Raw genomic sequence first — 230686 nt, forward strand, 5'->3', positions numbered from 1 at the left:
GCGGCTGGTTTGGCAGCAGCAGTTTTAGCAGCCGGCTTGGCGGCTGGTTTGGAAGCAGCGGTTTTAGCGGCTGGCTTGGCGGCTGGTTTGGAAGCAGCGGTTTTAGCGGCTGGCTTAGCGGCTGGTTTGGCAGCAGTTTTAGCGGCTGGCTTCGCGGCTACTTTTGCAGGCGTACGAGCACCCAGTGCCTTAGCTACGGCTTCCTTCACACGGCCAACGCCTTGGGCCAATTTCAGGCTTTCTTGAGCGTCTTTTTTGAGTTGGGAAATGTAGCTGCGGGTTTCGGCTTGGCGATCCTTGAGAGCATCCAGCAGCTCTTCAAGTTCTTTGACCGCGCCTTTGGCTTTGGCTTGCGCCTTGGACTTGCCGGCAGTGGCGGCGTCTTGCAGTTTGGTGCGGGACTTGTGCAGTTTTTCTTGCGCTTTACCGCGTTGCTTTTCCAGTTTGGCGAGCAGTTTTTCTGCATCAGCCAAGGCTTGGGAGCACGCGCTTTCCAGATGTTCGAGCAGGCTGCCCGAAAGTTGTTGGAGCAAGTGCAACGGGGTATTTACAGGCTTCTGTTTGGCCGACATGGTTTACCTCCTGGCTGACGTGGGTGCGGCTCATACTAGCCCTCTGCTCTTACCGCCGCTAGGGCATGTTGACAGTATCGTTTGCGTTGCGTTGCAACGTGCGAAAATTCTTATCGATATAACGGAAAACCACGTCACTTTTTACGCAGCCGCACTGGCATAATCCGTCGCACTTTCGCCGGGAGAATGCCCATGTCGCGTTACCTTTTTCTAGTGTTCGGCTTGGCGATCTGCGTGGCCGATGCAAGCGAGCAACCCTCTTCAAACACCACCGCCGCAACCCCACACGATCTTGCCTATAGCCTGGGCGCAAGCCTTGGCGAACGGTTGCGCCAGGAAGTCCCCGACCTGCAGATACAGGCTCTGCTCGACGGACTCAAGCAAGCCTACCAGGGCAAACCACTGGCGCTGGATAACGCGCGCATCGAACAGATCCTCGCACAGCACGAAGCGCAGAACGCCGCCGACGCCCAACGACCTCAAAGCGAAAAAGCACTCGCTGCCGAGCAGCAATTTCTCTCAAAGGAAAAAGCCACCGTCGGGGTTCGTCAGTTGGCCGATGGGATCCTGCTCACCGAGCTGGTAGCGGGCACTGGCAACAAGCCGTTGGCCAGCGATGAAGTGCAGGTTAAATACGTGGGCCGACTGCCTGATGGAACTGTCTTCGACAAAAGTACGCAACCGCAATGGTTTCGCCTCAACAGCGTGATCAGCGGTTGGAGCAGTGCATTGCAACAGATGCCGGTGGGTGCGAAATGGCGTCTGGTGATTCCTTCAGCCCAGGCCTATGGCGCAGACGGCGCAGGTGAGTTGATCCCCCCCTATACGCCGCTGGTGTTCGAGATCGAACTACTCGGCACTCGCCACTGACCCATAAAAAAACGGTGCGACATGCGCACCGTTTTGTATCTCCCCGCCGAGGGTCAGGCCTGGACAGCAGCCTTTTGTTTGTGGGCCGTGTGCAACACTTCGATCAGGCAATCTTCCAACTCGAAACGCTCATGGAGCAGACCGCCGAGCTCCTTGAATTTTTCAGCAACACACTTGCCTTCATCACACAGATCATTGAAGGCCAGCAGCTTCTCGGTGATCACATCAATGCGCGGGTAAAGGGTTTCGGCCAATTCCAATCCGCGCTTGTCATTGAAGGCTTTCGCTTCGCCGGTCAGCTGCTCATAAACCTCAAAATGACCCGCAGACACGTAGTCCACCAAAGACCCGCAGAATTCTTGCAGAGGCTTTTGCTTCTCAGCCAATGCATCGGGATGGGCACCAAGAGTGTCATAGGCCTGAATCAGTTCGTGGCGCTCCAACAGCCATCTATCGATCAGCTTATGCACCCCACCCCAGCGTTCCTGAGCATTCTGACAACTTTCCAACATGATGATCTCTCTTCCCTATTGGGGCGCCGCAGCTCTGTACCTGCGCAACACTTCAAGGATGAAGCAGCAGACGGACAAGGCCGTGTCTGACAAGCGGTTTGGATAACGCGTGCGGGCCAGATTATGCCCGCATGACTATGGCTTCAAGGTACGCAGGAGAGAATGTTCATACAAGTGTTTAATCCGCTCCTACAACCTGAGTCTTGTTTTCAAGGCGTTGCGAGGCGCAAATGCCTGTCGAACAACAACCGTGACACCTGCATGAACCCCAGGATCAGCATCGCCACGAAGAACAACAGACTCCACTCAGGCAGGCTCAGGTCAAACAGCGTCCAGTTGATTTCGACACAATCGACCGTGCCATTGAACACCGAGCGCATTGCCTGCCAGACAGACAGGTTTTCAAGCATGTGCTGCACGCTGGGCCAGCAATCCCCGACCTGACTGGCCGGCCTGTTCTGCAGCAGCACTTGCCTGCCTGCGGTGATGGCGCCCAGCAACGCACAGGCCATGCTCGCCAGCCCGTAGAGGCAATGGCCGGAACGCCCAGGTCTGTGAAGTGCGGCAATCAGGTTGATCAAGGCAAAAGACGCGAGGAACAGGCGCTGTACCTGGCATAGAAAACAAGGTCGTAGCAGCGCGCCGTATTGAAGGTAGAAAGACGCGCCCAACGTCAGCGCACCCGCCATGAACGCCAGGAAAAACAAAGAGCGTAAAGGGGCCAAAGACATTGTTTATCCGCACTGCAAGAGATAGGTCGCTACGGTAGAGGAAAGGCCCGACCCCTTTCAATACGCCCTAGAGCAGACATTTCCTCGAAAACATAAGGACATCCCGCCACGGGCCCGAGGAAATTCAGTTACAACAAGTAGGAATTAGTAACAAGGCCAGTTAAACCGAGTGTTTTCAAGCATTGAAGGAGCGGGTGTCGGATCGGTCCGAGCCAACCCACTCACCCTTTCCTACTTCAAGCTCGCGCAGGCACCGGCAGCGGCGAAGACAGCAGGCGATTGTCGAGCAATCCCAAGCCTTCCTGAAACAGCTGGTTGCTGCGCTCGGTGTCGCCCAATTGGGCCAGCAGGCGAGCCAATTCGGCGCAGGCTTCGGGATTGCGCTGCACTTGCAGGCTGCTTTCCAGATAATCCCGCGCCTTGCCCCACAGACTGTTTTGCAGGCACAGACGGCCCAGCGTCAGCAACAGGCTGGCATCACCTGGGTGGTCCTTGAGCCAGCCTTCGGCAAACTTCAATTGGCGCGCAGGATCACTGCCGCGCAACAGGCCGTACAACCGGATCAAGTGGCTGTCATAACCGCGCTTGAGAGCACCACGCAGCACTTCTTCGGCCTTGGCATCCGCGCCCAATCGACGCAGTTGGTCGGCATACGCCAACACCAGTTGTGGCTGTTGGCGCTGGGCAGTGGTCAGTTGCTCCCATGCGCGTTCCAAGGACTGCAACCCTGCTTCGCCTTGCTCTTCACGCTGGGCCGCCAGGCTCAGGTTCTCGCCCCAGGCGCGACGCTCCAGCTCGGCCAGTTCATTGGCGGGCAAGACTTTGTCCTTGCGCAGCTCAGGCAGCAGGCGAATCACAGACGACCAATCGCCACGCTGTTGATGCAGGCGTTGCAGTTGTCGCAGCACTTGCGCGTTATGCGGGTGACGCTCATGCATCGCCTGAAGAGTGACCAGCGCGCCTTCCGTATCACCTCGATCCATCTGCAATTGCGCGTGGCTCAAGGCAATGGCCAGTTCGGCCTGGGGCTGGCGCTCCAGAGCGCGCTCCAGCAAGCCGTCGGATTCCTCATAACGGCCCTGTTCATTAGCCGCACGGGCGGCACCGATGTAATACAGCAGCGGCTGACGCTCTGCTTCGGCGGCGCGGTGCAAGTGGCGCTCCGCACTGGCCCAACGTCCCTCGGCGAGGTCCATCTGGCCTTGCTCGATAGCGATCTGAACACGGCGGCTGCGATTGCGCCGTGACCAGGGGTTGACCACGCCACCGGATGTGGTGACCAGGCTCCACAACACGCGGACCAGATAAATCGCCAGGCCGATGGCAAACACCGCCACCAATGTCGCCCACAGGCTTGATTCGTAATGCAGCAGGTGAGGATAGGTAATCAACACGTAGCCGGTGTGCTTCGAAATGCCTACACCCAGGGCCAGGGCGAGCGCAATTGCGAGCACCAGGATCACATAGAAACGCTTCATCAGCTCTACTCCTGGGTCGCCGGTTTGCCAGCCGCGGCCTTGGCTTCGTCGGCCGACAGATGACGACGCTCAAGGTACGCCTGCACAGCGGCCAGGCTCGCGGCCAGGTCAGGCGTGACCACGGACACGGCCTTGGGCTCAAGCTCGGCAATGCGCGCCAGCATCGCCTTGCTCTGCGGGTTGTCCTGGTTGAAGTTGTCCTGCAACACGCTGCGCGCTTCCCCCAACGAGCGGCTGTAGACGGCCGCCTCGCCGTTAAGCGCAGCCCATTGGGCTTGCTCCAGTGCCAGGCTCAAGGCCAGGCGCACTTGGTTCAGGCCTTGGCCTGCCAGCAAGGGACGGATGTTGTCATCCGGGTTGAAGTCAATGCGGAAATAACGGGAGATCTGCTCCCACCACTGGCTCAACTGGTTCTGCGTATCGCTGGTGGGGCGCCCCTGGGAAGCAGGCTCCGTGAGCTGATACTCCGGGGCAATCGCCGCCAGTTGCACCACCTGGTCACGCAAGGCGGCCAGTTGCAGGTACAGGCCGGTACGGTCCGGTTGCTCGGTGCTGCGCAGCGCGGCCAGGCTCTTGGCCAATTGCTCCCGTGCAGCGAAAGCCCCTGGGTCGCTCTGTTCGCGAAGAATCTCGTCGGCACCCTGGACCAGCGACTGGGCGCTGTTAATGTCTTGCAAGGCGGACAAACGCAAGCTGGCCAGACGGATCAGATGCTCGGCCTCGGCCAGGCGCCAGTCCTTGCGGCTGGCACCCAACACGGTTTCCAGACGCTGGTTGAGGCGCTGCTGATCTCCCTGCAACTGCGTGACCAGGCGGCGACGCTCTTCCAGCTCATCCGCACCCGGCAACTGCGCCAGGCGGGCGGCCAGCTGTTGCTGGCCTTGCTTGAGGCTCTGGGACTGGTCATCCAGGGTCTGCACCTGGCCCAGTTGGTGCTGGCTGCTGGCTTGCAGGGCACGGACCTGCCAGATCCCCCAGCCGCCGGCGGCTACGCCCGCAGCGCCCAACAGCAAGGCGACGACGGCCAGGCCATTGCCACGGCGTGGCGCGCTGACGGGTGTCTCGACCGGCGCATCAAGCGCGGGCTGAGCTTCATCTTTAGGCAAGGCTGTTTCGCTCACGTATCCGTCCTTTGCGTATCAGAGAGTGGGAACGGGATAGCTCCCTAACGCCACTAACAAAGCCGCGGCACTCGCGCCGCGACAATCCACAACTTTTTCTGCACCCGCCGCCCGCGCCATTTCATATACACGCGGGCTGGGCACGAACAACGGCAGCTGTGCCACCTCTGGCCAATCGGGGCCGGCTAACGCGTGCAGATGTAAAAAACCCTGCCCACTGCTGACCACCAGGCCGTTCAAGCGTTCCAACTGGATGCGTTGCATCAACGCGCCCTTTTCATACACCGGAAGAAAACGCCGATACAATTCCAGGTAATCGACACTAGCACCTTGCTCGCGTAAACGCTCTGCCAGCAACTCACGCCCGCCCTCGCCGCGCAGGATCAACACCCGGCCGCCCGGCAGTGCAATAGCCTCGCGCAAGGCGGGCAGTTCAAGCAAGGCCTCGCTATCGTCGCCAGTGGCGGGATAATGAACCTTGAGGCCATGATCGGCCAGTATCTGTGCCGTCGCCGCGCCGACACTGAACCAGGGCATTGGCGGCACACTGTCCCCCAACCGCTGCAACGCCAGGCGTGCAGCCGGCTTGCTCACCACGATGACGGCGCAATAGCGCGGCAGTGCGCCGAATACCGCGCGTTGCTCAGCAGTCACCGGCAAGGCTTCGGTCTCCAGCAAAGGCAGGCAGCTGCTGTGAATGCCGCTCTTGGCCAATAACGCCGCCACGGCCGTCGACTCCTCGGCAGGCCGCGTCAGCAGCACTCGCCATTTGGTCACTGCGGGCCGGCCTCGCCATAGACTTTTTGCAAAATGGCACCCGCGCCTTTTTCCAGCAGTTCCTCGGCAACCTGAATCCCCAGTGCCGTGGCATCACGCTGCGGCCCACGCACCTCGGCGGTCAGCAGGTTACCGCCGTCCGGATCACCGACCAGGCCACGCAGCCACAGGTTCTCACCTTCGAGTACGGCATAGCAGGCGATGGGCACTTGGCAGCCACCGTTGAGGTGTTTGTTCAAGGCACGCTCGGCGGTAACACGCACTTCGGTGTCCGCGTGATCGAGAGGCTTGAGCAGTGCGTGAATTTCGCTGTCGGCGGTGCGACATTCGATGCCGACTGCACCCTGCCCGCCAGCTGGCAGGCTGTCTTCGACGCTGATGGCCGAGGTGATGCGGTCTTCAAAGCCCAGGCGGATCAGGCCGGCAGCGGCGAGGATGATCGCGTCGTATTCCCCGGCGTCCAGCTTGGCCAGGCGCGTGTTGACGTTGCCACGCAAAAAGCGGATCTGCAGGTCGGGACGCCGCGTCAGCAACTGGGCCTGGCGACGCAGGCTGGAGGTGCCGACGATACTGCCTGGCGGCAATTCGTCCAGAGACGCGAAGGTGTTGGAAACGAAGGCGTCGCGCGGGTCTTCGCGCTCGCAGATACAAAAAAGGCCCAGGCCTTCAGGGAAGTCCATGGGCACGTCTTTCATCGAATGCACGGCGATGTCGGCTTCGTTGTCCAGCAGCGCAGTTTCCAATTCCTTGACGAACAGGCCCTTGCCGCCGATTTTCGACAGTGGCGAGTCCAGCAGCTTGTCGCCGCGACTGACCATGGGCACCAGGGAGACCTTGAGGCCGGGATGGGCCTGCTCAAGGCGTGCTTTGACGTATTCGGCCTGCCACAAGGCCAGGGCGCTTTTACGGGTGGCGATGCGGATTTCGCGAGAGGACATGGATCAATCCGTACTGAATAGATACGGCGGATAATAACAGCTCAGGCAAATACGCTTTGATTTGAATCAGCAAGTGCGGGGCCTCCCTGGCCACGTCGCACCGGGATAAGGAATGCAGACCGCGCCGCAGCCCTTGGGCTAAAGCTGCTGCATCATTTTGCGCACGCCAGCGACATGGCGTCGGCTGACGATCAACGCATCGCCATTGAGCCCCTTCAGGAATAACTGAAAGTGCCCCAGGGGCGTGCGCTGCAGGCGCTCGATACGTTCACGGGCGACCAGCGCGTTGCGATGAATGCGCACGAAACGCTCGCCAAACTCGTCTTCAAGCGCCTTGAGCGGCTCATCGAGCAACACTTCACCGGTCTCGTGGCGCAAGGTCACGTATTTGTGATCGGCAATAAAGTAGACCACCTGGCCGAGTGGGATCAGTTCGATGCCCTTGCGGGTACGCGCGCTGATATGGCTCCGTGGCCCGTTACCACTTTGCGCAGCCGGTTGCGTCAAGGCAGCCAGTTGGGCGCGGCTGGGACGCTCGGCTTTTTTCAAGGCTTTGAGCAAGGCTTCGGCAGTGGCCGGCTTGACGAGAAAACTGACACCGCTGTCTTCCAGCGCCTGTGCAGAAAACTCATCCTGCGCCGCACACAACACCACGGCAGGCGGCGATTCGCGTTCGCTCAGGCGGGCGGCGACCTGCAGGCCATCAAAGCCCGGCATCCGGATATCGAGCAGCACTACATCGGGCTTGTGGCTGTCGATCAGCGTCAACGCCTCCTCGCCACTGGTGGCACTCGGTTCAAGGACTGAATAACCCTCAAGTTCACTGACCAGACGGCTCAGTCGCTCGCGGGCTTGGGGTTCGTCATCAACGATCAGGACATTCATATTGCGCTGGATTCCTGCGTGAGTCTCGCACAAGGATAGCGTAGACAGGTGCGGTGACTGACGTCACAGCGATCCACGCTAAGACTAGCGCGAGCGGCAAAAAGTGCCCTGAGAATGGCACCCAAATTTACCCGGACCTGTTCAATAGCGCCCAAGACCCGCTGCATTCGGGCATCGTCGTAGGGTTCACTGATAAACAATCCGAATACCCCCCTGTTTAATGGATAGTCTGGTTATGACCGCATCACCCGACTTTGGTGCATTCACACACTATCAGTCCAACTGTAGACGCTCACTGAGGCGACATTGCTCAATCGTCAAATATCGTTTCAATAAGTACCTGTCACCAGTCTCGTCCCGGATGCGGTCGGCGGCAAGGCACTTAGCCATCTCTTACACAAATAAAATTGCCGACCACCCGCAGCACCGCCTCCACGGGCAACCCTGTTATGATCGCCTGCACACCTTCATGCCTCTTTTAAGCAGATCACGAGCGAATCCATGAGCACCGACAAGACCAACCAGTCCTGGGGCGGCCGCTTCAGTGAACCCGTCGACGCCTTCGTCGCGCGCTTCACCGCCTCCGTCACCTTCGATCAACGCCTGTACCGCCACGACATCATGGGCTCCATCGCCCATGCTACGATGCTGGCCAAGGTCGGCGTGCTGACCGACGCCGAGCGTGACAGCATTATCGACGGCCTGACCACCATCCGCGGTGAGATCGAGGCAGGGACGTTCGACTGGCGCGTCGACCTCGAAGACGTGCACATGAACATCGAGGCACGCCTCACTGATCGCATCGGCGTGACCGGCAAAAAACTGCACACCGGCCGTAGCCGTAACGACCAGGTCGCCACCGATATCCGCCTGTGGCTGCGCGATGAGATCGACCTGATCCTGGGCGAAATCACCCGCCTGCAAAAAGGCTTGCTGGAGCAGGCCGAGCGTGAATCGGACACCATCATGCCCGGCTTCACCCACCTGCAGACCGCACAACCCGTGACCTTCGGCCACCACCTGCTGGCCTGGTTCGAAATGCTCAGCCGCGACTACGAACGCCTGGTCGATTGCCGCAAGCGCGCCAACCGCATGCCGCTGGGCAGCGCTGCACTGGCCGGCACCACCTACCCGATCGACCGTGAGTACACCGCACAACTGCTGGGCTTTGACGCCGTGGGCGGCAATTCTTTGGACGGCGTGTCGGACCGTGACTTCGCCATTGAATTCTGCGCCGCAGCCAGCATCGCGATGATGCACCTGTCGCGCTTCTCCGAAGAGCTGGTGCTATGGACCAGCGCGCAATTCCAGTTCATCGACCTGCCAGACCGCTTCTGCACCGGCAGCTCGATCATGCCGCAAAAGAAAAACCCCGACGTGCCAGAGCTGGTGCGTGGCAAGAGCGGCCGTGTGTTTGGCGCGCTGATGGGCCTGCTGACCCTGATGAAAGGCCAACCACTGGCCTACAACAAGGACAACCAGGAAGACAAGGAACCGCTCTTCGACGCCGCCGACACCCTGCGCGACTCGCTGCGCGCCTTTGCCGACATGATCCCGGCGATCAAGCCCAAGCACGCGATCATGCGTGAAGCGGCACTGCGCGGATTCTCCACCGCGACCGACCTGGCGGACTACCTGGTGCGCCGTGGCCTGCCGTTCCGTGACTGCCACGAAATCGTTGGCCACGCCGTGAAGTACGGTGTGGACACCGGCAAGGACCTTGCGGAAATGAACCTGGAAGAACTGCGCCAGTTCAGCGACCAGATCGAGCAGGATGTGTTTGCCGTGCTGACCCTGGAAGGCTCGGTGAATGCCCGTAACCATGTGGGCGGCACTGCGCCGGCACAGGTCAAGGCAGCGGTCGTGCGCGGCAAAGAATTGCTCGCCAGCCGCTAAAACTGTGGCGAGGGAGCTTGCTCCCGCTGGGCTGCGCAGCGGCCCCAAAATCTTGGGAGCGCTTCGCACTCCAGCGGGAGCAAGCTCCCTCGCCACAAAAGCGACTCTATTTCTTGGCCGCAATCATCGCCATGAACGCCGGCATCGCCGCCTGCCTGTCCGCCTCTACCTTCTGCGCATTGGGCATCTCATTCAGGCGCGCCAACAATGCCTTCGCCTTCGGCAACTGCTCCAGCAGGTCCAGCCCAAACAGCTTTTCGCCCACACCGCAGGCCAGGCTGAGGCTGTACATGAAATACAGGTCCGCGAGGGTGAAGCTCTCACCTGCCACATAAGGCGCAAACTTACCGTGCCGGCCTAACGTACCCATCCCAAGCAGCAGCTTGGCCCTGGATTTTTCCTTGATCGCCTCCGGCACCGTCATGCCGAAAAAAGCCTCGGCGTAACACGCCCGCGCAGGCAGTTCGATGTACAGCTCGATCTCACGGCACAACGCCAACACCTGAGCCCGCGCAAACGGGTCGGCGGGCAACAGCGCCGGGCCTTCCTGGCTCTGCTCGAGGTATTCGAGGATGACGCTGGTTTCGTTGATGAACCCCTGCTTCACACCCAGCACCGGCACTTTGCCGCGGGGGCTGACCGCCAAAGCTTCGGGGGTTTGCCCGGCGTAAAAAGGCACTTCTTCGAAGGGCAGTCCTTTCTCCAACAGCGCCAGCTTGACCATGTTGTAGTAGTTGCTGACCGAAAATCCGTAAAGCTTGAGCATCGCAAAGCCTCCAGGCCGGGTGTGGGGTTGGCTGCAAGAGTTATAGATCCTTGAGGGCACCCTGACCAGCAGCATCACCCACCTGAATGGGGGTAGACTGACGCCCTTTCCTTGAGGAGCCTGCCATGAGCGAGCCGACCGATATCGACAACGACGAAGAAGAATTCACCGAGACCACGCTGATCGAAGCCATCGAGAACCAGATCGAGAGCGATAACCCGCCAGCGGCCAAGGCTACGTTCAACAAACTGACCCTGGTGGGTTACGAGCGCGAAGATATCCTGAATCTGATGGCTCACGTGCTGGCGTTCGAGATCGATGCCATGCTCGAAGATGACCGCGCCTTCAATACCGAGTGGTATGAAACGGCACTGCGGGCACTGCCCGAGCTGCCGCCGGAAAAGGAATAACCCCGGCACGCAGCAACACGCTGGACAGTTCGGCAAAGTGCGTTCACCTTATGGCCTGCTAGCCTCTAATAAATTTTAGAAAGTCTGGAGTCCTTATGTCGTATACCCCTGAGTTGGTTGCCGAACTGGAAATCCTTGTACTCTTCCCCTTGGACAGCACCAAGGAAGGCTTGAAAGTCCATCAGACTGCCGCCCCCACTGCCATCGCCGCTGCCAAGCGCCTCCATGCCAAAGGGCTGATCGACCAACCGGACGGGGGCTACCTGACGAGTCTTGGCCGGGACGCTGCCGAGCAAGCCCAAACCCTGCTGACCATCCTCACCACTGCCAGCACCAAAGAAGCCGCCTGATACCTGATACTGCCCATGGAGTCCGCCGCCTGCGGATTCCGCGGGCACTGCTGCGCGGCATACAGAATTCTGACGCCAAAAAGCCATTTCCCTCTAAAACTCCTACGCTACTGTCTGTAAACTCCTGCATGGCCGCCCGCGTCGGGCCCTGCGAGCCAACGAGTTCGACATGACCCGCACCCATGAAATCCGCCCCGATCTGGACGAAGGCATCGACCGCAAGGTGCTGACCCAACTGCGCGCGCGTTTCATGACCCTCAATCAAGGCCGCATGGCCCGGGCCGTCGAGGGGCTGACGCCACGTCAGCAAAGCGTGCTGGCCTTGTTGCCGCTGTTTTTCCACGTCAATCACCCGCTCTTGCCGGGCTATGTCTCTAGCAGCACGCCGGCCGGGCTGTCGAATTTCGAACCGGACGCCCAGGCCCTGGCCGATGCCCAGCGCCTGACCCGTTCGTTCTCCTATAAACCGCGCCACGGCAACCCGCCTACGCCGATCCACGGCTTGTTCCTGATGGGCAGCCTTGGCACCCTGGCCCAGGCCGATCAAAGCGATATGGACGTGTGGGTGTGCCACGCTCCCGACTTGAGCGAAACCGAGCTGGCCGAGCTGCGCAAAAAGTGCCAACTGCTGGAAACCTGGGCCTTGGGCATGGGCGCCGAAGCGCATTTCTTCCTGATCGACCCGACGCGCTTTGTGTTGGGTGATCGCGATACGCAACTGAGTTCCGACGACTGCGGCACCACCCAGCACTACCTGTTGTTGGATGAGTTCTATCGCACCGCGATCTGGCTGGCCGGGCGCACGCCCATCTGGTGGCTGGTGCCGGTCTACGAAGAAAGCCGCTACGCCGAATTTACTCACACCCTGGTGTCCAAGCGTTTTATCCGCACCGATGAAACCCTCGACCTCGGCCATCTGGCTCATATTCCTCCAGGGGAGTTTATCGGGGCCGGGCTGTGGCAACTGTTCAAGGGCATCGAGTCGCCCTACAAGTCGGTGCTCAAGCTGCTGCTGACCGAGGTCTACGCAAGCGAACACCCGAACGTGCGCTGCCTGAGCCTGCGCTTCAAACAGGCGGTGTTCAGCCATCAGGTAGACCTGGATGAGTTGGACCCGTACATCATGGTCTACCGCCGTATCGAGGAGTACCTCAAGGCCCGCAACGAGCTGGAGCGCCTGGAATTGGTGCGGCGCAGCCTGTACCTGAAGGTCAACCGCAAGCTCAGCGCCGGCCAGCGCACCGCCGGTTGGCAACGGCAACTGCTGGAACGCCTGGCGCATGAGTGGAGCTGGGACACGCGCCAACTGGCCCTGCTGGACAGCCGCAGCCAATGGAAAGTGCGCCAGGTCGCCTCCGAGCGCCGCGCTCTGGTCAATGAGTTGAACTACAGCTACCGCTTCCTCACGCAGTTCACCCGCAGCGAACAGACCGCCAGCGCGGTCAATAAGCGCGAACTCAATGTACTGGGCCGCCGCTTGTACGCGGCGTTCGAGCGCAAGGCCGGCAAGGTCGAGTTCATCAACCCCGGCATCGCCCCTGACCTGGCCGAAGATACCTTGACTCTGGTGCAGTCGCCCAACCGCAAGGAGCCGGGCCAACACCATTGGGGCCTGTATAACGGCAACCTTACCGCTCTCGAATGGGAACACTTTGCACCGATCAAACGCAGCCGCGACCTGCTGGAAATGCTCACCTGGTGCCATCGCAACGGCGTGATCGACAGCAGCACCCGCCTGGCGCTGCACCCCGGCACCAGTGACATGACCGAGTTCGAGCTGTTCAACCTGCTGGGCAGCCTGCAACAGACCATCACCCTGCCCCTGGCCAGTGTCGACGAGGTCCGCTTGCTGCGCCCGGCAGTGCCAGAAGAGGTGCTGCTGCTGATCAACGTCGGGGTTGACCCGCTCAAGCATCATCGCGACCTGAATATTCTGATGACCACGGAGCGCACCGACTCCCTGAGCTATGCCGGCGTGCGCGACAACCTGGTGCTGACCCTGGACCAAGTCACACTCAACAGCTGGAACGAAGTGATGGTCAGCCGCTATGACGGCCCGCACGCCCTGCTCGACTGCCTGCGCGACTATCTCAACCAATTGCCATCGAACCATCTGCCACGCCTGCGAGTGCGTTGTTTTTGTCACAACCGGGCACAGTTCATTGCCCAGCGGGTGGAAGAGGTATTCGACACCGCGCAGCATCTGCTGCTCGGCCAAGGCAATCATCGCTACCTGCTCCAGGTGCAGCAGCATTATCACGTCATGGAACTGGTACCGGGCCAAGCCACCCATGTATCACTGCCGACTCAGGACGCGCTGATCGCTTACCTTAGCGAGGAGCTGGCCAGCTACAGCCCGTGGCACCTGGACGCCATGGCCTTGAAAGACCACGACCTGGCGCTGCTGCTGCCCATGGGCCAAGCCGAGTGTGTGCAGGTGTTCTACCGGGTCAATGAAGGCTTCGCCGACGTCTATGTGCTCGACGAATTCAACGCGCTCTGGCAACAGCGCTTGCCGTTTCATGATGAGCAAAGCCTCTTGGCCCCACTGCAACGCTTTTTGCAATCGATCCTGTACCGTCGGGAAGCGCTATTGTCCCTGGACACCCAGCAACCTGCGGGCGAAGTACAGATCCTGTACTACCAACTGTTGCCATCGGGCAACGGCCGGGCGCGGGGCGTGGAGCCACGACCGGCCCCGCAAGACCCGGCCAACAAGGCGTTTTATGACGTGCAGGCCATCATCGGTAAAGGCGCGCCAGGCCAGGTAGGGATCACCCTGTACTGTAATCAGCGGGAGTTTTCCGAACTGGAATTTGGCGACCAGCTGTTTGCAGTGGTCGCCCGGGAGATCGTCGGGCAACGTCGGGAAACCGAGCGTTACCGCGGCTATATCACTGATCTGGATCTGTCGGGGCTGCTCGGTGATGTGCAAAGCCCAAGCAATCTGTACCTGCGCTATAAAGCCGAACTGGAACAGTCACTCAATGCGGCCTTGGATCAGGTTTAGAGCGGGAAGGCGCCGCCATCTTTGGGCTGGCCTTCGACGCTGAGCAATTCCAGCTTGAGGGTCTTGCCGCCAGGCGCCGGCCAGTCGATGTGCTGGCCCACTTGCAGGCCAAGCAATGCGCTGCCCACGGGCGCCATGATCGAAATCTTGCCTTCGTCGGCGTTCGCGTGCTTGGGGTAGACCAGCGTCAGGTGATAGTCCTTGCCGCTGCTTTGTTCACGACAATGCACGCTGGAATTCATGGTCACGACACCCGCAGGCACTTCATCGTGACCAACCACGTCTTCGGCGCGGTCGAGTTCGGCTTGCAACGCTTCGACGCCGGGAAACTCGTCGCCCAAGCGGTCGATCAGTTGCTCCAGACGCTGCACGTCAAGACGGGTAAGAATGATGGACGGTGCGGTGGTCATGATTCAGGCAGACTCCTTTTTTCTGCACAAAAAAGCAAAACCCCGCCAGGAAAAGGCGGGGTTCTCACGGACCTCGATGAATGGAGGTGTATCCGGACACTACCACAGCGACACAAATAAACAAGACGCCGTCAGGTGCTCGCCTTGCGCTGCTCGGCCTCGGCGCAGATCACCCGGCGCCGCGCATCGTCGGCAGAGCGCCATTCCCGGATGTCTTCCACATGGCGAAAGCAGCCAAGGCAGACTTTCCGCTCGTCCAGGCGACACAAACTGATACAAGGTGACGGCACCGCCGGGCTGACATTGCTGAACAGCGGCTTGGGCGGGCGTACGGCTACAGGCTCACTCACCATCAGATCTCGTCGAAATCCAGCTCGACGCCGGTGTATTCCTGAACCAGGCGCATGAGCATCTCACCCAGCAACTCTTCACTCTTGTCGCACTGCCATTTGCCGCTTTCTTCATCGTAGTCGAAGTGAACGCCACCGGAGCGCGCCGCCAGCCACAACTGACGCAGCGGCTCCTGGCGACTGAAGATCAATTGCTGGCCGCTCTCGAACTTGACCGTCAGCACACCGGCCGAGCTTTCCAGGTCCACGTCCAGGCCGCTGTCGTCGAAAAGATCTTCCAGCTTCTCTTGGGTGGCATCCACCAGGTCGTGAAAACGGGCTTCGGTCAAACTCATTGTGGCAACCTCAAAAGTGTCTGGTTTTGCTCAAGCGCCGCACGATACGGGCGAGCTTCGCCGATTGCAAAGGATACTGATTTCATCACGGATGACGGTACGAAATATCCCCAGGCATCGTAGCCTGCTTCCCTACTGTCTCGGCAAACCCCCGCCGGACGGGTGGTGCGGCGCATAGGCAAGCTGGCGGGTGGTCGGTATACTCGGGCGCAATTAATGCATATTCAAGGATTTCGCCATGAAGCGCCTGATCTCTTCCCTTGCTGCGCTCGTCGCGGTCGCTTGCCTCGTTAGTGCCTGTGGCCAGAAAGGCCCGTTGTACCTGCCGGATGACAGCAAAGATCCAAACGAACAGGCGCAATCGTCGCAAAAGCCGTCAAAAGCCCATAAGCACGACACCTACTAAGTTAAGGGAAACTTATGGACGCTTTTAACTACCGGGACGGCGAGCTGTTCGCGGAAGGCGTGGCCTTGTCCGCGATTGCCCAGCGCTTCGGCACCCCGACCTATGTGTACTCGCGTGGGCATATCGAAGCTCAATACCGCTCGTTCACCGACGCCCTCGACGGCGTGCCGCACCTGGTGTGCTACGCAGTCAAGGCCAACTCCAACCTGGGTGTACTCAATGTCCTGGCGCGTCTTGGCGCTGGTTTTGACATCGTGTCCCGTGGCGAGCTGGAACGCGTACTGGCCGCCGGCGGCCAGGCGGACAAGATCGTGTTCTCCGGGGTCGGCAAGAGCCGCGATGATATGCGCCGTGCCCTGGAAGTCGGCGTACATTGCTTCAATGTCGAATCCACCGACGAACTGGAGCGCCTGCAAGTCGTTGCCGCCGAAATGGGCGTTCGCGCGCCGATCTCCCTGCGCGTCAACCCGGATGTCGACGCCGGCACCCACCCGTACATTTCCACCGGTCTCAAAGAGAACAAGTTCGGCATTGCCATCGCCGACGCCGAGGACGTGTACATCCGCGCCGCTCAACTGCCAAACCTGGAAGTGCTGGGTGTCGACTGCCATATCGGCTCGCAACTGACCACCCTGCCACCGTTCCTGGATGCCCTCGACCGCCTGCTGGCCTTGATCGACCGCCTGGGCGAGTGCGGCATCTACCTGCACCACATCGACCTCGGTGGTGGCGTGGGTGTGCGCTATCGCGATGAAGAGCCGCCGCTGATTGCCGACTATATCCAGGCCGTGCGCGAACGCATCGAAGGCCGCGACCTGACGCTGATGTTCGAGCCGGGCCGCTACATCGTCGCCAACGCTGGCGTGTTGCTGACCCAGGTCGAGTACCTCAAGCACACCGAACACAAGGATTTCGCCATCGTCGATGCGGCGATGAACGACCTGATCCGCCCGGCGCTGTACCAGGCCTGGATGGATGTCACCGCCGTGACGCCGCGCACAAGCGAAGCCCGCGCCTATGACATCGTCGGGCCCATCTGCGAGACCGGCGACTTCCTGGCCAAGGATCGTGAGTTGGCGCTTGAGGAAGGTGATCTGCTGGCCGTGCATTCGGCCGGTGCCTACGGGTTTGTCATGAGTTCCAACTACAACACCCGCGGGCGTACCGCCGAGGTGCTGGTGGACGGTGATCAAGCATTTGAAGTGCGTCGCCGCGAGACGGTAGCCGAGTTGTATGCTGGCGAAAGCCTGCTGCCGGAGTAAGCCATGCTGCTGCGTTTTACCAAGATGCACGGGCTGGGTAATGATTTCATGGTCCTCGACCTGGTCAGCCAGCACGCGCACATCCTGCCCAAGCACGCCAAACAGTGGGGCGATCGCCACACCGGGATCGGTTTCGACCAGTTGCTGCTGGTCGAGGCGCCGAGCAACCCGGAGGTGGATTTCCGTTACCGGATCTTCAACTCCGACGGTTCCGAAGTGGAACAGTGTGGCAACGGCGCGCGCTGCTTTGCGCGCTTTGTGCTCGACAAACGCCTGACTGCCAAACGCCAGATTCGCGTCGAAACCAAGGGTGGCGTGATCGAACTGGACATCCGCAATGATGGCCAGATCAGCGTCAACATGGGCGCCCCACGCCTGGTGCCGGCGGATATTCCGTTCCAGGCCACCGAGCAGGCCCTCAGTTACCCACTGGATGTGGATGGCAAAACCGTGGAGGTCGCCGCCGTGTCCATGGGCAACCCCCATGCGGTGCTGCGGGTCACCGACATCAATAACGCCCCCGTGCATGAACTGGGGCCGAAGATCGAACATCACCCGCGCTTTCCGGCACGGGTCAATGTGGGCTTCCTGCAGGTGATCGACCGTAACCGTGCGCAATTGCGCGTATGGGAACGCGGCGCCGGCGAAACCCAGGCTTGCGGCACCGGTGCTTGCGCCGCTGCCGTGGCCGCGATCAGCCAGGGGTGGATGGATTCGCCACTGTTGATCGACCTGCCCGGCGGACGTTTGTCCATCGAATGGGCAGGCCCTGGCCACCCGGTGATGATGACCGGACCAGCCACGCGTGTATACGAAGGACAGGTCCGTCTATGAGTGAGCCAAGCTAATGACCGATAAGCCTCAAGTACCCGCACACGCTAACCCGAGTGAAAGCCTGGAGGCCGCTGCTGTCGCGGCGTACCTTGAGGCTAACCCGGACTTCTTCGTCGAGCACGAAGAACTGCTGCCGGCCCTGCGCATCCCCCACCAGCGCGGCGATACCGTGTCGCTGGTGGAGCGGCAAATGAAGATCCTGCGCGAGCGCAACATTGAAATGCGCCACCGACTCTCTCATCTGATGGACGTGGCCCGCGACAACGACCGCTTGTTCGACAAGACCCGCCGCCTGATTCTGACCCTGATGGATGCCACCAGCCTGGAAGAAACGGTGATCGCCGTGGAAGACAGCCTGCGTGAGGATTTCCAGGTGCCCTTCGTCAGCCTGATCCTGTTCAGCGACAACCCGATGCCGGTGGGGCGCTGGGTCACAGGTGGCGAAGCGCAGACGGCCATCGGTGGCCTGCTGTCCGAAGGCAAGACCGTCAGTGGCACCTTGCGCGAGCATGAGCTGGACTTCCTGTTTGGCGCCGAACAGCGCAAGCAGATCGGCTCTACGGCCGTTATCGCCCTCAGCCATCAAGGCTTGCACGGGGTACTGGCCATCGCCAGCCGCGACCCGGCGCACTACAAAAGCTCGGTGGGCACGTTGTTCCTGACCTATATCGCCGAAGTGCTGGGCCGCGTCCTGCCACGCCACACCACCACCCTGCGCGCGGTGCGCTGATCATGGAGCGGCAACTGGACGCTTACTGCGCTCACCTGCGCAATGAGCGCCAGGTGTCGTCCCACACGCTGGAAGCTTATCGGCGGGACTTGAACAAGGTCCTGGCCTATTGCGAAAAACAGCACGTCAGCAGTTGGAAGGCCCTGGATATCCAGGCCCTGCGCAGCCTGATCGCCCGGTTGCACCAGCAGGGCCAATCCTCCCGCAGCCTGTCTCGCCTGCTATCGGCGGTGCGCGGCCTCTATCACTACCTCAATCGCGAAGGCCTGTGCGACCACGACCCGGCCAATGGCCTGTCACCGCCCAAAGGCGAACGGCGCCTGCCCAAGACCCTGGACACAGACCGCGCCCTGCAATTGCTCGACGGTGCCGTCGAGGATGACTTCCTGGCCCATCGCGACCAGGCAATCCTGGAGCTGTTCTACTCCTCGGGCCTGCGCCTGTCGGAGCTGACGGGCCTGAACCTCGATCAGTTGGACCTCACCGATGGCCTGGTGCAAGTGCTCGGCAAAGGCAGCAAGACGCGCGTACTGCCCGTGGGCAGGAAAGCCCGCGAAGCCTTGCAGCTATGGCTGCCGCTACGTCTTTTGACCAACCCTGCAGACGATGCCGTGTTTGTCAGCCAGCAAGGCCGGCGCCTGGGGCCGCGGGCGATTCAACTGCGGGTCAAGGCTGCCGGCGAGCGCGAGCTGGGGCAGAATCTGCACCCGCACATGTTGCGTCATTCCTTTGCCAGCCACCTGCTCGAATCCTCCCAGGACCTGCGCGCCGTGCAGGAGCTGCTCGGGCACTCGGATATCAAGACCACGCAAATCTACACCCACCTCGACTTCCAGCACCTGGCAACGGTGTACGACAGCGCCCATCCACGGGCCAAACGCATCAAGGGCGGCGACTCATGAGTATCAAGCTGATTACCTTCGACCTGGACGATACCCTCTGGGACAACGTACCCGTCATCATCAGCGCCGAAGCGTCGATGCGCGAATGGCTGGCGACCCACGCGTCCAAGGTCGGCGACCTGCCCCTTGAGCATTTTGCCAGCCTGCGCCAGCAGGTGCTGCAGCGTCATCCCGAACTCAAACACCGTATCAGCCTGCTGCGTCATCGCGTGTTGATGCATGCGTTCGAGGAGGCCGGTTATCCCCAGCCTGAGGCCACAGAGATGGCGGATGTCTGCTTCGAAGCGTTCATCCACGCACGCCACCAACTCACCGTGTTTCCGGAAGCCGAGCCGATGCTCAAGGCGCTGCGCCAGCACTTCCTGCTCGGCGTGATCACCAATGGCAATGCCGATGTGCAGCGTGTGGGCCTGGCGGACTACTTTCACTTTGCCCTGCGCGCTGAAGATATCGGCATCGCCAAGCCGGATGCACGGCTGTTTCATGAAGCACTGCAACGTGGCGGTGTGGACGCCAGCGCGGCAGTGCATGTGGGCGATCATCCTGGGGATGACATCGCCGGCGCGCAGCAGGCGGGACTGCGGGCGGTGTGGTTCAACCCCACGGGCAAGGCCTGGGAGGGTGACAAGCGCCCGGATGCGCAGATTCGCAGCCTGACAGAGTTACCGCCACTGCTGAGTCGCTGGAGCTAACACTGACCCCAATGTGGGAGCTGGCTTGCCTGCGATAGCGGTGGATCAGTCAACACAGGGCTCGCAGATAGACCGCTATCGCAGGCAAGCCAGCTCCCACAGGGTATTGCAGCAAACCGGTAAATTGCTCCAGGCATGAAAAAGCCCGCAGCGACGGCGGGCTTTTTCTTACAAGCAGGAGGCAGACCTCAGATAGGTCGGCTGCCGTACTTGTTATCCGGCTTCTTCGGTGGATCAGCCACCACGTTGGCCTCGACTTCCTGCACTTTGCCGCCTTTAGCGAGGAACTCTTCCATCGCACGCGCCAGGGCATCGCGCTCTTTGTTCTTGGCTTCAACGCTCGGCAACTCGTCTACCGACACAGCCGCCTTGGCTTTGCCTTTGGCTTTGGGAGCCGCGTCATCGCCAACACTGTCATCGACGTCCTCAGCAACGTCTTCGGCCGCAACTTCAAGACCGTCTTCGGTGTCGTCTTCATCACCTACTTCGAGGTCGTCTTGTTCCAGATCATCGTCGCTCATGTTCTACCTCATGACTTGCGAAAAGCAGATTAGTTATAGCCCAGCTTCACCCTCTGTCGAGGTTGCCGGAAAAAAATCAACATCCACTGGATCACCAGTGGCTTATGCCCCTTCACCATGCAAGGTGGCGAGGACTTTACGAGCACCGCCATGATCACGGTGCTCGCCCAGATAAACACCTTGCCAGGTCCCTATCGCCAAGCGGCCGGCCTTGACCGGCAAACTCAGCTGGCAGCCCAGCAGACTGGCCTTGAAGTGCGCCGGCAGATCATCCGGACCTTCGTCGTTATGTTCAAACCCTGCGCGACCTTGTGGCACCAGCAGGTTGAAAAAACGCTCGAAGTCACGGCGAACCGCCGGGTCGGCATTCTCGTTGACGGTCAACGAGGCCGAGGTGTGCTGCAGCCACAGATGCAACAGGCCCACACGGCACGCCCTCAATTCAGGCAAGCCGGCAAGCAACTCGTCCGTTACCAAGTGAAAGCCCCGGGGCTTGGCCCGCAGGGTAATCAGGGTCTGTTGCCACATACAGTTCTCCGCCCATCGGCGCGCATTCTAGCGCGCTCTGGGAAAAAACAAAGTGCCTAATACGCCTTCATGCCTGTAAGACATTTGCACCCTTAAAAGTGCAGTGTGGATCCCATCACAAAGTCGATAAAAAACCCATGCACCTTTAGCCACAGACAAACGCCGGGCAAAAAAATGCCCGGCAAGCCGGGCATGTTTTTTTCGCGTAGTTACAAGTTGTAGCCGCGCTCGTTGTGTTGCGCCAGGTCGAGGCCGACCGCCTCTTCTTCTTCGGTGACACGCAGGCCCATGACCATGTCGAGCACCTTGAGGATGACGTAGGTCACAATCGCCGTGTAGATCACGGTGAAGCCCACGCCTTTGCACTGGATCCAGACCTGGGCCGCGATGTCGGTCACGGTGCCGAAGCCGCCCAGAGCAGGAGCTGCGAACACACCGGTGAGGATCGCACCGACGATACCGCCAATACCGTGCACGCCGAAGGCGTCCAGGGAGTCGTCATAACCCAGTTTGCGCTTGAGGCTGGTCGCGCAGAAGAAGCACACCACACCGGCGACCAGACCAATCACCAGGGCGCCCATCGGGCCCACGGTGCCAGCCGCTGGTGTCACGGCGACGAGGCCGGCGACCACGCCCGAGGCGATACCCAGTGCGCTTGGCTTGCCGTGGGTGATCCACTCGGCAAACATCCAGCCCAGGGCCGCAGCTGCGGTAGCGATTTGAGTTACCAGCATCGCCATGCCCGCGGTGCCGTTGGCCGCCGCAGCGGAACCGGCGTTGAAGCCAAACCAGCCGATCCACAGCATGGCCGCGCCCACCAGGGTATAGCCCAGGTTATGCGGGGCCATCGGGGTGGTGGGGAAGCCTTTGCGCTTGCCGAGCACGATGCACGCCACCAGGCCAGCCACACCCGCGTTGATGTGCACAACGGTGCCGCCGGCGAAGTCCAGCACGCCCCAGTCCCACATCAGGCCGCCATTGCCGCTCCAGACCATGTGCGCAATCGGCGCATAGACCAGGGTGAACCAGATAGCCATGAAGATCAGCATCGCGGAGAACTTCATACGCTCAGCGAAAGCACCGACGATCAGCGCCGGAGTAATGATGGCAAAGGTCATCTGGAAGGTGATGAACACGGCTTCCGGAAACAGCGCCGCCGGCCCGGTGATGCTGGCTGGGGTGACACCCGCCAGGAACGCCTTGCCCATGCCGCCGAAGAAGGAATTGAAGTTGACCACACCTTGTTCCATACCGGTGGTATCGAACGCGATGCTGTAGCCGTAGACAACCCACAGGATGCTGATCAGGCCAGTGATGGCGAAGCACTGCATCATCACCGACAGAATATTCTTGGAGCGGACCATGCCGCCGTAGAACAGCGCCAGGCCAGGGATGGTCATGAACAGCACCAGCGCGGTGGCGGTAAGCATCCAGGCGGTGTCGCCGGAATTGAGGACTGGAGCAGCCACTTCATCTGCCGCCATGGCCAGGCTTGGCATTACGATGGACAGCAGGGCTCCGAGCCCTGCGAATTTACGCAGAGTCATATTGTTTTCTCCTGGGGCGTTGGGGTTTGGCGGCTTAGATTGCGTCGGTATCGGTTTCGCCGGTACGGATGCGAATAGCCTGTTCCAGATTGACCACGAAGATCTTGCCGTCACCGATCTTGCCGGTGTTGGCCGCCTTGGTTATCGCCTCGATAACCCGGTCAAGATCCTTGTCGTCAATGGCGACATCGATCTTCACCTTCGGCAGGAAATCGACCACGTATTCCGCGCCGCGATACAGCTCGGTATGACCCTTCTGCCGACCGAAGCCCTTGACCTCAGTAACGGTAATGCCCTGCACGCCGATCTCGGACAGTGACTCGCGTACATCGTCCAACTTGAACGGCTTGATGATGGCAGTGACTAGCTTCATGAAAACTCTCTCCCGAATTTGGTGGACTTGCCCCAGGAAAACAAACCCGTCTCAAGTCTAAGCGCAGTGCCTGGCTTTGTAACGCATCGTCGCCTCGGCATTTGCCGTCGCGACGCCAGCGAACCACTGGTGACGAGCCCTGTACCCCCGGATCCGTCGGCGCACTGCATTCGTCACAGCGACTGCATCAGTGCATGGGTCATGATCGTCTAAGCAGAAACCTTGCCAGCTCCGTAAAAACCACCGAAATCAATCTTTTGCCCGCTTGTGCCCACCTACGGGGCGCCTGCGTGGCCGCAATGCGCATCAAAACAGTGCGAGGCCGCCCGTCCCAATGCGCGAAAACCGTGCGCAACGGGCCGTGAAAATGACTATAGACGCTGCGTGATACACTGCCGGCCAACTGTTTTCCGGAATATGTCCAATGCTCGCGCCCAAAGACTTCCTAGACGCCCTGAGCGGCCACGCCTCTCGCCTGTTCAGCGGCGACACGCCGCTGCCCCGCAATGAAATCGAAAGCCAGTTCAAGGCTTTGCTACAGAGCGGTTTCAGCAAGCTCGACCTGGTCAGCCGGGAAGAGTTTGACAGCCAGATGGTGGTGCTGGCCCGCACACGTGCGAGGCTGGAGAGCCTGGAGGCGAAGGTGGCTGAACTTGAAGCACGGTTGACGCCACCTTCTGCTGAATAAACACGGTGAGTGTGGGAGCTGGCTTGCCTGCGATGGCGGTGCATCAGCGGATGATTCTTTGCTGACACACCGCCATCGCAGGCAAGCCAGCTCCCACATTCTGTTTTGCGTTGCCGTCCGGATACGTTCTGTAAAACCTCCCCCGCCCCGCTCCATCCCACCTCGTCTACCCTTGAAAAAACCGCAGGAAGCGGCCCTCCCATTCAAGGAACGAGCATGTCCCTCGCCATCGTCCACAGCCGCGCCCAGGTCGGTGTAGAAGCCCCCGCCGTCACCGTCGAGGTGCACATGGCCAATGGCCTGCCGTCTCTCACTCTCGTGGGTTTGCCCGAAACTGCAGTGAAGGAAAGCAAGGATCGCGTGCGCAGTGCCATCCTCAACTCGGCGCTGCAATATCCGGCCCGCCGCATCACGCTCAATCTCGCGCCCGCCGACCTGCCCAAGGACGGCGGGCGTTTTGATCTGGCGATTGCCCTGGGCATCCTGGCAGCCAGTGTGCAAGTGCCGACGTTGATGCTCGATGACGTGGAATGCCTTGGGGAATTGGCGCTGTCCGGCGAGGTGCGCGCGGTGAAGGGGGTGTTGCCGGCCGCGCTGGCGGCGCGCAAGGCCGGGCGCACCGTGATAGTGCCGCGCGCCAATGCCGAGGAGGCGTGCCTGGCGTCGGGGTTGAAGGTGATTGCGGTGGATCACTTGCTGCAAGTGGTGGCGCACTTGAATGGGCATGTGCCGATTGAGCCCTATAGGTCCGACGGCTTGCTGTACTTGAACAAGCCTTACCCAGACCTGAGTGAAGTGCAGGGCCAACTCGCGGCCAAGCGAGCATTGCTGATCGCGGCGGCGGGCGCGCATAACCTGTTGTTCAGCGGGCCACCGGGCACCGGCAAGACTTTATTGGCCAGCCGGCTACCGGGCTTGCTGCCGCCGTTGAGCGAGCAGGAAGCGCTGGAGGTGGCCGCGATCCAGTCCGTGGTCAGCCTGGCACCGCTGAGCCATTGGCCAAACCGCCCGTTTCGCCAGCCGCACCACTCGGCATCCGGGCCGGCGCTGGTGGGTGGCGGCTCGAAGCCACAACCGGGGGAAATCACCCTGGCCCATCACGGGGTGTTGTTCCTGGATGAGCTGCCAGAGTTCGATCGCAAGGTGCTGGAGGTGCTGCGCGAGCCATTGGAATCGGGACATATCGTGATATCCCGCGCCCGTGACAGGGTGCGCTTCCCGGCGCGCTTTCAACTGGTCGCGGCGATGAACCCCTGCCCTTGCGGCTACATGGGCGAGCCCAGCGGGCGTTGTCGGTGTACACCGGAGCAGATCCAGCGCTATCGCAACAAGCTCTCCGGGCCGTTGCTGGACCGGATTGATTTGCACCTGACAGTCGCGCGGGAGGTCACTGCGCTGAACCCCGCCCAACAAGCCGGTGATACCACCGCGCAAGCGTCCGCTCAGGTGGCGCAAGCCCGGGAACGCCAGCACCAGCGCCAGGGTTGCGCCAATGCATTCCTCGATCTGCCCCGGCTGCGCGAACACTGCCAGTTGGCCAAAGCCGATGAAAGCTGGCTGGAAAGCGCGTGTGAGCGGCTGACATTATCACTGCGCGCAGCCCATCGATTGCTCAAGGTGGCTCGCACCCTGGCGGACCTTGAGCAAGTGGAAGGCATCGCCCGCCATCATTTGGCGGAGGCGTTGCAGTACCGACCAGCCGCAAATGGCTAGCACTTGTCAGGCAAAATCCAGCAGCAGCCTCGCCACTTCCAGCACTTCTTGCAGCGCCGCTTCTGCGGACTCTGCGGAAGGCTTGAGCATCAGGTCATCGGCATAGCCCATCGCCAGGGCGAAGATCTGCCGTGCAGCGCGTTGAGCCGACTCGCAGCGAAAGACGCTATCGGCAACGCCCCGCTCGATCACCTCGGCAAGCATGCTTTGCCATTGGGCGTTGATTACCAGATAAGCCTGGGTCATTTGCGCGTCATGCATGGCCTCGTCCCAGGCGTCGAGCCACAGCGCCCAGCCGGCGTCAGCGGTGCTGGGCAGGCAGTCGCGCAAAAAACCCACGAGCGCCTCCAGGGGTGGCGCATCGGCCAACGGCTCGCGCACTTCATCCAGTTGCTCATTGGCAAAGCGTACGAAGGCTTCGCGGCGCAGTTCATTCCAGTCGCTGAAGTAGTGATAGACATGACTGCGCGACAAGCCGGCATGTTCGGCGAGGTCACGGGTGGATACATCGGCGAAACCCTTGCTGCGAAACAGCTCCAGGGCGGCGGCGATGATCTGGTCTTTACGGTCGGTACGCGACATGGGCAATTCCTTCGAGCACGAGCAGATAAGCGGCGCTTGCTTTTTGAGCGATCGCTCAAGGATACTTGAGCAGTCGCTCAATAATAGCGTCTATTACTCCTCTGGTGCACCCATGACATCCGTCACCCCACAAATTCTGATCGAAGAAAGCAAGAAAATCGGCCAGCAGTCTGCCAGCCAGACCCTCAAGGCTATTGCCAGAGCCTATCCCGGCAAGCTGTCTTGCACCTTGTCGCTGGTGGCGCTGGAGAACGCGCTGTTGTTGGCTTACCCACTGTTTGCCGGGTTCGCGGTGGATTCGATTATCCGTGGCGATACCACCAGTGCGTTGCTGTATGCCGCCGTGGTCATGGCGTTCTGGGCCGTTGGGGCGGCGAGACGGGCGCTGGACACCCGTACGTTCACGCGCATCTACGCGGACCTTGCGGTGCCGGTCATTCTCAACCAGCGCCAACAGAACCACAGCACCTCGAAATCGGCGGCACGGGTAGTACTTGCTCGGGAGTTTGTCGACTTCTTTGAAAAGCACGTGCCTATCATCGCCACGGCGTTGGTGTCGATTGTGGGCGCGGCAGTGATGCTGATCGTGATTGAGCCATGGGTAGGCATGGCGTGCCTGGCGGCCCTGCTGCTGTGCATCACCTTGTTGCCGCGTTTTGCCCAGCGCAATCAGGCGCTGCACGAACGTCTGAACAACCGCCTGGAAAAAGAAATCGGCCTGGTCGAAAAGGTCGGCGCGCCGACCCTGCGACGCCACTACCAGGTGCTGTCACGCCTGCGCATCTGGCTGTCAGACCGCGAGGCTGCGGCGTTCCTGTTTATCGGCATGACCGCGGCCTTACTGTTCGTGGTTGCGATCAGCCAATTGGCCATGTCCCCAGCGGTGAAGGCCGGCCACATCTACGCCGTCATGACCTATCTGTGGACCTTCGTCACCAGCCTGGACGAAGCGCCAGGCATGGTCGACCAACTGGCGCGGCTCAAGGACATTGGCAAGCGCGTAGACCCAGGGCTTGGGGAGGCCTGAGCCTCAACGAAACCGATCCACCTCATGACGCAAGCCTGCCGCCAAGGTCTCCAGTTCCTTGGCGGTAACCGCCAGGTTGGACACCACTTCACGCTGCTCGCTGTTGGCCAGCGCAATGCTCTGCAGGTTGCTGCTGAGCAAGGTCGCGGTGCTGCTCTGTTCCTGGGTGGCGGTGGTGATCGCAGCAAATTGCTGGCCGGCCGAGCGGCTTTGCTCGTCGATACGCGCCAGGGCCGAGGCCACATCGGCGTTGCGCGACAGGCCTTCCTGCATCAGCGCATTGCCGTGCTCCATGGTGCTGATGGCGTTACCGGTTTCCTGCTGGATGCTCTGGATCATGCCGGAGATTTCATCGGTGGCCTGGCGGGTGCGCGAAGCCAGGTTGCGCACTTCGTCGGCGACCACGGCGAAGCCACGGCCTTGCTCGCCGGCGCGCGCGGCCTCGATGGCAGCGTTGAGCGCCAGCAGGTTGGTCTGTTCTGCGATGGCGGTAATCACGCCGACGATCCCGCCGATTTCCTGGGAACGCTGGCCCAGGGTGTTGATCACGGCAGCGGTGCTGTTCAGCGCAGTGGCGATATGTTCCAGGGACGATGACGCCTCTTGCATCGAACTGCGGCCGATACGGGTTTGCTGGGCATTCTCTTGAGCCAGGCGCTCGGTGTTGCCCATGTTGTCGGCAATGTTCAGCGAGGTAGCACTGAACTCTTCCACCGCACCGGCCATGCTGGTGATCTCGCCGGACTGCTGCTCCATGCCTTCATAGGCACCGCCGGACAAGCCCGACAGCGCCTGGGCGCGGCTGTTGACCTGTTCGGCGGCGGTACGGATATGCGACACCATGGTCGACAGCGCCTCACCCATCTGGTTGAAACTACGCGCCAGCTGGCCGATTTCGTCATGGCTGGACACATTGAGCCGCGCACTCAAATCGCCCGCGCCCAGGGCCTGGGCCTGGCGCACCAGCTCGCTCAATGGCGCCAGCTTGCTGCGCAACAGCCACACCGTGGCGCCCACTGCCAGCAACATCGCCAGCACACTGCCGATCACCAGGCGGATGCCGACTTCCCAGGTCACTGCGCGAATCTCAGCCTTGGGCATGCTCGCTACCACCGCCCAAGGGCCGCCTTCAAACGGCACCGAGACACTATAGAAATCTTCGTTTTTGTCGCTCCAGAAACGGCCAGCACCCGGCTTTTTCGCCAGGTCGAGCATCACGGCAATCGCCTGATCCGGCGCTTGCACGCCAGCCGGCGGCACCAGCCAGTGCTTTTGCTCATCCAGCAGCGCGAGGGAGCCGGTCTGGCCGATACGGAAGCGCTTGAGGTTTTCAAACTGGGCGTTCTGGGCATCGGTGTAATCGAAACCGATGAACAGCACGGCGATGACCTGCCCACTGCTGTCACGTACGGGGCTGTATTGGGTCATGTAGGAGCGGTCGAACAACACGGCACGGCCGATGTAGGTCTGGCCGCTCACAACGCGCTGGTAGGCCGCGCCCTGACGGTCGAGCACGGTGCCAATGGCGCGATTGCCGTCCTGCTTGGTCAGGGAGGTGCTGACGCGGATAAAGTCGTCGCCGCTGCGCACGAACACCGTGGCCACGCCACCGGACATCTGCTTGAACTCATCCACCTCTTCGAAGTTATTGTTCAGCACCTCATTGCCCAAGTAGAGGCTCGGCGTCTGCACGCCGGCCACGGCCACGGGCTGGTCCGCACGCACACTCAAGCCGGCGCCGAAGCGCTTTTCAAACAGCCCGCTCAAACGCTGGGTGCTTTCACGCAAGGTGCTGTGGAAGGTGTTGAGTTGGTCGGCGAGCAAACGCGCCTCGCTGGCCAAGTGTTCCTCGCGGGTGGCGAGGTTGGCGGAGTCGAGGGTACGCAGGGCAAAGACCGTACTGCCGCTGATCACGACAGCCAGAATCACGGCGAGTGCAAGGCCTAACTGGGAGGCAATCCGGGCACGAGGTTGAGACATGACAGCTCCTGGCCGAGGCCAGGATCATCCTGATCTCATAGCGCTGCTCGGCAAATTATCTAGTGGGAAACGGTAGTGCACGAGGGTTCCAACACCTTTCTTCGGCGGCATTTGGCAATACTTGAGCGAATCACAGGGGTATCCCGCAAACGATTGCACAAACGGTCCGGCCCTACTCAATCGAGGCGTTCAACCTGAGGCAATTCCATCGCCTTGACTTCACCCTGAAGAAATTCCGCCAGCCGTCGCAAACGTTCGCCACCCGGACGGGTTTTCGGCCACACGAGGTAGTAGCTTTCCCCACTGGCCACGGCCGTAGGCCACGGCAGGCTCAAGCGTCCCTGCGCCACGTCTTCGGCCACCATCAGCAAATCCCCCATGGAGACGCCATAGCCTCGGGCGGCGGCTATCATGCCCAATTCAAGCGTGTCGAACACCTGCCCACCCTTGAGTGAAACGTGAGATGACAACCCCATGCGCTGCAGCCAGTAACGCCAGTCGCGGCGGTCAGGCGTCGGGTGCAGCAGTTCGGCGGTTGCCAGCCGCGTCACGTCCCAGGGACCGTCGTCCAACAGATTCGGCGCTCCCACCGGGATAAGCATTTCCGCAAACAGATAACTGGCCTCCCAGTCCGCCGGAAAGTGCCCGTTGCTGAGCAACACCGCGCAGTCGAATGGCTCTTGGTTGAAGTCCACTTCATCAATGCTCATCCACGCACTGGTGAGTTGCACCTCATTGCCTGGCTGCAACGCGCGGAAGCGACTCAACCGCGCCAGCAGCCAGCGCATGGTCAAGGTGGACGGCGCCTTCATACGCAGGATGTCATCTTCGGCATTCAAAGTATGGCAAGCACGCTCCAGGGCAGCGAAGCCTTCCCGTACGCCTGGCAGCAACAAACGCGCCGCTTCCGTGAGCTGCAACGTGCGCCCGCTGCGCTGGAACAATCGGCAGGCGAAATAATCTTCGAGCGTACGGATATGCCGGCTGATCGCACTCTGGGTAATCGACAATTCCTCAGCCGCACGGGTAAACGAGTGGTGACGGGAGGCGGCTTCAAATGCCCGCAAAGCATAAAGAGGAGGAAGACGACGAGACATGCTGAAAGCTCCGACTGCGCAATCTGGAGACCCTACCAGAATCGCTCATGCATGAGTTTTAATCATGCCAACGATCGCTTTTATCCTTTTGTGCAATGCGCTGAATGCGCCGAGAATCAACCCTTCCCTACCTTCCTGACCATTCGAGTGTGATGATCATGCAACATCCGGCACGTACCGAACTCTGGGCCATTCTGCGGCTATCAGGGCCGTTGATTGCCTCACAGTTGGCGCACATGCTGATGGTGCTGACCGACACCTTGATGATGGCGCGCTTGAGCCTCGAGGCACTGGCCGGCGGAGGCCTGGGCGCGGCGAGCTATTCGTTCGTGGCGATCTTCTGCATCGGCGTGATCGCAGCCGTGGGCACCCTGGTCGCCATTCGCCATGGCGCGGGCGATATCGACGGCGCCACTCGCCTGACCCAGGCCGGGCTGTGGCTGGCGTGGTTGATGGCCCTGGCGGCGGCGTTGCTGTTATGGAACTTGAAGCCGGTGCTGCTGATGTTCGGCCAGACCGAAACCAACGTGCATGCGGCCGGACAATTTCTGACGATCCTGCCCTTTGCCCTGCCCGGCTACCTGAGCTTCATGGCCCTGCGCGGCTTTACCAGCGCCATCGGCAAGGCCACCCCGGTGATGGTGATCAGCCTGTGCGGCACCGTGGTCAACTACCTGCTCAACCATGCGCTGATCGAAGGCATATTCGGCCTGCCGAAACTGGGCCTGATGGGCATCGGCCTGGTGACCGCCATCGTCGCCAATGGCATGGCGCTGGCACTGATGTGGTACATCCGCAGCAACCGCACCTACGCCGCCTACCCGCTGGGCACAGGCCTGCTGCGCCTGAATACCCACTACCTGCGCGAGCTGTGGCGCCTGGGCCTGCCGATTGGCGGCACCTATGCGGTAGAGGTCGGGTTGTTTGCCTTTGCGGCGTTGTGCATGGGCACCATGGGCAGCACGCAGTTGGCGGCACACCAGATCGCCCTGCAGATTGTCTCGGTGGCCTTCATGGTGCCGGCGGGGATGTCCTACGCGGTGACCATGCGCATCGGCCAGCATTACGGCGCCGGGCAGTTGCTGCAGGCACGCCTGGCCGGACGAGTGGGCATAGGATTCGGCGCCATGGTGATGTTGGGGTTTGCGGCGGTACTGTGGCTGTTTTCCGACCCGCTGATCGGACTGTTCCTCGACCATGACGACCCGGCGTTCCATGACGTCATCGTCCTGGCGGTGAGCCTGCTGGCCGTCGCCGCCTGGTTTGAATTGTTCGATGGCGTGCAGACCATAGCCATGGGTTGTATCCGTGGCTTGAAGGACGCCAAGACCACCTTCCTGGTGGGCCTGGGTTGCTATTGGCTGATTGGCGCACCGTCAGCCTGGTTGATGGCGTTCACCCTGGGTTGGGGGCCAACAGGCGTCTGGTGGGGCCTGGCACTGGGCCTGGCGTGTGCGGCGGTGAGCCTGACCTGGGCATTTGAGGCGAAAATGAAGCGGATGATTCGGCAGGAGCCGGATGCTCCTGTTGGATTCCGAGCGGCCCTGCCTGACTAGCGAGTACACGCGGCACATGTGGGAGCTGGCTTGCCTGCGATAGCGGTGTGTCAGGCTAATCATTATTAGCTGAACGACCGCTATCGCAGGCAAGCCAGCTCCCACATTTGAACCACTTTGAAGGCTTAACCCAACAGCGCCTGCTGGCTTTGCCCGAACATCAGGTATTCCACCAGCTCGGGCAGCGGCAACGGCTTGCTGATCAGGTAACCCTGGACCTGGTCGCACCCAAACAAGCGCAAAAGCTCAAGCTGCTCAGGGGTTTCCACGCCTTCGGCGACCACTTCCAGGTTGAGGTTGTGGGCCAGGTTGATCATGGCGTGCACCAGCTTGCGGTTTTCTTCGCGCTCTTCCATGCCGCCGACAAAGCTCTTGTCGATCTTCAACAAGGCAATCGGCAGGCTGTTGAGGTGCACAAACGACGAAAAACCGGTGCCGAAATCATCCAGGGAAAACCGCACACCCAGCCGGCCAAGGGCGTCCATGGTCTGCTTGACCAGGTCGCTGCGGCGCATCACGGCGGTTTCGGTCAATTCGAACTCCAGCCATTGCGCTTCCACGCCGCGCTCGGCAATCAGGCGGCTGAGGGTAGACAGCAACTGACTGTCCTGGAACTGGCGAAACGACAGGTTGACCGCCATGTGCAGCGGCGGCAGGCCGCGTTCACGCAGGTCTTGCATGTCGCGCAGAGCTCGGGAGATCACCCAGTAGCCCAATGGCACGATCAGACCACTCTGTTCGGCCAGCGGCACGAATTCGCTAGGCGGCAACAAGCCGCGTTCACCGTGGCGCCAGCGCACCAGAGCTTCGAGGCCAACGATATGACCATCGTCCAGGTCCAGTCGCGGCTGGTAATGCAGCTCCAACTCATCGCGACGCAAAGCCCGGCGCAGTTCACTTTCCAGGTCGGCCAGGCTGCGCGCGTTGCGGTTGATGCGTTCATTGAAGATATGAAAGGTACAGCCTTGGGTGCTTTTGGCCTGCTGCATGGCGATATGGGCATGCCACATCAACGGGTCGGCGCCAGCGCGGGCTCGAGCATGGGCCATGCCCAGGCTGCAACCGATCAACAGGCTTTCGCCATCCACCCAATAGGGTTCGGCCATCACTTCGGTGATGCGCTCGGCCATCCATTCGGCGCGCTGGGGCGCCCGGCGGGTATCGATCAACAAGGCAAACTCATCGCTGCCCAGGCGCGCCAGTTGGTCCCCGGCTTCGAGCTGACTCTTGAGCCGCGACACCACTTGCAGGATCAAACGGTCGCCCGCCTGATGGCCGAGGGCATCGTTGGCATGACGAAAATTGTCCAGGTCCAGATGGCCGAGGGCCAGGCCACGGCCTTCGTTTTCTGCCAGCCGGGCGGCCAGCAAGGTCTGGAAGCCCTGACGGTTGGCAATACCGGTGAGCGGGTCTTGCTCGGCCAGGCGCTGCAAGGTGTTTTCCAGCACGCCGCGCTCGCGCACATGGCGCAGGCAGCGGCGCAATGTGTCGGCGTCCAATGCATCCAACACCAACCAATCGCTGACACCCAGCGGCGACACCAGTGGCTCCTGCTCCAGCAGCAATACACACGGCAGGCTGCACCGGCCGGGGCCGGGCTGCAGGCTGGGCGTGGTCAATAACACAGCACCCTGGTCGTCATCGAACAGGCGGCTTACCGAGTCCCAGTTGGGCGCACTGATCAGCACAGCCCCTTCGCCCATCGGCTCCAGGCACTCGCGCAACAACGCTGCCCACTCGGGCTCATCGGCCAGCAGCAGCAAACGCAAGGGTTCGACAGGCGTAGACACGCTAACTCCCTAGACTCTGCAAAATTTCATTAGCGGTGCCATTATGACGTGCGGCCTGACAATGACAAAGGATGACAAATGATAGGTGTTATCAAACACGCAGACTGTAAATATTAGTCTCGAGTAATCCTTAACATCCTGCGGCAAAGTAGCAAAACCGGCAAATTTAGATCGAGTGGTACGTCACACCGTCGTTCTATGGCAGCAGAATCTTTCCAGCCTGTTAAAATGCCCGCCCTTTTGAACAACGACCCCTGAAATTCCGTATGTCCCGACTCAATCCCCGGCAGCAAGAAGCCGTGAACTACGTCGGCGGCCCTCTATTGGTGCTCGCCGGTGCAGGCTCCGGCAAGACCAGCGTGATCACGCGCAAGATCGCGCACTTGATCCAGAACTGCGGCATCCGCGCCCAGTACATCGTCGCCATGACCTTCACCAACAAGGCGGCGCGGGAAATGAAAGAGCGGGTCGGCACCCTGCTCAAGGGTGGCGAAGGCCGTGGCCTCACCGTGTGCACCTTCCACAACCTGGGCCTGAACATCATCCGCAAGGAGCATGTGCGACTGGGCTACAAGCCGGGCTTCTCGATCTTTGACGAGACCGACGTCAAGGCCCTGATGACCGACATCATGCAGAAGGAATACGCGGGCGACGACGGCGTCGACGAAATCAAGAACATGATCGGCTCGTGGAAAAACGACCTGATCCTGCCCGCCGAAGCCCTGGAAGCTGCACGCAACCCCAAGGAGCAGACCGCTGCCATCGTCTACACCCACTACCAGCGCACGCTCAAGGCGTTCAACGCCGTGGACTTCGACGACCTGATCCTGCTGCCAGTCAAGCTGTTCCAAGAGCACAAGGACATCCTGGAGAAGTGGCAGAACAAGGTGCGTTACCTGCTGGTGGACGAATACCAGGACACCAACGCCAGCCAATACCTGCTGGTGAAATTACTGATCGGCACGCGCAACCAGTTCACCGTGGTGGGCGACGACGACCAGTCGATCTACGCCTGGCGCGGCGCCCGCCCGGAAAACCTGATGCTGCTCAAGGAAGACTACCCCTCCTTGAAAGTGGTGATGCTGGAGCAGAACTACCGCTCCACCAGCCGCATCCTGCGTTGCGCCAACGTGCTGATCTCCAACAACCCCCACGAGTTTGAAAAACAACTGTGGAGCGAGATGGGCCATGGCGACGAGATCCGTGTGATCCGCTGCCGCAACGAAGACGCCGAAGCCGAGCGCGTCGCCGTGGAAATCCTCAGCCTGCACTTGCGCACCGACCGGCCCTACAGCGACTTTGCGATCCTGTATCGCGGCAACTACCAGGCCAAACTGATCGAGCTGAAGCTGCAGCATCACCAGGTGCCGTATCGCCTGTCGGGCGGCAACAGCTTTTTCGGACGCCAGGAAGTCAAAGACCTGATGGCCTACTTCCGGCTGATCGTGAACCCGGACGACGACAACGCCTTCCTGCGCGTGATCAACGTGCCACGCCGGGAAATCGGCTCGACGACCCTGGAAAAGCTCGGCAACTACGCCACCGAACGCAAGATCTCGATGTACGCCGCCACCGACGAAATCGGCCTGGGCGAACACCTGGACACGCGCTTCACTGATCGCCTGTCACGCTTCAAGCGCTTCATGGACAAGGTCCGCGAGCAGTGCGCCGGCGAAGACCCGATCAGCGCCCTGCGCAGCATGGTCATGGACATCGACTATGAAAACTGGCTGCGCACCAACAGCTCCAGCGACAAGGCCGCCGATTACCGCATGGGCAACGTCTGGTTCCTGATTGAAGCGCTGAAGAACACCCTGGAAAAAGACGAAGACGGCGAGATGACCGTCGAGGACGCCATCGGCAAGCTGGTGTTGCGCGACATGCTCGAGCGCCAGCAAGAAGAGGAAGACGGTGCCGAAGGCGTGCAGATGATGACCTTGCATGCGTCCAAGGGCCTGGAGTTTCCCTACGTGTTCATCATGGGCATGGAAGAGGAAATCCTCCCGCACCGCTCCAGCATCGAAGCCGACACCATCGAGGAAGAACGCCGCCTGGCCTACGTGGGCATTACCCGCGCACGTCAGACCCTGGCCTTCACCTTTGCAGCCAAGCGCAAGCAATACGGTGAAATCATCGATTGTGCCCCCAGCCGGTTCCTGGATGAACTGCCGCCGGACGACCTGGCCTGGGAAGGCAATGACGACACTCCCACCGAGGTGAAGGCCGTTCGCGGCAACACCGCCTTGGCGGATATACGCGCGATGTTAAAGCGCTAGAATCGACTACTTTTTAATCTACTTTCGGCGCACAACGCGCCATTAGAGGAAGCTTTCCGTGGAAGCACTGCACAAGAAAATTCGCGAAGAAGGCATCGTGCTTTCCGATCAGGTCCTCAAGGTTGACGCCTTTCTGAACCACCAGATCGACCCGGCACTGATGAAACTGATCGGCGACGAGTTCGCCGCACTGTTCAAGGATTCGGGCATCACCAAGATCGTCACCATCGAAGCGTCGGGCATTGCCCCGGCGATCATGACCGGGCTGAACCTGGGTGTGCCGGTGATCTTCGCCCGTAAGCAACAATCCTTGACGCTCACGGAAAACCTGCTGTCGGCCACGGTGTATTCCTTCACCAAGAAAACCGAAAGCACCGTGGCGATCTCCCCGCGCCACCTGACCAGCAGCGACCGCGTGCTGGTAATCGATGACTTTTTGGCCAACGGCAAGGCGTCCCAGGCGCTGATCTCGATCATCAAGCAGGCCGGCGCGACCGTAGCCGGCTTGGGCATTGTGATCGAGAAGTCGTTCCAGGGTGGCCGTGCAGAACTGGATGCACAGGGTTATCGGGTTGAGTCGCTGGCGCGGGTGAAGTCGCTGGCCGGTGGTGTCGTGACCTTTATCGAATAATCACTGTGTGGGAGCTGGCTTGCCTGCGATAGCGGTGTGTCAGTCGACAGAGATGTCGACTGAAAGGCCCGCATCGCAGGCAAGCCAGCTCCCACATTAGGTTTTGCGTTGCGCTGTCAGTGGGCGGTGGCCTGCAGGCCGGCCAGCAGCAAGCGTTGATACAGGTCTTCCTTGATGCCCTCCGGCTTATCCAAGCACATGCGCTTCAAATGCTCGGGAAACGCCTCCGGCTCCGGCGCGTCGAGTGCCGCCTTGCCCAACTCCAGAATTTCCGTGAGCTTGAATTTGCTCTTGAGCCAGTTCAGCGCCCGCAACAAGTCCCGCTCCTCATCCGTGAAGTCACAGCCCAGGGGGTATTCGGGGAACAAGCGACGGTGCCTGGCCTGAATCGCCTGGAGCCGCTGCGGCGTGTTGTCGGCAAAACGCGGATCCAACTGGAAATCCTTGGGCAGTTTGCCGGCCTTTTGCGCCTGCTCAATCAAGTCGTGCTGGAACCTTGAGTCAGTGATGTTCAGCAACGCTTCGATCACCTTGGCATCCGTCTGACCCCGCAAGTCGGCAATACCGTATTCGGTAATGACGATATCCCGCAGGTGCCGGGGAATGGTGCAGTGGCCGTACTCCCAGACGATATTGGAACTGACCTCACCCGCCGACTCGCGCCAGCTGCGCAAAATCAGGATTGAGCGTGCACCTTCCAGCGCATGCCCCTGGGCCACGAAATTGTATTGCCCGCCCACACCACTGAGCACGCGACCGTCTTCCAACTGATCAGCCACGCCCGCGCCGAGCAAGGTGACCATGATAGCGCTGTTGATAAACCGCGCATCCAGGCGCTGCAAGCGCTTGAGTTCTTCCTGGCCGTACAGCTCGTTGATGTAGCTGATGCGGGTCATGTTGAATGCCTGGCGCTTGGCATGGGTCATTTCCTGCAAGCGCTGGTAAAAACTGCGAGGCCCCAGGAAGAAACCGCCATGGATCGACACCCCATCGGGTTGCGCCGCGTCGTCCAGGGTGCCCGCGTTGGCCTGCATCTGGGTCGCCACATCCGGGTAGACCTTGCGCCGCACGATCCCGGCATCCGCCAATACCAGCAGGCCGTTGACGAACATCTCGCTGCAACCGTAAAGGCCACGGGCAAACGGCTCGACGCCGCCTTCGCGACTGATCAACGGCGCCCACTGGTACACATCCAAGTCGGTGAGCAACAGGCGATAGGCTTCGTTGTCGGCCTGGCGCGCCAGCAAGGCAGCCGTCAGTGCATCGCCCATGGAGCCGATGCCAATCTGCAACGTACCGCCATCACGCACCAGGGTGCTGGCATGCAGGCCGATAAAATGATCCTGAAAGCCCACCGGCATGTTCGGAGTGGAGAACAGCGTGGTGCTGTCTTTTTCATCCAGCAGGTAGTCGAACTCATCCATGCCCAACTCGGCATCGCCAGGCATGTAGGGCAAATCGCTATGGACCTGGCCGACGACCAGGATGGTCTCCCCAGCCGCGCGGCGCTTGGCGATCATGGGCATCAGGTCGAGGGTGATATCCGGGTTGCAGCTCAGGCTCAGGCGGTCGGGATGCTCGCTGCTACTGGCAACCAATTGCGCCACTAGGTTCAGGCCGGCGGCATTGATGTCGCGGGCCGCATGGCTGTAGTTGCTGCTGACGTAATCCTGTTGCGCCGCGGCGCTGTGGAGCAAGCTGCCGGGCTGCATGAAGAATTGCTGCACACGGATATTCCTCGGCAGGCTGCCCTTGTGCAGGTCCGCGAGGAAATCCAACTCGGGGTAGTCGCCAAACACTCGTTCGATGAAAGGTTCGATAAAGCGCTTTTGAAGACCGTCACCCTGCGTAGGACGGCCCAGACTCAAGGCCGTATAGAGCGTCAGCGCCCGTTCGGGCAATTTTGCGATGCGCCGGTACAGCGCGTTGACGAACAGGTTGGGCTTGCCCAGCCCCAGCGGCATGCCCATGTGGATATGCGCCGGCAGGCGCTCCAGTACGTCGTCAACTGCTTGCTCGATTGAACACAACTGCACCATCCGACTGCTCCCGAACATTCCATGAATTAGGGGTTGGACCGAGCTTGCCGGGTCTTTGCTGCAATGAACAGCCTGAATACCAAATCGCGGGCACAAAAAAGCCGCTGGTAAGCGGCATTTTTGACGAAGATCGGCCGATTACAGCCCGGACATCTTCTTGATCGCACCCTTGAGGTCGTCATCCGAACAATCAGCGCAGGTGCCTTTGGGCGGCATGGCGTTGATACCGGTGATGGCCTTGGCCAGGATGCCATCGAGGCCACCTTGATGGTCGGCGCGTTCTTTCCATGCGGCGGTGTCGCCAATTTTTGGCGCACCCAAAAGGCCGCTGCCGTGGCACGCATTACAGTGCTTGGCGATGATCTCATCGGGGGTTTTCGCGCCGCCGCCGCCGGCTGCCACGGCAACTTCCATGCCCTTGCATTCCTGGCCCTGGACGCAAACCTGGCCCACAGGCTCCAGGCGCTTGGCAATGTCATCATTGGTCGCAGCTTGAGCGCTGACAGCCCATAGGGCCAGTACGGTTGCTGGTGCAGCCAGCATTTTCATAATTAGGTTCACGCGTTCACCCTCAATGGTGGCTATTCACGCCTGCGGCCACGGTTTCGCAGGCGGCGAAAGTATAACGGTTAGCCCGCCTGGCCGAAACAACCCTATTAAATAAAGGGAGATTCGGCCTCACGGTGTACAGCTGCGGGAACCTCTGCAACGCTGGCAGGGCGCCTCTATTCTTAAAAGTTCGCGGGTGTGGCTGCGCTGATTAGTCGCGCCGGCACGTCGAACGGATTGCGAAAACGATGAGGCCTAGTGCTTTCAAAGTAGTAGCTATCGCCCGCTTCGAGCACAAAAGTTTCAAGACCGACCACCAATTCCAGGCGCCCTTCCACCAGAATTCCGGTTTCTTCGCCTTCATGGGTGAGCATTTCTTCGCCCGTGTCGGCACCCGGAGGGTAGATTTCATTGAGAAATGCGATAGCCCGGCTTGGGCGCGCCCGGCCCACCAGTTTCATGGTGACGGCACCGTCAGAGATGTCGATCAGCTCATTGGCTTTATAGACGATCTGCGTCGGTATTTCCTGGAGCACTTCTTCGGAGAAGAACTCGACCATGGACATGGGGATACCGCCCAACACCTTGCGCAGGGAGCTGATCGAGGGGCTGACGCTGTTTTTCTCGATCATCGAAATGGTGCTGTTGGTGACGCCCGCACGCTTGGCGAGCTCACGCTGGGAAAGACCTTTGAGTTTACGGATGGATTGCAGTCGTTCGCCGACGTCCAATGCAGGAGCCTCCTAGGATTCAGGCTTTGTTGTAATTGAGCGTTATCATGGCGACAGCGTTCAGTATTTACAACACTTGGGCCTAAATCCCGGTGTGCTCGGTTCGTTGCCGGCGGCTAAGCGCCGCTATAGAGCCTTGGCACTCGGCGCAGATTGCAGAAAATCTGATAGGGGATGGTCTCGGCGGCCACGGCAACATCACTGGCGAGGATGTGCTTGCCCCACAACTCTACGGTGGAACCAAGGCCCGCCTGGGGCAAGTCGGTGAGGTCGACACACAGCATGTCCATGGACACGCGCCCCAGCAGCCGGCTGCGCTGGCCAGCGACCAGCACCGGGGTACCGGTCGGCGCATGACGTGGGTAACCGTCGGCATAACCCATGGCAACCACGCCGATGCGCATCGGCTTGGGCGTGACGAACCTGGCGCCGTAGCCCACCGGCTCACCGGCCGGCAACTCGCGCACGCAGATGACTTTGGACTCCAGGGTCATCACAGGCTGCAAGCGCGCGGCGAGGGCCTGGTCTTCGCCAAAGGGCGTTGCGCCATAAAGCATGATACCGGGGCGCACCCAGTCGCTGGACACGCTTGGCCAGCCCAATACAGACGGTGAGTTGCGCAGGCTGACCTCAGCCGCCAGCCCCTGGCGCGCCGCCTCAAACACCGTTACTTGTTCGTTGCTGCTGACGCAATCGAGCTCATCGGCGCGGGCAAAATGGCTCATCAGCACGATTTTCGCCACTTTGCCACTCGCCAGCAGGCGCTGATACGCCTCCTGGTAATCCTTGGGGTGCAGGCCCACACGGTGCATGCCCGAGTCCAGCTTCAGCCACACTGTCAGCGGCTTGCTCAAACGAGCTTGCTCGATGGCGTCCAACTGCCACAGCGAATGCACCACGCACCACAAATCCTGCTCGATGATCAGCGGCAACTCGTCGGCTTCGAAAAAACCTTCCAGCAGCAACACCGGCGCACGAATGCCGGCGGCGCGCAGTTCCAGCGCTTCCTCGATGCACGCCACCGCGAAGCCGTCGGCTTGCGCCTCCAGTGCCTGGGCCACGGGCACCGCGCCATGGCCGTAGGCATCGGCCTTGATCACGGCGAGGGCCTTGGCCCCGGTGACTTCTCGGGCCAATTGATAGTTATGGCGCAGGGCTTGGAGATCAATCAGGGCACGGGCTGGACGCATGGCGGCAGGCTTCTAGGCAGCAAAGTCAATAAAAAACCGGTGCCGACCAACAACGCCGGCACCGGGAGAGGGATCATTGTTAAGGCAGCGCAGCCACGACAGACAGCTCTACCAGAATCTCGGGTTCGCACAGCTTGGCTTGGACCGTGGCTCGGGCCGGGGCGACGCCTTTGGGCAGCCATTTGTCCCATACCGCGTTCATCAAAGCGAAGTCGGCGTCGATGTCCTTCAGGTAGATCGTCACCGACAGCAACCTGGACTTGTCGGTACCGGCAAGGTCCAGCAAGCGCTCGATATTGACCAGGGTTTCACGGGTCTGCTGCTCAATCCCGGCGCTCATGTCGTCGCCAACTTGCCCTGCCAGGTACACGGTACCGCTGTGGACAACGATCTGGCTCATGCGCTCATTGGTGAGCTGGCGCTGGATTGACATGTTGTGCGGACTCCTGGTGGTTGCCATAACGGGAAATATCGAGGCCTGCGGCGCTGATCTGCGGCGTTTTCTTCGCCATCAGGTCGGCCAGCAAGCGACCCGAACCACAGGCCATGGTCCAACCGAGGGTACCGTGGCCTGTATTCAGGAACAGGTTCTTGAACGGCGTGGCACCCACAATCGGTGTACCGTCCGGGGTGGTCGGGCGCAGGCCGGTCCAGAAACTGGCCTGGGCCAGATCGCCGCCCTGAGGATAAAGGTCGTTGACGATCATCTCCAGGGTTTCACGTCGCCGCGGGTTCAGCGACAGGTCAAAACCGGCTATTTCAGCCATGCCACCGACGCGAATGCGGTTGTCGAAACGCGTGATCGCGACTTTGTAGGTTTCATCGAGAATGGTCGAGGTCGGCGCCATTGCCGGGTTAGTGATCGGCACAGTCAGCGAATAACCCTTGAGCGGGTACACCGGCGCCTTGATCCCCAATGGCTTGAGCAACTTGGGCGAGTAACTGCCGAGAGCCAGTACATAGCGGTCGGCAGTTTCCAGCTTGCCGTCGATCAGCACACCGTTGATGCGGTCGCCTGCGTAGTCCAGGCGCTGGATGTCTTGTTCGAAGCGGAATTCCACGCCCAATTGTTTGCACATTTCGACCAGGCGCGTGGTGAACATCTGGCAATCGCCCGTCTGGTCGTTGGGCAGGCGCAAGGCACCCGCGAGGATATCGGTGACGCTGGCCAGGGCCGGTTCAACCCGGGCAATGCCGGCTCGGTCGAGCAATTCGAATGGCACGCCGGACTCTTTCAGCACGGCGATGTCCTTGGCGGCGCCATCGAGCTGGGCCTGGGTGCGGAACAGTTGGGTAGTCCCGAGGCTGCGCCCTTCGTAGGCAATGCCGGTCTCGGCGCGCAATTCGTCAAGGCAGTCGCGGCTGTACTCGGACAGGCGCACCATGCGTTCCTTGTTCACCGCGTAGCGGCTAGCCGTGCAGTTGCGCAGCATCTGCGCCATCCACAGGTATTGGTCGATATCGGCGGTGGCCTTGATCGCCAGCGGCGCGTGGCGCTGAAGCAGCCATTTGATGGCCTTGAGCGGCACACCCGGCGCGGCCCATGGCGACGCGTAGCCAGGGGACACCTGACCGGCATTAGCGAAACTGGTTTCCATGGCAGCGGCAGGCTGACGATCAACCACCACAACGTCGAAGCCGGCCCGCGCCAAATAGTAGGCACTGGTCACCCCAATGACGCCGCTACCCAAGACCAGAACGCGCATTTTTATATCCTCATCGCGGGCTCAGCCGCTGACGTGTGTTATTCGAGCAATGATGGGCGCAGTGTAAAAAACAATCGGCAGTGCATTTCACTATATAAATGCCTATATTTGGCGACAATTCTTGGCAAAAACCCTTTTGACAGAGGCGTATCCCCTATGCGTACCAACACCCAGACCAAGCGGGAGCTGGACAAGATCGACCGCAATATCCTGCGCATCCTACAAACCGACGGGCGCATCTCGTTCACGGAGCTGGGGGAAAAGGTCGGGCTGTCCACCACGCCCTGCACCGAGCGCGTGCGGCGCCTGGAGCGCGAAGGGATCATCATGGGCTACAACGCACGGCTCAATCCCCAGCATTTGAAGGGAAGTTTGCTGGTATTTGTCGAGATCAGCCTGGATTACAAGTCGGGTGACACCTTTGAAGAATTTCGCCGAGCCGTGCTGAAACTGCCTCACGTGCTGGAATGCCATCTCGTGTCGGGTGATTTCGACTACCTGGTGAAAGCGCGAATCTCGGAGATGGCGTCGTACCGCAAATTGCTGGGCGATATCCTGCTCAAACTCCCCCATGTGCGGGAATCCAAAAGCTATATCGTGATGGAAGAGGTGAAAGAGAGCCTGAACCTGCCGATCCCTGACTGACCCACTGACACAACACGGTCAAATGTGGGAGCTGGCAAGCCAGCTCCCACAGTTTTAACCGAGTACATCCGCTAGACCAGCACCTGTCGGGTACTCGCCATGTACTCATGAATCTGCTTCTCCACCCGCGGATGAATCAGCTCCACTGGCCGGCGGCCATTAGGGCACGGCAAGGTCTTGGTGGTGCCGAACAGGCGACAGATCAGCGGCCGCTCGTCATACACCGTGCAACCCTTGGGCCCCAGGTGTACGCAGCTCAGCTCGTCCATCGCCGCCTCTTGCTCGGCAGCGGTCTTGCGCGGCAGACGCGACATTTCCTCGGGCGAGGTGGTCACCGGCCCACAGCAGTCGTGGCAACCGGGGACGCACTCGAACGAAGGAATCTGGCGACGCAGCGCGCTGATTTTCTGACTGTTGCAACTCATCGAAACCCATACCGAACGGCGAATAGACGTGGATTCTGACGCAAAAAGCCCCGCGCAGACAGCGTCGTGCGACCCCTGTATCCTGCGTCAAATTTTCCAGACAGGGAGGTTCCCCATGACCGCCAGCGCCCGGCACACCGCTTCCTACTACGCCGCCAGCAGCGTCCCGCAACCGGATTACCCGACGCTGACGGGTGAGGTGAACGCCGATGTCTGTGTGATCGGCGGGGGGTTCTCCGGGCTCAACACCGCCCTGGAGTTGGCCGAGCGCGGCTTTCGCGTGGTGTTGCTGGAGGCGCGCAAAATCGGTTGGGGCGCCAGCGGGCGCAATGGCGGCCAGTTGATTCGCGGTGTCGGCCACGGGCTGGATCAGTTCACCCAGGTGATCGGCAGCGACGGCGTGCGCCAGATGAAGCTGATGGGCCTGGAAGCCGTGGAGATCGTGCGCGAGCGTGTGGAGCGCTTCCAGATCCCCTGTGACCTGACCTGGGGCTACTGCGACCTGGCCAACAAACCCCGCGACCTGCAGGGCCTGGCCCAGGATGCCGAAGAGCTGCGCAGCCTCGGTTACCGCCACGAAGTGCGCCTGTTGCAAGCCAGCGAGATGGGCACGGTAATCGGCTCTGACCGCTATGTAGGCGGCATGATCGACATGGGTTCCGGCCATCTGCACCCGCTGAATCTGGCACTGGGTGAGGCTGCCGTTGCCCAGCAGTTGGGCGTGGCGCTGTACGAGCAATCCCAAGTGACCCGTATCGACTATGGCCCTGAGGTCAAGGTGCATACCGCCCAAGGCACTGTGCGCGCCAAGACCCTGGTACTGGCCTGCAACGCCTACCTGAACGGGCTCAACCCGCAACTGAGCGGCAAGGTGTTGCCTGCCGGCAGCTACATCATTGCCACCGAGCCCTTGAGCGAGGCGCAAGCCACCCGCCTGTTACCGCAGAACATGGCCGTGTGTGACCAGCGCGTGACGGTGGATTACTTCCGCCTGTCCGCCGACCGTCGCCTGTTGTTCGGCGGCGCCTGCCACTACTCCGGTCGAGACCCCAAGGACATCGGCGCCTACATGCGACCGAAGATGCTGCAGGTATTCCCCCAATTGGCAGATGTGAAAATCGACTACCAATGGGGCGGCATGATCGGCATCGGCGCCAACCGCCTGCCGCAGATTGGCCGCCTGGCCGATCAACCCAACGTGTATTACGCCCAGGCCTATGCCGGCCATGGCCTCAACGCCACGCACCTGGCGGGCAAGCTGCTGGCCGAGGCCATCAGCGGCCAGCAACAGGGGCGTTTCGATCTGTTCGCCCAAGTGCCACACATCACCTTCCCCGGCGGTAAACACCTGCGTTCGCCGCTGCTGGCACTGGGGATGCTCTGGCACCGCCTCAAAGAACTGCTCTGATCAATCGCGCCAGAAGGGTTTCAAACCCTCACGGCGCGCCTGCTCGGCGGTCAGCCCGATGTCGCGTAACTGCTCGCGGCTCAGGTCCAGCAGGGCCTTGCGCGTATGGCGACGGCGCCAGAACAGATTCCAGCGGCCAGAAGCCGAGGCAGTGATCACCTGCTCCTGCGCCACGTCCAGTTCCTGACTGCGTAACGCCAGCCGTACATCGCTCATGCCGCTCATTTGACTGCCCCTCATTGGCCTGTTGTCTTGAGTGATCAGCATGCGCGGGCGGCCAGTACCATTACAGATTCAGCTAATTTTTAATAAATACATACAGATGCTGCCTCTGCGTGGCTGAATCCTGTATTTTCCCCCTATCTGTACTGGTCCCTCGGGAGCGACCACCATGACCCTTTACGTCAACCTCGCCGAATTGCTCGGCACCCGTATTGAACAGGGCTTCTATCGTCCGGGCGATCGACTGCCCTCGGTGCGGGCCTTGAGTGTGGAACATGGGGTGAGCCTGAGCACCGTGCAGCAGGCGTATCGGTTGCTCGAAGACAACGGCCTGGCGATGCCCAAGCCCAAGTCGGGCTATTTTGTTCCGGTGGGCCGTGAACTGCCGGCACTGCCCGAGATAGGCCGCCCGGCCCAACGGCCAGTGGAAATCTCCCAGTGGGACCTGGTGCTGGAACTGATTCGTGCGGTGCCGCGCAAAGACGTCATACAGATGGGCCGAGGCATGCCGGATGTATTGTCGCCTACCTTGAAGCCGTTGCTGCGTAGCCTCGCCCGTGTCAGCCGGCGCCAAGACCTGCCGGGGCTGTATTACGACAATATCCTTGGCTGTATGGAACTGCGTGAGCAAATCGCCCGGCTGTCATTGGACTCCGGCTGCCAACTGAGCGCCGAAGACATCGTGATCACCACCGGTTGCCACGAAGCCCTCTCCGCCAGCATTCACGCGATTTGTGAGCCCGGCGATATCGTCGCGGTGGATTCGCCCAGCTTCCACGGCGCCATGCAGACCCTCAAGGGCCTGGGCATGAAAGCCCTGGAAATCCCTACCGACCCGCTCACCGGCATCAGCCTGGAGGCCTTGGAACTGGCGCTGGAACAGTGGCCGATCAAAGTCATCCAGCTCACCCCAAACTGCAACAACCCCTTGGGCTACATCATGCCGGAAGCCCGTAAACGCGCCTTGCTGACCCTGGCCCAGCGCTTTGACGTGGCGATTATCGAAGACGATGTGTATGGCGAGTTGGCCTACAGCTACCCACGCCCGCGCACCATCAAATCCTTCGATGAAGACGGCCGTGTGCTGCTGTGCAGCTCGTTCTCCAAAACCCTGGCGCCCGGCCTGCGCATTGGTTGGGTCGCACCGGGACGCTATCTGGAGCGGGTGCTGCACATGAAATACATCAGCACCGGCTCTACGGCCACACAGCCGCAGATTGCCATTGCCGAATTCCTCAAAGGCGGTCATTTCGAACCTCATTTACGTAGGATGCGCACCCAATACCAGCGTAATCGCGACTTGATGCTCGATTGGGTCAGCCGTTATTTCCCCGCTGGCACGCGCGCCAGCCGGCCCCAAGGCAGCTTCATGCTATGGATTGAGCTGCCGGAGGGCTTCGACACCTTGAAGCTCAACCGCGTGCTGGTGGAACAAGGTGTACAGGTGGCTGTAGGCAGCATCTTCTCCGCCTCCGGCAAGTACCGTAACTGCTTGCGCATGAACTACGCTGCCAAGCCAACGACGCAGATTGAAGAGGCCGTGTGCAAGGTAGGTGCTGCCGCTGGCAAGATGCTGGAAGAGACGGCGGACTGACCTTTCCCGAGCAATTGCCGTCATATGCCACAACCGCCCTGACCTGGAAGCAGTTTCCTTGATGATTCGACGGCTTTTACCGTTTTGCCTGCTGGGCGCCCTGGCCCTGGGCGGCTGTGCCACGGTCGACACCCCGCGCATCCCCAGCGATGCCCTGCCGGCGAAGGACTCCTCGTTCGGTCGCTCGATCCAGGCCCAGGCCGCCCCCTACCAAGGACGCTCGGGCTTCCGCTTGCTGCCCAACAGCAGTGAGGCTTTCATGGCTCGCGCCGAGTTGATTCGCAACGCCCAGACCAGCCTCGACTTGCAGTACTACATCGTGCACGACGGCATCAGCACACGCATGCTTGTGGACGAACTGCTCAAGGCCGCCGACCGCGGGGTGCGCGTGCGGATTCTGCTGGACGACACCACCAGCGATGGCCTCGACCAGATCATCGCCACCCTCGCCGCCCATCCCAAGGTGCAGATACGCCTGTTCAACCCGCTGCATCTGGGCCGTAGCACCGGCGTCACGCGCGCCATGGGCCGTGTATTCAACCTGTCACTGCAACACCGGCGCATGCATAACAAGCTGTGGCTGGCCGATAACAGCGTGGCCATCGTTGGCGGGCGCAATCTGGGCGACGAGTATTTTGACGCCGAACCGAACCTGAATTTCACCGATATCGACATGCTCAGCGTCGGGCCGGTGGCCGAGCAATTGGGTCACAGCTTCGACCAGTACTGGAACAGCGCCTTGAGCAAGCCTATCGATGACTTCGTCTCGAACAAACCCTCCAAGGTCGACCTCGCCGTCGCCCGCGGGCGCCTTGAAGCCTCCCTGGATCAGTCCCGTCAACAGAACCACGCGCTGTATAACCGCCTGCGCACTTACCAGACCCAGCCCCGCATGGACATCTGGCGCCGCGAGTTGATCTGGGCCTGGAACCAGGCGCTGTGGGACGCGCCGAGCAAGGTACTGGCCAAGGCCGACCCCGACCCTCGACTGCTGCTGACCACTCAGCTGGCGCCAGAGCTGGCGGGTGTCAGCCATGAGCTGATCATGATTTCGGCTTACTTCGTACCGGGCCAACCTGGGCTGGTCTACCTCACAGGGCGTGCCGATGCGGGTGTTTCGGTGCGCCTGCTGACCAACGCCCTCGAAGCCACCGACGTACCGGCCGTGCACGGCGGTTATGCGCCGTATCGCAAGGCGCTGCTGGAGCACGGGGTAAAGCTCTATGAGCTGCGCCGGCAACCGGGCGACCCCAGCGCAAGCAGCGGCCCGCACCTGTTTCGGCATGGCAGCTGGTGCGGCTCGGACTCCAGCCTGCACAGCAAGGCGATGATCTTCGACCGAGAAAAGTCGTTTATCGGCTCGTTCAATTTCGACCCGCGCTCAGTGTTGTGGAATACCGAAGTCGGCGTACTGGTGGACAGCCCAGAGCTGGCCGAACACGTGCGCAACCTGGCGCTGGAAGGTATGGCGCCGGCGTTGAGCTATGAGGCCAAACTGCAGGACAGCCAGGTGGTGTGGGTGACAGAAGACAACGGCCAGATGCACACCCTGACCCGCGAACCGGGCAGTTGGTGGCGACGGTTCAATGCCTGGTTCGCCACCAGTGTTGGCCTGGAACGCATGCTCTAAAAAACACTGCACATCACCTGTGGGAGCCGGGCTTGCCCGCGATAGCGGTGTGCCAGGCAACACATAAGCGACTGGCAAACCGTTATCGCAGGCAAGCCCGGCTCCCACAATTGATTGCATTTCGAGGTCAGGCCGGCTGCGTAGCGCCGAAAGCCCCCTGACGCAGCAACAGCACCACCAACCCCAGCGCCCCGGCCGCCATCAACAGCGGCAGCGCATGCCCACTGATCCACTGGCTGCCCGCCCCCGCCACCAGCGGCCCGATCAGACAGCCAATACCCCACAGCTGCGCCACGTGAGCGTTGGCACGCACCAACGCATCGTCGCGGTAGCGCTCGCCAATCAAAATCAGCGACAAGGTGAACAACCCACCGGCACTGGCACCGAACAGCACCCACACCGGCCAGATCAGCAACGTGTGCATCAATAACGGCACCGCAAGGCTCGACGCCAGCAACAGCAGTGCACAGGCCAGAAACAGGGTACGTCGCGGCAGATAGTCGGCCAGCGCGCCAATGGGCAATTGCAGCAACGCATCGCCCACCACCACCGTGCTGACCATCGCCAAGGCGATCTCGGCAGTAAAACCCTGTTGCAGGCAGTACACCGGCAACAGCGTCAGGATCATCGCTTCGAACGCAGCAAACAACGCCACGGCCCAGGCAATCGCCGGCAGGCCCAGGCAAAAGCGCCACAGGTCGCCAAAGGTCACGCTGAACGAATCCGCCGTCGGCGCCCCGGTACGTCCCAGCAACAGCAGCGGCGCCACCACCAAAAGGCCCGCGCCGACCCAGAAGCCGTAGTCATGGTCGGTGCCAATCAGGCCCAACAGCAACGGCCCCGACAGCTGGCTCAAGGCATAGCTGCAGCCGTAGAGCGCCACCAGGCGGCCACGCCACTGCTCGACCACCAATTGGTTGATCCAGCTTTCACCCAGGATAAATACGATGGTCAGGATCACCCCGATCATCAGCCTGAGCACCAGCCACACCGGGTAGCTGGGCAGGATCGCCAGCAAGCCGATGGACACCGCACCGGCCCACAGGCACAGGCGCATCAGGTTGGCAGTGCCGAGCCAGGACGCCATGCGGCTGGAGACCTTGGCACCTAGCAGTACGCCGAATGCCGGCATCGCCGCCATCACGCCAATAGCGAAACTGCCATAACCCCAGCCTTCAAGACGCAGGGATACCAACGGCATGCTGACACCCAGAGCCAGGCCAACGCTGAGTACCGACGCCAGCACGGCGAAATATGTCGCCCAACGCATTGCCACGCTCCTGTGAATAATTCTGCTTCGCAAAACGACTGTAGGAGCGAGCTTGCTCGCGAAAAACGTTAACGATGACGCGTTCATGCTGGATAAACGCGGCGCCTTCAGGTTCTTCGCGAGCAAGCTCGCTCCTACAGGGGGATCAGCAGTGTTGCTTAGAGCTTGATCCAGGTCGCCTTCAGCTCGGTGTACTTGTCGAATGCATGCAGCGACTTGTCGCGGCCATTACCCGACTGCTTGAAACCACCGAACGGTGCAGTCATGTCGCCGCCATCGTACTGGTTAACCCACACGCTGCCGGCGCGCAGAGCCTTGGCCGTCAAGTGTGCCTTGGAGATGTCCGCCGTCCACACCGCCGCAGCCAGGCCGTATTGGGTGTCGTTGGCGATGGCGATGGCTTCTTCGGCGCTGTCGAAAGTGATCACCGACAGGACCGGGCCAAAGATCTCTTCCTGGGCGATCTTCATGGCATTGGTCACGCCGTCGAAAATCGTCGGCTCGACGTAGGTGCCGCCGGACTCTTCCAGGGTGCGCTTGCCACCCGCGACCAGCTTGGCGCCGTCGGCGTGGCCGGCTTCAATGTACGAAAGCACGGTGTTCATCTGCTGCGTATCCACCAATGCACCCACAGTGGTGGCTGGGTCCAGTGGATTGCCGGGTTTCCAGCCCTTGAGGGCCTCGATCACCAGCGGCAGGAAGGTGTCTTTGATCGAACGCTCGACCAGCAGGCGCGAGCCGGCAGTGCAGACTTCGCCCTGGTTGAAGGCAATGGCGCTGGCGGCGGATTCGGCCGCCGCTTGCAGGTTCGGCGCGTCGGCAAACACGATGTTCGGGCTCTTGCCACCGGCTTCCAGCCATACACGCTTCATGTTCGACTCGCCGGAGCGGATCAACAGTTGCTTGGCGATCTTGGTGGAGCCCGTGAACACCAGGGTATCGACGTCCATATGCACCGCCAGGGCATTACCGACGGTGTGACCATAGCCAGGCAGCACGTTGAACACGCCCTTTGGAATACCAGCCTCAACGGCCAACGCGGCGATGCGGATGGCGGTGAGCGGGGATTTTTCGGACGGCTTCAGGATGACAGAGTTGCCGGTGGACAGCGCCGGGCCGAGTTTCCAGCACGCCATCATCAACGGGAAGTTCCACGGCACGATGGCGCCAACAACACCGACGGGCTCGCGGGTCACCAGGCCCAGTTGATCGTGGGGCGTGGCGGCGACTTCGTCGTAGATCTTGTCGATCGCCTCGCCGCTCCAGCTCAGGGCTTGCGCCGCGCCGGGGACGTCGATGTTCAGGGAATCGCTGATGGGCTTGCCCATATCCAGGGTTTCAAGCAGCGCCAGCTCTTCGGCGTTAGCCTTGAGCAGCGCGGCGAAACGGATCATGACGGACTTGCGCTTGGCTGGTGCCAGGCGCGACCACACGCCGGAATTGAAAGTGGCACGCGCATTTTCCACGGCGCGCTGGGCATCGCTGGCATCACAGCTGGCGACAGTGGCCAGCAAGCGCCCATCCACCGGGCTGATGCATTCGAAGGTGTCACCGGAAACGGCGGCGGTGTATTCGCCATTGATATAGGCGCGGCCTTCGATCTTCAGAGCCTTGGCGCGTTGTTCCCAGTCGGCACGGGTCAGGGTGGTCATGCGAGTGTCCTCCTCTTATTGAATACAAGGGCCTGGGAGGTTTATCCCGGCGCCATCACGAATGCTTGCCCGACCAGCCTGCTGTTCGGCTCAAGGCAGCTGCCACCCTAAACCAGCGGCTGGGGATGTTTCAATATATTTGACAGAACGGCGGCAAACGCCCTTGCGATGTTCATTTTAATAAACATAGACTTTGGGCTCTCCAACCGCAGGCCAGACGGGAAATGCACATGAGCATCCAGGACATCGTCGATTTCAGCCAAGCCAACACCGCCCCCGAACGCTACCGCCCTGCCGCCGAGAAAATCCTCAAGGGCGATCCCGAGCAGACACTCTACAACCACTACAACAGCCCATGCGGCCAGATGAACGCCGGCGTCTGGGAAGGTGAAGTGGGCCAGTGGAAGGTCAATTACACCGAGCATGAGTACTGCGAGATCGTGCAAGGCGTGTCGGTGTTGCGCGATGCTGAGGGGAATGCCAAGACACTGCGGGCCGGCGACCGCTTTGTGATCCCTGCCGGTTTCAGTGGTACCTGGGAAGTGCTGGAAGCGTGCCGCAAGATCTACGTGGTGTTTGAAGAGAAAGCCTGATCATTGATTGATCGACAACGGGACGCTGAGCGTCCGAGACGGCGTTCCCACGCAGAGCGTGGGAACGATCAGCAGAGCGTGGGAACGATCAGGCAAAAAAAAGCCCGCATCGTGAGATACGGGCTTTTTTTCACAAGGAAGAAAATCAATTACTTGATTTTGCCTTCTTTGTAGATCACGTGCTTGCGAACGCGCGGGTCGAACATTTTCTTTTCGAGCTTGTCCGGGGTAGTACGCTTGTTCTTGTCGGTAGTGTAGAAGTGACCAGTACCGGCGCTAGAGATCATTCGAATCAATTCACGCATGATAGAGCTCCTTAGATCTTGCCAGCGGCGCGGATTTCGGCCAGCACGACAGTGATGCCACGCTTGTCGATAATACGCATGCCTTTAGCAGATACACGCAGGCGAACAAAACGTTTCTCTTCTTCAACCCAGAAGCGGTGATGCTGCAGGTTCGGCAGGAAACGACGACGGGTTTTGTTATTTGCGTGGGAAATGTTATTCCCAGTCACCGGACCCTTACCGGTAACTTGACAGACTCTCGACATGCCTCAGCCCTCTAAAACCACATGCCCAACCCGGCATGGGTTGGCCGCTTAATCTCTCAGTCATTTGGCGCCAGGCGCCGCGTTTCTTTAGGGTCTTACCGGCTACACCTACAGTGAAGGAACCGGGCCCCTAGAAAAGAGCGCTGCTTTATACCAGAAAGACCCCAGTGCAACAACAACCTGTGTACTTTTAGCAGCGTAAATCTTGGCCACAAGTGCCTGAACCGCTGCCAGGAGGGGCCGCTGTAACAGCCGACCGCTCGTCGCACAGAATGATTTACAACGTCTGCGGTCACAGGGAAGTGCACGGCGAAACACGCTGAGGCGCCATCAAAACAGCATTTTGGCCAAAAGCACAGGCAAAAATGGGCTAGTCATTTATCAATCAGACCTCTACGGTAGGCTTTTTCCAGACTGCACTCGCAGATGGGCCTTCGATCTGCACAGGAAACCGAATATGCGCCTCGCTGCCCTACCGCTATTGCTTGCCCCTCTCTTTATTGCGCCGATGGCCGTTGCGGCCACCAACTTGAGCGTATGCACCGAGGCCAGCCCCGAAGGGTTCGATGTGGTGCAGTACAACTCACTGACCACCACCAACGCCTCGGCCGACGTGCTGATGAACCGTTTGGTGGAATTCGACGCGGCCAGTGGCAAGTTGGTACCGAGCCTTGCAGATAGCTGGGAAGTGTCGCCCGATGGGCTGACGTACACCTTCAAACTGCACCCCGATGTGAAATTCCATCGCACCAGCTATTTCAGCCCAAGCCGCACCCTGACGGCCGAAGATGTACGCTTCAGCTTCGAGCGCATGCTCGACCCGGCCAACCCGTGGCACAAGATCGCCCAGAGCGGCTTTCCTCACGCCCAGTCCCTGCAATTGCCGGCACTGGTCAAGAAAATCGACGCCCTTGACCCACTGACCGTACGCTTCACCCTCGACCATGCCGATTCCACCTTCCTCCCAGCACTGAGCATGGGCTTTGCGTCGATCTATCCGGCTGAATATGCCGATAAATTGCTCAAGGCCGGCACACCCGAGAAGCTCAACAGCCAGCCAATCGGCACCGGCCCGTTTGTGTTCGTGCGGTTCCAGAAAGATGCCGTGGTGCGTTACAAGGCCAACCCGGACTACTTCGCCGGCAAACCGGCGGTGGACAACCTGATTTTCGCCATCACCCCGGACGCCAACGTACGCCTGCAGAAGCTGCACCGCGATGAATGCCAGATCGCCCTGTCACCCAAGCCCCTGGATGTGGGCGAGGCCGAAAAAGACGCGGCGCTGAAGGTGGAAAAAACCGCCGCCTTCATGACCGCGTTCGTCGCTATCAACAGCCAGCACCCACCGCTGGACAAGCCCGAAGTGCGCCAGGCGATCAACCTGGCCTTTGATAAGGACAGCTACCTCAAGGCCGTATTCGAAGGCACCGCCGAAGCGGCCAACGGTGTCTACCCGCCGAACACCTGGAGCTATGCCAAAGAGTTGCCAGGCTACCCGCAGGACCTCGCCAAAGCCAAGGCGCTGCTGGGCCGCGCCGGGCTCAAGGACGGCTTCAAGACCACAATATGGACCCGCCCTACCGGCAGCCTGCTGAACCCCAACCCGAACCTCGGCGCCCAACTGTTGCAGGCCGACCTGGCCAAGGTTGGCATCCAGGCCGAGATTCGCGTGATCGAATGGGGCGAGTTGATCCGCCGCGCCAAGGCCGGCGAGCACGACTTGCTGTTCATGGGCTGGGCCGGGGACAACGGCGACCCGGATAACTTCCTGACGCCGCAGTTCTCCTGCGCCGCGGTAAAGTCCGGCACCAACTTTGCCCGCTATTGCGACCCCACCCTGGATAAGTTGATCAGTGCGGGCAAAACCACCAGTGAGCAAGGTGTGCGCAGCAAGCTGTATCAGCAGGCCCAGGCGCAGATCCAGCAACAGGCGCTGTGGCTGCCACTGGCGCATCCGACGGCGTTTGCCTTGACCCGCCAGAACATCCAGGGGTACCAGGTAAGCCCGTTCGGGCGCCAGGACTATTCGAAAGTCAGCCTCAAGCCCTAAGGCACAACCCCCCACCTGTAGGAGCGAGCTTGCTCGCGAAAATCGTCAACGATGACGCGGAAAAACCTGACACCCCACGGGGCCCTCTGGTTTTTCGCGAGCAAGCTCCTACAGAGGCAGGGCCGTTACAGCCAACCGTATTCAGCCATAGACAGCGGGTCACCATCGCCCACGATGATGTGGTCCAGCACCCGCACATCCACCACGTCCAGCGCCTTTTGCAGCAGCTTGGTCAATTTTCGATCAGCCGCGCTGGGCTCCGTGCTTCCCGACGGATGGTTATGACACAGGATCAATGCCGCCGAGTTGTACGCCAAGGCGCGCTTGACCACCTGTCGCGGGTAGACAATCGCAGCGTCGATCGTGCCTTGGGACATGACCTCGAACCCTAGCACCCGATGCTTGGAGTCCAGGAACAGGCAGCCGAAGATCTCATGGGGCTCATGGCGCAGCAGTGCCTTGAGGTACTCGCGCACGGCCAGCGGGCTTTCCAGCACAGAGTCAGCCCGCAAGCGCTCAGCCAGGTGGCGCCGGGACATCTCCAACACCGCCTGCAACTGGGCAAACTTCGCCGGCCCCAGCCCCAGATGCTGGCTGAACAGCGTCTGGCTGGCCTCCAGTAACGGGCGCAGGCCACCGAATTGGGCCAACAGATGGCGCGCCAGATCCACCGCACTTCGGCCGGCCACCCCCGTACGCAGGAAGATCGCCAACAGCTCGGCATCAGACAGGCTCGCCGCGCCGCCTTCCAATAACTTCTCCCGTGGACGCTCTGCCACGGGCCAATCACGAATACTCATCCCACCTCCCTGTATCTGCTCCGCTGTTGCCCGGCGGGCGCTGTGTTATCGTAGGGCCCTCTTTTTTGCCTGCGATTTCACCTGGGGAGGGGTCATCGCAGGTGTCATTGAACTGGCATCACTGAACTGGAAAGGCAAACCAATGCAGCGTCTGTATCGGAAACGCATCGTTCTCGGCGTCGGCGGCGGCATTGCCGCCTACAAGAGCGCAGAGTTGGTTCGCAGGCTCCTGGACCAGGGCGCCGAAGTGCGCGTGGTCATGACCCGTGGTGGCAGTGAGTTCATCACCCCGCTGACCATGCAAGCGTTGTCCGGCCACCCGGTTCACCTCGACCTGCTGGACCCGGCCGCAGAAGCCGCCATGGGCCATATCGAACTGGCCAAATGGGCCGACCTGGTGCTGATAGCCCCGGCCACTGCCGACCTGATCGCCCGCCTGGCCCAGGGCATTGCCGATGACCTGCTCACCACCCTGGTATTGGCCACCGACGCCACCGTCGCTATCGCACCGGCCATGAACCAGGCCATGTGGCGCGATCCGGCCACCCAGGCCAATACCCAACTCCTGCAAACCCGCGGCCTCAAGGTGTTCGGCCCGGCTTCCGGCAGCCAGGCCTGCGGCGACGTCGGCCTGGGCCGCATGCTCGAAGCCACCGACCTGGCGCAGTGCGCAGCCGAGTGCTTCCAGCATCTGGCCCTGACCGGCAAGCACGTGCTGATCACCGCCGGCCCGACCCAGGAAAACATCGACCCGGTGCGCTACATCACCAACCATAGCTCAGGAAAAATGGGCTTCGCGTTGGCAGAAGCTGCGGTCGAGGCAGGCGCACGGGTCACACTGATAACCGGCCCGGTACATTTGCCGACCCCTGATCGCGTTACGCGTATCGACGTAGTCAGCGCCCGGGACATGTTGGCGGCCTGCGAAGCCGCCATTCCCTGCGACCTGTTTATCGCCTCGGCAGCGGTTGCGGATTACCGACCCGAGGTCGTGGCCCCGCAGAAGCTCAAGAAAGACCCTACGAGCGGCGACGGCCTGCTCCTGCAAATGGTGCGTAACCCGGACATCCTGGCCACCATCGCTACCCGTCCGGACCGTCCGTTCAGCGTCGGCTTCGCAGCCGAGACCGAGCACCTGCTGGACTACGCCGCACGCAAACTGAAAGACAAAAACCTCGACCTGATCGTTGCCAATGATGTCGCCAACCCGAGCATCGGCTTCAACAGCGAGGAAAATGCGTGCAGCGTGATCGACCGTGAATTGCACGCCACCCTTTTCGCCCAGACCAGCAAGGGCAAGATTGCCCGCCAACTGATCTCTTTTATCGCCCAACGGCTGAACCAGGTTTAATGTCCATGCATGCTTTACAAGCCAAGATCCTCGACCCACGCCTCGGCAACGACTTTCCCCTGCCGGCCTACGCCACGCCGGGCTCCGCCGGCCTGGACCTGCGCGCCATGCTCAAGCAAGACACCGTCCTTGAGCCGGGCCAGACCATCCTGATTCCCACGGGCTTGTCGATCTATGTCGGCGATCCTGGCCTGGCGGCGCTGATCCTGCCGCGCTCCGGCTTGGGCCATAAACATGGCATCGTGCTAGGCAACCTGGTCGGCCTGATCGATTCCGACTACCAGGGCGAGTTGATGGTGTCGTGCTGGAACCGTGGCCAGACTGCTTTCAACATCGCCGTCGGCGAGCGCATCGCCCAACTGGTACTGGTGCCGGTGGTGCAGGCGCATTTCGAATTGGTGCAGGAATTCGACGAAACCCAACGTGGTGCAGGCGGTTTTGGGCATTCCGGCAGTCACTGACTAAGCTGAACGTGGCCGGGCGCAATCGACCGGCCACACACCGCCGCCCGGCCTTTCAGGATAAAGAATGCGCGGAAATGATCATCGAGATTTCTATAATGAAATCAAAGGATTAGGTAAAAATAATGCCGAGGCCGAAGCGCCGATGGCATTTTTACACCACGAACTCTCTGCCGAAAACGCCGTCATACCCTTCAGTTTGAGCCTGCCGGCCAGCCACATCAGGCCCGCCTTGCCCCCTTTCAGATGGAGTTTCCCCCGCGATGAGTACCGCAGCCCGCGTAGCCCCGACCTTTCCCGACAGCATTTTTCGCGCCTATGACATCCGTGGTGTGGTCCCCAAGACCCTGACCGCCGAAACCGCCTACTGGATCGGCCGCGCCATCGGCTCCCAGAGCCTGGCCCAAGGCGAACCCAACGTCTCGGTAGGCCGTGACGGCCGCTTGTCCGGCCCGGAGTTGGTCGAGCAACTCATCCAGGGCCTGGCTGACAGCGGCTGCCATGTCAGCGACGTCGGCCTGGTGCCAACCCCCGCGCTGTACTACGCCGCCAACGTACTGGCGGGCAAATCCGGGGTCATGCTCACCGGCAGCCACAATCCGTCGGATTACAACGGCTTCAAGATCGTCATCGCTGGCGACACCCTCGCCAATGAACAGATCCAGGCTCTGCACACCCGCCTGAAGACCAACGACTTGACCAGCGGCACCGGCAGCATCACCAAGGTCGATATCCTCCAGCGCTACTCCGATGAAATCACTCGCGACGTCAAGCTCGCCCGCCGCTTGAAAGTCGTGGTGGACTGCGGCAACGGCGCAGCGGGTGTGATTGCCCCGCAATTGCTCGAAGCCCTGAACTGCGAAGTGATCCCACTGTTCTGCGAAGTAGACGGCAACTTCCCCAACCATCACCCGGACCCAGGCAAGCCGGAAAACCTGGTAGACCTGATTGCCAAGGTCAAGGAAGTGGGCGCCGACGTCGGCTTGGCCTTCGATGGCGACGGCGACCGTGTGGGCGTGGTGACCGAAACCGGCGAGATCGTGTTCCCGGACCGCCTGTTGATGCTGTTTGCTAGAGACGTGGTTGCGCGCAATGCCAACGCCGAGATCATCTTCGATGTGAAATGCACTCGTCGCCTGACGCCATTGATCAAGGAATACGGTGGTCGCCCGCTAATGTGGAAGACCGGTCACTCGTTGATCAAAAAGAAAATGAAGGAAACCGGCGCGCTGTTGGCCGGTGAAATGAGCGGCCACGTCTTCTTCAAGGAGCGCTGGTTCGGGTTTGACGACGGTATTTACAGCGCCGCTCGTCTGCTGGAGATCCTCAGCAAGGAGAAATCCACGGCGCAAGAGCTGTTTCAGACCTTCCCGAATGATATTTCTACGCCTGAGATCAATATCCATGTGACCGAGGAGAGCAAATTCAGCATCATTGACGCATTGCACGATGCGCAATGGGGTGAAGGCGCCAACCTGACCACCATTGATGGTGTGCGAGTCGATTACGCCAAAGGCTGGGGCCTGGTTCGCGCGTCCAACACCACACCGGTGCTGGTCCTGCGTTTCGAGGCGGATACCGAAGCGGAGTTGCAGCGCATCAAGGACGTGTTCCACGCCCAGTTGAAACGTGTTGCCCCTGATCTCCAATTACCGTTCTGATTTTTGCCCGGAGCCCTGAATGACCCTCGAACGCGAAGCCGCTGCCAACACCGCCAAGGTCCTGTCCGAAGCGTTGCCTTATATTCGACGCTACGTCGGCAAGACGCTGGTGATCAAGTACGGCGGCAATGCCATGGAAAGCGATGAGCTGAAAACCGGCTTTGCCCGCGACATCGTGCTGATGAAGGCTGTGGGGATCAACCCCGTGGTCGTCCACGGCGGCGGCCCGCAAATTGGCGACCTGCTCAAGCGTTTGTCGATCGAGAGTCACTTCATCGATGGCATGCGTGTCACTGACGCGCAAACCATGGACGTGGTGGAAATGGTCCTCGGCGGCCAGGTCAACAAAGACATCGTCAACCTGATCAACCGCCACGGCGGCAGCGCCATCGGACTGACCGGCAAGGATGCGGAACTGATCCGCGCCAAGAAACTGACCGTGACCCGCAAGACGCCGGAGATGACCCAGCCGGAAATCATCGACATCGGCCAGGTGGGCGAAGTCATCGGCATCAACACCGATTTGCTCAACCTGCTGGTCAAGGGCGACTTCATCCCGGTAATTGCGCCGATCGGCGTGGGTGCTAATGGCGAGTCCTATAACATCAACGCCGATCTGGTAGCCGGTAAGGTGGCGGAAGCACTGAAGGCTGAAAAACTGATGCTGCTGACCAACATCGCCGGCTTGATGGACAAGGAAGGCAAGGTACTGACCGGCTTGACTACCCAGCAGGTAGACGACCTGATCGCCGACGGCACCATCTACGGCGGCATGTTGCCGAAGATCCGTTGCGCACTGGAAGCCGTGCAGGGCGGCGTCGGCAGCTCGCTGATCCTGGATGGCCGCGTGCCAAATGCAATACTGTTGGAAATCTTCACCGATACCGGTGTCGGTACGTTGATCAGTAACCGCAAGCGCCCTTGATCGCTGCAAAGCAAAAGGCCCCGCTCAATTGAATTGAGCGGGGCCTTTGTTTGTACACAGTTCAAATGTGGGAGCTGGCTTGCCTGCGATGACGACAGTACATGCAAAAATGCACCGCCTGACACACCGCTATCGCGGGCAAGCCCGCTCCCACAGGATTCAGTGTCAGACGCCGAACTGCTCGCGGTATGCACGCACAGCCGGCAAATGTTGCTTGAGCTGCGGGTCGTCTTCCAGGAACTGCAATACCTGGTTCAACGACACGATGCTCACCACCGGAATGCCGAAGTCACGCTCCACTTCCTGGATCGCCGACAATTCACCGTTGCCACGCTCCTGGCGGTTCAAGGCGATCAGCACACCGGCAGCCTTGGCGCCGTCCTGGGAAGCGATGATCTGCATCACTTCACGGATAGCAGTACCCGCGGTGATCACGTCATCGATGATCAGCACATCGCCGGTCAATGGCGCGCCTACCAGGCTGCCACCTTCACCATGGGCCTTGGCTTCCTTACGGTTGAAACACCACGGCAAGTCCTGCCCGTGATGCTCCGCCAGGGCTATCGCCGTCGCCGCTGCCAGGGGAATACCCTTGTAGGCCGGGCCAAAGAGTACGTCGAAGGAAATACCGCTCTCAACGATGGCTGCCGCATAGAAACGGCCCAGCTGAGCCAGGGCCGAACCTGAGTTGAACAGGCCCGCATTGAAGAAGTACGGGCTGGTGCGCCCGGACTTGAGGGTGAACTCACCGAAGCGTAAAACGCCGCGATCGATGGCAAAACGAATGAAATCGCGCTGATACGCCTGCATGAAAAAAGCCTCAGATACCACGGATTTAGCTAATTGGGTGGACGGCGTGTATCATACACGCACGCGATTTTTGGGGCCATTTATGCGGATCATCAGTGTGAACGTTAATGGTATTCAGGCTGCAGTCGAGCGTGGTTTGCTCAGTTGGCTGCAAGCACAGAATGCCGACGTCATCTGCCTGCAGGACACCCGTGCCTCCGCCTTTGAACTGGACGACCCAGCCTTCCAACTGGATGGCTACTTCCTTTATGCCTGCGATGCCGAAGTGCCCACCCAAGGTGGCGTGGCTTTGTACTCGCGGTTGCAACCCAAGGCGGTCATCAGCGGCCTCGGCTTCGAGACAGCCGACCGCTACGGGCGTTACCTGCAAGCCGATTTCGACAAGGTCAGCATCGCGACCTTGCTGCTACCTTCCGGGCAGAACGGCGATGAAGACTTGAACCAGAAATTCAAGCTAATGGACGATTTCGCCCGTTACCTGGATAAGCAGCGACGCAAACGTCGCGAGTACATTTATTGTGGCTCGCTGTACGTGGCGCAACAGAAACTGGATATCAAGAACTGGCGCGACAGCCAGCAATCCCCGGGCTTCCTGGCGCCAGAACGCGCCTGGATGGACGAGATTGTCGGCAACATGGGCTATGTCGATGCCCTGCGTGAAGTCAGTCGCGAAGGCGACCAGTACAGCTGGTGGCCAGATAACGAACAGGCTGAGATGCTCAACCTGGGCTGGCGTTTCGACTACCAGCTACTGACCCCAGGCCTGCGCCGGTTCGTGCGCAGTGCACGCCTGCCGCGCCAGCCGCGCTTCTCGCAGCACGCGCCGCTGATCGTGGACTACGACTGGACATTGACCATCTGAGGTCTTTTTCCAGGTACAAAAAAACCGACAGCGATGTCGGTTTTTTTTGTGGCCGCTCGGTTACTTGACCAGGCGCCACGTCCACGGATAGCGATAGGCAATGCCTTTGTTGGCCTTGATACCGGCGATGATCGTCAGTATCAACGCCCCGATCACCAGCACGGTCATCAGCAAGAAGCCAACGACCACGAAGCCCAGCAACAGGCACACCAGCCAGGCGATCGCCACGGTGATCTGGAAATTCAGCGCCTCCTTGCCCTGGTCATCGATGAGCGGGTCCATGTCCTTCTTGAACTGCCACAGGATCAACGGCCCCAGCAAGCTGCCGAAGGGAAATACCAACCCCAGGAATGCCGCAAAATGACACAACATTGCCCACTGGCGTACTTCCTTGGACGGTGCCGGAACCGGCAACTGGCTGTCATTCATGGCGTTTCTCCTTGGGCCGGCTCAGTCAGCCAGCGCGGCGTTCTGCAATTCAAAGATTTCGGTCATGCCTTTCTGGGCCAAGGCCAGCATGGCGTTCAGCTCAGCCGGCTGGAATGGCGCGCCTTCGGCAGTGCCCTGCACTTCGATGAAACCACCGGTGCTGGTCATGACCACGTTGAGGTCGGTCTCGGCGGCCGAGTCTTCCAGGTAGTCCAGGTCCAGCACAGGCTCGCCCTGGTACATGCCAACAGACACAGCGGCGATCATCTGCTTGAGCGGGTCACCCGCTTTCAGGCCGCCACGCTTCTTGATGACTTTCAAAGCGTCGACCAGGGCCACCATGGCGCCGGTGATGGACGCCGTGCGGGTACCGCCGTCAGCCTGGATCACGTCGCAGTCGACGTAGAGGGTGACGTCACCCAGCTTGGACATATCCAGGGCGGCACGCAGGGAGCGGCCGATCAGGCGCTGGATTTCCAGGGTACGCCCGCCTTGCTTGCCACGGCTGGCTTCACGCTGGTTACGCTCGCCAGTGGCGCGCGGCAGCATGCCGTATTCAGCGGTCAACCAACCCTGGCCCTGGCCCTTGAGGAAGCGCGGCACGCCGTTTTCGACGCTGACAGTGCAGATGACCTTGGTATCGCCAAACTCGACCAGTACGGATCCCTCGGCGTGTTTGGTGTAGTTGCGGGTGATGCGGATCGAGCGGAGCTGATCGGCAGCGCGACCACTTGGACGTTTCATAGGGGATACCTGTACTGAGGACGAAAAACTGCCGAGCATTATAGAGCCGCAAGCCGGTTCGAGGCACTTCTAAAAAATTCGGTTACGAATGGTCAGGCGATCGGCCATTGTTTTGGCGCACCCGCCCCACTGCGCTACACTCCTGCGCCTTCGCAGCCTGTCGGCTTCAATTTACCCATCAGCCCGTATTTGCGGGACTGCATCGCGAGGTACCTCCATGGTGCACAGCATGACCGCCTTCGCCCGTGTCGAAAAAGCCGGGGCCCAAGGCACCCTCAGCTGGGAACTGCGCTCGGTCAACAGCCGTTACCTGGAGCCGCACCTGCGCCTGCCGGAGTCGTTCCGCGACCTTGAAGGCGCGGTTCGTGAAGCGCTGCGCCAGGGCATCTCCCGCGGCAAGCTGGAATGCACCCTGCGCTTTACCGAAGAAACCACCGGCAAGCCGCTGCAGGTCGACCGAGACCGCGCCGCCCAACTGGTGGCCGCGGCCGAAACCATCGCCGGCCTGATCAAACAGCCGGCCGCATTGAACCCTCTGGAAGTATTGGCCTGGCCCGGCGTGCTGGTGGCCGACGCGGCAGACCCTCAGGCCTTGAATGCCGAAGCCCTCGCCCTGTTCAACCAGGGCCTGAAGGAGCTCAAGGCCGGCCGTGAACGCGAAGGCGCCGAACTGGCGCGCCTGATCAACGAGCGGCTGACCTCGATCGAAGCCGACGTAGTGACCCTGCGCGAATTGGTACCGCAGATGCTCGCCACCCAGCGCCAGAAGGTCCTCGACCGCTTCACCGACATGAAGGCCGACCTCGATCCGACGCGCCTGGAACAGGAAATGGTCCTGCTCGCGCAGAAGAGCGACGTGGCCGAAGAACTTGACCGCCTGAGCACCCATATCCTTGAAGTGCGCCGCGTACTCAAGTCCGGCGGTGCCGCCGGTCGGCGCCTGGACTTCCTGATGCAGGAACTCAACCGCGAAGCCAATACACTGGGCTCCAAAGCGTTCGACCCGCGCAGCACCACGGCGGCGGTCAACCTCAAAGTGTTGATCGAGCAAATGCGCGAACAAGTACAGAATATTGAGTAAGGCACCCTCCATGACCCACAGCACCGGCACCCTTTACATCATTTCCGCCCCTTCGGGCGCGGGCAAGAGCAGCCTGGTCAAGGCCTTGACCGACGCTGACGAGCAGATCCGCATTTCGGTCTCGCACACCACCCGCGCCATGCGCCCGGGCGAAGTGGACGGCGTGCACTATCACTTCGTCGAGCGTACCGAGTTCGTCAAGATGATCGAACACGGTGACTTCCTGGAGCGCGCCGAAGTGTTCGGCAACCTCTACGGCACCTCGCAGAGCCACCTGCAACAGACCCTGGACGAAGGCCACGACCTGATCCTGGAGATCGACTGGCAGGGCGCCGAGCAAGTGCGCCAGCTGATGCCCAAGGCGCGCTCCATCTTCATCCTGCCGCCATCGCTCCAAGCCCTGCACCAACGCCTGACCAACCGCGGCCAGGACAGCGATGAGATCATCGAGGGCCGCATGCGTGAAGCCGTCAGCGAAATGAGCCACTACGTCGACTACGACTACCTGATCATCAATGACGACTTTACCCACGCCCTGGATGATTTGAAGGCGATTTTCCGCGCCAACCAACTGCAGCAAAAGCGCCAACAGCAGCGTTTCGGCAAATTACTCGCCGAATTGCTCGGCTGATTGACTCTTCCCAAAACAGCTGCAAGGGCCTTACATTGGCACTTGCAGCGGTTTTGCGAAGGCCTGCGAAAAATCAGCGCTTCCCTAAACGCTGGTGATTTTTTAAACTGCTCAGTCCGCTCGCCCAACCGGGCAGCGCGCATCTTGCATTCGCTCCGAGGAATACCATGGCCCGCGTAACCGTTGAAGACTGCCTAGAACACGTGGATAACCGCTTTGAGCTGGTCATGCTCTCTACCAAGCGTGCCCGTCAACTGGCCACTGGCGGCAAAGAGCCTCTGGTCCAGTGGGAAAACGACAAGCCTACCGTTGTAGCCCTGCGTGAAATCGCTGAAGGCCTGATGAGCTACGAGTTCATCGCCAACGCCGAAATCGTTGAAGACGAACCGCTGTTTGCAGCGTTCGAAGGCGAGTCCAACGAGGACGTCTAAGCCTATGCCTGGTCGACGTAGCACGGCGCGGGGTCACAGCCATCGGCAGGAGTTCACACTTTGCCGAGCATAGACGCCCTCGCCGATCGCTTATCGGCCTACCTCGGCGCAGACCAGGTCAACCTGGTTCGCCGAGCGTATTTCTACGCCGAACAAGCCCACGACGGCCAACGCCGACGTAGCGGCGAGGCGTATGTCACCCATCCTCTTGCGGTGGCCAATATTCTTGCCGACATGCACATGGACCATCAGAGCCTGATGGCCGCGATGCTGCATGACGTGATCGAAGACACCGGCATTGCCAAGGAAGCGCTCAGTGCGCAATTTGGCGAAACCGTGGCCGAACTGGTCGATGGGGTCAGCAAGCTGACCCAGATGAACTTCGAGACCAAGGCCGAAGCCCAGGCGGAAAACTTCCAGAAAATGGCCATGGCCATGGCCCGAGACATTCGGGTGATCCTGGTCAAGCTGGCCGACCGGCTGCACAACATGCGCACGCTGGAAGTGCTGTCCGGCGAAAAGCGCCGGCGCATCGCCAAGGAAACCCTGGAAATCTATGCGCCCATCGCCAACCGGCTGGGCATGCACGCCATTCGTATCGAATTCGAAGACCTGGGCTTTAAAGCCATGCACCCCATGCGTTCGGCGCGCATCTACCAGGCGGTCAAGCGCGCACGGGGCAACCGCAAGGAAATCGTCAACAAGATCGAAGAGTCCCTGAGCCATTGCCTGGCGATTGACGAAATCGAGGGCGAGGTCAGCGGCCGGCAGAAGCACATCTACGGCATCTACAAAAAGATGCGCGGCAAGCGTCGGGCCTTCAACGAGATCATGGACGTCTATGCGTTCCGGATCATCGTCGACAAGGTCGATACCTGCTACCGCGTACTGGGCGCTGTGCATAATTTGTACAAGCCCCTGCCGGGCCGCTTCAAGGACTACATCGCAATTCCCAAGGCCAACGGCTACCAGTCGCTGCATACCACCCTGTTTGGCATGCACGGCGTGCCGATCGAGATCCAGATCCGCACCCGCGAAATGGAAGAGATGGCCAACAACGGCATTGCCGCCCACTGGCTGTACAAGTCCAGCGGTGACGAGCAGCCCAAAGGCACCCATGCCCGTGCGCGCCAATGGGTCAAGGGCGTGCTGGAAATGCAGCAACGTGCCGGCAACTCCCTGGAATTTATCGAAAGCGTGAAGATCGACCTGTTCCCGGACGAGGTCTACGTGTTCACGCCCAAAGGCCGGATCATGGAGCTGCCCAAAGGCTCCACGGCGGTCGACTTTGCCTACGCGGTGCACACCGATGTCGGCAACAGCTGCATCGCCTGTCGCATCAACCGGCGCCTTGCCCCGTTGTCCGAACCGCTGCAAAGCGGTTCCACGGTGGAGATCGTCAGCGCACCGGGCGCTCGCCCGAATCCGGCCTGGCTCAACTTCGTGGTCACCGGCAAGGCCCGTACGCATATTCGCCACGCGCTGAAATTGCAGCGCCGCTCCGAATCCATCAGCCTGGGCGAACGCCTGCTGAACAAGGTGCTCAACGGCTTCGACAGCGCCCTGGACAAGATTCCGCAAGAGCGCGTGCAAGCGATGCTCCACGAGTACCGACAGGAAACCATCGAAGACCTGCTGGAAGACATCGGCCTGGGCAACCGCATGGCCTACGTGGTTGCGCGCCGCCTGCTGGGCGAAGGCGAACAGTTGCCGAGCCCTGAAGGCCCACTGGCGATTCGCGGCACCGAGGGCCTGGTGCTCAGCTACGCCAAATGTTGCACGCCGATCCCGGGCGACCCGATTGTCGGCCACTTGTCCGCCGGCAAAGGCATGGTGGTGCACCTGGACAACTGCCGCAACATCACCGAAATCCGCCACAACCCGGAAAAATGCATCCAGCTCTCGTGGGCCAAAGATGTCACCGGCGAATTCAACGTCGAACTGCGAGTTGAGCTGGAACACCAGCGCGGCCTCATCGCCCTGCTGGCCAGCAGTGTCAACGCAGCCGACGGCAATATCGAGAAAATCAGCATGGACGAACGCGATGGTCGCATCAGCGTGGTCCAACTGGTGGTCAGCGTGCACGACCGCGTGCACCTGGCCCGCGTGATCAAAAAGTTGCGCGCCTTGACCGGTGTGATCCGCATCACCCGCATGCGTGCATAACCGATCCATTACAAGGAGTCATTCATGACCAAGACAGTTATCACCAGCGATAAAGCTCCAGCCGCCATCGGCACTTATTCCCAGGCGATCAAGGCGGGCAAAACCGTCTACATGTCCGGCCAGATCCCGCTGGACCCAAAGACCATGGAACTGGTTGAAGGCTTCGAAGCCCAGACCGTGCAGGTCTTTGAAAACCTCAAGTCCGTGGCTGAAGCTGCCGGTGGTTCGTTCAAGGACATCGTCAAGCTGAACATCTTCCTCACCGACCTCAGCCACTTTGCCAAGGTCAACGAGATCATGGGCAAGTACTTCGAACAACCTTACCCAGCCCGCGCCGCCATCGGCGTTGCCGCCCTGCCAAAGGGTGCACAGGTTGAGATGGACGCCATTCTGGTCATCGAGTAAAACACCCGGCGCAGCCCAAACAGGCTGCGCCGACTTCGTTTCAGAAGGATTTCGTAATGCGCAAAGCGCTTGTAGCCTCCTCGTTGCTCGCCCTGTTGCTCGGCGGCTGTGCCAGCAACCCCGCCGACCTGGATGTAAGCGGTACCTGGATCAACCAGGCCGCCATCGACGCGGCAGCCAAGGGCGGCCCTTTGCGTGAAGCCCTGCAGTCCTATGGCCCCAACCTCGAGTGGGAGGTCAACACCAAGGCTTTGCAGGCGCGCTACTACAACGGTTTTGAAGTGGCGGAAGGCAAGTTGTCGGGTGAAAAGCCCGGCGCGTGGAGCGTGGACTTCTATGGCAGCTCAGCCACCGAACTCAAGCGCAAAGGCAAGCAACTGCTGCAAGTGGCCAACGACAATGAGCCCGAACAGCTGTTTGCCCGCGCCAAAGAACCCGCACCGGAAGGCGCGCCACTGGGCGCCACCTTCGAGCGCGCGTTGTATGCGGCCTATATGGGCGGCGACTGGAAGATCAGCGACGGCACCGGCAGCGGTGCCACGGTGCAGTTCCAGGCAGACGGCAAGGTCGCCGGCCTGCCGGGGGTTGATCGCTATTCACTCTGCCTGGCAGGCGATTGCGCCTCCATGAGCGGCGGCTACGACAGCATCTGGCTGCAACTGGACGGCCAGGGCAACCCATGGATCTTCACGCGCAAGGGTAAGCAACTGGAGATCTTCCAGGCGATCAATACCGCGCAGGCCGATGAAGTGCCTTCGTTTACGCCAGGCACTCGCCAATGGTTGCTTGAGAAGTAATTAAAGCCTCGCCCAAATCCAAATGTGGGAGCTGGCTTGCCTGCGATGACGGTATTACATCCAACAAAGATGTGATTGATATACCGCTATCGCAGGCAAGCCAGCTCCCACATTTTTTGCCGCGCTTCAGCCTTTCAGAATCGCCGCATAGCCTTCCCGGTAAGTCGGGTATGTCGGCGTCCAGCCAAGCGCCTTGATACGTGCATTACTGCACTGCTTGCTCCCCGCACGCCGCACACTGGCGTCCTCGGCCCATTCGGTCACACCCAGGTACTCGCGCAACCACGCCACCACCTCGGCCAGTGGTGCCGGCGCATCGTCAACGCCGATATAGACCTTGTCCAGCGAACCGCCCTTCTCCACATGCCGCAGCAAAAAGGCGAGCAGGCCCGCGGCGTCATCGGCGTGGATACGGTTGCCATACAACGGCGGGTCAACCGCTACGCGATAGCCTTGGCGAACCTGAGTGAGCAGCCATTCCCGACCCGGGCCGTAAATCCCGGTCAGTCGCACGATGGTCGCTGGAATACCGCTGTTGAGCGCCACCTGTTCAGCTTCCAGCATCACCTGCCCGGAATAGCCCTTCGCTTGCGTCTCGGACGTTTCGTCGACCCACTCGCCGTTTTGCTGCCCATACACACTGCTGCTGGAGACAAACAGCAAATGCTTGGGCGTCTGGCCGTAGTCTTCCAACCACTCCAACACATGCTGCAACCCTTGCACGTAGGCGGCGCGATAGCCGGCCTCGTCGTGGTCGGTGGCAGCGGCGCAGTACACCAGATAATCCACCCCGCCGATCGGCCAGGTGTCCGGGCAGTCCTTTTTGAACAGATCGCCGGCAATGCCGATCACACCGTCGGGCAAGCGTGAAATATCGCGGCGCAGGCCGTGGACCTCCCATTCCGAGGCCAGCAATTGACTAGCCAGCCGACTACCCACATCACCGCAACCGGCAATCACAACAGAAGGCGCAGACATCATAAAACTCCATTCTCAAAGGCGCAGATTAGCCGCGCGAGTGGATCAACGGCCAGTAAAAAGCGAAATAAAGTAACAGTGCCACTTTAGTTAACAAGAATTACTTGCAATAATAACCGCCCATTTGTCCTCGACCCTAAATGGTCTGGAAGGACGATCACCCATTTTTTCTCTCAGGTCCGGCCAGCATGACACGTCATACAACCCCCGCTTCGCCAACCAAGCTTCACAGCCCCTCCCGCGCCTGGCGTGCGATTGCTGCGATGCTGTTCAGCGTATTGCTGGCACCGACCGCCGCATTCGCTGACGCCACTGCCCCAGCCGCTCCGGCAGCTGCCGAGCAAAATGCCGCTACTGCGGCAACGCCTGCCGTCGCGCCAGTGGCCACCGACCCGGCCCAGGCCGCCGGCGCCGCCGCACCTGCCGACGAAACCGGCGTGGTGCTGGAAGAAGACAACACCCTGGGCATGGCCCACGACTTGTCGCCATGGGGCATGTACCAGAATGCTGACGTGGTGGTGAAAGCCGTAATGATCGGCCTGGCCATTGCCTCGATCATCACCTGGACCATCTGGATTGCCAAAGGCTTCGAGCTGTTGGGCGCCAAGCGTCGTCTGCGCGCTGAAATCGTCCACCTGAAAAAAGCCACCACCCTCAAGGAAGCGAGCGAAACCGCGACCAAGAAGGGCACCCTGGCCAACCTGCTGGTGCACGACGCACTGGAAGAAATGCGCCTGTCGGCCAACACCCGTGAAAAAGAAGGCATCAAGGAGCGCGTCAGCTTCCGCCTTGAGCGCCTGGTGGCCGCCTGCGGCCGTAACATGAGCAGCGGCACCGGCGTACTCGCTACCATCGGTTCCACCGCACCCTTCGTCGGCCTGTTCGGTACCGTGTGGGGCATCATGAACAGCTTCATCGGTATCGCCAAAACCCAGACCACCAACCTCGCCGTCGTTGCCCCCGGCATCGCCGAAGCCCTGCTGGCTACCGCCCTGGGCCTGGTTGCCGCAATTCCTGCGGTGGTGATCTACAACGTCTTCGCCCGTTCGATCGCCGGCTACAAGGCTCAGGTATCGGATGCGTCGGCAGAAGTCCTGTTGCTCGTCAGCCGTGACCTCGATCACCTGCCTACCGAGCGCAGCTCGCAACCGCACATGGTGAAAGTGGGGTAATCGGCCATGGGCCTGCATTTGAATCAAGGCGACGACGAACTCGTCGAGAACCACGAAATCAACGTCACGCCGTTTATCGACGTGATGCTGGTGCTGCTGATCATCTTCATGGTGGCGGCACCGCTGGCAACCGTGGACATCAAGGTGGACCTGCCCGCGTCCAGCGCCAAGCCGGCGCCGCGGCCGGAAAAACCGATCTTCCTCAGCGTCAAGGCGGACCAACGCCTGTTCCTGGGCGAAGAAGAGGTCAAGGCTGAAACCCTGGGGCCGGTGCTGGATGCCAAGACCCAAGGCAAGAAAGACACGACCATCTTCTTCCAGGCCGACAAAGGCGTGGACTACGGCGACCTGATGAGCGTGATGGATGCCCTGCGGGCAGCCGGCTACCTCAAGGTAGGCCTGGTCGGACTTGAGACGGCAGCCAAGAAATGATCACGACGCGCCACAAACTGACGCGTTATGGCACCAGCCTCGCCGTCGTGCTGGGCGTGCATGCCGTCGCGATCATCATCGCGCTCCAATGGTCCGCGCCGCAGGCGATCCAGCTGCCACCCGCCGCCATGGTCATCGACCTGGCGCCGCTGCCAGCACCGCCGCCGCCTCCAGCACCGCCCAAGGTCGTTGCGCCGCCGCCGCCACCGGTCGAAGAGCTGCCCCTGCCGAAGCTGGCCGAGGCGCCCAAGCCAACGATCCAGGTGCCCAAGCCGGTCAAGCCCAAGCCCAAGCCACAACCGCCAAAACCGGTGGAGAAGAAGCCCGAGCCGCCCAAGGAGAAACCTTCCGAGGAGCCGCCGAGCGAAACGCCGCCGAGCAACGCACCTGCGCAGAAGTCCGCCCAGCCTACACCGGGCCCGTCGGCACAGCAGCTGGCCGCCCAGGCATCCTGGCAAAGCACGTTGCTGGCGCATCTGCAGAAGTACAAGAAGTACCCGCCCGGCGCCCAACGCAGTGGCAAGGAAGGTATGAACCGCTTGCGCTTCGTGGTCGATGGCGAAGGCAATGTGCTGTCCTACGAACTGGAAGGCCGCTCCGGCAACGCCGACCTGGACCGTGCAACCCTTGAGATGATCCGCAAGGCTCAGCCGCTACCCAAGCCACCGGCAGACCTGTTGAAAAACGGCAGCGTCGAACTGGTCGCGCCGTTCGTCTACAACATCGACAAGCGTCGCCGCTGAGAGAGCACTGTGGGAGGGGCTTGCTCCCTCCCACATTCGCTTTAATACCTCAGTAAAATTCCGATATTCCCCACTCAATCCCCAGCAAAGTTCTGATAACGTGCGTCTATCGATTGCAGCCGGTATGCTTGGCCCGCAACCTCATGGACGCCCGCTATGACTCTCACAGAATTACGCTACATCGTGACCCTCGCCCAAGAACAGCACTTCGGCCATGCCGCCGAGCGTTGCCACGTCAGCCAGCCGACGCTGTCGGTGGGTGTGAAAAAGCTTGAAGACGAACTCGGTGTGCTGATTTTCGAGCGCAGCAAGAGCGCCGTGCGCCTCACCCCGGTGGGCGAAGGCATCGTTGCCCAGGCCCAGAAGGTCCTGGAGCAGGCGCAAAGCATTCGCGAACTGGCCCAGGCCGGCAAGAACCAGCTGACCGCGCCGCTCAAGGTCGGCGCGATCTACACGGTCGGCCCCTACCTGTTCCCGCACCTGATCCCGCAACTGCATCGCGTCGCACCGCAGATGCCGCTGTATATCGAAGAAAACTTCACCCACGTGCTGCGCGACAAACTGCGCAACGGCGAGCTGGACGCGATCATCATCGCCCTGCCCTTCAACGAAGCGGACGTGCTGACCCTGCCGCTCTACGACGAGCCGTTCTACGTGCTGATGCCGGCCTCCCACCCGTGGACCAAGAAGGACACCATCGACGCCGGCCTGCTCAACGACAAGAGCCTGCTGCTGCTCGGTGAAGGCCACTGCTTCCGCGATCAGGTGCTGGAAGCCTGCCCGACCCTGACCAAGGGCAACGACGGCGCCAAGCACACCACGGTGGAATCCAGCTCCCTGGAAACCATTCGCCATATGGTCGCTTCCGGCCTGGGTATCTCGATCCTGCCGCTGTCTGCGGTAGACAGCCATCACTACGCCCAGGGCGTGATCGAAGTGCGCCCACTCACGCCGCCGGTGCCGTTCCGTACCGTAGCGATTGCCTGGCGCGCCAGCTTCCCGCGCCCCAAAGCGATTGAGATTCTCGCGGACTCGATCCGTCTGTGTTCGGTGGCCAAGCCGCCCGTTGCGAGCTAAGCCACGGTATGACTGAGCTGTCGCAGGTGTCGGTGACGGCACTCAAGGGTGTCGGTGAGGCCATGGCCGAGAAGCTGGCCAAGGTCGGCCTGGAGAACCTTCAGGACGTGCTGTTCCACCTGCCTCTGCGCTACCAGGACCGCACCCGCGTGGTGCCCATCGGCCATTTGCGCCCTGGGCAAGACGCGGTGATCGAAGGCACCGTCAGTGGCGCCGACGTGGTGATGGGCAAGCGCCGCAGCCTGGTGGTGCGCCTGCAGGACGGTACCGGCGGCTTGAGCCTGCGCTTCTACCACTTCAGCAACGCGCAGAAGGAAGGCCTCAAGCGTGGCACCCGCGTGCGCTGCTACGGCGAGGCACGCCCTGGCGCATCGGGCCTGGAAATCTACCACCCGGAATACCGCGCCATTACCGGCGACGAGCCGCCACCGGTGGACACCACGCTCACGCCGATCTACCCGCTGACCGAGGGCCTGACCCAGCAACGCCTGCGCCAGTTGTGCATGCAAACCCTGACGATGCTTGGCCCGCAAAGTCTGCCCGATTGGCTGCCCCTGGAGCTGGCCCGCGACTATCAGCTGGCGCCCCTGGCCGATGCGATTCGCTATTTGCATCACCCGCCCGCCGATGCCGATGTGGACGAACTCGCCCTCGGTCATCACTGGGCCCAGCATCGCCTGGCCTTTGAAGAACTGCTCACGCACCAGCTGTCCCAGCAACGCCTGCGCGAAAGCATGCGTACCCTGCGCGCCCCGGCGATGCCCAGAGCCACGCGGCTGCCTGCGCAATACCTGGCCAACCTCGGCTTTGCGCCCACCGGCGCGCAACAGCGCGTGGGCAATGAAATCGCCTACGACCTCAGCCAGCAAGAACCGATGCTGCGGTTGATCCAGGGTGACGTAGGGGCAGGCAAGACCGTGGTCGCTGCCCTCGCCGCCCTGCAAGCCCTGGAAGCTGGCTATCAAGTGGCGCTGATGGCACCGACGGAAATCCTCGCCGAACAACACTTCATCACCTTCAAGCGCTGGCTCGAACCGCTGGGCCTGGAGGTGGCGTGGCTGGCTGGCAAGCTCAAAGGCAAGAACCGCGTGGCCGCCCTGGAGCAGATCGCCGCCGGCGCACCGATGGTGGTGGGCACCCATGCGCTGTTCCAGGACGAAGTGCAGTTCAAGAACCTCGCACTGGTGATCATCGACGAACAGCACCGCTTTGGCGTGCAACAGCGCCTGGCTCTGCGCCAGAAAGGCGTGGGCGGGCGCATGAACCCGCACCAGTTGATCATGACCGCCACGCCGATCCCACGCACCCTGGCCATGAGCGCCTACGCCGACCTCGACACCTCGATCCTCGACGAACTGCCGCCGGGGCGTACCCCGGTCAACACCGTGCTGGTCACCGACACCCGGCGCGTCGAAGTGATCGAGCGCGTGCGCGGTGCTTGCGCCGAAGGCCGCCAGGCGTACTGGGTGTGTACCCTGATCGAAGAGTCCGAAGAACTGACCTGCCAGGCCGCCGAAACCACTTATGAAGACCTCACCAGTGCCTTGGGTGAGCTCAAGGTGGGGTTGATCCATGGCCGTATGAAACCGGCGGAAAAAGCCGCGGTAATGGCCGAGTTCAAGGCCGGCAACCTGCAATTGCTGGTGGCGACCACCGTGATTGAAGTGGGCGTGGACGTCCCCAACGCCAGCCTGATGATCATCGAAAACCCCGAACGCCTGGGCCTGGCGCAACTGCACCAATTGCGCGGGCGGGTTGGCCGGGGCAGTGCCGCCAGCCACTGCGTGCTGCTCTATCATCCGCCACTGTCGCAGATCGGTCGCCAGCGCTTGGGCATCATGCGCGAAACCAACGACGGTTTTGTCATTGCCGAAAAAGACCTCGAACTGCGCGGCCCCGGTGAAATGCTCGGCACGCGCCAGACCGGCCTGCTGCAATTCAAGGTCGCCGACCTGATGCGCGATGCCGACCTGCTGCCCGCCGTGCGCGATGCTGCGCAAGCATTGCTCGAGCGTTGGCCCGATCACGTCAGCCCCTTGCTCAACCGCTGGCTGCGCCACGGCCAGCAATACGGCCAGGTTTGACCTCTTCCCTGTAGGAGCGAGCTTGCTCGCGAAAAACGCCAACGATGACGCGGACGCTCTGGATGATGGCGCCGCCAGGAAGGTCTTCGCGAGCAAGCTCGCTCCTACAGGGTAATCAGCACACCGCCAACCTCATCACAAACGCCACTTATCCGACCAACACCCGTATCAAGCTGGTTATACTCCAATGAATGTAAGAAATTGGATCAGGCCATGTCAGAAGTTGCCCTCGCCACAGCCCCACTGACCGCCCCGCCGGTCATTCGGGCGCTGCTCGCAAAGCTCGCCATCCCCTACACGGAAGTCATCGAACAGCCTGGCCTGAACCCTGCCCGAAAGGTCCAGGCGGTGTTGCTTGAAGATGCGGTTGGCGCGCTCATGGTGCTGTTTCCCCAAAGCCAATTGCTGGACCTCAACCGCCTCGCCGAACTCACCGGTCGCCGCCTCACGGCTGTCGCCCCCGAGCGGGTCGAGCGCATGCTGGGCAAGCATGACCTGAGCCTGCTGCCGGGCTTGCCGCCACTGACCAGTTCGCCGTGCCTGTACGAAGGCCGCTTGCTCAATGAGCCGAGCCTGCTGGTGCATTCGGGCGAAGCCGGGCTGTTGCTGGAAATCCCCACCGACGCCTTCAAGAGCCTGCTCACCAAGGCCAGCGCCGCGCAGTTCGGTGAGCCCTTGAGCAACATCCGTCCGAACCTCGACCGCCCCAATGATGACCGCGAGGAAATCACCCAGGCGATGCAAGCCTTCACCGCTCGCCGTATCCAGCAACGCCTGGAAGCGACCATCGAAATTCCGCCGCTGGCCGACACGGCGCAGAAGATCATCAAGCTGCGCGTGGATCCCAACGCCACCATCGACGACATTACTGGCGTGGTGGAAACCGACCCGGCCCTTGCCGCCCAGGTCGTAAGCTGGGCCGCGTCGCCCTACTACGCCTCGCCGGGCAAGATCCGCTCAGTCGAAGACGCCATCGTGCGCGTGCTGGGCTTTGATCTTGTGATCAACCTGGCGCTGGGCCTGGCGCTGGGCAAAACCCTGAGCCTGCCCAAGGACCGCCCGCACCTGTCCACGCCGTACTGGCACCAGTCGATCTACACCGCCGCCGTGATCGAGGGCCTGACCCGCGCCATGCCCCGCGCCCAACGCCCGGAAGCCGGCCTGACCTACCTGGCAGGTTTGCTGCACAACTTCGGCTACCTGCTGCTGGCCCACGTGTTTCCGCCGCACTTCTCGCTGATCTGCCGCCACCTGGAGGTCAACCCGCACCTGTGCCACAGCTACGTCGAGCAACATTTGCTGGGCATCAGCCGCGAACAGATCGGCGCCTGGCTGATGCGCTACTGGGACATGCCGGACGAACTGTGCACCGCCCTGCGCTTCCAGCACGATCCCACGTATGACGGGCAATACGCCGAGTATCCGAACCTGGTGTGCCTGGCGGTGCGCCTGTTGCGCAGCCGGGGGATTGGCTCCGGGCCGGATGAATCCATTCCCGACGCGTTGCTTGAGCGCCTGGGCCTGAGCCGCGAGAAGGCCGAGGACGTGGTGGGTAAAGTGCTGGATGCCGAAGTGCTGTTGCGCGAATTGGCTTCGCAGTTCAGCCAGGGGTAAGCCCACCGCCTGTTAAACCGCTATCGCAGGCAAGCCAGCTCCCACAGTTGACCGTATTTCCAAGTTGGAACGCGGTCACTGTGGGAGCTGGCTTGCCTGCGATGAATCCAACTCGGTCTACCTGACCACCTACTTCTTTTTCTTCGGCTTCAAATACTTGGTCAGACCCTGGAACCAGATCACCAGTGCCGGGTTGCCCTTGATCTGGATCGACTTGTCCTGAATCCCCGTCATGAACGCCAGTTGCTTGTTCTTCGCCTGCATCGTGGCGAAGCCGTAGGCGGCATCCTTGAAGGCAATCGCGAAGGCCGGCGCCGGGTGGACACCTGAGCGGCTGGTGATGCGCTGGTCTTTGACGATGAAGTGACGGGCAACCTTGCCGTCGAGGGTCTGCAGCTGGAAGGCCAGGTCTTTGTCACCCAGTTGCTGCTGGAAGGCGGGGTTGGTGCGGCTGGCTTTGCCCATCATCAGGCCCAGCACCCACAGGAGAAGACGAAATTTCATGCACACGGCCTCGGTGTATTTATTGGAGTGGCCGCAGCAGTGTAACGATTTGCAAAAGGAACGCCACCGATCTCGCGCTTTAGGCGCAGATCGGTTGGCGTTTAACGCTTATAGCAACAAGTACTTAAACGTTAGGGCAAGGCACTGGCGCCCAGTCGGCCAGGTTTGGATTGCGGCAGGTTGCTTCGATCTGGGTCTTGCCCGCACTGGCGACCTGCTTGCTTTCAGCTTGCTTGGCCTGCACGGTCTGGATGCTACGTTCGGTGGTGACCGCTTCTTTCGGCACTGTCGGCAGAACCGGCTTCTTGGCTGGCTTGACGGCTTTCTTGCCCTTGGTCGTAGCGACCACTGGCGTGGTATCGGCGGTGGCCACGGTCACCACATCGCTGCGCTGTACGCCGACCTGTTGCAGGTCTTTCTCGTAGGCCTGGGTGTAGTTGTTCAGGTCTTCGCTGGCTTTGCCGTTGACCGTCACGATCAGGTCATTGGACTCCTTCAGGCCCGCGACGATTTCCGCCAGGCGCTTGCGGCCTTCGGTGTCGTTGACGGTCTTGGCCTTGCGATCAGCCACCAGCTTGGTGAATGCGCTCTGGTAGCACTGCTGCGACGCCTTGGCATAGGCGGTGCTGCGGTCGATGTCCGAGGCGCTTTTGTTGAAGTCGGTGGAGTAGGACGCGATGCGCTGGTTGTCATCGGTGATCTGTTTCTGGCGCTCGGTGTAGTAACCCGCCGCACCGCCAGCCAGGGCGCCGCCTGCGGCACCGATCGCGGCATTGCGGCCACGGCTGTCCTTGTCGCCGGTCAGCGCGCCCAGCAGGGCACCGCCGGCCGCGCCGATCGCGGCACCGGTGACGACCGACTTGGTCATGTCCGAATCGGTGGCGCGCAGGTGCTGCACCGGCTCGTAGCAGTTGGGGTAGTACTCGACCTTGGTGCTCGACGCCACCTTGGACGCAGGCGACGTAGCGCAACCAGTCAACACGGTGCTGAAACCAGCTGCGATCAGCAGCAGGTGACGCTTGGAAACCGCCTTACGGGAAAAAAGCATAGATGTGATCTCTGTTAAGTTTGACTTGCCCAGCACGGCCCACCGCCGCCTGAGTCCCTTCCAAGCTCGCTAGACAGCCAACGATCAAGACCGCTGACCGCTCGCTGCGAGCAATTCCTTCAAGATCGTTGCCGGGTCGGCCCGCTGTTGCTTGCGGTAGTTGCCAACATGGCGAACGAACAGTGTCGCGCGCGTCACCAGGCTCTTGCCGAGCACTGGCTTGCGATCCAACTCTTCCTTGATCCGTTGAAACTGCGCCTGGATCACCGCATCGGTGTAGCGCGTGCCGGTGGCCAGGTTGTCGATGTAAATCGCCACCGCGCCGTCCAACGCGCTGCGTCCATTGGTGATGGCCATGTCGAACAGCTGCGTGCTGGCCTCGTCCTTGCTGTCCACCGCCTGCTGGCGACTCTTCTGCAGGTTGGCCAGGCGGATGTTGTAGTTGCTGATGGTCTCGGCCACCAACGCCGCCGACTGGATCAAATTGCCCGCCGCTTCTTCGCGTTGCTGGGCGATCAGCGACACGTTGCGCTTGAGCTCTTCGTTGACCAGGCCCAGTTCGGCTTGCAGCTTGGGATCGACACTGGCGGCGATGATGCTGTCCAGGCGTTTGGTCGGGTCCTGGGCGTCGTCGATGGCATCGGTCAGCGCGGCCAGGCGGCCTTCCTTCTGCCACTGGGCGAACAGCTCCTTGTAGCGCGAGCGCGGCGCCGACAACGCGCCAATCGCCACGCGAAAACCGGTGGTCTCGTTGCTTTGCTCGGTGCCATCAGCGGCAAACAGCGGGTATTCGCGGCGCATGCCGGTGAACAACGTGCCCTCGCCTTCCAGGTAGTTGCCGCCCTTGACCACAAAGCCGCCGTAGGTGCCCTGGCGGCGGCCAGCGTGTACCAGTTGGAAGGATTCCTGGACCATTTCCGCGGCGTTGCCGATCACGTCGAACATGCCGATGGGGTTAGGTAATTTGGTGCCGATGGGCATCAACCGCGCTGCCTGGCCGGTGCCGCCGGCCACTTGGTTGAACACCGCGTAATCGGCCAGCGGGCCATCGCTTTCACTGCCCTCGACGCGCCGTGGATACAGCCGGCCTTCCAGGTCCTGGCGGCTCACCGCCTGGCCGCCGCGCGCGGCGTACTCCCATTCCACTTCGGTGGGCAGGCGCACAAATCCCAGGCCACCGTCTTCGGTCGACGCACCGCGCCCGCTCACCGGCAGCAGTTCGCGGTGGTATTTCATCAGCCAGGCGCTGTACACCGCCGAGAAACGCTCGGCTTCAAAGCGCGACAGTTTCACCTTGGGCAAACGCCCGGCCATGCCCGTGGGCGCATCACACGCCGGCGCCGGTTCGCCGCTGGCCAGGGACTGCGCCTGGGCCATCACCTGGGCGTATTGGCGAGCAGTCACTTCGTATTTGCCAATGAAGTACAGCATGGGCTTGAGCGGGGTCTTGGCGTCGGTCTTCGGCATCTGCGGCGCGATGACCTTGCTCCAGTCCTTGGGCAAGTCCTTGAGGGTGAACTGGCCGTTGATGAAGTCGCGGCGGTAACCGGAAATAAACGACTGCTGATAACCCGCCTCGCCTTCGGCAAAGGGGTAGCCCAGGCTGATTTCACGGTCATCCAGGGTGCCCTGGGCCAGAATGTAGGCGTAGCGGAATACCATGTTACCTTCGCAGGGCAGCGGCAGGCTCACGTCGTCCGGCAGCGGCTTGGGGTTGTCGAGCTTGTCACTTGCTTCATCAGCCCAGGCCAGCGAGGCCAGGCTCAGCGCCACGCAGGCGCCCAGTAATTTATACATCTCTGATTCCTTCAGAAGCCTGGATACGGGCCACCCGCCAACCACCACAGGCGGCCGCCACGGCACTGACGCCGAGCACCGCCACTAGGGCCAGGCCGTAATGGCGCGCCAACAGGTGGCTGGCGTACTCGCCTGGCACCTGCACAAAAAGCTTGTTCAACGCCGCCTCAGCCAGGCCATACAGCCCAACGCTGAGCACAGCGGCAAAACCCGCGCTGTATAGCGCTTGCAGCAGCACAAACAGCAACAACGCGGCGGTGGAAAACCCCAGCAGGCGCAACACCGAGAGTTCACGGTGCTTACGCGCCACCGCCGCCAGGGTCCCCGCGAAAATCGCCGCAAACGCCCCGGCCAACGCCAACCCGGCGATGATCCAGAACACAATCGACAGGTTGCGGCTCAACGATTGCACTTGAGCGATGGTGTGCGCCTGGGTTGAAACCAACAGGTTCTGCCCGGCGAAATACACCCGCAACGGTTCCACATCACTGAGGCTGCGCGCATACAGGCGAAACGCCGGGTAGATACGCTGTTCACTCACGCTCGCCGCTTCACCGGCCCAACCCAACGCCGGCACCGCACGGCCATCGCGGTAATCTTCCGCTGCCTCCAGCAACGCCAGATCGGCAAACAGGCCCTCGCGAGCGAAGGCCTCCAGCGGCAACACCGCCAGCACCTGCAACCGCGTGCGCTGGGCCTCGACGCGCCCCGCCACTTGCCGCGCAAAGCTGGTTTCCAACCAATCACCGGGCCTTGCCGCGAGCTTTTCGGCGGCGGTATGGCTGAGCACGATCTGGTCCAGGCCGTGGGGCATCGGCAAGCCTGTCAACAACGGGTCGCCTGCGGCAGTCGGCAGCATTTCCAGGGTCAAGGTGCCCACCTGCGCCGTGGCCGCAATCTGCCGTGTGCGCGGCACAGCAAACGCGACATCGCTGCGCTCACCCAGCTGCGCGATAAACGCCGCGCTGAATCGACCACCGCCCAACGGGATGATTTCACGGCTGGCGGGGTCGGTCTCCAAGCGTTCGGTCAAACTGCTAACCAGTCCAAATTTCAGCCCGAATAACACCAGCAATGGCGCGATAACCGCCACCAATGCCAACACCGAACAGGCCGACAGCCACCCATCGTTGCGGTAGTCCTGCCACGCAAGCGAAGCAACCAGGCCGATGCGCATCAGCACGCCTCCCCGAGGGTTGCGGTGACGCCGCCGTCTGGTTCGCGCTGGCAACTGATACGCCGCACCTGCAAGCCACTGGCGCGGGCCAGCGGTTCGTCATGGGTGGCGATCACACAGGCCGTACGGTGTTCGCGGGCCTGGGCCAGCAGCGCCTGCATCACGCGCTCGGCGTTGAGCGGGTCCAGGGACGCCGTCGGCTCATCAGCCAGCACCAGTTGCGGCCCATGGGCCAGAGCCCGCGCACAGCTGACCCGCTGGCGTTGGCCCACCGACAACGCCGCCGGGCGCTTGGCCAGCTGATCGCTGATCTGCAACTGCTCAGCCAGGCGCGCCACGCGGCCGTCGTCCTGCAAGCCCAGCAGTTGGCGCGACAGCGCGATATTGCCGCGCACATCCAGAAACCCCAGTAACCCCCCGGTCTGCGGCACATAGCCCAGATGCTGGCTGCGCAACGCGGCCAGCGCCGATTGCCGATCAGCACGCCACAGCGCGCCGATGTCGTGTTGGTTGAATGCAAACTGCCCCACCTGATCCGGCGCCAACACTAGCGCCAGCAGGTCGAGTAAGGTGCTCTTGCCGCAACCGCTGGGGCCGACAATTGCCAGTTGCTCACCCGCGCCCAGCTGCAACGCAGGGATCACCAGGCTGTAGCGCTGGCTACCGACGCCCCGGCTCTTGTGCACCGCACTCAGGTTCAGCATTACGGCAGCGTCGACAGTGGCACGCGGTACAACGCATCGCCCGGTTCGGCATCGCCGAAACGGACCCAGTTGGCCACGTCGTTATGGAAGGTTTCATACAGGCGGATTTTCGAATCCAGCTCGTCGATAAAGTCCTCCTGCTCGGCCACGCTCAATGACAACCACAGGTCCTGGGTCATGTTCAGCGACTTGCTGCGGTACGGCAGGCCCTCCAGGTATTCACCGAGCAGGCCGCCGTCAGCCAGGTTGCCGCCCTTGCGCAGGGCCTGCGGGTCGCGGCTCATATAGGCCGAGGCGCTGGCGATCTCCTGGAAGAAATCCTTGGGCGAGCTTTGTGTTTTGCGCGCTGCATCCACGATCAACTTCAACGATTGTTGCAGGTCGTTGAGTTGCAGCTTGGTCAACATCACGCACACCTGGAACGCTGGCAGCGCCGGGTTGGTTAGGTCACGATCAGCGGTCCAGGCGCTGACCAATTGCGGTGCCTGGCTCGCGGTCTTGCGCCCGAGAAAGTCCATGTGCATGGCATAGCCGACGGCGGCGGACTTGTCCGCCAGGCTCGGCGCGGCACTGAGCAACGGCACGGGCTGCGGCGTGTTGCTGCGCACCTGATGCACCAGGTTGGCGAACACCGTGCCGATCTCATCGACGCGCTCACCCAGCTTGCGCACATCGCCCCCTGGCACTGGCGTATACAGGTCGCCGATCTGCGGGTTGGCGTCGGCGGTGAGAACGCGATACTGGCTCTCGGCGCCGGCATGGGTTTTCTTGCCGGCATCAGTGCGCAGGTGCAGCGCATAGATCTTGATCTGCTTACCCAGGGCCGCCTGGCGCACTTCGGCTTCGTTCATCTGGGTGGCGGCGAACGGGTCGTTCTTGCGCAGCGCGCCGGCATCGGAAACCAGCAGGATGATGCGCCCGCCGTAGCCGGACCAATCCATGCCGTCCACTGCCTGCATCACCCCGGCAAACGCATCTTCGTTGAACGAGTGGCTGGACACCGTCGACGCTTTGACCTGGCGCGCCATATCCAGAAAGCGCTGCGGGTCGCGACCTTGGTCGAGGCTGATCAGGGTCTTGGCGACATACTCAAGGCCCGGGGTTTTCTGGATGCTGCTGCGAAAGCCGACCATGCCGAAGCTGACGCTGTCCAACTCGCCGCGCTCGGCAATGCGGGTTTGTAGCTCATGCACCACGTCGCGAATCTGGTCGATGTAGGGCTGCATCGACACGGTGGTGTCCACCACCAGCACCACCGCCGTGCGGAATGCGTCGGCATTCGCGCTGAGCGTCGGGCTGGCCGGTCTGGCAGCGGCGCGGCTGCCTGGGTCGATGGAGGCCACGTTGAGCAACTGCACCGGCTGGCCGTTGTCGTCGAAGCTCTCTTTGGAATCGAAGATCGGCAACAGGTAGAACTGGTTCTGCGGCACCGCGCTGGCGGTGGGTTCCAGGGCCAGGACTTGCTGGTTGTCTTCTCGGTTGTTCTGCGCCTTGGCCAAGGCGCTTTTCGCTGCAGCAGGGTCAGCCAGTAGTTTTTCCACCTCACCGGGCTGGCGCAGGAACATCACGGGCGCCCGGCCTGAGCGCTCGGTGAACTTGAGCACCAGGCTTTGTTTCCAGTCGCTGACCTGGGAGGCCGGCAGCCAACCGTCGCTGCGACCATCGGTAGCGGCGCCGACGCGCACCCACGGGCTGCCATCGACTTCTTTGCGCTGATACACGTAGAGCACGGAAAACGCCGGCAGCGCTCTACCCGGCGGGCTCCCAGCGTCCACTGAAAGCAGGGCGCCGGGTTTGCTGAGTACACGCTGGAACAAGGTTTTCTTGCCTGCCATCAGCAACGGGCGCTGACCGCCATCCACTTCAGCGACAGCCACGGGCGGCGTCACCTTGGGCGCCACGGCGGCTGGCGGCTTGGCCGGTTCATCGCCGCCGTTCAACCACCAGTAGCTGGCGCCGCCAATGGCCAACGCGACGGCGACCGCCACAGCGGCCAAGGCCAATACCGGCCCACGGCGCTGCTCGGACGGAGCATTGTGCTGCGTCGGCGTGACCACCGGTTGACGCACTATTGGCTGCGGTTGCGGTTTATCCGTCGGAATGTCGATGGTGACAGGCGTGATGCCCGCCAGATCAACGCTCAATGGAATCGGCAGCGGCCGTACCAGCGTGGCATCCGATTCATCAGCAGGCAGTTGATCCAGCGCCAACAACAACGCTGCCGCATCCGGATAACGCTCCGCCGGGTCCTTGGCCAACAACTTGCGCAGCACACCCTGGTAGCGCCCGTGATGCACCGGCAATTCCGGCAAGGGTTCAGTCAAATGCGCCAGAGCGGTGGAAAGCGCATCGGTGCCGTTGTAAGGCAGCTTGCCGACGAGGATTTCATACAGCACCACGCCCAGCGCGTAGAGGTCGGCGCGGCCATCGATCTCCTGACCCCGCGCCTGCTCGGGGCTCATGTAGCTCGGCGTGCCCACGGCAAACCCGGCCTGGGTGAATTGGGTGCGATCGTCCAGCGACTTGGCAATCCCGAAGTCCGACAACACCGCCGTGCCATCGGCCCGGAACAGAATGTTCGCCGGCTTGACGTCGCGGTGCACCAGCCCTTGGGCATGGGCATAGCCCAGGGCCGAGGCAATCTGGCGGATGAGCGTCACGCCCTGCTCCGGGGTCAGCCCAGCAGCAATGCGCTCCTTGAGCGTGCCATTGGGCAGGTATTCCATGGCCATGTAATACAGCTCACCGACGTTGCCGATGTCATGGATGGTCACCGTGTGCGGGTGTGACAAACGCGCCAGCGTCTTGCCCTCGCGCAGGAAGCGTTCGCAGAAACTCGGGTCGGCCGCCAGCGCTGCCGCCATCACCTTCAACGCCACCTTGCGCTCCAGCGAGCGCTGGGTCGCCAGGTACACGCTGGCCATGGCGCCTTCGCCAATCTCGCCCTCGATGTCATAACCCGGAATGACGATGTTCATGACGAGACCTTCACGACGAGGGTGGTGATGTTGTCCGGTGCGCCTCGGTTGAGGCCCAGGTGCACCAGGCTGCGCACGATTTCATCCGGCGCGTCATGGCTGAGCACGTCGCGGATTTCATGGTCTTCGACGGTCTTGTTGAGGCCATCACTGCACAGCAAATAGCTGTCGCCGGGAGCGATCAACAGGTCCACCGAGGCGACGTTCAACTGGGCCTCAACGCCAATGGCGCGGGTGACGATATTGGAGCGCGGGTGGGTGCGGGCGTCGGCTTCGCTGAGCAGGCCGCTGTCTTGCAGGTCTTGCACGTAGCTGTGGTCGCGGGAAATGCTTTCCAGCACGCCGTCGCGCAAGCGGTACAGGCGACTGTCGCCGGCCCACAGGCACACCCCGCGCAAGCCGCGCGCGGCGAACACCACCACGGTGCTGCCCATCATGGTCACGCCACGGTTGGCGGTTTCTTCGCGCACGGCCGCGTTGATGCGCAGCAGGTCATTGCGCAGCGCCGCTGAGTATTCGTCCAGGGAGCGGCCCAGCGGCACATGGCGCAGGCTGTCGACGATCAAGCTGCTGACATAGTCCCCCGCCGCGTGCCCGCCCATACCATCGGCCACCACCCACAAGCGGTTTTCCGGCAGGTCCAGAAAGGCATCTTCGTTGACTTGGCGAACCATGCCCACATGGCTTTTGCTCGCGGATTCGTACGTCACGCCCATCTACACCACACCTTCTTGTCCGAGCAAAAACTGCGCAAAATCGCTGGCGGCAGGCAGGCCCTGGCACCGTAATAAACCGGGGGAGATACGCTGCGAACCTCGCCCCCACCACAGGCTTGCGCCCTCGCACGCCTGTTCGGCCAGTGCGGTCATACGCTGGTGCGGCACGGTGGCTGCCACCCTTTGCAGGCCGGCGAAACGGCTGTCCACCGCCCGCGGCTCGCTGGCCGGCAAGCCCAACTCGTCGAGCCCGGCGTTGAAGCTTTCGAAGGTCGCGCCGCTGTCGAGGGTGCTGAGCAACAAGGTTTCAGCCTGCTCGAACCAGGCGTCCGAACCGCCCACCAGCGACGCCGGGTTGGTGTCGTGATCCAGCAAGGTCACCACCGCCAGCGGAAAATACCGCCCGACCCGGTCAATGCTTGGCATCACCACGCCCGCCGCCGCATCCGGCCCGCACACGCCCGGCGCCAGCACAAAGCGCCACAACGGGCTGACCAAGTACGCATTCAGCCAGTCAGCGCCGAGGCTGTTCTGGCTGGCGAGCAAACCCGCTGCCAGCCAGCTGTCCCACGGGCCGATAAAGCTCTGGGGCAAGGCGCGGCTGACGAAGTCCCCGCGGCTGGCCAACTTGCCGTAGAAACCCAGGGCCGTCATAGCCGCTCCGGCAGGCTGAAGCCGCTGAGCACGCGGCTCTTGAACGGGTTGAACGCACTGTTGGCGCGCAACTCGTAGGCGATGCTCGCGCCATCGACTCGCAGGCGCAGGTTGAAACGATCCGGCGAGTTGCCTGCGGTGAGGTCTGATTGCTCCAGCAGACGGAACCAGGCCCACGGGCCGTCCAGGGTGATGCCGGAGCGACCACTGGCCGACGGCGGCATGATGGAAATACGCACCACGCCAATGCTGCCCGGGTTCGGCCATTGCATCGCCACCGGCCGGCTCGGGCCGTGGTCGTAGCTCAATTGCTGGCCGTCCAGGTCAAGCAGGAACTGAGTGATGGTAGGGTCCATCGACACCGGCTTGAGTTCGAAACGCACGATGGGTTGGGTGCCACCGGAGCGGAAGAACGCGTCCCGAATCGACGCCGCACGCTGGAAGGTTTGCAGCACGCCAGGAGCAATCCCCAGCTTCTGCGCCGCCCCAGGTTGCCAGCGCCAGGTCTGTGCCGATGTGTCCACATAGGGCTGCAGGTATTTGCGGAAGTAGTTGTCCATCACCCCGCCCACGCCGAAGAACTGGCCGAAGTCATCCAGGGTGGCGTCCCGCGCACTGCCCGGCGACATCGGGTAACGCCCGGCCAACGACTGGCGATACACGTTGACCACCTCACTGACCCAGGCCGCGTTCAGCTGGTTACGCACCCCGCCCATCATGCTGTTGGTGGTGGAATTGACCACTGACTTGACCATGCCCTGCACCAGCGGCGGCTGACGCTCGGCGTTCAGGCTAACCCGCGTGGCGGCAGCCGCCGCCTGGTTCTTGGCCTCACCGAGCAAGGCATCGCCGCTGGCACCGACCATGGCGCTGACCTGCACATACAGTGCATTCATGTCCGACAGCAGGCCGTCGATGGCCGCCGGTTCACCTTCGTTTTTGCTGACGATGCTGTTGAGTTCGGCAAAGTGCGCGGTCACCGGATCATCCGCCGGTGCCGGTGCATTCGCCGTCGGTTGCGCATCGCCCAGCAAACTGCCGAGGCGTTCCTTGAGCTTGTCCACGCCGCCTTCCACCGGCACGCCTTTGGCGGCCAGTTGGCGTTCTTCGGCTTGCAGGTCGGTTTCCCTGGCGACCGCCACCAACAGCTTTTTCAGCGGCGAGGTGGGCCCGGAAATCACCCGCAGCACATCGGCGGCCTGTGCCACGCTGGTGATCGGCACAAAGTCGATGTCGGCGAGCAACGCGTCCCACTGGCGCTGGTAATCCTGGAAGTACAAACGGCGCACGTCGGCGGCCAGGCTCACCACGTTCTGCTGGTCGGCCTGTTCATGGCCCAGCACCCATTGCTCTTCGGCCAGGGTGCCGGTCTGGTTCAGGCTGCTGAGCAAAAACGCCTGGCGATAGCCCTTGGCAGTAAAGAAACCGCTCAACGGCTCGCCCAACGGCTTGCCGCTCTTGCGGCTGAACACCAGTGCGGCATCGCGACCGGCGGCCTCATTGAGACGAAAGTCCGGGATACCTTCGGGCAGTTTCTGGCGCTTGACGCGGTCGTACACGCGCTGGGCTACCGGCAATTGCTGCAATTGGCGACGCAGGTCGTCGATCAGGCGTGGGTCCAGGCGCGCGCTCGGCGGATGGCGTTCGAACAGCGCTTGCAAGTGCCCGGCCAGGGCCTGACGCTGGTCGGCCGGCAGGTCGCGGGGCAGGTTGCGGTCCCAGTCCAAGGCGATCCAGGCCTTGATGAAGTCCGGGTCGTAATGCTCGGTGTCGGCGAGCATCAGGTAAGCCTTGAGGCCCTCATAGAGAAAGTCCGAGTTGCCGCCGCCGTGCAGTTGCTCTTCGATACGCGTCACCAGGCGTGGGGCGAACACGGCGATCAAGAGTTTGCGGTACACGCTGGCGGACTCGGCTTCGAGCATATCGCCCTGGTACAGCCCCAGCCCTTCGGACCAGCTCGGTGAATCCCCCGCCAGGTTCTTCACCGCGTTGAGCAACGGCAGCATGGCGAGCACTTCCCGTTGTGCCGGGCTCAGGTTCTGTACGGTCTGGCCCAGTGGCGCGACCTTCTGATCGACCTGGGCGATATACGCCTGGTTGGCGCGATAGCTCACCCACCACAGGCTGCTGACCACCACCACCAGCGCGACGGTGGCCGCCAGCACTCCACGCGCAATCCACTTGCGACGCCGTTCGACCTTCGGGTTCACACCCACCAAACCACGCTCGGCAAAGGCCACGGCGGTGAAGAGTTTTTCGATGAAGTAACTGCGCCCGGTGCCGCTCTGGCGCGCCAGGTGCTGGCGGTCCAGGTTCATACTCTGGGCCATGGCACCGATCAGGCGGTCAATCGGGCTGCCTTCCTGGGTGCCGCTGGTGAAGTACACGCCACGCAGCAACACGCGCTCTTCAAAGGCGTTGGGTTTGAACACGCCTTCGAGGAAGCTTTGCAGGCAATCTTTCAGCGCGCCGAACTGCTGCGGGAAGCCGTAGATCAGGTCGCGTCGTGCCGGGTCGCGTTCCTGCTGCAAGCGCTCGACCAGGCGTTCGTTGAGACGCTGCTCCAGGCCCGCGAATTCGCTTTGCAGGTGCGCCAGCGGGCTGTCGCTGTTTTTGCCGTCGTCCAGGGCAAAGGTCATGCCCCACACCTGGGCGCGCTCTTCCTTGCTCAGGTTGTCGAAGAACTCCATGAAGCCCGGCACCAGGTCGAGCTTGGTGAGCATCAGGTAGATGGGGAAACGCACGCCCAGCTGCGTATACAGCTCCTGGATGCGCAGGCGAATCGCGGCGGCATGGGCTGCGCGCTCGGCGTCGGTGCCCAGCAGCAGATCCGAGAGGCTGATGGCGATAAACGCCCCGTCGATCGGCCGGCGGGAACGCTGCTTTTTCAGCAAGTCGAGAAAGCCCAGCCAGGCGGCTTTGTCCACCGTGGAGTTGCTGTCCTGGGTGGTATAGCGGCCAGCGGTGTCGAGCAATACGGCCTGGTCGGTAAACCACCAGTCGCAGTTGCGCGTACCACCTACGCCCCGCACCGCACCGGCGCCCAATTGCGCCGCCAGCGGGAAATGCAGCCCGGAATTGACCAGCGCGGTCGTCTTGCCCGAGCCCGGCGGGCCGATGATCACGTACCACGGCAACTCGTAGAGGTTGCGGCGCTCATCGCCGCCCAGCTTGGCCTTTTTCAGCAGTGCCAGGGCTTCGTCCATGCGCTGGCGCAGCGTGGACAGCTCTTCGGCGGTCGCAACGCTGTTGGGGTCGACCGGGGTTTCTGCGGCCAGGCTGCGCATCACTTCGGCGGCCTGGCGACGGGCCTGGATGATGCGGAACACGCGGTAGGCCACCCACAGCGCAAACACCAGCACGATCAGCGCCCAACGGCGCCCTTCGGGCACCAGCACGTCCAGCAGCGGGCCAACAAACCAGATGATCAGGCTCAGGGCAATCAGGCCCAGCACGGGGATCACCCAGCGAATCATGAAACTGAAAAACGCCTTCACTCGACGCCCTCCGCCAATACGGTGATTTCAACCCGACGATTGCGGGCACGGCCTTCGACAGTACTGTTAGTGGCCAACGGCTCCGTGTCGCTGCGGCCTTCGGCACTGAAGCGCTCGGCCTGGCCGGTCTTGGCCGCGAGAATTTCCAGCACCGACTTGGCCCGGGCTTCGGACAATGCCCAGTTGGACGGGAAGCGCAACGTGGCAATCGGGCGGTTGTCGCTGTGCCCGGTGACACGCACCTGGCCCTTGACCTTGCGAATGGCGTCAGCGATGCGCAGCATCAGCGGTTGGTAGTCATCGACGATGCTGGAGCTGGCCGAGGCGAACAGCTCATCGCCACGAATGGTCACGACAGAGCGGTCAACCTTGTCTTCCACCGCCACGCGGCCGGCCTTGATGTCATCGGCCAGGAACCCGGCCAGGCGCGGGCGCTCAATCACTTTGGGCTGCGCCACCGGACGGTCGATGGCCTGCACCGGGATCTCGCCCAGGGCATGAATATTCTTGAACACCGGCTCGGCGTCCGAGGCCAGCTTCATGCGCAGGCCGAACAGCAACGCCAACAGCAGGGCCAAGCCAATCGCCACGGCTATCCATGGCGGCATGAATTGCGCCAGGCGATCACGGGCCACGGTCACACCGCGCCAGTGCGGCGACAGCTCACGCTCGTGCTCGCCACGGGCGCTGCGTATCGCTGCGGCGGTGCGTTCGCGCAAGGCTTCCAACTGGCTGCGCCCGTCGGTCATCACCCGGTAACGCCCTTCAAAACCCAGGCACATGCACAGGTACAACAGCTCCAGCAGGTACAGGCGTTCCCGTGGGCTTTGCAGACAGTGGTCAAGCAACTGGAAAACCTTTTCGCCCCCCCAGGCTTCGTTGTGCACGGTGATCAGCAGGCTCTGCTTACCCCAGTCACTGGTGCTGCCCCACGGCGTGCTCAGCACCGCTTCATCCAAGGCAGTGCACAGCGCGTAACGGGCCAACAGCACTTCATTGCGTGCCACACCGGCGGCTTCGGCGCGCTCTTCGAACTGGCGCAGGTACGCCAGCAACTGCGCACGCAGGCTGGCTGGCGCGGGATGGGCGATGGTGTTGCGCAACCGCGTCAACAACGCCAGCAACGGGCCGGCGGCACTTTCCAGCGGGTTGAGGCCCTGGCTCTTGCCGGTGAGGATCGGCGCAGCCGGCATCGACAGCGGCGCAGGTTCGGCACGCGCGGGTGCAGGCCCTCGGCCACCCGGGCGCGGCATGAACTGGGTGCGGTCATCATCATTGGGATGCATCGCCAATTATCCTCGGATCGCCCAGAAGGCCAGGTTCAAGCCCGGGAACTGCCCGGCGATATGGAAGGCGAAACCGCCGGAATTATTCAGCTGCTGCCAGTGCTCGCTGCCACGGTCCAGCTCGTAGTAGGTGCTGCCGGCGTGGTAAGGCAATTGGCGCGGCGCCACCGGCAACGGCAGCAGGCCGATGCCCGGCAGTTGCAGGTTGACCATGTCGCGAATGTGCTCCACCGAGCCGACCTTGCTCTGCTGGCCGAAACGCGCACGCAGGGTTTCGCCGGGCACATCGGCGCGTACCACAAGGATGAAACTGGCGTTGTCGAGCAGGGTCTTGTCGGCCAGCATCGCCACATGGATGCCGTAGGCTTTCTCCACAATCGGGATCGGCGTGGCCTTGCTGTCGATCAGCATCGACAGCGCCTCACGCAAGGCCGCCATCACCGGCATGAAGCTCAGGGCCAAGTCATCGTGCTGGTACTGCGGGTATTCCTGGGGGCGACGGCTGGAGGTTGAGAAGGTGGAAAACTCACCGGCCAGGCTGACCAGTTCGCTGAAGAAGCGCTCCGGGTGCAACGGGCTCAACTGGCTGAAGTGCTGGATCAGCGGCTGGGCGCGGTTGACCAGTTGCAGCAGCATGAAGTCGGCGATCTCCGAGGCACCACCGGCGCCCGAGGCCACCACGCGGCCGGCCAGGGCTTCGCCACGCTGGTGCAACAGGCCCAGCAGTTCACTGCGAAAGGCCGTCAGCGGTTTGCTCGCGGCCACGTCCAGCACGGGCGGGATGTAAGTGTCATCGAGCACCAACGCACGGTCGGCACGCTTTTCCTTGATGCGTACCAGGCCGATGGCCGCGTAGTCGCTGATGCCGTCCTGCGCCGTCAGCAGGCGCAACGCCCGCGACCCCACGGCCACCGGTGCACGGTTTTCGAACGGGGCGTTGTCGTCGCGCACTTCACGCACCTGGCTCACGTAGCGCGCGGCTTCCAGGGCCTCGCCCTCGTCCACCGTGTCACGGGCGCCGGCACGCTTGAGCGGCAGGGCCAGGTAAACCACGCCGTCGCGCAGGTTGTCGTCGATATTCAACGGGCTCGGCGCCAGGTCGTCCTGGGGAATATTGAACGGCGTGCCATCGGGCAACAGGCCGCGGGCCGACACGATCGCCAGCTTGCCCTGGGCCAGCAGGCCCTGGTCGATCAGCAGCTCGGAGAATCCCCAGGCACCCGCCGACAACGGGCGGCTGCGGGCGTCGATCAGGTTTTCCAGGTAACGGTCATGCTGCTGGAAGTGCTGCGTTCCGATGAACATGCCTTCCGACCAGACCACGCGATTGTTCCAGGACATGGGGGCTCCGATTGCTTGTTATTGGGCTGGGCTGGATGGGGAAGCCACGACGTCGGCGCGCACGGCATGCACGTCGAGGCTGATCTGGTATTCGCTGTATTGGCGCGGCGGCACGTTGATGACCGTGCGCCATTGCGCACGGTCCAACTCGCGGTAGCCCACCAGCAAGCCGATCTGGCGCGTGGACGGGTCGAGATCGCGCTGCAGGCTCAGTTGCTGGCCGGGCTGCACCATCACTTCGTCCTGGTCCAGCAGGTCGAGGCCGAGGGTGGATTGCGCACGGTCAGCCAGGGCGAAGTAATCGGAGCGTGAAAAGGTCGCGGCGTTTTTCAATTCGAAAATGCGCACCCGCACCGGCGCGGCCTGGCCGTTGGCACCGGGGTTAAGCCCGGCAATCGCGTGAAAGTGCAGCTCAACGGCGGCCGTGTCAGCTTCGGCCTCGGCAGCCGCCTGGGGTTTGGCAGTGTCGTTGGCACACGCCGTCAGCAGCAGCGCGGTGGCGGCTGCGAGTAAAAACCTGGGAATCATCCTGCGTCCTCAATGACGTATTTAGCTATCCGTTTTATCCATTGGTGCGAGGCGTTTTCAGCGTCGCTGTCGTGCACTGTGTTCTTCGTAGGCCCGGCTGAATTCACGACCGAACAAGTCCTGGAAATCGTCCTGGGCCTCGCGGGAAATGTTGCTGTAGAGCTCGGTGAACTGCTGCCAGTACTGGGCCTGGCGCGAACCATTGAAGAGACTGGAGAGGCCGCCAGGCTTGCCCATGCGCTCCTCCAGCTGCGCCGGTTCAAAGCGCGTGAGCAAGTGCTTGATCGCCGCTTCCACGCCAGCCATCACGGCCAACTGGTGGGCGCGCAGGTCGTCGAAACTGTCACGTACGGCAAGGTCCGGCGCCATGAACGCCTGGTTGCCATGACGCAGCAACAGCAGTAACGCTTCATCGGCATTCGGGGCGAATTTCAATGGGTTGTTTTCGGCGGGGCGGATCATTGTCTGCTGCATGCGGAACTCGCCCTTGAGGCTGGCACGGGCGCGCAATACGTCGATCAGGCCCTCGACCATCAGCCGGTAGCTGCGGCCGATGCTTTCCATCTGCGCGCAGGCGTCGGCTTTGTCCAGGCGCAACTGGTCCAGGCCCGCACCGCGCAGGAAGGCTTGCAGGAGGTCCGGTGGTGGCTCGGCATTGGCCACGGGGAGCGCAACAGGCTCGACCACGGGCGGCGGCGGGATGATCGGTGCTGGGGCGGGCACAGCATTGACGACGGGTGCGGGCGCGTCGCTGAACAGGTCCCAGTCTTCGGGAATCACCGAGCCTTGCACCAATGGCTTTTCGGGCGCCGGTACGGCCACTGGAGCCGGGGGGCGAAAATCGTGTTGCTCGGACGGCACATGATCCGCCACGGTAGGCGGCGGCACGGCGGTGGGGCTGAGGAAGTCGAACAGGTCTGGCAAGGTTTCCATGGCCGAGGCGCCCTGGAACTGCGGCGCGATCATCGGTGTGGGCGCTGGTTGGCTCGCCACGGCGCCCATCAGCGCTTCAAAGCTGTTGGGTGAGTCACCGGCAAATGGCTGGCTGTCGATGGCCTGCACGTTGAAGTCGATACGCGCCTGGATTTCGTAATCGCCGATGCGGATCAACTCACCATCTTGCAACGGCTCGCTGTTACCCCGACGCATACGAATACCCGCCTTGACCAACTCCACACCATTGGTGCTGTTATCGGTCAAGTAATAACGGCCATCTTTGTATTGAATAACGCAATGTTGCGAAGAGACGAGACGCTCAGGGTCGGGCAATACCCAGTCATTGTCAGAACTGCGGCCAATAGCCATCACGCCCTGATCCATGGACTTTTCGGGGCATTGCCCAGGGGTGATCTTGTGATAACTAGTGATAGTCAAACACAGCGACATCTTGCCTCCTTGCTGATACATCGCGCGCAGTCTACCCAGGAGGCAGCACCGCCCTGGAGAGTCCCGTCCTGTCGTACAAACGACCGCCAAAATCTGCTTTTACCAGCATGATCGCTGATCTTAACTGGCTTCCATGACAAAAATCCGCTCTGGGCGCGCCTTTCGACTCGCCAGTCGCGCAGGTTGTTAAACACCGCACATCTGTCACAGAGGGCGAATAGCTTACCTTGACAAGCCATAAGTACTACACCAAAAATGCACAACTTCTTGAACATCAGTGATGGCACAGTAGTGGCGCGCTGAGTGTATGACCAAGAAAACATGCAAAGTTCATTACGCAACTAGTGCATGAATTGCCCGCCATCCAGCGGGCCGATAAGGAGATCGAATTCAGTGGATGTGCCGTTGCTGCTCACCGCCGTTTCCGCGACGTCGCCTTGTGGCGAGGACATGGAATATGACGCGCAATTTCTGCAATTGGAACGTGATGCCAAGGGCCAACCCGAACGCAGCATGGGCGACTCGATCCTGCCCGCTGAGCCGCCCGAGTGGCGCAGCATCCAGCAGCAAAGCCTCGACCTGTTGCAGCGCAGCAAAGACCTGCGCATCACCCACTTTCTGCTGCAAAGCACCCTCGCCCTCCAGGGTGTGGCCGGGCTGGCCGAAGTCCTCACGCTGATCGACGCCTTGCTGCGCCAATACTGGGCCGATCTGCACCCGCGCCTGGATGCCGACGATGACAACGACCCCACCGTGCGCATCAACGCCCTTACCGGCCTGACCTGCGAAACCAATATTCGGCTGCTGCGCGAAAGCATCCTGACACGCTCGCGCACCTTCGGGCCCGTGAGCCTGCGCGCCGCGCTCAACGCCAGCGGCCTGCAGAGTTTTGCCGATGAGCAGTTGGGCAACCAGCAACTCAACGCCGCGTTCCTGGACAGCGACCCCGAACAACTGCAAGCCACCCGCGACGCCTTGAGCGCGGCGCGCACGGCGTGCGAGGCCATTGAGCAACAGGTCAATGACCAAGTCGGTTCCGCCCAGGGCGTGGACCTCAGCGCCTTGAAGCAGCCGCTCAAACAGGCCCTGCAACTTCTCAATCAAGCGGTGCCAGGCACCGACAGCAGCAGCGATCCCGAGGCCGTCAGTGAAGACAATGCCCCCTCGGTCGACGCCGCCGCGCCCGCAGCCCCTCGCCCGACGGGCGACATCGCCACCCGCGACGATGTGCTGCGCAGCCTCGACAAAATCCTTGCGTACTACACCCGCCACGAGCCTTCAAGCCCGCTGCCGGTGCTGTTGAACCGAGCCAAGAATCTGGTACATGCCGACTTTGCGGCCATCGTTCGCAATCTGATTCCCGATGGCATGTCCCAATTTGAAAACCTGCGCGGCCCCGACAGCGAGTAAGCCGCCGGACCGTGCAGTAACAACACCGTCGCTCAAGCGACCAGGAGCAGCAACGTGGCGAAGCAAAGTTCTCAGAAATTCATCGCGCGCAACCGTGCGCCTCGAGTGCAGATCGAGTACGACGTCGAGCTTTACGGCGCCGAGAAAAAGGTCCAGCTGCCCTTCGTGATGGGCGTGATGGCCGACCTCGCCGGCAAGCCTGCCGAGCCGCTGGCACCCGTGGCCGACCGCAAGTTCCTTGAGGTGGACGTCGACAACTTCGACTCACGCCTCAAGGCCATGCAGCCACGCGTCGCGTTCCACGTACCCAATGAGCTGACAGGCGAAGGCAACCTGAGCCTGGACATCACCTTCGAAAGCATGGACGACTTCAGCCCGGCCGCCGTGGCCCGCAAGGTCGACTCCCTGAACCAGCTGCTCGAAGCCCGCACCCAATTGGCCAACCTGCTGACCTACATGGACGGCAAGACTGGCGCTGAAGAAATCATCATGAAGGCGATCAAGGACCCGGCATTGCTTCAGGCACTTGCCAGCGCGCCCAAGCCTGCAGGGGAGCAGTAATCATGACGGACAATACCGCCCGCGAAGGCAGCCAGATCCTGGGTACCACCGAAGAAGCCAGCGAGTTCGCGAACCTGCTGCTGCAAGAATTCAAGCCCAAGACCGAGCGTGCCCGCGAAGCCGTTGAAACCGCGGTGCGCACCCTGGCTGAACAGGCCCTGGCGCAAACCGACCTGGTGTCCAACGACGCGATCAAGTCGATCGAATCGATCATCGCCGCCATCGACGCCAAGCTCACCGCCCAGGTCAACCAGATCATCCACCACCAGGATTTCCAACAACTGGAAAGCGCCTGGCGTGGCCTGCATTATCTGGTCAATAACACCGAGAGCGATGAGCAACTGAAGATTCGCGTGCTCAACATCTCCAAGCCAGACCTGCACAAGACCCTGAAGAAATTCAAGGGCACCGCGTGGGACCAGAGCCCGATCTTCAAGAAAATGTACGAAGAAGAATACGGCCAGTTCGGTGGCGAACCTTACGGCTGCCTGGTGGGTGACTACTACTTCGACCAGTCGCCGCCCGACGTGGAACTGCTGGGCGAGCTGTCGAAAGTCTGCGCCGCCATGCACTCGCCTTTCATCGCTGCGGCCTCGCCGACCGTGATGGGCATGGGCTCGTGGCAGGAACTGTCGAACCCACGCGACCTGACCAAGATCTTCACCACCCCGGAATACGCCGGCTGGCGCTCGCTGCGTGAATCGGAAGACTCGCGTTACATCGGCCTGACCATGCCGCGCTTCCTGGCACGCCTGCCGTACGGCGCCAAGACCGATCCAGTGGAAGCCTTCGCTTTCGAAGAAAACACCGACGGCGCCGACAGCTCCAAGTACACCTGGGCCAACGCCGCCTACGCGATGGCAGTGAACATCAACCGTTCGTTCAAGCACTACGGATGGTGCTCGCGCATCCGCGGCATCGAGTCTGGCGGTGAAGTGGAAAACCTGCCGGCCCACACGTTCCCTACCGATGACGGTGGCGTGGACATGAAGTGCCCGACCGAAATCGCCATCAGTGACCGCCGTGAAGCGGAACTGGCGAAGAACGGTTTCATGCCGCTGCTGCACAAGAAAAATACCGACTTCGCCGCGTTCATCGGCGCCCAGTCGCTGCAGAAACCTGCCGAATACGACGACCCGGACGCCACCGCCAACGCCAACCTGGCCGCACGCCTGCCGTACCTGTTCGCCACCTGCCGTTTCGCCCACTACTTGAAGTGCATCGTGCGCGACAAGGTCGGCTCCTTCAAAGAGAAGGACGAAATGCAGCGCTGGTTGCAGGACTGGATCCTCAACTACGTCGACGGCGACCCGGCGCACTCCACCGAAACCACCAAGGCCCAGCACCCGTTGGCGGCGGCCGAAGTGATCGTGGAAGAAGTCGAAGGCAACCCGGGGTATTACAACTCCAAGTTCTACCTGCGCCCGCACTATCAGCTTGAAGGGCTGACGGTGTCGTTGCGCCTGGTATCGAAACTGCCTTCGGCAAAAAGCGCATAAGTAACGATTGAGCTAGCTCGTTCCCACGCTCCGCGTGGGAATGCCGCCCGGGACGCTCTGCGTCCCGGTGACGCGTAGCGTCACAGGATGCGTTACCACGCAGAGCGTGGGAACGATCACCCAATCAAGTGGCATGGGCCACACAGGGAGAAAACATGGCTGTTGATATTTTCATCAAGATCGGCGACATCAAGGGCGAGTCCATGGACAAGGCCCACAAGGACGAAATCGATGTGTTGAACTGGAGCTGGGGCATGTCCCAGTCCGGCAACATGCACGTCGGCGGCGGCGGCGGCGCGGGCAAGGTGAATATCCAGGACCTGTCGTTGACCAAGTACGTCGACAAGGCTTCGCCCAACCTGATGATGCACTGCGCCAGCGGCAAGCACATCGACAAGGTCAAGCTGACCGTGCGCAAGGCCGGTGGCGAGAGCCAGGTCGAGTACATGGTGATCAACCTGGAAGAAGTGCTGGTCACCTCCTTGAGCACCGGCGGTTCGGGCAGCGATGATCGCCTGACCGAAAACGTCACCCTGAACTTTGCCCAAGTGATGGTCGACTACCAGCCGCAGAAAGCCGACGGCACCAAAGACGGCGGCGCCATCAAGTTTGGCTGGAACATCCGTTCCAACACCAAACGCTGATAGCCCTTGTGGCCGTGGCCCGGTGCCACGGCCATTGTGTCCCTCTCGCACCCGTCCGTGGAGCTGCTTTGGTGGTAACTGAAATCGCTTCCCGCGACCGTCTGCAACCGTCCCTGCTGGACCGGTTGACCGACGACGACCCGACCAACCCCAAGGAAAGCGCCGACAAACGCGTGCTGTCCCTGACCCAATTGAAGGCCTCGGTGCTGCGTGACCTGGCGTGGTTGCTTAACACCACCTCGTTACTCGATACCGATGCCACGCTGCACACCCCGGCCGGCACTTCGGTGGTCAATTACGGCCTGCCGGCACTGGCGGGCAACAGCGCTTCGGGCGTCGATATCAAAGCCCTGGAAGCCCTGATTTACCAGGCCATCGCCACTTTCGAGCCGCGTATTTTGCGCCACACATTGCGAGTCAAGGCGCGCATGGGCCATGGCGAGATGAATCACAACGCCCTGAGTTTCGAGATTGAAGGCGACCTGTGGGCACAGCCGGTGCCGTTGCGTTTGCTGTTGCAGACCGACGTGGACCTGGAGTCCGGCCATGTGCGCGTGCTGAATGCCGACCAGCGGAGACGCCCATGAACCCGCGCCTGCTGGAGCTGTACAACCAGGAACTGCACCACGTGCGCGAAAGCGCCGCCGAGTTCGCCAAGGAATACCCGAAGATCGCCAGTCGGCTGACCCTGTCCGGTATGGACTGCGCCGACCCGTACGTCGAACGTTTGCTTGAAGGCTTCGCCTATCTCACGGCCCGCGTGCAGCTCAAGCTCGACGCCGAGTACCCGACCTTCACCCACAACTTGCTGGAAATCGCCTACCCGCACTACCTGGCACCGACGCCGTCGATGACCGTAGTGCAACTGCAGACCGACCCCGATGAAGGCTCCCTGGCCGGCGGTTTCCCGCTACCCCGTGACACGGTGCTGCGTGCCGCCCTGGGCCGTGAAACCCAGACCTGCTGCGAGTACCGCACCGCGCACCCGGTGACACTGTGGCCGTTGCAGGTCAGCAACGCCGAATATTTCGGCAACCCCGCCGCCGTGCTCGGGCGCCTGGCCGCCAGCGAACCGAAAGCCAAGGCCGGCCTGCGCCTGACCCTGCGCACCGGTGCCGAGCTGCCGTTCAACAGCCTCGACCTGGATACCTTGCCGCTGTACCTGAGCGGCGCTGATGAACAACCGTTTCGCCTTTACGAACAACTACTGGGCAACGCCTGCGCGGTGTTTGCGCGCGAGCCCGGTGGCGATTGGGTCGAGCGCCTGCCCCAGGGCGCGTTGCGCTCGCGGGGGTTCGATGATGCCGATGCGGCCATGCCGGTGGTAGCGCGGGCGTTCCAGGGCTATCGCCTGTTGCAGGAGTACTTCGCCCTGCCCCATCGCTTCCTGTTCGTTGAGTTCGCCGAGTTGAGCCGTGCGGTCAAACGGTGTGACGGCCAGGAGCTGGAACTGATCGTGCTGTTCGACCGCCACGAACCGAGCCTGGAAGGCAGTGTCGGCGCGGCGCAGTTCTTGCCGTTCTGCACGCCCGCCATCAACCTGTTCCCCAAGCGCGTGGACCGCATCCATTTGTCCGACCGGGTCAATGAACACCACGTGATCGCCGACCGTACGCGGCCGATGGATTTCGAGATTCACTCCTTGAGCGGCATTACTGGCCATGGCACCGGACCGGAGCAGCCGTTCTTGCCGTTCTATGCGGTGCGCGATCCGTCGCGCTATGGCCGCGACCAAGCGTATTACAGCGTGCGCCGCGAGCCGCGTGTGCTGTCCAGCGATCAGCGCCGCAATGGCCCGCGCTCCACTTATGTGGGCAGTGAAACCTTCGTCAGCCTGGTGGACAGCCGCCAGGCGCCGTATCGCCATGACCTGCGCCAGTTGGGCGTGACGGCACTGTGCACCAACCGGGACCTGCCGCTGTTCATGAGCGTGGGCAACGGCAAGACCGACTTCACCCTGGCCGACAGTGCGCCGGTACTGGCCGTGCGGTGCGTCGCCGGGCCAAGCCGCCCGCGTGCCAGCCATGCGCATGACGCCAAGGCCTGGCGCCTGATCAGCCAGTTGTCGCTCAACTACCTGTCCTTGAGCGAAGAGGGCCAGGGCGCGGGCGCCTTGCGCGAACTGCTGCGCCTGTACGGCGACAGCAATGACGCCGCCCTGCAATTGCAGATCGAGGGCCTGCGCGAGGTCAGCAGCAAGGCGGTGACTCGACGCCTGCCGATGCCTGGCCCGATTGTGTTTGGCCGCGGCCTGGAAATCACCTTGGAGTTCGATGAAAACGCGTTTCGCGGCACCGGCGTGTTCCTGCTCGGTGCAGTGCTGGAGCGCTTCCTGGCACGCTACGTGTCGATCAACAGCTTTACCGAGACGGTGATCCGTACCACCGAACGCGGCGAGATCATGCGATGGAAAGCCAAGCCCGGACGGCGTCCGACCCTGTGAAAACCCTGGACGCGATGCACCAGGAGCCCTGGGAATATGACTTCTTCCAGGCATTGCGGCGCATCGAGTGCGAAACGCCCGAGCTGCCACGCCTGGGCCATTCCCTACGCCTGGCCGATGACCCGCTGCGCCTGGGGCAGCAGGCCGATTGCACCTTCGCACCCGCCACCCTCGCCTCGGTCGACCCCGGTGGCGACGGCAAGCCGGCGCGGTTGGAGCAGTTCTTCTTCGGCCTCGGCGGCCCCAACGGGCCGCTGCCGCTGCACATCACCGAGTACGTGCGCGAGCGCCAACGCAACAACGCCGACAGCACCAGCAAGCAGTTCCTGGATGTGTTCCACCATCGCTTGTTGACCCTGTTCTATCGGGCCTGGGCCGAGGCGCGGCCAACGGTCAGCCATGACCGCCCGGACGATGACTACTGGTCCGCCCGCCTCGCCGCCCTGAGTGGCCGCGGGATGCCGAGCCTGCTCAATCAAGGGCTCATCCCCGATACCGCAAAGCTGCATTACAGCGGCCATCTGTCGGCGCAAACCCGCTACCCGGATGGCTTGAAAGCGATCCTCAGCGAGTACTTCGGCCTGCCGGTAGAGATCGAGGAATACGTCGGCCAATGGCTGGAACTGCCCGAACGCAGCCGCGTGGGGGTCAGCGCCAACCAGTTGGGCGTGGACTTCTGCCTGGGTAGCCACGTGTGGGACCGCCAGCACAAATTCCGCATCCGCCTGGGCCCGCTCACGCTGGATGACTACATGGGCATGCTGCCCGGCCAACAGCCGTTCAACGAGCTGGTGGCGTGGGTGGCCGAGTACCTGGGCCATGAAATGGACTGGGACTTGAACCTGGTTTTGCAACAACCCGAAGTTCCGGCGCTGCAACTCAACGGCCAGTTCCGCCTGGGCTTCAACACCTGGCTCGGCCAACCTGCGCATGACGCCAACGACCTAATCCTGGCCCGGCATTACGCCGACCACGCCACCACCTCAAGGAATCCAGAGCATGGGTGAAATCAGTCGCGCCGCACTGTTCGGCAAACTCAACAGCGTGGCCTACAAAGCCATCGAAGCCGCCACCGTGTTCTGCAAGTTGCGGGGCAATCCGTATGTGGAACTGGCCCACTGGTTTCACCAGTTGCTGCAACTGCAGGACTCGGACCTGCACCGCATCATCCGCCAGTTCAACGTGGAGCCGGCGCGCCTGGCCCGTGACCTCACCGAAGCCCTGGATCGCCTGCCGCGTGGCTCGACGTCGATCACCGACCTGTCGTCCCACGTGGAAGAAGCCGTGGAACGCGGCTGGGTGTATGGCAGCCTGATGTTCGGTGAAAGCCAGGTTCGCACCGGTTATCTGGTGCTGGGCATCTTGAAGACACCGAGCCTGCGCCATGCGCTGCTGGGTTTGTCCGGCGAGTTCGACAAGATCAAGGCCGAGGCCCTGAGCGAGCGCTTTGATGAATACGTCGGTGACTCGCCAGAAAATGCCTTGAGCGCCAGCGATGGCTTCAATGCCGGCGTCCCTGGCGAGGCCAGCGGTGCCATGGCGCCCAGCGCGATGGGCAAGCAGGAAGCGCTCAAGCGCTTCACTGTGGACCTGACCGAACAGGCCCGCAGCGGCAAGCTCGACCCAATCGTGGGCCGTGACGAGGAGATTCGCCAACTGGTGGATATCCTCATGCGTCGGCGCCAGAACAACCCGATCCTCACTGGTGAGGCCGGGGTGGGCAAGACCGCCGTGGTCGAAGGTTTCGCCCTGCGTATCGTCGCCGGTGACGTACCGCCTGCGCTCAAGGACGTGGAACTGCGCAGCCTCGACGTGGGCCTGTTGCAAGCCGGCGCCAGCATGAAAGGCGAGTTCGAACAGCGCCTGCGCCAGGTCATCGAAGACGTGCAGGCTTCACCCAAGCCGATCATCCTGTTTATCGACGAAGCCCATACCCTGGTAGGTGCCGGTGGCGCCGCCGGCACCGGTGACGCGGCCAACCTGCTCAAGCCTGCCCTGGCCCGTGGCACCTTGCGTACCGTGGCTGCCACCACGTGGGCCGAGTACAAAAAGCACATAGAGAAAGACCCGGCCCTGACCCGCCGTTTCCAGGTGGTACAGGTTGCCGAGCCGTCGGAAGACAAGGCCCTGCTGATGATGCGCGGCGTGGCTTCCACAATGGAAAAACACCACCAGGTGCAGATCCTCGACGAAGCTCTGGAAGCCTCGGTGAAGCTCTCCCACCGCTACATTCCGGCGCGCCAGTTGCCGGACAAGTCCGTGAGCCTGCTGGACACCGCCTGCGCCCGCGTCGCCATCAGCCTGCACGCGGTCCCCGCGGAAGTGGACGACAGCCGTCGCCGTATCGAAGCCCTGGAAACCGAGCTGCAAATCATCGCCCGTGAGCATGCGATCGGCATTGCCATTGGAGCGCGTCAAACCCATAGCGAAGCGCTGCTGACCGCCGAACGTGAGCGTCTGACCACGCTGGAAAGCCGTTGGGCCGAAGAGAAAACCCTGGTGGATGAGCTGCTCGCCACCCGCGCAACCCTGCGCGAGAAGGCCGGGGTTGTGGACAGCGGCAACGATGAACTGCGTGCAAAACTGGTCGATCTGCAACAGCGCCTCACCGCCCTGCAAGGCGAGACCCCGTTGATCCTGCCGACCGTGGATTACCAGGCCGTGGCCTCGGTGGTCGCCGACTGGACCGGCATCCCGGTGGGCCGCATGGCCCGCAACGAACTGGAAACCGTGCTCAACCTCGACCAGCACCTGAAGAAACGCATCATCGGCCAGGACCATGCCCTGCAAATGATCGCCAAGCGCATCCAGACCTCCCGCGCCGGTCTCGACAACCCGAGCAAGCCGATTGGCGTGTTCATGCTGGCCGGTACCTCGGGTGTGGGCAAGACCGAAACTGCCCTGGCCCTGGCCGAAGCCATGTACGGCGGCGAGCAGAACGTCATCACCATCAACATGAGCGAGTTCCAGGAAGCCCACACCGTGTCCACACTCAAGGGCGCGCCACCGGGCTATATCGGCTACGGCGAAGGCGGTGTGCTGACCGAAGCGGTACGGCGCAAACCCTACAGCGTGGTGCTGCTCGATGAGGTGGAGAAAGCTCACCCGGACGTGCACGAGATTTTCTTCCAGGTGTTCGACAAGGGCGTGATGGAAGACGGCGAAGGCCGGGTGATCGACTTCAAGAACACCCTGATCCTGCTGACCACCAATGCCGGTACCGAACTGATTTCCCACGTCTGCAAGGACCCGGCGAACACCCCCGAGCCCGAGGAAATCGCCAAGGCCCTGCGCCAGCCGTTGCTGGAGATTTTCCCACCGGCCTTGCTCGGTCGCCTGGTGACCATCCCGTACTACCCGCTGAGCGACGAGATGCTCAAGGCGATCACACGCCTGCAACTGAACCGCATCAAGAAGCGTGTGGAGAACACCCATAAAGTCGCGTTCGAGTATGACGACGCAGTGGTCGACCTGATCGTCTCGCGCTGCACCGAAACCGAAAGTGGCGGGCGCATGATCGATACCATCCTCACCAACAGCCTGCTGCCGGACATGAGCCGCGAATTCCTCACGCGCATGTTGGAAGGCAAGGCACTGGCGGGGGTGCGGATCAGCAGTCGGGATAATGAATTGCACTACGACTTCAGCGACACCGAATAACTATTGTTGGAATACGGTCAGTGTGGGAGCTGGCTTGCCTGCGATAGCGGTCTGACATTCAGCATTGATGTTGACTGATCCACCGCTATCGCAGGCAAGCCAGCTCCCACAGTTGATCCGGTTCCGTCAGTGATGACGGTATTTACGGGACTACCGATGCTATTCAACCAAGCCTCACGCCTGGCCAAGATCAACAGCCCCCTGGGGCCGGATGTGCTGCTGCTCAACGAAATGGGCGGCGGTGAAGAGCTGGGCCGGCTGTTCAACTATGAGCTGCAACTGACGTCCCTGGACGCCAACATCGACCTCAACCAATTGCTGGGTAAACCGATGAGCGTCGGCCTGCAACTGGCGGACGGCGGCGAGCGGCATTTCCACGGGATCGTTGCGCGGTGCAGCCAGAACATCGACAAAGGCCAGTTCGCCAGTTACCAAGTCACCCTGCGCCCTTGGCTGTGGTTGCTCAGCCGGACCTCCGACTGCCGTATCTTCCAGAACCTGAGCATCCCGCAGATCATCAAGCAGGTGTTCCGTGACCTGGGTTTTTCCGACTTCGAAGACGCGCTCAGCCGGCCGTATCGCGAGTGGGAGTACTGCGTGCAGTACCGCGAGACCAGCTTCGATTTCGTCAGCCGGCTGATGGAACAGGAAGGCATCTACTACTTCTTCCGCCATGAACAGGACCGCCATGTGCTGGTGCTGGCCGACGCCTATGGCGCCCACACCAGCGTGCCCGGCTACGCGTCGATCCCCTACTACCCCAAGGACGAGCAGCAGCGCGAACGCGACCATATGCACAATTGGCACCTGGCGCAGGAGGTGCAGCCGGGCTCGCTGGAGCTGAACGACTACGACTTCCAGCGCCCCAGCGCGAGCATCGACGTGCGCTCGGCCATGCCGCGCCCGCACACCGCCGGCGACTACCCGCTGTACGACTACCCCGGTACCTACGTGCAAAGCGCCGACGGCGAACACTATGCGCGCACCCGCATCGAGGCCCTGCAAACCCTGCATGAACAGATCGAGTTCAGCGGCAATGCGCGCGGCCTGGGCTCGGGCCATCTGTTCAGCCTCACTGGCTTCAGCCGCCAGGACCAGAACCGCGAGTACCTGATCGTCGGTTGCCGCTATTACATCGTGCAAGAAAGCCTGGAAAGCGGTGGCGGTTCAGGCTCGGCGCAGTTTGAAAGCAGCCTGACCTGCATCGACGCCCAGCAGAGTTTCCGCCCGCTGGCCAACACCCACCGTCCCATCGTCAAAGGCCCGCAGACCGCGCTGGTGGTAGGCCCCAAGGGCGAGGAAATCTGGACCGACCAGTACGGCCGCGTGAAGGTGCATTTCTACTGGGACCGCCACGACCAATCCAACGAAAACAGCTCGTGCTGGATTCGTGTGTCGCAATCCTGGGCCGGCAAGAACTGGGGCTCGATGCAGATTCCACGCATCGGCCAAGAGGTGATCGTCAGCTTCCTCGAAGGCGACCCCGACCGACCGATCATCACCGGGCGGGTGTACAACGCTGAGCAGACGGTGCCCTACGACTTGCCGGAGAACGCCACCCAAAGCGGCATGAAAAGCCGCTCCAGCAAGGGCGGAACGCCGGCCAACTTCAATGAAATCCGCATGGAGGACAAGAAGGGGTTGGAGCAGTTGTATATCCATGCCGAGCGTAATCAGGACATCGTGGTGGAGGTGGATGAAAGCCACTCGGTGGGGCATGACCGGAATAAGAGCATCGGGCATAACGAGACGGTGACCATCGGCAGCAATCGCCTGCGGGTTGTGCGCAACAACGACACGGTGATCGTGGGCGGTGCCAAGTCCGACAGCGCCGCCACGCACTACACCATCGAGGCCGGCGAGAGTCTTCGCCTGGTGTGCGGCGACAGCGTGATCGAGCTCAAGGCAGGCGGGGACATCAACCTGACCTGCGGCTCGTTCAACCTGTTTTCCAGCGGCAGCAGCAAGATCCAGACAAAGGGCAAATTGGACATCAACCTGGGCAGTGACAAGGGCACATCGCCCGGTGCCCAAGGCGTGCAAAGCACGATCAAGTCCGCCGTCGAGTCAAAATTCCCCGGTAAGCCCGGTGCTGGTCAATAACGAGATTTCGCCACCATGAACTACCTGATCAACGAAGCCCAATTCACCCTGCCCGATGCCGAGGTACAGGACACCTCGATCAATATCCTCAAGTTCGCCAAGCTGAGCACTACCCTGGTGGTGAGCCGCAGCCCCTTGGCCGATGGCGAGAGCCTGCAAAGCAATTTCGAAGGCCAGTTGAAAAAACTCGAACAGCAGGTCCAGGACCTTCGCTATTCCCCGGCGCAAGCGGTCAAGGTCGGTCCAGCGCAGGACATCGACGCGTTTGAAGTGCAGAACCACTTCAGCAAAGGCAGCGACAACATTTACCAATATCAGTTGGCCATGCAGATACCGGGCACACGTCGCTTGATCGCCCTCAGTTACGTCAAGGCCCAGCCCCTGGGCCCGGCCGAGGCGGCGCACTGGGCAACGCTGAAAAGCACACTCAACTTCCTTGCCACGCCTTGAGTCGAGCCTGAGCAATGAGTGAGGACCTTTGGGCCGCCCGCGAAGGCGACGCACTGCTGCACACCTCGGTGATGGCCGACATTCTCGGCGGTGTGCTGGAAGTGGCCGCCTATGCGGCGATCACTACCGTGGGCTGCCTGGCCGTTGCCGGGGCAGTGTTCCTCGCGACCGGTGCGACCATCGCCACCGGCGGTGTGGCCCTGGTGTTGGTGGTGGGCGCGGTCGTCGGCATCACCGCTGGGCTCACGGGGGCTGACTTGAAAATATCCAGTTGGTGCGAGTCCGCCGCCAACTGGGTGTTCCCGCCAGTAATCGATGCGTTCATCACCAGCGGCTCGCACAATGTGTTTATCAATGGCAAAAAGGCCGCCCGCGCAGCCGGTAAGATGACCGCTGTACCGGTCGCGCCCAGCGAGCCGCCGGCACCAAGCTTCCTGGATATGGCCGGGGAGTTTTTCTCGCAGATGTGGCGCCCGACCGTCGCCTCGCCTACCCCCGGCACCGAGCCTTGCCCGCTGGATACCGTGGCGTGCAACAAGCACCCGCCCATGCCCCTGCAATTCATTGCCGAGGGTTCCAGCTCAGTGTTCATCAATGGGCAGCCTGCGGCACGCAGCGGGGATCGCAGTACCTGTGACGCCAAGATTGGCACGGCCAAGGGCTTGATTTCGCCGGACGTGCGCATTGGTGGCGAGACCATTGTGGTACAGGAGATTCGTAGCGGGAAAACGCCGGGGGTGGGGCTTGCCATTGCCGTGGTGATGGCGTTACGGGGCAATGTGAAGTGTTTCTGGACCAAGCTGCCGTGTCTGGTCGGTGGTTTGCTGGTGGGGGGCGCCGTCTCTTACGCAACCAGCAAGGTCACCTCCGCGCTCAAGAGCGCCATGAATGGCTCGCCCAATCCAGTGCACAGCGCGACGGGCGCCAAGATCCTGGGCGGGGATGAGGAACTGGACTTCACATTGCAGGGATTGCTCCCGATAGATTGGCAGCGCTTTTACAGCAGCCTCGACACACGCCGGGACGGCCTATTTGGCGCTGGCTGGAGCGTCGCGTATGAGGTGTCGATCGAGATAGAAGCGGACGAAAACCTGGTCTACATCGACGAGCAAGGACGCCGCCTGGAGATCGGTTACATCCCGTTGTCCGGCGGAGCGTTCGATCCGGGCCAAGGCCTTGCAGTCAGGCGCAGTGGCGACGGCGCGGTATTGATCGAGAGCATCGACGGCCTGTATCGCCTGTTCGAGCCCGACCCGCTGAATAACTCGCGGATGCGCTTGCATCTGCTGGGTGATCGCAATGAGGGGCGGATTTTCCTCGACTACGACAGTCAGGGCCGACTGTATCGCCTGCGCGACACCCACGATTTGATGCATGTAGAACTGAACTACTCGGCTGAACACCCTAGGCGTGTGAGCTACATCGAGCGGCGCTACCTGCGCCAGGACCATTTCGATGCGCGCAGCGATGTGCTCGTCAGTTATCGCTACGACAGCGTGGGCGATCTGGCTGAAGTGCTGGACGAGCAAGGTACAACCCTTCGACGCTTTGCCTACGACAATGACCGGCGAATGGTCGAACACCAATTGCCGAGTGGCCTGCGCTGCTTCTACCAGTGGGCTGAAGTACCTGGGCCAGGCGGCCCGGAATGGCGCGTCAGCCGCCACTGGACAGATGCGCGTGATGAATACAGCTTCCATTACGACCTGGACGCCGGCATTACCCGCGTGACCGACGGCCTGATGCGGGTCAGCACCCGGCATTGGAACCCGCAGTTCCAGATCACTCGCTACGTCGATAACCTGGGTCATGCGTGGCAGTTTGAGTGGAACGATGATCGCCAGTTGCTCGGTGCGATTGATCCGCAAAAAGGCCAGTGGCGTTTCAACTATGACGCGTCCGGCAACCTGAGCGCCGTCATCGATCCGCTGTCCAGAACCAGTAGCACGCAATGGCTGGCGCACTGGGCATTGCCCCAAGTGGAAACCGATCCGGCAGGCAACAGTTGGCATTATCGGTACGACCAGCGTGGCAATTGCGTCGAGGAAATCGACCCACTGGGAAACCGTACGCGCTATGTGTATGACGGGTTCGGGCAGCCGGTGCAAATCATCGACGCCACTGAAAAAACCAAGACACTGCATTGGGACGAATGGAACCAGTTGGTCGAGGCGGTAGATTGCTCGGGTTACCCCACCCGTTATCAATACGATGCGTTCGGCAATCTGGTGGTGCAGACCAATGCGGAAGGCGAGTCGGTGCGCTACCGGTACGGACCTCGAGGGCTATTGCTGGAATGCCAGCTTCCGGATGGTCGCGTGGAACAGTTCCAGCGCAGCGCCACTGGTTATCTGCTTGCTCACATCGATCCCGGCGGCGCCGTCACACGCTATGCCTATAATAGTCGCGGCTTGGTCAACCAACGGTGGGATGCGCATAACCGCAGCGTGATGTTCGACCATGACGACTATGGGCGACTGCGCAAACTGACCAATGAGAACGGAGAGAGCTATCACTTTGAATGGGACGCAGCGGACCGCATGGTACAGCAGCAGGATCTTGACCAGAGCCGGCGCCGCTACACCTATGATCCGCTGGCTGATGTCGTCGCCGTGGATTACCTGCCGGGGACGGAAGGCGAACCCGTAGCCCCATTGTCGCACCAGTTTCAGCGAGATCCGGTTGGACGCCTGGTCAGCAAAATAACTGCGGACGGTACTACCAGCTACGTCCACGACCTGAGCGACCAACTGATCGGTGTCACTTTCACAGCGCCTGATGGGAGTGAGCAATCACTCGGTTTCAGCTATGACGCCATGGGGCAGCTCCTAGAGGAACAAAGCTCGGCCGGTTCTGTGCAGCATCGTTACGACGAACTGGGAAACCTGATTCAAACCGGCTTGCCCGATGGTCGGTGGCTCAATCGCTTGTACTACGGCAGTGGCCACCTGCATCAGTTGAATCTCGATGGTAAGGTCATTAGCGACTTCGAGCGGGATCGTTTGCACCGCGAAGTGCAACGCACTCAGGGCCAACTCAAAACGAGTACCGCCTATGATCGAAGTGGACGGGTTCGCTCGCGACAGCGTCGTATTATTGACCAACCGTGGCAATTGCCACCGTTGGTTGAGACTGAATACTGCTACGACCCAAGCGATAACCTGATCGGGCGTCGTCGTACTGACCGTCAAGAGCTTCTGGGCTACGACAGTACGGGACGTATCCTCGTCAACCACCAAGCAGGACGCAGCGAAACCTACGCCTATGATGCTGCCGCCAATTTGCTCGACGGCCCGACCCAAGGCGGCCTGGTAAGGCATAACCGCCTGCTCACCTATCAAGACAAACGTTACAAGTACGACACCCTTGGACGGATGATCGAGAAAAGCAGCACGTCGCGCGGGTTGCAACGGTTTACTTACAATGCCGAGCATCGCCTGATCAAAGTGCATAGCCAGAAAGGCGCGCTGAACACGATTGTGAGGATGGTGTACGACCCTCTGGGGCGGCGTGTTGGCAAAACGGAACACGATGCCAATGGGCTCTGCCTGGGAGAAACACGCTTCGACTGGGATGGCTTGCGTCTTTTACAGGAACATCGGCATAGCCAGACCAGCCTCTATCTATATGACAATTACAGCTATGACCCGCTAGCTCGAGTGGACGGTACGGGGAAACACCAGTGCGTACGGTATTACCACAATGACCTGAACGGACTGCCAGAGTACCTCACTGAGACTGATGGGCTCATAGTTTGGCAAGCGCGCTACGAAGCATGGGGCGCGCCCCTTGAAGAAGTGCGAGAAGCGTACTTCATCGAGGAGCAAAACCTGCGATTCCAGGGTCAGTATCTTGATCGAGAAACCGGGTTGCATTTCAATACCTTGCGGTATTACGACCCCGACGTTGGCCGTTTTACGACACCTGACCCTATAGGTCTGGCAGGTGGTTTGAATCTTTACGCTTATGCCTCGAACCCACTGACTTGGATCGATCCTCTTGGACTGAACCCAGCGCTCCTGGAGGCGCTTGGCTCGGATGCAAAATCAGTCGGTGTTTATCGATTTACTGACAAAAATGGCAAACTCTACGTAGGTTCCACTACTGATCAAACCTTCGGCTCAAGACTGAGTCAGCATGTCGCTTCTGGAAAACTGCCGGCTGACAAAATCAGCTCGGTACAGTTACACAGTATGAACGGGGCCACCGCCCAGGAAATCTACAAGGTCGAAGCCAGTGAAATTGTGCGAAATGGCGGCAGGAGCGTAGACGGCGGAAAAACCTCCAACCTTCGAGCGCCTGCCGGTACACGTGAGCTATTCAAAAACCCCAACTGGGTCGCAACAGAAAAATCCAAACCATCACGTTTCGGAAAATGTGGCTAAGGAGTCAAAAATGGGCGCCTGGAATTACAACCCTTGGGAAAACGATGAAGCCGCGGACTGGTTTCAGGAGTTCTGGAAGCAACAAAATTTTGCGGTCTTGATCAACGAAATCAGCCAGTTTGATCCCGCTGAAGAACGTTATGACGCCTTTAGGGCTGCCTGTTATCTATTACAAACCCTAGGCAACCCCTATATATGGCCAGCTGAATATCTGGCACAACTCAAACCCCTGATCGAGCAGGCTATTTCAATATTGACCCAACTGATTGATCCGCCCAATGACGAATGGGGGTTTCTTGATATGTGGGGCGACAGTGCCGATGTTATCAACGCAGTGGAGGAACAAATCGACGCTCTGAAAATGCGATTAGGCGAGCTGGCTTAATCTGGCATACGCATCAGCACCCAACAAAAAATGGGCACCCGACCCAGTCGGCGTGCCCATCTTCTTTACCGCCCCGCCTCCCTTCGAGACGGTACCGCTTAACTTACGGGTTGACGCTGTCTTTGAGCGACTTGCCCGGCTTGAACGCTACGGTGTTGCTCGCCTTGATTTTCACTGGCTCACCGGTTTGCGGGTTTTTGCCAGTGCGGGCGCCGCGGTGGCGTTGCAGGAAAGTGCCGAAGCCGACCAGGGTGACGCTGTCCTTGCGGTGCAGGGCTCCGGTGATTTCTTCGAGGACGGCATTGAGGACGCGGTTGGCCTGTTCTTTGGTGAGATCGGCTTTTTCAGCGATGGCGGCTGCGAGATCTGGTTTACGCATATGTGAAGCCTCTTTGACGGTTTTTTGTTGTTATGTCCGTGCTGCTCTCTGGTGGAGCAGCGCCAAGGCGCCGCAGGCTCTACTCTGCGGCAGACGGGAGTGAGGATGGCATGCCCTCGGGCGCCGCGCCAGTCTCGCGGCGGCCTTTCTAGGGGTATGAACGTGATGTTTGCGACAGAACGGGTGGTATTTACGCCAGTAACGGCGGAAGTTCTTTGTTCAGCGCCAGTTTATCCATGACAGCGCTGCCGGTCAGTGCGTAACCCAGCAGGCGGCCGCTGGCATCGCGGCACAGGGCCTTGATGTCGGCACCCTGCCCTTCGACACTCCAGACGCCTTCAGTGCCTCGTGGTGCAGGTGAGACCACCAGCGGGCACACCGGGGTTTTCACGGTGATGGGCATTGGCCCATAGCTCACCGCCGTGGCATTGCCGGCCAGGGTTTGCGCCAGGGCACGGGCGCAGCTCATCAGCGGCATCACGTACAACAGGTTCAGGCCATCCACCTCGGCGCAGTCGCCCAGGGCATAGATATTGGCGTGGGAGGTCTTGAGGTGGCGGTCCACCATGATCCCGCGGTTGATTTGCAGGCCGGCCGCTGCGGCCAGGTCTACACGCGGGCGCAGGCCAATGGCAGACACCACCAGGTCACAGTGGATCACTTCACCGTCCGACAGGTGCGCTTCAAGGCCATCAGCCGTGCGTTGCAGGCGATTGAGCACCGGGCCCAGGTGGAAACGCGCGCCGATGCCTTCCAGCCCGGCTTGCACCGCTGCGGCTGCCGCCGGGTGCAGCAGGGTCGGCATGACTTGCTCACACGGCGCGACCAGGTCGATTTCATAGCCGCCCAGGATCAGATCATTGGCAAACTCACAGCCGATCAGGCCAGCGCCAAGCAGCAGCACGCGCCGTTTGCCGGCAGCAGCGGCACGAAAGCGCGCGTAGTCTTCCAGGTCGTTGATCGGGAAAATCAGCTCAGCCGCATCGCCTTCGACCGGTACGCGCACGGTTTCTGCGCCCCAGGCCAGGACCAGGTCGCGGTAGCTCACCGCTTCCTCGCCGATCCACAGGCGCTTGTGGCCTGGGTCGATGCCGCTGATGCGCGTATGGGTGCGCACCTGGGCCTTGAGTTGCTCGGCCATGGCGCCAGGTTCGGCCATGCTCAGGCCATCGGCTTCCTTGTTCTTGCCAAAGCCGGTGGAGAGCATGGGCTTGGAGTAGGAGCGTCCGTCATCGGCAGTGATCAGCAGCAACGGGGTCTCGCTGTCGAGCTTGCGAAACTCCCGGGCGACGTTGTAACCGGCCAATCCTGTGCCGATGATCACGACAGGTGCGTTCATTCCTTTCTCCTTGTAGTACGTTTCTTAAATTCGGGATTACGCGATTTCGATCATTTCGAAGTCCGACTTACCCACGCCGCAGTCCGGGCACAGCCAGTCTTCCGGGACGTCCTGCCACAGAGTGCCTGGTGCAATACCGTCATCCGGCCAGCCGTCCGCTTCGTTATAGATAAGGCCACAGACGATACATTGCCACTTCTTCATTACATGCTTCCTCAGGTTCAGGCGTGTTGGCCGGCGGTCGATGGATCCAGCGTTGCCGCGCGGCTCAGGGCGTTTTGTACTGATCGGGGCCGGCAGATGCAAGCACGTTCGACGCAAACGACGGGTTTGGCACGGCAAAAGCCCAGGGTGCCATGGTAAGCTCGCCGCCTCTTTTGCTGCCAATACTGACTCACCGTGCCGCACTCAATCGCCCTTCCCGATGCTTGCCAATGGCTGACCCAGAGCCTTCTGAGCCCCTTGCCCACGCCCTTGACCCTCAACTGGCTGTTTGACGAAGGCTCGCTGACGCGACGGCTGACGTGGCTGTCCAACGAGGGTTTCAGCGTGACGCCGCTGTTCGAAGGCTGGCAACCGTTGCGCGACGACGAATGCGCCGCCCTGGACCTACCGCCGGCCAGTATCGGTTGGGTACGCGAGGTGTATTTGCGCGGGCACGGCCAGCCTTGGGTGTTCGCCCGCAGCGTGGCGGCCCGCAGTGCCTTGCAGGGCGACGGGCTGCACATGGACGAACTGGGCAGCCGCTCGCTGGGCGAGTTGCTGTTCTGCGACCGCGCCTTTACCCGCCAGGCCATTGAAGTGTGTCACTACCCTCGTGCCTGGCTGCCGACAGCGGACCAGGCCGATAATCTGTGGGCGCGCCGCTCGCGCTTCGACCGCGGGGCGCTGAGCGTGCTGGTGGCGGAAGTCTTCCTGCCCAGTTTCTGGCACGCGCTGCAAGATCATCCGGAGAACTGCTGATGTACCAACGTCTGCTCAAGTCCTTGAACCGCCTGAACCCCAGGGCCTGGGATTTCATTCAGTTGACGCGCATGGACAAGCCCATCGGCATCTACCTGCTGCTGTGGCCGACGCTGTGGGCCCTGTGGATCGCCGGCAAGGGTTCGCCGTCACTGATCAATATCGTGATTTTCGTGCTGGGCGTGGTACTGACCCGGGCCGGCGGCTGCGTGATCAATGACTGGGCCGACCGCAAGGTCGATGGCCATGTGAAACGCACCGAGCAACGCCCGCTGGTTAGCGGCAAGATCAGTTCGAAGGAAGCGCTGGTGTTTTTTGCCGTGCTGATGGGCATCAGTTTCCTGCTGGTGCTGCTGACCAATGCCAGCACCATCCTGCTGTCCCTGGGCGGCCTCGCACTGGCGGCAAGCTACCCGTTCATGAAGCGCTACACCTATTACCCCCAAGTGGTGCTGGGCGCAGCGTTTTCCTGGGGCATGCCGATGGCGTTTACCGCCGAGACCGGCCATTTGCCTGCCACCGCGTGGCTGCTGTACATCGCCAACCTGTTGTGGACGGTGGGCTACGACACCTATTACGCCATGACCGACCGCGATGACGATTTGAAGATCGGGGTGAAATCCACCGCCATTCTGTTCGGTGACGCTGACCGCGTGATCATCCTCACCCTGCAAGGCCTGGCGCTGGCGTGCCTGTTGCTGGCCGGCGCACGGTTCGAGCTGGGCGGGTGGTTCCACCTCGGGTTGCTGGCGGCAGCGGGCTGTTTTGTCTGGGAGTTCTGGTACACACGGGACAGGGAACGCATGAAGTGCTTCAAGGCGTTCTTGCATAATCACTGGGCGGGGTTGGCGATTTTTGTCGGGATCGTGGTGGATTACGCGGTTCGCTGAGGATTCTGTGGTGATTGTTGGGGCGCCATCGCAGGCAAGCCAGCTCCCACATTTTGATTGTATTCGCACATCAAAAAAATGTGGGAGGGGCTTGCCCTCGATGGACTCAGCAGCGCCGCAGACTTAAGGCTTGATGATGTGCCAGACGCTACCTTTGCCATCACCGGTCTTGTCACCGGCTTTCTTGTCGTCCTTGTAGGTGTAGACAGGCTTGCCTTTGTAGGCCCACTGGCTGGTCTGGTCGTCGCGGGTGATCACCGTCCAATCGCCGGTCTTGGTGTCGGTGGACTCTGCCTTCAGCGGTGGCCAGTTGGTCGCGCACTGGTCCTTGCACACTGATTTGCCATCAGCGTCCTTGTCGAAGGTGTAGAGCGTCATGCCCTTGTGGTCCACCAACATCCCATCTTTAGTCATCGCCGGCTCTGCCGCAAACGCCAACCCTGGCAGCGTCAACACCGCAGATACCAGCAGGGTTTTCCAGGAAACAGTGCTGTAAGTCATCGGAACCTTCCTTTTGTGGTTGTCAGGATTCGGACCCAAAGGGTAGTCCAGAGTGCCGTTAATTGCCCAAGCGACTAAATTACTGTCACACGACTGCAATAATTCCGTTATCTAATGCGGCGCAAGACAGTTAAATGACAAGAGGATTGAGCATGGTTGGCAGGAGCATTCTGATCGTTGACGACGAAGCGCCCATTCGCGAAATGATCGCCGTCGCGTTGGAAATGGCCGGCTATGACTGCCTGGAGGCGGAGAACTCCCAGCAGGCCCACGCCATTATCGTCGACCGCAAGCCGGACCTGATCCTGCTCGACTGGATGCTGCCCGGCACCTCGGGCATCGAATTGGCCCGCCGTCTCAAGCGTGACGAGCTGACCGGGGATATCCCGATCATCATGCTCACCGCCAAGGGCGAAGAGGACAACAAGATCCAGGGCCTGGAAGTGGGCGCCGATGACTACATCACCAAGCCGTTTTCCCCACGGGAACTGGTGGCGCGCCTCAAAGCCGTGCTGCGCCGCGCCGGCCCGACCGATGGCGAAGCGCCTATCGAAGTCGACGGCTTGATCCTGGACCCGATCAGCCACCGCGTGACCATCGACGGCAAGCCCGCGGAGATGGGGCCGACCGAATACCGCCTGCTGCAATTCTTCATGACTCACCAGGAGCGCGCCTACACCCGTGGCCAACTGCTCGACCAGGTATGGGGCGGCAACGTCTATGTGGAAGAGCGCACTGTGGACGTGCATATCCGCCGCCTGCGCAAAGCCTTGGGCGATGCGTACGAGAATCTGGTACAAACCGTGCGCGGTACCGGCTATCGGTTTTCTACCAAAGGCTGAGCCAGTCCCTTTCCTCCCTTAACAGCTGACAAGGACGCATGTTTAAGTGAACCAGAACTGGCATGGCACCCTGATCCGCCACATGCTTCTGTTGATCACTGCCTGCCTGCTGGTCGGGCTGATCAGTGGCTATTACGGCTGGAGCCTGGCCGCCGGCATCGCGTTGTACCTGGGCTGGACCCTCAAACAATTGCTGCGCCTGCATGAATGGCTGCGCCAGCACAAACCCGATGAGGCCCCCCCCGATGGCTATGGCCTGTGGGGCGAGGTGTTCGACAGCATCTACCACCTGCAGCGCCGCGACCAACGGGTACGCGGGCGCCTGCAAGCGGTGATCGACCGGGTGCAGGAGTCCACCGCCGCGCTCAAGGACGCGGTGATCATGCTCGACAGCGACGGCAACCTGGAATGGTGGAACCGTGCCGCCGAGACTCTGCTGGGCCTCAAGACGCCCCAGGACAGCGGCCAGCCGGTGACCAACCTGGTGCGTCACCCGCGCTTCAAGGAATACTTCGAGCAGGACAACTACGAAGAAGCCCTGGAAATCCCCTCGCCCACCAACGACCGCGTGCGCATCCAGCTGTACCTGACTCGCTACGGCAACAACGAGCACTTGATGCTGGTACGTGATGTGACCCGTATCCACCAGTTGGAGCAGATGCGCAAAGACTTCGTCGCCAACGTTTCCCATGAGCTGCGCACGCCGTTGACGGTGATCTGCGGCTACCTGGAGACGTTGCTGGACAATGTCGATGAGATCAACCCACGCTGGAGCCGCGCCCTGCAGCAGATGCAGGTGCAAGGCTCGCGCATGCAAACCCTGCTTAACGACCTGCTGTTGCTAGCCAAGCTTGAAGCCACGGACTACCCCTCGGACAACCACCCCGTGGCGGTGCAGAGCCTGTTGCAGACGATCAAGAACGATGCCCAGGCCCTCTCGGGCGAACGCGGGCAGCAGATCACGCTGGAGGCCGACCCAACCGTATTGCTCAAGGGCAGTGAAGGCGAATTGCGCAGTGCATTCTCCAACCTGGTGTTCAACGCGGTGAAGTACACCCAGGACAAGGGCAATATCCGCATTCGCTGGTGGGCCGACGAGCACGGCGCGCACCTGAGTGTGCAGGACTCGGGTATCGGTATCGACGCCAAGCACCTGCCGCGCCTGACCGAGCGCTTCTACCGTGTCGACTCCAGCCGCAACTCCAACACCGGCGGCACCGGGCTGGGCCTGGCCATCGTCAAGCATGTGCTGCTGCGCCATCGGGCCCGCCTGGAAATAAGCAGCGTGCTGGGGCATGGCAGTACCTTTACCTGTCATTTTCCGCCGGCGCAGGTAAACCGTTCGCGAGCGGTCGAGGCCGATGATTAAGCGGAAGTGAGCACGGCCCACTGTGGGAGCTGGCTTGCCTGCGATGACGGCGGGTCAGCCAAATTATCGGTAGCAGGCAGACCGCCATCGCAGGCAAGCCAGCTCCCACACGGGTTCTGCGACACGACTTTGCAGCCCCGCCCGGCAGCGGGCACTAGGCAAGCGCCCCGTCAGCCGCTACATTGGCCGACTTGCGCCTGCCTTTCAGGCCTACCTGTCACCCCTTATTGAACACACGGAACCTGCAAAACCCCATCATGGACCCTTCCCCTGGCATTACCCTCGCTACACTCTTCGCCGATTTCGGCATGATTCTTTTTGCACTGATCCTGGTACTGCTCAACGGTTTCTTCGTTGCGGCGGAATTTGCCATGGTCAAACTGCGCGCCACCCGCGTCGAGGCCATCGCCCATAAGAACGGCTGGCGCGGGCAGATCCTGCGTACCGTGCACAGCCAGCTCGACGCCTACCTGTCGGCTTGCCAGCTGGGTATCACCCTGGCGTCCCTGGGCCTGGGCTGGGTCGGTGAGCCGGCCTTTGCGCACATCCTCGAGCCGATGCTGGGCGCGGTCGGCGTGCAGTCGCCGGAAGTGATCAAGGGCGTGTCGTTCTTTGCCGCCTTCTTCGTGATTTCCTACCTGCACATCGTGGTCGGCGAACTGGCCCCCAAATCCTGGGCGATTCGCAAACCCGAGTTGCTGTCGCTGTGGACGGCCGTGCCGCTGTACCTGTTCTACTGGGCGATGTACCCGGCCATCTACCTGCTCAACGCCAGTGCCAACGCCATCCTGCGTATCGCGGGCCAAGGCGAGCCTGGCCCCCACCATGAGCACCATTACAGCCGCGAAGAACTCAAGCTGATCCTGCACTCCAGCCGTGGCCAGGACCCCAGCGACCAAGGCATGCGCGTACTGGCCTCCGCCGTGGAAATGGGCGAGCTGGAAGTAGTGGACTGGGCCAACTCCCGGGAAGACCTGGTGACCCTGGACTTCAACGCCCCGCTCAAGGAAATTCTCGCGCTGTTCCGCCGCCATAAATTCAGCCGCTACCCAGTGTATGACGCGGTGCGCAACGAGTTTGTCGGCTTGCTGCACATCAAGGATTTGCTCCTGGAACTGGCTGCCCTGGACCATATCCCCGAATCGTTCAACCTGGCCGAATTGACCCGCCCGCTGGAACGCGTATCGCGGCATATGCCGTTGTCGCAACTGCTGGAGCAGTTCCGCAAAGGCGGCGCGCACTTCGCCCTGGTAGAGGAAGCTGACGGCAAGATCATCGGCTACTTGACCATGGAAGACGTGCTGGAAGTGTTGGTGGGCGATATCCAGGACGAACATCGCAAGGCCGAGCGCGGCATCCTCGCCTACCAGCCCGGCAAACTGCTGGTGCGTGGCGACACGCCGTTGTTCAAGGTGGAACGCCTGTTGGGCGTCGACCTGGACCACATCGAAGCCGAAACCCTGGCCGGCCTGATCTACGACACGCTCAAGCGCGTGCCGGAAGAAGAAGAAGTGCTGGAAGTTGAAGGCTTGCGGATCATCATCAAGAAGATGAAAGGGCCGAAGATCGTGTTGGCCAAGGTGCTGTTGCTGGACTGACTGTAGACCAGTCGCCCTCTGTAGGAGCGAGCTTGCTCGCGAAAAACTCACAGGCGCCGCGTTTATTCAGGAAGCACGCGTTATCGTTGGCGTTTTTCGCGAGCAAGCTCGCTCCTACAGGGGATAGGCGTCGCGGTGCTTCACGCACCCGGCACGAAATGCTTCTGCGCCGTGCCACGGGCGATCAGGCGGGATATGTAGTCCAGCTTCTGCGCATCCTGGTCGATAAAGCGGAAAGTCAGTTGCAACCAGTCGCTGTCGGGCTTGGGCTCGTAGGCGACGATGGCGTGCAGGTAGCCGTTGAGCCGTGCGACTTCGGCGTTGTCGCCCTGTTCAAGGTCGAGCACGGCGCTTTCCAGTACTTGTGGCAGGACCTCGCCACGCTTTACCACCAGCAACGCTTCCTTGATGCTCAGGGCCTTGATCACGCATTGCTGGGTGCCGCTTGCGAGGCGCAACTGGCCCTGACCGCGACTGCCCGTCGGCGCCGCTGCTGCGGGGGCCTTGGCTGGCGGTGTATTGAGCAGACCTTTGCTGGGCGCCGCCACCGGGGCCGGCTTGACCGCTTCGGGTTTGCCGCCGGTCAGGGCGCTCAGGGAGTCGTTGCCAAAGGCTGAGTTCATCTTGGTCGGCGCGCTGGCAATCAGCGCATCGAGGCGACCGATCTTGTGCAGGGCCTGCTTGACCTTGTTCAGCAACTGCTCGTTGGTGAACGGCTTGCTGACGTAGCCGGAAACCCCCGCCTGAATCGCCTGCACCACGTTTTCCTTGTCGCCACGGCTGGTCACCATCACGAACGGCATGGCCTTCAGGTGCGCTTGCTCGCGGCACCAGGTCAACAACTCAATGCCAGACATTTCCGGCATTTCCCAGTCACACAGCACCAGGTCGAAGGTTTCGCGCATGAGGATGGATTGCGCCTTTTTGCCGTTCACCGCATCTTCGATCTTGATCCCGGGGAAGTAATTACGCAGGCACTTCTTCACCAGGTCGCGAATAAACGAGGCGTCATCCACCACCAACACACTGACTTTACTCATCGACCCTTCATCCTATAAAAACGTCTGCAAAACGCCTGACTGATGGCATTTTGCCAAAACTCGCGGGTCACAGAAGGACTTTATGGCGCCTGCTGTGCAAAAAATTCAGATGCCGCAAACAAAAACGCCCGGCCAGAGGCCGGGCGTTAATTTCTCGGGCAACCTTACTTATCGTCAGATTCGCCCGGAACATTAGGGATTAGATCAGCAGTGCCTTCAACTTCGGCCTTCATGCGCTTTAGGCCCATGTGCCGGACGTCGGTGCCGCGCACCAGATAAATCACCAATTCCGAGATATTGCGCGCGTGGTCGCCGATACGCTCCAGGGAGCGCAGCACCCAGATAATGTTCAAGACCCGCGAGATCGAACGCGGGTCTTCCATCATGTAGGTGGCCAACTCGCGCAGCGCGGTCTTGTATTCGCGGTCGATGATCTTGTCGTACTGAGCCACCGACAACGCCAGTTCGGCGTCAAAGCGGGCGAAAGCGTCGAGGGCATCGCGCACCATGTTGCGCACCTGATCGCCGATATGGCGCACTTCCACGTAGCCACGGGGCGCCTCACCCTCTTCGCACAGCTGGATGGCGCGGCGGGCAATCTTGGTGGCTTCATCGCCAATGCGCTCCAGGTCGATCACCGACTTGGAAATGCTGATGATCAAACGCAGGTCCGAGGCCGCTGGCTGGCGGCGGGCAAGAATGCGCAGGCACTCTTCGTCGATATTGCGTTCCATCTGGTTGATCTGCTCGTCAATCTCACGCACCTGCTGAGCCAGGCCCGAGTCGGCCTCGATCAGCGCGGTGACCGCATCATTGACTTGCTTCTCCACCAGCCCGCCCATCGCCAGGAGGTGGCTGCGCACTTCCTCAAGCTCGGCATTGAACTGCGCGGAGATGTGGTGGGTAAGGCCTTCTTTGCTAATCATGTTGGCGTCCTTGGAGCGTCCGGTAAGGTGCGGAGAACCGCAGCGTCAGTGCAATCAGAACCACAGCTTCCTAGCCGTAGCGACCGGTGATGTAGTCTTCGGTCTGCTTCTTCGCCGGATTGGTGAACAGGGTGTCGGTGTCGCCGAACTCCACCAGCTTGCCCATGTACATGAACGCGGTGTAGTCGGAAACCCGCGCCGCCTGTTGCATGTTGTGGGTCACGATGACGATGGTGAACTTGGACTTGAGCTCGTAGATCAGCTCTTCGACTTTCAAGGTGGAGATCGGGTCGAGCGCCGAGCACGGTTCGTCGAGCAGCAACACTTCCGGCTCTACGGCGATGGTACGGGCGATCACCAGGCGCTGCTGCTGGCCGCCGGACAAGCCGAGTGCCGATTCGTGCAGGCGGTCCTTGACCTCGTCCCACAATGCCGCGCCCTTGAGCGCCCACTCAACCGCTTCGTCGAGGATGCGTTTCTTGTTGATGCCCTGGATACGCAGCCCGTAGACCACGTTTTCGTAGATGGTCTTGGGGAACGGGTTGGGCTTCTGGAACACCATGCCCACGCGGCGACGCAGCTCGGCCACGTCTTCGCCCTTGCGGTAGATATTGGTGCCGTAGAGGTTGATTGCACCTTCTACGCGGCAACCGTCCACCAGGTCATTCATGCGGTTGAAGGTACGCAGCAACGTGGACTTGCCGCAGCCCGACGGGCCGATGAAGGCGGTCACGCGTTGCTTGGGGATGTTCATGCTGACATCGAACAGCGCCTGCTTGTCGCCGTAGTACAGGCTCAGGCCGGGGACTTCGATGGCCACGGTTTCCTGGGCCAGGCTCAGGCTCTGCTTGTCGCGACCCAGGGCAGACATGTTGATGCCGTGGGATTGGGTTTCGTGTTGCATGGGATGCTCCCTGTGCTACCAATTCATTTCGTTGAACCGCCGGGGCGGCTTACTCAAATTCTGTGCCTGACACCGAGCCCTGTGGGAGCTGGCTTGCCTGCGATGCGGGTGGCGCGGTATTGCAGTAAAACCGCGGTGATGCCATCGCAGGCAAGCCAGCTCCCACATTGGATCGCATTAGCTGTCCAGCGCTTTGTATTTTTCGCGCAGGTGGTTACGAATCCACACTGCCGACAGGTTGAGCGTGGCAATCACCAGTACCAGCAGCAAGGCGGTGGCGTACACCAACGGCCGTGCGGCTTCGACGTTGGGGCTCTGGAAGCCGACGTCATAAATATGGAAGCCCAGGTGCATGATCTTCTGGTCCAGGTGCAAGTACGGGTAGTTGCCATCCAGCGGCAGCGACGGCGCCAGCTTCACTACACCCACCAGCATCAGCGGTGCCACCTCACCCGCGGCACGGGCCACGGCGAGGATCATGCCGGTCATCATCGCCGGGCTGGCCATTGGCAGCACGATCTTCCACAACGTTTCCGCCTTGGTCGCGCCGAGCGCCAGGGAGCCTTCACGCACGGTGCGAGGAATCCGCGCCAAGCCTTCTTCGGTGGCCACGATCACCACGGGCACCGCCAGCAGCGCCAGGGTCAGCGAAGCCCAGAGCAACCCCGGCGTACCGAAGGTCGGCGCAGGCAGCGCTTCAGCGAAGAACAGACGGTCGACCGAGCCCCCCAATACATACACGAAGAAGCCCAGGCCGAACACGCCGTAGACGATAGCCGGTACGCCGGCCAGGTTGTTCACGGCGATGCGGATGATGCGGGTCAAGGTGTTCTGCTTGGCGTACTCACGCAGGTACACCGCAGCCAGTACGCCAAACGGGGTTACGATCATTGCCATGATCAGGGTCATCATCACGGTGCCGAAGATGGCCGGGAAGATCCCGCCTTCGGTGTTGGCTTCCCGTGGGTCATCGCTGAGGAATTCCCAGACCTTGCTGAAGTAGAAGCCGATCTTGGTCATCGTGCCCATGGCGTTCGGCTGGTAGGCGTGCACCACTTTGCCGATGCCGATTTCCACTTCCTTGCCGTTGCCGTCACGCGCCGTCAGGGCGTCGCGGTTGAACTGGGCATGCAGGTCGGCCAGGCGCGCTTCGATGTCCTGGTAGCGGGCGTTCAGCTCGGCGCGGTCGGCGTCCATGTCGGCCTGGGCGGCAGCGTCGAGCTTGCCTTCCAGTTCCAGTTTGCGACCGTGCAGGCGGATGCGCTCCAGCCCTGCGTTGATCGCGCCAATATCGGTTTTTTCCAGGCTCTTGAGCTGAGCGGCCAGCTTGTTCACGCGGTCCACGCGGGCTTGCAGCTCAGGCCACGCGGCCTCGCCTTCGGCAATCACCTTGCCGTCCTGTTTGACGTTGACCAGGGTGCCGTAGAAGTTGCCCCACTCACGACGCTCGATGGCCATCAGGTTCGCAGGCTTGGTCTGGTCCTTCAGCCACTCACCGACAATCCAGGTGAAGTCGTTGCCGTTCAGGTCGCGGTTGCCGACCTTGATCAGCTCACGGGTCATGAATTCCGGGCCCTGGTCGGGCACCGGCAGGCCCGCGCTCTTGAGGCGCTCACGCGGCACTTCTTCTTTCTGCACCACTTCGCCGATCACGATGTGGTTGGCCTGGCCTGGCACGTTGTAGTTGGCCTGGATCAGGTCGGCCGGCCAGAAATGGCCCAGGCCCCGCACCGCAATCACAGCCAGCAAACCAATGGTCATGATGACCGCGATGGACACCGCGCCACCGCTGATCCAGACGCCGGGGGCGCCGCTCTTGAACCATCCATTCAGGGAGTTCTGTTTCACAGACTTCTACCTTTCTTAAAGCGACGAGTATTTCTTGCGCAGACGCTGACGAATCAGCTCGGCGAGGGTGTTCATGATGAAGGTGAACAACAGCAGCACCAGCGCCGAGAGGAACAGCACGCGGTAATGACTGCCGCCCACTTCCGACTCGGGCATCTCCACCGCAACGTTGGCCGCCAGGGTGCGCAGGCCCTCGAACAGGTTCATCTCCATCACCGGGGTGTTACCGGTAGCCATCAGTACGATCATGGTCTCGCCCACGGCGCGGCCCATGCCGATCATCAGCGCCGAGAAGATGCCCGGGCTGGCGGTGAGGATGACCACGCGGGTCATGGTCTGCCACGGCGTGGCGCCCAGGGCCAGGGAACCCAGAGTCAGGCCGCGTGGCACGCTGAACACGGCGTCTTCGGCGATGGAGTAGATGTTCGGGATCACCGCAAAACCCATGGCCAGGCCGACCACCAACGCGTTGCGCTGGTCGTAGGTAATGCCCAGATCGTGGGAGATCCACATGCGCATGTCACCGCCGAAGAACCAGGTTTCCAGGTACGGGCTCATGTACAGCGAGAGCCAGCCCACCAACAGGATCACAGGAATCAGGATCGCGCTTTCCCAACCATCGGGAACGCGCAGGCGGATCGACTCAGGCAAGCGGCTGAAGACAAAGCCGGCGACCAGGATGCCAATCGGCAACAGCATCAACAGGCTGAAAATGCCCGGCAGGTGCCCTTCCACATACGGCGCCAGGAACAGGCCGGCGAAGAATCCGAGGATCACCGTCGGCATGGCTTCCATCAGCTCGATCACCGGCTTGACCTTGCGGCGCAGGCTCGGCGCCATGAAGTAAGCGGTGTAGATCGCTGCAGCAACCGCCAGTGGCGCCGCCAGCAACATGGCGTAGAACGCGGCCTTCAAGGTACCGAAGGTCAGCGGGGCCAGGCTCATCTTGGGTTCGAAGTCAGTGTTGGCGGCCGTGGATTGCCAGACGTATTTAGGCTCGTCGTAGTTCTCGTACCAGACCTTGCTCCACAACGCGCTCCACGACACTTCCGGATGCGGGTTGTCGAGCAACAACGGTTGCAGCTTGCCACCCGCCTCGACAATCACACGGTTGGCCCGTGGCGACATGCCGAACAGACCCTGGCCGTCGACCACCGGGTCCACCAGCAAGGTGCGGTGGGCAGTGCTGTGGAACACGCCGAACTGGCCAGCAGCATCCAGGGCGGTGAAGCCTTTGCGGCGCTCTTCAGCGCTGATTTCGACGATGGGCGCGGTGCCCATCTGGAAGGTGCGGATCTGCTTCAGGCGCTGTTCGCCATCGGGGTCGCGGGCCATGAACCACTGGGCCAGGCCGCCTTTGGAGTTACCTAGGATCAGCGAGATACCGCCGACCAACTGGGTGCTGGCGGTGATTTCCGTGTCGGCGTCTTCCAACAGTTTGTAGCGACCGTTGAGGCTCTTGTCGCGCAGGCTGAACACGTCGGCCAGGGCACGACCGTTGATCACATACAACCACTGCTGGCGTGGGTCGATGAAGATCGCCTTCACCGGCTCGGTCATCTGCGGCAGCTCGACGCGCTTCTGCTCGCTGGTGACCTCACCGGTCATCATGTTTTCTTCACGGCTCAGGGTCAGCACGTTCAAGTGCGAACCGGCGGAACCTGCCACCACCAGGGAGGTATCGGTGGCGTTGAGCGCAACGTGTTCCAAGGGACGACCGGTGTCATCCAGCACGATCGGCGTTTCGCCGTAGGGGTACTCGATCGCTGGGGTGATGGTTTTCTTGCCGTCCGGGTACGACACCTTATAGGTGTGGCGAAACACCAAAGACTGGCCATTGGACAAGCCGAGAATCACCAGCGGGCTGCCCGGCTGATCTTCACCAATGGAAGCAACGCTGGTACCGGCCGGAATCGGCAGGTCGACACGCTTGAGCTCGGCACCGGTGTCCACGGCAAAGAACAGCGCCTGGCCCTTGTCGGAAACCCGCATGGCGACCTGGTTCTGTTCTTCGAGGGAGATCATCAACGGCTTGCCGGCGTCCTGCATCCAAGCGGGCGTCAACGCGTCTTCCTTGGTCAACGAGGCGCCCTGGAACAATGGCGCAACCACATAGGCGAGGAAGAAGAAGATCAGGGTAATGGCGGCCAGCACGGCGAGGCCGCCGACCAGCACATACCAACGGGTGAAGCGATCCTTGAGCGCGCGGATGCGGCGCTTGCGTTGCAGCTCAGGCGTATTGAAATCAATGCGCTTGGGAGGGGAAGTCGTCGTCATGGTGGAATTGGCCAGATCATTCATGCGCACACCCTAGCGATCCTGTATGACAGAAAGATGACAGTGCAGTGACGCAACAAATCCGCCGCGAAGCAGGGCTGGCAGCGGATAAAAATTAGGGATGCAGACTGCTTATGTGGGAGCGGGCTTGCCCGCGATGCCATCAACACGATTTCAACGCTAAACCGCGTCGCCAGCATCGCGGGCAAGCCCGCTCCCACAGAAAAGCATGCGTCTACATCAGGTATCGCAGGCTTAGTTGCCTTCTTTCAGACCCAGGTCAGCCAGGGCCTTGGCGGCGACTTTGGCTGGCAGCGGGATGTAGCCGTCTTTGACCACCACTTCCTGGCCCTGCTTGGACAGCACCAGTTTCACGAACTCAGCTTCCAGCGGCGCCAGTGGCTTGTTCGGGGCTTTGTTGACATACACGTAGAGGAAACGCGACAGCGGATACTTGCCGTTCAGGGCGTTTTCTTCGGAGTCTTCGATGTAGTCAGTGCTGCCTTTCTTGGCCAATGGCACGGTCTTCACGCTGGCGGTCTTGTAGCCGATGCCCGAGTAACCGATGCCGTTCAGCGAGGAGCTGATCGACTGCACGACCGAAGCCGAGCCCGGTTGTTCGTTCACGTTTGGCTTGTAGTCGCCTTTGCACAGGGCTTCTTCCTTGAAGTAGCCGTAGGTGCCGGATACCGAGTTACGCCCGAACAGTTGCACTGGCTTGTTGGCCAGGTCGCCGGTCACGCCCAGGTCACCCCAGGTTTTCACATCGGCTTTGGCGCCGCACAGACGCGTCGAGGAGAAGATCGCATCGACCTGTTCCATGGTCAGGTGCTGGATCGGGTTGTCCTTGTGCACAAATACCGCCAGGGCATCCACGGCAACCGGGATAGCGGTTGGCTTGTAGCCATACTTCTGCTCGAAGGCCGCCAGTTCGGTGTCCTTCATCTTGCGGCTCATCGGGCCCAGGTTGGAGGTGCCTTCAGTCAGCGCAGGTGGCGCAGTAGCGGAGCCAGCAGCTTGAATCTGGATGTTGACGTTCGGGTATTCCTTTTTATAACCCTCGGCCCACAGGGTCATCAGGTTAGCCAAGGTATCGGAGCCGACGCTGGACAGGTTGCCCGACACACCAGTGGTCTTGACGTAAGCCGGGATTGCCGGATCGACACCAGCGGCCACCGCGTTGGCGGTCGCAACGCCAGCAGCGACAAAAGTCATTGCCGCCATCAAACGTTTCAGTTTCATGCCTTGCTCCTAGCAGATAGGGATAATTGGATCGGGGCCAAGTATCGGCAGGCCGTGTGAACACTCTATGTCTGAAATATGACAATTAGATGAAAGGCCACTATCTGAATGTGCAGGCTTCAGCGGCCGCGTTTCCACAGATACCCGCCCACCAGCATCCCCATCACACACAGGACGGCCACATAGTAAGCCGGGCCCATCGGGCTCTCCTTCATCAGCAGCGACACCGCCAATGGCGTCAACCCGCCGAACACGGCATAAGCAACGTTGTAGGAAAACGACAGACCGCTGAAGCGCACCACCGGCGGGAAGGCTTTGACCATCACGTAGGGCACCACGCCGATGGTACCGACAAACAGACCCGTCAAGGCATACAACGGGAACAGCCAGTCGGGGTGGGCCATCAGGCTGTGATACAGCGTCCAGGAAGTCGCCAGCAGCAGTGCGCAACCTGTGACCAGCACGCGACCGGCGCCAAAACGGTCGGCCAGCGCACCCGAGGCGATGCAACCCAGGCTCAGGGTCACGATGGCCAGACTATTGGCTTGCAGCGCAACCGTAGGGCTGAAGTGGTAGATGGTTTGCAGCACGGTCGGGGTCATCAGGATGACTACCACCACGCCGGCCGACAATAGCCAGGTCAGCAGCATCGACAGCACAATGGCGCCACGGTGATCGCGCAACACGGCGCGCAACGGCAGTTCAGCGGCCAGGCTCTTGCGTTGCTGCATCTCGGCGAAGATCGGGGTTTCATGCAGCCAACGACGCAGGTACACCGACAGCAGGCCGAATACGCCGCCGAGCAGGAAAGGAATCCGCCAGGCGTAATCAGAGACCTGTTCCGGTGTATAGGCGCTATTGATGGCGGTAGCCACCAACGAGCCCAGCAGAATACCGGCGGTGAGGCCGCTGGTCAGGGTGCCGCAGGCGTAGCCGATGTGGCGCGGCGGGACGTGCTCGGAGACGAACACCCAGGCGCCCGGTACTTCGCCGCCGATCGCCGCGCCCTGGATGATGCGCATCAGTAGCAACAGGACCGGCGCCCACAGGCCGATCTGCGCGTAGGTGGGCAGCAGACCCATGATCAGGGTGGGTACGGCCATCATGAAGATGCTCAGGGTGAACATCTTCTTGCGCCCCAGCAGATCACCAAAGTGCGCCATGATGATGCCGCCCAAGGGGCGCGCCAGGTAGCCGGCGGCGAAGATGCCGAAGGTCTGCATCATGCGCAGCCATTCGGGCATGTCGACAGGGAAGAACAGTTTCCCGACCACGGTGGCGAAAAACACAAAGATGATGAAGTCGTAGAACTCCAGCGCTCCACCCAGGGCAGACAGCGACAGGGTTTTGTAGTCGTTGCGGGTCAGCGGGCGCGAGGGTTGCGCACTGCTTGCGGGCACGGAGGACATGGCAAGGCTTCTCTTATAGTAATCATCGTAAAGGACTGCACGCCCGTGACTTGCGGCGGGTTTGGCAAGATAGCAAATCGCCCGAAAAAGCACAGCGCCAGGAGCACAGTTGCGCGCAAAAGCCCCGATACAGCGTCTATTTACCGACCAAATGAGCGTCGGGAGGTCGTCGTGGCGCCAGGGTCTCGATATACTCGCCGGTGCAAGCGCCAGACCCGCTGTCTTGAGGGGCTGCTGTGCCAAAACGTTGTTGGGTGCCATCCAGCCGATTTGGCAGAGTTTCCCTTTAGTTCGCCTTACGAGAAACGCATCGAGCGGTGTATGTTGGTGCTGAAACGTTTTTCTAAGAAGACGGCTATCCACTTGAAATACCCATGAAGCGTCACGGGTCAGAGGCACCCTCGGCATGATCGAACTCGAACAAGAAGATCCTATCCCGCAAGGCGATCTCGCCCTGCAAATCACCGCGCTCCCGCGTGAAACCAACGGTTTTGGCGATATCTTCGGCGGTTGGCTGGTCGCGCAGATGGACCTCGCCGGCACGGCAATGGCCAGCAAGGTCGCCGGTGGGCGCGTGGCCACCGTGGCCATTGATCGCATGGCGTTTCTGGTGCCGGTGGCCGTGGGTGCGCAGCTTTCCTTCTATACCCAGGCCCTGGAAATCGGCCGCAGCTCGATCCAAATGATGGTCGAAGTGTGGAGCGACGATCCGTTGTCCAGCGAATGGCGCAAGGTGACCGAAGCCGTATTCGTGTTCGTCGCCATCGATGGCAGCGGCCGCACGCGCTCGGTACCGTCACGGGCGCGTTAAACCTCGCCGGGTTTTAACGGTCAATTGCCCCATTGCCTGCCACTAAGAGAGCTTTGTCATGCCTACGCCCCACGTTGAGACGGTAAAAATCGACGAGCTGGACTGCTGGCGCATCCGCCACAACGGCGCCGAGCTGATGGTGGCCCAACAGGGTGCGCATATCTTCAGTTACCAGCGCGAGGGCGAACAGCCGCTGATCTGGCCGAACCCTGAGGCAGTGTTCAAGCAGGGCAAAGGCATTCGTACTGGCGTACCGGTGTGCTGGCCGTGGTTCGGGGTGTTCGACCGCAACCCGCAAAGCGTCAAAGCCATGCGCCAGAGTGATCAGCCTGCCGGCGCCCACGGTTTTGTGCGCACCGCCCGCTGGGAACTGGCCACCACCGAACTCGACGGCCAGACGCTGCGAGTGGACTTGGTATTGCCGGTGCCGGCTGGCGGCTTTCCAGGCTGGCCCCATCAGGTAGACCTGACGCTGAGCCTGCTGTTGGATGACCAACTGCACATCCGCCTGACCAGCCACAACCGCGGCGCCGACACCGTGACCCTCAGCCAGGCATTGCACACCTACTTCGCCGTGAGCGATGTGCGCAAAGTGCAGGTCAAGGGGCTGGATGGCGTGGCCTACATCGATACCGCCGACGGGTGGACCGAGAAACAGCAAGCCGGGCTGCTGCACTTCAGCGCCGAAACAGACCGCATTTACCTGAATACGCCGGCCCAGTTGAACATCGTCGATAGCGATTGGCAGCGCCGTATCCAGCTCACCAGCGAAGGCTCGAAATCCACCGTGGTCTGGAACCCCTGGACCGAACGCGCCAAGGCTTTCGACGATATGGCCGATGACGGCTGGCAGAGTATGTTGTGCATCGAGACGGCCAACGTGCTGGACGATGTTGTGAACCTGGCGCCCGGCGAAAGCCACACTCTAGGCGTGAGCATCACGGCACTGGCCTTGTAAACCCAATCAAATGTGGGAGCTGGCTTGCCTGCGATGCAGGCAACTGGGTGTATCAGGAACACCGAGGCGTTGCTATCGCAGGCAAGCCAGCTCCCACAGATTATGCTCTGAGCTTTAGAGATCAGACTCCTTCACCACCCGCACCTTCCCCGCCTCCAGCGCATACGCGGCATCTGCCAAGTCGTTATTGACCGTCTCCACCTTCAGCGTGCCCGTGACCCACAGCGGCGTGTAGATATCATCCAGCTTCAACCCCTTGGGATAGCGCACCAGCACCAGTTGATTAGGCGGCGGTGGCGGCACGTGTATGCAGGCGCCCGGGTAAGGCACCAGGAAGAACAACGTACTACGGCCCTTGGCGTCCGTTTCAAGCGGCACCGGATAGCCGCCAATGCGGATATTCTTGCCGTTCATGGCCGCTACGGTCTTGGTGGAATACATCACCGCAGGCAGGCCCTTGCTCTGCTTCAAGCCACCCTTTTCGGTGAACGTGCCTTGAGCTTCGGGGGAGTTGTGGTCGATCTCGGGCATGGCTTCGAGAGCTTTCTGATCCGACAGCGGCATCAGGTCGAGCCAGTCGGTTTCCGGCAGTTCGCCAGCGTGCGCCAGGCCAGAGCCCAGCAGAAGAAGCGTTAACAGAAGACGGCGCATGGAGAGGCTCGGCAAATACAAGTGCCGAGCATTCTAGCCCTCTGCGCCTGCGCAGCGCAGAGGACTTTGTCGGCTGATTACTTCTTTTTGATCAGGCCGTAGATCACCAGCAACACGATGGCACCCACCAGCGCGCCGATGAAACCTGCGCCCTGGCCTGCCTGGTAGATCCCCAGGGCCTGACCGCCGTAGGTCGCGGCCAGGGAACCGGCGATACCCAGCAGGATGGTCATGATCCAGCCCATGCTGTCGTCGCCAGGCTTGAGGAAGCGCGCCAGCAGGCCGACGATCAAGCCGATAAAGATGGTTCCGATGATACCCATGGCATTTCCCTCTGATTGGTATGAGTCATGCCAAAGCCTAGTCAGCCTTTGGCATCCTGCAATCAGAGAGACGCAGAACCCCAATGGTTCCCGCCGTGGTCAGGCTTATTGTTCGGCGATCAGCGCTTCAACCTTGAGGATCTGCGCCTGCAGCGTCGCACGGTCCTTGCAACGCAGGTTGGCGTGGCCGACCTTGCGCCCGGCCTTGAAGGCCTTGCCGTAGTGATGCACGTGACAATCGTCGATCGCCATCACACGCTCCACCGGCGGTACAGAGCCGATGAAGTTGAGCATGGCGCTCTCGCCGACCTTGGCCGTGGAGCCCAACGGCAAGCCCGCCACCGCCCGCAGGTGGTTTTCGAACTGGCTGCACTCGGCGCCTTCGGTGGTCCAGTGCCCGGAGTTGTGCACGCGCGGGGCAATTTCATTGGCCTTGAGGCCACCGTCGACTTCAAAGAACTCGAACGCCATCACGCCGACATAATCCAGTTGCTTGAGGACGCGGCTGGAATAATCTTCGGCCAGGGCCTGCAACGGGTGGTCGGTGCTGGCCACGGAGAGCTTGAGAATGCCGCTGTCGTGGGTGTTGTGCACCAACGGGTAAAAGCGGGTTTCGCCATCACGGGCGCGTACGGCAATCAGCGAGACTTCGCCAGTGAACGGCACGAAGCCTTCCAGCAGGCAGGCAACGCTGCCCAGCTCGGCAAAAGTGCCGACCACATCGGCCGCGGTGCGCAGGACTTTCTGGCCCTTGCCGTCGTAGCCCAGGGTGCGGGTTTTCAACACCGCCGGCAGGCCGATGCTGGCGACCGCCGCGTCCAGGTCGGCCTGGGACTGGATGTCGGCGAAGGCCGGCGTCGGAATGCCCAGGTCCTTGAACATGCTCTTTTCGAACCAGCGATCGCGAGCGATGCGCAAGGCTTCGGCGCTCGGGTACACCGGCACGAACTGCGACAGGAAGGCCACGGTTTCGGCCGGGACGCTTTCGAATTCGAAGGTCACAAGGTCAACTTCATCGGCCAGTTGGCGCAGGTGGTCCGGGTCGCTGTAGTCAGCGCGCAGGTGTTCACCCAGGGCCGCAGCGCAGGCGTCCGGCGCCGGGTCCAGGAAAGCGAAGTTCATCCCCAGCGGCGTACCCGCCAAAGCCAGCATGCGGCCCAGTTGGCCGCCACCGATTACACCGATTTTCATCGTCAACAACCTCAGGCGATGCGTGGGTCTGGATTGTCCAGCACGCTGTCTGTCTGCTCAGCACGGAATTTTTTCAGCACCGCATGAAACTGCGGGTGCTTGGCGCCCAGGATGCTGGCGGACAGCAAGGCTGCGTTGATCGCACCGGCCTTGCCGATCGCCAGGGTTGCCACCGGAATGCCAGCCGGCATCTGCACAATGGACAACAGCGAATCCACGCCCGAGAGCATCGACGACTGCACCGGCACGCCAAGCACGGGCAGGTGAGTCTTGGCCGCACACATGCCAGGCAAGTGCGCCGCGCCGCCGGCACCGGCGATGATCACCTCGATGCCACGGGATTCTGCTTCATCGGCATACTGGAACAGCAAATCCGGGGTGCGGTGGGCGGAGACCACCTTCACTTCGTACGGAATGCCGAGTTTTTCCAGCATATCGGCGGTGTGGCTAAGGGTGGACCAATCGGACTTGGAGCCCATGATCACGCCAACCAATGCACTCATCGTCGTGCCTCTTCTCTCTGGGCGCCCGCAGGCGCGTCAAAAAACAACAAGCCACGCGGGAAATCCAGCGTGGCTTGGTGTACGAATTAAGGCCGGTTTGGACCGGCCGAAGGCCGCGCAGTATACCGTAATAATCCAGATAAACAGCCCCTGGGATGACCATCTGTCTAGCGGCGCAAAGTGGCGGTTTTATTGACTTAAGAGTCAGCGAATACACCACGAAATCCTGTGGGAGCTGGCTTGCCTGCGATAGCAGTGGATCAGAGCCAAATAGGTTGGCTGACACACCGCTATCGCAGGCAAGCCAGCTCCCACATGTGTTCTGCGCTGGGCTCAAGCGCTTTGCGCTGCCCCACCTTCCAGCTTCCTCCACAACAACCGCACATTCGCCTTGCGCACCAACGCGCAGCGATACAAGCGAATCTCCAGCGGCACATGCCATTGCGGCCCGCCGCACACCACCAGTTCGCCACGTGCCAACTCTGCACGTACGCTCAACTGCGGCACCCAGGCGATCCCCAAGCCTTCGAGGGCCATGCTCTTGAGGCTGTCGGCCATGGCGGTTTCATAGATGGTGGTAAAGCGCAGAGCCCTCTGGCGCAGCAGCAAATTCACCGAGCGGCCCAGGAACGCGCCGGCGCTGTAGGCCAGCAGCGGCACGCTGCCCTCGCCCTCCAGGTCGAACAGCGGCTTGCCCTCGGCATCGGCGGCGCACACCGGGAGCATTTCAGTGTTGCCCAGGTGCAGCGACGGGAAAATCTCGGCGTCCATTTGCATCGCCGCGTCGGGGTCGTAGAACGCCAGCATCAGGTCGCAACCGCCTTCGCGCAGGGCGTGCACGGCGTCGCCGACGTTGGTGGCCACCAGCCGCGTGGCGATATTCAAGCCCTCGTTGCGCAACTGAGCAATCCAGCGCGGGAAGAACCCCAAGGCCAGGGAGTGGGCGGCCGCCACTTGCATGACTTCGCCCTGCCCGCCTTCCAGGTGATGCAAATGGCGCAGTACTTCACCGAGCTGTTCGACCACGGTGCGCGCCGTCACCAGAAACAACTGCCCGGCCGCCGTCAGCTCCACCGGCGTACGTGAACGGTTGACCAGCGTCAGCCCCAGCGCGGCTTCCAGGCTGCGGATACGCCGACTGAACGCCGGCTGGGTGACAAAGCGCCGCTCAGCCGCCTGGGAAAAACTACGCGTCGCCGCCAGGGCGCTGAAGTCTTCCAACCACTTGCTCTCAAGGTTCATCACTGCCTCCCACGGAATGCACCATTTTGGCACACACGCCCGCCAAGATAACCGGGTCACATCCACATTATGCCGTTTGTGCATAGGCCAGTGTTTAACAGCATTGGCCCAAAAAGTTCTACAAGCCTAGCATTCGCAGCGTTCCGGCCAGTTCCGGGTCCATATTGAGATGATTTCCGTCATGTCCTCTGCTGCATCATTCCGTACCGAAAAAGACCTGCTTGGCGTACTCGAAGTACCGGCTCAAGCGTATTACGGCATCCAGACCCTGCGAGCGGTGAATAACTTCCGCCTCTCGGGCGTTCCGATTTCGCATTACCCGAAATTGGTGGTCGGTCTGGCAATGGTCAAGCAAGCGGCCGCTGACGCCAACCGCGAGTTGGGCCAGCTCAGCGAAGCCAAGCACGCTGCCATCAGCGAAGCCTGTGCTCGTCTGATCCGCGGCGATTTCCACGAAGAGTTCGTGGTGGACATGATTCAAGGCGGCGCCGGCACTTCAACCAACATGAATGCCAACGAAGTCATCGCCAACATCGCGCTGGAGGCCATGGGTCACCAGAAGGGCGAATACCAGTACCTGCACCCCAACAACGACGTGAACATGGCGCAGTCGACCAACGACGCCTACCCGACCGCGATCCGCCTGGGTCTGCTGTTGGGCCATGACGCGCTGCTGGCCAGCCTCGACAGCCTGATCCAGGCGTTCGCCGCCAAAGGCGCCGAGTTCAGCCATGTGCTGAAAATGGGCCGCACCCAGTTACAAGACGCCGTGCCGATGACCCTCGGCCAGGAATTCCGCGCCTTCGCCACCACCCTGGGTGAAGACCTGGCCCGCCTGAAAACCCTGGCGCCAGAGCTGCTGACCGAAGTGAACCTGGGCGGCACCGCGATCGGTACCGGCATCAACGCCGACCCGCGCTACCAGGCCCTGGCCGTACAACGCCTGGCCACCATCAGCGGCCAGCCGCTGGTACCGGCAGCCGACCTGATCGAAGCCACCTCCGACATGGGCGCCTTCGTACTGTTCTCCGGCATGCTCAAGCGTACCGCCGTGAAGCTGTCGAAGATCTGCAACGACCTGCGCCTGCTGTCCAGCGGCCCACGCACCGGCATCAACGAGATCAACCTGCCGGCTCGCCAGCCTGGCAGCTCGATCATGCCCGGCAAGGTCAACCCGGTGATCCCGGAAGCGGTCAACCAGGTAGCGTTCCAGGTCATCGGTAACGACCTGGCCCTGACCATGGCAGCCGAAGGCGGCCAACTGCAGTTGAACGTGATGGAGCCGCTGATCGCCTTCAAGATCTTCGACTCGATCCGCCTGTTGCAACGCGCCATGGACATGCTGCGCGAGCACTGCATCGTCGGCATCACCGCCAACGAAGCACGCTGCCGCGAACTGGTGGAGCATTCCATCGGCCTGGTCACCGCGCTGAACCCGTACATCGGCTATGAAAACGCCACCCGCATTGCGCGTATCGCTCTTGAAAGCGGGCGCGGCGTGCTGGAACTGGTGCGTGAAGAAGGCTTGCTCGACGACGCAATGCTCGACGACATCCTGCGCCCGGAAAACATGATCGCTCCACGCTTGGTCCCGCTGAAGGCCTAAGCGTTTGTTGCACCGCTCACCAGGTTGAGGGACTAGACACCTCTCACCTTTTGAGGGCCTGAAGGCTCGTTCTTCAGGCCCTTTTTTTTGCCTTGAGGTTGCTCCATGACGCCCATAAAAAATCTAATATCGCACCGCAAACCTTCCTCCCCTTCCGCGACCGCGCTGAAACCTTTAATCGCCCCGTGCAGACGGATCACGCTCGCCTAGGTATAGTGCCGCCCCTCTTCGCGTCTGCGGCTGTCGGTAACGAGGCCCGGGAACCACGCGAAAGCGCATGAATAACAACACCCGCAAAAGGATGGGGATCGAGCGTCGTGCACTGCCTGGTGCCGAGCGATGCGTCGGACCGTCCTGCGTTTGCCATTAGAAAAATCAGCGAGGAACACTCCATGCTCGAAGTCATCAACGACTTCCTCTCAGGGAAAGTACTGATCGTGCTCATAGTCGGGCTCGGCGGTTATTTCACGATCCGCTCGCGTTTCGTGCAGTTGCGTCACTTTTTCCACATGTTCTCGGTGTTTAAAGACAGCCTCAAGAGCAGCGCCGGCCAACTCAGCTCGTTCCAGGCGCTGATGCTCAGCCTGGCCGGCCGCGTGGGTGCCGGTAACATCGCCGGTGTCGGCATTGCCGTGACGTTGGGTGGCCCGGGTGCCGTGTTCTGGATGTGGGTCACCGCGCTGGTGGGCATGTCTTCGAGCTTTATCGAGTGCTCCCTCGGCCAGTTGTACAAGCGCACCGACGCTGAAGGCACCTACCGTGGCGGCCCGGCGTATTACATCCAGCACGGCCTGCACAAGCGCTGGCTGGGGATGGTCATGGCGTTCCTGCTGCTGGTGACCTTCGGCTTTGCCTTCAACGGCCTGCAAGCACACGCTGTCACCCACTCGCTGAACAACGCCTTCGGCCTCGACACCACCTACACCGGCCTCGCGCTGGCGGTGTTGCTGGGCCTGGTTTTCATCGGCGGGATCAAGCGTATCGCCTCGATCGCCGACCTGCTGGTGCCGGTCAAGACCCTGGTCTACATCGCCGTGACCCTGTACGTGATCGTGCTGCAATTCGACCACGTACCGGCCATGCTCGCGACCATCGTCAAGAGCGCGTTCGGCCTCGACCAAGCCTTCGGTGGCCTGGTGGGCAGCGCGATCATCATGGGTGTAAAGCGCGGCGTGTTCGCCAACGAAGCAGGCTTGGGCAGTGCGCCTAACGTGGCGGCAGTGGCGTCGGTAGAACACCCTATCGCCCAAGGCGTGGTGCAAGCGTTCAGCGTGTTCCTCGACACCTTCGTGATCTGCACCTGTACTGCGTTGCTGATCCTGCTGTCGGGTTTCTACACCCCAGGCTTTGAAGGCGACGGCATTGCCCTGACCCAGAACTCCCTGGCGGCAGTAGTGGGTGACTGGGGCCGCATGTTCATCTCGGTGGCCCTGGCGTTGTTCGTGTTCACGTCGATCATGTACAACTACTACTTGGGCGAGAGCAACCTGCGCTTCCTGGTCGGCAACAACCGCAAGGTGCTGATGGGTTATCGCGCTTTGGTGCTGGTGCTGATTTTCTGGGGCTCCATCGAGAACTTGAGCACGGTGTTTGCCTTCGCCGACATCACCATGACCATGCTCGCGTTCGTCAACCTGTTCGCCCTGGCGTTCCTGTTCAAGATTGCCATGCGCATCCTCAACGACTACGACAACCAGCGCGCGGCGGGTATCAAGACCCCGGTGTTCGATTCCAGCCAGTTCCCCGACCTGGACCTGGACCGCAAGGCCTGGCCGGCCAACCCGGTGAAAACCGAAGCGGCCCCGGCAGTTGAACTGAGCGCTCAAGCGCAACGTTAATCACGGCTAGATGACACGCCGCCCGGCCTTGGGCATGCTCTGGGCCCGGCGGCGTTTTTCGTTCAGGAGATTTTCGATGCAATCAGCTAATAACGTGATGGTGCTCTATACCGGCGGCACCATTGGCATGCAGGCCAGCGCCAATGGCCTGGCACCCGCGTCTGGTTTTGAAGTACGCATGCGTGAACAGTTCGCCGACGCAGACCTGCCCGCGTGGCGCTTCCGGGAAATGTCACCACTGATCGACAGCGCCAACATGAACCCCGCTTACTGGCAGCGCCTGCGCAGCGCCGTGGTCGAGGCGGTAGACGCCGGCTGCGATGCCGTGCTGATCCTGCACGGCACCGACACCCTGGCCTACAGCGCGGCGGCCATGAGCTTCCAACTGCTGGGCCTGCCGGCACCGGTGGTGTTCACCGGTTCGATGCTGCCCGCCGGTGTGCCCGACAGCGATGCCTGGGAAAACGTCAGCGGTGCGTTGACAGCCTTGGCCGAAGGGTTGGAGCCGGGTGTGCACCTGTACTTCCACGGCGCGCTGATGGCACCGACCCGCTGCGCGAAGATTCGCAGTTTTGGGCGCAATCCGTTTGCGGCCTTGCAACGCAAGGATGACTTCGCCCGTGCCGAAACCCTGCCGGCAGCGCTGGATTACCGTCAGCCCAAAGCCTTGGCGAACGTCGGCGTACTGCCGCTGATACCCGGTTTCGACGCTGCACAGCTAGACGCAATCATCAGCAGCGGCATTCAGGGCTTGGTGCTGGAGTGCTTCGGCAGCGGCACCGGGCCGAGCGATAATCCGCAGTTCCTCGCCAGCTTGCAGCGTGCGCAAGATCAAGGTGTGGTGGTGGTCGCCATCACTCAGTGCCATGAAGGCGGTGTAGAGCTGGATGTCTACGAGGCCGGCAGCCGCTTGCGGGGCGCCGGCGTGTTGTCCGGCGCAGGCATGACCCGCGAAGCCGCGTTCGGCAAGTTGCACGCCCTGCTCGGTGCCGGCCTTGCCGTCGAGGAAGTGCGGCGCCTGGTAGAGTTGGACCTGCGTACCAACCCAGCTTGAACGCCCAAGACAGCCCTACATAAGCACTGCTATTCCCTGCTTGCTGATACCTAACATGGAAAACCCGAGCCTGCTCTCGGCTTTTTCCATTGATCGGCAAGACAGGGATGCCCGCATGACAACCTCCAGCTCCACACCCTCGCAGCAAACGCCTCCAGACACTGAAACACACAAACTGGCCACTCAACTGTCCGTCGGACCTTCGTTCCGTGAAGCCGCTCGCGAACTGCTGCGCCAGTCTTTACTGGAGAAATACCCAGACCTGGACATCGACCCGGCCATGACACTGATGGGCACTCCTACCTGGGAGCTCATCGATGACCAGATCGTGCCAGGGCCAACACGCTATGAAACCTTGAGCAGCATCCTGGCCCGGCAGGCCATCCTCAAGGTGCCGACGCTGTGCGTCGAGGGCAATCACTTCCTGACCCTGAAGCCGTTGACCACCCCCCCGCTTCATTTACCCGTGCGTATTGTCGAAATCGCCAATCTGATCAATACCCTGGCGCCGGTGGTCTACCGGGCCTTTCAGGAACAGCTGGTAACGTTCTGGAACCAGAGCAACGGCAACGGTCCTCGCTGGCAAACACTCACCCAGAGCCTGCGCGGGGCCTGGAATGTGCAACACGTCGATGCCTGGACCGACGAAGACTGCACGATGGCCCGAACGCTGTTTCATGCACCCACCCGCTCCGCTCGCCAAGGCAATAACCCTTATGGCAGCCGCGCTTATCTGATTGATGCCGACCTGGTAAAAGGTTCCAAGACGCAGCACACCGACCAAGTATTCATGACCGTGCTCGAGGGCAAATCCGAAGACAAAACCCTGATCCTCTGTTACTCACCCTTCAAGGGATACGAGAAATACGACACCTACCAACAGCTAGGCGATTCGTTGAAGGATCACCTGGAGCAACCGGAGGCTTTTGATCGCCTGGAGTGGCGCCTTTATGAACCTGACGGCGATTTTTTCGAGCACGCTGCCTGCAAGCTGATCGCCCTGCAACTTGAGACTGTGGAAAACCTCAAAACCGGGGATTACAAACAGCCCAGCGCGAAACACCCGCCCCTGCAAACACTCCCGATGCCTGCCGAAAAAGCCATCGCCAAAGGGCCGGGCCCAGGCTGGTATCAAACCCAACTGCCGGACTGGCTGACCGATGCCTCTGCCAGCGATCAGTCGCTTTATTCACGCCACCTCAAGGACTTGGCCTCGCTCAATAGCCTGAATGCCGGCAAGACCTACGATGACGGTATTCCCAACATTCATCAGTTCGCCTTGGACCAGTTGAAAATCGAGCTGCTCAAGGACCACCCGACGCTGCATTACCTGAAGCTCGACAAGCTGAAAATCCAGGTCAAGAGCCTGGTGGTATGGGGCCTTTTCACCGTGCCCGGGCAGTTCGAAACCACCACGTTCAGCCTTGCCGAACTGGCCCTGCAAAACCTGATTGCTCTGCCCACCGGTAATAAAACGTTGCTGAGCGACATCCGCCAATCCATACCGGATCGGATAACCGTGGCTTACCTCGAAACACTGATCAGCCGCTGTAATATCGGTGTCACGTACCCTGCATTGATCCGCAGCAAACTGCTGGATGACCCGGCCGAGGCGTCACGTCGCAAAAAACTGTACCGCGATCACCTGCGAGTCCAATTGCCGATGCTGGCCTTACAGCACAAGATTCGCCGCATGGGCGGGATTGACGAGCGCGGCTACCGCTACGTTGTGGCTGTGATGCAGCCTGAAAGCGGCGACCATTACGTCGACGGCAAAGCCATCATGGTGCGACGCCTGAGCTTCAACCCCAAGCGCCGGCTCATCAACGGCAACGATGACGTCACCAATATGTACATCATCGGCCCAGAAAATGCTCAAGACGGCCCTTGCCTGCTATACCGCCCGTTGTTTGAACCCGCGTTGCTGCAATACCCATCACCGGCAAACTTGCTGTATGCCATCAGCCAGTCGCGCACGTTGCGCGATTCGGTGATTAGCTGGCTACCGGACGCGGTGCGTAACCACTACGCCAATTATGTCTTTACCAGTCATTGGCCGTCGCCGTGGGTCATCGCCGACTTTCTGGTAAACCCCATCGAGCTATGGACCTATAGCGGTCCCGTGAGTCTTGGTGAGGAGAGCCTCAACGGGGATATGTTCAAGACGCTGTTCGAGAGCAACGCCAAAGCGCTGATTGAACTGGCGGACCGCCAATCGGTATCGAATGCCGAAAGCCGCTGGGACACGCTGAAGCAGGCCGGTTGGGTGCTCTTCAATGCCGCACTGCCCTTTATGGGGCGCGTCGCAAGCACTAGCGCGTGGATCTGGCAAATCGTCGAACAGCTGGAAACTTTTGCCCAGGCCCATGAGGAGGGCGACAAGCCTGCACAATGGTCTGCGCTGACCGATGTGCTGCTTAACCTGGGTATGGCGATCACCTTACACAGCGCACAGCGCAGCAGACCTAAGTTCGAGCCGGCCAGGATCGAGCCCACCAAAGTCAAGACGACCGAGCTTGCGCCTGAAACGCCGGGCCCCTCCAGCACGATAAGCTTCACCGTCGAGCAACTGCCTGAGCGAACCTCGCTGGCCCCGCCTCCCGATCACGAGATCGCACTGAACACGAGCGGCGCAATCAACCGCACGCCAGCGCTGGAAACCTCGATGCTTGAAAGCTTTAAAACAGAAAAGCCCGCTGACCTCGGCGCCGTCATAGACCAGCCGGCTGCTGACCGCTACCTGTATCAGTCAGGAGAGCAGCACTACGCTCCCGTCGGCGAAAACTGGTTCATGGTGAAAGTGGACGACGATAAAAACATTGTTGTCATTGACCCCAACCAGGCCAACCGCATCGGCCCCATACTGATTCACAACGCTCAGGGCGAATGGTCCGTCGACCACCGGGTGCGCCTGCGCAAACCCAGTACCGATCGGTTGAAAAATACCGCCAAGGACCTTGCGATCACCGAAGCCGACGCATCGCGCAGTAAATTGAAAGCGTTTGAAAGCGCGAAGAAAACCCAGCAGCGCCTACTGCAAGAAACCCGCAAAGCAATGGACGAGGCCCCCAGTACCAGTGCCCAAGCCAAACGCCAGGCCTACCTGGACACGCTCGATGGCCAATCGGAAGACTACGAACAAGCACGGCAACACCTGATGACCATCGCCGTCTTCACCTCGGAGCCTGAATTCCAAGTAAAAGCCATTGGCTATCTACAGGCCCAACTGGCGCTCAATGAAGCAGGGGTAAACGAAGAACTCGTCCCCTTTACTTCAAAACTTTCGCCCGTTCTGGAACAGCTCCCAATCCATGCACCGCCACCTCATACCAGCGATATCGCGGACTACCAACAGATCGTCGAGATGAGCGACAGCATGATCAAGCGCCTGGATTACGCTCAGTCACGCTTCACCGAACTACGCAAATTCGGCCCGGCCGGATTCGACGTGATCAGGGAGAGCAAACGCAAACTGCCCCGCTATATGAGCGACGATCTCAGGGCCCTGCAGGTGACGTTGGCGCGTCACTTGTGCCTGGCCCCTGAATCCCTCGCAACCGAACCCCATGCCTGGGAGATGCTCAACGACACGCTCGACAGTGCCGACGTCGCGGTACAGACCCTGCGTGACACCCTGGATGAGCGAAGCGAATATCGCCTGGACGAGCGCATTGATGCCTTGAGCAATCTAGTGGAGCAGTTCAAGTTCATCGATGAGCGCTTGAAGGACTTTTCTCAAGAGTTCTCCGAACAGATCCAGGCCCAACCCCTGGAACGCCTGAGTCGATCGCTGCAAGGGTTCGCCAACCGCGCCAAGGCGGCACTTGTCCCTCTGCACGAAGAACAGAAACTGACGCGAATCAGGCCCACCCCTCCCCCTGCGCTACCCAGGCCGCTGAAAAAATTTATCCAGACACGCTACAACGGCGTGTTGATTGGCGAACCCCGCTTGGACCCCATAGGGACCGTATCAAGGTTCGTTGATATCAAGACCCCGATAACCGGCCAGGTCCTGGCCACCTTTCATGAGAAGACTCCGGGTATGTGGGTCGAACACATCGAAACGCCCCCGGCACAGGCCACATCCGCAACGCTCACGCTCCACGACGCCACCACCGCGGGCGAGAAACTACTTGCCCAATTGCCGAAGTTTCAAGAACGCGCCAGCCAACAAGCCAACGATACCTCGCGCACGGCCATCGGCATCGAGTACATGTTTCACCAGCACGCCTGGTTGCTCGAGCGCAGCGAGCAAGATATTGACGAGGCATTGATCAAAGCCAAAGTCACGGCACAAACCAAGCAATCCAGCGCAGACCTGCGCAAACGACTCAAGGCTGCCACAAAAGCACTTTACGCACGAGCCACTGAAACCGTGGCAAAGCTGATCAAGCAACAGCCACCCACCATTGCCCATGTCGACTGGCTCATTAACCACCGCGAAATTGCGATCAAAAAGGTCACGACCCGGCAGCCTCTCAAGGGCGCCACTTGGAGCTATCAAGATGAGTATGCCGTCATTGATCTGTCTACCAGCAAACCCCTCTGGTATGCACATTTCCAATACTCGAGCGCCCACGCTTCACTTAACAGATTTCTCCATGCACGGTTGAAAACACCAGCAGAACAACAGCTCAAAGAGGTGGCTGACACGATCACCGACTTAAACGCAGAGGAACAACTCAACTACTACCGCAGCTCCATCAACCTGACGCAAGCCCAGCGCTTGTTTTTCCCGCCAGAGGTCTATTGACCTCCCCCTCGCGCAACGGCACATAACTTGCTCCAGCCTGGCAAACCCAGGCTGGAATCGATCATGCTGCATTCACACCTGACCACCCTCAATGCGGTCTCGCTGATACTGGAGACGTTCAAGCCTGACGGCATACCCAGCCAAACCCTGCTGGCCGGCAGTGGCATCAGCAGCGCCGACCTGGGCCGCGCCGATACGCGTATTACCACTCATCAGGAAATGCGCGTATGCGCCAACGCCGTGGCGTTGCGCCGGGGTATCGGCTTGGAACTGGGCCGGCGCATGCATGTGTCATCCTACGGCATGCTCGGTTATGCACTGCTCACCAGTGCCACCTTCGGTGACGCTTTGCGCCTGGCCCTGCGCTACCCGGCGCTGTTGGGAACACTTTTTGAACTGAGCCTGGAGGAGGACGGCCAGCGTGTCTGGTTCAGCGCCAGTGACTATCGCGAAGACCCAGCCCTGCACGCCTTCAATGTCGAGTTCTGCCTGCTCTCGCTGAAAGTCATCGGCGACGATCTGCTCGGCCAACCACTGCCATTACTCGGCGCGCGCTTTGAATACCCAGCGCCCGACTATCGAGCACGCTACGCCGAACGCTTCGACTGCCCGCTGCAATTTGGCGCCGCCAGCAATGCCTTTGCGTTCGACCGTGACTGGCTCGATCAACCCCTGCCGCTGGCCGACGCCGTCACCCACTGCGCCATGGTGGAACGCTGCCGGCGGCAGAATGCCGAGTTCACCGGTCGCCAGGCCTGGCTGGGGCGTGTGCGCCTGTTACTGGCCGCGCAACTGAATGCCGCTCCGGGCCTGGAGGGACTGGCAGGGCAGATGAACTGTTCAGCACGTACCCTGCGCCGGCATTTGCATGATTTGGGGTGCAGCTATCAGGAGTTGCTCGACGAACTACGCTTCGAACGCGCCAAACAGTTGCTGGGGGAGGATGAACTGCCGATCTACCGGATCGCCGAGCAACTGGGCTTCAGCGAGACCGCGAGCTTCAGGCATGCGTTCGTGCGCTGGAGCGGTGTGGCACCGAGTCAGTTCAGGCCTTAGCAAGGGGCGAATAGCGGACAGACACATTGGCCATATCGATCCCCTTTTGGCCGCTCCTGCCGTTCTCCAAAACCCGGCGTCTGGCAACACTGCAAGGCATACCCCAGAGCCTTCGGAGAACAACAACATGCTGACGATCTACTCGGACGATCATCATTTGCACCATGGCCGCTGTGAACTGATGGACGGGCAACTGATGCCCTGCTTCGAAATGCCCTCGCGCGCCGACCATGTGCTGCAACGGGTCAAGGCGCGGGAGCTGGGGCCCGTGCAAGCACCGCTGGACTTCGGCCTGGCACCGCTGCAACGTATCCACAGCCGCGACTACCTCGACTTCTTCAAAGGCGCCTGGCAGCGCTGGACCGAATACGACCAGGACGGCGATCTGTTGCCCTACACCTGGCCTGCGCGCACGTTGCGCCGCGTGATGCCCACCAGCCTGCACGGCCAGTTGGGCTATTACAGCTTCGACGGTGGTGCGCCGATTACAGCCGGCACCTGGCAAGCGGCCTACAGCGCAGCACAAGTTGCCCTCACCGCCCAGGCCGCTATCGCCCAAGGCGCCCACAGTGCCTTCGCGCTGTGCCGCCCGCCGGGGCATCACGCCGCCAGCGATTTGATGGGCGGTTATTGCTACCTCAACAACGCGGCCATCGCAGCCCAGGCATTCCTTGATCAGGGCTGCAAAAAGATCGCGATCCTCGATGTGGACTACCACCACGGTAACGGCACGCAGTCCATTTTTTACGCGCGCAGCGACGTGCTGTTCACCTCGATTCACGGCCATCCGGAGGCAGAGTTTCCGTTCTTCCTCGGTTATGCCGATGAGCATGGCGAAGGCGAAGGCGCGGGTTTCAATTTCAACTATCCGTTGCCGGCCGGGTCCGGCTGGCAGGCCTGGAGCGCCGCGCTGGAACAGGCCTGCGCCGAAATCGAGTGCTACGCCGCCGACATCATCGTGGTGTCCCTGGGCGTGGACACGTTCAAGGACGACCCTATCTCGCAGTTCAAGCTCGACAGCCCGGACTACCTGACCATGGGCGCACGCATTGCCCGCCTGGGCAAACCCACGCTGTTCGTGATGGAGGGCGGCTACGCGGTGGAAGAAATCGGCATCAACGCCGTCAACGTGCTGGAAGGTTTCGAGGAAGCAGCCCAATGAACATACTCAAGTCGCTCGCCCTGTGCGCCGTGGTTGTCAGCGGCGCAGCCCAGGCCGAAGAAAAAACCCTGAAGGTCTACAACTGGTTCGACTACATCACGCCCAAGGCGCTGGAAGACTTCAAGGCCCAGCACCCGTCGATCAAGCTGGTGTACGACATCTTCGACACCAACGAAGCCCTGGAAGCCAAACTGCTCACCGGCAACTCCGGCTATGACGTGGTGGTACCGTCCAACGTTTTCCTGGCCAAACAGATCGAAGCCGGCGTGTTCCAGCCCTTGGACCGCAGCCAGTTGCCGAACTGGAACCATCTTGACCCCAAACTGATGAAGCTGATCGAAGCCAACGACCCCGGCAATCAATACGCCGTGCCCTACATGTACGGCACCATCCTGATCGGCTTCAACCCAGCCAAGGTCAAGGCGGCCCTGGGCGACAACGCCCCCGTGGACAGCTGGGACCTGATCTTCAAGGAAGAGAACATCAGCAAGCTCAAGCAATGCGGCGTCGCACTGCTGGACTCGCCCTCGGAGATCCTGCCCCTGGCGTTGCAGCACTTGGGCCTGGACCCCAACAGCAGCAACCCCAAGGACTACGACAAGGCCGAAGCGCTGTTGATGAAGATCCGCCCGTACATCACTTACTTTCACTCGTCCAAGTACATGGCCGACATCGCCAATGGCGACATCTGTGTCGCGGTGGGTTATTCCGGCAGTTTCTCCCAGGCCGCCAACCGTGCCAAAGAGGCAAAAAACGGCGTCTCCGTGGACATGCGCCTGCCCAAAGAGGGCGCGCCGATCTGGTTCGACATGCTCGCCATCCCCAAGGGCGCGCAAAACCCACAGGACGCCTATACCTTTATCAACTACTTGCTACAGCCCGAGGTTATTGCGCCCATCAGCGATTTTGTCGGTTATCCCAACCCTAACAAGGACGCGACCGAACGAGTCGATCCGACCATTCGCAACAACCCCAACCTCTACCCGACCGAAGCGGCGATGGCGACGTTGTATACGTTAAAGCCTCTGGGGCGTGATGCGGAGCGCGCCAGGACCAGAGCCTGGACCAAGATCAAATCCGGCACGTGAAACACTGGCGGGCGTAGATGCGCCTCGACGTATCTACCGCCCTCGACGCAACGCAGCTCGCTACTTTGCTCATTTGCGAAGCCCGTCCGGGCCATCGAATGCAGAGGAGCTGCACATGCCCAATGACACCGCTAATAATCACCGCCCGCCCAGTACCTATGAACTGCTTACCCAGTTAACCACCGGCCCCACCGCCCGGGAAGTTGCCGCCGCCACACTGCGCTCTGCACTCAAAGAGCTGTATCCCAACCTGAATATCGACCCCGATCTGGCCGTGGTAGTCAGCCCTCAATGGGAGGTGGTCGGTAACGCCGTCGAGCGCGCGCCCGCTACTGTGGAATCACTCACCTCGGTGCTTGCTCATCAGGCACTGTCCAGCGACAGGGTGACCTACCTCGACGGTCAACACTTCCTCACGCTACAACCCAACGCTACGGCTCCCGTACACCTCGCGGTGAAAATCGATGCCATTGCACGTCTGATCAACGAGTTATCAGACCTGCTGTTCGCCGCGTTCCAGGAGCAGCAGCTGGACTTCTGGAACGCGTCCAATGGCGCAGCCGGCCCACGCTGGCAGGCCTTCTCCAGCGCGTTGAGAAACGTGTGGAACATCACCGAAGAGCAAGGTCTGGATGAGCACGAATGCGCCATGGCCCGCACGGTTTTTCATGAGCCCGACCGAGCCAGGCGCTCGCTGAAAGACCCCTATAAAACCCATGCCTACCTGGTTGACGTGGATATTCTTGAAGATGGCCAGTCTACCCACCTCTACTTCCTGGACCTTACCGTATTGGTGGGCGAACACGAGAACCGCCCGATGGTGCTGACGCACTCGCTTGTGAGCGGGTATGAGACGTTCGAGTCATTGGCCCAGTTCGGTGCTTCGCTGCCGGCAAGGCTGAATGCACCAGAGCAGGACGCTACCTTGCAATGGCGCTTGTACGAGCCTGATGGCAACTTCTTCGATGCGCTGGCCTGCACGCTGATCTCGCTGCAAATCCAGGTCATTGGCAGCCTCGGCGGGGCCGGCCTGCAGGATCAGCCGCCCGCCCCAACTGTCGCCCGGATCGTGCCGAGCATCGAAGAGATGAGCGATCACCAGTTGTCGAATATTCGCCAGATTCACCAACAACTCCCGGACTGGCTGACCTCGGCGACGGACTCCGATACCGCCGCCTACAGCCGCTATATGATCGACCTGGCCCAACTGCACACCCATTACCACGGCGAAACATTCCAGGACGGCATTCCGTCTATTCGTGACTATGCCCGGACTCAGTTGCACAGCCATATCCGCGTCCCGGAAAAGGGCGTGAGTCTGAATCTGGATAAGGTCGAGGTTGTGATTGAAAGCCCGGTTCTGTGGGGCACATTTGTCATTCCGGGTGCCGTCGACATCACTCGTCGTGACCTGATCGACCTGGCCCTGGAAAACCTTACCGGCTTGCCTACCGGCAACGCGACCTTGCACTACAACGGCAAGGACAACGGTGTACCCACCTGGCTGACTTACCGCTTTCTGAAAGACGTCATAGAAGACATTGATATAGGCCAGAACTACCCAGCCCTGGTCAAACAAAAACTGCTCGATGATCCGCTGCAATCGCGCCATCGACAGCAGATCTACACCCGCCACCTTCAGGTGCAACTGCCACTGCTGGCCTTGCAGATGAAAATCCGCGGCCAGGGCGGCGTCGATGAACGCGGTTACCGCTACATCGCCGCGGTGATGCACAACGAAGAACAGGAGCGCAAAGTAGATGGGCAGCCCATTGTCATTCGCTGCCTGGCCTTTGTGCCCACCTTGCGCCCCGGCCATGAGCAAGACGTGGTCGCCAATATGTTCGTGATCGGCCCGAGGCATTCCGACGCCGGCCCCTGCGTGCTTTATCGGCCCCTGCTCGAACCGACGCTGATGCAATTTGCATCGCGGCAAAACCTGCTGTACGCCATCAAACATGACCGTACCTTGCGCGAGTCAGTGCTGGCCTGGCTGCCCGACGCGCAACGCTTCAACTATGCACAATATGTGTTCCCCGACACCCTTCCCTCGCCCTGGACCGTGGTGCGCGCACTGGTCGAGCCGCTTACCGTGCTGTACATGAGCGGCCCCGTGACGCTGACCAACGAAGAAATAGGCAATGACGCGTTAGCGACGCTGTTCAAGGCCAATGCCAATGCCATGGTCGAATTGGCAACACGCCAGTCGGTATCCAACGTACAGAAACGGTGGGCGACCTTTCGACATGCAGGTTGGCAAATATTCAGTGCCGCGCTGCCGTTCATGGGCCGCACCCTGGGAGTCGCCGCCTGGATCTGGCAAATCATGGACGACCTGCAAGCTGCCGAGGAGGCCGTGAACAAGGATGACCACTCAACGGCCTGGACTGCGTTGGTGGATGTATTCCTCAACCTGGGAATGGCGCTGACTCTGCATATAGCCCTGCGCCATCCGCGACCTCGAAAGCAGTTCGATGCGGCCAGGATTGAGCCTGAATCCGAACAAACGACAATCGAAACGGTGAGCAAACCGCCGGTTGCCGAGAAAAAATATACCTGCGTGCAGCAACCGGATATTCCCGACAATCAACTACCTGCCAAGCATGAAGGTGCCGTACACACGCGCGGCGCCCTGAGCCATAGTCGCCTGGGACTGGCCAGAACACTCGACAGTTTTAATGTTGCCAAACCCGATAAGCTTGGCGAGCAAAATAAAACCCCCGGCCGCCACCTCAATCTCTATCCACTCGCGGATCGGTGGTTTGCACCCGTTGGTGAGCGCTGGTTCGAAGTCATCGTGGATGACAACGACAGTGTCATTATCATCGACTCCAAATCTCCCTTGCGTACAGGCCCGCCGCTGATCGGCAACCTGGCGGGCCAGTGGTTTGTCGACATCCGCCTGCGACTGCGCGGCGGCGGTCTTAGAAACCGCCGGCGGGCGGTCAAGGTCGATCAGCCTGCGCGCATTGCAGCACTCAAGAGGCAGCTCAACGCCTTTGACGCCGTCGCCGCCAGTCAACAACTGGACGTGCTTGAATCAAAGCCCGCGCTGGACGCTACCCCGGGGCCGTCCACGGACCTGCAGCGTACAGCGTTCATCGACAAGGTCGACAGGCGGCTGGCGGCGTACGACGAAGCGATCAGCCAGCTGAAGTCCTTGAGCATCATCGACACCGTACCCACCTACCAGAGCAACATGAGCGGTTACCTGAAACAACAGGTGCAACTGACACAAATAGCCATGGAGCAACAGGTGAAGAGCTACAAGAAAGCCTTGAAGGCGTCGTTGCCGGTTCTTGATGCCGAGGTAGACATTGACTATAAAAACCAGGCAAAAATCGCAAAAACCCTGTCCACTCAGAACCTTGGCATCATCAGGCGGCTGGAATTCATCAACGACCGCTTCAATGAACTTAAAACCCTGGGAGATGAAGGCGCGGCTATCATTCGTAAAACCATACGAGAGTTGCCGCAGCTCACGCTCATTGAACTCAAATCTCTTGAGATTGGCTTGGGCCGTTACTTGTGTATCGATGAGACGCAAAGCCAGGTTCCAGCCACCGTGCGTGAGCGAATGGGCCAGATCGTCGATTCAGCCGAAATCAACGTTGAAAGTTTCAGTGAGATTATTGAACGCGGTAATGGCGCCTCGCTGGATAATCGTATCGAGGTGCTCAACAGCCTCGTTGAGCAATTTTCCAGCGCCGACCAACGCCTGCTGGATCTGCATGCCGATTACCCGCAGCACTTGCTCAAACCCCGCCTCGAACGTTTTCGCCTGCAAATAAGCGAGTTCAGCCAACGGGCCATCCACGACCTGGCCTACCTGCTGCGAGAGAAAAAAGCCCAGCAGCCCAAGCCCGGCAGCTCCAGGGCCGAGCCCGCCCCAAGGCGTAAAGTGATCAAGACACGTCATCACGGCTTGGTGATGGGTGAGCCCCGCGAAGCAGACAGTTCGTTGGTCGACGTCAAGGCACACATGACCGGCAAGGTGCTCGCCACGTTTCATGAGAAGGCACCGGGAGTCTGGGTTAAACGGCAGAAAGCCCCATCGCAGCCAAGCGCACCGGTAGCTGTGGATCTGGACACCAGCATCAACACGGGGCAAGCGCTATTGGATGGCGAACAAGCTGAAACCCGTAAATACCAGGGTTTCTCCAGGAAACCCTGGCATGCGCCGCAGGATATTCAAGACATGTTCGATGATCATGCAAAGGCGCTGGAAAAAGCCTCAAACGATATCGAAGAAGCCCTGACCCAGCGCAATCTTACTGAAAGCGATCACGCTTCTGCCGCCTCAACCAAGCGCCAGCTCAACGACGCGGCGCAACGCCTCTATCGGCTTGGTAAAAAACACTACATCGACATGATCAAGCATCAAGCGCCAACCGCCGAACGGGTTGACTGGCTCAACAGCCAAGGGTTGATCCGCATCGTCAAGGTCATCAGCCGCCGCCCCCTCAAGGGGCCCAAAAAGGACTATCTGGACGAGTACGAGATTCGCGACAAAGAAAACGGCACTGTGCTGTGGTACGCGCACTTTCACTATGAAACAAAAGATGCCGCGCTGGAAAACTTCACCAAGGATCACCTCAAGACCCGCGAGCAACAACGTCTAGGCGGTGCCTATCAGCGCACCGGCCCCAGTGACTGGGACATGATTGAAATCCATCGCAGCAGCATCGGCGCCCAACTGGCCCAATCGCTGTTCTTCAACACCTGATCGGCTTATGGCAGCCAAGCCAGACGCAAACGCTCCAGCGCCTGCGCAATGCCCGACTCAGGCATGGCAGCAAACCCCAGCACCAGGCCGGCGCGTTGGTCCGGCGGTGTGCTGGAGTCTGGCAGCCAATAGGTGCTCAAGCCGTTGATCTCTACACCGACTGCATGAGCTTGCTTTAGCAATTGTTGCTCGCGGGACACGCTGTCGACACGCACCGTCAAGTGCAGCCCCGCTGCAACGTTGGGCAATGGGCCAACACCGGCTAATGCCTCTGGCCATCCAGCCAACAAGGCATTGCGTCGGCTCAACGCAGCACGGCGCATCCGACGAATGTGCCGCTGGAAATGCCCCGCCGCCATGAACTCGGCCATCACCGCCTGGGTGCTGACTTCGGAGTGACGCACATCCACCGCGCGGCGCCGGGTGAAGGCTTGCACCAGGCCCGGTGGCAACACCAGGTAACCCAGGCGCAACGCCGGGAACGCCACCTTGCCGAAGGTGCCCACGTACAGCACGCGGCCACTGCGATCCAGCGCAGCCAACGGTGACAGCGGCGCACCACTGTAGCGGTACTCGCCGTCGTAATCGTCTTCCACGATCCAACCGCCTGAATGTTCGGCCCAGGCCAGCAACTCCAGGCGGCGTGCCAGGCTCATCACCACGCCCAGCGGATACTGATGGGAAGGCGTGACATACGCCACGCGGCAATCATTGAGGGTACTGAGCACTTGGCAATCCATACCCTCACCGTCCACCGGCACGCCGTGCAGTCGCCCGCCGGCCAAAGCGAATGCATGGCCGGCCGCGCGATAGCCAGGGTTTTCCACCGCCACGCCATCCCCAGGCTCCACCAGCAACTGTGCACAAAGGCTGATGGCCTGCTGTGCGCCGCTGGTGATCACAATTTGTTCAGCCGTGCATTGCATGCCACGCGAGCTGCGCAGGTACGCGGCGATCAAACCGCGCAGGCGGCCATCACCTGCCGGGTCGCCATAGCACAGCTGTTCCAGGTCGGGTTTGCGCCAGAACGCCCCATTCAGCTTGGCCCATACCTCAAACGGGAACAGATCGAAGGCGGGTACGCCCACGCGAAATGCCCGAGGCGGCCCCGAAGGCGGCTGAGGCAGGTGGTGGTCTTTTACCCGCGCCAACCCGGCACTGTGGATAACTTCGTCATCCAAATCCTCAGGTAAATTTGCGCATTTTGTGGATAACCCTGGGGATAAGCCTGTTGACAACCCTGTGGATACTTTTGTGGATAGTTTTTGGGGCATCGGCAATTGGGCAACATAGGTGCCATCACCCACCCGGCTCTCGATAAACCCTTCGGCATACAACTGGTCGTAGGCGCGCACCACGCTGTTGCGGGAAATCGACAAGGCTGTCGCCAAATCGCGGGTTGCGGGCAACCGCGTGCCGCTGACCAATCGCCCATCCAATACCCGCTGGCGCAGGGCCTCATAAAGCTGGCGCGTGAGGCCCAGGCGGCGGTCCAGCTCGATACCGGCGGGGTTGAAGGACAGCGGTGGCGAAACAGGCGGCATATTGGACCTATGAAAATAGCGCGAGATGGCTCTTACAACGAACCAATAGCCTGCCTAGGATGCAGGCATTCGCCAAGGAATATCTCCATGTACACACCCCGCGCCTTTGCTCTCGATGACTTGCCCGAAATCCAGCAACTGATCCAGCACACCCGTCTGGCGCAGTTGGTAACCGTGGGTGAAAACGGCCTGCAAGCCAGCCACTTGCCCTTGCTGCTCAACCCCGATGAAGGGCCCAACGGCACGCTGTACGGTCACCTGGCCAAGGCCAACCCGCAATGGCGTGAGCTGCAAAATGGCGGTGAAGCGCTGGTGATCTTCGCCGGTGCCGACGCCTATATCAGCCCGGCGTTTTACCCCGCCAAGGCCGAGCACGGCAAAGTGGTCCCGACCTGGAACTACATCGCCGTGCACGCCTATGGCACGCCTGCGGTGTTCAGCGACGCCGAGCGCTTGCTCAAGGTGGTCACCGCCCTCACCGACCGCCATGAAAGCGCCCGCGCCCAACCCTGGCGTGTCAGCGACGCACCGGCGGACTACATCGACGGCATGCTCAAGGCCATTGTCGGCTTTGCCCTGCCGATCGAACGCCTGGTGGGCAAACGCAAACTCAGCCAGAACCGCAGCGCCGCCGACATAGCGGGTGTCCGTGACGGCCTGGCCGCCAGTGCCGATGTACGTGACCAGACCCTCGCCCGCTTTATTCCCCAAGGAGTTTCAGAATGAGCTTGATCGACATTCGCCAGGTCACAGCCGCCGACCAAGCCGCCTGGCTGCCGCTATGGCAGGCCTACTTGGCGTTCTACAACACCGAATTGCCGGACGCCGTCAGCCAAAGCACCTGGCAACGCCTGATCGACCCCAGCGAGCCGACCCATTCGGCACTGGCCTGGCAGGACGGCAAGGCGGTGGGCATGGTCAACTTCATCTACCATCGCTCCAACTGGAGCATCGAGAACTCCTGCTACCTGCAGGACTTGCTGGTTGACCCAGCCCAACGTGGCACAGGCGTCGGTCGCAAGCTGATCGAATTCGTCTACGCCACCGCCAAGGCCGATGGCTGCTGCAAGGTGCACTGGTTGACCCATGAGACCAACGCCACGGCGATCCAGCTCTATGAGCGCATCGCCGAACGCCCAGGCTTCATCCAATTTCGCAAAGGTCTTTAAGGAGCACTGCATGATCAATTCCCTCGCTGATTGGAAAGGCGTCCCGGCGCCGACTGCGCAACTGCTTGAAGGGCGTTTTATCCACCTGGAAAAGCTCGACCCGGCGCGCCATGCCGATCAACTGTGGCAAGCCCTTGACGGCCCAGGGGCCGATCCGAAGCTGTGGGATTACTTGCCCTACGGCCCGTTCACCGAGCGCAGTGCCTTCGACGCATGGTTGAACAATCACGCCGCCCACAGCGACCCGTACTTTTTCAGCGTGATCGACCGTGCGACGGGCCAGGTTCAGGGCATCCTCAGCCTGATGTCCATCGTCCCGGCGCAAGGCCGTATCGAAATCGGCCACGTCACCTTCGGCGCACCCATGCAGCGCTCGCCGAAAAGCACCGAAGCGGTGTACCTGCTGGCCAAGTATGCGTTCGAGCAGGGCTACCGTCGGCTGGAGTGGAAGTGCAACAACGGCAACGCGCGGTCCAAGTACGCAGCCGAGCGCTTGGGGTTCAGTTTTGAAGGGGTGTTCCGCCAGCACATGGTGGTCAAGGGGCAGAACCGCGATACGGCGTGGTATTCGATCCTGGATTCGGAATGGCCGAAGGTCGGTGCCGGGTTTGAGGCGTGGTTGTCGGAGGCGAACCAGAGTGGTTCGGGCCAGTTGAAGACACTCACAGAGTGTCGGGATTAATACTCACATGTGTGGGAGCTGGCTTGCCTGCGATACAGACACCTCGGTGTATCAGGCAAACCAGTTGATGCCATCGCAGGCAAGCCAGCTCCCACATTGGAGGGTGGCGACTCTCGGAACTTAGGCTCAGCCAGCCAACTTCTGGGCCAGCACCGCAATATGCTCCGGTCCGATGCCGCAGCACCCACCCAAATGGCTAGCGCCGCGCGCTTGCCAATCGGCCGCCCATTGCAAGTAGCCGGGCGGGTCGAGGTCGTCGCGCAACGGGTCCAGACCATCGTTGGCCGTGGCTTCCTTGGGTTGCGGTGGGAAAGCGTTGGCGTAGGCGCCGATCTGAATCGCTACACCCAATCGTTCGAAAGTTGCCCGCGCCGCATCAATGGCCGCGCCGATCACTTCCGGCTGGCTGCAGTTGAACAGCAATACCTGCACGCCCAGTTGCGCCGCCGCCTCGGCTGCGTCCGCCACCGGTTCGCCGGAGCGCAAGCGCGGCACCTCGTCGGTGTCTTCGTCTTTCAAGGTAAACGACAGCCAGAACGGCTTGCCATCTTTCGGCAACCCGGCATGGATCGCACGCGCTTCAGCGATTGAGCTCTGGGTTTCCGCCAGCCACAGATCGACATGCGGCGCCAGGCCGTTCACCAAGGGGGTGAGCAACTCACTGACGCGCTCGGCCTGGAACAGATCTGGGCGATAAGAGCCAAACAGCGGTGGCAGTGAGCCGGCTACCTGCACGGCTTTACCGGAGGCCTGCACCGCCCGTCGCGCCAACTCACCGGCCAGGGCGGCGAGCGTCTGCCCTTCTTGGGCAAACCGCGCTTCGCCAATGTGGAACGGCACCACCGCGTAACTGTTGCTGGTGATCACATTGGCACCACTGTCGATGTAGGCCGCGTGCACCGCCTCCACCGCTTGCGGCGCTTCGCTCAAGGCCAGTGCCGACCATTCCGGCTGACGGAACGGCGCGCCACGGCGTTGCAGTTCACGGCCCATGCCACCATCGAGAATTACTGTGCTTACTGCGCCCATATGCTTTTTACTCATATGCTTATGAAAATAACTCACTATGAGAGTCGTTCTTATAACTATTTAATGCGTACCGTTCGGTTAATAACAACCTCTTTTTTATTCAGGTGTTCGATTTTGAAATTCAGACCGCTGTTGGCCCTGGGCCTGACGATGTTGGCTGCTTCAACCCAAGCCTTTGGCGGTGCCACGCTGGATCGTGTCGAGCAGAAGAAAGAGCTGGTCGGCGTGCTGATGGAAAGCTATCCACCGTTTTCATTTCTCAATGACCAGAATCAGCTCGACGGTTTCGACGTGGACGTGGCCAAGGCCGTGGCGCAAAAACTGGGCGTGAAGTTGCGCCTGGAAACCCCATCCTGGGACGTGATCGCCGCCGGCCGCTGGAGCGGGCGCTACGACATCTGCATCTGTTCCATGACCCCAAGCAAGGCACGCGCCGAGGTGTTCGACTTCCCGGTGGAGTACTACGCCTCGCCCGCCGTGATTGTGGTCAATGCCAAGGACGACCGCATCCACGAAGCCAAGGACCTGAGCGGCAAGAAAGTCGGCCTCACCAGCGCCTCTAGCTACGAAAGCTACCTGAACAAGAACCTGGTGATCGAAGGCGCCGAAGACACGCAGTTGCAGTACCCGTTCGAGGAGGTGCAGATCGCCCCGTACGACACCGACAACGTGGCGTTCCAGGATCTGGGCCTGGGCGCTGGCGTGCGCCTGGATGCGATCCTCACCAACCTGGTCACCGCGCAGCCGCGCCTGACCCAGGACAAGCGTTTCAAGCTCGCCGGTGCGCCGCTGTACTCGGAGCCCAACTCGGTGGCCATCGAGAAAGGCGACCCGCAGTGGGACAGCAAAGTGCGTGAGGTCTTCGCCCAGCTCAAGCAGGACGGCACCTTGAGCGCGCTGTCGCAAAAATGGATCGGCGCCGATATAAGCCGATGAGTTTTCGCCTACGGCTTTACCTGACCTGGGCGGCGCTGTTCGCGCTGTTTGCGAGTTTCTTCCTTAGCTTTGACCTGAAGTTCTCGATCATCCTCGACAAGCTGCCCAACCTGGTCGGCCTGCACCTTGCGCCCAACGGCTTCCTGCAAGGCGCGGCGCTGACGCTGTTCTTGTGCCTGTGCGCCATTGTCGCGTCGTCGGTGCTGGGCTTTATCACCGCGTTGGGGCGCCTGTCCAAAAGTGCCGTGGCGTTCGGCATTGCCAGTTTCTACGCCTCGTTCTTTCGCGGCACGCCGCTACTGATCCAGATCCTGTTGATCTACCTGGGCCTGCCGCAATTGGGGCTGGTGCCAGGCGCCATCGTCGCCGGGATCATCGCGTTGTCACTGAATTACGGCGCCTACCTGAGCGAGATTTTCCGCGCTGGCATACTCGGCGTGCCCCATGGTCAACGCGAGGCTGCGCTGGCCCTGGGCATGCGCGACAGGGCGATCTTCTGGCACGTGACCCTGCCCCAGGCCATGCGCACCATCATCCCGCCGGCCACTAACCAGTTCATCTCGATGCTCAAGGATTCGTCGCTGATCTCCGTGATGGGCGTGTGGGAAGTGATGTTTCTGGCGCAGTCCTATGGCCGCTCAAGCTACCGCTATATCGAGATGCTCACGACGGCGGCGATCATTTATTGGGTGATGTCCCTGGGGCTCGAATTGATCCAGGCGCGGATGGAGCGGCATTTCGGCAAGGGCTACGTGCGGCGCGGTTGACGTGCAGAATGTGCAATATATTGCAGCGCTCAGGCTGAATAGGCTCAAGGATCTGCAATAGATTGCATATTCATTGTCGTCATCTTTTCGACACATTCCTGCAACTCCCCTCCGCTATACAGGTCGACTCGCTTGCCATAACAAGGTCGCCCAGCATGCCCCCGTCTCCTCAACGCCTCGCGCTCGCCATCACCCTGTTGGCCAGCGGTGGTTTCATCGAAGCAGCCGCAGCCAAAACCCTGCAGATCGACACGCCTACCACCCAGGGGCAAACCTTGGGGGACAGTGATACGTTGACCACGTCGGCGCCTGGCAGCATTACAACCTCTGGGGTGGCGGTGACGCTCAAGGACGGCACCCGCGGTGCGGGGGTGGTGGTGACTAACGCGGGCAAGCTGGTCTCCAGTGGCGGTCGGGGTATCGACAGTTCAGGAAGTGTCAGCGGGGAGCGCAGGTACAGCATTTACAACCTTGCCGGCGGGGTGATCCAAGGCGCCAATGATGCGTTGCGCATCAACAGTAACTTTGCCAGCGGCAGCGTGCTGATCGACAACAGCGGCACCATTCGCTCGGCCACCGGCCAAGGGCTGGACCTGGATGCGCTGCGCAGCAGCAACGTCACCACCACCATCATCAACCGTGCCGGTGGCTTGATTCGCGGGGAGGCCAGCGACGGCATGAAGACCGGCGCCAACGCCACTATCACTAACTACGGCGAGATTTCCACCGGCAACACCTTCTCCCGCGATGACAAGTTCGATGGCGTGGACATCGACTCCGCCAGCGGCGTAACGGTCACCAATTACGGCATGATTTCCGGTGGCCGCCATGGCATCACCACGGACGAGGGCGCCACGCTGACCAACTACGGCACGGTGCTCGGCCGTAACGGCTCGGGCTTTGGTTCCGATGGCGACGGCACTGTGATCAACCACGGCACCATCACCGGCGCGTTCTCCGGGCTGCAACCGGATGGCGACGGTGACGGCGTGGACATCGACAAGATCGCCCATATCGAAAACTACGGCGTCATCCAGGGTGTCGGCGCCGGGGGTGCCGACAAGAACGGCTTTGCCAACGGCAGCGAAGGGATCGCCCTGGGCGGCGGCGCTATCTACAACGCCAAGGGCGCGCTGATCAGTGGAGCCAACAATGCCATCCTGGTGGACGACGGCAGCGACGGGCCCGGGCTTGCGACTACCACCCTGGAGAACCACGGCACGATTCAAGGCCTGGATGGCTTTGGTGTGAAGTTCGTCGGCAATTACGCCGACACAGTCATCAATAGCGGCACGATCAGTGCCAGCAATGGCCTGGCCCTGGACTTGGGCGGCGGTGACGACCACCTGATCTTGCGCAATGGCAGCCGCTTTATCGGCACAGTGGACGGCGGCAGCGGTTACGACCGACTGACCCTGGACGACGTCGCAGGGGGCAGTTTTGGCGACAGCCGCAACCTTGAATGGCTGGAGGTCAAGCAAGGCATCTGGACGTTGACCGGCCAGGGTGATTTCAGCGACGGCGGCGAGATTTCCAGCGGTGCCAAGCTGGTCAACCAAGGCGGCATTGCCGGTAATGTGACGGTCGATGCAGGCGGTGTGTATGCCGGCGGCGGCTCGGTGGGCAGCCTGCTGATGAACGGCACCCTGCAGACCAACACCGCATTGGGTACCGCCAGCATCAGCCGTGACTTGCGCATGGGCAGCGGCTCGACCCTCGCCTATGGCGTCAACGCCGACGGCAGTAGCGCACCGATCAAGGTCGGCGGCACCGCTTACCTTAATGGCGCGACCCTGGCGGTCAACCCCGGCGAAGGCACCTACCCGTGGCAAAGCCATTACAGCGTGCTGCAAGCCGGCAGCATCAACGGCACGTTTGGCAAGGTCACCAGCGACTACGCCTTCCTGACCCCAACCCTGGATTACAGCGCCACTCAGGTCGGCCTCACGTACACACGTAACGACATCGCCTTCAACCAGTTCGCCAGCACCGCCAACGGTGCCAGCGCCGCCAGCAGCCTGGCGGGCCTGGGCACGAACAATCCGCTGTACAACGCCCTGCTCAATACCACCACCGCCACAGCCGGTGCAGCCATCGAGCAACTGGCGGGCAGCAGCACTGCCAGCCTCACCAGCGCCACCCTCAATGCCAGTGCTCAAGTGGGCAACAGCATGCTCGCCGCCATGCACCAGGTGGGCGGCGGTGCGGGACTGCTGGTGGGGCTGGACGGCAAAGACACACCCGCACTGGCGGCCACCGGCGTACCCGCCGAGGTGCGCAACCTCAATGACCCGAACGCCCGCGGCCGCCTGTGGCTGCAAGGTATCGGCAGCTACGGCAAGCTCGACGGCGAGCACGGCAGTAACGGTTTGACCCAACGCACCAAGGGCACAGTGCTCGGTGCCGATTGGGCGCTGGACGGCGACTGGCGCCTGGGTGTGCTGGGGGGTTATTCCAAGACCGACCTGGACACCGCCGGTGTGGACGGCAGCGTCGACAGCTGGCACGCCGGCGTCTATGCCCTGCGCCAGAGTGGCCCACTGGCCTTGCGCCTGGGTGCTGCCTACAGCGGGCACCAAGGCGACAGTAAACGCACGGTGGCCTTCAACGGTTTTAACGACCGCCCCAAAGGCGACTATGACGCCAACAGCCAGCAGGCTTTTGCTGAACTGGGCTACGCCCTTGGCACAGGTCGCTTGAGCGCAGAGCCGTTCGCCAACCTCGGCTACCAGCGCTACCAGCGCGACGGCTATAAAGAAAAAGGCGGCGCCGCTGCGTTACACGTCAAGGGCCAGACCCAGGACAACTTCAGCAGCACCTTCGGCCTGCGCCTGGCGCACCTGAGCCAGCTGGACAACGGCGTCAGCCTCACACCCCGCGCCAGCGTTGGCTGGAAGCACACCTATGGCGATGTCGACAGCACCACCGGCCAGGCTTTCCTGGCGGGGGGCACGGCGTTCAATGTGCAAGGCAGCGCCCTGGATCGGGACAGCCTGTTGCTGGAAGCGGGCCTGGACCTGGGCTTATCCGCCCGCCATCGCCTGGGCCTGGGCTATACAGGCGAAGTGGGCAGCAACAGCCGCAACCATGCGCTGACCGGCCAATGGCAGATGAGTTTTTAATCGCACCGTACTAGAGACAACTCCCGCAAATCAGGGGTCGATGGCCTGACAGTTATCCCCCCCTCACCTCGCCTAAATTCCCGGCCTCATTAATCAAGAGGTTGGGACTGCATGCCATTCACCTTACAGCGACTCGTGCTCGTCATGTCCTTCGGGCTGGCCGCCAGCAGCATTCAATTTGCCCAAGCGCAGGGAAGCGTGGAACACGTGTTCGATCGGTCCGGGATCACAGAACTGACCGGGTCAATCAATCGTGACGGCGTCTTGCATCGCCTTTCGACAGACGCCCCCGTCGATTTTTACCTGGCCGAACACACAAACACTCGCAACGGCCAGCGCCTGGCCCTGGCCGTTGACGCGGCGGTCAAATCGCTACTTGAATCAGACAAACTCACCCCCTGGGACAGGTACGAACTGGGCAATATCGGCGAATACCTCAATAACCTCGCACCGGGGAAGGTCGCTCAGGCACTCGAACAACTCGCGGGCAGCCAGAACGCCAACCTTGCCGCGGCCACCCAAATGAGCACGCAACAGGTCAGCGACACGCTGCTCTCGGTCCTGCGCGACCTGCCAGCAAACGTCGCAGACGATGCCGATGGCCGCATCTGGGTAAAAGGCCTCAGCCACAACGGCAAACTTGACGGCCAATATGGCAGCGTCGGGTTGCAGCAAAGCACCAAGGGCGTTGTTCTGGGCGCCGACTGGGCAGTCGATCACGCTTGGCGTGCCGGTGTGGTGGGAGGCAAATCCGAAAGCGAGTTTGAGCACAAGCGTTTCAAAGCAGCGCTCGACAGCTGGCATCTGGGCGCATACGCCGTACGCCAGGACGGCCCGCTGGCTCTGCGCCTGGGTGCCATCTACAGCAACCATGACGGGCAAAACAAACGCGGTGTCGATATCGACTTCTTGGGTTATCGCGAGCAACTCAAAGGCAAATACACGGCCCAAAGCCAAACCGTATTTGGCGAAATGGGCTACCAGCTGGGCAAGGATACGTTAAGCATCGAGCCGTTCGCAGGCTTGGGGTACCAGCGCTACCATCGTGAAGGCTTCAAGGAAAAAGGCGGCTTTGCGGCGTTGAATGTCGGTGCGCAAACCCAGCAAAACCTCAGCAGCACCCTGGGGCTTCGCTTGGGCAGCCTTTATCGTTTTGATAACAACATGAGCCTGTCCCCGCATTTGAGCACCCACTGGAAGCACCTCTACGGCGACGTGCAAAGCAGCGTGAAGCAATCTTCCCGACTGATTGACCTGACCGGAGAAAAGAGTGATTTCACCGTCGATGGCGTCTCGCTGAACCGCGACAGCCTGGCCCTGCGCACGGGGTTGGACATAGGCCTTTCTGCTCATCAGGCACTGAGCGTCGCGTACACCGCTGAGGTCGGCAGTAACAGCCGTAACCATGGGCTGGTAGGCGAATGGAAGATGGGGTTTTAAGACAGCAACTGAGGAAACTTCACGCTCAAGCCGGTTACAACGCCTGACATTAAGCCGGTGATTGTGCTCGCTACACTCCGGCCTCCTACACCGAAGAGGCCGGAAACCATGATCTCGCCATTCTCGTATATCCCTTCCATGGGCATGCTGTTTGCCCATGGCACCCAGTCCCTCGCCGCTGCCGTCACCCCGGCCACACCAGCAGAGCCACCTGCACACCCGCCAGCGTTGTCTGGCGAGCTCAAGACTGCCCATAGCCAACCGTCCAATGGCTTGCTCAATACCCATACCATCAAACTCATGACTACCCCAGGCTCAGCGAGCAGTCACGGTATGAATATCGACCACTTGGCCAAACTGACCCAAAGCGACGCCAATCTGGCTAACCCCCACCTCATGACAGCCGTTGAAATCGTCAACAGCCCGGATGTACAGATCAAGGCGCCTGTTCATGGCTTGGTCAGCTCCGGGCTCACCTCTGTCTGGCTGGATAACCGAGGGGGCATCACCGGTGCAACAGGCACGGGTGTGAAGCTGGACGGAAATAAAGCCGATGAAGTGACCAATCAGGGCGTTATCACCGGCGGCAACGGCGTAGCCCTCGACATGGGAGGCGGTGACGATCTGTTGATTATCAAGAAAGGCAGCCGTTTCAACGGCGAAGTGGATGGGGGCAGTGGCACCAATCAGGTGATTCTCGACGATGCTGAAGGAGGGACTTTTGAAGGGGCGACAAGAATGCAGCATCTGTGGGTCGGCAAAGGCTCCTGGGAGCTGACCGGTGCACTGCACGCCAACCGACAAGGCAAGGTGTACAGCGACGCGACGTTGATCAACCGTAGTGGGATCAAGGGCACAATGGATATCGAGCCGGGCGCGAGCTACTCCGGCGGTAACGTCGACAATCTTAACGTAGCCGGCACCCTGCTGCTCGACCCCGCTATTACGGCGCGGACAAGGATCACCAATGATCTGAATCTGAAACCAGGATCGAGCGTGAATTTCAAAATCGGCGTGGATCAACAGCACTCCGTGCTGAACGTCGGCAACACATTAACGTTGGGGAACCCCACCCTGCACCTTGACGTACAGCCAGAGAGCGACGAGTTGCTCAAGCGCCAGCTACCCATCGCCAAAGCGACCACCATTGATGGGAGGTTCGGCGCCATCAGCAGTAACCTGACCACCCTGGAACCTGAATTGATCTACACCCCGAAGGGCATTTTTGTCGAATTCAAACGCAAGGAGAGCCCGGCAATCACCGCCTGATGGTCAAAAAATCAGCAAAAAAAAGGGGGCACATGCCCCCCCGAGGTTTAAGCGGTAGTTGGAAGGCTGAGTAATCAGCCTTCGATCTCGATCAGGATTTCCCCAGGGTTCACCCGGTCGCCCTTGGCCACATGAACAGCGGCGACCTTGCCGGCAATCGCTGCCTGCACTTCGGTCTCCATCTTCATGGCTTCGGTAATCAGCACGGCCTGGCCGGCCTTGACCACGTCGCCGACCTTGACCAGCACATCGACGATATTGCCCGGCATCGCCGTGCTGACATGGCCCGGTTCGGTCGCGTGCTTGCGCTTGCTGCCGCCGCTGCTGACAAATTCGTTTAGCGGCTCGAACACCACTTCTTCCGGCATGCCGTCGATGGACAGGTAGAAGTGACGCTTGCCTTCGGCCTTTACACCGACACCGGTGATATCCACACGGTAGCTTTCGCCGTGCACGTCGATAACGAATTCGGTCGGTACACCTTCACCGCCAGCACGGGCCACGCCGCCCGCTTCCGGGATCGGCAACAACACTTCAGGGGCCAGGGTGCCGGCGTCGCGTTCTTCGAGGAACTTGCGCCCGATGTCCGGGAACATGGCGTAGGTCAGCACGTCTTCTTCGGACTTGGCCAATGCGCCGATTTCGCCGCGCAGCTTGGTCATTTCCGGCTTGAGCAAATCCGCCGGGCGCACGTCGATCACGTCTTCGCTGCCGATGGCCTGGCGGCGCAGTTTTTCGTTCACCGTGCCCGGCGCCTTGCCGTAACCGCCTTGCAGGTAGAGCTTCACTTCGTTGGTGATGGTTTTGTAGCGCTCGCCGGCCAATACGTTGAAGAACGCCTGGGTGCCAACGATCTGCGAGGTCGGCGTTACCAGTGGCGGGAAGCCGAGGTCTTCACGCACTCGTGGAATCTCGGCCAGCACTTCGCTCATGCGGTTCAGAGCGCCCTGCTCTTTGAGCTGGTTGGCCAGGTTGGAGATCATCCCGCCCGGCACCTGGTTGACTTGCACACGGGTGTCGACGGCGGTGAATTCGCTCTCGAACTGGTGGTACTTCTTGCGCACGGCGTAGAAGTACAGGCCGATCTCTTGCAGCAGTTCCAGGTCGAGGCCGGTGTCGAACTCGCTGCCTTTAAGGGCTGCGACCATCGACTCGGTGCCCGGATGGCTGGTGCCCCAGGCAAAGCTGGAGATGGCCGTATCGATGTGGTCGGCACCGTTTTCGATGGCCTTGAGTTGGCACATCGCGGCCAGGCCGGCGGTGTCGTGTGAATGGATAAAGATCGGCAGGTTCTGCTCGGCTTTGAGTGCCTTGACCAGTTCGCCAGTGGCGTAGGGCGTGAGCAGGCCGGCCATGTCCTTGATCGCGATGGAGTCGCAGCCCATGGCTTCCAATTGCTTGGCCTGGGCCACGAACGCTTCCACGGTATGCACTGGGCTGGTGGTGTAGGCGATAGTGCCTTGTGCATGTTTGCCAGCGGCTTTCACCGCTTCAATGGCCACGCGCAGGTTACGCACGTCGTTCATTGCATCGAAAATGCGGAACACGTCGATACCGTTGACCGCCGCCTTGGCCACGAAGGCTTTGACCACGTCGTCGCTGTAATGGCGGTAGCCCAGCAGGTTCTGGCCGCGCAGCAGCATTTGCAGGCGCGTATTGGGCAGTGCGGCACGCAGTTGGCGCAGGCGCTCCCACGGGTCCTCCTTGAGGAAGCGCACACAGGCGTCGAAGGTCGCGCCGCCCCAGACTTCCAGGGACCAGTAGCCAACTTTGTCGAGCTTGTCGCAGATCGGCAGCATGTCGTCGGTGCGCATGCGGGTGGCCAGCAACGATTGGTGGGCGTCGCGCAGGATGGTGTCGGTTACGAAGATCTTCTTGCTCATTGTTATATTCCTCACAGGCCTGCGTGGGCGGCGATGGCGGCGGCGATGGCCAGGGCCAGCTCTTCGGGTTTGCGCTTGATCGAGTAGTTGGTCAGCTCAGGGTGGCTTTCCACAAAGCTTGTATTGAACTGGCCGCTACGGAATTCCGGGTTGCGCAGGATTTCCTGATAATAGGCGGCAGTGGTCTTCACGCCTTGCAGGCGCATGTCGTCCAGGGCACGCAGGCCGCGGTCCATGGCTTCTTCCCAGGTCAACGCCCACACCACCAGTTTCAGGCACATGGAGTCATAGAACGGCGGGATGGTGTAGCCGGTGTAGATCGCCGTGTCGGTACGCACGCCGGGGCCGCCAGGGGCGTAGTAACGGGTGATCTTGCCGAAGCTTGGGAGGAAGTTGTTCTTCGGGTCTTCAGCGTTGATACGAAACTGCAACGCGAAACCACGGTGCTGGATATCTTCCTGCTTGACCGACAACGGCAGGCCGGAGGCGATGCGGATTTGCTCGCGAACGATATCGATGCCGGTGATTTCTTCGGTGATGGTGTGTTCCACCTGCACCCGCGTGTTCATCTCCATGAAGTACACCTCGCCCTCGGCGAGCAGGAACTCCACGGTGCCGGCGTTCTCGTAGCCCACGGCCTTGGCGGCGCGCACCGACAGATCGCCGATGTAGGCGCGCTGTTCCGGGGTCAGTTGCGGGCTGGGGGCGATTTCGATCAGCTTCTGGTTGCGACGCTGGATCGAGCAGTCACGCTCGAACAGGTGCACCACGTTGCCAAAGCTGTCACCGAGGATCTGCGCTTCGATGTGCTTGGGGTTAACAATGCATTTTTCCAGGAACACTTCCGCCGAGCCGAAGGCCTTGGTGGCCTCGGAAATCACGCGGGGGAAGGCTTGCTCGAGTTCTTCGCGACTGTTGCAACGACGAATGCCACGGCCGCCACCACCGGAGGTGGCCTTGAGCATCACCGGGTAACCGATGCGGTCGCCTTCAGTGAGGGCTTCGTGGATGTCGGCAACGTTGCCTTCGGTGCCCGGCGTGACCGGCACACCGGCCTTGATCATGCTGCGGCGCGCTTCGGTCTTGTCGCCCATGCGGCGAATCACTTCTGCCGAGGGGCCGATGAACTTGATGCCGCGCTCGGCACAGATATCTGCCAATTCGGCGTTTTCCGACAGGAAGCCGTAGCCGGGGTGCAGCGCATCGCAGCCGGTTTCCACCGCCAGGTTCACCAGCTTGCGCGGGTTCAAGTAACCGGCGAGCGGCTCGGCACCGATGCTGTGGGCTTCGTCGGCACGCTTGACGTGCAACGCATGGCGGTCGGCGTCCGAATAAACCGCGACCGAGCGAATGCCCATCTCGGCGCAGGCACGCACGATTCGTACGGCAATTTCACCACGGTTGGCGATCAGGATCTTTTTTATCACTTGGAAATTCCCTTGAGCCGATTTGCGTGCTTCGACCCGTTGCAGCCGGGCCAGCGCGTGACCAAATGTTTCATGACAGTCGCGAGACACACACTATGCGCACAGGAGAATTAACAAAAATCAATAATTATTGGGTTGTGTATAAGTAAAGACTTATAGTTGGCCGGAACACCAAGGGGCCGAGGCTTTATAAAATGCGTAAGTCATTGATGCGTATGACATTGCGTCAATTGCAGATCTTCAATGAAGTGTGTGATTTGCGTTCCTACAGCCGTGCCGCCGAGGAAATGTCCCTCACCCAACCGGCGGTCAGCCTGCAAATTCGCCAGCTGGAAGAACTGATCGGCCAACCGCTGTTCGACTATGTCGGCAAAAAACTCTACATGACCGAGGCCGCCGAAGCTTTGCAACGGGCCAGCCGCGACATCTTCGGGCGCCTGGAAAACCTCGATATGCAGCTGTCGGACATGCAGGGTTCACTGCAAGGCCAACTGAAACTGGCGGTGGAGTCCAGCGCCAAGTATTTCGTGCCGCACCTGTTCGCCGCCTTCAAGCGCCAGCATCCGGAAGTGCAATTGCAGCTCACGGTGGTCAACCGTGCCCAGGTGATCCGCCGACTCTCGGACAACCGCGACGACCTGGTGATCATGTCCATGGTGCCCCAGGACATGGGCCTGGAATTCCTGCCGTTTCTCAACAATCCGATTGTCGCCGTGGCGCTGCCAGATCATCCGTTGAGCCTGCAAGGGCCACTGCGCTTGCAGGACCTGGAGCCTTATACCCTGCTCATCCGCGAGCCGGGCTCTGGCACGCGACTGGCCTGCGAGGAATACTTCAAGGAAAAACGCGTGCACTTCACCCAGACGGTGGAAGTGGCCTCGGCCGAGGCGCAGCGTGAATGTGTGAGTGCAGGGTTGGGCGTGGCATTGCTGACGCGCCACGCCTTGAACCTGGAGCTGGCCACCGGCGGACTCAAGGAGCTGCCGGTGGAAGAACTGCCGCTGTACCGCAGTTGGTGCCTGGTGCAGGCCAAGGCTAAACGCCTGTCACCGGTGGCCCATGCGTTCCTGGGCTTTATTCGCAGCGAACGGGTGCAGATCAGCGCGCTGGCTGAGCGTTTCGCTGGGCAGCCACGGATGCCTGCCAATGCAGTTCCGGGTAGTCACTGATGCTCTGGAGCAACTGGCGCTCCTCGCAACGGTCTTCGATGGCGCGACGGAACGCCATGCGGCGCTGGTCTTCCTGCTGACGACGGGTCTTGACGGTGCTGTTGCTGTCTTCGTAGGGCCGGGTCATTTGGAGTCTCCCAATGCGAGTACGGGGAGTACAGGATGGGCGTGGGGGATGACGGTTTGGCGGCGCGGGGATTACAGGATGATGAATCTTGCGAAATTGACGCAAACTCCCTGTGGGAGCTGGTTTGCTGTGGCGAGCAAGCTTGCTTGCGCTGGGGTGCGAAGCGCCCCCAAAAAGCCGGAGACTGCTGCGCAGTCAGCGGGAGCAAGCTCCCTCGCCACAGCAAGCCAGCTCCCACACTTTGACCGAGTATGGCCTGGGCTTAGTCGTCGAGGGCTTTGACGGATTTTGGCGAGAGGCGAAGGCTACGCAAGCTGCGCTTCACGCTCTTGAGGTGGTTGACCAGGCTCGGGCCACGGGCCATGGCCACGCCCATCGCCAACACGTCGATGACCACCAGGTGGGCAATGCGCGAGGTCAGCGGCGTGTAGATTTCGGTGTCTTCATGCACGTCGATCGCCAGGTTCACCGTGGACAACTCCGCCAATGGCGTCTGGCTCGGGCACAGGGTAATCAACGACGCGCCGCTCTCACGCACCAGGTTGGCGGTGATCAGCAGGTCTTTGGAACGACCTGATTGGGAAATGCAGATGGCCACGTCAGTGGGCTTCAAGGTCACCGCCGACATCGCCTGCATGTGCGGGTCGCTGTAGGCCGCGGCGGTCAGCAGCAGGCGGAAGAACTTGTGCTGGGCATCGGCCGCCACCGCGCCGGACGCACCGAAGCCGTAGAACTCGACGCGCTGGGCCTGGGACATTGCGGTCACGGCCTTTTGCAGCTCCACCGGGTCGAGCTTCTCACGCACTTCCATCAAGGTGTGCAAGGTGGTGTCGAAGATTTTCAGGCTGTAGTCGGCGACGGAGTCGTCTTCATGGATTGCAAACTGGCCGAAGCTCGCACCGGCAGCCAGGCTTTGCGCCAGCTTGAGCTTGAGGTCCTGAAAGCCGGAGCAACCAATGGCGCGGCAGAAGCGCACGATGGTCGGCTCGCTGATGCCCACGCTGTGGGCCAGGTCGGCCATGGAACTGTGCATCACGGCCGCAGGGTCAAGCAGCACATGATCGGCAACCTTGAGTTCCGATTTGCGTAACAGGTGGCGCGACTGGGCGATATGTTGCAACAGGTTCAAAGGGCAGGACTCTTGTTATTGGCAGGCGCCAGGGATGTAGCAAGCTTGTAGTTATACTACAAGAATTGTCGTTTTGCCCGTTAGATGCATCACTAAATCGCCCTGCTCCCCTCTGATTCAGCGGGCAGCCGCTATGTAGCCATAAAGGCGGCCTACGCTGCGTTAAGAAAAATCTGCGTTTTTGCGTAACAAATCCGCCAGCCCTTCGGCCCTCATGGGCGGGCTGATCAGGTAACCCTGTACCTCGTCACACTGCTCACCGCGCAGGAAATCCAGCTGCTGCTGATCCTCCACTCCTTCGGCCACTACCTTGAGCGCCAACCCGTGGGCCATGGCGATGATCGCACGGGTGATGGCCGCATCCTCGCGCCCCTGGCCAAGCCCCCGGATAAAGGCCTGGTCGATTTTTACGTAGTCCACCGGGATACGCTTGAGGTAGCTGAGGGACGAATAACCGGTGCCAAAGTCGTCGATGGCCAGCTTCACCCCCAGGTCGCGCAATTGCTGGAAGGTGGCGATGATGTGTTCAACGCTGTCGAGCCACTGGCTTTCGGTCAGTTCCAGCTCCAGGTACTGCGGGTCCAGTGCGGTTTCCTCCAGCACTTGGCGCACCAGGCTGACCAGCTTGCCCTGGCGCAGCTGATGCACCGACAGGTTGACCGACACGCGAATCGGCGCCAGCCCCTGACGCTGCCATTCGCAGGCCTGCCAGCAGGCCTGGCGCAGCACAAATTCGCCCAACGGCACGATCAAGCCGGTTTCTTCCGCCAAACCGATAAAGTCACTCGGCGGCACCATGCCCCATTGCGGATGCTCCCAGCGGACCAACGCCTCGGCAGCCTTCAGCTTGCCAGTGACCAGGCACAGCTTGGGTTGGTAAAACACCGTGAGCTGACGCTCGTCGATGGCTTTGCGCAGGTGGTTTTCCAGCTGCAAACGCTCCAGGGTGCTGGCTTGCAGGCTGTCGGTGAAGAACTGGAAATTATTACCGCCCAAATGCTTGGCGTGCTGCATCGCCATATTCGCCTGGCTGACCAGTGCAGAAATCTCCCGTGCGTTATCAGGCAGCAGGCTGACGCCCATAGAGGCGCTTACCACCAGCTCATGGCCCTCCACGTTCACCGGCACGCGCAGCTTCGCCAGCAACCGGGTCGCCACCCGCGCCAGGCTGGATAAGTTGCCATAGGCGTCAAACAGTACGGCGAACTCATCACCGGACAGGCGCGCAATGGTGTCGGCCTCCGGCAGCGCGTTGATCAAGCGCCGCGCCATTTTCTGCAGCAGTTGGTCGGCCACTTCATGGCCCAGGCTGTCATTGAGCAATTTGAAGCGGTCGAGGTTGATATGCAGCAGCGCGAGGCTGCGACCGCCTTGGCGCACCCGCTGGTGAGCTTCGCGCAGCCGTTCGCGAAACAGCGAGCGGTTGGCCAGGCCGGTCAACTCGTCGTAGTGGGTGAGGTAGCGCATGCGCTCTTCCGACTCGCGCCGGGCGGACAGATCGGCGAAGAATCCTACGATATGACTGACGTTCCCCCGTACATCACGCACCACATTTAGCTGTAGCCATTGCGGGTACAGTTCGCCGTTCTTGCGCGTCTCCACCAATTCGCCCTGCCAGGTGCCGTGGCTGAGCAATGCCTGGCGGATCAGCGGGAAGTGGCGCCGCGCATCGCGACTGCTGGGCAGTTCCACGACGTTGCGGCCAAGCATGTCGTCGATGTCGAAACCGGTGACGCGGCTGAACGCCTGGTTCACGGCGATCAGCGCGTAGTTCGGGTCGAGGATCACAATGCCTTCGCTGGCCGCCTCGAACACCGTCGAAGCCAGGCGTTGCTGCTCCTCCACCGCCTTGCCGGCGCTGATGTCGCGGCGCGTGCCCAGCATACGGACGACGCGGCCACTGGGTGTGCGCTCCACGGCGCGCCCGCGGTCTTCGATCCACACCCAATGCCCATCGCCATGACGTATCCGGTACTCCACCTGATAGTCCTCGCTGCGGCCTTTGAGATGCTCTACCAGTGCGTGCTTGAGCAGTGGCAGATCGTCGGGGTGCAGGCGCGGTTTGAGGTGGCTGAGCATCGCCGTGACGTATTCGGGCTCCAGGCCAAACAACTCCTTGAGTTGCGTGTGGTGGACCTCGTCGGTTTGCAGGTTCCAGTCCCACAGGCCCAGTTCACTGGCTTGCAGGGCCATAGCCAGGCGCGCTTCGCTTTTACTCAAGGCGAGGCTGGCAGCATCCAATTGCTGGCTGCGTTGCGCCACACGATCTTGCAGACCGACCTGGGCTTCACGCAAGTTCTGCTCCACCTCGCGGCGCTGCTCGACTTCGCGCACCAGGTCCTGGTTCAACTGCTCACTGCGTTGCTGCGCCTGCTGTAAATGCTCGATCAGGGCCTGGTTCTGGAAACGGCGCAACAACCCGCGCTGGATGAGGCGGTTGACCTGCCACGCGACCAGGCTCAGGGACGCCAGCAGGATCAGCCCGAGCACGCCCCAGCCTTGTTGCTGCGGGGTGCCATCCCAGAACAGGTAGACGATGGCCGGCACCAGGCACGGCAAGGCAAACGACAGGTAAGCCCACAAGCTCACGGCATAGGCCACGCTGGCCGACAAGGTGGCGGCGCCGATCAGGCCAAACACCCAGGCCTGATGCATGAAGCTGTCCGTGGGCACCAGGGCAATGGCCGCAACGGAGAGGGTCAGGCCACTGACCGCCGAGCCGAGCATGAACATACGGCGCCACACGGGCTGGGCCTGCCGGCTGGGCATGGCCGAATCAAAGGCCGCCACTTGAATCACGCGCATCGCCACCAGGGCAAGCAGCCAGAGCAGCCAGACGCTGTCCAGCAGGTACTGATTGGGGTTCCACAGCAACCAGGCGCAGACCAGGCCGTTGACCAGCATCAGCAGCGTCGGCAGCAACGAACCTTGATACAGCAGGCGCGTGCGCTCAACCGCGATTTCGGTTGCATAGTGTTTACGGATGACCTGTGCCGGGGCCGGCGAGGGGCCAAACAGGTCGGTGCTAAGGGTCATAGGCGGTGTTCTTATAATGGTGAGCCCGAAACGTCGACGGAGCATACACAAGCAAGCGCCTGGGCCAAACTGCTACAAGTCATAAAAAACCTCCTGCGATTGGCCGCAAACCTTTGGCCCAGACCGCTTGAGCAAGACACGGCATGGGCTGCGGCCGATGACCAACCGGTCATCCCCCCCGTCAGAATGTTCGCCGCGTCGGTAGCGTGCAGGCGTTTTGCATCGACCATCCGGCATTGGGATTTGCCCAGGCCCCCCAAGGCCCATAGAATGCGTCGATGCGCGATGATCTCTCTCTTTTGCTGAACTCCCTCAACGATGCCCAACGCCAGGCCGTAGCGGCCCCCGTTGGCCGTCAGTTGGTCCTGGCCGGTGCTGGCTCCGGTAAAACCCGAGTGCTGGTGCACCGTATCGCCTGGTTGATCCAGGTCGAAAACGCGTCCCCGCATTCCATCCTGTCGGTGACCTTCACCAACAAGGCCGCTGCCGAGATGCGTCATCGCATCGAGCAGTTGATGGGCATCAGCCCGGCGGGCATGTGGGTGGGCACCTTCCACGGCCTGGCGCACCGCCTGTTGCGGGCGCATTGGCAGGAAGCCGGCCTGAGCCAGACCTTCCAGATTCTCGACAGCGACGACCAGCAACGCCTGGTCAAGCGCGTGATCCGCGAACTGGGCCTGGACGAACAACGCTGGCCGGCGCGCCAGGCACAGTGGTTTATCAACGGCCAGAAAGACGAGGGCCTGCGCCCGCAACATATCCAAGCCAGCGGCGACCTGTTCCTGGCCACAATGCGCAGCATTTATGAGGCCTATGAAGCGGCCTGCGTGCGCGCTGGCGTCATCGACTTCTCCGAACTGCTGCTGCGTGCCCTCGACCTGTGGCGCGACAACCCCGGTTTGCTGGCCCATTACCAGAAACGCTTCCGCCATATCCTGGTGGACGAGTTTCAGGACACCAACGCCGTGCAGTACGCCTGGTTGCGTCTACTGGCCAAGGGCGGTGACAGCCTGATGGTGGTGGGCGATGACGACCAGTCGATCTACGGCTGGCGTGGCGCGAAAATCGAGAACATCTACCAGTATTCCGAAGACTTCCCGGACGCGGTGACCATCCGCCTGGAGCAGAATTACCGCTCCACCGCCGGGATCCTCAAGGCGGCCAACGCCTTGATCGCCAACAACACCGGGCGCCTGGGCAAAGAGCTGTGGACCGACGGCGGCGAAGGCGAAGCGATCAACCTGTACGCGGCGTTCAATGAGCACGATGAAGCGCGCTACGTGGTCGAAACCATTGAAAGCGCACTGAAAACCGGCCTGGCCCGCAGCGATATCGCGATTCTGTACCGTTCCAACGCCCAATCGCGGGTGCTGGAAGAGGCCTTGCTGCGCGAGCGCATCCCGTACCGCATCTACGGCGGCCAGCGCTTCTTCGAACGTGCAGAAATCAAGAACGCCATGGCCTACCTGCGCTTGCTGGAAGGCCGGGGTAACGATGCAGCGCTGGAGCGGGTGATCAACATCCCGGCGCGTGGCATTGGCGAGAAAACCGTCGAAGCGATCCGCGACCATGCGCGCCATGCCGATGTGTCGATGTGGGAAGCCATGCGCTTGCTGATCGCCAACAAAGGCCTGACTGGCCGTGCTGCGGGGGCGTTGGGGGTGTTTGTCGAGCTGATCGAGAACCTGGCCGCCAAGTGCGCAGAGATGCCGCTGCACCTGATGACTCAGACCGTGATCGAGCAGTCCGGGCTGATCGCCTATCACGAAGCGGAAAAAGGCGAGAAAGGCCAGGCCCGGGTAGAAAACCTTGAGGAACTGGTCAGCGCCGCCCGCGCGTTCGAAAACACCGAGGACGACGAAGAGCTGACGCCGCTCGCCGCCTTCCTGGGCCACGCCTCGCTGGAAGCCGGCGATACCCAGGCCGACGAGCATGAAGACAGCATCCAGCTGATGACCTTGCACAGCGCCAAAGGCCTGGAATTCCCTTATGTGTTCCTGGTGGGCATGGAAGAAGGCCTGTTCCCTCACAAGATGAGCCTGGAAGAGCCCGGCCGCCTTGAAGAAGAACGCCGCCTGGCCTACGTGGGCATCACCCGGGCGATGCAGAACCTGGTGATGACCTACGCCGAGACCCGACGCCTGTATGGCAGCGAAACCTACAACAAGGTGTCGCGCTTCGTACGTGAGGTGCCGAAGGGGCTGATCCAGGAAGTACGCTTGTCCAACAGCGTCAGCCGCCCGTTCGGCGGTGGCCAGCAACAGAACTCCAGCAGCATGTTTGCCGGTTCCGAAATACCGGAAACCCCGTTCAGCCTGGGCCAGCAGGTCAAGCATGCGATCTTCGGCGAAGGCGTGATCCTCAACTTCGAAGGCGCAGGCGCCCAGGCGCGGGTGCAGGTGAACTTCGCCGAGGGCAGCAAGTGGCTGATGATGGGTTACGCCAAGCTCGAAGCGGTCTGAGCTGATCACCTGTGGCCATAGATTGCTTCCGCTGGCGTGCGCAGCGCGCCCGTTTTTTGGGGCTGCTGCGCAGCCCAGCGGGAGCAATCTCTGGCCACAATAAGCCCACCATCATGAAACACTGCGTAACATGAAGATTATTGGCCCAGCCTTGTTTTAGAGGCGTGCGGGCCAATATCTGTAATTGGTCCTACAGACCCTTCGGATTTGGTCTTACGCAAAAGCCCGAAACATTATGCCGCTAGCCTCTGCCACGACACCTGTGCAACATGGCGCGCGTGCAATCCACAAATGGGAATTCCCTATATGAAACGTTTTCTTAGCATCGCCATGGCGTTGTGCATCGGCCTGACGATGAGCCTCGACGCCAACGCCAAACGCTTCGGTGGCGGCAAAAGCTCGGGCGCGGCACCGACTCACCAGACCAGCCAAATGGCTCCATCCGCCGGTGCCGGCGGTGCTGCGGCTACTGCAGGCGCAGCCGGTGCCGCTGGCGCTGCTGCCAAGGCCGGCGGTGCTTCGCGTTGGCTGGGCCCACTGGCCGGCATCGCCGCCGGTGGCCTGCTTGCGTCCATGTTCATGGGCGACGGCTTCCAGGGCATGCAGATCTTCGACATCCTGATCATGGGCGTCATCGCCTTTTTGGTCTTCCGCTTTATCGCCGCCCGTCGCCGCAAGCAGCAGGAGCACCTGGCTCCAGCCGGCGCGCCGATGCAGCGTGAAGCGTTCGAACAGAAGCCTGCCATGGGTTCGATCTTCGGTGGTTCGGCAGCCCCTGCCGCCCGTCCGGTGATCAACGCACCGGCTTGGTTCAACGAAGAGCGTTTCGTCGAAGCGGCCCGCAGCCACTTCCAGTCCCTGCAACAGCACTGGGACGCCAACGAAATGGACAAGATCTCCGAGTTCGTGACCCCGCAGTTGCTGGAGTTCCTCAAGCGCGAACGTGCCGAGATCGGTGACGCCTTCCAGTCGACCTACATCGACGACCTGCGCGTACAGCTCGATGGCGTGGATGATCGTGCCGACAAGACTATCGCCACCCTGACCTTCAGCGGCGTGTCGAAGTCCTCGCGCTTCGACCAGGGCGAAGTGTTCAGCGAAAGCTGGAATATGGAACGCGCCCAGGGCGACGACCAGCCATGGCTGGTCGCCGGTATCCGCCAGAACGGCTAATACCTGCGCGTTTGAGCAAGCGGTAACAAAAACCCCGGACATGTCCGGGGTTTTCTATTTCACGGTTGCACTTATAGCGAGCTACTGTATAAAACGCCCCTATAAACCGCGCCATCTAGCAAGAGGATCCCGGCCGTGGAAGAAATCATCGAACAACTGCGTGAAGCCAACGAACCGGTCCCGGTTCCTTTGGAGCTGCCTGACGAAGACCTGCTGGTGGAAATCGAGGAACAACTGTTCATCGACATCCCCTTTGTCTTCCGTGAATTCCTGCTGACCGTCAGTGACGTGGTCTACGGCAGCCTGGAGCCGGTGACCGTCACCGACCCACAGTCCCACACTTACCTGCCAGACGTTGCGGCCAACGCCTGGGATGCCGGTGTTGACCGCAGCCTGATCCCTATCTGCCAGGACGGCGACGACTACTATTGCGTCGAAGAAGACGGCACCGTCGTGCTGTGGTCCGGTGAGGAAGAACTGGTTACTGAAGAAACCTGGGAATCGGTGTGGCACTGGGCACGGGACGTCTGGCTGGAAAGCTGAGTCCCCTGACCTCTGGCAACCGGCTTTTGTGGCGAGGGAGCTTGCTCCCGCTGGGCGGCAAAGCAGCCCCCGCCAACGCCAGTCAGTGTTCCGTATCCTTGTGGTTATCCAGCGTCTCCAGCAACGCAACCTGCATCCGCGTATGCACACGGATAAACCAGCGCCAGAGCACTGCAGCCACCGCCGCCGTGACCACGGCAATCAACACCAGCAACTTGTTGGTCGGCAGAATACTGGCCGACAAGGCTGCCAATAGCAGGAAGATCACCAGCAGCGACAAGAGGGGGATCAGCTCCGCAATCACCCTTCGCACACGTTGGGTATGACGCCCGGCCATCTCTGGCTTCACGCTCATCTCCGCCAGCAGCATCGACAGCGCCTTGAGCTTGCGATACGCCGCAATCAGAAACGGCAACGACACTAGCAGCGCCCCGCCCCAGATCAACGCCTTCTGCCAGCTTTGATCGCTGACCCAGCCTTCCAGATACCCACCGATGCGCCCTGCGAAAAAGCTGCCGGCAAAGAAGATTGCGATCACCAATGCCAGGTTTACCCCGACTTGAAGGATGATCTTGCGGATCATCGCGGCCAACATCGCCCCCTCGCCCTGGGGCTGAATGCTGCGCAGCCATTCGCCATACATGCCGAACACTCGGCTCATACGCTTGGGCATCACCGCCGCGATCTTCAATGACAGTGGGTCCGCGCCACGAATCAGGTAGGGCGTCAGCAGCGTGGTGATCGCCGAAACGGCCACCGCCACGGGATACAGAAAGTCGCTGGTGACCTGCAGGGTCATCCCCAGCGCCGCGATGATGAAAGAAAACTCGCCAATTTGTGACAGCCCCATACCCACCCGCAGCGAGGTGCGACCATCATTGCCGGCGATAAACGCACCCAGCCCGCAAGACAGCATCTTGCCCAGCACCACGGCCACGGTGATCACCGCAATGGGCCAGGCGTATTGCAACAGGATCTGCGGGTCGATCATCAAGCCAATCGCCACGAAGAAAATCGCGCTGAACATGTCGCGAACGGGTTCGATCAGGCGTTCGATCTTAATCAACTGCCGGGATTCAGCCATGATCGCGCCGATCAAAAAGGCCCCGAGCACCATGCTGTATTCCAACTTCACCACCAGCAGGCAGAAACCAAAGCACAGCCCCAATACCGTGATCAGCAGCATCTCGTTGCTTTCAAACTTGGCCACATAAGCCAGCAGGCGCGGCACCAGCAAAATACCAATCACCAGCGCAACGATCATGAACAGCGAGAGCTTGCCGACTGTGGAGAACACCTCGCCGGAGCTGACCGTGCCACTCACGGCGATGCTCGACAGCAAGGCAATGATGCCGATACCCAGGATGTCCTCGACAATCAGCACACCGAAAATCAGCTGGGCGAACCGCTGGTCTTTCATCTTCAGGTCGTTGAGAGCCTTGACGATAATGGTGGTCGAGGAGATTGCCAGGATCGCGCCGAGGAACAGCGAGTCCATGGTGCTCCAGTCGAACCAGCGGCCGATCTCGTAGCCGATCCAGATCATCAGCACGATTTCCAGGAACGCCGCGATAAACGCCGTGGCCCCGACTTTGAATAGCTTGCGCAGGCTGAATTCCAGGCCCAGGCAAAACATCAGGAAGATGACTCCCAACTCCGCCAGGGTCTTGATCGTGTCTTCATCGTGGATCAGGCCAAACGGCGGGGTGTGGGGGCCGATAATGAAGCCGGCGACGATGTAGCCCAACACCACCGGCTGCTTGAAGCGGTGAAACAGGATGGTGACCACCCCTGCCACCAGCATGATCACGGCCAAGTCCTGGATAAAGCTGATGGCGTGCATGGCGAGGGGCTCCTTGAGGGTGCCGGCGCTTTTCCCACTTCCGGCCTCGCCTTTGAAGGGTCGGAAAAGTCTGCCTTGATCGTAAGAAAAGCCCTGAGAAGGGCTTTTGAAGGGTAACACCGGGACTTCTGCTGGAAAGCCGGTGCAATATATGGAAACAGATCGCTGCGCGCGTGACGGCAAGCCGCCTGACGGCGTCCCGTTAGGGATGGCGCTGCAAAGACTTTGAGTACCCGCAGAGGTGCCTCCCCCCAACCAATGCCTACAACCCGTGAGTGTGCTATGGAACCCGGAAACGCCCAGCTGTCGATGACGGTACTGATGACCCCTGACATGGCCAACTTCTCTGGCAATGTGCACGGCGGCACGCTGCTCAAGTACCTCGACGAAGTGGCCTATGCCTGCGCCAGCCGTTATGCCGGTCGTTATGTGGTCACGCTGTCAGTAGATCAGGTGATCTTTCGCGAGCCGATTCATGTCGGTGAGCTGGTGACCTTCCTGGCGTCAGTCAACTACACCGGCAATACGTCGATGGAAGTGGGCATCAAGGTGGTGACCGAGAATATCCGTGAACGCTCGGTGCGCCATACCAACAGCTGCTTCTTCACCATGGTGGCCGTGGACGACCAGCGCAAACCTGCCGCCGTACCGCCGTTGCAGCCGCAGAACAGCGAAGACAAGCGCCGCTTTGTGCAGGCTCAGCAGCGTCGGCAGATTCGTCAGGAACTGGAAAAGCGCTACCGGGAGATCAAAGCCGACGCGCCGTAAACTCCAAGCGGCGACTCAACTCAAAAACGTGTGGGAGCGGGCTTGCCCGCGATAGCAGTGGTTCAGTCGACATCGCTTTGACCGAGACTCCGCCATCGCGGGCAAGCCCGCTCCCACATTGGGTTCTTTGTGCTTACAGGCTGATCGGTGTGGCTTCGAAGCGCACACGAGGGTGGGCAATACGGTCCTGGGCCCGCACCAGTTCCAGTTCATAACTGGCGCAAGCCTGGGTTTCCAGCAGCACTTCATGCACGGCCGCGGCGGTGAATTCAAAGGCAGCCACCAGGCTATCACCCAACAGCACCCGCGCCAGAAACAGGCCCGACGTCAGGTCGCCCACGCCCACTGGCTGACGCGGAAACGCCAGCAGGGGCCGGCGCAAGTGCCAACTGCCATCAGCCGTCACCAACAGCATTTCAAACCCTTCTGGCAGTTTGCCTGGGTAATCCAGGTGCTTGACCAACACCGCTTTGGGTCCGCGCGCCAGCAAGGCCTTGGCCATCGCCAGGCAATCGAACAGCGATTGCGGCTTGCGCCCGGCAAAACTATCCAGCTCCAGTTGGTTGGGGCACAGGAAGTCCGCCATGGCGGCGGCTTCATCCAAGAGGAAATCGCTGACCTCCTGCGGCACGATGCAACCCTTTTCCGGGTGGCCCATCACCGGGTCGCACAGGTACAGCGCCTTGGGGTTGATCCCCTTGATGCGCGCCACACCGCTGAGGATGGCGCGGCCCTGGTCGGCACTGCCCAGGTAACCGGACAGCACCGCATCACAGTTGCCCAGCTCGCCAATCGCGGCAATACCCTCCACCAGCGCAGGAATTTGCTGCGGCGCCAGCACTTCGCCCGCCCACTGTCCATACTGTGTGTGGTTGGAGAACTGCACCGTGTTGAGCGGCCAGACGTTCACCCCGACCCGCTGCATAGGGAACACGGCGGCGCTGTTTCCGGCGTGGCCGAAGACCACATGAGACTGGATCGCAAGCAGGTGAGGTGTACGTTTCATGCGGGAGATTTCCGTAAAACCGTTGAATTTCTGGCCGAGCAGTATGCGACTAAACGCAGCCTGTACGACAGACCGGCGACACAGTTAAGCTGCGCTCACTTTGTTGGAGTTCATGGAATGCTGACCCTGGGAAACATCTTCGTTTTGATGCTGCTGGCCACCGGCGCCGCCTGGGTTTGGCATAACCACGGCCTGCGTGAACGGGCGCTGGCGCGGGTCAAGCAGCATTGCGCCAAGCTCGATATCGAGCTGCTTGACGGTGCCGTGGCGCTCAAGCGCATCGGTTTCGTCAAGGATGCCAATGGCCGCCGACGCCTGGCGCGCATCTATAATTTCGAGTTCACGGTGACCGGCGAAACCCGGCATGCCGGGGTCATCACCCAATTCGGCGCCCACAGCGCGCAGATCGAACTGGCGCCCTACCCGTTCGAAACCAAGGAGCCGCTGCCCAGCGCCGAGATCATCGAATTGAGCCAGTGGCGCCAGGACCACGCCAGCAAGAAACATCAGTAACGGCAGGCTGCCAGGGCGCTTTGCAATGCGGCCACGTCCTGTGGTGCGCTGAAGATCAACTCAACACGTGAATCGCGCCGCCAAGCGCTGGGTTGCCAGTGCAGTGGGCTGTTATCCACAGCGTTGGCGGACACCCAACCGTCAACGCTGTGGATGACCAATTTGGCACGGCGCCAGTCGATACTCGATAGCCACTGATGCAGACGGCTGACATCGAATCGCTGGCTTGGGTGCCAGCGCCAGCCAATGCTCCAGCCGCCCTCCTGGCCCTGACTCAGACAGATCGGCAACCCAGGGTCACTCCAGATCGCCGGCATTTGCCCCACCGCTTCAGGCACGCCGAAATTAACCACCGCTACTTGGGCCTGCGCTTTCAAACCGGGCAACCGGTCGAGTGGCAATTGCGCCTGGCGTGTCCAATGGAGCGGGCAATCGGGTAATTGCGCTTCAATCGCCTGACGTTGCGCCGCAGTCAGCGTCTCATCCTTGTTCAGCACCAGCAGACCGGCACTGGCCAACGCCTCCTGTTGTGCCTGCGGCAACGGCCTGCCCGCCGCCAACGCCTGGGCATCGAGTACCAGCACGCAAGGCTGCACGGCCAGCACGTCTTGCCATGGTGCGTGCCGCAGTTGCTTGAGCAATTGCGCCGGATGGCCCAAGCCTGAGGGCTCGATAAACAAGCGGTCCGGCTTAGCCTTACGCAACAAGCGGCCCAGCCCTACCTGGAACGGTGCACCGTTCACACAACACAAACAGCCGCCTGCCACCTCGCCCAGGGCGATACCGTCATCGTCTTGTGTGAGTAAGGCTGCGTCCAGGCCGATCTGGCCGAACTCGTTGATTAGCACCGCCCAGCGCTCGTTGGCCGGGCGCTGGGCAAGCAGGTGCTTGATCAGGCTGGTCTTGCCGGCGCCCAGTGGCCCAGCAATCACATGGGTAGGAATGTTCTGCAACATGAGAGGCATCGTTCAGGCCGTGTAGAGCGTTTGATCCTACGCGGTTATGCCAGCCAATCCAGCGTCAGAATCAACCGTCGCTCATCGGCCTTGAGCGCTGGCGAGCGGTGGATCAGCCCATGTCCTTCATTGCCGTGCCATTTGGTGCCTTTAAGCAGCGCCACTTCACCGCAATGGATCTGCTCGATGCGCTCAGTGGGCTCGGCATCCGCCTGGCTCAATCTGCGCCGGTCCATAACGCCTTCGCGCAACCATTGGCTTCCGATACCGGCGTAGGTGGTGATCAGCCGAACCGGCACGTGATCGACGTGAAAACGCGGGCACATGGCCTTGTCCAACAGCCGTAAGCGTACGCCGATGCGCTTGGCGCCCAGCAGGCAGGCGAATGCACTGACCAGCCACGACACATCGGCGATAAACCCATCGTAGCCTTCAAGATCGCGACAGCTGGACGCCAAACCTTGCAAGTTCGGCACGGAGTCTTCGCTAGCCAACTCGACCACCAAGGACTCGGCCAACGGTTCATTGAGCGCCACCAGCAAAGCGCCAAACTCGGCGATATGCAGGGGCAATTGGCGCTGCCAGATCGCCAGGTTGACGTCATCATTGAGGATGTCGGACAGCGCCAGCGGCGTTTCTCCACAGCTTTGGCGGATGACAGGGCGTAGGGGAATGACCGGGGCCAGCATCAGGCGACCTGCTCGTACCAAGGGCCAAACGGGTCGGGTAGCTGGCGCCAACCTTCGACACCCAGGGCCATTTCTTCATCGGTGAGCAAGCAGGCGTCCAACTCGGTACGCATCTGGGCAAAGTCGATGTTTTGCCCGATAAACACCAGTTCCTGACGGCAGTCACCCGTGCTCAACTGCCAGTTAGCCATGATCGCCGCCACGCTTTCTTCGTCCTGAGGCCACTGGCTTTTCGGCACAAAGCGCCACCAACGCCCGGCAAACCCATGGCGCATCAACCCGCCCGCCTGGGACCAACTGCCCGCATCCTGATGTTTGCTGGCCAACCAGAAGAAACCCTTGGAGCGCAACAGCTTGCCGTTGACCCAGGGGCGGTCGATAAAGTCGAAAAACCGCTGTGGATGGAACGGCCGGCGCGCACGGTAAGCCGTGGACGCTATGCCGTATTCTTCGGTTTCCGGCACATGCTCACCGCGCAATTCCTGCAACCAGCCCGGGGCCTGGGCGGCGCGTTCGAAGTCGAAACGGCCAGTGTTGAGGATTTTGTTCAGCGGCACTTCGCCCATAACCATCGGGATGATTTCCGCCTGGGCGTTGAGGCGCTCGAGGATGGCCATCAGTTCTTCGCGCTCACGGCTGCTGATCAGGTCGATCTTGCTGATCAGGATGACGTCGGCGAATTCGATCTGTTCGATCAACAGGTCGGTGATGGAACGTTCATCCTCCTCACCGAGGGTTTCGCCCCGTGAGGCGAGGCTTTCGGCAGCCTGGTAGTCGAGCAGGAAATTCATACCGTCGACCACAGTGACCATGGTGTCCAGGCGTGCAATGTCGGCCAGGCTTTGCTCGTTTTCATCGCGAAAAGTGAAGGTTTCGGCCACGGGCAAAGGTTCGGAAATACCGGTGGATTCGATCAGCAGGTAATCGAAACGACCTTCTTTGGCGAGTTTTCCCACCTCTTCAAGCAAGTCTTCACGCAAGGTGCAGCAAATGCAGCCATTGCTCATCTCCACCAGTTTTTCTTCCGAACGATTGAGCGTGACATCACGCTGCACCTCGCTGCCGTCGATGTTGATTTCGCTCATGTCGTTGACGATCACCGCCACCCGCAGGTTGTCGCGGTTGCGCAGGACATAGTTGAGCAGCGTGCTTTTACCGGCACCGAGAAAGCCGGACAACACGGTCACAGGGAGACGATTGGGCATCAGGTATTCCTCATCAAGGTTGGCCGGTCAAACTGCCCGTCTATGGCGTTCGCGCAGCTCTTCACGTTCTTTGGCTTCGATACATAAGGTGGCGGTGGGACGCAGCAGCAGGCGTTGCAGGCCGATGGGTTCGCCGGTTTCACGGCACCAGCCGTATTCGCCACGAGCCAGCAGCTCCAAGGCGTCGTCGATCTTGTCCAATAGCTTCTTTTCACGCTCCAGCAGGCGCAGTTGCCATTGGCGTTGCTCTTCGGCACTGCCGATATCCGCCAGATCGCTGTTGGTTTCCTGCTCGCGCAGCGCCTGGAACTGCGCGTCGATACGGGCTTGCAGGTCATCGCGCTGAGCCAGCAGCAGTTCGCGGAAGAAGCGCTGCTGGGCCTCATTCATGTAGTCGGCCGCTGGTTGGGCCAAAAGATCGTGTTCGGTCATGGGAAGCGGTTCGCGGGTCGGGCTGTGCTTTTATGTTATAGTATAACAATACAAATAAGCCAATCCCTCTTGCTCGCCGCGACGAAGGGCGCAATGCTGGGTCACCTGCCTATGTCGAGAACCTCGATGAAATACCTGCTGTGCGCGCTGCTATTGGCAGTCGCCGGGCCTGCCTGCGCCCAGGCACCCAGCCTGTTGGCCAACTGCACACGCAGCGCCAACCTGCTCGCTTGTGTAGACCCGTTGGGCAATGCCTATAGCGTGGCGACCGTCGGCAGCACTACGTATCTGCGCGGTTTCGAAGTGATCGGCAAACGCTATTGGGCGCAGACCAACAGCCGTTATGGGCAACTGACGTTTTTTACCGGGTTGGCATCGGATGGCGAGGCGTGGGTTGGCTACACGCGGCGCGTGGGCTGGACCACCATCAACCGGTTTTCCAGCTCAGGGGGCGCCAGCGCCAAGTTCACTTGCAGCCGAATGACCGGCTGTTAGACCTGGCTGTTTTTCTGCGCCTGCACCCAGGCCATGTAGCTGTTCATGGGTGGGTTCTTCTGGAAGTAACGCTTGAGTCCTTCGAAAAGGCCATCCGCCACCGCCTGTTGATGGCGCGCCGTCACCAGCCGCTGGGCATCCCGAGGGTTGGAAATGAAACCCGTCTCCACCAGGATCGAAGGCACGTCCGGTGACTTGAGCACGGCGAACCCCGCCTGCTCCACACGTTTCTGATGCAGGCTGGTGATGTTTTGCAGGCTGCCCAATACCGAGCCACCCAGTTGCAGGCTGGAGGCGATGGTCGCATTCATCGACATGTCGAGAATGACCCCGGCCAGCATCGGGTCCTTGTCCTTCAGATTGAGCAAGGTGGTGGCGCCCAGCAAGTCGGCGCCATTTTCGCGCTGGGCCATGAAACGTGCCGTAGCCGAAGTGGCGCCCCCTTCCGACAACGCATACACCGAGGCGCCCGACGCGGTCAGCCGTGGCGCGGCGTCGGCATGCACTGAGATAAACATATCGGCCTTGTGCTGACGGGCGATGTCCACGCGCTTGCGCAGCGGCACGAAGAAGTCGTCGTTGCGCACCAGTTTTACGTCAAAACCCTTTTCGCGCTTCAAGCGTTTAGCCAACAACTGGGCAATCGACAGCACCACATCTTTTTCGCGCTGGCCCTTGGAGCCAATGGCACCTGGGTCTTTGCCGCCATGGCCGGGGTCGACCACCACGATGATGTCGCGCTTGGGATGCGCCTTATCTACCGGAGTTACCAAGGGTGCCGTCTCAGCGGCGATTTGACGGGGCACACGGGTCGCGTTGGTCAGGTCCAACACCAGGCGATGGCCTTGGCCATCCTGGGGCGGCAGCACGAAGCTGTTGAGCTGCATGGGCTCGATCAGGTCCAGCACGATGCGCGTATCGCTCTTGCCGAAATGCCCGGAACGGATCGAGGTAATCCCACTATTCTCCAACGCCAATTGGGAAAAGTCGCCGCTGAGCCCGGCGCCACTCAAGTCGATGATCAAGCGGTCCGGTGAGGTCAGGGAAAAGGTCTTGTATTGCACCGGGCCGCTGAGGTCGAACACCAGGCGCAGCTTGTCCTCCGAGCGCCACAGGCGTGCATTGCGAATCTGCGTGGCGTAAGCCCCCAAAGGCAAGGCGAACAAGGGGCTGACCAGCAGCAGGTTGAGGAGCTGACGTCGGTGCATGGCATATACCGCAGATAAAGGAGTGTCCCTACTCGATATGACTGAACAAAGGCTGGAGCAGAAAATTCATCGTAGCTCGTATTGTTATACTATAACATGTCGAATTATTTCCAACGATGGACCTGCTTATGAACGCGCTGACTCTGCCGGATATCGCCGCGCAGGCTTCACGCCAAGCCTTGCCACTCGACTGGGTGGGGATGTGCGGCATCGCCTTGCCGATCCAGATTGACGGTCAACGCCTGGCCGCCACCGCTGATGCGGGCGTAAGCCTGGACGACGGCACGGCCCGTGGCATTCATATGTCACGCCTGTACCTGGGTCTGGAAATGCTCGATCAACACCCGCTGACACCTGCACTGCTGCGTAATGTACTGCAGCGTTTTCTCGACACACATGAAGGTTTATCTAAGAACGCTTACTTGCGCATCAACACCCAGTTGCTGCTTAAACGACCCGCCCTGGTCAGTCCGCTAGCCGGCTGGAAGAGCTACCCGGTGAGCATCGAAGCGCGTCTGGAAAACCAGATGTTCCACGTGGAACTAAAAATTGACGTTACTTATTCCTCAACCTGCCCTTGCTCCGCCGCCCTCGCCAGGCAGTTGATTCAGCAGCAATTTGTGGATGATTTCGCCAACACGCCGTTGCAGCACGAAGCGCTGCTGACCTGGCTCGGCAGTGCCAACGGCATCGTCGCCACACCCCATAGCCAACGCAGCAGCGCGCAGTTGCACGTTCAGTTGCAAGGTACTGACCTGCCGATAATCGACTTGATCAACGCTGCCGAAGCCGCGCTCGGTACCGCCGTACAAACCGCGGTGAAACGCGCAGACGAACAAGCCTTCGCCCTGGCCAACGGGCAGAACCTGATGTTCTGCGAAGACGCCGCTCGCCGCCTGAACCTCGCCTTGAAACGCTCGGATGCCATCAAAGCCTTCCACCTCAAAGTGATCCACGCCGAAAGCCTGCACGCGCACGATGCCGTGGCTGAAAGCCGCTGGACGAGAGACTTTGCATGATCACCTGTAACTCTTTGCGCTGGGGTGCCCCTGGGCAACCGCTCACCCCGGCACTGGATTTGACCCTGGAAAAAGGCAGCCTCACCGGCATCATCGGCGCCAATGGCACAGGCAAGAGCAGCCTGCTCAAAGTCATCGCCGGCCTGCAAAAGCCGCTGGCGGGAAAGGTCATTGTGGATGTTCCACGCCGTGGCGGCCTGGCATTCCTGCCCCAGCAGCAACACTTGGACCGCCAGTTCCCCATCAGCCTGCAAGAGCTGGTCGCTGCCGGTTTCTGGGGCACCCAACACACCGCGCAACAACGCAGCCAACGCCTGCACGCGGTACTCGAAGACTGGTGCCTGACTGGCTTGGAACACCGACCGTTGATGGCATTGTCCGGAGGCGAATTGCAGCGCGCCCTGCTGGCACGCATGAGCCTGGCCGACGCATCCGTCCTGCTGCTCGACGAACCTCACGCAGCCCTCGATGAGGACGGTCAGGCGCTGTGCTGGAAACACATCCACGCTTGGCACAACGAAGGCCGCACCTTGGTGATCGTCTGCCATGACCTGGCCTCCGTGCGTCACCACACCCAGCACGTACTGCAGATCAAAAACACCGGCTGCGTATTCGGCTCCAGCAAAGAGCTGATCCGCCCGCAACCGCAGATGCAGGTGGCCTGAATGCACTTCACTGCCCACTTATGGATGCCGTTTCATGAGTTCGTCTTTATGCGCCGCGCACTCATCGGCGGTTTGGTACTGGCTTGCAGCACCGCGCCGCTAGGAGTGTTTCTGATCCTGCGGCGCATGAGCCTGATCGGTGATGCGGTGGCCCACGGCATCCTGCCCGGCGCAGCCCTGGGTTTCTGGTTCGCCGGGCTGAGCCTGCCAGCGCTGACCCTCGGCGGCCTGGGTGCGGGCCTAAGCATGGCCGGCCTGGCCGCGTGGATCACCCGCCGCACCGGGCTGCGCGAAGACGCCAGCCTCGCCGCCATCTACCCCATCTCTTTGGCCGCCGGCGTGCTGATCCTGGGCCTTGCCGGCAAGCGTCTGGACCTGCTGCACCTGCTGTTCGGCTCCGCCCTGGCCGTGGATCAAACCACACTGACCGGCATGCTATGGGTCTCGGGTTTTAGCCTGATCGCTATGGCGCTGATCTACAAACCGCTGCTGCTGGACACCCTCGACCCGCTGTTCCTGCAAACCGTCAGCCGCCTCGGGCCCCTCGCCCATGGCGTGTTCCTGACCCTGGTGGTGCTGAACCTAGTGATCGGTTTCCAGGCCATCGGCGCGTTGATGGTGGTCGGCTTGATGATGTTGCCGGCCATCGCCTCACGCTTCTGGAGTCGACGCCTGCCAGTGCTGATCGCGGTATCGGCGCTGCTGGGATGCCTGTCGGTGTGGTTGGGCCTGCTGCTGTCGTTCTACTACTCACTGCCCAGCGGCCCGGCGATCGTGCTGGTGGCAGGCGCTGGGTATTTGTTGTCCGTGGTGTTCGGTCCGGTGCACGGTTTGTTGCGCCGCCCGCCTTTGCTCACATCCCAATGAGGTGTTTCCCGATGCGCGCTCTATTCGTGCTGTTCAGTCTGCTGCTGCCGCTTTCGATGGCCCACGCCGCCGACAAACTGCAAGTGGTCACCAGCTTCAGTATTCTCGATGACATCACCCACCAGATCGGTGGCGAGCATATCCAGATCAGCAACATGGTCGGCCCGGACGCCGACGCCCATACCTATGAACCCACGCCGGACGACGCCAAGGCACTGCTCAAGGCCAAGGTCATCATCAAGAACGGCCTCGGTTTCGAGCCGTGGCTGGACCGCCTGGTCACCAGCACCGAAACCAAGGCAACGGTGGTCACCGCCAGCAAAGGTGTGATTTCCCACACCATGGACGAGGATGGCGAAACCATTCCCGACCCGCACGCCTGGCACAACCTGGCCAACGCCGAAATTTATGTGAGCAATATCACCAAAGCGCTGGTTGCCGCCGACCCTGCCAACAAGACCGCCTACCTGCGCAACAGCCAGGCCTACCTCAAGCAAATCCATAGCCTGCTGGACGAGGCCAAGGCCAAGTTCGGCGCCCTGCCACCAGGTAACCGCCGCATCGTCACTTCCCATGACGCCTTCGGTTACCTGGGCCAGGCCTATGGCATCCAGTTCCTCGCGCCCCAGGGCTTGTCCACCGAACGTGACCCTTCGGCCGCTGAAGTTGCCGCGCTGATCACTCAGATTCGCAAGGACAAGGTCAAAGCCGTGTTCATGGAAAACATCAAGGACTCACGCCTGCTCAAGCAGATTGCTGACGAAAGCGGCGCACAGATCGGCGGCACGCTGTACTCCGACGCTCTCGCTGCAGAAGGCCCGGCCAGCACCTTTATCGGGCTGTTCGAATACAACCTCAACACCCTGTGCGCCGCACTGAGCCAGCCATGATCCGCAAAAATCCTTCCGGCGACCTGCCGGTGATTGCCGAATCGGCCTACGTCGACAAGACCGCGATCATCTGCGGCAAAGTTATCATCGGTGAGAACGTGTTCGTCGGCCCTTACGCCGTGATCCGCGCCGACGAAGTGGATGCCAGCGGCGCCATGGACCCGATCACCATCGGCGCCAACTCCAACATCCAGGACGGCGTGGTCATCCACTCCAAATCCGGCGCAGCAGTGACCATCGGAGAATTCACCTCCATCGCTCACCGCTCCATCGTCCACGGCCCCTGCACAGTGGGCGACCGCGTGTTTATTGGCTTCAACAGTGTGCTGTTCAATTGCGCCGTGGGCGATGGGTGCGTGGTGCGCCACAACTCGGTGGTCGACGGCCGCGACCTGCCCGCCGCTTTCTACGTGCCCTCCACCACGCGTATCGGCCCCAACACCGACTTGTCGCACTTCCCGCCGGTGAGTGTCAGCGCCTCGGAGTTTTCCGAGGATGTGGCACGCACCAACGTCGACCTGGTGCGCGGCTACAAAGCCCTGCAAAACGAGTTCTGAACCATGAGCCGCCTGCTGATCCGCAACGCCCGCCTGGTCAACGAGGGCCAGGTATTCGACGCCGACGTACTGATCGCCAATGGTCGTATCGAGAAAATTGCCGCCAGCATTCAAGGCGATAACGAACCGGTGGAAATCGATGCCAACGGCCAGTGGCTACTGCCAGGGATGATCGACGATCAGGTGCACTTTCGCGAACCCGGCGCACCGGAAAAAGGCAGTTTCTACAGCGAATCCCGCGCGGCGGTGGCCGGTGGTATCACCAGCTTCATGGACATGCCCAACACCCACCCGGCCACGCTGAACCTGGAAGCCCTTGCCGATAAAAAGCGCCGTGCCGCACTGCATTCAGTGGCCAACTACGGCTTCCATTTTGGCGTGAGCAACGACAACCTCGACACCGTCGCGGCCCTCGCTCCTCGTGAAGTAGCTGGAGTCAAAGTGTTCATGGGCGCCTCCACCGGCAATATGCTGGTGGACAACCCACGCATTCTGGAGCGCCTATTTGCCGAGGCGCCGACCATCCTGCTCGCTCACTGCGAACACACGCCCAGCATATTGGCCAACGAGCAGCGCCTGCGCGAACGCTTCGGCGAGCATATTCCCGCCGTCGCCCACCCGCTGATCCGTGATGCCGAGGCCTGTTATCGCTCGTCATCGTTTGCCGTGGAATTGGCCAAACGCCATGGCACGCGCCTGCATGTGTTGCACCTGACCACCGCTCGCGAACTCGCGCTGTTCGAAGACAAGCCCCTGGCCGACAAGCACATCACCGCCGAAGTCTGCCTGCACCACCTGCTGTTCGATGACCGCGATTACCACCGCCTCGGCCACCAGATCAAATGCAACCCGGCGATCAAGACCCGCGCCGACCGCGACGCGCTGCGCCTGGCGTTATTGAGTGATCGTCTGGATGTGATTGGCACCGACCATGCGCCGCATACCTGGGCGCAAAAACAGTTGGACTATCGGCAAGCACCCTCGGGCTTGCCCCTGGTGCAGCATGCCCTGCCGGCGTTGCTGGAGTTGGTGGCCGACGGGCATTTACCCCTGACCACTCTGGTAGCCAAGACCAGCCACCGCGTGGCCGACCTGTTTGCCATTGCTGATCGCGGCTACGTGCGCGAGGGCTACTGGGCCGACCTGGTACTGATCAAACCGGAGCCTGCTGGCAAGCCGGTCAACAGCCAGCCTATTCTCGCCCGCTGCGGCTGGACACCCTTTGCAGAACGCAGCTTTCGCCACAGCGTGAGTACCACACTGGTCAGCGGCCACCTGGCCTGGCACAACGGCCAGGTGGTCAACAGTTGCCAGGGCTTGCCCCTGCAGTTCGGGCGTTAGGCGCGGGGTTTGACCGAACCGCAATCGTTGCCCAGCCACTGGGCGTGGCTGTCCAGGCTACCCTTCTGCTGGATCCCGGTGGCATTGAAGGTACCGTTGACGCTGGTGGTGAATTCTTTCTGGCTCTGGAACGTTGCCACCCCAGTGCCCTGGGCTTTCGGGCAACTGAAACGGAATTTCCACTGGTTGCCGCTCTTGTCGGTGACTTCCTGTTTGCAGCCCGATTGAGGGTCGGTCAGGGGGATCGAATCGGAGGCCACCTGAGCCGGGGTCAGGCACACCTGTACGCCTTTACCGGCCATGTTGATGCCTTGCTTTTCGAGCATGGCGCGCTGTTCAGGGGTCATCTGTTGCTTGAGTTGACCGAGGATCAGCGACAAGTCCGGCAGGTCCTGGTTATCGACTTTCATATTGCTGGTGGTCAATTCCCACAAGCCCGGCGCCAGCATCTGCGCCTGCGCCGCCACAGGCAGCGACAAACCAACAACCATGGCCAAACCAAGCAGACGAGCATTCATCGGGTAACTCCTGGGTAATTGTGGGCGTTAGACGTCGCAAAGCAGCCAGTGTTGCATGGCAAATAAAATAGCGACATTCACAGCCGTTCATGGTCTGTTACGCACTGGACTGCCTGGAGTTACGTCGTTCATGGATTTCTTTGGCCCGCACCTGCTCGCCTACGTCATTGCCACGCTGCACTTTCTCGGAACGCTCGCCGCGATCCACGCAGTACTGACCGTGCGCACCGCACAAGGCTCGATTGCCTGGGCGTTGTCACTGATGTTCATGCCCTACCTGACGCTGATCCCCTACCTGATTTTTGGCCGCAGCACCTTCGACGCGTACATCCAGGCCCGTCGCCAGGCCAACCAGGAAATGCACACGGCCATCACCGAACTGAACTGGCGCCCGTGGGTGGAGGAAGCGCTTGCGGCGCGCAACTCCAGCGCCTACGCCTCCTTGCGCGCCATGCCCAAGCTGGGCCGCATGCCCTGCCTGGCCAACAACGAAGTGCGCCTGTTGATCAATGGCGATGCCACCTTCGGCGCGATCTTCGAGGCTATTCGTAACGCAAAGACCGCCGTGCTGTTCCAGTTTTTCATCATTCACGATGATGAACTGGGCCGCCAATTGCAGGCCCTGTTGAAGGAAAAAGCCGCTCAGGGCGTGGCCATTTACGTCCTGTACGACCGCATCGGCAGCCACGCCCTGCCCCATCGTTATGTGCAGGCGCTGCGTGACGCAGGCGTGCAGGTCAAGGCATTCGCCACCCGCAGTGGCTGGCTCAATCGCTTCCAGGTCAACTTCCGTAACCATCGCAAGATCGTCGTGGTGGACGGCATCACCGGTTTTGTCGGCGGGCATAACGTAGGCGATGAATACCTGGGTAAAAAACCGCCCCTGGCGCCATGGCGCGATACCCATGTGCAGGTCACCGGCCCGGTGGTGGCGTGCCTGCAGGAGTCGTTTGCCGAGGACTGGTTCTGGGCCGCACGGGAACTGCCGCCACTGATCCTGCCGGATGCCTACCCGGAAGACGGCGTGCTCTGCCAGTTGCTCGCCAGTGGGCCAGCGGACCCTTATGAAACCTGCTCGCTGTTTTTCGTCGAGGCCATCCATGCGGCGACCGAGCGCGTGTGGATCACCAGCCCCTACTTCATCCCCGACGAGGCGGTATTTGCCGCACTGCGCCTGGCGGTATTGCGCGGAGTCGATGTGCGCCTGCTGCTGCCGTCACGGCCCGACCACCGCATCGTATATGCCGCGTCCAGCCTGTATGCCAACGAAGCGGTGCGAGCGGGCGTGCGGGTGTTTCGCTACACGCCGGGCTTTTTGCATCAAAAGGTGGTGTTGGTGGACAGCGAAATCAGCGCAATTGGCAGTGCCAACATGGACAACCGTTCGTTCCGGCTGAATTTTGAAGTGATGCTGCTGACGGTGGATGAAGCCTTCGCCAGCCAGGTTGAGCAGATGCTGCTGGACGACTTTGCCCTGGCCCATGAAGTCAGCCAGGAAGAAAGCCGCGAGACCCGTCGCCTGCAACAACTGGGGATGCGCGTGGCGCGCTTGATCTCACCCATCCTCTAACCGCCAACACACAACCAATAATGTAGGAGCGAGCTTGCTCGCGAAAAACTCACAGGCGCCGCGTTCATTCAGCTAGTACGCGTTATCGTTGACGTTTTTCGCGAGCAAGCTCGCTCCTACGGTTTTGAGCGTGATCAGCGGTAGAGGTCTTCCCGCGTCCACGGCAGTTCATGCCCGCCATCGGCATGGGGTTTCACTGCCAGTATCTGGTGCAGATTGATCCAGCCTCGGGCAAACGCATAAGCGCAGCCAGCCAGGTACAGCCGCCAGATGCGTAGCGCCTGTTCCGGTACCATCTTCGCCGCTGCTTCCAGGTTGTCTTCCAGACGTTCGCTCCAATGGTCCAATGTGCGGGCGTAATGCATACGCAGGCTTTCGACATCGACCACTTCCAGCCCTGCTTCACTGATCTCGGCGGTCATCATGGCCAGGTGCGGCAGTTCGCCGTTAGGGAACACGTAGCGCTCGATAAACTCGCCGGCGCCACGGCCTACGGGGCGGCCATCGGTGTGCTTGGCGGTAATGCCATGGTTCATCACCAGGCCACCTTCACGCACTGCGCCGAACAGGGTCCGGCAGTACTGCGCCAGGTTGGCGTGGCCGACGTGTTCGAACATGCCCACGCTTACCACTTTGTCGAAACGGCCGTCCTGGGGCAGGTCGCGGTAGTCGAGTAATTGCAGGTCGACCTGGTCTTCCAGGCCTTCGGCTTTCACCCGCTCCTTGGCCAGCGCCAGTTGTTCCTTGCTCAAGGTGATGCCGAACACCTTGACCCCGAACTCACGTGCGGCATAGCGCGCCAACCCGCCCCAGCCGCAGCCCACATCCAGCAGATACTCACCCGGCTGCAGCCGCAACTTGCGGCACAGGTGGCGAAATTTGTCTTGTTGGGCCTGGTCGATCGACTCGCTGCCGGTTTCGAAATAACCGCAGGAGTAGGCCATGTCCTGGTCCAGCCATAGCTGGTAGAACTCGTTGGACAGGTCGTAATGGTAGGAAATGGCCGCCGCGTCGGTGGCCTTGTCGTGAATCGAGCGTACCGGGCGACTCTCCTCGTCGTCATCGACCAAGGCGTGACTCAACTCGTCACATACCCTGATCACTTCGGTGATGGAGCCTTCCAGCTCCAGCTTGCCCTCGACGAAGGCTTCGCCCAGTGAGTCGAGCGTTGGATGGGTCAGCCTGGATACAACCGTGGGGTCCTTGACCACGATGGTGACGCTGGGCTCAGGGCCCAAGTTGAATTCATGGCCGTCCCAGAGTCGAAGACGCAGCGGTAGCTGAAGATTCTGTAAGGCCGGTGGAAGTTGCGCGAGCATGAGTAGTCCCCCCTTGTTTCAGACGTCTGCTGTGAGGGTAGACCATGCCAAACAAAGTAGGAAGCTATCGAATGAATAGCCCCCCTTCTATGGCGCTCGGCGCTCGAGCAAACCTTCCTGGACCCACTGTTTCAGCCAAGTGGCCGCTTGCAGCGACGCCCCCTCTGAATAAGTGACCGCCAGCTCAATACACAGTTCTGAAAAATTCCAGCCCATGGTCACCATGCCCGACAGCGCACAGGCTTCAGCGGCTTCCAGGCTGCGGTAGTGGCAGCGGTTCTGGTTGCGCCACACCAGGCAGATTTGCGCCGGTTCCAGCGCCTGGCTGCCGGGGAAATCCGACTCATCCTTGCTGGCTCGCCAGATCGCCACCGTGTTGAAACGGCAAAGCAGCTGCTGCACCGAAGGCGTCAGCGCAACCTGCAAGGTGGGCCAGTCTTCAGGCGCCAAATGCGCCATGTCATTCAAGGTCAGCGGCTCCCCTTCGGCGGCGTCAAACGCCAAGGTGAACGCCCACTCCAGGCGTGCCAACTCAGCCAAAGGCGCACTTTGCGCAGCCATCAAATGCTCAACGATAAACATCGCAAAGCGCTCGCCCAACCAGCGCACGCTGTAATGGGCCGACGGATAACGGCGGATGTAGGCCTCGGTCAGTGAGCAAAACTGCTCATCTCCCAGCCAATACCAGATGGCACCGAAGTCATGGCGCAGCACCTCTTGCAGTCGCGACAGATAGGCGTTGTGGTAAATCGCCAGGCCGGTGTCCACATCCAACGTCGGCCCTCCCAGCAAGGTGGCGGCAAAGTCACTGCTGGCCGCGGGCGCTTCGGATAATAGATGCTGTTCAAACGCCAACTGCCAGTCGATCAGGCGCATAACGCTCTCCGGGCCAAGGCGCTGGCACCCAACTCACGGGCTTTGTTCAACTCGGTGAGCAACTCTTCGAAGGGCGGAAAATGGTCATCGCGTTCCAGCAAGGTCGACACCGGGCCCAAATGCTCCAAAGTTTGCTGATACAGCGCCCACACCGGGTCGCACACTGGATGGTCATGGGTATCGACCACATAATCGCCATAATCCATATGCCCCGCCAAGTGTAGTTGGCGAATGCTTTCGGCTGGCAGGTTACGAATGAACGTCCAGGCATCAAAGCCATGGTTGCGTGCGCTGACGTAGACGTTGTTGACGTCCAGCAGCAACTGGCATCCGCTCAGGTGGGCCAAGGCGTTGAGGAACTCCCACTCGGTGAATTCATCCGCCTTGGAACGCACGTAGCTTGAGACATTTTCCAGCACCAGCGGGCGCTGCAACACGTCCTGCACCTGACGCACGCGGCCGGCCACGTGGTAGAGGCTTTCTTCGGTGTAAGGCAGGGGCAGCAAGTCATGTAACTGGTGCGCGCTGCCACGGCTCCAGCACAGGTGATCGGAAATCCACGCCGGCTGAATGCGCTCTGCGAGCTGTTTGATGTGGTTCAGGTAATCCGTATCGAGGGCATGTGGCCCGCCGATGGACAACGACACACCGTGCATCACCAAGGGGTAACGTTCGGCTATCGCATCCAGGTAGTACAAGGCCTTGCCGCCCTGCACCAGGTAATTCTCGGAGATCACTTCGAACCAATCCACGGCCGGCGACTGTTCTAGGATCTGGTGGTAGTACTCACTGCGTAAACCCAGGCCGTAACCCAGACTTGGAAGGGACGCGGACATGACTCACTCCAGGGCAAAGTGTCCGCAGCGGTAGCAGGCAGCCGCCGCGGTTGCACTTGTTTGCCGGTTACTCGCCGACTTTACCGCCAGCGGCGTCGCAGGCCGATTTGGTCATGGCCTTGAAGCCCATCCCTTTACACTCGCCCTGGCCCTTGCACGCGTGGTCCTTGGTTTTGCAGTCGTTCATACCTTTGCAGGAGGTCACGCCGTAGCAGTGAACGGTGGCGTCTGCCGCTTGTACCTGGGTGGCCACACCCGCGAACAGAGAAGCAGCGGCCATTGCGAGGGCGGCACCAGCAGCAGCGGATTTAATGCTCATTGTTGTATTCCTCATGATCAGTAGTGGAGCCGGTCCGAACGGATTGTTCAGTCTCGACACAGCACTAGAGTGAGGCCTCCTGTCGGCGTTACAGCCGTGAGCAAATATTTCTGAAATTATTCGTCGAGTTTCAACAGCGGCTCCTGGAAGCGCAGTAAACGCCCGGCGTTCCCCAATACCAGCAAGGTGCTGAGGTTATGCAGCACCGCCGCGATCATCGCGCCCGCCGCCCCCAGCCAGCCAAATGCGGCGAACACCACAATGGCCAGTGTCCAGCCCAAGCCAATGATCACATTGACCTGCAACGTCTGCCGACACTGGCGACTCAAGCGCACACAGGTGCCCAGGCGGCGCAAGTCGCTGCCGATCAACACCACGTCCGCCGAGGCCAGGGCGATGTCCGCACCGCCCGCGCCCATGGCCACGCCGACCACGCCGGCCTTGAGCGCCAGGGAGTCGTTGATGCCATCGCCCACCACCATTGGCCTGAAGCCACTGCTGATTTCGCCCAGCACGCGGTTGAGCTTGTCTTCCGGCAGCGCTTGGGCTTCGACATCACTGATGCCCACGTCCAGCGCCAGGCTGTCGGCCACGCTTTGGCGGTCGCCGGTCAGCAGCAGTTGGCGGCCCAGGCCCAAGTCACGCAGCTCTTGCAGGGCCTGGCGCGCTTCGGGTTTGACGCTGTCGGCCAACAGCAGCCAGGCGAGGAACTCGCCGTTCAACGCCAGCCCGGCAATCGGGCCATCATGGGTGGGCACGGCGGTGGTGACGATGCCCAACTGTTCAAACAACTCCGGCCGTCCCAGCGCCGCTTCGCCCTGCTCGGTCTGGGCGACCACGCCCAGGCCCTGACGCTCGCGGATGTCGCTAAGCACCCGCATCTGCTCCTGGGTCGCCAACCCCGCCAACGCTCGGCTGACCGGATGACTGCTTGCCGAACCGAGGCTGGCCGCCAGGTTCAGCAGCGCTTGGCGATCCGGCGCGGCGGTTTCGATGGACTGCAAACGCAGGGTGCCAAAGGTCAGGGTGCCGGTCTTGTCGACCACCAGCGATGTCAGGTCGGCCAGTTCTTCCAGGAACGCCGAGCTGCGAATCAGAATGCCATGGCGCGCCGCCACGGCGATCCCGGCAATCGCGGTGGCCGGCGCCGACAGCACCAAAGCGCACGGACACGCCGCCACCAACACCGCCAGCATCGCCTGCGCATCGTTGGTGACAAACCAGGTGACCGCCGCCAGCAACAGCACCAACACCATATAGCTGCCGGCGTAGCGCTCCAGCAGCCGGGTGATCGGCGGCTTGGAACGCTCGGCGTTCTGCATCAGCGCAATGACTTTGCCCAACGTCGATTCGTTGCCGGTACGCGTGACCTCAAGGCGCAGCAGGCCATCGAGGTTGATCGCCCCACCAAACACCTGCACGCCCACGCTGGCTTCCAACGGCACCGACTCGCCGGTGATCGGCGCCGTGTCCAGGCTCGCCTGGCCGGACAACACCACGCCATCGGCCGGCACGCGGTCACCGGCACGCACTTCGACGACATCGCCGGTGTTCAAGGTGCCGTTATCCACTTCGGTGATGCTGCCGTCCGCCTGCACCAGGCGGGCGTGGCTGCGGGTGAGTTTGCCCAGGGCATGGATCGCTTCCTGGGAGCCAATCACGCTGCGCTCTTCCAGCACATGGCCAAAGATCATGATGATCGGCAGCAACGCGGCGGTGAGCAGATCACCGGTGGCCCAAGCGCCGAGCATGGCCAGGGCGATCAATTGGTCGGTGATGCCGTGCAGGCTCGGAAAGCGCAGGCTGTACCAGGCCGAACGCATCACCGGCACCGCCACCAACAGGGATGCCACGCCCAGCAGCAACTGGCTGACGCCGCTCTGGTCGGGCGCGAGCCAGCGCCACACCAGGCCCAGCACGAGCAAGCCCAGGGCGAGCATCGCCAAGGTCAATTGCCGGGCAGCGCTGCGCTGTTCGGCAGAGGTCAGCATGGGTGCGCTCATTGTTCGGCTCCCTGGATGATCAAGCGGGAGTCGTCTTTGGGATCGACGGTGGTCACTGAACCGGCCTGGCCGAGAATCTTCGGCAAGCGCTCACGGTACAGACGCAACAGCAAACCGGGATCTTTGACCTGGGCCAGGCTGGCAACGGTAGCGGTCTGCGCCTGGGCATTGGCCAAGCGCTCACTGGCCTGGGCATGGGCGACTTGCACCTGGCGATCAGCTTCCTGGTTGGCGGTCTGGGTGAGTTTTTCCGCTTCGGTGCGGGCGTTGGCCACGGCTTTATCAGCCTGCTGGCTGGCGGTCAGTACCGCGTTGAACGCATTCACCGCAGGCCCTGGCAGGCTCGATTGCACATCGACGCGGGTGGCTTCGATACCCAGCCCCAAGCCGCTGGCCGCCAACTCCGCCAGGCGTTTATTAATGCCTTGCACCAGGTCGCCGCGCAGCCGCTCACGGCGCTCGGCGGCGCCATTGTCGCTGCCGATCAGTTCCGGGCGGGCTACCAGGATGGTGTCCAGATCCCGCGCTGCGGTGAGGGCCACGGCGCTGCGTGTCACCAACCGATCCAGGGCCGGCAGCACGTGGTCGCCCTGCAACACAAAGGCGTAGGGTTCGGTCACCTTGTAGAACACCCGCACGTCCAACTGCACCACCCCGGCATCGCCGGTCAGCAGGTAGCCGGAGCCGGCCAGGGCATCGCTCAAGGGCGTGGCGAAACTGGCCACGCGATCGGCCTGCAGCGCCGCATCGGAACGCAGCAGGTTTTCCACCCGCCGTTCGATCACCCGGTCGGCCGCTGGCAGCAGGACGACTTGTTCGAAAGGCTGCGGCCAAGCCAGCAACAATCCGGCGTTCTGAATGCGATCGAGGGCGCCAAAATGCAGGACCACGGCGCGATTCTGCGGGTCAATCTGGCGCACATTGGAAAAGGCCCAGGCCAACGCCGCCAATACGGTGACCGCGTAGAGTGCCAGGAACGTCAGGCGCCCGGCCTGGATCCACGGGCTGTCCGGGCTTTCAGGCTCGCTCATGGCTGCAGGTCCTTCGGCCCATCCACCAGGGCGCGAAACGGCGCGGCGTCGGTGCGCAGGATGATCTTGGTCCCCGGCGTGACCACCGTGCCCAAGGTATCCAGCGAGCGCAGCAGGTTGTACAGTTGCGGATTGCCAGCGTAGGCGCGGCCATAAATCTGCGCAGCTTCAACCCGCGACTGCGCTTCGATGTCGGCGGCTTTCACAGTGGCATCGGCCTGCATGATGCGCGCATCACGCTCGGCAGCGGAGCGGATCTGCGCCGCTTCGCGCTTGCCCACGGCGGTGCGTTCGGTGGCGATGGTTTCACGCTCGGCGCGCATGCGGTCAACCGTGGCGGTGAGGGTCACCGACGGCAACGTCAAGCGCTCGATACCGACCTGCGCCACGCGCACACCATAGGTGGTGAGCAATTGTTGATCAATCTGCTGGCGCAACTGCGCTTCAAAATCGGCAATGCGCACTTGGCTGGCGTCGGTATTGATCAAGCTGGAGAGGTCAAAACTGGCCGCCGTGGTTTCTAGCGCCGAGCCGACAAAGGTACGAATCTGCCGCGCCGCCTCGTCCGGCTGGTTCTGCACTGCACGCATAAAGCGCTGCACGTTGTCGGCATCGCCCTGCACCTGCCACGCCACATAGGCCTGCACAATAATCCGCAAGCCATCGCGGGTGCCCACATCCTGCAAGCCGCTGGACGTGGTGCGCAGGCGCAGGTCCACCGGGATCGCCGCTTCGAACGGTGCCGGCCAGCGCCAGCCCAGGCCCGGCTCCAGCAGCACGCGCGCGGGGTTGCCGAAGCGGGTAATCACCGTGGCCTCGCCGGAACGCACTTGCACCAGGCTCGCCGCTGCCACGGCAAACAGCACCAGCAACACCGCCCACGCCATGCGCCGCCAGGGAAAAGGCCCGGCCGCCTGCTCATCGCCGTGATGGTGATGGTGGTGGCCGTGATGGTGGTGATGACCGTGATCATGATCGTGGGAATGAGCGCTCAACAGACGAACTCCTTATTGAACGGCTTTGCGCGGCACCGACGGGTCGGCGGGCAAGGTAAAAGAACGTAGATCGATCGTCGGCGCACTGTCGGCACCCAAACGATGATCCAGAATAAGCAGCTTGGCCTGAGCCAGGCCCTGGCTCAGTTGGCCCAGGTACTGTTCCAGCACGAAGGCTTGGCCCGCAGCGGCGTAGGCTTTTTGTTCGGCGGCAAAGCGCAGGTTCGCTGCTTGGGCACCGGCATTCACCTCGCGGGCACTGGCCTGGGCCTGATCGCGGGCGGTACTGGCTTGAAGCAGCGCCTGGTTGGTCTGTTCGCTGGCGGCACCGCGTTCACGGGCGATCAGCGCCTGGGCGCCAATCTGGGCGGCTTGCACACCGTGATAAGCGTTGGCGGCCCCGGCCGGCGGATGGATCGCCTCGACCACCGTGGCGAGGATTTCCACACCGCTGTCGAGGGTTTGCAGGTCGTCTTGCACGCTGCGACCAATCTCGTCGGCGAGGCTGGTGCGCTCCTCCCCGAGCAATTCATCCAGGGTGCGCGAGGCAAAATCGTGCACCAGGATGCGGCTGGCGGTGCTGCGGATCAGGGTCGGGATATCCGCGCTGTTGTAGGTGGCGGCAAGCGCAGCCTGATCGGTGAGGCCGATGCGGTAGACAAAGCGCACGTCCATGTTGACGATCTGGAAGCCCTGCTTGTCGCCACTGCTGCTGGCAATAACCTGGGATTTGTCATTCACATGGCTGGCGTCCCACAGGCGGTTGGCGATCAACGGCGCCGGGCCTTCGGCTGCGGCCAACTGCGGTGTGGCGGCGTCACTGACGCTGGTCGCCAGCTCATGCACCACGCCGTTTTCAACATTCAGTACGCGGCCCAACGGCCACGGCAAACCCGCATGCAGCCCGGGGCCGAACACCTCGACCGGTTTACCAAAACGCTCATAAATCCCACGGCCTTGCAGGGGCACTTCATGCACACCGGTCAGCGCCCAACCTACCGCCAGCACCACCAGCAACACCGGGAAAAACGCTCGGCGCATGTAAGTGAAGGCCCAGATCTGGCGCAGGTCGATGCCAAAACGGTTGTGCAGTTCATGCTGCAACGCCAGCAAGGGTTGCGGCGGCCAACGCAGCAGGCCGGCGATAAAACTCTGCGCCATCAGGCGCGGTTCGAGACGCGGCTGGCGCGGGCTGAACAGCGACAGCACGCCCCTGAGCAGGAACTCCAGCGCCACCAGCGCCGGCAACAGGCCGACGAGTGTCGCCAGGCGCAGCGGCCACACCGACTCCGCATTGGCAAACAGCAGGCAGATCGCGCTGAGCACCAGGCAGATAATTGCCATCCGGCTCAACTGCGCCAGTTGCGAGGCTTCCGGCCATTGGGCGGCAGTTTCCTGGGCCAGGCGGCGTTCGAATACCAGCAGGCCAAACGCCAGGGCCAATGCGAGCGCTGCGCCAATACTTGCCGATTGCCCGATGGCAGCAGCGGGCAAGCCCAGGTTCCAGAACTGCAGGATGCTGACCAGTGCCAGCAACGACCAGCCGCCCAACCACAGCACCGGTGCGCCAATCTGCGCCAACAGGCCGTTGCCGAACCGGTTGATCAGGCCCTTATGCCAGGGTGTGGGCTCGATGGATTGTTCGACCGCTTCGCCGCGCGGCACTTCCAGCGCCTGGGCACGCCAATCGGCCACCCACCAGGCCGACTGCAAGCCGGCCACCAGCAGCAGCAAGGCCGACGCGCAGTTGATCAATACCACCGGCCAGATCGACACGGGTGCAAACAACGCTACGAACAGCGCCAATATCCAACCACTGAGGGCCAGGGTTGTCAGGCCGATACCGGCCTGGCGCAATCGACGGGCGTGGAACAGCCCCTGCTGAAAACGCGCGAGGCCTTCAACCGAAGCCCCGTCAGCCTCTAGATCCACTTGCATCTGCTCAACGCCCACTTGCACACAATTCGTTACGATATAACACGAAGCGTGAAATTTTTGTTCTCAACCCCGTTCGCACATTTAGGTCGAGGAGCACTCGCAAAATATCCGTCGGCTGTCCGGCCTTCACAGAGTTACCTCAGGGCACGTCGGGCACTGCTACCTTGAATGACTCTACGCATGTTTCGCCAAACACGATGGGCAACCCGTGAGACAGGGTTGCGCGCCGCACGGCGCAAGTCTCGCTCTACTGCTCGAGTCAAAGCCTCCAGGGACGGGCTCCTAACCATCGGAGCGGGTTCGAGAACAGGCTGAGGCTCGACATGAACCTCTATGATGTCAACGTCCGCCCCCAGTTGATAATCGTAAACTTCCTGTCGCGTGATACCCGTAGCACGCAGGCCGAAAGCAGTCATGATTCTCTGAGTTGAACGGCCATTGCCCTCACTGGCCAAAAACCGCTCCAGCATGCCTTCCTGCTGCTGCGTAGCAAGCAGAGCCTCATTGTTTTGAACGTTCCAGCGCACAATGGCTTGCGGTAAAACACCGTAAAAATTGTTATGCCTTGAAATCATTTCATACTGATGCCAGGTAACGTCGGTAGCATTGGGCCCCTCTACTGGCGCACGGTAGTTTTCCATCAAGCGCCAGCGGCCGGGCAAGAATTCGTTTCTGAACCGATACCTGCCTGGGATTGAAGCAGACGTGTGAGTAGACTCAACGCGGTGCTCGCCATACATACGGTGAGTCATGCTCCTCTCCACGGCGTCCCGGCGCTCGGCGGCGACGTGAGCATCCACGTCACGACGCCGGAATGTCTCTGGATTCTGTCGATAAGCCGGAACATGGGCACTGGAGGAATTATCCGAATAGTCGTCGGCGACTTCCGGAGCCCTGCCATCGTGGTCTCGATACCGGAGCGGATTATTTCGGACCATTCGATACAGATTCAGCCCATCGATTTCGCCCGAGGGATCCGGGTTGATCCAGCGCATCAGCCATGGCGCATAGTAACGCGAACCGTAATAGTACAATCCGGTCGCATCCCGCTCTTGGCCTGAATAACGGATGGTCTTGCCATTAACATGAGTCTGACTTCTGGCCGCCCACCACGCCGTACCACCGAAGGGGTAATACCCCTCATGACTGATCACGTCACCATATTCATCGAGTTCCAACGCAACGCTGCCCAGATGGTCATCAACGTTGTAGCGCCACTGTGGGACAGGTAGTCTCTTGCGACCGTTCGCTCGCCAGTTTAACCGTCGAACTTGACTGCGCCCTAACGCCACGCTGATGACATGCAGGACTTCTCCCGTCGCCGTATCGCTGTGTATCTCCAAACCCGGCAGATACATGACCTGGGCCACATGCTCAACAGACTTTGCCTGCCACACTCGTACCTTGCGTCCACGCTGCCCAGTGCCATGGTAGAAATACCGTTCGTTATCCGCAGGCCCCGCCTTGCGCAGCACCTGGGTGACTTGGTGCAATTGATTACGGGCGTCCCATGTCATCCTCTGCGCGCCGTCCAACATCAACAAATTGCCGTTTGCATCAAATCCATTGGCTAAATCCGGTGGATTCATCTCATCGGCCATGTACATGCTTCGATTACTACGCTCGGCTGTCTTCATCATGCGCAAGGGTTCGCTGCCATGCTTGAGCGTGATTAGATTTCCGCCGAGGTCATAGGTGTAAACCTGCGTGTAGTTACGCAACCGACTCGCGTCACCTCCTCCTGGTAGTACAACACCGGGCAGGCCAGGCTGAATGCCGGCCAGGACGCTTTCCCGTCCGGTGGCCTCAATCAAATGGTAAAGCGTGTCGTAGCGATAAGTGCTAACGGGGACAATTCGTTGAGAATCAAACCATTGGGTTGGTTGTGCCCGGTCCTCCAAGCATTGCAGGTTACCCACGGGGTCCCACTGATAATGTAGGTCCTGGAGTACTTTATCCTGCCGGATTGTGTTCAGTCGTAATAGTCGCCCACTGCGGGCGTCGTAGCCGGGCCGGGAAATGACACCATTACCCGCCAGCTGGGATTCGACTTGACCACAAGCGTTATAGCGGACCGCGCTGAGCAGCAATTGCTCCGGTTTTCCATCCTCAGTCAGACTGGATTGAACCAGTTCACCCGCCACGTTGTAGCAATGGCTCTGCACATTCGCCAACGCATCGGTTTGGCGGAGCAACTGATTCAACGCATCGTGATGCCATTGCGTGAGATACCGCATTGCCGCGCCTTGGTGATCTGTCTCCAATAACGCGTCGCGCTCATCCAAAGACTCAGGCCAATCCGCGGGTACCAATGCCTTGAGAAACTGTTGAGTCTGGCCTGCAACGTGCCCCAGCAAACCGTAATCGACAAAAACCTGGCTGCCGACCCCATCGTCATGCCGAACCAGCCGACCGCAACGATTGCCCATTTCAGTCGATGATCCGTACGTCAGCCGCTCGACGAAGGTCTGGAGAGTGGTCGCTGACTCTTCGCTCACACTAACCTGACGTATTTGGGAGTCATAGCACACCCGCCGGACAGTACCCCGCCCATCCCAACTATGCAGCGTTTGAGCTGCGTCGCCCACAAGGTTGACACGCCAGCCCGCATCTACGCTTTCAACACGCAACAGCTGGCCCGACAGACTATGGGTCATAACTTGGTTGGGCTCCCCTGTTTCACCACCCGTTGCCCACAATCGCGTGTCCCATTGTGCATGCACTCGACCAAGGACATCGCGCGAATACCTTTCGGTACGTGCCTGCAGTGCCTCGTCTAATGTCTGTCGGTGATACGCAACGACCGCTACTTGCAACCTACGCGCGTCTGTCACCCTCAGAGTCGGTGTCTGTCGGTGCAAAGTCGAAGACATTTGCGACCCTCTGCGTGTGTAGAGATGTAACTATAGACACGAACTCGATCACCTGCTGTTGAGGCCCCATAGGACGCTCCCACAAGCGGTGATTGATTATGCTCAAGAGCGTGACTAATCCCCTATAAACACGAGCCATCACTGGTGTCGGCTGCGATTAGTCGGCACACTTCAGACAGTTTTTCGCGGGTTCACGGACAAGGAAGCGCCACCCCCCATGATTTCCATCTACCAACTCAAACCGCGTTTTCAAAACCTGCTGCGGCCTCTCGTGCAGCGCCTTTATGACAACGGCACCACCGCCAACCAGATCACCGTGCTGGCCGGGGTTGTTTCCCTGCTGGTGGGGCTGTTGATCGCGGGCTTTGCCCAACACCTCTGGCTGTTTGCACTGATCCCGCTGTGGATGATTGTGCGCATGGCGCTCAATGCCATCGATGGCATGCTGGCCCGGGAATTCGGCCAACAGTCGCGCCTCGGTGCTTACCTCAATGAATTGTGCGATGTGATCGCCGACAGTGCGCTGATCCTGCCCTTTGCATTGATCCCCGATATGAGCCTGGCGCCGGTGCTGCTGGTGACGCTGCTTGCGGTATTCAGCGAATACGCCGGAGTGCTGGGGCCGATGGTGGGCGCGTCGCGCCGTTATGACGGGCCCATGGGCAAGAGTGATCGGGCGTTCGTGCTCGGGGTGCTGGCCACGGGCGTGGCGCTGGGCTGGCTCGGCGCCGGTTGGGTGGAGGCGGTGATGTGGCTGGTCGCCGCCCTGCTCGCCTATACCTTGGTCAACCGGGTGCGTCAGGGCCTCAAAGAACAACAATCTCTCCCTTCTGCATAAGGATTTTGCGATGCGCGAACAGCAACAGCACACCTTCAGTACCCATGATGGCGTCGAGCTTTTCTATCGGCACTGGCCGGCCACGGCAGGTGTCGGGCCGCGCAAGGCGATCCTGTTGTTCCATCGCGGCCATGAGCACTCGGGGCGTATTGCCCACCTGGTGGATGAACTGGGCCTGCCTGAATTCGACTTCTTCGCCTGGGACGCCCGTGGCCACGGCCAATCCCCAGGCGAGCGCGGCGACAGCCCCAGCTTTGCCACCAGCGCCCGCGATGTGCAGACTTTCTGTGACCACATCAATGCCACCTACGGCATCGAGGAGGAAGGCATCGCCGTCATCGCCCAAAGCGTCGGCGCGGTGATCGCGGCCACCTGGGTTCATGATTACGCGCCAAAAATCCGCGCCCTGGTGCTCGCCTCGCCAGCCTTCAAGGTCAAGCTGTACGTGCCCTTCGCCCGCCCCGGCCTGGCACTGATGCGCAAGTTTCGTGGCAACTTTTTCGTCAACAGCTACGTCAAGGCCAAGTTCCTCAGCCATGACCCCGAACGCGTGGCGTCCTACGACAGCGATCCACTGATCACCAAGGCCATTTCGGTGAATGTGCTGCTGGGCCTTTACGAAGCGGCCGCCCGGGTTGTCGCCGACGCCCAGGCGATCCAGGTGCCGACCCAACTGCTTATTTCGGGCTCCGACTTTGTGGTGCACCGTAAACCCCAGCAGCAGTTCTTCGACCGCCTCGGCAGCCTTAAAAAAGAGCTGCATATCCTCCCCGGCTTTTTTCACGACACCCTCGGCGAACGTGATCGCGCCGTGGCTGTGAGCAGCGCCAAGCGCTTTATCTTGCAGAACTTCGCCCACCCGCTGGACCGCGCTTCTTTACTGGATGCAGACAAACTTGGCGCCACGTGCGCCGAATCCGAATCCCTCGCCGCGCCGTTGCCACGCAATTCACTGCGCGACCTGTACTGGCGCATGACCCGCGCCAGCATGGGCCTGGGCAAGAACCTGTCGGATGGGGTGAAGCTGGGCTTCGACACCGGCTTCGATTCCGGCAGCACCCTGGACTACGTGTATCGCAATAAGCCTACCGGCAAGGGCGGGCTGGGGCGGATGATCGATACCAACTACCTCAATTCCATCGGCTGGCGTGGTATTCGCCAGCGCAAGCTGAACGTCGAAGAGCTGCTGCGCCTGGCCATGGCCAAGCTGCGTGATGATCACCGCGAAGTCCGTATCGTCGATATCGCCGCCGGCCACGGCCGTTACATTCTTGAAGCCTTGCAGGGCGTCTCGCCGTTGCCGGAGTCGATCCTGCTGCGCGACTACAGCGATATCAATGTGCGCGACGGTGGCGCGCTGATTCGCGAAAAGGGTTTGGGGGACATCGCCCAGTTCGTCAAAGGCGACGCGTTCGACCGCGCCGACCTGGCCGCCCTCGACCCCAAGCCGTCCCTGGCCGTGGTGTCTGGCCTGTACGAATTGTTCGCCGATAACGCCATGGTCGGCGGTTCACTGGCGGGCCTGGCCGAAGCCGTGGAGCCAGGTGGTTACCTGGTCTACACCGGCCAACCGTGGCACCCGCAGTTGGAGCTGATTGCCCGTGCGCTTACCAGCCACCGTCAGGGTCAGGCTTGGGTGATGCGCCGGCGCAGCCAGGCGGAAATGGACCAACTCGTCGAAGCAGCGGGCTTTCGCAAGATCACCCAGCGCGTGGATGAGTGGGGCATTTTCACCGTGTCCCTGGCACAGAAGATCTGAACATGCGCGAAACCGGTTTATTGAAACCTGCGGTGCTTTGGCTGCTGCTGTTGGCGCCGCTGTTTTTCAGCACCTACGGCTTCGCCACCTGGGTCACCAGCCAGCGCAGCGACGTCGGCACCCTGGTGTTCGGCTGGGAAACACACATGCCGTTCTGGGCATGGACAATCGTGCCCTACTGGTCCATCGACCTGCTTTACGGCTTCTCGTTGCTGCTACCCAACACGCGTCATGAGCTCAAACAGCATGCGCTGCGCCTGCTGAGTGCGCAGGTGATAGCCGTGAGTTGCTTCCTGATCTGGCCACTGCGCTTCACGTTTGAGCGGCCGGAACTGGACGGTGTGTTCGGTTGGTTGTTTGCGGTGCTGGCCGGTTTTGACAAGCCCTTCAACCAGGCGCCTTCGCTGCATATCGCGCTGCTGGTGATCCTGTGGGTGATGTACCAACGGCATACTCAAGGATTCTGGCGTTGGGTGGTGCACGGCTGGTTCGCGCTAATCGGGGTTTCGGTGCTGACCACTTATCAACATCACTTTATCGACTTACCCACAGGCGCCCTCGCGGGGTGGTTGTGCGTGTGGTTATGGCCGATGGAGCACCCGAGCCCCTTACTGAATGCACGGCTGACGCGGGATAACCAACGATGGCGGCTAGGGATACGCTATGGGCTGGGCGCAGTGATACTGACAGTGCTGGCCTGCTTATGCGGTGGCGCTTGCCTGTGGCTGCTATGGCCTGCGGTTTCTCTGGGGTTGATCACGGCCAACTACCTCGTACTCGGCGCGTCGGGCTTTCAAAAACGTGAGGATGGCCACCTTACGCCTGCGGCACGCTGGTTATATGCACCTTATCTGGCGGGCGCCTGGATCAATTCGCGGCTGTGGACGCGCAAACATCCTCAGGCCGATCCGATTGTGGATAACGTCTGGCTCGGGCGTATTCCTGCCACCCGCGAGCTGGGTTCATTCAAGGCCATTGTCGACTTATGCGCCGAACTGCCGATTAATCCACAGGGCCGTGCTTACGCCTGCGTGCCCGTGCTGGACCTGATCGCCCCAACCCCCGACGAATGCTTGAAAGCGGCCCACACCATTGAACGCCTGCAAGCGAGCGGCCCCCTGTTGGTGTGCTGTGCCCTCGGTTACTCACGCAGCGCCACCGCCGTCGCCGCCTGGCTGTTGAACACGGGGCGAGCCACCACGGTTGAGCAAGCGCTGGCTATTATTCGTACAGCGCGGGCCGATGTGGTCCTGCACCCCGAACACCGTCAAGCATTGGAGGGTTTGCCAAATGCCTGCTGATATGGAACTCCAGGTCGTCGCCAGCCTGTTGCGCCGCGGCCGCTCCCTGGATCAGTTATCCACAGGCCTGACGCTGCTAGGCGTGCTGTTTGGCCTCGCCCAGCTGCTGTTGGCCAGCATTTCCACCATTTGTCTGCTGTTGGCCCTGTGGATGATCGTGCTGGGCCTGCTGCAAAAGTATTGGGCGCTGCGGGTGGCCTTTGACGCCGACCTGTTCGCCCTGCTCGCTCGCGACACCACCCGCACGCCAGACCTGGACCAGGCCCTGCAAACCCTTGGCCTGCAATCGCCCAAGCGAGCCGGTCGGCCATGGACTGAACGCCGTCGCGGCGCCCTCAAACTGCTGCGTAAACAAGCCTGGCTGCTGGGCGCGCAAGCGCTGTTGACCCTGGGCGTCATTCTCGCCAGCCCTTGGCTACCTTTCGCCGGATAAGGAATTCCCATGTTCGAACCCGTGGTCGCCACGCTGATTACTTCCATGGCCCGCACCGTCACTGGCGCCCGCAGCCTGTGGCTGGGGTGCGCGCCGGTCCCGGTGCAGCGGATCTACTTCGCCAACCACAGCAGCCACGGCGACTTCGTCCTGGTGTGGGCATCACTGCCGCAGAACCTGCGCAAATTCACACGCCCGGTGGCTGGCAGTGATTACTGGAACAAGAGTGCGCTGCGCCGCTACATCATCAATCGAGTGTTCAATGGCGTGCTGATCGACCGTGAGCGCAAGGACCCTGTGGACAACCCATTGCAGCCCATGCTTGCGGCGTTGGAGGGCGGCGATTCGCTGATCATTTTTCCCGAAGGCACGCGCAATCTGGAGGATGGCTTGCTGCCGTTCAAAAGCGGTTTGTACCACCTGGCAAAGAGTTACCCACAGGCCGAGCTGGTCCCGGTGTGGATAGCCAACCTGAACCGGGTTATGCCCAAGGGCCGCGTATTGCCACTGCCCTTGTTATGCACCACCAGCTTCGGTGCCCCCCTGCAACTGGAAGAAGGCGAAGACAAAGCCGACTTCCTTGCCCGCAGCCGCGACGCCCTGCTCGCCCTTGCCCCGGAGCATTCCTGAGATGGATAGCCAAACCCTGATGTTATTTGGCGGCATCGGCGCGATCCTGGTCATCGCGTCGCTGATCGGCCTGATCCTCAAGCTGCGCACCCGTGGCAGCCCGAATGCCGTGATCGACAACCTCAACGCCCGCATCAACGCCTGGTGGGTGATGGTGGTGGTGATCGGCATCGCGTTCTGGCTCGGTACCGGCGCGGTGATCCTGCTGTTCTACGCGGTGTCGTTCTACGCCCTGCGCGAGTTCCTCACCCTCACGCCCACCCGACGCAGCGACTACCCGGCCCTGGTGGCCGCGTTCTACCTGGCCCTGCCGCTGCAATACCTGCTGATCTACGCCGACTGGTACGGGCTGTTCTCGATCTTCATCCCGGTGTACGTGTTCCTGCTGCTGCCGATCCTCGCCTCCCTGGGCGGCGACAGTACGCACTTTCTGGAACGGGCATCGAAGGTGCAATGGGGGCTGATGATCGCCGTGTTCTGCGTGTCTTTCGTCCCGGCACTACTGACCTTGGACATACCGGGCTACGAAGGCCGCAACCTGCTGCTGATCGCCTATCTGGTGATCGTGGTGCAACTGTCGGATGTATTGCAGTACGTGTGCGGCAAGCTGTTCGGCAAACGCAAGATCGCGCCCAACCTGTCGCCGTCGAAAACCGTGGAAGGATTTGTGGGCGGAATTCTGCTGTCCTCCTTGATCGGCGCGGCGCTGTGGTGGACCACACCGTTCAATCCCTGGCAGTCGTTTCTGATCGCGCTGCTGATCAACTTGCTGGGGTTTGCGGGAGGGATTGTGATGTCGGCGATCAAGCGTGACCGCGGTGTGAAGGACTGGGGGCACATGATCGAAGGACACGGCGGGATGTTGGATCGGCTGGATTCGGTGTGCTTTGCGGCGCCGATCTTCTTTCATCTCGTGCGCTACTGGTGGACCTGACCCACCCCTTTCTCAAACCCGATGGAGATCAAAATGTGGCAGCTGGCTTGCCTGCGAAAGCGGTAGTGCAGTAACAGATGCAGCGACTGACACGCCGCCTTCGCGGGCAGGCCCGCTCCCACAGGGGATATGCGCCTACCTGTAGGTTTTATGGTGCTTTCAATGCCTCTAGCCAATGATCTCGATATAACTAGACTCTCCGCCTCCGGTCGCACCCGATAGCCAGCCCCAAACGAAACTCAGGGTAGTGCGCCCTGCGTGATCAACACCTACCGTGCCTCGTGACCACCCTGCGAGCAGCTCCCCGTCCAGGGTGAAGCACTGATAAAGCAGCTCGATAGTATCTGGGCCGGTCACCCGCCCGACCTGCGTTCCCAGGCGAATTCGGCCCCCCTGATAAATGCTCGAAATCACCCCGTCTTCGACTTTGTAATGAAACACGGTGCCGGTACCGGACAGGCCTTGCGCGTTATTCGCGACCACAAACCGACGATTGTGCAGACGTGCGTGGACGGTAGCAGAAGGGCTTTGCATCAATACGCATCCTTGAATTGAGCGAATCCAGAACGAAAAAAAGGGGCTGTTTAAAACAGCCCCTATTGGGTACGTCAGTAAGGCTTATTCCACCGTCACCGACTTCGCCAGATTACGCGGCTGGTCAACGTCGGTGCCTTTGAGCACGGCGACGTAGTACGACAGCAACTGCAGCGGGATGGTGTAGAGGATCGGCGACAGCGTGTCGTGGATATGCGGCATGTTGATGACGTGGGTGCCTTCACCGTTGGTCATGCCGGCTTTTTCATCTGCGAAAACGATCAGTTGGCCGCCACGGGCGCGTACTTCCTGCAGGTTGGATTTGAGCTTCTCCAGCAGTTCGTTGTTCGGCGCCACGGTAACCACTGGCATGTCGTCGTCCACCAGGGCCAATGGGCCGTGCTTCAGTTCGCCGGCCGGGTAGGCTTCGGCGTGGATGTACGAGATCTCCTTGAGTTTCAGCGAGCCTTCCATCGCCACCGGGTACTGCGCGCCACGGCCGAGGAACAGGGTGTGGTTCTTGTCAGCGAACAGCTCGGCGACTTTTTCCACGGTGCTGTCCATGGCCAAGGCTTCACCCAGGCGGGTCGGCAGGCGACGCAGTTCTTCCACCAGGGTGGCTTCGACACCTTCGGCGAGGGTGCCGCGCACTTGGCCCAAGGACAGGGTCAGCAGCAACAGGCCCACCAGTTGGGTGGTGAAGGCTTTGGTGGAGGCCACGCCGATTTCGCGACCGGCCTGGGTCAGCAGGGTCAGGTCGGATTCACGCACCAGGGAGCTGATGCTGACGTTGCAAATCGCCAGACTGCCGAGGAAGCCCAGCTCCTTGGCGTTGCGCAAGGCAGCCAGGGTATCGGCGGTTTCACCAGACTGGGAAATGGTCACGAACAGGGTGTCGGGCTGCACCACGACCTTGCGGTAGCGGAACTCGCTGGCGACTTCGACCTGGCACGGGATGCCGGCCAGTTCTTCCAACCAGTAACGCGCCACCATACCGGCGTGGTAGCTGGTGCCACAGGCGACGATCTGCACGTTGCGCACTTTGGCGAACAGTTCGGCGGCTTGCGGGCCGAAAGCGTTCACCAATACTTGGTTCTGGCTCAGGCGACCTTCCAGGGTGCGCTGTACCACGGATGGTTGCTCGTGGATTTCCTTGAGCATGAAGTGGCGGAACTCGCCTTTGTCGGCGGCTTCGGCACCGTCGCGGTATTGCACGGCTTCGCGCTCGACGGACTGACCATTCACATCCCAGATCTGCACGCTTTCACGGCGGATGTCGGCAATGTCGCCTTCTTCCAGATACATGAAGCGGTCGGTCACTTGGCGCAGGGCCAGTTGGTCAGAGGCAAGGAAGTTCTCGCCCAGGCCCAGGCCGATCACCAATGGGCTGCCACTGCGTGCGGCAACCAGGCGGTCAGGCTGGCTGGCGCTGATCACGGCCAGGCCGTAGGCGCCATGCAGTTCCTTGACCGTGGCCTTGAGGGCGGTGGTCAGGTCGCTGTGATCCTTGAGCTTGTGGTTGAGCAGGTGGGCGATCACTTCGGTGTCGGTGTCCGAGGTGAAGACGTAGCCCAGGCCCTTGAGTTGTTCACGCAGCACTTCATGGTTTTCGATAATGCCGTTGTGCACCACGGCCAGGTCGCCGGAGAAGTGCGGGTGAGCGTTACGCTCGCACGGTGCACCGTGGGTGGCCCAACGGGTGTGGGCAATGCCCAGGCGGCCTGCCAGCGGCTCACCGGCCAGGGCTTGGTCCAGTTCGCTGACCTTACCCGGGCGGCGCATGCGCTCCAGCTTGCCGGCGTTGGTGAAGACGGCCACACCGGCGCTATCGTAGCCGCGGTATTCGAGGCGCTTGAGGCCTTCGATCAGGATGGCAGTAACGTTACGTTCGGCGACTGCGCCAACAATTCCACACATGGTGTTTCTCCTAGATGATTGCCGCGCATATCAGCGTAATGCCGCGGGCTTGGATCTGGTCGCGGGCCTCGAGCGGCAGGCGATCATCGGTAATAAGGGTATGGACGCTGCTCCAGGGCAGTTCCAGGTTGGGAATCTTGCGGCCGATCTTGTCGGATTCGACCATCACCACCACTTCACGGGCGACCTCGGCCATCACACGGCTCAAGCCCAGCAGTTCGTTGAAGGTAGTGGTACCGCGCTGCAGGTCGATGCCATCGGCACCGATGAACAGCTGGTCAAAGTCATAGGAACGCAGCACCTGCTCAGCGACCTGGCCCTGGAACGAATCCGAATGTGGGTCCCAGGTACCCCCGGTCATCAACAGCACCGGCTCGTGTTCCAATTCGCTCAAGGCGCGGGCCACGTTCAGGGAGTTGGTCATCACCACCAGGCCCGGCTGATGGCCCAGTTCGGGGATCATCGCGGCGGTAGTGCTGCCGCTGTCGATGATGATGCGCGCATGTTCACGCAAACGCTTCACGGCCGCACGGGCGATGGCGCGCTTGTAGGCCGAGATGGGCTGGGCAGCGTCGCCCACCAGCTCTTGGGGCATAGTGATTGCACCGCCGTAGCGACGCAGGAGCAAGCCGTTACTTTCGAGGGCAGCAAGGTCCTTGCGGATGGTCACTTCCGAAGTTTCGAAATGTTTGGCCAACTCGTCCACGCTGACTTCGCCCTGCTCGTTGAGCAAGGTGAGGATATTGTGGCGTCGCTGGGGGGTGTTTCGTTTCGACATGGTAGTGATAAGTTTCGTTTCGAAAGATAACGAAGGCAATCAAAACCTATTGGGGAAAGATCGTCAAGAGGCGGAAGGCATTTTTGTAGAGCTTTCGGACATGCCACTAAACAACTGTGGGAGCTGGCTTGCCTGCGATAGCTGCGTGTCAGGCGACATCATGATGAATGTCAGACCGCTATCGCAGGCAAGCCAGCTTCCACAGGAGTGAGTCTCAACCTATCGAGTTGTGGATAACTCAGCTCTTTTTGATCTTGACCGGGCGTTTCCAGCCGTCGATGTTGCGTTGGCGGGCGCGGGCAACGGCCAGTTGGGACTTATCCACATCCTGGTTGATGGTCGAGCCCGCTGCGGTGTTGGAACCATCACCGATGGTCACGGGAGCAACCAGCGAGTTATTGGACCCGATGAACACGTCTTCACCAATGGTGGTCTGGTACTTGTTGGCACCGTCATAGTTGCAGGTGATGGTGCCAGCGCCGATGTTGGTGCGTGCGCCGATGACGGCATCGCCCAGATAAGTCAGGTGGCCGACTTTGGCGCCTTCGCCGAGGTGAGCGTTTTTCAGTTCGACAAAGTTACCCACATGCGCCTTGGCCCCCAACTCGCTACCCGGACGCAAGCGCGCAAACGGCCCGGCATCGCTGCCCTCACCCATCACGGCACCGTCGATATGGCTGTTGGCCTTGACCACCACGCCTTTGCGCAAGGTGCTGTCCTTGATCACGCAGTTCGGACCGATGACCACACCGTCTTCAATGATCACGCGGCCTTCGAGGATCACATTGATATCGATCAGGACGTCGCGGCCCACCGTGACTTCGCCACGTACATCGAAACGCGCCGGGTCTCGCAGGGTCACGCCCTGGGTCATCAGGCGCAGGCCTTCGCGCAGTTGATAGTGACGTTCCAGCTCTGCCAGTTGTTTGCGGTCGTTGGCGCCCTGCACTTCCATCGGATGATGGGGCTGCTCGGTGGCGACCAGCAGGCCATCGCTGACGGCCATCTCGATGACGTCGGTGAGGTAGTACTCGCCCTGAGCGTTGTTGTTGGACAGGCGGCTCATCCAGTCGGCGAGCTTGTTGGCAGGCACGGCGAGAATGCCGGTATTGCCTTCAGTAATCGCGCGCTGGGCTTCGCTGGCATCTTTGTGTTCAACGATGGCAGCCACCTTGCCGTCGGCGTTGCGCACAATGCGGCCGTAGCCCGTAGGGTCATCCAGCTCAACGGTCAGCAGGCCCATCTGGCCAGGCACCACGTGCTTGAGCAGGCGTTGCAAGGTTTCCACTTCAATCAGCGGGACATCGCCGTAGAGGATCAATACCGTGTCCGCAGTGATGAAAGGCACAGCCTGCGCGGTCGCGTGGCCGGTGCCCAGTTGCTTGTCTTGCAATACGAAATTCAGATCGTCCGCAGCCAGACGCTCACGGACCACGTCGGCACCGTGGCCAATCACCACATGAATACGTTGTGGGTCCAACTGGCGGGCACTGTGGATAACATGGCCCAGCATGGAGTTGCCGGCAACCGGATGCAGTACCTTGGGCAGGGCTGAACGCATGCGGGTGCCCTGGCCTGCGGCGAGAATGACGATTTCAAGAGACATGAATGGCTACCAATCCTGGGCGGTCCGGGTTCAGACCAAAGAAGTGTTTTGCAAAAAAAGAAAAAGGGTAGCCGAGGCTACCCTTTTTAATCAATCACGCATGAAACAAAACGGCGACGCCGCTTACTTCTTGCGGATCTGCTGGAGAGTACGCAGCTGGGCTGCGGCCTCGGCCAGACGGACTGCAGCAGCGCTGTAGTCGAAGTCTGCGCCTTTTTCGTTCAGCGCCTTCTCGGCAGCCTTGACGGCTTCCTGAGCGGAGGCTTCATCCAGGTCGCCAGCACGTTGCACGGTGTCGGCAAGTACCTTGACCATGTTCGGCTGAACCTCGAGGAAACCACCGGAGATGTAAAACACCTCACGTTCCCCGCCTTGCTTGGTCAGAGTGATCGGACCTGGCTTCAAGCTTGTGATCAGCGGGGCGTGACCCATGGCGATACCAAGATCACCCAGGTCACCGTGCGCTGTTACAAACTCGACCAGACCGGAGAAAATTTCCCCTTCCGCGCTGACGATATCGCAATGGACTGTCATAGCCATCTGATTGCCTCAACCTGATGAGCGCCCGTTTCCGGGCGCCAGGATTACAGTTTCTTGGCTTTCTCGATCGCTTCTTCGATGCCGCCGACCATGTAGAACGCTTGTTCTGGCAGGTGGTCGTAGTCACCGTTGAGGATGCCTTTGAAGCCAGCAATGGTGTCTTTCAGGGAAACGTATTTACCCGAGGCACCGGTGAAGACTTCAGCCACGAAGAACGGCTGCGACAAGAAACGCTGGATCTTACGAGCACGGTTTACCAACTGCTTGTCGGCTTCCGACAGCTCGTCCATACCCAGGATCGCAATGATGTCCTTCAGTTCTTTGTAACGCTGCAGCACGTACTGAACACCGCGAGCGGTGTCGTAGTGCTCCTGGCCGATCACGTTCGGGTCCAGCTGGCGCGAAGTCGAGTCGAGTGGATCGACCGCTGGGTAGATACCCAGGGAAGCGATGTCACGGGACAGAACGACGGTGGCGTCCAAGTGGGCGAAGGTGGTGGCTGGCGACGGGTCGGTCAAGTCATCCGCAGGTACGTATACCGCTTGGATCGAGGTGATCGAACCTTCCTTGGTCGAAGTGATACGCTCTTGCAGAACGCCCATCTCTTCAGCCAGGGTCGGCTGGTAACCTACTGCCGAAGGCATACGGCCCAGCAGTGCGGATACTTCAGTACCGGCCAGGGTGTAACGGTAGATGTTGTCGACGAACAGCAGAACGTCGTTACCTTCGTCACGGAACTTCTCGGCCATGGTCAGGCCAGTCAGGGCTACGCGCAGACGGTTTCCCGGCGGCTCGTTCATCTGACCGTAAACCAGTGCCACTTTGTCCAGAACGTTGGAGTCCTTCATCTCGTGGTAGAAGTCGTTACCCTCACGAGTACGCTCACCAACACCTGCGAACACGGAATAACCGCTGTGCTCGATGGCGATGTTACGGATCAGTTCCATCATGTTTACGGTCTTGCCAACACCGGCACCACCGAACAGACCGACTTTACCGCCTTTGGCGAACGGGCAAACCAGGTCGATGACCTTGATGCCGGTTTCCAGCAGGTCGTTGCCGCCCGCTTGTTCTGCGAACGAAGGTGCTGCGCGGTGAATGCCCCAGCGCTCTTCGGTGGCAATCGGGCCAGCTTCGTCGATCGGGTTGCCCAGTACGTCCATGATCCGGCCCAGAGTCGCTTTACCGACCGGTACGGAGATGGCAGCGCCAGTGTCGACAACGTCCAGACCGCGCTTCAAGCCTTCGGTGGAACCCATCGCAATGGTACGAACTACGCCGTCGCCCAGCTGCTGCTGAACTTCCAGGGTAGTTTCCGCGCCTTGTACTTTCAGCGCGTTGTAGATGCTCGGTACGCTGTCGCGTGGAAATTCCACGTCGATAACGGCGCCGATGATTTGAACGATACGTCCGCTACTCATAGCTGGATCCTCTGAATATTTGAACCGTTAAACCGCGGCAGCGCCGCCGACGATTTCCGAGATCTCTTGGGTGATCGCAGCCTGACGCGCCTTGTTGTAGATCAGCTGCAAATCGCTGATCAGATCACCGGCGTTATCGGTAGCGTTTTTCATCGCGATCATCCGCGCCGCTTGTTCAGCTGCGTTGTTCTCGACCACCGCCTGGTACACCTGCGACTCCACGTAGCGCACCATCAAGCCGTCAAGCAGCTCTTTGGCGTCTGGTTCGTAGAGGTAGTCCCAGTGGTGCTTGAGTTCCTGATCCGGAGTCGCCACCAGTGGAATCAATTGCTCCACGGTTGGCTGCTGGGTCATGGTGTTGATGAACTTGTTGGATACCACGGAGAGGCGGTCAATACGGCCTTCCAGGTACGCATCCAGCATCACCTTCACACTGCCGATCAAATCATTGATCGACGGCTCTTCACCCAGGTGGCTGATAGCTGCAACGACGTTACCGCCGAAGTTGCGGAAAAAGGCCGCACCCTTGCTACCAACAACACACAGATCAATCTCGACGCCGTTTTCGCGGTTTACCGCCATGTCCTTGACCAGGGCCTTGAACAGGTTGGTATTCAGACCACCGCACAAACCACGGTCACTGCTCACTACCACATAACCCACACGCTTGACGGCGCGGTCGATCATGAACGGGTGGCGGTATTCCGGGTTGGCGTTGGCCAGATGCCCAATTACCTGGCGGATACGCTCCGCATAAGGACGGCTAGCAGCCATGCGCATTTGTGCCTTGCGCATTTTGCTGACCGCCACTTTTTCCATGGCGCTGGTAATTTTTTGCGTGCTTTTGATGCTCGCAATCTTACTGCGAATCTCTTTTGCGCCTGCCATGTAACACCTATCAGGTTAGCAAGCGGGAGCCTTGCGGCTCCCGCTGCGGCTTACCAGGTTTGGGTGGCCTTGAACTTCTCGATACCGGCTTTCATGCCAGCGTCGATATCGTCATTGAAGTCACCCTTCACGTTGATCTTCGCCATCAATTCGGCGTGATCGCGGTTGAAGTAAGCAATCAGCGCTTGTTCAAAGCTGCCGACCTTGGCGATTTCAACGTCGGTCAGGAACCCACGCTCAGCGGCATACAGCGACAACGCCATGTCAGCGATCGACATTGGGGCGTATTGCTTCTGCTTCATCAGCTCGGTAACGCGCTGACCATGCTCAAGTTGCTTACGGGTCGCTTCGTCCAGGTCAGAAGCGAACTGGGCGAATGCCGCCAGTTCACGATACTGAGCCAGAGCGGTACGGATACCACCGGAGAGCTTCTTGATGATCTTGGTCTGAGCGGCACCACCCACACGGGATACCGAAACACCGGCGTTCACTGCAGGGCGGATGCCCGAGTTGAACATGGCCGATTCCAGGAAGATCTGACCGTCGGTGATGGAAATCACGTTGGTCGGAACGAACGCGGAAACGTCGCCAGCCTGGGTTTCGATGATCGGCAGTGCGGTCAGGGAACCGGTTTTGCCGGTCACTGCGCCGTTGGTGAACTTCTCTACGTACTCTTCGGAAACGCGGGATGCGCGCTCCAGCAGACGGGAGTGGAGATAGAACACGTCGCCTGGGTAAGCTTCACGGCCTGGTGGACGGCGCAGCAGCAGGGAAATCTGGCGATAAGCCACTGCTTGCTTGGACAGATCGTCATAAACGATCAGCGCGTCTTCACCGCGGTCGCGGAAGAATTCACCCATGGTGCAGCCGGAGTACGGTGCCAGGAATTGCAGCGCAGGAGATTCCGAAGCACTGGCAGCCACGATGATCGTGTTGGCCAGGGCGCCGTTTTCTTCCAGCTTGCGAACCACGTTGGCGATGGTCGATTGCTTCTGACCGATGGCTACGTAGACGCAGAAAATGCCGCTGTCTTTCTGGTTGATGATCGCGTCGATCGCCAGAGCGGTTTTACCGATCTGACGGTCACCGATGATCAGCTCACGCTGGCCACGGCCGACTGGGATCATGGCATCGACAGCCTTGTAGCCAGTCTGTACAGGCTGGTCTACCGACTTACGCCAGATCACGCCTGGAGCAACTTTCTCGACCGCGTCGGTCTCGGTGTTGCCCAGTGGACCTTTACCGTCAACAGGGTTACCCAGTGCGTCGACTACGCGACCCAGCAGTTCCTTACCAACCGGAACTTCCAGGATGCGGCCTGTGCACTTGGCGCTCATGCCTTCAGCCAGACTGGTGTACGCGCCCAATACAACGGCACCTACGGAGTCTTGCTCCAGGTTGAGGGCCATACCGTAGACGCCGCCCGGAAACTCGATCATCTCGCCGTACATTACGTCGGCCAGACCGTGAATCCGCACGATGCCGTCAGATACGCTGACGACAGTGCCTTCGTTACGGGCTTGGGAGGTCACATCGAGCTTGTCGATGCGGCCCTTGATAATTTCACTTATTTCGGAAGGATTGAGTTGCTGCATTGCTCTGCTGCCCCTTCAAACTCAAGATTTCAATGCTTCGGCAAGTTTCGCGATTTTGCCGCGAATCGAGCCATCGATAACCAGGTCGCCGGCACGGATAACAACACCACCAATAAGCGATGCGTCCTCCGAAGCTTGCAGGCGCACTTCCCGATTGAGTCGTGCACTGAGAACCTTGGCGAGTTTGTCTTGCTGTTCTTGGTTCAATGCGAAAGCACTGGTCACTTCAACGTCTACCGATTTCTCTGCTTCGGCCTTGTACAGGTCGAACAGAGCGGCGATCTCCGGCAATAGCGGGAGACGGTCGTTTTCGGCAATGACGTGGATGAAGTTCTGCACCTTCACATCAAACTTGTCGCCGCACACTTCAATAAAAGTGGCGGCCTTGTCTGCGCTCGTCAGGCGCGGGGCCTTGAGCACGCGCTGCATGGTGTCGTCTTGCGACACTGCTGCAGCCAGGCCGAGCATGGCTGACCAAGAGGCCAGCTGCTGGTGGGCCTGGGCGTGCTCGAAGGCTGCCTTAGCGTAAGGTCGGGCCAACGTGGTCAGTTCTGCCATGATCGCCCTCGCTTAAATTTCAGCAGCCAGTTTGTTAACCAGCTCCGCGTGCGCGTTTTGATCGATTGTGGCACCGAGGATCTTCTCAGCACCGCCAACGGCCAGAGCACCCAGTTGGGCACGCAGCGCGTCTTTGACACCGTTCAGTTCCTGTTCGATCTCGGCATGAGCCGAAGCCTTCACACGGTCAGCTTCGACGCGGGCTTTTTCAACAGCCTCTTCGACGATCTGGTTACCGCGTTTCTTGGCTTGCTCAATGATCTCGGCTGCCTGTGCTTTAGCTTCGCGCAGTTGCTGACCCACTTTCTCGTGGGCCAACTCCAGGTCGCGAGCTGCACGGCTGGCAGCGTCCAAACCATCCGCGATCTTCTTCTGACGTTCGTGCAAAGCCGCGATGACCGGAGGCCACACGAACTTCATGCAAAACACTACAAAAATGAAGAACGCAACGGATTGGCCAATCAGGGTTGCATTAATGTTCACGCCAACACCTCGCTCATTCGTTGTCCATCACCCCAATCACTCGAAAAGTCGAGTGATTAGCCAGCGAGTTGACCAACGAAGGGGTTCGCGAAGGTGAAGAACAGTGCGATACCAACGCCGATCATGGTCACGGCGTCGAGCAGGCCGGCGACGATGAACATTTTAACTTGCAGCATTGGGACCATTTCTGGCTGACGCGCTGCGCCTTCCAGGAATTTGCCGCCCAGCAGGCCGAAACCAATGGCAGTACCCAGGGCGCCCAGGCCGATCAACAGTGCAACAGCGATAGCGGTTAGACCAACTACAGTTTCCATCTTTCCTCCCGACTTTTACGTCGTATGGTTTAGGTTTTTTAGATTTTAAAGCGGTAAAACAAATCGTTTCATAGCCCTGTTGGGCCACCTTCCCGTTTGACCGGGAAGGACATCAGACTAGTCGAGACTGGTCTTAATGGTTCTCTTCGTGCGCCATCGACAGGTAGACGATGGTCAGCATCATGAAGATGAAGGCCTGCAGGGTAATGATCAGGATGTGGAACACAGCCCACGCCCACTGCAGAACTACGCCCAGGCCGCTAAGCCAGAGCAGACCGCTGCCGAACATCACAGCGATCAGAATGAACACCAGCTCGCCGGCATACATGTTGCCGAACAGTCGCAGAGCCAGGGAAATCGGCTTGGCGATCAGGGTGACGAATTCCAGCAGGAAGTTCACCGGGATCAGCAGGGCTTGAACGAAGATGTTCTTGCTGCCGAACGGGTGCAGGGTCAGTTCGCCGATGAAGCCGCCGATGCCCTTGACCTTGATGCTGTAGAAAATGATCAGCGCGAATACCGACAGAGCCATGCCCAGTGTGGCGTTCGGGTCAGTGGTGGATACGGCGCGGAATGGAATGTGCGGGTCGCCGGAGATCGCCATGGCCAACTGAGGAATCCAGTCCACCGGAATCAGGTCGACGGCGTTCATCAGGAACACCCAGACGAAGATGGTCAGTGCCAGCGGTGCAATCACCGGGCTACGGCCATGGAAGCTGTCTTTCACGCTGCCATCGACGAATTCGACCAATACTTCAACGAAGTTCTGCAAAGCACCTGGCTGACCGGAAGTCGCCTTCTTTGCCGCCATGCGGAAAATCAGAACGAAGATCAGGCCCAATGCGACCGACCAACCCAGAGTATCCAGGTGGAAAGCCCAGAAACCCATTTCTTTGGCTTCTGCTGCGGTGTGGGCAAAGCCCCAGCCGCCATTAGGAAGCTGACCGAAGGTCAGGTTCTGCAAGTGGTGCTGGATATAGCCCGAAGCGGTTGTTTCTGCCATGGTTGCCTCAAACGCCCTAAGGTTTCGAAAGTCTTGTTTTCATTAGCAGGGGAGCGAACCAGCTGACCAGTTGGGTCAACACGAAGACGCCGAATACAGCCAGCGGCGCCAATGGCTTCACACCTGCAAAGGTCAGTGCAAACAGCACTGCCGTCAAAATCAGTTTCCCCGCCTCGCCGGCATAAAAAGACCGGACGATAGCCTGGGCTGCTCGGGCGCCGGAAAACCGAAAGGCCCTGTGAGCAAAATACATATTGGGCAGCAAGGCTATCAGGCCTCCGCAGAGTCCTGAATACCCGGCTACGACTCCATGCCAATACCAAAGCGCCAATGCGGCGATCAGCAAAATGACAAATTGAGCCAGTAGAACCGGAAAAACAGCCAAGCGATGGAACGGCAACGTGTTTGGCGTGCGGGTTTCCATCACTCTTGCTCCTCAATGGTCGGCTGCCGGAAATCAATAACTTGGCATAATTTGTGCCGACAAAATGCGCGCAGAGTATAGGGGCGGTTCAGCCCCTATTCAACTGTCGGGTAGTGATTTCCGATCACGCGCTACATAAGCAAATGTTTCAGCGGATGTGGGCAAGGACGCCTTGAAGCTCGTCAAGGGAGTTATATCCGATGACCAATTGCCCTTTGCCCTTCTTGCCGTGACGAATTTGCACCGCAGAGCCCAGGCGCTCGGCCAGGCGCTGCTCGAGTCGTGCGATATCGGGATCAGGTTTGGCGGTTTCGACCGGTGCAGGTTTGCCGCTGAGCCACTGGCGCACCAGCGCTTCAGTCTGACGCACGGTCAGGCCTCGTGCGACAACGTGTCGCGCCCCTTCAACCTGTTGATTTTCCGGCAAACCGAGCAACGCACGGGCATGGCCCATTTCCAGGTCGCCGTGGGACAACATGGTCTTGATCACTTCCGGCAGCGCGATCAAACGCAACAAGTTGGACACGGTGACGCGGGACTTGCCCACTGCCTCGGCCACTTGTTGCTGGGTGAGCTGGAATTCCTGCTGCAAACGCTGCAACGCAATCGCTTCTTCGATCGGGTTGAGGTCTTCACGCTGGATATTCTCGATCAACGCCATGGCGATCGCGGTTTCATCCGGTACATCGCGCACCATCGCCGGGATGGTTTCCTTGCCGGCCTGCTGGCTGGCACGCCAGCGGCGCTCCCCGGCGATGATCTCAAAGCGGCCACCGCCAATGGGGCGCACCACGATGGGCTGCATCACGCCCTGGGCCTTGATCGAGTTGGACAGTTCTTCCAGGGCCTGTGGGTCCATGTCCCGACGTGGCTGGTATTTGCCCCGCTGGATCAGGTCCAGCGGCAAGTGCTGCAGCTCGCGCTCGTCGGCCTGCACCGCTTGTTCTTCAAGCGATGTGACGGTCGGACCACTCAACAGTGCATCCAGTCCACGTCCGAGACCTCGTTTCTTGACGGCCATGGGGATTCCTTAAGTTGGCTGGGCTGCAGCGGTGCGTGAATTACGGCGTTGGCGACGAACCATCTCGCCAGCCAATGCCAGGTAGGCAATGGCACCACGCGAGGATTTGTCGTACGCCAGCGCGGGCATGCCATAGCTTGGCGCTTCGGCCAGGCGGATGTTGCGTGGAATCACGGTGTCGTACAACTGATCGCCAAAGTGCTCCTTGAGCTGCGCCGATACATCGTTCATCAGGCTCAGGCGCGGGTCATACATCGTACGCAGCAGGCCTTCGACTTTCAGGTTCGGGTTGAGCAACTCGGCAATTCGCTTGATGTTATCCACAAGGTCGCTCAAGCCTTCGAGAGCGAAGTACTCGCACTGCATGGGGATAATTACCCCATCGGCGGCAACCAGCGCGTTAAGCGTGAGCATCGACAGCGACGGTGGGCAGTCGATCAAAATGTAATCGTAGTTTTCGCGAATGGGCGCCAGGGCGCTGCGCAGACGGCTTTCTTTCATCTGCATTTCCAGCAGCACCACTTCCGCCGCGGTCAGATCGCGGTTGGCCGGCAGCAGTTGGTAACCGCCGTGCTCGGAATAGTGCATGGCCTGGGCCAGGTCGCATTCGCCAATCAGCAAATCGTAGACCGAGTTTTCCAGGCCGTGTTTATCCACACCGCTACCCATGGTGGCGTTGCCCTGTGGATCGAGATCGATCAACAGCACCCGACGCTTGGTCGCGACCAGGGATGCTGCGAGGTTGATACAGGTGGTGGTTTTACCCACGCCACCTTTCTGGTTCGCTATCGCGAATACCTTAGCCATTCTTGCTTGTGTTCCCAATCATGCCGTGCGGCGCAGTATCAGCAGATGGCGTTGGCCTTGGCAACCAGGTACGGCCAAGGCGTGTTCGCTATCGAGGTGGAAGTCTGCCGGCAATGCTAACAGCTCGTCGCTTGGATGAACGCCCTTCATTGCCAACCAGCGGGTATCACGGTCGCCCAGGTGGCGTGTCCAGTTGCTGAAGTTCTCCATGCTGCTGAACGCCCGAGACAAGATCCCGTTGAAAGGCAGTTCAGGCGTGAATGCTTCGACACGACTGTGGATAACTTGCAGGTTATCCAGCTTGAGTTCGAGTTTGACCTGGGTCAGGAAGCGGGTTTTCTTGCCGTTGCTGTCCAGGCAGGTCACGTGGGACTCGGGAAACAGGATCGCCAACGGGATGCCAGGCATGCCGCCGCCGCTGCCCACATCGAGCCAACGGCCATTTTCGATAAACGGCATCACGCTGAGGCTGTCGAGCAAATGCCGCGACACCATCTCGTCTGGGTCACGCACTGCTGTCAGGTTGTAAGCCTTGTTCCATTTGATCAACAGGGCCAGGTAGCCCAGCAGTAGCTCATGCTGGGCTTCGGTCAGGGCTACGCCCAACTGACGCGCTCCTGTGGATAACTCTTCGGCGTGTTGCGAGGTGACCAACGAACTCAAGCGCTTTGCTCCAACTGACGGCCCGCGCCGCGTTTTTTCAAATGAATCATCAACAGCGAGATGGCTGCCGGAGTGACGCCAGGGATACGTGAAGCCTGCCCGAGGGTTTCCGGCCGAGTTATCCCCAACTTGCTTTGAATTTCCTTCGACAACCCGGAAATCCCGCTGTAGTCGATATCCACAGGCAGTTTGGTGTCTTCACTGGCTCGCAGCCGGGCGATCTCGTCCTGCTGGCGATCAATGTAGCCTGCGTATTTGGTCTTGATTTCAACCTGTTCAGCAACCTGTGGGTCTTCTGCGCCCTGGCCAGTCACTTCGACCAGACCAGCGTAGTCGATTTCCGGGCGGGAAAGCAGGTTGAGCAAGTTGTACTCATGGGTCAACGGCGTGCCGAATTTTTCTGCAATGGCGTCGCCTTGCTCCGTGCCCGGGCGAACCCAGGTACTTTTCAGACGCTGTTCTTCGAGCGCAATGCTTTCGCGTTTTTTGCAGAAGGCCGCCCAGCGGGCGTCATCGACCAGGCCCAGCTCGCGACCTTTTTCGGTCAAGCGCAGGTCGGCGTTGTCTTCGCGCAGGATCAGACGGTATTCCGCCCGAGATGTGAACATCCGGTACGGTTCCTGGGTACCCAGGGTAATCAGGTCGTCGACCAATACGCCGATGTAGGCTTCATCGCGACGCGGGCACCAGCTGTCTTTGCCTTGTGCACGCAATGCTGCGTTGGTCCCGGCCAGCAAACCTTGGGCCCCGGCTTCTTCATAACCGGTAGTGCCGTTGATTTGGCCGGCGAAGAACAGGCCGCCGATCACTTTGGTTTCCAGGCTGTATTTCAGGTCGCGCGGGTCGAAGTAGTCGTACTCGATGGCGTAGCCCGGACGCACGATGTGCGCGTTTTCCATACCGCGAATCGACTGCACGATCTGGATTTGCACATCGAACGGCAGCGAAGTGGAAATTCCGTTGGGGTACAGCTCGTGGGTGGTCAAGCCTTCGGGTTCGATAAAGACCTGGTGGCTTTCCTTGTCGGCAAAGCGGTGGATCTTGTCTTCGATCGACGGGCAATAACGCGGGCCAATGCCTTCGATCACCCCGGAATACATCGGCGAACGATCAAGGTTCGCGGCAATGATTTCGTGGGTTCGGGCGTTGGTGTGGGTAATCCAGCAGCTGACCTGTTTCGGGTGCTGTTCTTTGGAACCCATGAACGACATGACCGGGATCGGCGTGTCGCCGGCTTGCTCGGTCATCATCGAGAAATCCACAGAACGCCCATCAATGCGTGGCGGGGTTCCGGTTTTCAAACGGCCGACGCGCAGCGGTAGTTCACGCAGACGTTTTGCCAAGGCAATCGACGGCGGGTCACCGGCACGACCACCGGAATAATTTTGCATACCGATGTGGATAAGTCCGCCGAGGAACGTGCCCGTGGTCAGTACGACCGAATCTGCATGAAAACGCAGACCCATTTGCGTAACGACACCGCGTACCTGGTCCTGCTCGACGATCAAGTCATCGGCGGCCTGCTGAAATATCCACAGGTTCGGCTGGTTTTCCAGGGTTTCGCGTACCGCGGCCTTGTACAGGATGCGGTCGGCCTGAGCCCGGGTAGCACGTACGGCCGGGCCTTTGCGGCTGTTGAGCACGCGAAATTGAATACCACCCTTGTCGGTGGCCATCGCCATTACCCCGCCAAGGGCATCGATTTCCTTGACCAGATGGCTTTTGCCAATCCCGCCAATTGCGGGGTTGCAACTCATGGCACCGAGGGTTTCCACGTTATGCGTCAGCAACAGGGTTTTTACGCCCATGCGTGCTGACGCCAGTGCTGCCTCGGTACCGGCATGACCGCCGCCGATGACGATCACTTCAAAACGGGAAGGGAAATCCACCACGCACCTCGTGCCTGCTTATGTAGGTAATCAGGAATTGTTTGTTGAAAGGGTTCTACAGCTTTGGCGGCAAGTATAGGGACTTCGCCCTTCCTAAAGAACCCTTTGCACAAAATTTAACCAGCTGTGGATGAATCACAGACAATAGAAATTAAAAGAGAGAAATTTATTAAATCTTTGTTTTTATGTTTATTTATACTGAGCAACATTTCTGTGGATAGATCTCTGCAGGCCTTTATTTTCAATGTGTACAGCGATTCAAAACGTTGTGGTCATCTGCCGATGAGGCCCTTGGATAAGTGCTTTAAGCCTGTGGATTAAACGACTGGTTATCCACAGGTGGGTTTTTACTCAGGTTTCAGGCCCTGTTATCAACTGGGCACAACCGCGGTTATTCACAGGGCTTAATCCACAGAAACGGCCGATTTCGTCCACGGCAAAGCTGGGAATTAATCCCGGGTGGGACAAAAACAGATCTATTGTGGGAAAACACTGGGCCAGTTAATAATAGCGATTATCATTAACCTACCTTGTCGCGACTATGCCTTCCTCCTCACATACCGCAGCGGTCCAGCACATCTATGAACAGCACCATTCGTGGTTGCGCGGATGGCTCAAGGGAAAATTGCATAACGCCAGCGATGCAGCCGATGTGGCCCACGATACGTTCGTGCGCATGCTCGGTGGATGTCACGCAGCGCAGATCCGTGAACCACGGGACTATCTGACGACCATCGCCAGGGGTCTGGTGATTGACCGCTATCGGCGGCACGCCATCGAGCAGGCCTACAGGCAAACCCTGGCAGAGCGTCCCGAAACCACAGCTATCAGTGAAGAAGACAAGGCAATCATCATCGAAACCCTGGTGGCTGTGGATAAAGCGCTGTCTGGCCTGGGTGAGCGGGCACGGCGAATTTTCGTGCTCGCACAGATTGAAGGGCTGACTTATCAACAGATCGCCGATCAACTGCAGGTATCGCTGACCACGGTGAAGAAACACATGATCCGCGCCCTCACCGAATGCTCCCTGATCATGGCCAGCCGGTAATGGTCAGCCCCGACCGCAAGACGTTCGAGGCCGCTGCCAGTTGGTACGTGCAATTTCAGTCGCAACCACCGACGCCCGCACAACATCAAGCCTGGCAGCAGTGGCTTAATCGTGACCCATCCCACCAGGCGGCTTGGAACCAGATGGAGCAGTTGCAGCGCAGCCTTGGTGCCCTGTCCCCTGACCTCACACGCCGCGCGTTGTCCACCACGCAACAGCGGCGCCAGGTCCTCAAGTGGGTGCTGGTGCTCAGCGGCGGTGGCTATCTGGGGTGGAAGGTCCAGCAACATACGTCGCTGGGCAACGTATGGGCTGATTACCGCACGTCGGTGGGCCAGAGGCGACGCATCGAGCTGGCGGATGGCACGCAGATCAATCTCAATACTCATACCGCTATCGATGTGGCATTTGATGGGCGACAACGTTTGATCCGTCTGCGCGAGGGTGAAGTACTTATCCACACCGGCACACGGGGTGGGCACTTACCGTTTTATGTCGAAACTCGCCAAGGCCGGGTCCAGGCGCTGGGCACTCGGTTTACTGTGCGCCAACTGCCCGACGCCACGCGGGTTGGTGTCTTGGAAGAACGGGTTGAGATATCCCCCGGCGACCAACCCGAACTTCGCCGCACTATTGGCGCGGGTGAGAGCGCAGAGTTTGATCGGCGCAATGTGCGCCCTGCCCAGCGATATGGCGGTGTACAGGCCGCCTGGGTCGATGGCCAACTGATCGTGCTCGATGCACGGCTGGGAGAAGTTATCGATGAGTTGGCGCGCTATCGGCCGGGCGTATTGCATTGCGACCCAGCCTCTGCGGGCCTACGCGTTTCCGGGACCTTCCGTCTGGACTCAACCGATGCCGTCCTCGCTAACCTGCAAGCGAGCCTGCCGATTCAAGTGAAATACTTTACGCGCTATTGGGTGTCGGTCACCCGAATCGGCTAATCGAAAAATAATCCACAGAGGGGTTATCTTTTTTTGACCTGGTGCGGCCCTACAGGTAATCACGACGCTACCTTCAGGGCTTACTCACCTATGCGCCTTCCCACCCCGCTCCGCAAACGACTTTCCTGCCATGGCATGACGTACGGTCTGCAGTTCATCACCGCTACGACCGGTGTGTTGTTATCCAGCGCCGTCATGGCGGCCAGCGCAACGCAACACTTTGCAATTGCCGCAGGCCCGCTGGACAACGCCTTGAGCCAGTTTGCCGCCAAGGCCAATGTGATTCTGTCCTTCTCGCCACAGCAAACGGCGCGTTTGAATACGCCAGGGCTGCAAGGTGACTATTCGGTGGACCAGGGCTTTGCGCTGCTGCTGCAGAACTCTGACCTGCAGGCGGTCGCACAGGCTCCCGGCAGCTATGTATTACAGGCTTCCCCCGCTGGCCGACTCACATTGGCACCGACCACTGTGAGCACTTATCAACAGGGCGGCTTCAATCAAGAGATCGCCGGGGATGTAGGCTACAAGGCGCAGAACAGCCGGATCGGCACGAAGACCAGCACACCGCTGTCCGAGACTCCGCGTTCGGTGTCCGTTGTCACTGGCCAGCGTATCAAGGA

At 60.8% G+C, this 230686-nt stretch carries 204 protein-coding genes and 1 pseudogene (1 of these 205 only partly in view); 98 read left to right on the forward strand and 107 right to left on the reverse strand.

Going from position 1 to position 230686, the window contains the following annotated elements:
* A partial coding sequence (locus BT204_RS27820) for an AlgP family protein (protein ID WP_204840105.1) occupies window positions 1–572 on the reverse strand: 572 nt, incomplete at its 3' end.
* 192 nt (window positions 573–764) lie between these two features.
* Here BT204_RS27820 and BT204_RS01820 point away from each other — a divergent pair.
* Window positions 765–1442 carry an FKBP-type peptidyl-prolyl cis-trans isomerase gene (locus BT204_RS01820; RefSeq protein ID WP_034129038.1) on the forward strand — a complete coding sequence of 226 codons (678 nt, stop codon included), beginning with the start codon at window positions 765–767 and terminating at the stop codon, window positions 1440–1442.
* Window positions 1443–1495: 53 nt separating this feature from the next.
* Here BT204_RS01820 and BT204_RS01825 read toward each other — a convergent pair whose 3' ends face one another.
* From BT204_RS01825 to BT204_RS01850, 7 genes are all read right to left on the reverse strand, one after another.
* Window positions 1496–1954 carry an Rsd/AlgQ family anti-sigma factor gene (locus tag BT204_RS01825; RefSeq protein WP_034129039.1) on the reverse strand — a complete coding sequence of 153 codons (459 nt, stop codon included), beginning with the start codon at window positions 1952–1954 and terminating at the stop codon, window positions 1496–1498.
* A 209-nt stretch (window positions 1955–2163) separates the two neighbouring features.
* Window positions 2164–2685, reverse strand: coding sequence for a disulfide bond formation protein B (locus BT204_RS01830; protein WP_034129040.1), 522 nt, complete (start codon window positions 2683–2685; stop codon window positions 2164–2166).
* 236 nt (window positions 2686–2921) lie between these two features.
* On the reverse strand, window positions 2922–4163 hold the full coding sequence (locus BT204_RS01835; protein ID WP_034129041.1) for a heme biosynthesis protein HemY: 1242 nt from the start codon (window positions 4161–4163) through the stop codon (window positions 2922–2924).
* A gap of 5 nt (window positions 4164–4168) precedes the next feature.
* A complete protein-coding gene (locus tag BT204_RS28025; RefSeq protein WP_034129042.1) occupies window positions 4169–5284 on the reverse strand; it encodes a uroporphyrinogen-III C-methyltransferase in 1116 nt (371 codons plus the stop codon).
* Between the two features lie 18 nt (window positions 5285–5302).
* Entirely contained in the window at window positions 5303–6061 is a 759-nt protein-coding gene (locus BT204_RS28030; protein ID WP_060763908.1) for a uroporphyrinogen-III synthase, read from the reverse strand.
* Complete coding sequence (gene hemC / locus BT204_RS01845) at window positions 6058–6999, reverse strand: hydroxymethylbilane synthase (protein ID WP_034129044.1); 942 nt, start codon at window positions 6997–6999, stop codon at window positions 6058–6060. Before hemC ends, BT204_RS28030 begins: the two co-directional genes overlap by 4 nt.
* A 138-nt stretch (window positions 7000–7137) precedes the next feature.
* Window positions 7138–7884 carry a LytR/AlgR family response regulator transcription factor gene (locus tag BT204_RS01850; protein WP_034129045.1) on the reverse strand — a complete coding sequence of 249 codons (747 nt, stop codon included), beginning with the start codon at window positions 7882–7884 and terminating at the stop codon, window positions 7138–7140.
* A 501-nt stretch (window positions 7885–8385) separates the two neighbouring features.
* On the opposite strand from BT204_RS01850, the gene argH reads away from it, so the two are divergent.
* Window positions 8386–9780 (forward strand): argininosuccinate lyase, encoded by a 1395-nt coding sequence (gene argH, locus BT204_RS01855; RefSeq protein WP_072445623.1) that lies wholly within the window; start codon window positions 8386–8388, stop codon window positions 9778–9780.
* A gap of 106 nt (window positions 9781–9886) precedes the next feature.
* On the opposite strand, the gene BT204_RS01860 is transcribed toward argH, so the two are convergent.
* Window positions 9887–10546 carry a glutathione S-transferase family protein gene (locus BT204_RS01860; protein WP_072445624.1) on the reverse strand — a complete coding sequence of 220 codons (660 nt, stop codon included), beginning with the start codon at window positions 10544–10546 and terminating at the stop codon, window positions 9887–9889.
* A gap of 125 nt (window positions 10547–10671) precedes the next feature.
* On the opposite strand from BT204_RS01860, the gene BT204_RS01865 reads away from it, so the two are divergent.
* From BT204_RS01865 to BT204_RS01875, 3 genes are all read left to right on the forward strand, one after another.
* Window positions 10672–10956, forward strand: coding sequence for a hypothetical protein (locus tag BT204_RS01865; RefSeq protein WP_014720450.1), 285 nt, complete (start codon window positions 10672–10674; stop codon window positions 10954–10956).
* A 95-nt stretch (window positions 10957–11051) separates the two neighbouring features.
* Entirely contained in the window at window positions 11052–11306 is a 255-nt protein-coding gene (locus BT204_RS01870) for a TIGR02647 family protein (RefSeq protein ID WP_003195403.1), read from the forward strand.
* 169 nt (window positions 11307–11475) lie between these two features.
* A complete protein-coding gene (locus BT204_RS01875) occupies window positions 11476–14316 on the forward strand; it encodes a class I adenylate cyclase (RefSeq protein ID WP_072445625.1) in 2841 nt (946 codons plus the stop codon).
* Here BT204_RS01875 and rnk read toward each other — a convergent pair.
* From rnk to cyaY, 3 genes are all read right to left on the reverse strand, one after another.
* Window positions 14313–14726 (reverse strand): nucleoside diphosphate kinase regulator, encoded by a 414-nt coding sequence (gene rnk, locus BT204_RS01880; RefSeq protein WP_034129049.1) that lies wholly within the window; start codon window positions 14724–14726, stop codon window positions 14313–14315. The genes BT204_RS01875 and rnk overlap by 4 nt on opposite strands.
* Window positions 14727–14857: 131 nt before the next feature.
* Window positions 14858–15076, reverse strand: a complete 219-nt coding sequence (locus BT204_RS01885) for a DUF1289 domain-containing protein (RefSeq protein ID WP_034129079.1) — start codon at window positions 15074–15076, stop codon at window positions 14858–14860.
* A 2-nt stretch (window positions 15077–15078) separates the two neighbouring features.
* Window positions 15079–15411, reverse strand: coding sequence for an iron donor protein CyaY (gene cyaY / locus BT204_RS01890; protein WP_072445626.1), 333 nt, complete (start codon window positions 15409–15411; stop codon window positions 15079–15081).
* Between the two features lie 238 nt (window positions 15412–15649).
* On the opposite strand from cyaY, the gene BT204_RS01900 reads away from it, so the two are divergent.
* From BT204_RS01900 to BT204_RS01925, 6 genes are read left to right on the forward strand one after another with little or no spacing between them, the layout of a single operon-like run.
* Window positions 15650–15817 (forward strand): LPS translocon maturation chaperone LptM, encoded by a 168-nt coding sequence (locus tag BT204_RS01900; RefSeq protein WP_003195417.1) that lies wholly within the window; start codon window positions 15650–15652, stop codon window positions 15815–15817.
* A gap of 14 nt (window positions 15818–15831) precedes the next feature.
* The gene (lysA, locus tag BT204_RS01905) at window positions 15832–17079 is read left to right on the forward strand and encodes a diaminopimelate decarboxylase (RefSeq protein ID WP_072445627.1); all 1248 of its coding nucleotides are present in this window, start codon (window positions 15832–15834) and stop codon (window positions 17077–17079) included.
* Between the two features lie 3 nt (window positions 17080–17082).
* Entirely contained in the window at window positions 17083–17913 is an 831-nt protein-coding gene (dapF, locus tag BT204_RS01910; protein ID WP_060766884.1) for a diaminopimelate epimerase, read from the forward strand.
* Window positions 17914–17926: 13 nt separating this feature from the next.
* Window positions 17927–18643, forward strand: coding sequence for a DUF484 family protein (locus tag BT204_RS01915; RefSeq protein ID WP_072445628.1), 717 nt, complete (start codon window positions 17927–17929; stop codon window positions 18641–18643).
* Between the two features lie 2 nt (window positions 18644–18645).
* Entirely contained in the window at window positions 18646–19545 is a 900-nt protein-coding gene (gene xerC, locus BT204_RS01920) for a tyrosine recombinase XerC (RefSeq protein WP_072445629.1), read from the forward strand.
* Window positions 19542–20237, forward strand: a complete 696-nt coding sequence (locus tag BT204_RS01925) for an HAD family hydrolase (protein ID WP_014720460.1) — start codon at window positions 19542–19544, stop codon at window positions 20235–20237. Before xerC ends, BT204_RS01925 begins: the two co-directional genes overlap by 4 nt.
* A gap of 188 nt (window positions 20238–20425) precedes the next feature.
* On the opposite strand, the gene sutA is transcribed toward BT204_RS01925, so the two are convergent.
* From sutA to glnK, 4 genes are all read right to left on the reverse strand, one after another.
* Window positions 20426–20758, reverse strand: a complete 333-nt coding sequence (gene sutA, locus BT204_RS01930) for a transcriptional regulator SutA (protein ID WP_014720461.1) — start codon at window positions 20756–20758, stop codon at window positions 20426–20428.
* Between the two features lie 102 nt (window positions 20759–20860).
* Window positions 20861–21286: a secondary thiamine-phosphate synthase enzyme YjbQ gene (locus BT204_RS01935; protein WP_034129056.1), complete on the reverse strand. Its 426-nt coding sequence runs from the start codon at window positions 21284–21286 to the stop codon at window positions 20861–20863.
* 209 nt (window positions 21287–21495) lie between these two features.
* On the reverse strand, window positions 21496–22833 hold the full coding sequence (locus tag BT204_RS01940) for an ammonium transporter (protein WP_020302863.1): 1338 nt from the start codon (window positions 22831–22833) through the stop codon (window positions 21496–21498).
* A 34-nt stretch (window positions 22834–22867) separates the two neighbouring features.
* Complete coding sequence (gene glnK / locus BT204_RS01945; protein ID WP_002555808.1) at window positions 22868–23206, reverse strand: P-II family nitrogen regulator; 339 nt, start codon at window positions 23204–23206, stop codon at window positions 22868–22870.
* Window positions 23207–23630: 424 nt separating this feature from the next.
* Between glnK and BT204_RS01950 the strand changes: the two genes are divergently transcribed.
* Window positions 23631–23894, forward strand: coding sequence for an accessory factor UbiK family protein (locus tag BT204_RS01950; RefSeq protein ID WP_003195432.1), 264 nt, complete (start codon window positions 23631–23633; stop codon window positions 23892–23894).
* Window positions 23895–24110: 216 nt separating this feature from the next.
* Complete coding sequence (locus BT204_RS01955; RefSeq protein ID WP_072445630.1) at window positions 24111–25607, forward strand: YifB family Mg chelatase-like AAA ATPase; 1497 nt, start codon at window positions 24111–24113, stop codon at window positions 25605–25607.
* Between the two features lie 6 nt (window positions 25608–25613).
* On the opposite strand, the gene BT204_RS01960 is transcribed toward BT204_RS01955, so the two are convergent.
* Window positions 25614–26189 (reverse strand): TetR/AcrR family transcriptional regulator, encoded by a 576-nt coding sequence (locus tag BT204_RS01960; protein WP_034129059.1) that lies wholly within the window; start codon window positions 26187–26189, stop codon window positions 25614–25616.
* Between the two features lie 112 nt (window positions 26190–26301).
* Here BT204_RS01960 and BT204_RS01965 point away from each other — a divergent pair, with 112 nt between their 5' ends.
* Window positions 26302–27216 (forward strand): ABC transporter six-transmembrane domain-containing protein, encoded by a 915-nt coding sequence (locus BT204_RS01965; protein ID WP_034129060.1) that lies wholly within the window; start codon window positions 26302–26304, stop codon window positions 27214–27216.
* Between the two features lie 3 nt (window positions 27217–27219).
* On the opposite strand, the gene BT204_RS01970 is transcribed toward BT204_RS01965, so the two are convergent.
* Together BT204_RS01970 and BT204_RS01975 are read right to left on the reverse strand one after the other, a co-directional pair.
* A complete protein-coding gene (locus BT204_RS01970) occupies window positions 27220–29196 on the reverse strand; it encodes a methyl-accepting chemotaxis protein (protein WP_054896018.1) in 1977 nt (658 codons plus the stop codon).
* Window positions 29197–29372: 176 nt separating this feature from the next.
* Window positions 29373–30293: a LysR substrate-binding domain-containing protein gene (locus BT204_RS01975; RefSeq protein ID WP_014720465.1), complete on the reverse strand. Its 921-nt coding sequence runs from the start codon at window positions 30291–30293 to the stop codon at window positions 29373–29375.
* A 152-nt stretch (window positions 30294–30445) separates the two neighbouring features.
* On the opposite strand from BT204_RS01975, the gene BT204_RS01980 reads away from it, so the two are divergent.
* Window positions 30446–31849, forward strand: coding sequence for a NorM family multidrug efflux MATE transporter (locus BT204_RS01980; protein ID WP_072445631.1), 1404 nt, complete (start codon window positions 30446–30448; stop codon window positions 31847–31849).
* A 125-nt stretch (window positions 31850–31974) separates the two neighbouring features.
* On the opposite strand, the gene BT204_RS01985 is transcribed toward BT204_RS01980, so the two are convergent.
* On the reverse strand, window positions 31975–33639 hold the full coding sequence (locus tag BT204_RS01985; RefSeq protein ID WP_054917119.1) for a putative bifunctional diguanylate cyclase/phosphodiesterase: 1665 nt from the start codon (window positions 33637–33639) through the stop codon (window positions 31975–31977).
* 266 nt (window positions 33640–33905) lie between these two features.
* On the opposite strand from BT204_RS01985, the gene rep reads away from it, so the two are divergent.
* Window positions 33906–35915, forward strand: coding sequence for a DNA helicase Rep (gene rep, locus BT204_RS01990; protein ID WP_005792464.1), 2010 nt, complete (start codon window positions 33906–33908; stop codon window positions 35913–35915).
* 58 nt (window positions 35916–35973) lie between these two features.
* The gene (locus BT204_RS01995; protein WP_003195447.1) at window positions 35974–36546 is read left to right on the forward strand and encodes a xanthine phosphoribosyltransferase; all 573 of its coding nucleotides are present in this window, start codon (window positions 35974–35976) and stop codon (window positions 36544–36546) included.
* A 116-nt stretch (window positions 36547–36662) separates the two neighbouring features.
* Here the strand turns inward: BT204_RS01995 and BT204_RS02000 are convergent, their stop codons facing one another.
* From BT204_RS02000 to dadA, 6 genes are all read right to left on the reverse strand, one after another.
* Window positions 36663–38585, reverse strand: coding sequence for an acetyl-CoA hydrolase/transferase C-terminal domain-containing protein (locus BT204_RS02000; protein ID WP_072445632.1), 1923 nt, complete (start codon window positions 38583–38585; stop codon window positions 36663–36665).
* Window positions 38586–38723: 138 nt separating this feature from the next.
* Window positions 38724–39134 carry a c-type cytochrome gene (locus tag BT204_RS02005; RefSeq protein WP_034129081.1) on the reverse strand — a complete coding sequence of 137 codons (411 nt, stop codon included), beginning with the start codon at window positions 39132–39134 and terminating at the stop codon, window positions 38724–38726.
* 182 nt (window positions 39135–39316) lie between these two features.
* Window positions 39317–39865 (reverse strand): cupin domain-containing protein, encoded by a 549-nt coding sequence (locus BT204_RS02010; RefSeq protein ID WP_014720470.1) that lies wholly within the window; start codon window positions 39863–39865, stop codon window positions 39317–39319.
* A 116-nt stretch (window positions 39866–39981) separates the two neighbouring features.
* Window positions 39982–41055 carry an alanine racemase gene (alr, locus tag BT204_RS02015; RefSeq protein ID WP_034129082.1) on the reverse strand — a complete coding sequence of 358 codons (1074 nt, stop codon included), beginning with the start codon at window positions 41053–41055 and terminating at the stop codon, window positions 39982–39984.
* A gap of 79 nt (window positions 41056–41134) precedes the next feature.
* A complete protein-coding gene (locus BT204_RS02020) occupies window positions 41135–41488 on the reverse strand; it encodes a RidA family protein (RefSeq protein ID WP_003195456.1) in 354 nt (117 codons plus the stop codon).
* Entirely contained in the window at window positions 41460–42761 is a 1302-nt protein-coding gene (gene dadA / locus BT204_RS02025; RefSeq protein WP_054896021.1) for a D-amino acid dehydrogenase, read from the reverse strand. Before dadA ends, BT204_RS02020 begins: the two co-directional genes overlap by 29 nt.
* Before the next feature lie 156 nt (window positions 42762–42917).
* Between dadA and BT204_RS02030 the strand changes: the two genes are divergently transcribed.
* Window positions 42918–43406, forward strand: coding sequence for an Lrp/AsnC ligand binding domain-containing protein (locus BT204_RS02030; protein WP_003176896.1), 489 nt, complete (start codon window positions 42918–42920; stop codon window positions 43404–43406).
* 71 nt (window positions 43407–43477) lie between these two features.
* On the opposite strand, the gene BT204_RS02035 is transcribed toward BT204_RS02030, so the two are convergent.
* On the reverse strand, window positions 43478–43831 hold the full coding sequence (locus BT204_RS02035; protein ID WP_072445633.1) for a YkgJ family cysteine cluster protein: 354 nt from the start codon (window positions 43829–43831) through the stop codon (window positions 43478–43480).
* 115 nt (window positions 43832–43946) lie between these two features.
* Between BT204_RS02035 and BT204_RS02040 the strand changes: the two genes are divergently transcribed.
* Window positions 43947–45239 (forward strand): NAD(P)/FAD-dependent oxidoreductase, encoded by a 1293-nt coding sequence (locus tag BT204_RS02040; RefSeq protein ID WP_072445634.1) that lies wholly within the window; start codon window positions 43947–43949, stop codon window positions 45237–45239.
* On the opposite strand, the gene BT204_RS02045 is transcribed toward BT204_RS02040, so the two are convergent.
* On the reverse strand, window positions 45240–45464 hold the full coding sequence (locus tag BT204_RS02045) for a DUF1127 domain-containing protein (RefSeq protein WP_072445635.1): 225 nt from the start codon (window positions 45462–45464) through the stop codon (window positions 45240–45242). It lies immediately after the preceding gene.
* Window positions 45465–45630: 166 nt separating this feature from the next.
* Here BT204_RS02045 and BT204_RS02050 point away from each other — a divergent pair, with 166 nt between their 5' ends.
* Complete coding sequence (locus BT204_RS02050; protein WP_072445636.1) at window positions 45631–47055, forward strand: aminotransferase-like domain-containing protein; 1425 nt, start codon at window positions 45631–45633, stop codon at window positions 47053–47055.
* Window positions 47056–47116: 61 nt separating this feature from the next.
* Complete coding sequence (locus tag BT204_RS02055; protein WP_072445637.1) at window positions 47117–48685, forward strand: phospholipase D family protein; 1569 nt, start codon at window positions 47117–47119, stop codon at window positions 48683–48685.
* Between the two features lie 127 nt (window positions 48686–48812).
* On the opposite strand, the gene BT204_RS02060 is transcribed toward BT204_RS02055, so the two are convergent.
* Both BT204_RS02060 and BT204_RS02065 read right to left on the reverse strand, forming a co-directional pair.
* Entirely contained in the window at window positions 48813–49955 is a 1143-nt protein-coding gene (locus BT204_RS02060; RefSeq protein ID WP_019819806.1) for an MFS transporter, read from the reverse strand.
* Between the two features lie 158 nt (window positions 49956–50113).
* Window positions 50114–51607, reverse strand: coding sequence for an aldehyde dehydrogenase (locus tag BT204_RS02065; RefSeq protein WP_003195472.1), 1494 nt, complete (start codon window positions 51605–51607; stop codon window positions 50114–50116).
* Window positions 51608–51837: 230 nt separating this feature from the next.
* Between BT204_RS02065 and BT204_RS02070 the strand changes: the two genes are divergently transcribed.
* Window positions 51838–52200, forward strand: coding sequence for a cupin domain-containing protein (locus BT204_RS02070; RefSeq protein WP_014720478.1), 363 nt, complete (start codon window positions 51838–51840; stop codon window positions 52198–52200).
* A 149-nt stretch (window positions 52201–52349) separates the two neighbouring features.
* Here the strand turns inward: BT204_RS02070 and rpmG are convergent, their stop codons facing one another.
* Window positions 52350–52505, reverse strand: coding sequence for a 50S ribosomal protein L33 (gene rpmG, locus BT204_RS02075; RefSeq protein ID WP_003176906.1), 156 nt, complete (start codon window positions 52503–52505; stop codon window positions 52350–52352).
* An 11-nt stretch (window positions 52506–52516) separates the two neighbouring features.
* Window positions 52517–52750 (reverse strand): 50S ribosomal protein L28, encoded by a 234-nt coding sequence (gene rpmB, locus BT204_RS02080; protein ID WP_003176907.1) that lies wholly within the window; start codon window positions 52748–52750, stop codon window positions 52517–52519.
* 457 nt (window positions 52751–53207) lie between these two features.
* Between rpmB and BT204_RS02085 the strand changes: the two genes are divergently transcribed.
* Complete coding sequence (locus BT204_RS02085; RefSeq protein ID WP_072445638.1) at window positions 53208–54800, forward strand: ABC transporter substrate-binding protein; 1593 nt, start codon at window positions 53208–53210, stop codon at window positions 54798–54800.
* A 125-nt stretch (window positions 54801–54925) separates the two neighbouring features.
* Here the strand turns inward: BT204_RS02085 and radC are convergent, their stop codons facing one another.
* Window positions 54926–55600, reverse strand: coding sequence for a RadC family protein (gene radC, locus BT204_RS02090; protein WP_072445639.1), 675 nt, complete (start codon window positions 55598–55600; stop codon window positions 54926–54928).
* A gap of 142 nt (window positions 55601–55742) precedes the next feature.
* Between radC and coaBC the strand changes: the two genes are divergently transcribed.
* The 4 genes and pseudogenes from coaBC (at window position 55743) to argB (ending at window position 59998) form a co-directional block, all read left to right on the forward strand.
* Window positions 55743–56951 carry a bifunctional phosphopantothenoylcysteine decarboxylase/phosphopantothenate--cysteine ligase CoaBC gene (gene coaBC / locus BT204_RS02095; RefSeq protein WP_003195481.1) on the forward strand — a complete coding sequence of 403 codons (1209 nt, stop codon included), beginning with the start codon at window positions 55743–55745 and terminating at the stop codon, window positions 56949–56951.
* Between the two features lie 5 nt (window positions 56952–56956).
* Entirely contained in the window at window positions 56957–57412 is a 456-nt protein-coding gene (gene dut, locus BT204_RS02100) for a dUTP diphosphatase (RefSeq protein ID WP_054919777.1), read from the forward strand.
* 248 nt (window positions 57413–57660) lie between these two features.
* Window positions 57661–59073: pseudogene (locus tag BT204_RS02105) on the forward strand (phosphomannomutase/phosphoglucomutase); the annotation flags it as partial.
* A gap of 19 nt (window positions 59074–59092) precedes the next feature.
* A complete protein-coding gene (gene argB / locus BT204_RS02110; RefSeq protein ID WP_003213275.1) occupies window positions 59093–59998 on the forward strand; it encodes an acetylglutamate kinase in 906 nt (301 codons plus the stop codon).
* 165 nt (window positions 59999–60163) lie between these two features.
* On the opposite strand, the gene pyrE is transcribed toward argB, so the two are convergent.
* Window positions 60164–60808, reverse strand: coding sequence for an orotate phosphoribosyltransferase (gene pyrE, locus BT204_RS02115; protein ID WP_034129093.1), 645 nt, complete (start codon window positions 60806–60808; stop codon window positions 60164–60166).
* 82 nt (window positions 60809–60890) lie between these two features.
* Here pyrE and BT204_RS02120 point away from each other — a divergent pair, with 82 nt between their 5' ends.
* Window positions 60891–61670, forward strand: a complete 780-nt coding sequence (locus BT204_RS02120) for an exodeoxyribonuclease III (protein WP_003195493.1) — start codon at window positions 60891–60893, stop codon at window positions 61668–61670.
* Between the two features lie 60 nt (window positions 61671–61730).
* Here BT204_RS02120 and BT204_RS02125 read toward each other — a convergent pair whose 3' ends face one another.
* Both BT204_RS02125 and rph read right to left on the reverse strand, forming a co-directional pair.
* Window positions 61731–62099 (reverse strand): DUF4870 domain-containing protein, encoded by a 369-nt coding sequence (locus BT204_RS02125; RefSeq protein ID WP_003195495.1) that lies wholly within the window; start codon window positions 62097–62099, stop codon window positions 61731–61733.
* Between the two features lie 21 nt (window positions 62100–62120).
* The gene (rph, locus tag BT204_RS02130) at window positions 62121–62843 is read right to left on the reverse strand and encodes a ribonuclease PH (RefSeq protein WP_003195497.1); all 723 of its coding nucleotides are present in this window, start codon (window positions 62841–62843) and stop codon (window positions 62121–62123) included.
* 217 nt (window positions 62844–63060) lie between these two features.
* Between rph and BT204_RS02135 the strand changes: the two genes are divergently transcribed.
* The 6 genes from BT204_RS02135 to BT204_RS02160 all read left to right on the forward strand — a co-directional run bounded on the left by BT204_RS02135 (window position 63061) and on the right by BT204_RS02160 (window position 68354).
* On the forward strand, window positions 63061–63924 hold the full coding sequence (locus BT204_RS02135) for a YicC/YloC family endoribonuclease (protein ID WP_003195504.1): 864 nt from the start codon (window positions 63061–63063) through the stop codon (window positions 63922–63924).
* A gap of 10 nt (window positions 63925–63934) precedes the next feature.
* A complete protein-coding gene (gene gmk, locus BT204_RS02140) occupies window positions 63935–64555 on the forward strand; it encodes a guanylate kinase (RefSeq protein WP_019818119.1) in 621 nt (206 codons plus the stop codon).
* 167 nt (window positions 64556–64722) lie between these two features.
* Window positions 64723–64986 carry a DNA-directed RNA polymerase subunit omega gene (rpoZ, locus tag BT204_RS02145; protein ID WP_003195508.1) on the forward strand — a complete coding sequence of 88 codons (264 nt, stop codon included), beginning with the start codon at window positions 64723–64725 and terminating at the stop codon, window positions 64984–64986.
* Between the two features lie 60 nt (window positions 64987–65046).
* Window positions 65047–67152: a bifunctional GTP diphosphokinase/guanosine-3',5'-bis pyrophosphate 3'-pyrophosphohydrolase gene (gene spoT, locus BT204_RS02150; RefSeq protein ID WP_003195510.1), complete on the forward strand. Its 2106-nt coding sequence runs from the start codon at window positions 65047–65049 to the stop codon at window positions 67150–67152.
* Window positions 67153–67176: 24 nt separating this feature from the next.
* Window positions 67177–67557: a RidA family protein gene (locus BT204_RS02155; RefSeq protein WP_072445641.1), complete on the forward strand. Its 381-nt coding sequence runs from the start codon at window positions 67177–67179 to the stop codon at window positions 67555–67557.
* A 56-nt stretch (window positions 67558–67613) separates the two neighbouring features.
* The gene (locus BT204_RS02160; RefSeq protein WP_057975250.1) at window positions 67614–68354 is read left to right on the forward strand and encodes a hypothetical protein; all 741 of its coding nucleotides are present in this window, start codon (window positions 67614–67616) and stop codon (window positions 68352–68354) included.
* Between the two features lie 126 nt (window positions 68355–68480).
* On the opposite strand, the gene BT204_RS02165 is transcribed toward BT204_RS02160, so the two are convergent.
* Complete coding sequence (locus tag BT204_RS02165; protein ID WP_060763898.1) at window positions 68481–69332, reverse strand: SDR family oxidoreductase; 852 nt, start codon at window positions 69330–69332, stop codon at window positions 68481–68483.
* 188 nt (window positions 69333–69520) lie between these two features.
* Here BT204_RS02165 and exbB point away from each other — a divergent pair, with 188 nt between their 5' ends.
* From exbB to BT204_RS02195, 6 genes are all read left to right on the forward strand, one after another.
* Window positions 69521–70504 (forward strand): tonB-system energizer ExbB, encoded by a 984-nt coding sequence (gene exbB, locus BT204_RS02170; RefSeq protein ID WP_034129097.1) that lies wholly within the window; start codon window positions 69521–69523, stop codon window positions 70502–70504.
* A 6-nt stretch (window positions 70505–70510) separates the two neighbouring features.
* Window positions 70511–70936 carry a TonB system transport protein ExbD gene (gene exbD / locus BT204_RS02175; protein WP_003195519.1) on the forward strand — a complete coding sequence of 142 codons (426 nt, stop codon included), beginning with the start codon at window positions 70511–70513 and terminating at the stop codon, window positions 70934–70936.
* Entirely contained in the window at window positions 70933–71679 is a 747-nt protein-coding gene (locus BT204_RS02180) for an energy transducer TonB family protein (RefSeq protein WP_003195521.1), read from the forward strand. The genes exbD and BT204_RS02180 overlap by 4 nt, the downstream gene beginning before the upstream one ends.
* Before the next feature lie 156 nt (window positions 71680–71835).
* Window positions 71836–72756, forward strand: a complete 921-nt coding sequence (locus tag BT204_RS02185; protein WP_003195523.1) for a hydrogen peroxide-inducible genes activator — start codon at window positions 71836–71838, stop codon at window positions 72754–72756.
* Between the two features lie 8 nt (window positions 72757–72764).
* Window positions 72765–74840 (forward strand): ATP-dependent DNA helicase RecG, encoded by a 2076-nt coding sequence (gene recG / locus BT204_RS02190; protein WP_054896111.1) that lies wholly within the window; start codon window positions 72765–72767, stop codon window positions 74838–74840.
* A gap of 213 nt (window positions 74841–75053) precedes the next feature.
* Entirely contained in the window at window positions 75054–76454 is a 1401-nt protein-coding gene (locus BT204_RS02195; protein WP_032894530.1) for an aminoacyl-tRNA deacylase and HDOD domain-containing protein, read from the forward strand.
* 129 nt (window positions 76455–76583) lie between these two features.
* On the opposite strand, the gene BT204_RS02200 is transcribed toward BT204_RS02195, so the two are convergent.
* The 13 genes from BT204_RS02200 to tagH form a co-directional block, all read right to left on the reverse strand.
* Window positions 76584–76958, reverse strand: a complete 375-nt coding sequence (locus tag BT204_RS02200; protein ID WP_003195530.1) for a hypothetical protein — start codon at window positions 76956–76958, stop codon at window positions 76584–76586.
* Between the two features lie 124 nt (window positions 76959–77082).
* On the reverse strand, window positions 77083–78006 hold the full coding sequence (gene tagQ, locus BT204_RS02205) for a type VI secretion system-associated lipoprotein TagQ (protein WP_054896044.1): 924 nt from the start codon (window positions 78004–78006) through the stop codon (window positions 77083–77085).
* A gap of 84 nt (window positions 78007–78090) precedes the next feature.
* Entirely contained in the window at window positions 78091–79803 is a 1713-nt protein-coding gene (locus BT204_RS02210) for a formylglycine-generating enzyme family protein (RefSeq protein WP_054919735.1), read from the reverse strand.
* Window positions 79796–80980 (reverse strand): FtsX-like permease family protein, encoded by a 1185-nt coding sequence (locus BT204_RS02215; protein ID WP_072445642.1) that lies wholly within the window; start codon window positions 80978–80980, stop codon window positions 79796–79798. Before BT204_RS02215 ends, BT204_RS02210 begins: the two co-directional genes overlap by 8 nt.
* Entirely contained in the window at window positions 80980–81684 is a 705-nt protein-coding gene (locus tag BT204_RS02220; protein WP_072445643.1) for an ABC transporter ATP-binding protein, read from the reverse strand. The genes BT204_RS02215 and BT204_RS02220 overlap by 1 nt, the downstream gene beginning before the upstream one ends.
* Window positions 81684–84662, reverse strand: coding sequence for a serine/threonine-protein kinase (locus BT204_RS02225; protein ID WP_054896047.1), 2979 nt, complete (start codon window positions 84660–84662; stop codon window positions 81684–81686). The genes BT204_RS02220 and BT204_RS02225 overlap by 1 nt, the downstream gene beginning before the upstream one ends.
* A complete protein-coding gene (locus BT204_RS02230) occupies window positions 84659–85378 on the reverse strand; it encodes a PP2C family protein-serine/threonine phosphatase (protein ID WP_054919746.1) in 720 nt (239 codons plus the stop codon). Before BT204_RS02230 ends, BT204_RS02225 begins: the two co-directional genes overlap by 4 nt.
* The gene (tagF, locus tag BT204_RS02235) at window positions 85379–86032 is read right to left on the reverse strand and encodes a type VI secretion system-associated protein TagF (RefSeq protein ID WP_072445644.1); all 654 of its coding nucleotides are present in this window, start codon (window positions 86030–86032) and stop codon (window positions 85379–85381) included. It lies immediately after the preceding gene.
* Window positions 86029–89529 (reverse strand): type VI secretion system membrane subunit TssM, encoded by a 3501-nt coding sequence (tssM, locus tag BT204_RS02240; protein WP_072445645.1) that lies wholly within the window; start codon window positions 89527–89529, stop codon window positions 86029–86031. Before tssM ends, tagF begins: the two co-directional genes overlap by 4 nt.
* Window positions 89526–90815: a DotU family type VI secretion system protein gene (locus BT204_RS02245; RefSeq protein WP_072445646.1), complete on the reverse strand. Its 1290-nt coding sequence runs from the start codon at window positions 90813–90815 to the stop codon at window positions 89526–89528. Before BT204_RS02245 ends, tssM begins: the two co-directional genes overlap by 4 nt.
* Window positions 90816–90821: 6 nt before the next feature.
* Window positions 90822–92156, reverse strand: coding sequence for a type VI secretion system baseplate subunit TssK (tssK, locus tag BT204_RS02250; RefSeq protein WP_072445647.1), 1335 nt, complete (start codon window positions 92154–92156; stop codon window positions 90822–90824).
* 18 nt (window positions 92157–92174) lie between these two features.
* Complete coding sequence (gene tssJ / locus BT204_RS02255) at window positions 92175–92684, reverse strand: type VI secretion system lipoprotein TssJ (RefSeq protein ID WP_019818127.1); 510 nt, start codon at window positions 92682–92684, stop codon at window positions 92175–92177.
* 57 nt (window positions 92685–92741) lie between these two features.
* Entirely contained in the window at window positions 92742–94070 is a 1329-nt protein-coding gene (gene tagH, locus BT204_RS02260; RefSeq protein WP_072445648.1) for a type VI secretion system-associated FHA domain protein TagH, read from the reverse strand.
* A 393-nt stretch (window positions 94071–94463) separates the two neighbouring features.
* Between tagH and tssA the strand changes: the two genes are divergently transcribed.
* The 12 genes from tssA to BT204_RS02320 all read left to right on the forward strand — a co-directional run bounded on the left by tssA (window position 94464) and on the right by BT204_RS02320 (window position 111610).
* Window positions 94464–95480: a type VI secretion system protein TssA gene (gene tssA / locus BT204_RS02265; protein WP_054919757.1), complete on the forward strand. Its 1017-nt coding sequence runs from the start codon at window positions 94464–94466 to the stop codon at window positions 95478–95480.
* A 54-nt stretch (window positions 95481–95534) separates the two neighbouring features.
* Window positions 95535–96041: a type VI secretion system contractile sheath small subunit gene (gene tssB / locus BT204_RS02270; protein ID WP_003195557.1), complete on the forward strand. Its 507-nt coding sequence runs from the start codon at window positions 95535–95537 to the stop codon at window positions 96039–96041.
* A 2-nt stretch (window positions 96042–96043) separates the two neighbouring features.
* Window positions 96044–97540, forward strand: coding sequence for a type VI secretion system contractile sheath large subunit (gene tssC, locus BT204_RS02275; protein ID WP_003195559.1), 1497 nt, complete (start codon window positions 96044–96046; stop codon window positions 97538–97540).
* 155 nt (window positions 97541–97695) lie between these two features.
* Window positions 97696–98184 carry an Hcp family type VI secretion system effector gene (locus tag BT204_RS02280; RefSeq protein ID WP_003195562.1) on the forward strand — a complete coding sequence of 163 codons (489 nt, stop codon included), beginning with the start codon at window positions 97696–97698 and terminating at the stop codon, window positions 98182–98184.
* A gap of 71 nt (window positions 98185–98255) precedes the next feature.
* A complete protein-coding gene (gene tssE / locus BT204_RS02285) occupies window positions 98256–98771 on the forward strand; it encodes a type VI secretion system baseplate subunit TssE (protein WP_072445715.1) in 516 nt (171 codons plus the stop codon).
* Window positions 98768–100627 carry a type VI secretion system baseplate subunit TssF gene (gene tssF, locus BT204_RS02290; protein WP_072445649.1) on the forward strand — a complete coding sequence of 620 codons (1860 nt, stop codon included), beginning with the start codon at window positions 98768–98770 and terminating at the stop codon, window positions 100625–100627. Before tssE ends, tssF begins: the two co-directional genes overlap by 4 nt.
* Entirely contained in the window at window positions 100591–101634 is a 1044-nt protein-coding gene (gene tssG, locus BT204_RS02295) for a type VI secretion system baseplate subunit TssG (RefSeq protein ID WP_072445650.1), read from the forward strand. The genes tssF and tssG overlap by 37 nt, the downstream gene beginning before the upstream one ends.
* Entirely contained in the window at window positions 101627–104287 is a 2661-nt protein-coding gene (tssH, locus tag BT204_RS02300; protein WP_072445651.1) for a type VI secretion system ATPase TssH, read from the forward strand. Before tssG ends, tssH begins: the two co-directional genes overlap by 8 nt.
* Before the next feature lie 156 nt (window positions 104288–104443).
* On the forward strand, window positions 104444–106390 hold the full coding sequence (locus BT204_RS02305) for a type VI secretion system Vgr family protein (protein ID WP_072445652.1): 1947 nt from the start codon (window positions 104444–104446) through the stop codon (window positions 106388–106390).
* Between the two features lie 15 nt (window positions 106391–106405).
* The gene (locus BT204_RS02310) at window positions 106406–106840 is read left to right on the forward strand and encodes a DcrB-related protein (RefSeq protein WP_054896056.1); all 435 of its coding nucleotides are present in this window, start codon (window positions 106406–106408) and stop codon (window positions 106838–106840) included.
* A gap of 14 nt (window positions 106841–106854) precedes the next feature.
* A complete protein-coding gene (locus BT204_RS02315) occupies window positions 106855–111225 on the forward strand; it encodes an RHS repeat-associated core domain-containing protein (RefSeq protein WP_083544045.1) in 4371 nt (1456 codons plus the stop codon).
* 10 nt (window positions 111226–111235) lie between these two features.
* Window positions 111236–111610: a DUF4259 domain-containing protein gene (locus tag BT204_RS02320; RefSeq protein WP_044269929.1), complete on the forward strand. Its 375-nt coding sequence runs from the start codon at window positions 111236–111238 to the stop codon at window positions 111608–111610.
* A gap of 103 nt (window positions 111611–111713) precedes the next feature.
* Here BT204_RS02320 and BT204_RS02325 read toward each other — a convergent pair whose 3' ends face one another.
* From BT204_RS02325 to BT204_RS02335, 3 genes are all read right to left on the reverse strand, one after another.
* A complete protein-coding gene (locus BT204_RS02325; protein ID WP_003195589.1) occupies window positions 111714–111989 on the reverse strand; it encodes an HU family DNA-binding protein in 276 nt (91 codons plus the stop codon).
* A 190-nt stretch (window positions 111990–112179) separates the two neighbouring features.
* Window positions 112180–113328 (reverse strand): NAD(P)/FAD-dependent oxidoreductase, encoded by a 1149-nt coding sequence (locus BT204_RS02330; protein ID WP_072445653.1) that lies wholly within the window; start codon window positions 113326–113328, stop codon window positions 112180–112182.
* Window positions 113329–113364: 36 nt separating this feature from the next.
* Window positions 113365–113532, reverse strand: a complete 168-nt coding sequence (locus tag BT204_RS02335; protein WP_014720509.1) for a rubredoxin — start codon at window positions 113530–113532, stop codon at window positions 113365–113367.
* A gap of 195 nt (window positions 113533–113727) precedes the next feature.
* On the opposite strand from BT204_RS02335, the gene BT204_RS02340 reads away from it, so the two are divergent.
* Both BT204_RS02340 and ubiA read left to right on the forward strand, forming a co-directional pair.
* A complete protein-coding gene (locus BT204_RS02340; protein ID WP_034129121.1) occupies window positions 113728–114291 on the forward strand; it encodes a chorismate--pyruvate lyase family protein in 564 nt (187 codons plus the stop codon).
* Window positions 114291–115181, forward strand: a complete 891-nt coding sequence (gene ubiA, locus BT204_RS02345; protein WP_054896058.1) for a 4-hydroxybenzoate octaprenyltransferase — start codon at window positions 114291–114293, stop codon at window positions 115179–115181. The genes BT204_RS02340 and ubiA overlap by 1 nt, the downstream gene beginning before the upstream one ends.
* Window positions 115182–115304: 123 nt before the next feature.
* Here the strand turns inward: ubiA and BT204_RS02350 are convergent, their stop codons facing one another.
* Window positions 115305–115682, reverse strand: a complete 378-nt coding sequence (locus BT204_RS02350; protein WP_054896059.1) for a COG4315 family predicted lipoprotein — start codon at window positions 115680–115682, stop codon at window positions 115305–115307.
* Between the two features lie 152 nt (window positions 115683–115834).
* Between BT204_RS02350 and phoB the strand changes: the two genes are divergently transcribed.
* The 3 genes from phoB to BT204_RS02365 all read left to right on the forward strand — a co-directional run bounded on the left by phoB (window position 115835) and on the right by BT204_RS02365 (window position 119491).
* Entirely contained in the window at window positions 115835–116524 is a 690-nt protein-coding gene (phoB, locus tag BT204_RS02355; protein WP_003195617.1) for a phosphate regulon transcriptional regulator PhoB, read from the forward strand.
* 82 nt (window positions 116525–116606) lie between these two features.
* A complete protein-coding gene (gene phoR, locus BT204_RS02360) occupies window positions 116607–117893 on the forward strand; it encodes a phosphate regulon sensor histidine kinase PhoR (RefSeq protein ID WP_219857405.1) in 1287 nt (428 codons plus the stop codon).
* Window positions 117894–118150: 257 nt separating this feature from the next.
* A complete protein-coding gene (locus tag BT204_RS02365; RefSeq protein ID WP_003195620.1) occupies window positions 118151–119491 on the forward strand; it encodes a hemolysin family protein in 1341 nt (446 codons plus the stop codon).
* Window positions 119492–119631: 140 nt separating this feature from the next.
* Here BT204_RS02365 and BT204_RS02375 read toward each other — a convergent pair whose 3' ends face one another.
* The 7 genes from BT204_RS02375 to BT204_RS02405 form a co-directional block, all read right to left on the reverse strand.
* The gene (locus BT204_RS02375; RefSeq protein WP_034129124.1) at window positions 119632–120531 is read right to left on the reverse strand and encodes a response regulator; all 900 of its coding nucleotides are present in this window, start codon (window positions 120529–120531) and stop codon (window positions 119632–119634) included.
* Window positions 120532–120695: 164 nt separating this feature from the next.
* Window positions 120696–121457 carry a phosphate signaling complex protein PhoU gene (phoU, locus tag BT204_RS02380; protein ID WP_034129125.1) on the reverse strand — a complete coding sequence of 254 codons (762 nt, stop codon included), beginning with the start codon at window positions 121455–121457 and terminating at the stop codon, window positions 120696–120698.
* Window positions 121458–121527: 70 nt separating this feature from the next.
* The gene (gene pstB / locus BT204_RS02385) at window positions 121528–122361 is read right to left on the reverse strand and encodes a phosphate ABC transporter ATP-binding protein PstB (protein WP_003195626.1); all 834 of its coding nucleotides are present in this window, start codon (window positions 122359–122361) and stop codon (window positions 121528–121530) included.
* A gap of 177 nt (window positions 122362–122538) precedes the next feature.
* Window positions 122539–124209 carry a phosphate ABC transporter permease PstA gene (gene pstA, locus BT204_RS02390; protein WP_034129126.1) on the reverse strand — a complete coding sequence of 557 codons (1671 nt, stop codon included), beginning with the start codon at window positions 124207–124209 and terminating at the stop codon, window positions 122539–122541.
* 15 nt (window positions 124210–124224) lie between these two features.
* Window positions 124225–126258: an ABC transporter permease subunit gene (locus tag BT204_RS02395; RefSeq protein WP_169918798.1), complete on the reverse strand. Its 2034-nt coding sequence runs from the start codon at window positions 126256–126258 to the stop codon at window positions 124225–124227.
* A 483-nt stretch (window positions 126259–126741) separates the two neighbouring features.
* Window positions 126742–127728 carry a phosphate ABC transporter substrate-binding protein PstS gene (locus tag BT204_RS02400; RefSeq protein ID WP_003195633.1) on the reverse strand — a complete coding sequence of 329 codons (987 nt, stop codon included), beginning with the start codon at window positions 127726–127728 and terminating at the stop codon, window positions 126742–126744.
* Window positions 127729–127847: 119 nt separating this feature from the next.
* Window positions 127848–129137: an MFS transporter gene (locus BT204_RS02405; RefSeq protein WP_034129128.1), complete on the reverse strand. Its 1290-nt coding sequence runs from the start codon at window positions 129135–129137 to the stop codon at window positions 127848–127850.
* Between the two features lie 406 nt (window positions 129138–129543).
* Here BT204_RS02405 and BT204_RS02410 point away from each other — a divergent pair, with 406 nt between their 5' ends.
* The gene (locus BT204_RS02410; protein WP_003176975.1) at window positions 129544–129948 is read left to right on the forward strand and encodes an acyl-CoA thioesterase; all 405 of its coding nucleotides are present in this window, start codon (window positions 129544–129546) and stop codon (window positions 129946–129948) included.
* Between the two features lie 58 nt (window positions 129949–130006).
* Complete coding sequence (locus tag BT204_RS02415; RefSeq protein WP_072445655.1) at window positions 130007–130906, forward strand: D-hexose-6-phosphate mutarotase; 900 nt, start codon at window positions 130007–130009, stop codon at window positions 130904–130906.
* Window positions 130907–131020: 114 nt separating this feature from the next.
* Here the strand turns inward: BT204_RS02415 and BT204_RS02420 are convergent, their stop codons facing one another.
* The 5 genes from BT204_RS02420 to BT204_RS02440 form a co-directional block, all read right to left on the reverse strand.
* Entirely contained in the window at window positions 131021–131557 is a 537-nt protein-coding gene (locus BT204_RS02420; RefSeq protein WP_034129130.1) for a DUF3299 domain-containing protein, read from the reverse strand.
* 77 nt (window positions 131558–131634) lie between these two features.
* Window positions 131635–131880, reverse strand: coding sequence for a GlsB/YeaQ/YmgE family stress response membrane protein (locus tag BT204_RS02425; protein WP_005792540.1), 246 nt, complete (start codon window positions 131878–131880; stop codon window positions 131635–131637).
* Window positions 131881–131985: 105 nt separating this feature from the next.
* Window positions 131986–133071: a 5-(carboxyamino)imidazole ribonucleotide synthase gene (locus tag BT204_RS02430; protein ID WP_054896064.1), complete on the reverse strand. Its 1086-nt coding sequence runs from the start codon at window positions 133069–133071 to the stop codon at window positions 131986–131988.
* 11 nt (window positions 133072–133082) lie between these two features.
* Entirely contained in the window at window positions 133083–133574 is a 492-nt protein-coding gene (purE, locus tag BT204_RS02435) for a 5-(carboxyamino)imidazole ribonucleotide mutase (protein WP_003195648.1), read from the reverse strand.
* Between the two features lie 333 nt (window positions 133575–133907).
* Window positions 133908–134816 (reverse strand): LysR substrate-binding domain-containing protein, encoded by a 909-nt coding sequence (locus BT204_RS02440; RefSeq protein ID WP_019818139.1) that lies wholly within the window; start codon window positions 134814–134816, stop codon window positions 133908–133910.
* 181 nt (window positions 134817–134997) lie between these two features.
* Between BT204_RS02440 and aspA the strand changes: the two genes are divergently transcribed.
* From aspA to BT204_RS02480, 8 genes are all read left to right on the forward strand, one after another.
* Window positions 134998–136422 carry an aspartate ammonia-lyase gene (aspA, locus tag BT204_RS02445; protein ID WP_003195657.1) on the forward strand — a complete coding sequence of 475 codons (1425 nt, stop codon included), beginning with the start codon at window positions 134998–135000 and terminating at the stop codon, window positions 136420–136422.
* 392 nt (window positions 136423–136814) lie between these two features.
* Window positions 136815–138260 (forward strand): alanine/glycine:cation symporter family protein, encoded by a 1446-nt coding sequence (locus BT204_RS02450; RefSeq protein ID WP_054916993.1) that lies wholly within the window; start codon window positions 136815–136817, stop codon window positions 138258–138260.
* 76 nt (window positions 138261–138336) lie between these two features.
* Window positions 138337–139314, forward strand: coding sequence for an asparaginase (locus BT204_RS02455; protein WP_072445656.1), 978 nt, complete (start codon window positions 138337–138339; stop codon window positions 139312–139314).
* 115 nt (window positions 139315–139429) lie between these two features.
* The gene (locus tag BT204_RS02460) at window positions 139430–144067 is read left to right on the forward strand and encodes a hypothetical protein (RefSeq protein ID WP_072445657.1); all 4638 of its coding nucleotides are present in this window, start codon (window positions 139430–139432) and stop codon (window positions 144065–144067) included.
* A gap of 63 nt (window positions 144068–144130) precedes the next feature.
* Window positions 144131–145123 (forward strand): AraC family transcriptional regulator, encoded by a 993-nt coding sequence (locus BT204_RS02465; protein WP_054896067.1) that lies wholly within the window; start codon window positions 144131–144133, stop codon window positions 145121–145123.
* A gap of 127 nt (window positions 145124–145250) precedes the next feature.
* Window positions 145251–146285, forward strand: coding sequence for a histone deacetylase family protein (locus tag BT204_RS02470; protein WP_054916930.1), 1035 nt, complete (start codon window positions 145251–145253; stop codon window positions 146283–146285).
* Complete coding sequence (locus tag BT204_RS02475; RefSeq protein ID WP_054896069.1) at window positions 146282–147373, forward strand: polyamine ABC transporter substrate-binding protein; 1092 nt, start codon at window positions 146282–146284, stop codon at window positions 147371–147373. Before BT204_RS02470 ends, BT204_RS02475 begins: the two co-directional genes overlap by 4 nt.
* A gap of 115 nt (window positions 147374–147488) precedes the next feature.
* Window positions 147489–152099 carry a dermonecrotic toxin domain-containing protein gene (locus BT204_RS02480; RefSeq protein ID WP_072445658.1) on the forward strand — a complete coding sequence of 1537 codons (4611 nt, stop codon included), beginning with the start codon at window positions 147489–147491 and terminating at the stop codon, window positions 152097–152099.
* A 5-nt stretch (window positions 152100–152104) separates the two neighbouring features.
* On the opposite strand, the gene BT204_RS02485 is transcribed toward BT204_RS02480, so the two are convergent.
* A complete protein-coding gene (locus BT204_RS02485) occupies window positions 152105–153643 on the reverse strand; it encodes a MocR-like pyridoxine biosynthesis transcription factor PdxR (protein WP_072445659.1) in 1539 nt (512 codons plus the stop codon).
* A gap of 87 nt (window positions 153644–153730) precedes the next feature.
* On the opposite strand from BT204_RS02485, the gene BT204_RS02490 reads away from it, so the two are divergent.
* From BT204_RS02490 to BT204_RS02500, 3 genes are read left to right on the forward strand one after another with little or no spacing between them, the layout of a single operon-like run.
* Window positions 153731–154369 (forward strand): FMN-binding negative transcriptional regulator, encoded by a 639-nt coding sequence (locus BT204_RS02490; RefSeq protein ID WP_072445660.1) that lies wholly within the window; start codon window positions 153731–153733, stop codon window positions 154367–154369.
* Window positions 154366–154812 carry a GNAT family N-acetyltransferase gene (locus tag BT204_RS02495; RefSeq protein WP_054916939.1) on the forward strand — a complete coding sequence of 149 codons (447 nt, stop codon included), beginning with the start codon at window positions 154366–154368 and terminating at the stop codon, window positions 154810–154812. The genes BT204_RS02490 and BT204_RS02495 overlap by 4 nt, the downstream gene beginning before the upstream one ends.
* 10 nt (window positions 154813–154822) lie before the next feature.
* Window positions 154823–155494 (forward strand): GNAT family N-acetyltransferase, encoded by a 672-nt coding sequence (locus tag BT204_RS02500; RefSeq protein ID WP_034129143.1) that lies wholly within the window; start codon window positions 154823–154825, stop codon window positions 155492–155494.
* Window positions 155495–155620: 126 nt separating this feature from the next.
* On the opposite strand, the gene BT204_RS02505 is transcribed toward BT204_RS02500, so the two are convergent.
* Window positions 155621–156523, reverse strand: coding sequence for a homocysteine S-methyltransferase family protein (locus tag BT204_RS02505; RefSeq protein ID WP_072445661.1), 903 nt, complete (start codon window positions 156521–156523; stop codon window positions 155621–155623).
* A gap of 114 nt (window positions 156524–156637) precedes the next feature.
* Between BT204_RS02505 and BT204_RS02510 the strand changes: the two genes are divergently transcribed.
* From BT204_RS02510 to BT204_RS02530, 5 genes are all read left to right on the forward strand, one after another.
* Window positions 156638–157459 carry an ABC transporter substrate-binding protein gene (locus BT204_RS02510; RefSeq protein WP_034129145.1) on the forward strand — a complete coding sequence of 274 codons (822 nt, stop codon included), beginning with the start codon at window positions 156638–156640 and terminating at the stop codon, window positions 157457–157459.
* Window positions 157456–158226, forward strand: coding sequence for an amino acid ABC transporter permease (locus tag BT204_RS02515; protein ID WP_014720547.1), 771 nt, complete (start codon window positions 157456–157458; stop codon window positions 158224–158226). Before BT204_RS02510 ends, BT204_RS02515 begins: the two co-directional genes overlap by 4 nt.
* A gap of 155 nt (window positions 158227–158381) precedes the next feature.
* A complete protein-coding gene (locus tag BT204_RS02520; RefSeq protein ID WP_072445662.1) occupies window positions 158382–161348 on the forward strand; it encodes an autotransporter outer membrane beta-barrel domain-containing protein in 2967 nt (988 codons plus the stop codon).
* Window positions 161349–161492: 144 nt separating this feature from the next.
* Window positions 161493–162788 carry an autotransporter outer membrane beta-barrel domain-containing protein gene (locus BT204_RS02525; RefSeq protein WP_239695905.1) on the forward strand — a complete coding sequence of 432 codons (1296 nt, stop codon included), beginning with the start codon at window positions 161493–161495 and terminating at the stop codon, window positions 162786–162788.
* Window positions 162789–163121: 333 nt separating this feature from the next.
* Window positions 163122–164057: a hypothetical protein gene (locus tag BT204_RS02530; protein WP_127880328.1), complete on the forward strand. Its 936-nt coding sequence runs from the start codon at window positions 163122–163124 to the stop codon at window positions 164055–164057.
* A gap of 74 nt (window positions 164058–164131) precedes the next feature.
* Here the strand turns inward: BT204_RS02530 and oadA are convergent, their stop codons facing one another.
* Both oadA and BT204_RS02540 read right to left on the reverse strand, forming a co-directional pair.
* Complete coding sequence (oadA, locus tag BT204_RS02535; protein ID WP_034129149.1) at window positions 164132–165940, reverse strand: sodium-extruding oxaloacetate decarboxylase subunit alpha; 1809 nt, start codon at window positions 165938–165940, stop codon at window positions 164132–164134.
* An 11-nt stretch (window positions 165941–165951) separates the two neighbouring features.
* Complete coding sequence (locus tag BT204_RS02540; protein ID WP_003195732.1) at window positions 165952–167367, reverse strand: acetyl-CoA carboxylase biotin carboxylase subunit; 1416 nt, start codon at window positions 167365–167367, stop codon at window positions 165952–165954.
* Between the two features lie 194 nt (window positions 167368–167561).
* On the opposite strand from BT204_RS02540, the gene BT204_RS02545 reads away from it, so the two are divergent.
* A complete protein-coding gene (locus BT204_RS02545; protein WP_057975225.1) occupies window positions 167562–168536 on the forward strand; it encodes a LysR family transcriptional regulator in 975 nt (324 codons plus the stop codon).
* Here BT204_RS02545 and BT204_RS02550 read toward each other — a convergent pair.
* From BT204_RS02550 to BT204_RS02560, 3 genes are all read right to left on the reverse strand, one after another.
* The gene (locus BT204_RS02550; protein WP_072445664.1) at window positions 168466–168663 is read right to left on the reverse strand and encodes a PA3496 family putative envelope integrity protein; all 198 of its coding nucleotides are present in this window, start codon (window positions 168661–168663) and stop codon (window positions 168466–168468) included. The genes BT204_RS02545 and BT204_RS02550 overlap by 71 nt on opposite strands.
* Window positions 168664–168925: 262 nt before the next feature.
* Window positions 168926–169792 (reverse strand): transcriptional regulator HexR, encoded by an 867-nt coding sequence (hexR, locus tag BT204_RS02555; RefSeq protein ID WP_003177007.1) that lies wholly within the window; start codon window positions 169790–169792, stop codon window positions 168926–168928.
* A gap of 162 nt (window positions 169793–169954) precedes the next feature.
* Window positions 169955–172828, reverse strand: coding sequence for an EAL domain-containing protein (locus tag BT204_RS02560; RefSeq protein WP_072445665.1), 2874 nt, complete (start codon window positions 172826–172828; stop codon window positions 169955–169957).
* Between the two features lie 278 nt (window positions 172829–173106).
* Here BT204_RS02560 and uvrD point away from each other — a divergent pair, with 278 nt between their 5' ends.
* The 3 genes from uvrD (at window position 173107) to BT204_RS02575 (ending at window position 177006) form a co-directional block, all read left to right on the forward strand.
* Window positions 173107–175290: a DNA helicase II gene (gene uvrD, locus BT204_RS02565; protein WP_014720554.1), complete on the forward strand. Its 2184-nt coding sequence runs from the start codon at window positions 173107–173109 to the stop codon at window positions 175288–175290.
* A 306-nt stretch (window positions 175291–175596) separates the two neighbouring features.
* Window positions 175597–176463 carry a Tim44 domain-containing protein gene (locus tag BT204_RS02570; protein WP_003195740.1) on the forward strand — a complete coding sequence of 289 codons (867 nt, stop codon included), beginning with the start codon at window positions 175597–175599 and terminating at the stop codon, window positions 176461–176463.
* A 135-nt stretch (window positions 176464–176598) separates the two neighbouring features.
* Window positions 176599–177006 (forward strand): SMI1/KNR4 family protein, encoded by a 408-nt coding sequence (locus BT204_RS02575; RefSeq protein ID WP_034129154.1) that lies wholly within the window; start codon window positions 176599–176601, stop codon window positions 177004–177006.
* Window positions 177007–177088: 82 nt separating this feature from the next.
* Here BT204_RS02575 and BT204_RS02580 read toward each other — a convergent pair whose 3' ends face one another.
* Window positions 177089–178849 carry a cation:proton antiporter gene (locus BT204_RS02580; RefSeq protein WP_054896081.1) on the reverse strand — a complete coding sequence of 587 codons (1761 nt, stop codon included), beginning with the start codon at window positions 178847–178849 and terminating at the stop codon, window positions 177089–177091.
* Between the two features lie 282 nt (window positions 178850–179131).
* On the opposite strand from BT204_RS02580, the gene BT204_RS02585 reads away from it, so the two are divergent.
* A complete protein-coding gene (locus BT204_RS02585) occupies window positions 179132–179617 on the forward strand; it encodes an acyl-CoA thioesterase (RefSeq protein ID WP_003195747.1) in 486 nt (161 codons plus the stop codon).
* 133 nt (window positions 179618–179750) lie between these two features.
* Here BT204_RS02585 and pdxY read toward each other — a convergent pair whose 3' ends face one another.
* Window positions 179751–180623: a pyridoxal kinase PdxY gene (pdxY, locus tag BT204_RS02590; RefSeq protein ID WP_072445666.1), complete on the reverse strand. Its 873-nt coding sequence runs from the start codon at window positions 180621–180623 to the stop codon at window positions 179751–179753.
* Window positions 180624–180740: 117 nt separating this feature from the next.
* On the opposite strand from pdxY, the gene BT204_RS02595 reads away from it, so the two are divergent.
* Entirely contained in the window at window positions 180741–181136 is a 396-nt protein-coding gene (locus tag BT204_RS02595) for a DUF3301 domain-containing protein (RefSeq protein ID WP_003195752.1), read from the forward strand.
* Here the strand turns inward: BT204_RS02595 and BT204_RS02600 are convergent.
* The 4 genes from BT204_RS02600 to dksA are packed head-to-tail and all read right to left on the reverse strand — an operon-like array spanning window position 181130 to window position 184418.
* Window positions 181130–182092, reverse strand: a complete 963-nt coding sequence (locus BT204_RS02600) for a CobW family GTP-binding protein (RefSeq protein ID WP_072445667.1) — start codon at window positions 182090–182092, stop codon at window positions 181130–181132. The two genes, BT204_RS02595 and BT204_RS02600, sit on opposite strands and share 7 nt — an antisense overlap.
* Window positions 182093–182136: 44 nt before the next feature.
* Window positions 182137–182781, reverse strand: a complete 645-nt coding sequence (locus tag BT204_RS02605; RefSeq protein WP_072445668.1) for a DUF1826 domain-containing protein — start codon at window positions 182779–182781, stop codon at window positions 182137–182139.
* Complete coding sequence (zigA, locus tag BT204_RS02610) at window positions 182781–183986, reverse strand: zinc metallochaperone GTPase ZigA (RefSeq protein ID WP_014720560.1); 1206 nt, start codon at window positions 183984–183986, stop codon at window positions 182781–182783. Before zigA ends, BT204_RS02605 begins: the two co-directional genes overlap by 1 nt.
* A 27-nt stretch (window positions 183987–184013) precedes the next feature.
* On the reverse strand, window positions 184014–184418 hold the full coding sequence (gene dksA / locus BT204_RS02615; protein ID WP_072445669.1) for an RNA polymerase-binding protein DksA: 405 nt from the start codon (window positions 184416–184418) through the stop codon (window positions 184014–184016).
* A 126-nt stretch (window positions 184419–184544) separates the two neighbouring features.
* Here dksA and BT204_RS02620 point away from each other — a divergent pair, with 126 nt between their 5' ends.
* A complete protein-coding gene (locus BT204_RS02620) occupies window positions 184545–184913 on the forward strand; it encodes a hypothetical protein (protein ID WP_034129159.1) in 369 nt (122 codons plus the stop codon).
* Here BT204_RS02620 and BT204_RS02625 read toward each other — a convergent pair.
* Window positions 184910–186121, reverse strand: a complete 1212-nt coding sequence (locus BT204_RS02625; RefSeq protein WP_054896085.1) for an N-acetylmuramoyl-L-alanine amidase — start codon at window positions 186119–186121, stop codon at window positions 184910–184912. The genes BT204_RS02620 and BT204_RS02625 overlap by 4 nt on opposite strands.
* Before the next feature lie 128 nt (window positions 186122–186249).
* Between BT204_RS02625 and folE2 the strand changes: the two genes are divergently transcribed.
* The 6 genes from folE2 to BT204_RS02655 are packed head-to-tail and all read left to right on the forward strand — an operon-like array spanning window position 186250 to window position 191460.
* Window positions 186250–187140: a GTP cyclohydrolase FolE2 gene (folE2, locus tag BT204_RS02630; RefSeq protein WP_072445670.1), complete on the forward strand. Its 891-nt coding sequence runs from the start codon at window positions 186250–186252 to the stop codon at window positions 187138–187140.
* Window positions 187137–187805: a metal ABC transporter ATP-binding protein gene (locus tag BT204_RS02635; protein WP_054896087.1), complete on the forward strand. Its 669-nt coding sequence runs from the start codon at window positions 187137–187139 to the stop codon at window positions 187803–187805. The genes folE2 and BT204_RS02635 overlap by 4 nt, the downstream gene beginning before the upstream one ends.
* Window positions 187806–188672 (forward strand): metal ABC transporter permease, encoded by an 867-nt coding sequence (locus tag BT204_RS02640; RefSeq protein ID WP_054916968.1) that lies wholly within the window; start codon window positions 187806–187808, stop codon window positions 188670–188672.
* 11 nt (window positions 188673–188683) lie between these two features.
* On the forward strand, window positions 188684–189562 hold the full coding sequence (locus BT204_RS02645) for a metal ABC transporter substrate-binding protein (protein ID WP_072445671.1): 879 nt from the start codon (window positions 188684–188686) through the stop codon (window positions 189560–189562).
* The gene (locus BT204_RS02650; protein WP_054916971.1) at window positions 189559–190119 is read left to right on the forward strand and encodes a gamma carbonic anhydrase family protein; all 561 of its coding nucleotides are present in this window, start codon (window positions 189559–189561) and stop codon (window positions 190117–190119) included. Before BT204_RS02645 ends, BT204_RS02650 begins: the two co-directional genes overlap by 4 nt.
* Window positions 190120–190122: 3 nt before the next feature.
* Window positions 190123–191460 carry a dihydroorotase gene (locus tag BT204_RS02655; protein WP_072445672.1) on the forward strand — a complete coding sequence of 446 codons (1338 nt, stop codon included), beginning with the start codon at window positions 190123–190125 and terminating at the stop codon, window positions 191458–191460.
* Here BT204_RS02655 and BT204_RS02660 read toward each other — a convergent pair.
* The gene (locus BT204_RS02660; RefSeq protein WP_014720569.1) at window positions 191457–191978 is read right to left on the reverse strand and encodes a DUF3617 domain-containing protein; all 522 of its coding nucleotides are present in this window, start codon (window positions 191976–191978) and stop codon (window positions 191457–191459) included. The two genes, BT204_RS02655 and BT204_RS02660, sit on opposite strands and share 4 nt — an antisense overlap.
* A gap of 130 nt (window positions 191979–192108) precedes the next feature.
* Here BT204_RS02660 and cls point away from each other — a divergent pair, with 130 nt between their 5' ends.
* On the forward strand, window positions 192109–193548 hold the full coding sequence (cls, locus tag BT204_RS02665; protein WP_072445673.1) for a cardiolipin synthase: 1440 nt from the start codon (window positions 192109–192111) through the stop codon (window positions 193546–193548).
* Window positions 193549–193682: 134 nt separating this feature from the next.
* Here the strand turns inward: cls and cfaB are convergent, their stop codons facing one another.
* The 9 genes from cfaB to BT204_RS02710 all read right to left on the reverse strand — a co-directional run bounded on the left by cfaB (window position 193683) and on the right by BT204_RS02710 (window position 205522).
* Entirely contained in the window at window positions 193683–194867 is a 1185-nt protein-coding gene (gene cfaB / locus BT204_RS02670) for a C17 cyclopropane fatty acid synthase CfaB (protein WP_014720571.1), read from the reverse strand.
* A gap of 87 nt (window positions 194868–194954) precedes the next feature.
* Complete coding sequence (locus tag BT204_RS02675) at window positions 194955–195743, reverse strand: HvfC/BufC N-terminal domain-containing protein (RefSeq protein ID WP_072445674.1); 789 nt, start codon at window positions 195741–195743, stop codon at window positions 194955–194957.
* The gene (locus tag BT204_RS02680; RefSeq protein WP_054896094.1) at window positions 195734–196579 is read right to left on the reverse strand and encodes an MNIO family bufferin maturase; all 846 of its coding nucleotides are present in this window, start codon (window positions 196577–196579) and stop codon (window positions 195734–195736) included. The genes BT204_RS02675 and BT204_RS02680 overlap by 10 nt, the downstream gene beginning before the upstream one ends.
* Before the next feature lie 67 nt (window positions 196580–196646).
* Entirely contained in the window at window positions 196647–196898 is a 252-nt protein-coding gene (locus BT204_RS02685; RefSeq protein ID WP_003195792.1) for a BufA2 family periplasmic bufferin-type metallophore, read from the reverse strand.
* A 116-nt stretch (window positions 196899–197014) separates the two neighbouring features.
* Window positions 197015–198901 carry a cation-translocating P-type ATPase gene (locus tag BT204_RS02690; protein ID WP_072445675.1) on the reverse strand — a complete coding sequence of 629 codons (1887 nt, stop codon included), beginning with the start codon at window positions 198899–198901 and terminating at the stop codon, window positions 197015–197017.
* Entirely contained in the window at window positions 198898–199932 is a 1035-nt protein-coding gene (locus BT204_RS02695; protein ID WP_003195796.1) for a protease modulator HflK, read from the reverse strand. The genes BT204_RS02690 and BT204_RS02695 overlap by 4 nt, the downstream gene beginning before the upstream one ends.
* Window positions 199929–200930 (reverse strand): protease modulator HflC, encoded by a 1002-nt coding sequence (locus BT204_RS02700; RefSeq protein WP_161903768.1) that lies wholly within the window; start codon window positions 200928–200930, stop codon window positions 199929–199931. The genes BT204_RS02695 and BT204_RS02700 overlap by 4 nt, the downstream gene beginning before the upstream one ends.
* 9 nt (window positions 200931–200939) lie before the next feature.
* Complete coding sequence (locus BT204_RS02705; protein ID WP_072445716.1) at window positions 200940–202865, reverse strand: protease modulator HflK; 1926 nt, start codon at window positions 202863–202865, stop codon at window positions 200940–200942.
* 134 nt (window positions 202866–202999) lie between these two features.
* Complete coding sequence (locus BT204_RS02710) at window positions 203000–205522, reverse strand: RHS repeat-associated core domain-containing protein (RefSeq protein WP_072445676.1); 2523 nt, start codon at window positions 205520–205522, stop codon at window positions 203000–203002.
* A 433-nt stretch (window positions 205523–205955) separates the two neighbouring features.
* Here BT204_RS02710 and BT204_RS02715 point away from each other — a divergent pair, with 433 nt between their 5' ends.
* Genes BT204_RS02715 through BT204_RS02740 form a run of 6 tightly spaced genes read left to right on the forward strand, consistent with a single transcriptional unit; the run spans window position 205956 to window position 211633 of the window.
* A complete protein-coding gene (locus BT204_RS02715) occupies window positions 205956–206576 on the forward strand; it encodes a CDP-alcohol phosphatidyltransferase family protein (RefSeq protein ID WP_057975210.1) in 621 nt (206 codons plus the stop codon).
* 10 nt (window positions 206577–206586) lie between these two features.
* A complete protein-coding gene (locus tag BT204_RS02720) occupies window positions 206587–208335 on the forward strand; it encodes a bifunctional alpha/beta hydrolase/class I SAM-dependent methyltransferase (protein ID WP_072445677.1) in 1749 nt (582 codons plus the stop codon).
* Between the two features lie 2 nt (window positions 208336–208337).
* The gene (locus BT204_RS02725; RefSeq protein WP_072445678.1) at window positions 208338–209636 is read left to right on the forward strand and encodes a phosphatase PAP2/dual specificity phosphatase family protein; all 1299 of its coding nucleotides are present in this window, start codon (window positions 208338–208340) and stop codon (window positions 209634–209636) included.
* Entirely contained in the window at window positions 209626–210069 is a 444-nt protein-coding gene (locus tag BT204_RS02730) for a hypothetical protein (RefSeq protein ID WP_054896098.1), read from the forward strand. The genes BT204_RS02725 and BT204_RS02730 overlap by 11 nt, the downstream gene beginning before the upstream one ends.
* A gap of 9 nt (window positions 210070–210078) precedes the next feature.
* Complete coding sequence (locus tag BT204_RS02735; RefSeq protein WP_034129175.1) at window positions 210079–210699, forward strand: lysophospholipid acyltransferase family protein; 621 nt, start codon at window positions 210079–210081, stop codon at window positions 210697–210699.
* Window position 210700: 1 nt separating this feature from the next.
* Complete coding sequence (locus BT204_RS02740; RefSeq protein ID WP_034129176.1) at window positions 210701–211633, forward strand: phosphatidate cytidylyltransferase; 933 nt, start codon at window positions 210701–210703, stop codon at window positions 211631–211633.
* 168 nt (window positions 211634–211801) lie between these two features.
* Here the strand turns inward: BT204_RS02740 and BT204_RS02745 are convergent, their stop codons facing one another.
* The 17 genes from BT204_RS02745 to mnmG form a co-directional block, all read right to left on the reverse strand.
* Window positions 211802–212167 (reverse strand): avidin-fold protein, encoded by a 366-nt coding sequence (locus BT204_RS02745; protein ID WP_072445679.1) that lies wholly within the window; start codon window positions 212165–212167, stop codon window positions 211802–211804.
* Between the two features lie 84 nt (window positions 212168–212251).
* Complete coding sequence (glmS, locus tag BT204_RS02750; protein ID WP_054917001.1) at window positions 212252–214084, reverse strand: glutamine--fructose-6-phosphate transaminase (isomerizing); 1833 nt, start codon at window positions 214082–214084, stop codon at window positions 212252–212254.
* A gap of 10 nt (window positions 214085–214094) precedes the next feature.
* Window positions 214095–214862, reverse strand: a complete 768-nt coding sequence (locus BT204_RS02755; protein ID WP_003195822.1) for a DeoR/GlpR family DNA-binding transcription regulator — start codon at window positions 214860–214862, stop codon at window positions 214095–214097.
* A gap of 238 nt (window positions 214863–215100) precedes the next feature.
* Window positions 215101–216468: a bifunctional UDP-N-acetylglucosamine diphosphorylase/glucosamine-1-phosphate N-acetyltransferase GlmU gene (gene glmU / locus BT204_RS02765; protein ID WP_072445680.1), complete on the reverse strand. Its 1368-nt coding sequence runs from the start codon at window positions 216466–216468 to the stop codon at window positions 215101–215103.
* 123 nt (window positions 216469–216591) lie between these two features.
* A complete protein-coding gene (locus tag BT204_RS02770; RefSeq protein ID WP_003195825.1) occupies window positions 216592–217008 on the reverse strand; it encodes a F0F1 ATP synthase subunit epsilon in 417 nt (138 codons plus the stop codon).
* 44 nt (window positions 217009–217052) lie between these two features.
* Window positions 217053–218429: a F0F1 ATP synthase subunit beta gene (gene atpD / locus BT204_RS02775; RefSeq protein WP_003195827.1), complete on the reverse strand. Its 1377-nt coding sequence runs from the start codon at window positions 218427–218429 to the stop codon at window positions 217053–217055.
* 27 nt (window positions 218430–218456) lie between these two features.
* Window positions 218457–219317, reverse strand: a complete 861-nt coding sequence (atpG, locus tag BT204_RS02780; protein ID WP_003233565.1) for a F0F1 ATP synthase subunit gamma — start codon at window positions 219315–219317, stop codon at window positions 218457–218459.
* Window positions 219318–219367: 50 nt separating this feature from the next.
* Window positions 219368–220912 carry a F0F1 ATP synthase subunit alpha gene (gene atpA, locus BT204_RS02785; protein WP_003195831.1) on the reverse strand — a complete coding sequence of 515 codons (1545 nt, stop codon included), beginning with the start codon at window positions 220910–220912 and terminating at the stop codon, window positions 219368–219370.
* Window positions 220913–220933: 21 nt separating this feature from the next.
* A complete protein-coding gene (locus BT204_RS02790; protein ID WP_003195833.1) occupies window positions 220934–221470 on the reverse strand; it encodes a F0F1 ATP synthase subunit delta in 537 nt (178 codons plus the stop codon).
* 12 nt (window positions 221471–221482) lie between these two features.
* Window positions 221483–221953: a F0F1 ATP synthase subunit B gene (locus BT204_RS02795; protein WP_003195835.1), complete on the reverse strand. Its 471-nt coding sequence runs from the start codon at window positions 221951–221953 to the stop codon at window positions 221483–221485.
* 56 nt (window positions 221954–222009) lie between these two features.
* Window positions 222010–222267 (reverse strand): F0F1 ATP synthase subunit C, encoded by a 258-nt coding sequence (atpE, locus tag BT204_RS02800; protein WP_002555987.1) that lies wholly within the window; start codon window positions 222265–222267, stop codon window positions 222010–222012.
* 133 nt (window positions 222268–222400) lie between these two features.
* On the reverse strand, window positions 222401–223270 hold the full coding sequence (gene atpB, locus BT204_RS02805) for a F0F1 ATP synthase subunit A (RefSeq protein ID WP_003195886.1): 870 nt from the start codon (window positions 223268–223270) through the stop codon (window positions 222401–222403).
* A gap of 16 nt (window positions 223271–223286) precedes the next feature.
* Window positions 223287–223694, reverse strand: a complete 408-nt coding sequence (locus BT204_RS02810; protein WP_010565865.1) for a F0F1 ATP synthase subunit I — start codon at window positions 223692–223694, stop codon at window positions 223287–223289.
* Between the two features lie 148 nt (window positions 223695–223842).
* Window positions 223843–224715: a ParB/RepB/Spo0J family partition protein gene (locus tag BT204_RS02815; RefSeq protein WP_003195890.1), complete on the reverse strand. Its 873-nt coding sequence runs from the start codon at window positions 224713–224715 to the stop codon at window positions 223843–223845.
* Between the two features lie 9 nt (window positions 224716–224724).
* Window positions 224725–225522, reverse strand: a complete 798-nt coding sequence (locus BT204_RS02820; protein WP_005792605.1) for a ParA family protein — start codon at window positions 225520–225522, stop codon at window positions 224725–224727.
* Window positions 225523–225540: 18 nt separating this feature from the next.
* Window positions 225541–226185: a 16S rRNA (guanine(527)-N(7))-methyltransferase RsmG gene (gene rsmG, locus BT204_RS02825; protein WP_072445681.1), complete on the reverse strand. Its 645-nt coding sequence runs from the start codon at window positions 226183–226185 to the stop codon at window positions 225541–225543.
* Window positions 226182–228074 carry a tRNA uridine-5-carboxymethylaminomethyl(34) synthesis enzyme MnmG gene (mnmG, locus tag BT204_RS02830; RefSeq protein WP_072445717.1) on the reverse strand — a complete coding sequence of 631 codons (1893 nt, stop codon included), beginning with the start codon at window positions 228072–228074 and terminating at the stop codon, window positions 226182–226184. Before mnmG ends, rsmG begins: the two co-directional genes overlap by 4 nt.
* 541 nt (window positions 228075–228615) lie before the next feature.
* Here mnmG and BT204_RS02835 point away from each other — a divergent pair.
* From BT204_RS02835 to BT204_RS02845, 3 genes are all read left to right on the forward strand, one after another.
* Complete coding sequence (locus tag BT204_RS02835; RefSeq protein ID WP_057975203.1) at window positions 228616–229122, forward strand: sigma-70 family RNA polymerase sigma factor; 507 nt, start codon at window positions 228616–228618, stop codon at window positions 229120–229122.
* Window positions 229122–230066 (forward strand): FecR domain-containing protein, encoded by a 945-nt coding sequence (locus tag BT204_RS02840; protein WP_072445682.1) that lies wholly within the window; start codon window positions 229122–229124, stop codon window positions 230064–230066. The genes BT204_RS02835 and BT204_RS02840 overlap by 1 nt, the downstream gene beginning before the upstream one ends.
* Window positions 230067–230201: 135 nt before the next feature.
* Window positions 230202–230686, forward strand: the start of a protein-coding gene (locus BT204_RS02845; RefSeq protein ID WP_175550953.1) for a TonB-dependent siderophore receptor. It continues 1906 nt past the right edge of the window; only the first 485 of its 2391 coding nucleotides appear in the window; it begins with the start codon at window positions 230202–230204; the stop codon falls past the right edge of the window.

This window comes from Pseudomonas sp. NFPP02, assembly GCF_900119355.1.
Taxonomy (GTDB): Bacteria; Pseudomonadota; Gammaproteobacteria; order Pseudomonadales; family Pseudomonadaceae; genus Aquipseudomonas; species Aquipseudomonas paracarnis.

What these genes read in the sequence shown, in the direction of transcription:
- BT204_RS01820 (WP_034129038.1), top strand. Translation starts at nt 765, where the DNA reads ATGTCGCGTTACCTTTTTCTAGTGTTCGGCTTGGCGATCTGCGTGGCC.
- BT204_RS01825 (WP_034129039.1), bottom strand. Translation starts at nt 1,954, where the DNA reads ATGTTGGAAAGTTGTCAGAATGCTCAGGAACGCTGGGGTGGGGTGCAT.
- BT204_RS01830 (WP_034129040.1), bottom strand. Translation starts at nt 2,685, where the DNA reads ATGTCTTTGGCCCCTTTACGCTCTTTGTTTTTCCTGGCGTTCATGGCG.
- BT204_RS01835 (WP_034129041.1), bottom strand. Translation starts at nt 4,163, where the DNA reads ATGAAGCGTTTCTATGTGATCCTGGTGCTCGCAATTGCGCTCGCCCTG.
- hemC (WP_034129044.1), bottom strand. Translation starts at nt 6,999, where the DNA reads ATGTCCTCTCGCGAAATCCGCATCGCCACCCGTAAAAGCGCCCTGGCC.
- BT204_RS01850 (WP_034129045.1), bottom strand. Translation starts at nt 7,884, where the DNA reads ATGAATGTCCTGATCGTTGATGACGAACCCCAAGCCCGCGAGCGACTG.
- argH (WP_072445623.1), top strand. Translation starts at nt 8,386, where the DNA reads ATGAGCACCGACAAGACCAACCAGTCCTGGGGCGGCCGCTTCAGTGAA.
- BT204_RS01860 (WP_072445624.1), bottom strand. Translation starts at nt 10,546, where the DNA reads ATGCTCAAGCTTTACGGATTTTCGGTCAGCAACTACTACAACATGGTC.
- BT204_RS01865 (WP_014720450.1), top strand. Translation starts at nt 10,672, where the DNA reads ATGAGCGAGCCGACCGATATCGACAACGACGAAGAAGAATTCACCGAG.
- BT204_RS01870 (WP_003195403.1), top strand. Translation starts at nt 11,052, where the DNA reads ATGTCGTATACCCCTGAGTTGGTTGCCGAACTGGAAATCCTTGTACTC.
- BT204_RS01875 (WP_072445625.1), top strand. Translation starts at nt 11,476, where the DNA reads ATGACCCGCACCCATGAAATCCGCCCCGATCTGGACGAAGGCATCGAC.
- rnk (WP_034129049.1), bottom strand. Translation starts at nt 14,726, where the DNA reads ATGACCACCGCACCGTCCATCATTCTTACCCGTCTTGACGTGCAGCGT.
- cyaY (WP_072445626.1), bottom strand. Translation starts at nt 15,411, where the DNA reads ATGAGTTTGACCGAAGCCCGTTTTCACGACCTGGTGGATGCCACCCAA.
- BT204_RS01900 (WP_003195417.1), top strand. Translation starts at nt 15,650, where the DNA reads ATGAAGCGCCTGATCTCTTCCCTTGCTGCGCTCGTCGCGGTCGCTTGC.
- lysA (WP_072445627.1), top strand. Translation starts at nt 15,832, where the DNA reads ATGGACGCTTTTAACTACCGGGACGGCGAGCTGTTCGCGGAAGGCGTG.
- dapF (WP_060766884.1), top strand. Translation starts at nt 17,083, where the DNA reads ATGCTGCTGCGTTTTACCAAGATGCACGGGCTGGGTAATGATTTCATG.
- BT204_RS01915 (WP_072445628.1), top strand. Translation starts at nt 17,927, where the DNA reads ATGACCGATAAGCCTCAAGTACCCGCACACGCTAACCCGAGTGAAAGC.
- xerC (WP_072445629.1), top strand. Translation starts at nt 18,646, where the DNA reads ATGGAGCGGCAACTGGACGCTTACTGCGCTCACCTGCGCAATGAGCGC.
- BT204_RS01925 (WP_014720460.1), top strand. Translation starts at nt 19,542, where the DNA reads ATGAGTATCAAGCTGATTACCTTCGACCTGGACGATACCCTCTGGGAC.
- sutA (WP_014720461.1), bottom strand. Translation starts at nt 20,758, where the DNA reads ATGAGCGACGATGATCTGGAACAAGACGACCTCGAAGTAGGTGATGAA.
- BT204_RS01935 (WP_034129056.1), bottom strand. Translation starts at nt 21,286, where the DNA reads ATGTGGCAACAGACCCTGATTACCCTGCGGGCCAAGCCCCGGGGCTTT.
- BT204_RS01940 (WP_020302863.1), bottom strand. Translation starts at nt 22,833, where the DNA reads ATGACTCTGCGTAAATTCGCAGGGCTCGGAGCCCTGCTGTCCATCGTA.
- glnK (WP_002555808.1), bottom strand. Translation starts at nt 23,206, where the DNA reads ATGAAGCTAGTCACTGCCATCATCAAGCCGTTCAAGTTGGACGATGTA.
- BT204_RS01950 (WP_003195432.1), top strand. Translation starts at nt 23,631, where the DNA reads ATGCTCGCGCCCAAAGACTTCCTAGACGCCCTGAGCGGCCACGCCTCT.
- BT204_RS01955 (WP_072445630.1), top strand. Translation starts at nt 24,111, where the DNA reads ATGTCCCTCGCCATCGTCCACAGCCGCGCCCAGGTCGGTGTAGAAGCC.
- BT204_RS01960 (WP_034129059.1), bottom strand. Translation starts at nt 26,189, where the DNA reads ATGTCGCGTACCGACCGTAAAGACCAGATCATCGCCGCCGCCCTGGAG.
- BT204_RS01965 (WP_034129060.1), top strand. Translation starts at nt 26,302, where the DNA reads ATGACATCCGTCACCCCACAAATTCTGATCGAAGAAAGCAAGAAAATC.
- BT204_RS01970 (WP_054896018.1), bottom strand. Translation starts at nt 29,196, where the DNA reads ATGTCTCAACCTCGTGCCCGGATTGCCTCCCAGTTAGGCCTTGCACTC.
- BT204_RS01975 (WP_014720465.1), bottom strand. Translation starts at nt 30,293, where the DNA reads ATGTCTCGTCGTCTTCCTCCTCTTTATGCTTTGCGGGCATTTGAAGCC.
- BT204_RS01980 (WP_072445631.1), top strand. Translation starts at nt 30,446, where the DNA reads ATGATCATGCAACATCCGGCACGTACCGAACTCTGGGCCATTCTGCGG.
- rep (WP_005792464.1), top strand. Translation starts at nt 33,906, where the DNA reads ATGTCCCGACTCAATCCCCGGCAGCAAGAAGCCGTGAACTACGTCGGC.
- BT204_RS02000 (WP_072445632.1), bottom strand. Translation starts at nt 38,585, where the DNA reads ATGGTGCAGTTGTGTTCAATCGAGCAAGCAGTTGACGACGTACTGGAG.
- BT204_RS02005 (WP_034129081.1), bottom strand. Translation starts at nt 39,134, where the DNA reads ATGAAAATGCTGGCTGCACCAGCAACCGTACTGGCCCTATGGGCTGTC.
- alr (WP_034129082.1), bottom strand. Translation starts at nt 41,055, where the DNA reads ATGCGTCCAGCCCGTGCCCTGATTGATCTCCAAGCCCTGCGCCATAAC.
- BT204_RS02020 (WP_003195456.1), bottom strand. Translation starts at nt 41,488, where the DNA reads ATGTCAATCCAGCGCCAGCTCACCAATGAGCGCATGAGCCAGATCGTT.
- dadA (WP_054896021.1), bottom strand. Translation starts at nt 42,761, where the DNA reads ATGCGCGTTCTGGTCTTGGGTAGCGGCGTCATTGGGGTGACCAGTGCC.
- BT204_RS02030 (WP_003176896.1), top strand. Translation starts at nt 42,918, where the DNA reads ATGCGTACCAACACCCAGACCAAGCGGGAGCTGGACAAGATCGACCGC.
- BT204_RS02035 (WP_072445633.1), bottom strand. Translation starts at nt 43,831, where the DNA reads ATGAGTTGCAACAGTCAGAAAATCAGCGCGCTGCGTCGCCAGATTCCT.
- BT204_RS02040 (WP_072445634.1), top strand. Translation starts at nt 43,947, where the DNA reads ATGACCGCCAGCGCCCGGCACACCGCTTCCTACTACGCCGCCAGCAGC.
- BT204_RS02045 (WP_072445635.1), bottom strand. Translation starts at nt 45,464, where the DNA reads ATGAGCGGCATGAGCGATGTACGGCTGGCGTTACGCAGTCAGGAACTG.
- BT204_RS02050 (WP_072445636.1), top strand. Translation starts at nt 45,631, where the DNA reads ATGACCCTTTACGTCAACCTCGCCGAATTGCTCGGCACCCGTATTGAA.
- BT204_RS02055 (WP_072445637.1), top strand. Translation starts at nt 47,117, where the DNA reads ATGATTCGACGGCTTTTACCGTTTTGCCTGCTGGGCGCCCTGGCCCTG.
- BT204_RS02060 (WP_019819806.1), bottom strand. Translation starts at nt 49,955, where the DNA reads ATGCGTTGGGCGACATATTTCGCCGTGCTGGCGTCGGTACTCAGCGTT.
- BT204_RS02065 (WP_003195472.1), bottom strand. Translation starts at nt 51,607, where the DNA reads ATGACCACCCTGACCCGTGCCGACTGGGAACAACGCGCCAAGGCTCTG.
- BT204_RS02070 (WP_014720478.1), top strand. Translation starts at nt 51,838, where the DNA reads ATGAGCATCCAGGACATCGTCGATTTCAGCCAAGCCAACACCGCCCCC.
- rpmG (WP_003176906.1), bottom strand. Translation starts at nt 52,505, where the DNA reads ATGCGTGAATTGATTCGAATGATCTCTAGCGCCGGTACTGGTCACTTC.
- rpmB (WP_003176907.1), bottom strand. Translation starts at nt 52,750, where the DNA reads ATGTCGAGAGTCTGTCAAGTTACCGGTAAGGGTCCGGTGACTGGGAAT.
- BT204_RS02085 (WP_072445638.1), top strand. Translation starts at nt 53,208, where the DNA reads ATGCGCCTCGCTGCCCTACCGCTATTGCTTGCCCCTCTCTTTATTGCG.
- radC (WP_072445639.1), bottom strand. Translation starts at nt 55,600, where the DNA reads ATGAGTATTCGTGATTGGCCCGTGGCAGAGCGTCCACGGGAGAAGTTA.
- coaBC (WP_003195481.1), top strand. Translation starts at nt 55,743, where the DNA reads ATGCAGCGTCTGTATCGGAAACGCATCGTTCTCGGCGTCGGCGGCGGC.
- dut (WP_054919777.1), top strand. Translation starts at nt 56,957, where the DNA reads ATGCATGCTTTACAAGCCAAGATCCTCGACCCACGCCTCGGCAACGAC.
- argB (WP_003213275.1), top strand. Translation starts at nt 59,093, where the DNA reads ATGACCCTCGAACGCGAAGCCGCTGCCAACACCGCCAAGGTCCTGTCC.
- pyrE (WP_034129093.1), bottom strand. Translation starts at nt 60,808, where the DNA reads ATGCAGGCGTATCAGCGCGATTTCATTCGTTTTGCCATCGATCGCGGC.
- BT204_RS02120 (WP_003195493.1), top strand. Translation starts at nt 60,891, where the DNA reads ATGCGGATCATCAGTGTGAACGTTAATGGTATTCAGGCTGCAGTCGAG.
- BT204_RS02125 (WP_003195495.1), bottom strand. Translation starts at nt 62,099, where the DNA reads ATGAATGACAGCCAGTTGCCGGTTCCGGCACCGTCCAAGGAAGTACGC.
- rph (WP_003195497.1), bottom strand. Translation starts at nt 62,843, where the DNA reads ATGAAACGTCCAAGTGGTCGCGCTGCCGATCAGCTCCGCTCGATCCGC.
- BT204_RS02135 (WP_003195504.1), top strand. Translation starts at nt 63,061, where the DNA reads ATGGTGCACAGCATGACCGCCTTCGCCCGTGTCGAAAAAGCCGGGGCC.
- gmk (WP_019818119.1), top strand. Translation starts at nt 63,935, where the DNA reads ATGACCCACAGCACCGGCACCCTTTACATCATTTCCGCCCCTTCGGGC.
- rpoZ (WP_003195508.1), top strand. Translation starts at nt 64,723, where the DNA reads ATGGCCCGCGTAACCGTTGAAGACTGCCTAGAACACGTGGATAACCGC.
- BT204_RS02155 (WP_072445641.1), top strand. Translation starts at nt 67,177, where the DNA reads ATGACCAAGACAGTTATCACCAGCGATAAAGCTCCAGCCGCCATCGGC.
- BT204_RS02160 (WP_057975250.1), top strand. Translation starts at nt 67,614, where the DNA reads ATGCGCAAAGCGCTTGTAGCCTCCTCGTTGCTCGCCCTGTTGCTCGGC.
- BT204_RS02165 (WP_060763898.1), bottom strand. Translation starts at nt 69,332, where the DNA reads ATGTCTGCGCCTTCTGTTGTGATTGCCGGTTGCGGTGATGTGGGTAGT.
- exbB (WP_034129097.1), top strand. Translation starts at nt 69,521, where the DNA reads ATGACACGTCATACAACCCCCGCTTCGCCAACCAAGCTTCACAGCCCC.
- exbD (WP_003195519.1), top strand. Translation starts at nt 70,511, where the DNA reads ATGGGCCTGCATTTGAATCAAGGCGACGACGAACTCGTCGAGAACCAC.
- BT204_RS02180 (WP_003195521.1), top strand. Translation starts at nt 70,933, where the DNA reads ATGATCACGACGCGCCACAAACTGACGCGTTATGGCACCAGCCTCGCC.
- BT204_RS02185 (WP_003195523.1), top strand. Translation starts at nt 71,836, where the DNA reads ATGACTCTCACAGAATTACGCTACATCGTGACCCTCGCCCAAGAACAG.
- recG (WP_054896111.1), top strand. Translation starts at nt 72,765, where the DNA reads ATGACTGAGCTGTCGCAGGTGTCGGTGACGGCACTCAAGGGTGTCGGT.
- BT204_RS02195 (WP_032894530.1), top strand. Translation starts at nt 75,054, where the DNA reads ATGTCAGAAGTTGCCCTCGCCACAGCCCCACTGACCGCCCCGCCGGTC.
- BT204_RS02200 (WP_003195530.1), bottom strand. Translation starts at nt 76,958, where the DNA reads ATGAAATTTCGTCTTCTCCTGTGGGTGCTGGGCCTGATGATGGGCAAA.
- tagQ (WP_054896044.1), bottom strand. Translation starts at nt 78,006, where the DNA reads ATGCTTTTTTCCCGTAAGGCGGTTTCCAAGCGTCACCTGCTGCTGATC.
- BT204_RS02210 (WP_054919735.1), bottom strand. Translation starts at nt 79,803, where the DNA reads ATGTATAAATTACTGGGCGCCTGCGTGGCGCTGAGCCTGGCCTCGCTG.
- BT204_RS02215 (WP_072445642.1), bottom strand. Translation starts at nt 80,980, where the DNA reads ATGCGCATCGGCCTGGTTGCTTCGCTTGCGTGGCAGGACTACCGCAAC.
- BT204_RS02220 (WP_072445643.1), bottom strand. Translation starts at nt 81,684, where the DNA reads ATGCTGAACCTGAGTGCGGTGCACAAGAGCCGGGGCGTCGGTAGCCAG.
- BT204_RS02225 (WP_054896047.1), bottom strand. Translation starts at nt 84,662, where the DNA reads ATGAACATCGTCATTCCGGGTTATGACATCGAGGGCGAGATTGGCGAA.
- BT204_RS02230 (WP_054919746.1), bottom strand. Translation starts at nt 85,378, where the DNA reads ATGGGCGTGACGTACGAATCCGCGAGCAAAAGCCATGTGGGCATGGTT.
- tagF (WP_072445644.1), bottom strand. Translation starts at nt 86,032, where the DNA reads ATGACGGCCCTGGGTTTCTACGGCAAGTTGGCCAGCCGCGGGGACTTC.
- BT204_RS02245 (WP_072445646.1), bottom strand. Translation starts at nt 90,815, where the DNA reads ATGCATCCCAATGATGATGACCGCACCCAGTTCATGCCGCGCCCGGGT.
- tssK (WP_072445647.1), bottom strand. Translation starts at nt 92,156, where the DNA reads ATGTCCTGGAACAATCGCGTGGTCTGGTCGGAAGGCATGTTCATCGGA.
- tssJ (WP_019818127.1), bottom strand. Translation starts at nt 92,684, where the DNA reads ATGATTCCCAGGTTTTTACTCGCAGCCGCCACCGCGCTGCTGCTGACG.
- tagH (WP_072445648.1), bottom strand. Translation starts at nt 94,070, where the DNA reads ATGTCGCTGTGTTTGACTATCACTAGTTATCACAAGATCACCCCTGGG.
- tssC (WP_003195559.1), top strand. Translation starts at nt 96,044, where the DNA reads ATGACGGACAATACCGCCCGCGAAGGCAGCCAGATCCTGGGTACCACC.
- BT204_RS02280 (WP_003195562.1), top strand. Translation starts at nt 97,696, where the DNA reads ATGGCTGTTGATATTTTCATCAAGATCGGCGACATCAAGGGCGAGTCC.
- tssF (WP_072445649.1), top strand. Translation starts at nt 98,768, where the DNA reads ATGAACCCGCGCCTGCTGGAGCTGTACAACCAGGAACTGCACCACGTG.
- tssG (WP_072445650.1), top strand. Translation starts at nt 100,591, where the DNA reads ATGGAAAGCCAAGCCCGGACGGCGTCCGACCCTGTGAAAACCCTGGAC.
- tssH (WP_072445651.1), top strand. Translation starts at nt 101,627, where the DNA reads ATGGGTGAAATCAGTCGCGCCGCACTGTTCGGCAAACTCAACAGCGTG.
- BT204_RS02305 (WP_072445652.1), top strand. Translation starts at nt 104,444, where the DNA reads ATGCTATTCAACCAAGCCTCACGCCTGGCCAAGATCAACAGCCCCCTG.
- BT204_RS02310 (WP_054896056.1), top strand. Translation starts at nt 106,406, where the DNA reads ATGAACTACCTGATCAACGAAGCCCAATTCACCCTGCCCGATGCCGAG.
- BT204_RS02315 (WP_083544045.1), top strand. Translation starts at nt 106,855, where the DNA reads ATGAGTGAGGACCTTTGGGCCGCCCGCGAAGGCGACGCACTGCTGCAC.
- BT204_RS02320 (WP_044269929.1), top strand. Translation starts at nt 111,236, where the DNA reads ATGGGCGCCTGGAATTACAACCCTTGGGAAAACGATGAAGCCGCGGAC.
- BT204_RS02325 (WP_003195589.1), bottom strand. Translation starts at nt 111,989, where the DNA reads ATGCGTAAACCAGATCTCGCAGCCGCCATCGCTGAAAAAGCCGATCTC.
- BT204_RS02330 (WP_072445653.1), bottom strand. Translation starts at nt 113,328, where the DNA reads ATGAACGCACCTGTCGTGATCATCGGCACAGGATTGGCCGGTTACAAC.
- BT204_RS02335 (WP_014720509.1), bottom strand. Translation starts at nt 113,532, where the DNA reads ATGAAGAAGTGGCAATGTATCGTCTGTGGCCTTATCTATAACGAAGCG.
- ubiA (WP_054896058.1), top strand. Translation starts at nt 114,291, where the DNA reads ATGTACCAACGTCTGCTCAAGTCCTTGAACCGCCTGAACCCCAGGGCC.
- BT204_RS02350 (WP_054896059.1), bottom strand. Translation starts at nt 115,682, where the DNA reads ATGACTTACAGCACTGTTTCCTGGAAAACCCTGCTGGTATCTGCGGTG.
- phoB (WP_003195617.1), top strand. Translation starts at nt 115,835, where the DNA reads ATGGTTGGCAGGAGCATTCTGATCGTTGACGACGAAGCGCCCATTCGC.
- phoR (WP_219857405.1), top strand. Translation starts at nt 116,607, where the DNA reads ATGCTTCTGTTGATCACTGCCTGCCTGCTGGTCGGGCTGATCAGTGGC.
- BT204_RS02365 (WP_003195620.1), top strand. Translation starts at nt 118,151, where the DNA reads ATGGACCCTTCCCCTGGCATTACCCTCGCTACACTCTTCGCCGATTTC.
- BT204_RS02375 (WP_034129124.1), bottom strand. Translation starts at nt 120,531, where the DNA reads ATGAGTAAAGTCAGTGTGTTGGTGGTGGATGACGCCTCGTTTATTCGC.
- phoU (WP_034129125.1), bottom strand. Translation starts at nt 121,457, where the DNA reads ATGATTAGCAAAGAAGGCCTTACCCACCACATCTCCGCGCAGTTCAAT.
- pstB (WP_003195626.1), bottom strand. Translation starts at nt 122,361, where the DNA reads ATGCAACACGAAACCCAATCCCACGGCATCAACATGTCTGCCCTGGGT.
- BT204_RS02395 (WP_169918798.1), bottom strand. Translation starts at nt 126,258, where the DNA reads ATGCAGGACGCCGGCAAGCCGTTGATGATCTCCCTCGAAGAACAGAAC.
- BT204_RS02400 (WP_003195633.1), bottom strand. Translation starts at nt 127,728, where the DNA reads ATGAAACTGAAACGTTTGATGGCGGCAATGACTTTTGTCGCTGCTGGC.
- BT204_RS02405 (WP_034129128.1), bottom strand. Translation starts at nt 129,137, where the DNA reads ATGTCCTCCGTGCCCGCAAGCAGTGCGCAACCCTCGCGCCCGCTGACC.
- BT204_RS02410 (WP_003176975.1), top strand. Translation starts at nt 129,544, where the DNA reads ATGATCGAACTCGAACAAGAAGATCCTATCCCGCAAGGCGATCTCGCC.
- BT204_RS02415 (WP_072445655.1), top strand. Translation starts at nt 130,007, where the DNA reads ATGCCTACGCCCCACGTTGAGACGGTAAAAATCGACGAGCTGGACTGC.
- BT204_RS02420 (WP_034129130.1), bottom strand. Translation starts at nt 131,557, where the DNA reads ATGCGCCGTCTTCTGTTAACGCTTCTTCTGCTGGGCTCTGGCCTGGCG.
- BT204_RS02425 (WP_005792540.1), bottom strand. Translation starts at nt 131,880, where the DNA reads ATGGGTATCATCGGAACCATCTTTATCGGCTTGATCGTCGGCCTGCTG.
- BT204_RS02430 (WP_054896064.1), bottom strand. Translation starts at nt 133,071, where the DNA reads ATGAAAATCGGTGTAATCGGTGGCGGCCAACTGGGCCGCATGCTGGCT.
- purE (WP_003195648.1), bottom strand. Translation starts at nt 133,574, where the DNA reads ATGAGTGCATTGGTTGGCGTGATCATGGGCTCCAAGTCCGATTGGTCC.
- BT204_RS02440 (WP_019818139.1), bottom strand. Translation starts at nt 134,816, where the DNA reads ATGAACCTTGAGAGCAAGTGGTTGGAAGACTTCAGCGCCCTGGCGGCG.
- aspA (WP_003195657.1), top strand. Translation starts at nt 134,998, where the DNA reads ATGTCCTCTGCTGCATCATTCCGTACCGAAAAAGACCTGCTTGGCGTA.
- BT204_RS02450 (WP_054916993.1), top strand. Translation starts at nt 136,815, where the DNA reads ATGCTCGAAGTCATCAACGACTTCCTCTCAGGGAAAGTACTGATCGTG.
- BT204_RS02455 (WP_072445656.1), top strand. Translation starts at nt 138,337, where the DNA reads ATGCAATCAGCTAATAACGTGATGGTGCTCTATACCGGCGGCACCATT.
- BT204_RS02460 (WP_072445657.1), top strand. Translation starts at nt 139,430, where the DNA reads ATGACAACCTCCAGCTCCACACCCTCGCAGCAAACGCCTCCAGACACT.
- BT204_RS02465 (WP_054896067.1), top strand. Translation starts at nt 144,131, where the DNA reads ATGCTGCATTCACACCTGACCACCCTCAATGCGGTCTCGCTGATACTG.
- BT204_RS02470 (WP_054916930.1), top strand. Translation starts at nt 145,251, where the DNA reads ATGCTGACGATCTACTCGGACGATCATCATTTGCACCATGGCCGCTGT.
- BT204_RS02475 (WP_054896069.1), top strand. Translation starts at nt 146,282, where the DNA reads ATGAACATACTCAAGTCGCTCGCCCTGTGCGCCGTGGTTGTCAGCGGC.
- BT204_RS02480 (WP_072445658.1), top strand. Translation starts at nt 147,489, where the DNA reads ATGCCCAATGACACCGCTAATAATCACCGCCCGCCCAGTACCTATGAA.
- BT204_RS02485 (WP_072445659.1), bottom strand. Translation starts at nt 153,643, where the DNA reads ATGCCGCCTGTTTCGCCACCGCTGTCCTTCAACCCCGCCGGTATCGAG.
- BT204_RS02490 (WP_072445660.1), top strand. Translation starts at nt 153,731, where the DNA reads ATGTACACACCCCGCGCCTTTGCTCTCGATGACTTGCCCGAAATCCAG.
- BT204_RS02495 (WP_054916939.1), top strand. Translation starts at nt 154,366, where the DNA reads ATGAGCTTGATCGACATTCGCCAGGTCACAGCCGCCGACCAAGCCGCC.
- BT204_RS02500 (WP_034129143.1), top strand. Translation starts at nt 154,823, where the DNA reads ATGATCAATTCCCTCGCTGATTGGAAAGGCGTCCCGGCGCCGACTGCG.
- BT204_RS02505 (WP_072445661.1), bottom strand. Translation starts at nt 156,523, where the DNA reads ATGGGCGCAGTAAGCACAGTAATTCTCGATGGTGGCATGGGCCGTGAA.
- BT204_RS02515 (WP_014720547.1), top strand. Translation starts at nt 157,456, where the DNA reads ATGAGTTTTCGCCTACGGCTTTACCTGACCTGGGCGGCGCTGTTCGCG.
- BT204_RS02520 (WP_072445662.1), top strand. Translation starts at nt 158,382, where the DNA reads ATGCCCCCGTCTCCTCAACGCCTCGCGCTCGCCATCACCCTGTTGGCC.
- BT204_RS02525 (WP_239695905.1), top strand. Translation starts at nt 161,493, where the DNA reads ATGTCCTTCGGGCTGGCCGCCAGCAGCATTCAATTTGCCCAAGCGCAG.
- BT204_RS02530 (WP_127880328.1), top strand. Translation starts at nt 163,122, where the DNA reads ATGAATATCGACCACTTGGCCAAACTGACCCAAAGCGACGCCAATCTG.
- oadA (WP_034129149.1), bottom strand. Translation starts at nt 165,940, where the DNA reads ATGAGCAAGAAGATCTTCGTAACCGACACCATCCTGCGCGACGCCCAC.
- BT204_RS02545 (WP_057975225.1), top strand. Translation starts at nt 167,562, where the DNA reads ATGCGTAAGTCATTGATGCGTATGACATTGCGTCAATTGCAGATCTTC.
- BT204_RS02550 (WP_072445664.1), bottom strand. Translation starts at nt 168,663, where the DNA reads ATGACCCGGCCCTACGAAGACAGCAACAGCACCGTCAAGACCCGTCGT.
- BT204_RS02560 (WP_072445665.1), bottom strand. Translation starts at nt 172,828, where the DNA reads ATGACCCTTAGCACCGACCTGTTTGGCCCCTCGCCGGCCCCGGCACAG.
- uvrD (WP_014720554.1), top strand. Translation starts at nt 173,107, where the DNA reads ATGCGCGATGATCTCTCTCTTTTGCTGAACTCCCTCAACGATGCCCAA.
- BT204_RS02570 (WP_003195740.1), top strand. Translation starts at nt 175,597, where the DNA reads ATGAAACGTTTTCTTAGCATCGCCATGGCGTTGTGCATCGGCCTGACG.
- BT204_RS02580 (WP_054896081.1), bottom strand. Translation starts at nt 178,849, where the DNA reads ATGCACGCCATCAGCTTTATCCAGGACTTGGCCGTGATCATGCTGGTG.
- BT204_RS02585 (WP_003195747.1), top strand. Translation starts at nt 179,132, where the DNA reads ATGGAACCCGGAAACGCCCAGCTGTCGATGACGGTACTGATGACCCCT.
- pdxY (WP_072445666.1), bottom strand. Translation starts at nt 180,623, where the DNA reads ATGAAACGTACACCTCACCTGCTTGCGATCCAGTCTCATGTGGTCTTC.
- BT204_RS02595 (WP_003195752.1), top strand. Translation starts at nt 180,741, where the DNA reads ATGCTGACCCTGGGAAACATCTTCGTTTTGATGCTGCTGGCCACCGGC.
- BT204_RS02600 (WP_072445667.1), bottom strand. Translation starts at nt 182,092, where the DNA reads ATGTTGCAGAACATTCCTACCCATGTGATTGCTGGGCCACTGGGCGCC.
- BT204_RS02605 (WP_072445668.1), bottom strand. Translation starts at nt 182,781, where the DNA reads ATGCTGGCCCCGGTCATTCCCCTACGCCCTGTCATCCGCCAAAGCTGT.
- zigA (WP_014720560.1), bottom strand. Translation starts at nt 183,986, where the DNA reads ATGCCCAATCGTCTCCCTGTGACCGTGTTGTCCGGCTTTCTCGGTGCC.
- dksA (WP_072445669.1), bottom strand. Translation starts at nt 184,418, where the DNA reads ATGACCGAACACGATCTTTTGGCCCAACCAGCGGCCGACTACATGAAT.
- BT204_RS02620 (WP_034129159.1), top strand. Translation starts at nt 184,545, where the DNA reads ATGAAATACCTGCTGTGCGCGCTGCTATTGGCAGTCGCCGGGCCTGCC.
- BT204_RS02625 (WP_054896085.1), bottom strand. Translation starts at nt 186,121, where the DNA reads ATGCACCGACGTCAGCTCCTCAACCTGCTGCTGGTCAGCCCCTTGTTC.
- folE2 (WP_072445670.1), top strand. Translation starts at nt 186,250, where the DNA reads ATGAACGCGCTGACTCTGCCGGATATCGCCGCGCAGGCTTCACGCCAA.
- BT204_RS02635 (WP_054896087.1), top strand. Translation starts at nt 187,137, where the DNA reads ATGATCACCTGTAACTCTTTGCGCTGGGGTGCCCCTGGGCAACCGCTC.
- BT204_RS02640 (WP_054916968.1), top strand. Translation starts at nt 187,806, where the DNA reads ATGCACTTCACTGCCCACTTATGGATGCCGTTTCATGAGTTCGTCTTT.
- BT204_RS02645 (WP_072445671.1), top strand. Translation starts at nt 188,684, where the DNA reads ATGCGCGCTCTATTCGTGCTGTTCAGTCTGCTGCTGCCGCTTTCGATG.
- BT204_RS02650 (WP_054916971.1), top strand. Translation starts at nt 189,559, where the DNA reads ATGATCCGCAAAAATCCTTCCGGCGACCTGCCGGTGATTGCCGAATCG.
- BT204_RS02655 (WP_072445672.1), top strand. Translation starts at nt 190,123, where the DNA reads ATGAGCCGCCTGCTGATCCGCAACGCCCGCCTGGTCAACGAGGGCCAG.
- BT204_RS02660 (WP_014720569.1), bottom strand. Translation starts at nt 191,978, where the DNA reads ATGAATGCTCGTCTGCTTGGTTTGGCCATGGTTGTTGGTTTGTCGCTG.
- cls (WP_072445673.1), top strand. Translation starts at nt 192,109, where the DNA reads ATGGATTTCTTTGGCCCGCACCTGCTCGCCTACGTCATTGCCACGCTG.
- cfaB (WP_014720571.1), bottom strand. Translation starts at nt 194,867, where the DNA reads ATGCTCGCGCAACTTCCACCGGCCTTACAGAATCTTCAGCTACCGCTG.
- BT204_RS02675 (WP_072445674.1), bottom strand. Translation starts at nt 195,743, where the DNA reads ATGCGCCTGATCGACTGGCAGTTGGCGTTTGAACAGCATCTATTATCC.
- BT204_RS02680 (WP_054896094.1), bottom strand. Translation starts at nt 196,579, where the DNA reads ATGTCCGCGTCCCTTCCAAGTCTGGGTTACGGCCTGGGTTTACGCAGT.
- BT204_RS02685 (WP_003195792.1), bottom strand. Translation starts at nt 196,898, where the DNA reads ATGAGCATTAAATCCGCTGCTGCTGGTGCCGCCCTCGCAATGGCCGCT.
- BT204_RS02690 (WP_072445675.1), bottom strand. Translation starts at nt 198,901, where the DNA reads ATGAGCGCACCCATGCTGACCTCTGCCGAACAGCGCAGCGCTGCCCGG.
- BT204_RS02695 (WP_003195796.1), bottom strand. Translation starts at nt 199,932, where the DNA reads ATGAGCGAGCCTGAAAGCCCGGACAGCCCGTGGATCCAGGCCGGGCGC.
- BT204_RS02705 (WP_072445716.1), bottom strand. Translation starts at nt 202,865, where the DNA reads ATGCAAGTGGATCTAGAGGCTGACGGGGCTTCGGTTGAAGGCCTCGCG.
- BT204_RS02710 (WP_072445676.1), bottom strand. Translation starts at nt 205,522, where the DNA reads ATGACCCATAGTCTGTCGGGCCAGCTGTTGCGTGTTGAAAGCGTAGAT.
- BT204_RS02715 (WP_057975210.1), top strand. Translation starts at nt 205,956, where the DNA reads ATGATTTCCATCTACCAACTCAAACCGCGTTTTCAAAACCTGCTGCGG.
- BT204_RS02720 (WP_072445677.1), top strand. Translation starts at nt 206,587, where the DNA reads ATGCGCGAACAGCAACAGCACACCTTCAGTACCCATGATGGCGTCGAG.
- BT204_RS02725 (WP_072445678.1), top strand. Translation starts at nt 208,338, where the DNA reads ATGCGCGAAACCGGTTTATTGAAACCTGCGGTGCTTTGGCTGCTGCTG.
- BT204_RS02730 (WP_054896098.1), top strand. Translation starts at nt 209,626, where the DNA reads ATGCCTGCTGATATGGAACTCCAGGTCGTCGCCAGCCTGTTGCGCCGC.
- BT204_RS02735 (WP_034129175.1), top strand. Translation starts at nt 210,079, where the DNA reads ATGTTCGAACCCGTGGTCGCCACGCTGATTACTTCCATGGCCCGCACC.
- BT204_RS02740 (WP_034129176.1), top strand. Translation starts at nt 210,701, where the DNA reads ATGGATAGCCAAACCCTGATGTTATTTGGCGGCATCGGCGCGATCCTG.
- BT204_RS02745 (WP_072445679.1), bottom strand. Translation starts at nt 212,167, where the DNA reads ATGCAAAGCCCTTCTGCTACCGTCCACGCACGTCTGCACAATCGTCGG.
- glmS (WP_054917001.1), bottom strand. Translation starts at nt 214,084, where the DNA reads ATGTGTGGAATTGTTGGCGCAGTCGCCGAACGTAACGTTACTGCCATC.
- BT204_RS02755 (WP_003195822.1), bottom strand. Translation starts at nt 214,862, where the DNA reads ATGTCGAAACGAAACACCCCCCAGCGACGCCACAATATCCTCACCTTG.
- glmU (WP_072445680.1), bottom strand. Translation starts at nt 216,468, where the DNA reads ATGTCTCTTGAAATCGTCATTCTCGCCGCAGGCCAGGGCACCCGCATG.
- BT204_RS02770 (WP_003195825.1), bottom strand. Translation starts at nt 217,008, where the DNA reads ATGGCTATGACAGTCCATTGCGATATCGTCAGCGCGGAAGGGGAAATT.
- atpD (WP_003195827.1), bottom strand. Translation starts at nt 218,429, where the DNA reads ATGAGTAGCGGACGTATCGTTCAAATCATCGGCGCCGTTATCGACGTG.
- atpG (WP_003233565.1), bottom strand. Translation starts at nt 219,317, where the DNA reads ATGGCAGGCGCAAAAGAGATTCGCAGTAAGATTGCGAGCATCAAAAGC.
- atpA (WP_003195831.1), bottom strand. Translation starts at nt 220,912, where the DNA reads ATGCAGCAACTCAATCCTTCCGAAATAAGTGAAATTATCAAGGGCCGC.
- BT204_RS02790 (WP_003195833.1), bottom strand. Translation starts at nt 221,470, where the DNA reads ATGGCAGAACTGACCACGTTGGCCCGACCTTACGCTAAGGCAGCCTTC.
- atpE (WP_002555987.1), bottom strand. Translation starts at nt 222,267, where the DNA reads ATGGAAACTGTAGTTGGTCTAACCGCTATCGCTGTTGCACTGTTGATC.
- atpB (WP_003195886.1), bottom strand. Translation starts at nt 223,270, where the DNA reads ATGGCAGAAACAACCGCTTCGGGCTATATCCAGCACCACTTGCAGAAC.
- BT204_RS02810 (WP_010565865.1), bottom strand. Translation starts at nt 223,694, where the DNA reads ATGGAAACCCGCACGCCAAACACGTTGCCGTTCCATCGCTTGGCTGTT.
- BT204_RS02815 (WP_003195890.1), bottom strand. Translation starts at nt 224,715, where the DNA reads ATGGCCGTCAAGAAACGAGGTCTCGGACGTGGACTGGATGCACTGTTG.
- BT204_RS02820 (WP_005792605.1), bottom strand. Translation starts at nt 225,522, where the DNA reads ATGGCTAAGGTATTCGCGATAGCGAACCAGAAAGGTGGCGTGGGTAAA.
- BT204_RS02835 (WP_057975203.1), top strand. Translation starts at nt 228,616, where the DNA reads ATGCCTTCCTCCTCACATACCGCAGCGGTCCAGCACATCTATGAACAG.
- BT204_RS02840 (WP_072445682.1), top strand. Translation starts at nt 229,122, where the DNA reads ATGGTCAGCCCCGACCGCAAGACGTTCGAGGCCGCTGCCAGTTGGTAC.